Origin of the sequence: Providencia alcalifaciens DSM 30120 (assembly GCF_000173415.1) — a bacterium.
Taxonomy (GTDB): domain Bacteria; phylum Pseudomonadota; class Gammaproteobacteria; order Enterobacterales; family Enterobacteriaceae; genus Providencia; species Providencia alcalifaciens.
The window spans coordinates 1-230,686 of sequence record NZ_ABXW01000062.1 but is presented as its reverse complement, the minus strand read 5'-3'; the positions used below and the strand labels follow the sequence as shown (position 1 = coordinate 230,686).

General features: G+C 42.6%; 202 protein-coding genes, 6 tRNA genes and 1 pseudogene (1 of these 209 cut by a window edge). 89 read left to right on the top strand and 120 right to left on the bottom strand.

Annotated features, from left to right (window positions below; genetic code table 11):
• From yejM to PROVALCAL_RS16115, 24 genes are all read left to right on the top strand, one after another.
• Positions 1–571, top strand: partial view of an LPS biosynthesis-modulating metalloenzyme YejM gene (gene yejM, locus PROVALCAL_RS16230; RefSeq protein ID WP_036966059.1) — the end only. It extends 1,145 nt beyond the left edge of the window; 571 of the gene's 1,716 nt are visible here — the last part of the coding sequence; its start codon lies off the left edge, out of view; the stop codon is at positions 569–571.
• Positions 572–679: 108 nt separating this feature from the next.
• A tRNA-Pro gene (locus PROVALCAL_RS16225) sits at positions 680–756 on the top strand.
• Between the two features lie 180 nt (positions 757–936).
• Positions 937–1,416, top strand: a complete 480-nt coding sequence (locus PROVALCAL_RS16220; RefSeq protein ID WP_226890311.1) for a YcxB family protein — start codon at positions 937–939, stop codon at positions 1,414–1,416.
• Between the two features lie 540 nt (positions 1,417–1,956).
• Positions 1,957–2,454 carry a type VI secretion system contractile sheath small subunit gene (gene tssB, locus PROVALCAL_RS16215; protein WP_006660414.1) on the top strand — a complete coding sequence of 166 codons (498 nt, stop codon included), beginning with the start codon at positions 1,957–1,959 and terminating at the stop codon, positions 2,452–2,454.
• A 19-nt stretch (positions 2,455–2,473) separates the two neighbouring features.
• A complete protein-coding gene (gene tssC, locus PROVALCAL_RS16210; protein WP_006660413.1) occupies positions 2,474–4,018 on the top strand; it encodes a type VI secretion system contractile sheath large subunit in 1,545 nt (514 codons plus the stop codon).
• A 22-nt stretch (positions 4,019–4,040) separates the two neighbouring features.
• A complete protein-coding gene (gene tssK, locus PROVALCAL_RS16205) occupies positions 4,041–5,378 on the top strand; it encodes a type VI secretion system baseplate subunit TssK (protein WP_006660412.1) in 1,338 nt (445 codons plus the stop codon).
• The gene (tssL, locus tag PROVALCAL_RS16200) at positions 5,375–6,031 is read left to right on the top strand and encodes a type VI secretion system protein TssL, short form (RefSeq protein WP_006660411.1); all 657 of its coding nucleotides are present in this window, start codon (positions 5,375–5,377) and stop codon (positions 6,029–6,031) included. Before tssK ends, tssL begins: the two co-directional genes overlap by 4 nt.
• Before the next feature lie 2 nt (positions 6,032–6,033).
• Positions 6,034–7,782: an OmpA family protein gene (locus PROVALCAL_RS16195; RefSeq protein WP_006660410.1), complete on the top strand. Its 1,749-nt coding sequence runs from the start codon at positions 6,034–6,036 to the stop codon at positions 7,780–7,782.
• A gap of 2 nt (positions 7,783–7,784) precedes the next feature.
• Entirely contained in the window at positions 7,785–8,276 is a 492-nt protein-coding gene (locus tag PROVALCAL_RS16190; protein ID WP_006660409.1) for an Hcp family type VI secretion system effector, read from the top strand.
• A 213-nt stretch (positions 8,277–8,489) separates the two neighbouring features.
• Positions 8,490–11,153, top strand: a complete 2,664-nt coding sequence (gene tssH / locus PROVALCAL_RS16185) for a type VI secretion system ATPase TssH (protein ID WP_006660408.1) — start codon at positions 8,490–8,492, stop codon at positions 11,151–11,153.
• Positions 11,150–13,672: a type VI secretion system Vgr family protein gene (locus PROVALCAL_RS16180; protein WP_006660407.1), complete on the top strand. Its 2,523-nt coding sequence runs from the start codon at positions 11,150–11,152 to the stop codon at positions 13,670–13,672. The genes tssH and PROVALCAL_RS16180 overlap by 4 nt, the downstream gene beginning before the upstream one ends.
• Positions 13,673–13,713: 41 nt before the next feature.
• Entirely contained in the window at positions 13,714–15,432 is a 1,719-nt protein-coding gene (locus PROVALCAL_RS16175) for a lipase family alpha/beta hydrolase (RefSeq protein ID WP_006660406.1), read from the top strand.
• A complete protein-coding gene (locus PROVALCAL_RS16170; protein ID WP_006660405.1) occupies positions 15,413–16,528 on the top strand; it encodes a T6SS immunity protein Tli4 family protein in 1,116 nt (371 codons plus the stop codon). The genes PROVALCAL_RS16175 and PROVALCAL_RS16170 overlap by 20 nt, the downstream gene beginning before the upstream one ends.
• 190 nt (positions 16,529–16,718) lie before the next feature.
• Positions 16,719–16,976, top strand: coding sequence for a PAAR domain-containing protein (locus PROVALCAL_RS16165; protein ID WP_006660404.1), 258 nt, complete (start codon positions 16,719–16,721; stop codon positions 16,974–16,976).
• A 21-nt stretch (positions 16,977–16,997) separates the two neighbouring features.
• The gene (locus tag PROVALCAL_RS16160; RefSeq protein ID WP_006660403.1) at positions 16,998–18,086 is read left to right on the top strand and encodes a hypothetical protein; all 1,089 of its coding nucleotides are present in this window, start codon (positions 16,998–17,000) and stop codon (positions 18,084–18,086) included.
• 1 nt (position 18,087) lies between these two features.
• Positions 18,088–21,441, top strand: a complete 3,354-nt coding sequence (locus PROVALCAL_RS16155) for an ImcF-related family protein (RefSeq protein ID WP_006660402.1) — start codon at positions 18,088–18,090, stop codon at positions 21,439–21,441.
• A gap of 20 nt (positions 21,442–21,461) precedes the next feature.
• Positions 21,462–23,072 carry a type VI secretion system protein TssA gene (tssA, locus tag PROVALCAL_RS16150; RefSeq protein ID WP_006660401.1) on the top strand — a complete coding sequence of 537 codons (1,611 nt, stop codon included), beginning with the start codon at positions 21,462–21,464 and terminating at the stop codon, positions 23,070–23,072.
• 23 nt (positions 23,073–23,095) lie between these two features.
• Positions 23,096–24,847, top strand: coding sequence for a type VI secretion system baseplate subunit TssF (gene tssF / locus PROVALCAL_RS16145; protein ID WP_006660400.1), 1,752 nt, complete (start codon positions 23,096–23,098; stop codon positions 24,845–24,847).
• On the top strand, positions 24,823–25,914 hold the full coding sequence (gene tssG, locus PROVALCAL_RS16140; protein WP_006660399.1) for a type VI secretion system baseplate subunit TssG: 1,092 nt from the start codon (positions 24,823–24,825) through the stop codon (positions 25,912–25,914). Before tssF ends, tssG begins: the two co-directional genes overlap by 25 nt.
• Before the next feature lie 15 nt (positions 25,915–25,929).
• The gene (gene tssJ / locus PROVALCAL_RS16135) at positions 25,930–26,469 is read left to right on the top strand and encodes a type VI secretion system lipoprotein TssJ (RefSeq protein ID WP_006660398.1); all 540 of its coding nucleotides are present in this window, start codon (positions 25,930–25,932) and stop codon (positions 26,467–26,469) included.
• Between the two features lies 1 nt (position 26,470).
• Positions 26,471–26,899: a type VI secretion system baseplate subunit TssE gene (gene tssE / locus PROVALCAL_RS16130; RefSeq protein ID WP_004912512.1), complete on the top strand. Its 429-nt coding sequence runs from the start codon at positions 26,471–26,473 to the stop codon at positions 26,897–26,899.
• A gap of 23 nt (positions 26,900–26,922) precedes the next feature.
• Positions 26,923–28,269, top strand: a complete 1,347-nt coding sequence (locus tag PROVALCAL_RS16125) for a VasL domain-containing protein (protein ID WP_006660396.1) — start codon at positions 26,923–26,925, stop codon at positions 28,267–28,269.
• 112 nt (positions 28,270–28,381) lie between these two features.
• Complete coding sequence (locus tag PROVALCAL_RS16120) at positions 28,382–29,059, top strand: DUF1345 domain-containing protein (RefSeq protein WP_006660395.1); 678 nt, start codon at positions 28,382–28,384, stop codon at positions 29,057–29,059.
• 137 nt (positions 29,060–29,196) lie between these two features.
• Positions 29,197–29,457, top strand: coding sequence for a DinI-like family protein (locus PROVALCAL_RS16115; RefSeq protein WP_006660394.1), 261 nt, complete (start codon positions 29,197–29,199; stop codon positions 29,455–29,457).
• 197 nt (positions 29,458–29,654) lie between these two features.
• On the opposite strand, the gene PROVALCAL_RS16110 is transcribed toward PROVALCAL_RS16115, so the two are convergent.
• Positions 29,655–29,894 carry a hypothetical protein gene (locus PROVALCAL_RS16110; protein ID WP_006660393.1) on the bottom strand — a complete coding sequence of 80 codons (240 nt, stop codon included), beginning with the start codon at positions 29,892–29,894 and terminating at the stop codon, positions 29,655–29,657.
• 161 nt (positions 29,895–30,055) lie between these two features.
• Here PROVALCAL_RS16110 and PROVALCAL_RS16105 point away from each other — a divergent pair, with 161 nt between their 5' ends.
• The 3 genes from PROVALCAL_RS16105 to PROVALCAL_RS16095 all read left to right on the top strand — a co-directional run bounded on the left by PROVALCAL_RS16105 (position 30,056) and on the right by PROVALCAL_RS16095 (position 32,789).
• Positions 30,056–30,730 (top strand): response regulator, encoded by a 675-nt coding sequence (locus PROVALCAL_RS16105; protein WP_006660392.1) that lies wholly within the window; start codon positions 30,056–30,058, stop codon positions 30,728–30,730.
• Entirely contained in the window at positions 30,720–32,087 is a 1,368-nt protein-coding gene (locus tag PROVALCAL_RS16100) for a sensor histidine kinase (RefSeq protein ID WP_006660391.1), read from the top strand. Before PROVALCAL_RS16105 ends, PROVALCAL_RS16100 begins: the two co-directional genes overlap by 11 nt.
• A 126-nt stretch (positions 32,088–32,213) precedes the next feature.
• Entirely contained in the window at positions 32,214–32,789 is a 576-nt protein-coding gene (locus PROVALCAL_RS16095; protein ID WP_006660390.1) for a cysteine hydrolase family protein, read from the top strand.
• Between the two features lie 323 nt (positions 32,790–33,112).
• Here PROVALCAL_RS16095 and PROVALCAL_RS16090 read toward each other — a convergent pair whose 3' ends face one another.
• Positions 33,113–33,634, bottom strand: coding sequence for an anti-virulence regulator CigR family protein (locus PROVALCAL_RS16090; RefSeq protein ID WP_006660389.1), 522 nt, complete (start codon positions 33,632–33,634; stop codon positions 33,113–33,115).
• Between the two features lie 180 nt (positions 33,635–33,814).
• Here PROVALCAL_RS16090 and PROVALCAL_RS16085 point away from each other — a divergent pair, with 180 nt between their 5' ends.
• The 5 genes from PROVALCAL_RS16085 to PROVALCAL_RS16065 all read left to right on the top strand — a co-directional run bounded on the left by PROVALCAL_RS16085 (position 33,815) and on the right by PROVALCAL_RS16065 (position 39,898).
• Positions 33,815–35,065: a mechanosensitive ion channel family protein gene (locus PROVALCAL_RS16085; RefSeq protein WP_006660388.1), complete on the top strand. Its 1,251-nt coding sequence runs from the start codon at positions 33,815–33,817 to the stop codon at positions 35,063–35,065.
• 308 nt (positions 35,066–35,373) lie between these two features.
• Positions 35,374–37,803, top strand: a complete 2,430-nt coding sequence (locus PROVALCAL_RS16080; RefSeq protein WP_006660387.1) for a DMSO/selenate family reductase complex A subunit — start codon at positions 35,374–35,376, stop codon at positions 37,801–37,803.
• Positions 37,804–37,814: 11 nt separating this feature from the next.
• Positions 37,815–38,432, top strand: a complete 618-nt coding sequence (locus tag PROVALCAL_RS16075) for a DMSO/selenate family reductase complex B subunit (protein ID WP_006660386.1) — start codon at positions 37,815–37,817, stop codon at positions 38,430–38,432.
• A gap of 1 nt (position 38,433) precedes the next feature.
• A complete protein-coding gene (locus PROVALCAL_RS16070) occupies positions 38,434–39,210 on the top strand; it encodes a dimethyl sulfoxide reductase anchor subunit family protein (RefSeq protein WP_006660385.1) in 777 nt (258 codons plus the stop codon).
• 88 nt (positions 39,211–39,298) lie between these two features.
• Positions 39,299–39,898, top strand: coding sequence for a molecular chaperone TorD family protein (locus tag PROVALCAL_RS16065; RefSeq protein ID WP_006660384.1), 600 nt, complete (start codon positions 39,299–39,301; stop codon positions 39,896–39,898).
• Between the two features lie 77 nt (positions 39,899–39,975).
• Here PROVALCAL_RS16065 and PROVALCAL_RS16060 read toward each other — a convergent pair whose 3' ends face one another.
• Positions 39,976–40,518: a DUF924 family protein gene (locus PROVALCAL_RS16060; protein WP_006660383.1), complete on the bottom strand. Its 543-nt coding sequence runs from the start codon at positions 40,516–40,518 to the stop codon at positions 39,976–39,978.
• A gap of 407 nt (positions 40,519–40,925) precedes the next feature.
• Here PROVALCAL_RS16060 and PROVALCAL_RS16055 point away from each other — a divergent pair, with 407 nt between their 5' ends.
• Positions 40,926–41,195 carry a hypothetical protein gene (locus tag PROVALCAL_RS16055; protein ID WP_006660382.1) on the top strand — a complete coding sequence of 90 codons (270 nt, stop codon included), beginning with the start codon at positions 40,926–40,928 and terminating at the stop codon, positions 41,193–41,195.
• A 34-nt stretch (positions 41,196–41,229) separates the two neighbouring features.
• Here the strand turns inward: PROVALCAL_RS16055 and PROVALCAL_RS16050 are convergent, their stop codons facing one another.
• The 5 genes from PROVALCAL_RS16050 to PROVALCAL_RS16030 are packed head-to-tail and all read right to left on the bottom strand — an operon-like array spanning position 41,230 to position 47,420.
• Entirely contained in the window at positions 41,230–42,972 is a 1,743-nt protein-coding gene (locus PROVALCAL_RS16050; RefSeq protein WP_039862240.1) for an acetyl/propionyl/methylcrotonyl-CoA carboxylase subunit alpha, read from the bottom strand.
• Entirely contained in the window at positions 42,956–44,563 is a 1,608-nt protein-coding gene (pxpB, locus tag PROVALCAL_RS16045) for a 5-oxoprolinase subunit PxpB (RefSeq protein ID WP_006660380.1), read from the bottom strand. The genes PROVALCAL_RS16050 and pxpB overlap by 17 nt, the downstream gene beginning before the upstream one ends.
• 8 nt (positions 44,564–44,571) lie before the next feature.
• The gene (locus tag PROVALCAL_RS16040; protein ID WP_039862226.1) at positions 44,572–45,378 is read right to left on the bottom strand and encodes a putative hydro-lyase; all 807 of its coding nucleotides are present in this window, start codon (positions 45,376–45,378) and stop codon (positions 44,572–44,574) included.
• A gap of 2 nt (positions 45,379–45,380) precedes the next feature.
• Positions 45,381–46,154, bottom strand: coding sequence for a LamB/YcsF family protein (locus PROVALCAL_RS16035; protein ID WP_006660378.1), 774 nt, complete (start codon positions 46,152–46,154; stop codon positions 45,381–45,383).
• 27 nt (positions 46,155–46,181) lie between these two features.
• Entirely contained in the window at positions 46,182–47,420 is a 1,239-nt protein-coding gene (locus PROVALCAL_RS16030) for an NRAMP family divalent metal transporter (protein ID WP_039862225.1), read from the bottom strand.
• 428 nt (positions 47,421–47,848) lie between these two features.
• Here PROVALCAL_RS16030 and PROVALCAL_RS16025 point away from each other — a divergent pair, with 428 nt between their 5' ends.
• Entirely contained in the window at positions 47,849–48,511 is a 663-nt protein-coding gene (locus PROVALCAL_RS16025; RefSeq protein WP_006660376.1) for a GntR family transcriptional regulator, read from the top strand.
• A 402-nt stretch (positions 48,512–48,913) separates the two neighbouring features.
• Positions 48,914–50,215 carry a glutamate/aspartate:proton symporter GltP gene (gene gltP, locus PROVALCAL_RS16020; RefSeq protein ID WP_039862223.1) on the top strand — a complete coding sequence of 434 codons (1,302 nt, stop codon included), beginning with the start codon at positions 48,914–48,916 and terminating at the stop codon, positions 50,213–50,215.
• 404 nt (positions 50,216–50,619) lie between these two features.
• Here gltP and PROVALCAL_RS16015 read toward each other — a convergent pair whose 3' ends face one another.
• A complete protein-coding gene (locus tag PROVALCAL_RS16015) occupies positions 50,620–50,907 on the bottom strand; it encodes a putative quinol monooxygenase (RefSeq protein ID WP_006660374.1) in 288 nt (95 codons plus the stop codon).
• A 482-nt stretch (positions 50,908–51,389) separates the two neighbouring features.
• Between PROVALCAL_RS16015 and PROVALCAL_RS16010 the strand changes: the two genes are divergently transcribed.
• From PROVALCAL_RS16010 to PROVALCAL_RS15990, 5 genes are all read left to right on the top strand, one after another.
• Positions 51,390–52,319, top strand: coding sequence for a hypothetical protein (locus tag PROVALCAL_RS16010; protein ID WP_006660373.1), 930 nt, complete (start codon positions 51,390–51,392; stop codon positions 52,317–52,319).
• Between the two features lie 111 nt (positions 52,320–52,430).
• Positions 52,431–53,969, top strand: a complete 1,539-nt coding sequence (locus PROVALCAL_RS16005) for a phosphoethanolamine transferase (RefSeq protein ID WP_006660371.1) — start codon at positions 52,431–52,433, stop codon at positions 53,967–53,969.
• A 389-nt stretch (positions 53,970–54,358) separates the two neighbouring features.
• Positions 54,359–54,604 carry a DinI-like family protein gene (locus PROVALCAL_RS16000; protein WP_039862222.1) on the top strand — a complete coding sequence of 82 codons (246 nt, stop codon included), beginning with the start codon at positions 54,359–54,361 and terminating at the stop codon, positions 54,602–54,604.
• The gene (locus tag PROVALCAL_RS15995) at positions 54,601–54,909 is read left to right on the top strand and encodes a hypothetical protein (RefSeq protein WP_006660369.1); all 309 of its coding nucleotides are present in this window, start codon (positions 54,601–54,603) and stop codon (positions 54,907–54,909) included. Before PROVALCAL_RS16000 ends, PROVALCAL_RS15995 begins: the two co-directional genes overlap by 4 nt.
• A 122-nt stretch (positions 54,910–55,031) precedes the next feature.
• On the top strand, positions 55,032–56,570 hold the full coding sequence (locus tag PROVALCAL_RS15990) for a phosphoethanolamine transferase (protein WP_006660368.1): 1,539 nt from the start codon (positions 55,032–55,034) through the stop codon (positions 56,568–56,570).
• 30 nt (positions 56,571–56,600) lie between these two features.
• On the opposite strand, the gene PROVALCAL_RS15985 is transcribed toward PROVALCAL_RS15990, so the two are convergent.
• From PROVALCAL_RS15985 to PROVALCAL_RS15855, 28 genes are all read right to left on the bottom strand, one after another.
• Positions 56,601–57,899, bottom strand: coding sequence for a phage baseplate protein (locus PROVALCAL_RS15985; RefSeq protein ID WP_006660367.1), 1,299 nt, complete (start codon positions 57,897–57,899; stop codon positions 56,601–56,603).
• 5 nt (positions 57,900–57,904) lie between these two features.
• Positions 57,905–58,564 (bottom strand): DUF2612 domain-containing protein, encoded by a 660-nt coding sequence (locus tag PROVALCAL_RS15980; RefSeq protein ID WP_006660366.1) that lies wholly within the window; start codon positions 58,562–58,564, stop codon positions 57,905–57,907.
• Positions 58,561–59,748, bottom strand: a complete 1,188-nt coding sequence (locus PROVALCAL_RS15975) for a baseplate J/gp47 family protein (RefSeq protein ID WP_006660365.1) — start codon at positions 59,746–59,748, stop codon at positions 58,561–58,563. The genes PROVALCAL_RS15980 and PROVALCAL_RS15975 overlap by 4 nt, the downstream gene beginning before the upstream one ends.
• The gene (locus PROVALCAL_RS15970; protein ID WP_006660364.1) at positions 59,741–60,085 is read right to left on the bottom strand and encodes a contractile injection system sheath initiator; all 345 of its coding nucleotides are present in this window, start codon (positions 60,083–60,085) and stop codon (positions 59,741–59,743) included. The genes PROVALCAL_RS15975 and PROVALCAL_RS15970 overlap by 8 nt, the downstream gene beginning before the upstream one ends.
• On the bottom strand, positions 60,082–60,774 hold the full coding sequence (locus tag PROVALCAL_RS15965; protein ID WP_006660363.1) for a Gp138 family membrane-puncturing spike protein: 693 nt from the start codon (positions 60,772–60,774) through the stop codon (positions 60,082–60,084). Before PROVALCAL_RS15965 ends, PROVALCAL_RS15970 begins: the two co-directional genes overlap by 4 nt.
• 42 nt (positions 60,775–60,816) lie before the next feature.
• Positions 60,817–61,632 carry a baseplate hub protein gene (locus tag PROVALCAL_RS15960; protein WP_006660362.1) on the bottom strand — a complete coding sequence of 272 codons (816 nt, stop codon included), beginning with the start codon at positions 61,630–61,632 and terminating at the stop codon, positions 60,817–60,819.
• Entirely contained in the window at positions 61,625–61,918 is a 294-nt protein-coding gene (locus PROVALCAL_RS15955) for a phage baseplate plug family protein (protein ID WP_006660361.1), read from the bottom strand. The genes PROVALCAL_RS15960 and PROVALCAL_RS15955 overlap by 8 nt, the downstream gene beginning before the upstream one ends.
• 2 nt (positions 61,919–61,920) lie before the next feature.
• A complete protein-coding gene (locus PROVALCAL_RS15950; RefSeq protein WP_006660360.1) occupies positions 61,921–62,448 on the bottom strand; it encodes a phage baseplate protein in 528 nt (175 codons plus the stop codon).
• Entirely contained in the window at positions 62,445–64,577 is a 2,133-nt protein-coding gene (locus PROVALCAL_RS15945; protein ID WP_117584525.1) for a hypothetical protein, read from the bottom strand. Before PROVALCAL_RS15945 ends, PROVALCAL_RS15950 begins: the two co-directional genes overlap by 4 nt.
• Positions 64,578–64,659: 82 nt before the next feature.
• Positions 64,660–65,118: a hypothetical protein gene (locus PROVALCAL_RS15940; protein WP_006660358.1), complete on the bottom strand. Its 459-nt coding sequence runs from the start codon at positions 65,116–65,118 to the stop codon at positions 64,660–64,662.
• A 49-nt stretch (positions 65,119–65,167) separates the two neighbouring features.
• A complete protein-coding gene (locus PROVALCAL_RS15935) occupies positions 65,168–65,620 on the bottom strand; it encodes a phage tail fiber protein (RefSeq protein WP_006660357.1) in 453 nt (150 codons plus the stop codon).
• Between the two features lie 10 nt (positions 65,621–65,630).
• Entirely contained in the window at positions 65,631–67,118 is a 1,488-nt protein-coding gene (locus PROVALCAL_RS15930; protein WP_006660356.1) for a DUF3383 domain-containing protein, read from the bottom strand.
• 9 nt (positions 67,119–67,127) lie between these two features.
• Positions 67,128–67,643, bottom strand: a complete 516-nt coding sequence (locus PROVALCAL_RS15925; RefSeq protein ID WP_006660355.1) for a phage gateway protein — start codon at positions 67,641–67,643, stop codon at positions 67,128–67,130.
• The gene (locus PROVALCAL_RS15920; RefSeq protein WP_006660354.1) at positions 67,633–68,001 is read right to left on the bottom strand and encodes a phage collar protein; all 369 of its coding nucleotides are present in this window, start codon (positions 67,999–68,001) and stop codon (positions 67,633–67,635) included. Before PROVALCAL_RS15920 ends, PROVALCAL_RS15925 begins: the two co-directional genes overlap by 11 nt.
• Positions 68,001–68,459: a hypothetical protein gene (locus PROVALCAL_RS15915; RefSeq protein WP_006660353.1), complete on the bottom strand. Its 459-nt coding sequence runs from the start codon at positions 68,457–68,459 to the stop codon at positions 68,001–68,003. Before PROVALCAL_RS15915 ends, PROVALCAL_RS15920 begins: the two co-directional genes overlap by 1 nt.
• The gene (locus PROVALCAL_RS15910; RefSeq protein WP_080547044.1) at positions 68,459–68,890 is read right to left on the bottom strand and encodes a DUF4054 domain-containing protein; all 432 of its coding nucleotides are present in this window, start codon (positions 68,888–68,890) and stop codon (positions 68,459–68,461) included. The genes PROVALCAL_RS15915 and PROVALCAL_RS15910 overlap by 1 nt, the downstream gene beginning before the upstream one ends.
• A gap of 2 nt (positions 68,891–68,892) precedes the next feature.
• On the bottom strand, positions 68,893–69,234 hold the full coding sequence (locus tag PROVALCAL_RS15905) for a hypothetical protein (RefSeq protein ID WP_006660351.1): 342 nt from the start codon (positions 69,232–69,234) through the stop codon (positions 68,893–68,895).
• 55 nt (positions 69,235–69,289) lie between these two features.
• On the bottom strand, positions 69,290–70,357 hold the full coding sequence (locus tag PROVALCAL_RS15900; RefSeq protein WP_006660350.1) for a major capsid family protein: 1,068 nt from the start codon (positions 70,355–70,357) through the stop codon (positions 69,290–69,292).
• On the bottom strand, positions 70,357–70,854 hold the full coding sequence (locus tag PROVALCAL_RS15895) for a structural cement protein Gp24 (RefSeq protein ID WP_039862215.1): 498 nt from the start codon (positions 70,852–70,854) through the stop codon (positions 70,357–70,359). The genes PROVALCAL_RS15900 and PROVALCAL_RS15895 overlap by 1 nt, the downstream gene beginning before the upstream one ends.
• Positions 70,854–72,110 carry a DUF2213 domain-containing protein gene (locus PROVALCAL_RS15890; protein ID WP_006660348.1) on the bottom strand — a complete coding sequence of 419 codons (1,257 nt, stop codon included), beginning with the start codon at positions 72,108–72,110 and terminating at the stop codon, positions 70,854–70,856. The genes PROVALCAL_RS15895 and PROVALCAL_RS15890 overlap by 1 nt, the downstream gene beginning before the upstream one ends.
• On the bottom strand, positions 72,107–72,820 hold the full coding sequence (locus PROVALCAL_RS15885; protein WP_006660347.1) for a phage head morphogenesis protein: 714 nt from the start codon (positions 72,818–72,820) through the stop codon (positions 72,107–72,109). Before PROVALCAL_RS15885 ends, PROVALCAL_RS15890 begins: the two co-directional genes overlap by 4 nt.
• A 22-nt stretch (positions 72,821–72,842) precedes the next feature.
• Positions 72,843–74,360, bottom strand: a complete 1,518-nt coding sequence (locus tag PROVALCAL_RS15880; RefSeq protein WP_006660346.1) for a phage portal protein — start codon at positions 74,358–74,360, stop codon at positions 72,843–72,845.
• A 4-nt stretch (positions 74,361–74,364) separates the two neighbouring features.
• The gene (locus tag PROVALCAL_RS15875) at positions 74,365–75,600 is read right to left on the bottom strand and encodes a PBSX family phage terminase large subunit (RefSeq protein ID WP_006660345.1); all 1,236 of its coding nucleotides are present in this window, start codon (positions 75,598–75,600) and stop codon (positions 74,365–74,367) included.
• Complete coding sequence (locus PROVALCAL_RS15870; protein WP_006660344.1) at positions 75,593–76,144, bottom strand: terminase small subunit; 552 nt, start codon at positions 76,142–76,144, stop codon at positions 75,593–75,595. Before PROVALCAL_RS15870 ends, PROVALCAL_RS15875 begins: the two co-directional genes overlap by 8 nt.
• 77 nt (positions 76,145–76,221) lie before the next feature.
• Positions 76,222–76,671: a lysis protein gene (locus PROVALCAL_RS19495; RefSeq protein WP_117584524.1), complete on the bottom strand. Its 450-nt coding sequence runs from the start codon at positions 76,669–76,671 to the stop codon at positions 76,222–76,224.
• Positions 76,672–76,691: 20 nt separating this feature from the next.
• Positions 76,692–76,865, bottom strand: coding sequence for a hypothetical protein (locus PROVALCAL_RS19805; RefSeq protein WP_006660341.1), 174 nt, complete (start codon positions 76,863–76,865; stop codon positions 76,692–76,694).
• The gene (locus tag PROVALCAL_RS15860; protein ID WP_006660340.1) at positions 76,847–77,317 is read right to left on the bottom strand and encodes a lysozyme; all 471 of its coding nucleotides are present in this window, start codon (positions 77,315–77,317) and stop codon (positions 76,847–76,849) included. The genes PROVALCAL_RS19805 and PROVALCAL_RS15860 overlap by 19 nt, the downstream gene beginning before the upstream one ends.
• Entirely contained in the window at positions 77,317–77,586 is a 270-nt protein-coding gene (locus PROVALCAL_RS15855) for an HP1 family phage holin (protein ID WP_006660339.1), read from the bottom strand. Before PROVALCAL_RS15855 ends, PROVALCAL_RS15860 begins: the two co-directional genes overlap by 1 nt.
• A 374-nt stretch (positions 77,587–77,960) precedes the next feature.
• Between PROVALCAL_RS15855 and PROVALCAL_RS15850 the strand changes: the two genes are divergently transcribed.
• Positions 77,961–78,371, top strand: coding sequence for a hypothetical protein (locus PROVALCAL_RS15850; RefSeq protein ID WP_006660337.1), 411 nt, complete (start codon positions 77,961–77,963; stop codon positions 78,369–78,371).
• A gap of 36 nt (positions 78,372–78,407) precedes the next feature.
• On the opposite strand, the gene PROVALCAL_RS15845 is transcribed toward PROVALCAL_RS15850, so the two are convergent.
• The 4 genes from PROVALCAL_RS15845 to PROVALCAL_RS15830 all read right to left on the bottom strand — a co-directional run bounded on the left by PROVALCAL_RS15845 (position 78,408) and on the right by PROVALCAL_RS15830 (position 82,215).
• The gene (locus PROVALCAL_RS15845; RefSeq protein WP_006660336.1) at positions 78,408–78,728 is read right to left on the bottom strand and encodes a hypothetical protein; all 321 of its coding nucleotides are present in this window, start codon (positions 78,726–78,728) and stop codon (positions 78,408–78,410) included.
• Between the two features lie 329 nt (positions 78,729–79,057).
• Entirely contained in the window at positions 79,058–79,489 is a 432-nt protein-coding gene (locus tag PROVALCAL_RS15840) for an antiterminator Q family protein (protein WP_006660335.1), read from the bottom strand.
• A 263-nt stretch (positions 79,490–79,752) separates the two neighbouring features.
• Positions 79,753–82,011: a virulence-associated E family protein gene (locus PROVALCAL_RS15835; protein ID WP_006660334.1), complete on the bottom strand. Its 2,259-nt coding sequence runs from the start codon at positions 82,009–82,011 to the stop codon at positions 79,753–79,755.
• A 3-nt stretch (positions 82,012–82,014) separates the two neighbouring features.
• Entirely contained in the window at positions 82,015–82,215 is a 201-nt protein-coding gene (locus PROVALCAL_RS15830; protein ID WP_006660333.1) for a helix-turn-helix transcriptional regulator, read from the bottom strand.
• Positions 82,216–82,352: 137 nt separating this feature from the next.
• Here PROVALCAL_RS15830 and PROVALCAL_RS15825 point away from each other — a divergent pair, with 137 nt between their 5' ends.
• Positions 82,353–83,027: an XRE family transcriptional regulator gene (locus PROVALCAL_RS15825; RefSeq protein WP_006660332.1), complete on the top strand. Its 675-nt coding sequence runs from the start codon at positions 82,353–82,355 to the stop codon at positions 83,025–83,027.
• Between the two features lie 366 nt (positions 83,028–83,393).
• Here PROVALCAL_RS15825 and PROVALCAL_RS15820 read toward each other — a convergent pair whose 3' ends face one another.
• The gene (locus tag PROVALCAL_RS15820; protein ID WP_036982262.1) at positions 83,394–83,885 is read right to left on the bottom strand and encodes a hypothetical protein; all 492 of its coding nucleotides are present in this window, start codon (positions 83,883–83,885) and stop codon (positions 83,394–83,396) included.
• 197 nt (positions 83,886–84,082) lie between these two features.
• Between PROVALCAL_RS15820 and PROVALCAL_RS15815 the strand changes: the two genes are divergently transcribed.
• From PROVALCAL_RS15815 to PROVALCAL_RS15795, 6 genes are all read left to right on the top strand, one after another.
• A tRNA-Tyr gene (locus tag PROVALCAL_RS15815) sits at positions 84,083–84,150 on the top strand.
• A gap of 63 nt (positions 84,151–84,213) precedes the next feature.
• Positions 84,214–84,834 (top strand): Nmad5 family putative nucleotide modification protein, encoded by a 621-nt coding sequence (locus PROVALCAL_RS19800; RefSeq protein WP_006660330.1) that lies wholly within the window; start codon positions 84,214–84,216, stop codon positions 84,832–84,834.
• A gap of 28 nt (positions 84,835–84,862) precedes the next feature.
• The gene (locus PROVALCAL_RS20180; RefSeq protein WP_006660329.1) at positions 84,863–84,997 is read left to right on the top strand and encodes a hypothetical protein; all 135 of its coding nucleotides are present in this window, start codon (positions 84,863–84,865) and stop codon (positions 84,995–84,997) included.
• A gap of 9 nt (positions 84,998–85,006) precedes the next feature.
• Positions 85,007–85,762, top strand: a complete 756-nt coding sequence (locus PROVALCAL_RS19795; protein WP_006660328.1) for a hypothetical protein — start codon at positions 85,007–85,009, stop codon at positions 85,760–85,762.
• On the top strand, positions 85,763–87,049 hold the full coding sequence (locus PROVALCAL_RS15800) for a DUF2800 domain-containing protein (RefSeq protein WP_006660327.1): 1,287 nt from the start codon (positions 85,763–85,765) through the stop codon (positions 87,047–87,049).
• Between the two features lie 15 nt (positions 87,050–87,064).
• The gene (locus PROVALCAL_RS15795; RefSeq protein ID WP_006660326.1) at positions 87,065–87,616 is read left to right on the top strand and encodes a DUF2815 family protein; all 552 of its coding nucleotides are present in this window, start codon (positions 87,065–87,067) and stop codon (positions 87,614–87,616) included.
• On the opposite strand, the gene PROVALCAL_RS15790 is transcribed toward PROVALCAL_RS15795, so the two are convergent.
• Positions 87,608–88,174 carry a hypothetical protein gene (locus PROVALCAL_RS15790; protein WP_006660325.1) on the bottom strand — a complete coding sequence of 189 codons (567 nt, stop codon included), beginning with the start codon at positions 88,172–88,174 and terminating at the stop codon, positions 87,608–87,610. The two genes, PROVALCAL_RS15795 and PROVALCAL_RS15790, sit on opposite strands and share 9 nt — an antisense overlap.
• 22 nt (positions 88,175–88,196) lie before the next feature.
• Here PROVALCAL_RS15790 and PROVALCAL_RS15785 point away from each other — a divergent pair, with 22 nt between their 5' ends.
• Positions 88,197–90,254 carry a DNA polymerase gene (locus tag PROVALCAL_RS15785; protein WP_006660324.1) on the top strand — a complete coding sequence of 686 codons (2,058 nt, stop codon included), beginning with the start codon at positions 88,197–88,199 and terminating at the stop codon, positions 90,252–90,254.
• 71 nt (positions 90,255–90,325) lie between these two features.
• Here the strand turns inward: PROVALCAL_RS15785 and PROVALCAL_RS15780 are convergent, their stop codons facing one another.
• A complete protein-coding gene (locus PROVALCAL_RS15780) occupies positions 90,326–90,517 on the bottom strand; it encodes a hypothetical protein (protein WP_006660323.1) in 192 nt (63 codons plus the stop codon).
• A 106-nt stretch (positions 90,518–90,623) separates the two neighbouring features.
• Between PROVALCAL_RS15780 and PROVALCAL_RS15775 the strand changes: the two genes are divergently transcribed.
• From PROVALCAL_RS15775 to PROVALCAL_RS15750, 6 genes are all read left to right on the top strand, one after another.
• A complete protein-coding gene (locus tag PROVALCAL_RS15775) occupies positions 90,624–90,851 on the top strand; it encodes an ANR family transcriptional regulator (protein WP_006660322.1) in 228 nt (75 codons plus the stop codon).
• Positions 90,835–91,104: a PDDEXK family nuclease gene (locus tag PROVALCAL_RS15770; RefSeq protein ID WP_006660321.1), complete on the top strand. Its 270-nt coding sequence runs from the start codon at positions 90,835–90,837 to the stop codon at positions 91,102–91,104. The genes PROVALCAL_RS15775 and PROVALCAL_RS15770 overlap by 17 nt, the downstream gene beginning before the upstream one ends.
• 52 nt (positions 91,105–91,156) lie before the next feature.
• A complete protein-coding gene (locus PROVALCAL_RS15765; protein WP_006660320.1) occupies positions 91,157–92,014 on the top strand; it encodes a hypothetical protein in 858 nt (285 codons plus the stop codon).
• Between the two features lie 93 nt (positions 92,015–92,107).
• The gene (locus PROVALCAL_RS15760; RefSeq protein WP_006660319.1) at positions 92,108–93,499 is read left to right on the top strand and encodes a DEAD/DEAH box helicase; all 1,392 of its coding nucleotides are present in this window, start codon (positions 92,108–92,110) and stop codon (positions 93,497–93,499) included.
• A 4-nt stretch (positions 93,500–93,503) separates the two neighbouring features.
• Complete coding sequence (locus tag PROVALCAL_RS15755) at positions 93,504–93,785, top strand: hypothetical protein (protein WP_006660318.1); 282 nt, start codon at positions 93,504–93,506, stop codon at positions 93,783–93,785.
• A 9-nt stretch (positions 93,786–93,794) separates the two neighbouring features.
• Positions 93,795–93,992 carry a helix-turn-helix transcriptional regulator gene (locus tag PROVALCAL_RS15750; protein ID WP_006660317.1) on the top strand — a complete coding sequence of 66 codons (198 nt, stop codon included), beginning with the start codon at positions 93,795–93,797 and terminating at the stop codon, positions 93,990–93,992.
• Here the strand turns inward: PROVALCAL_RS15750 and PROVALCAL_RS15745 are convergent.
• From PROVALCAL_RS15745 to PROVALCAL_RS15735, 3 genes are all read right to left on the bottom strand, one after another.
• A complete protein-coding gene (locus PROVALCAL_RS15745; protein WP_006660316.1) occupies positions 93,989–95,158 on the bottom strand; it encodes a tyrosine-type recombinase/integrase in 1,170 nt (389 codons plus the stop codon). The genes PROVALCAL_RS15750 and PROVALCAL_RS15745 overlap by 4 nt on opposite strands.
• A gap of 169 nt (positions 95,159–95,327) precedes the next feature.
• Positions 95,328–95,403: transfer RNA gene (locus tag PROVALCAL_RS15740), tRNA-Thr, on the bottom strand.
• 5 nt (positions 95,404–95,408) lie between these two features.
• Positions 95,409–95,496 (bottom strand) — tRNA-Ser (locus PROVALCAL_RS15735).
• A gap of 215 nt (positions 95,497–95,711) precedes the next feature.
• Here PROVALCAL_RS15735 and rcsD point away from each other — a divergent pair.
• The gene (gene rcsD, locus PROVALCAL_RS15730) at positions 95,712–98,405 is read left to right on the top strand and encodes a phosphotransferase RcsD (RefSeq protein WP_006660315.1); all 2,694 of its coding nucleotides are present in this window, start codon (positions 95,712–95,714) and stop codon (positions 98,403–98,405) included.
• Position 98,406: 1 nt separating this feature from the next.
• The gene (gene rcsB, locus PROVALCAL_RS15725; protein WP_006660314.1) at positions 98,407–99,057 is read left to right on the top strand and encodes a response regulator transcription factor RcsB; all 651 of its coding nucleotides are present in this window, start codon (positions 98,407–98,409) and stop codon (positions 99,055–99,057) included.
• A gap of 54 nt (positions 99,058–99,111) precedes the next feature.
• On the opposite strand, the gene rcsC is transcribed toward rcsB, so the two are convergent.
• Both rcsC and gyrA read right to left on the bottom strand, forming a co-directional pair.
• Positions 99,112–101,967 (bottom strand): two-component system sensor histidine kinase RcsC, encoded by a 2,856-nt coding sequence (gene rcsC / locus PROVALCAL_RS15720; protein ID WP_071586600.1) that lies wholly within the window; start codon positions 101,965–101,967, stop codon positions 99,112–99,114.
• A 147-nt stretch (positions 101,968–102,114) separates the two neighbouring features.
• Positions 102,115–104,718, bottom strand: coding sequence for a DNA topoisomerase (ATP-hydrolyzing) subunit A (gene gyrA, locus PROVALCAL_RS15715; protein ID WP_006660312.1), 2,604 nt, complete (start codon positions 104,716–104,718; stop codon positions 102,115–102,117).
• Between the two features lie 329 nt (positions 104,719–105,047).
• On the opposite strand from gyrA, the gene ubiG reads away from it, so the two are divergent.
• The 4 genes from ubiG (at position 105,048) to yfaE (ending at position 109,810) form a co-directional block, all read left to right on the top strand.
• Positions 105,048–105,770 (top strand): bifunctional 2-polyprenyl-6-hydroxyphenol methylase/3-demethylubiquinol 3-O-methyltransferase UbiG, encoded by a 723-nt coding sequence (gene ubiG, locus PROVALCAL_RS15710; RefSeq protein ID WP_006660311.1) that lies wholly within the window; start codon positions 105,048–105,050, stop codon positions 105,768–105,770.
• A gap of 334 nt (positions 105,771–106,104) precedes the next feature.
• Entirely contained in the window at positions 106,105–108,396 is a 2,292-nt protein-coding gene (gene nrdA / locus PROVALCAL_RS15705) for a class 1a ribonucleoside-diphosphate reductase subunit alpha (protein ID WP_006660310.1), read from the top strand.
• An 11-nt stretch (positions 108,397–108,407) separates the two neighbouring features.
• Positions 108,408–109,544: a class Ia ribonucleoside-diphosphate reductase subunit beta gene (nrdB, locus tag PROVALCAL_RS15700; RefSeq protein ID WP_006661379.1), complete on the top strand. Its 1,137-nt coding sequence runs from the start codon at positions 108,408–108,410 to the stop codon at positions 109,542–109,544.
• Positions 109,545–109,546: 2 nt separating this feature from the next.
• Positions 109,547–109,810, top strand: a complete 264-nt coding sequence (gene yfaE, locus PROVALCAL_RS15695; RefSeq protein WP_036961183.1) for a class I ribonucleotide reductase maintenance protein YfaE — start codon at positions 109,547–109,549, stop codon at positions 109,808–109,810.
• A 200-nt stretch (positions 109,811–110,010) separates the two neighbouring features.
• Here the strand turns inward: yfaE and PROVALCAL_RS15690 are convergent, their stop codons facing one another.
• Positions 110,011–111,351, bottom strand: coding sequence for an anaerobic C4-dicarboxylate transporter (locus PROVALCAL_RS15690; protein WP_006660307.1), 1,341 nt, complete (start codon positions 111,349–111,351; stop codon positions 110,011–110,013).
• Positions 111,352–111,834: 483 nt separating this feature from the next.
• Here PROVALCAL_RS15690 and tyrP point away from each other — a divergent pair, with 483 nt between their 5' ends.
• The gene (gene tyrP / locus PROVALCAL_RS15685; protein WP_230086478.1) at positions 111,835–112,983 is read left to right on the top strand and encodes a tyrosine transporter TyrP; all 1,149 of its coding nucleotides are present in this window, start codon (positions 111,835–111,837) and stop codon (positions 112,981–112,983) included.
• A gap of 206 nt (positions 112,984–113,189) precedes the next feature.
• Here the strand turns inward: tyrP and PROVALCAL_RS15680 are convergent, their stop codons facing one another.
• Complete coding sequence (locus PROVALCAL_RS15680; RefSeq protein ID WP_006661376.1) at positions 113,190–113,732, bottom strand: YfaZ family outer membrane protein; 543 nt, start codon at positions 113,730–113,732, stop codon at positions 113,190–113,192.
• Positions 113,733–114,067: 335 nt separating this feature from the next.
• Here PROVALCAL_RS15680 and PROVALCAL_RS15675 point away from each other — a divergent pair, with 335 nt between their 5' ends.
• Entirely contained in the window at positions 114,068–115,507 is a 1,440-nt protein-coding gene (locus PROVALCAL_RS15675; RefSeq protein WP_006660304.1) for a catalase, read from the top strand.
• A 54-nt stretch (positions 115,508–115,561) separates the two neighbouring features.
• On the opposite strand, the gene menE is transcribed toward PROVALCAL_RS15675, so the two are convergent.
• The 6 genes from menE to PROVALCAL_RS15645 form a co-directional block, all read right to left on the bottom strand.
• Entirely contained in the window at positions 115,562–117,001 is a 1,440-nt protein-coding gene (gene menE, locus PROVALCAL_RS15670) for an o-succinylbenzoate--CoA ligase (protein ID WP_006660303.1), read from the bottom strand.
• Complete coding sequence (gene menC / locus PROVALCAL_RS15665) at positions 116,989–117,960, bottom strand: o-succinylbenzoate synthase (protein WP_006660302.1); 972 nt, start codon at positions 117,958–117,960, stop codon at positions 116,989–116,991. Before menC ends, menE begins: the two co-directional genes overlap by 13 nt.
• The gene (menB, locus tag PROVALCAL_RS15660; protein ID WP_006660301.1) at positions 117,960–118,817 is read right to left on the bottom strand and encodes a 1,4-dihydroxy-2-naphthoyl-CoA synthase; all 858 of its coding nucleotides are present in this window, start codon (positions 118,815–118,817) and stop codon (positions 117,960–117,962) included. Before menB ends, menC begins: the two co-directional genes overlap by 1 nt.
• Before the next feature lie 12 nt (positions 118,818–118,829).
• Complete coding sequence (gene menH / locus PROVALCAL_RS15655) at positions 118,830–119,603, bottom strand: 2-succinyl-6-hydroxy-2,4-cyclohexadiene-1-carboxylate synthase (protein WP_006660300.1); 774 nt, start codon at positions 119,601–119,603, stop codon at positions 118,830–118,832.
• Positions 119,597–121,276, bottom strand: a complete 1,680-nt coding sequence (menD, locus tag PROVALCAL_RS15650; protein ID WP_006660299.1) for a 2-succinyl-5-enolpyruvyl-6-hydroxy-3-cyclohexene-1-carboxylic-acid synthase — start codon at positions 121,274–121,276, stop codon at positions 119,597–119,599. Before menD ends, menH begins: the two co-directional genes overlap by 7 nt.
• 127 nt (positions 121,277–121,403) lie before the next feature.
• Complete coding sequence (locus PROVALCAL_RS15645; RefSeq protein WP_006660298.1) at positions 121,404–122,729, bottom strand: isochorismate synthase; 1,326 nt, start codon at positions 122,727–122,729, stop codon at positions 121,404–121,406.
• A 675-nt stretch (positions 122,730–123,404) separates the two neighbouring features.
• Between PROVALCAL_RS15645 and PROVALCAL_RS15640 the strand changes: the two genes are divergently transcribed.
• Together PROVALCAL_RS15640 and PROVALCAL_RS15635 are read left to right on the top strand one after the other, a co-directional pair.
• Positions 123,405–124,616, top strand: a complete 1,212-nt coding sequence (locus tag PROVALCAL_RS15640; protein WP_006660297.1) for an alpha-xenorhabdolysin family binary toxin subunit A — start codon at positions 123,405–123,407, stop codon at positions 124,614–124,616.
• Positions 124,617–124,627: 11 nt separating this feature from the next.
• Positions 124,628–125,638 (top strand): alpha-xenorhabdolysin family binary toxin subunit B, encoded by a 1,011-nt coding sequence (locus tag PROVALCAL_RS15635; protein WP_006660296.1) that lies wholly within the window; start codon positions 124,628–124,630, stop codon positions 125,636–125,638.
• Positions 125,639–125,692: 54 nt separating this feature from the next.
• Here the strand turns inward: PROVALCAL_RS15635 and nuoN are convergent, their stop codons facing one another.
• From nuoN to PROVALCAL_RS15565, 14 genes are all read right to left on the bottom strand, one after another.
• A complete protein-coding gene (nuoN, locus tag PROVALCAL_RS15630; protein ID WP_006660295.1) occupies positions 125,693–127,204 on the bottom strand; it encodes an NADH-quinone oxidoreductase subunit NuoN in 1,512 nt (503 codons plus the stop codon).
• Positions 127,205–127,213: 9 nt separating this feature from the next.
• Positions 127,214–128,737 (bottom strand): NADH-quinone oxidoreductase subunit M, encoded by a 1,524-nt coding sequence (nuoM, locus tag PROVALCAL_RS15625; protein WP_006660294.1) that lies wholly within the window; start codon positions 128,735–128,737, stop codon positions 127,214–127,216.
• 19 nt (positions 128,738–128,756) lie between these two features.
• Positions 128,757–130,598, bottom strand: coding sequence for an NADH-quinone oxidoreductase subunit L (nuoL, locus tag PROVALCAL_RS15620; protein WP_006660293.1), 1,842 nt, complete (start codon positions 130,596–130,598; stop codon positions 128,757–128,759).
• Positions 130,595–130,897, bottom strand: coding sequence for an NADH-quinone oxidoreductase subunit NuoK (gene nuoK, locus PROVALCAL_RS15615; protein WP_006660292.1), 303 nt, complete (start codon positions 130,895–130,897; stop codon positions 130,595–130,597). Before nuoK ends, nuoL begins: the two co-directional genes overlap by 4 nt.
• On the bottom strand, positions 130,894–131,439 hold the full coding sequence (gene nuoJ / locus PROVALCAL_RS15610) for an NADH-quinone oxidoreductase subunit J (RefSeq protein ID WP_006660291.1): 546 nt from the start codon (positions 131,437–131,439) through the stop codon (positions 130,894–130,896). The genes nuoK and nuoJ overlap by 4 nt, the downstream gene beginning before the upstream one ends.
• A 12-nt stretch (positions 131,440–131,451) precedes the next feature.
• Positions 131,452–131,994, bottom strand: coding sequence for an NADH-quinone oxidoreductase subunit NuoI (nuoI, locus tag PROVALCAL_RS15605; RefSeq protein ID WP_004259834.1), 543 nt, complete (start codon positions 131,992–131,994; stop codon positions 131,452–131,454).
• A 14-nt stretch (positions 131,995–132,008) separates the two neighbouring features.
• A complete protein-coding gene (nuoH, locus tag PROVALCAL_RS15600) occupies positions 132,009–132,986 on the bottom strand; it encodes an NADH-quinone oxidoreductase subunit NuoH (protein ID WP_006661367.1) in 978 nt (325 codons plus the stop codon).
• Positions 132,986–135,718, bottom strand: a complete 2,733-nt coding sequence (gene nuoG / locus PROVALCAL_RS15595; RefSeq protein ID WP_006660289.1) for an NADH-quinone oxidoreductase subunit NuoG — start codon at positions 135,716–135,718, stop codon at positions 132,986–132,988. Before nuoG ends, nuoH begins: the two co-directional genes overlap by 1 nt.
• 88 nt (positions 135,719–135,806) lie before the next feature.
• Positions 135,807–137,165: an NADH-quinone oxidoreductase subunit NuoF gene (nuoF, locus tag PROVALCAL_RS15590; RefSeq protein WP_006660288.1), complete on the bottom strand. Its 1,359-nt coding sequence runs from the start codon at positions 137,163–137,165 to the stop codon at positions 135,807–135,809.
• Positions 137,162–137,701: an NADH-quinone oxidoreductase subunit NuoE gene (gene nuoE / locus PROVALCAL_RS15585; RefSeq protein ID WP_006660287.1), complete on the bottom strand. Its 540-nt coding sequence runs from the start codon at positions 137,699–137,701 to the stop codon at positions 137,162–137,164. Before nuoE ends, nuoF begins: the two co-directional genes overlap by 4 nt.
• A gap of 2 nt (positions 137,702–137,703) precedes the next feature.
• Positions 137,704–139,506, bottom strand: coding sequence for an NADH-quinone oxidoreductase subunit C/D (gene nuoC, locus PROVALCAL_RS15580; protein WP_006660286.1), 1,803 nt, complete (start codon positions 139,504–139,506; stop codon positions 137,704–137,706).
• 74 nt (positions 139,507–139,580) lie between these two features.
• Entirely contained in the window at positions 139,581–140,255 is a 675-nt protein-coding gene (locus PROVALCAL_RS15575; RefSeq protein ID WP_004912254.1) for a NuoB/complex I 20 kDa subunit family protein, read from the bottom strand.
• An 18-nt stretch (positions 140,256–140,273) separates the two neighbouring features.
• Positions 140,274–140,717 (bottom strand): NADH-quinone oxidoreductase subunit A, encoded by a 444-nt coding sequence (locus PROVALCAL_RS15570; RefSeq protein ID WP_006660285.1) that lies wholly within the window; start codon positions 140,715–140,717, stop codon positions 140,274–140,276.
• Positions 140,718–141,682: 965 nt separating this feature from the next.
• Complete coding sequence (locus PROVALCAL_RS15565; RefSeq protein ID WP_006661364.1) at positions 141,683–142,600, bottom strand: LysR family transcriptional regulator; 918 nt, start codon at positions 142,598–142,600, stop codon at positions 141,683–141,685.
• Between the two features lie 790 nt (positions 142,601–143,390).
• On the opposite strand from PROVALCAL_RS15565, the gene PROVALCAL_RS15560 reads away from it, so the two are divergent.
• Positions 143,391–144,605 (top strand): pyridoxal phosphate-dependent aminotransferase, encoded by a 1,215-nt coding sequence (locus tag PROVALCAL_RS15560; protein ID WP_006660281.1) that lies wholly within the window; start codon positions 143,391–143,393, stop codon positions 144,603–144,605.
• Between the two features lie 359 nt (positions 144,606–144,964).
• On the opposite strand, the gene PROVALCAL_RS15555 is transcribed toward PROVALCAL_RS15560, so the two are convergent.
• Complete coding sequence (locus PROVALCAL_RS15555; protein WP_006660280.1) at positions 144,965–145,354, bottom strand: hypothetical protein; 390 nt, start codon at positions 145,352–145,354, stop codon at positions 144,965–144,967.
• 206 nt (positions 145,355–145,560) lie between these two features.
• On the opposite strand from PROVALCAL_RS15555, the gene yfbR reads away from it, so the two are divergent.
• On the top strand, positions 145,561–146,142 hold the full coding sequence (gene yfbR, locus PROVALCAL_RS15550; protein ID WP_036978907.1) for a 5'-deoxynucleotidase: 582 nt from the start codon (positions 145,561–145,563) through the stop codon (positions 146,140–146,142).
• 139 nt (positions 146,143–146,281) lie between these two features.
• Here the strand turns inward: yfbR and PROVALCAL_RS15545 are convergent, their stop codons facing one another.
• From PROVALCAL_RS15545 to yfbV, 6 genes are all read right to left on the bottom strand, one after another.
• The gene (locus PROVALCAL_RS15545) at positions 146,282–146,545 is read right to left on the bottom strand and encodes a hypothetical protein (protein ID WP_006660278.1); all 264 of its coding nucleotides are present in this window, start codon (positions 146,543–146,545) and stop codon (positions 146,282–146,284) included.
• A gap of 29 nt (positions 146,546–146,574) precedes the next feature.
• The gene (locus PROVALCAL_RS15540) at positions 146,575–147,000 is read right to left on the bottom strand and encodes a hypothetical protein (protein ID WP_006660277.1); all 426 of its coding nucleotides are present in this window, start codon (positions 146,998–147,000) and stop codon (positions 146,575–146,577) included.
• A 175-nt stretch (positions 147,001–147,175) separates the two neighbouring features.
• The gene (locus tag PROVALCAL_RS15535; protein WP_006660276.1) at positions 147,176–149,005 is read right to left on the bottom strand and encodes an SLC13 family permease; all 1,830 of its coding nucleotides are present in this window, start codon (positions 149,003–149,005) and stop codon (positions 147,176–147,178) included.
• Between the two features lie 87 nt (positions 149,006–149,092).
• Complete coding sequence (locus PROVALCAL_RS15530; RefSeq protein WP_006660275.1) at positions 149,093–149,767, bottom strand: sugar phosphatase; 675 nt, start codon at positions 149,765–149,767, stop codon at positions 149,093–149,095.
• A gap of 58 nt (positions 149,768–149,825) precedes the next feature.
• Complete coding sequence (locus tag PROVALCAL_RS15525) at positions 149,826–150,320, bottom strand: YfbU family protein (RefSeq protein WP_006661359.1); 495 nt, start codon at positions 150,318–150,320, stop codon at positions 149,826–149,828.
• 160 nt (positions 150,321–150,480) lie between these two features.
• A complete protein-coding gene (gene yfbV / locus PROVALCAL_RS15520) occupies positions 150,481–150,936 on the bottom strand; it encodes a terminus macrodomain insulation protein YfbV (RefSeq protein WP_006661358.1) in 456 nt (151 codons plus the stop codon).
• A gap of 584 nt (positions 150,937–151,520) precedes the next feature.
• Between yfbV and ackA the strand changes: the two genes are divergently transcribed.
• The 3 genes from ackA to PROVALCAL_RS15505 all read left to right on the top strand — a co-directional run bounded on the left by ackA (position 151,521) and on the right by PROVALCAL_RS15505 (position 156,201).
• Positions 151,521–152,723, top strand: a complete 1,203-nt coding sequence (gene ackA, locus PROVALCAL_RS15515; RefSeq protein WP_006660272.1) for an acetate kinase — start codon at positions 151,521–151,523, stop codon at positions 152,721–152,723.
• Positions 152,724–152,789: 66 nt separating this feature from the next.
• Positions 152,790–154,934: a phosphate acetyltransferase gene (gene pta, locus PROVALCAL_RS15510; RefSeq protein ID WP_006661357.1), complete on the top strand. Its 2,145-nt coding sequence runs from the start codon at positions 152,790–152,792 to the stop codon at positions 154,932–154,934.
• Between the two features lie 139 nt (positions 154,935–155,073).
• Positions 155,074–156,201, top strand: a complete 1,128-nt coding sequence (locus PROVALCAL_RS15505; protein WP_117584527.1) for a hypothetical protein — start codon at positions 155,074–155,076, stop codon at positions 156,199–156,201.
• A gap of 46 nt (positions 156,202–156,247) precedes the next feature.
• Here PROVALCAL_RS15505 and yfcD read toward each other — a convergent pair whose 3' ends face one another.
• The gene (gene yfcD / locus PROVALCAL_RS15500; RefSeq protein ID WP_006660269.1) at positions 156,248–156,790 is read right to left on the bottom strand and encodes an NUDIX hydrolase YfcD; all 543 of its coding nucleotides are present in this window, start codon (positions 156,788–156,790) and stop codon (positions 156,248–156,250) included.
• Positions 156,791–157,061: 271 nt separating this feature from the next.
• On the opposite strand from yfcD, the gene PROVALCAL_RS15495 reads away from it, so the two are divergent.
• The gene (locus tag PROVALCAL_RS15495; RefSeq protein WP_006660268.1) at positions 157,062–157,967 is read left to right on the top strand and encodes a TIGR01777 family oxidoreductase; all 906 of its coding nucleotides are present in this window, start codon (positions 157,062–157,064) and stop codon (positions 157,965–157,967) included.
• Here PROVALCAL_RS15495 and PROVALCAL_RS15490 read toward each other — a convergent pair whose 3' ends face one another.
• The 10 genes from PROVALCAL_RS15490 to pdxB all read right to left on the bottom strand — a co-directional run bounded on the left by PROVALCAL_RS15490 (position 157,968) and on the right by pdxB (position 167,988).
• The gene (locus PROVALCAL_RS15490; protein WP_006660267.1) at positions 157,968–158,540 is read right to left on the bottom strand and encodes a UbiX family flavin prenyltransferase; all 573 of its coding nucleotides are present in this window, start codon (positions 158,538–158,540) and stop codon (positions 157,968–157,970) included.
• Positions 158,541–158,880: 340 nt separating this feature from the next.
• Entirely contained in the window at positions 158,881–160,398 is a 1,518-nt protein-coding gene (purF, locus tag PROVALCAL_RS15485) for an amidophosphoribosyltransferase (RefSeq protein ID WP_006660266.1), read from the bottom strand.
• 14 nt (positions 160,399–160,412) lie between these two features.
• Positions 160,413–160,916: a colicin V production protein gene (gene cvpA, locus PROVALCAL_RS15480; protein WP_006660265.1), complete on the bottom strand. Its 504-nt coding sequence runs from the start codon at positions 160,914–160,916 to the stop codon at positions 160,413–160,415.
• Between the two features lie 177 nt (positions 160,917–161,093).
• Entirely contained in the window at positions 161,094–161,810 is a 717-nt protein-coding gene (gene dedD, locus PROVALCAL_RS15475; protein WP_006660263.1) for a cell division protein DedD, read from the bottom strand.
• Positions 161,811–161,815: 5 nt separating this feature from the next.
• The gene (folC, locus tag PROVALCAL_RS15470; protein ID WP_036966151.1) at positions 161,816–163,105 is read right to left on the bottom strand and encodes a bifunctional tetrahydrofolate synthase/dihydrofolate synthase; all 1,290 of its coding nucleotides are present in this window, start codon (positions 163,103–163,105) and stop codon (positions 161,816–161,818) included.
• On the bottom strand, positions 163,095–164,063 hold the full coding sequence (gene accD, locus PROVALCAL_RS15465) for an acetyl-CoA carboxylase, carboxyltransferase subunit beta (protein WP_006660261.1): 969 nt from the start codon (positions 164,061–164,063) through the stop codon (positions 163,095–163,097). The genes folC and accD overlap by 11 nt, the downstream gene beginning before the upstream one ends.
• Before the next feature lie 160 nt (positions 164,064–164,223).
• On the bottom strand, positions 164,224–164,931 hold the full coding sequence (locus PROVALCAL_RS15460; RefSeq protein WP_006661352.1) for a DedA family protein: 708 nt from the start codon (positions 164,929–164,931) through the stop codon (positions 164,224–164,226).
• 35 nt (positions 164,932–164,966) lie between these two features.
• Positions 164,967–165,782: a tRNA pseudouridine(38-40) synthase TruA gene (gene truA, locus PROVALCAL_RS15455; RefSeq protein WP_006660259.1), complete on the bottom strand. Its 816-nt coding sequence runs from the start codon at positions 165,780–165,782 to the stop codon at positions 164,967–164,969.
• Positions 165,782–166,792, bottom strand: a complete 1,011-nt coding sequence (locus tag PROVALCAL_RS15450; protein WP_006660258.1) for an aspartate-semialdehyde dehydrogenase — start codon at positions 166,790–166,792, stop codon at positions 165,782–165,784. Before PROVALCAL_RS15450 ends, truA begins: the two co-directional genes overlap by 1 nt.
• A 71-nt stretch (positions 166,793–166,863) precedes the next feature.
• The gene (pdxB, locus tag PROVALCAL_RS15445; protein ID WP_039862235.1) at positions 166,864–167,988 is read right to left on the bottom strand and encodes a 4-phosphoerythronate dehydrogenase PdxB; all 1,125 of its coding nucleotides are present in this window, start codon (positions 167,986–167,988) and stop codon (positions 166,864–166,866) included.
• Between the two features lie 273 nt (positions 167,989–168,261).
• Between pdxB and PROVALCAL_RS15440 the strand changes: the two genes are divergently transcribed.
• Positions 168,262–169,125 carry a hypothetical protein gene (locus PROVALCAL_RS15440; protein ID WP_226890310.1) on the top strand — a complete coding sequence of 288 codons (864 nt, stop codon included), beginning with the start codon at positions 168,262–168,264 and terminating at the stop codon, positions 169,123–169,125.
• 11 nt (positions 169,126–169,136) lie between these two features.
• Here PROVALCAL_RS15440 and PROVALCAL_RS15435 read toward each other — a convergent pair whose 3' ends face one another.
• Positions 169,137–169,934: an AraC family transcriptional regulator gene (locus tag PROVALCAL_RS15435; RefSeq protein WP_006660255.1), complete on the bottom strand. Its 798-nt coding sequence runs from the start codon at positions 169,932–169,934 to the stop codon at positions 169,137–169,139.
• A 99-nt stretch (positions 169,935–170,033) separates the two neighbouring features.
• Here PROVALCAL_RS15435 and PROVALCAL_RS15430 point away from each other — a divergent pair, with 99 nt between their 5' ends.
• Positions 170,034–170,954, top strand: coding sequence for a DMT family transporter (locus tag PROVALCAL_RS15430; protein WP_006661348.1), 921 nt, complete (start codon positions 170,034–170,036; stop codon positions 170,952–170,954).
• A gap of 141 nt (positions 170,955–171,095) precedes the next feature.
• Here PROVALCAL_RS15430 and PROVALCAL_RS15425 read toward each other — a convergent pair whose 3' ends face one another.
• The gene (locus PROVALCAL_RS15425) at positions 171,096–172,532 is read right to left on the bottom strand and encodes a sensor histidine kinase (protein ID WP_006660253.1); all 1,437 of its coding nucleotides are present in this window, start codon (positions 172,530–172,532) and stop codon (positions 171,096–171,098) included.
• Positions 172,529–173,197 (bottom strand): transcriptional regulator TctD, encoded by a 669-nt coding sequence (tctD, locus tag PROVALCAL_RS15420; protein WP_006661346.1) that lies wholly within the window; start codon positions 173,195–173,197, stop codon positions 172,529–172,531. The genes PROVALCAL_RS15425 and tctD overlap by 4 nt, the downstream gene beginning before the upstream one ends.
• Before the next feature lie 340 nt (positions 173,198–173,537).
• Between tctD and PROVALCAL_RS15415 the strand changes: the two genes are divergently transcribed.
• The 4 genes from PROVALCAL_RS15415 (at position 173,538) to PROVALCAL_RS15400 (ending at position 177,978) form a co-directional block, all read left to right on the top strand.
• The gene (locus PROVALCAL_RS15415; protein ID WP_006660251.1) at positions 173,538–174,512 is read left to right on the top strand and encodes a Bug family tripartite tricarboxylate transporter substrate binding protein; all 975 of its coding nucleotides are present in this window, start codon (positions 173,538–173,540) and stop codon (positions 174,510–174,512) included.
• A gap of 12 nt (positions 174,513–174,524) precedes the next feature.
• Positions 174,525–174,956, top strand: a complete 432-nt coding sequence (locus tag PROVALCAL_RS15410) for a tripartite tricarboxylate transporter TctB family protein (RefSeq protein ID WP_006660250.1) — start codon at positions 174,525–174,527, stop codon at positions 174,954–174,956.
• Positions 174,957–174,966: 10 nt separating this feature from the next.
• On the top strand, positions 174,967–176,475 hold the full coding sequence (locus PROVALCAL_RS15405) for a tripartite tricarboxylate transporter permease (protein WP_006660249.1): 1,509 nt from the start codon (positions 174,967–174,969) through the stop codon (positions 176,473–176,475).
• Positions 176,476–176,727: 252 nt separating this feature from the next.
• Positions 176,728–177,978: an MFS transporter gene (locus PROVALCAL_RS15400; protein WP_039862196.1), complete on the top strand. Its 1,251-nt coding sequence runs from the start codon at positions 176,728–176,730 to the stop codon at positions 177,976–177,978.
• 129 nt (positions 177,979–178,107) lie between these two features.
• On the opposite strand, the gene PROVALCAL_RS15395 is transcribed toward PROVALCAL_RS15400, so the two are convergent.
• Entirely contained in the window at positions 178,108–178,434 is a 327-nt protein-coding gene (locus PROVALCAL_RS15395) for a hypothetical protein (protein WP_006660246.1), read from the bottom strand.
• A gap of 257 nt (positions 178,435–178,691) precedes the next feature.
• Positions 178,692–178,997 (bottom strand): DMT family transporter, encoded by a 306-nt coding sequence (locus PROVALCAL_RS15390; RefSeq protein WP_243441105.1) that lies wholly within the window; start codon positions 178,995–178,997, stop codon positions 178,692–178,694.
• Between PROVALCAL_RS15390 and PROVALCAL_RS15385 the strand changes: the two genes are divergently transcribed.
• Positions 178,949–179,308, top strand: a complete 360-nt coding sequence (locus PROVALCAL_RS15385; protein ID WP_006660245.1) for a type 2 periplasmic-binding domain-containing protein — start codon at positions 178,949–178,951, stop codon at positions 179,306–179,308. The genes PROVALCAL_RS15390 and PROVALCAL_RS15385 overlap by 49 nt on opposite strands.
• 95 nt (positions 179,309–179,403) lie before the next feature.
• On the opposite strand, the gene fabB is transcribed toward PROVALCAL_RS15385, so the two are convergent.
• Positions 179,404–180,615 carry a beta-ketoacyl-ACP synthase I gene (gene fabB / locus PROVALCAL_RS15380; RefSeq protein WP_006660244.1) on the bottom strand — a complete coding sequence of 404 codons (1,212 nt, stop codon included), beginning with the start codon at positions 180,613–180,615 and terminating at the stop codon, positions 179,404–179,406.
• A 201-nt stretch (positions 180,616–180,816) separates the two neighbouring features.
• Between fabB and mnmC the strand changes: the two genes are divergently transcribed.
• Positions 180,817–182,847, top strand: coding sequence for a bifunctional tRNA (5-methylaminomethyl-2-thiouridine)(34)-methyltransferase MnmC2/FAD-dependent 5-carboxymethylaminomethyl-2-thiouridine(34) oxidoreductase MnmC1 (mnmC, locus tag PROVALCAL_RS15375; protein WP_207383144.1), 2,031 nt, complete (start codon positions 180,817–180,819; stop codon positions 182,845–182,847).
• Positions 182,848–182,882: 35 nt separating this feature from the next.
• Here the strand turns inward: mnmC and PROVALCAL_RS15370 are convergent, their stop codons facing one another.
• From PROVALCAL_RS15370 to hutI, 11 genes are all read right to left on the bottom strand, one after another.
• Complete coding sequence (locus PROVALCAL_RS15370) at positions 182,883–183,398, bottom strand: GNAT family N-acetyltransferase (protein WP_050788086.1); 516 nt, start codon at positions 183,396–183,398, stop codon at positions 182,883–182,885.
• Between the two features lie 22 nt (positions 183,399–183,420).
• Positions 183,421–183,693 carry a YfcL family protein gene (locus PROVALCAL_RS15365; protein ID WP_006660241.1) on the bottom strand — a complete coding sequence of 91 codons (273 nt, stop codon included), beginning with the start codon at positions 183,691–183,693 and terminating at the stop codon, positions 183,421–183,423.
• A gap of 30 nt (positions 183,694–183,723) precedes the next feature.
• Positions 183,724–184,272, bottom strand: coding sequence for an elongation factor P hydroxylase (locus PROVALCAL_RS15360; RefSeq protein ID WP_006660240.1), 549 nt, complete (start codon positions 184,270–184,272; stop codon positions 183,724–183,726).
• 17 nt (positions 184,273–184,289) lie between these two features.
• A complete protein-coding gene (locus PROVALCAL_RS15355) occupies positions 184,290–185,093 on the bottom strand; it encodes a TSUP family transporter (RefSeq protein WP_006660239.1) in 804 nt (267 codons plus the stop codon).
• Between the two features lie 167 nt (positions 185,094–185,260).
• Positions 185,261–186,349 (bottom strand): chorismate synthase, encoded by a 1,089-nt coding sequence (aroC, locus tag PROVALCAL_RS15350; protein WP_006660238.1) that lies wholly within the window; start codon positions 186,347–186,349, stop codon positions 185,261–185,263.
• 103 nt (positions 186,350–186,452) lie between these two features.
• Positions 186,453–187,385 carry a 50S ribosomal protein L3 N(5)-glutamine methyltransferase gene (prmB, locus tag PROVALCAL_RS15345; protein WP_006660237.1) on the bottom strand — a complete coding sequence of 311 codons (933 nt, stop codon included), beginning with the start codon at positions 187,383–187,385 and terminating at the stop codon, positions 186,453–186,455.
• Positions 187,386–187,577: 192 nt separating this feature from the next.
• Positions 187,578–188,966, bottom strand: coding sequence for an amino acid permease (locus PROVALCAL_RS15340; protein ID WP_036966183.1), 1,389 nt, complete (start codon positions 188,964–188,966; stop codon positions 187,578–187,580).
• Between the two features lie 113 nt (positions 188,967–189,079).
• The gene (gene hutH, locus PROVALCAL_RS15335) at positions 189,080–190,612 is read right to left on the bottom strand and encodes a histidine ammonia-lyase (RefSeq protein WP_006660235.1); all 1,533 of its coding nucleotides are present in this window, start codon (positions 190,610–190,612) and stop codon (positions 189,080–189,082) included.
• 11 nt (positions 190,613–190,623) lie between these two features.
• Positions 190,624–192,303: a urocanate hydratase gene (gene hutU / locus PROVALCAL_RS15330; RefSeq protein ID WP_006660234.1), complete on the bottom strand. Its 1,680-nt coding sequence runs from the start codon at positions 192,301–192,303 to the stop codon at positions 190,624–190,626.
• Positions 192,304–192,621: 318 nt separating this feature from the next.
• A complete protein-coding gene (gene hutC / locus PROVALCAL_RS15325; RefSeq protein WP_006660233.1) occupies positions 192,622–193,353 on the bottom strand; it encodes a histidine utilization repressor in 732 nt (243 codons plus the stop codon).
• 171 nt (positions 193,354–193,524) lie between these two features.
• Positions 193,525–194,760: an imidazolonepropionase gene (gene hutI, locus PROVALCAL_RS15320; protein ID WP_006660232.1), complete on the bottom strand. Its 1,236-nt coding sequence runs from the start codon at positions 194,758–194,760 to the stop codon at positions 193,525–193,527.
• A gap of 236 nt (positions 194,761–194,996) precedes the next feature.
• Between hutI and smrB the strand changes: the two genes are divergently transcribed.
• The gene (smrB, locus tag PROVALCAL_RS15315) at positions 194,997–195,542 is read left to right on the top strand and encodes an endonuclease SmrB (RefSeq protein ID WP_039862233.1); all 546 of its coding nucleotides are present in this window, start codon (positions 194,997–194,999) and stop codon (positions 195,540–195,542) included.
• Positions 195,543–195,583: 41 nt separating this feature from the next.
• Here the strand turns inward: smrB and sixA are convergent, their stop codons facing one another.
• From sixA to PROVALCAL_RS15295, 4 genes are all read right to left on the bottom strand, one after another.
• The gene (sixA, locus tag PROVALCAL_RS15310; RefSeq protein WP_006660230.1) at positions 195,584–196,069 is read right to left on the bottom strand and encodes a phosphohistidine phosphatase SixA; all 486 of its coding nucleotides are present in this window, start codon (positions 196,067–196,069) and stop codon (positions 195,584–195,586) included.
• A gap of 231 nt (positions 196,070–196,300) precedes the next feature.
• Positions 196,301–198,514 (bottom strand): fatty acid oxidation complex subunit alpha FadJ, encoded by a 2,214-nt coding sequence (fadJ, locus tag PROVALCAL_RS15305; RefSeq protein WP_006660229.1) that lies wholly within the window; start codon positions 198,512–198,514, stop codon positions 196,301–196,303.
• Positions 198,514–199,833 (bottom strand): acetyl-CoA C-acyltransferase FadI, encoded by a 1,320-nt coding sequence (fadI, locus tag PROVALCAL_RS15300; RefSeq protein WP_006660228.1) that lies wholly within the window; start codon positions 199,831–199,833, stop codon positions 198,514–198,516. The genes fadJ and fadI overlap by 1 nt, the downstream gene beginning before the upstream one ends.
• A gap of 265 nt (positions 199,834–200,098) precedes the next feature.
• Entirely contained in the window at positions 200,099–200,395 is a 297-nt protein-coding gene (locus PROVALCAL_RS15295; RefSeq protein WP_006660227.1) for a YfcZ/YiiS family protein, read from the bottom strand.
• A gap of 351 nt (positions 200,396–200,746) precedes the next feature.
• On the opposite strand from PROVALCAL_RS15295, the gene fadL reads away from it, so the two are divergent.
• Positions 200,747–202,048, top strand: coding sequence for a long-chain fatty acid transporter FadL (gene fadL / locus PROVALCAL_RS15290; protein WP_006660225.1), 1,302 nt, complete (start codon positions 200,747–200,749; stop codon positions 202,046–202,048).
• Positions 202,049–202,549: 501 nt separating this feature from the next.
• Here the strand turns inward: fadL and mlaA are convergent.
• The gene (mlaA, locus tag PROVALCAL_RS15285; RefSeq protein WP_006661330.1) at positions 202,550–203,299 is read right to left on the bottom strand and encodes a phospholipid-binding lipoprotein MlaA; all 750 of its coding nucleotides are present in this window, start codon (positions 203,297–203,299) and stop codon (positions 202,550–202,552) included.
• Positions 203,300–203,691: 392 nt separating this feature from the next.
• Here mlaA and PROVALCAL_RS15280 point away from each other — a divergent pair.
• Positions 203,692–203,766: transfer RNA gene (locus PROVALCAL_RS15280), tRNA-Arg, on the top strand.
• A 93-nt stretch (positions 203,767–203,859) separates the two neighbouring features.
• Here the strand turns inward: PROVALCAL_RS15280 and PROVALCAL_RS15275 are convergent.
• Positions 203,860–204,255: pseudogene (locus PROVALCAL_RS15275) on the bottom strand (hemolysin); the annotation flags it as partial.
• A 41-nt stretch (positions 204,256–204,296) separates the two neighbouring features.
• Between PROVALCAL_RS15275 and PROVALCAL_RS19370 the strand changes: the two are divergent.
• On the top strand, positions 204,297–204,476 hold the full coding sequence (locus tag PROVALCAL_RS19370) for a SymE family type I addiction module toxin (RefSeq protein ID WP_226890353.1): 180 nt from the start codon (positions 204,297–204,299) through the stop codon (positions 204,474–204,476).
• Positions 204,477–204,517: 41 nt separating this feature from the next.
• Here PROVALCAL_RS19370 and PROVALCAL_RS15270 read toward each other — a convergent pair whose 3' ends face one another.
• The 4 genes from PROVALCAL_RS15270 to PROVALCAL_RS19890 form a co-directional block, all read right to left on the bottom strand.
• Positions 204,518–204,904 carry a DUF6911 family protein gene (locus tag PROVALCAL_RS15270; protein ID WP_006660220.1) on the bottom strand — a complete coding sequence of 129 codons (387 nt, stop codon included), beginning with the start codon at positions 204,902–204,904 and terminating at the stop codon, positions 204,518–204,520.
• Complete coding sequence (locus PROVALCAL_RS15265) at positions 204,904–216,618, bottom strand: two-partner secretion domain-containing protein (RefSeq protein ID WP_006660219.1); 11,715 nt, start codon at positions 216,616–216,618, stop codon at positions 204,904–204,906. Before PROVALCAL_RS15265 ends, PROVALCAL_RS15270 begins: the two co-directional genes overlap by 1 nt.
• Before the next feature lie 11 nt (positions 216,619–216,629).
• On the bottom strand, positions 216,630–218,348 hold the full coding sequence (locus PROVALCAL_RS15260) for a ShlB/FhaC/HecB family hemolysin secretion/activation protein (protein ID WP_006660218.1): 1,719 nt from the start codon (positions 218,346–218,348) through the stop codon (positions 216,630–216,632).
• A gap of 213 nt (positions 218,349–218,561) precedes the next feature.
• Positions 218,562–218,795 carry a hypothetical protein gene (locus PROVALCAL_RS19890; protein WP_039862190.1) on the bottom strand — a complete coding sequence of 78 codons (234 nt, stop codon included), beginning with the start codon at positions 218,793–218,795 and terminating at the stop codon, positions 218,562–218,564.
• Between the two features lie 215 nt (positions 218,796–219,010).
• Between PROVALCAL_RS19890 and PROVALCAL_RS15250 the strand changes: the two genes are divergently transcribed.
• A complete protein-coding gene (locus PROVALCAL_RS15250; RefSeq protein WP_006660217.1) occupies positions 219,011–220,246 on the top strand; it encodes an ArsB/NhaD family transporter in 1,236 nt (411 codons plus the stop codon).
• Positions 220,247–220,313: 67 nt separating this feature from the next.
• Here PROVALCAL_RS15250 and PROVALCAL_RS15245 read toward each other — a convergent pair whose 3' ends face one another.
• Complete coding sequence (locus PROVALCAL_RS15245) at positions 220,314–221,051, bottom strand: cyclase family protein (RefSeq protein ID WP_006661327.1); 738 nt, start codon at positions 221,049–221,051, stop codon at positions 220,314–220,316.
• 158 nt (positions 221,052–221,209) lie between these two features.
• On the bottom strand, positions 221,210–222,052 hold the full coding sequence (locus tag PROVALCAL_RS15240; protein ID WP_006661326.1) for a MetQ/NlpA family ABC transporter substrate-binding protein: 843 nt from the start codon (positions 222,050–222,052) through the stop codon (positions 221,210–221,212).
• Between the two features lie 242 nt (positions 222,053–222,294).
• Here PROVALCAL_RS15240 and PROVALCAL_RS15235 point away from each other — a divergent pair, with 242 nt between their 5' ends.
• From PROVALCAL_RS15235 to PROVALCAL_RS15215, 5 genes are all read left to right on the top strand, one after another.
• Entirely contained in the window at positions 222,295–223,428 is a 1,134-nt protein-coding gene (locus PROVALCAL_RS15235) for a CMD domain-containing protein (protein WP_006660214.1), read from the top strand.
• Between the two features lie 4 nt (positions 223,429–223,432).
• Entirely contained in the window at positions 223,433–224,893 is a 1,461-nt protein-coding gene (locus PROVALCAL_RS15230) for an FAD/NAD(P)-binding protein (protein ID WP_006660213.1), read from the top strand.
• Between the two features lie 6 nt (positions 224,894–224,899).
• A complete protein-coding gene (locus PROVALCAL_RS15225; RefSeq protein ID WP_006660212.1) occupies positions 224,900–225,913 on the top strand; it encodes a methionine ABC transporter ATP-binding protein in 1,014 nt (337 codons plus the stop codon).
• Positions 225,910–226,578 carry a methionine ABC transporter permease gene (locus tag PROVALCAL_RS15220; protein WP_006660211.1) on the top strand — a complete coding sequence of 223 codons (669 nt, stop codon included), beginning with the start codon at positions 225,910–225,912 and terminating at the stop codon, positions 226,576–226,578. Before PROVALCAL_RS15225 ends, PROVALCAL_RS15220 begins: the two co-directional genes overlap by 4 nt.
• A gap of 368 nt (positions 226,579–226,946) precedes the next feature.
• Positions 226,947–228,674, top strand: a complete 1,728-nt coding sequence (locus PROVALCAL_RS15215; RefSeq protein ID WP_071586598.1) for a potassium/proton antiporter — start codon at positions 226,947–226,949, stop codon at positions 228,672–228,674.
• A 236-nt stretch (positions 228,675–228,910) separates the two neighbouring features.
• On the opposite strand, the gene PROVALCAL_RS15210 is transcribed toward PROVALCAL_RS15215, so the two are convergent.
• Both PROVALCAL_RS15210 and PROVALCAL_RS15205 read right to left on the bottom strand, forming a co-directional pair.
• Complete coding sequence (locus PROVALCAL_RS15210) at positions 228,911–229,204, bottom strand: helix-turn-helix domain-containing protein (RefSeq protein ID WP_006661320.1); 294 nt, start codon at positions 229,202–229,204, stop codon at positions 228,911–228,913.
• A 1,405-nt stretch (positions 229,205–230,609) separates the two neighbouring features.
• Positions 230,610–230,685: transfer RNA gene (locus tag PROVALCAL_RS15205), tRNA-Val, on the bottom strand.
• Position 230,686: the final 1 nt, after the last annotated feature.

The following is a 230,686-nucleotide window of genomic DNA, read 5'->3' as shown; positions in this document are numbered from 1 at the left end:
TAATGTGAAGCACGGTTCTCCTTGGTTCTCCTTCTTGAATATCAAAGGAAGCCCAGGCAGTCGCCAAACAGACAACCAAATTAACCAAGTGATTGAAACGCTGAAGAGCCAAAATAAGCTTAACAATACCATTGTCGTTATCACGGCTAACTACAATAGTCAGGGTGCTCAAGATACTGATTGGATCAATAAAAAACACTTTAACCGCGATAACATGCAGGTGCCGTTATTTATCTACTGGCCAAATACGCCAGCACAACAAATTGATAAACTAACCAGTCATCAAGACGTGATGACCACCATCATGCAACGTGTACTGCATGTCAATAATCAGCCTGATGATTACAGCCAAGGTGAAGACTTATTTAGTGCTCAACGAACCTACCCATGGATTATCACTGGCGATAAAAGCGATGTGGTGATTACCACCAACAATGCAACCATGTATATGGATCATAACGGACAATTTAATATCTATGATCTTCAAGGTCGTGAACAAACAGATGACAAGCCAGATCTTGCTGAACTGCTAAAAATATTTACTGAACTTAAACGCTTCAATGAAAATTAGTGTTTAAATTTCAATCAGTCATCAAGTGTGCCTCTTGATTTCATCTCTGTTTTAGGTAGTATATTTTTGGCATTTTTCCTTACAGTAACAGGAATGCATCAAATATATCGGCACGTAGCGCAGCTTGGTAGCGCACGGTCATGGGGTGTCCGGGGTCGGAGGTTCAAATCCTCTCGTGCCGACCAAATCCTCACAGAAACCAACCTATTACGGTTGGTTTTTTGTTCTATCAACCTCATGTTATTTAACCATTCTCTGATAGCCAAATTGTGTTTTTAACGAAATAATAACTGCCACTCTTTCATCTTTTGTTGAGATACATCATGCCTCTCTCTGTCACCATTGAACTCACTCGTCAAGAATTTATGGCTTATAGCCGCTATTGCTACAAAAATAATTACTTCTTCCCTGCAAGCCGCAACCTAATCACCTACATTCTGCTTTATCTGGTTTTTTTTATCCTCATGGCAGGTGCATTCACTCTACTTCAACAGTGGAATATTAACTTTAACCCCGAGCAGTTTGCTGTCTCTCTCCTAATGGCTATATTGCTTTACGCGATCTTTGCAGTCCGTCTTTTTAAGAAATTGAGCAACGCAACTCCTGACACAGATAGTGCAACTTTCTGTGAGAAAACATTTATGGCTGATGAAAATGGATTACACATAAAAAGCGTTTATGGGGTAGTGCACTTTAATTGGAATTCGATGCGATTTATCAAACAAAATGGTGATGCTCATTATCTATTTATTGATAGAACCAGCGCCTTAATTTTCCCTAAACGCGCTTTTGATTCAAAAGAAAATTATCTGAATTTTATACAATACCTAGAACTGAAAATATAATTTTTAAATTTTTACGAAATAAATTTCAAGAAACAATATTAATTTAGGATAATTATCCATTATGCTTAAATTAAACTCTGAGCGTATTTATATTCAATACACACTTTTTTACACTTTATTTTTAGCTTTAATTAACAGTTTATATTAAAAAATAGAAATAACTCCATAAGTAGCATTTCATCTATATTGCCCACCCACACCACTCTCTATATGTGTAGAAATATTAATATATTCTATTTTTCTTAATAATCATCCTTGTTTTCACCTACCAAATATTCATATCCCCCTATCACCCACAACGGTGGAAATATTTAATATCGTTGATTTTGAATGTTTTTTTATTATTTCAATAGAAAAAAACAAGTAAAAACACCTACCCAAAAATGCAGAAACAAAAAACATCCATTAGAATCCTTGATCTATTACCAATAAGGTATATAAAATAGCGATCTGATTTAAGCCAAATTATCAAAAAACAATATTTTTCATTTACCAATAATTCGAATTTAAAGCGAGTAATACCACTAAAGGACCCCTAAAATGTCAGATAGCTTCCAAAATGAAGTGCCTAAGGCACGGGTTAATATCAAATTAGACTTGCACACGGGTGGTGCACAAAAAAAAGTGGAGTTGCCACTTAAGTTACTAGCCGTTGGTGATTACAGTAATGGACAAGACAACCGCGCATTATCTGAACGTGAAAAAGTGAATATCAATAAAAATAACTTTGATAGCGTCCTCAGTGAATTCACACCGACAATCAACTTAACCGTAAAAAATACCCTTGCTGGCGATGGAAGCGAAGAAAGTGTCAATCTCTCTTTCAAAAATATGAAGGATTTTGAACCTGAGCAAGTCGCCCGCCAAATCCCACAACTGCGCGCAATGTTAGCGATGCGTAATCTGCTGCGCGACCTGAAATCTAATCTCCTCGATAACGCAACGTTCCGCCGTGAATTGGAAAACATCCTTAAGGATCCAGAACTCAGTGATGAACTTCGCGAAGAGCTAGCTCAACTGGCACCGAAGAAAGATTAATTTGGATTACTAAAGGATTATGCTGATGTCTGTAAAAACTGAATCAACCCAAGGTGCAACCACTGTACTTGACGACACCTCTAATCACGGTGTTTATGCTTCATTATTTGAAAAAATCAATTTAACGCCAGTCGCATCAATCAGTGATATTAATGCGTTTCAAGATAACGCTGCGCTAGCGGATGCAACAGCTGACGAGCGTGTCACCGTCGCTGTTCAAGTCTTTTTAGACCGCTTAAAATCATCCGGTCAAAAAGTCGAGCGCTTAGACCGCAACCTGCTTGATCATCATATTGCTGAACTTGATAAGCAAATCAGCCAACAACTTGACGAAGTGATGCACCATCAAGACTTCCAAAAAGTCGAATCCACTTGGCGTGGTTTAAAATTCCTCGTTGATCGCACCGATTTTCGTCAAAACGTCAAAATTGAATTACTTGATATCGCCAAAGATGATTTGCGACAAGATTTCGAAGATAGTCCTGAAATCATCCAAAGTGGTCTTTACCACCATACCTACATTGCGGAATATGACACCCCAGGCGGTGAACCTATTGCAGCGATGATCTCTAACTATGAATTTGATCGTAGCCCACAAGATATCGCCTTATTACGCAGTATCTCTAAAGTCTCTGCATCAGCTCATATGCCATTTATTGGCTCCGTGGGACCTAAATTCTTCGGCAAAGAAACCATGGAAGAAGTCGCGGCAATCAAAGATATTGGTAACTATTTTGACCGCGCTGAGTACATTAAGTGGAAATCCTTCCGTGACTCTGATGATGCGCGTTATATTGGTTTAACCATGCCTCGTGTGCTTGGTCGTCTGCCATACGGTCCAGATACAATTCCTGTTCGTAGCTTCAATTACGTTGAAGAAGTGAAAGGTCCAGATCACGAAAAATACCTGTGGACGAATGCCACATTTGCCTTTGCTGCAAACATGGTAAAAAGCTTTATCAACAATGGCTGGTGTGTCCAAATTCGCGGACCTCAAGCAGGTGGTGCCGTCAAGGATTTACCAATCCATTTATTCGATTTAGGGACTGGCAGTCAGGTGAAAATCCCATCTGAAGTCATGATCCCAGAAACACGTGAATTTGAATTCGCGAATCTTGGTTTTATCCCACTGTCTTACTACAAAAACCGCGATTATTCCTGTTTCTTCTCCGCTAACTCAGCACAAAAGCCTGCGTTATATGACACAGCAGATGCAACGGCTAACAGCCGTATCAACGCCCGTTTACCTTACATTTTCTTGCTGTCTCGCATCGCCCATTACTTGAAACTGATTCAACGCGAAAACATTGGTACCACCAAAGACAGACGCTTACTTGAATTAGAACTCAACAACTGGGTTCGTGGCTTAGTGACTGAAATGACCGATCCAGGTGATGATTTACAAGCCTCTCACCCACTTCGCGATGCAAAAGTGGTTGTTGAAGATATCGAAGATAACCCTGGCTTCTTCCGTGTGAAACTGTATGCCGTTCCACACTTCCAAGTCGAAGGTATGGATGTGGATTTATCGTTAGTTTCACAAATGCCTAAAGCCAAAGCCTAACGGTTAGTAAAGGTCATTCAGGATGAAAATCTACCGTCCCCTATGGACAGACGGGGCCTTTTTGGCCCCCCAACAATTTCAACAACAAGCCCGTTGGGATAGTCATGTTGCTGAAGTCGTTGCTCAAATGGGCATTGCCTCAACGTGGGGTGTGATTAGCACTGAGTTTGATGCCAGTGCTTTAACTCTCTCTCGAGTCAGCGCACAAAAAATGATTGTGCGCTTTCACGACGGCACACTTATTGACACGACGCTGGCTGATACGCTTCCTCCGGTGCTATCCCTTAATGACTACGCAGATCGCCAGTCATTAGATATCGTTTTAGCACTACCTCTCATGTTAGCCAACGGCGGCAACTTGGTTCCTGAAACGGGAACCGATCGTCCACGTCGATTTAGCCAAGAGTGGGTCAAAGTGCAAGACTTACTCGGGCATGAGCAAACGGATATTGCGGTATTACGCCATGCTGCAACGCTACGTTTTGCCCACGATGAGAACGAAGCATTTATGACATGCCCGGTTGCGCGACTGATCCGCAATGCGCAAGGTGCATGGGAATTCGATAGCCGTTTTATTCCCCCTTTGCTCGCCTGTCAAGGAAGTCTGGAATTACGCTCTTTACTATCTGAATTCATGCATCGTTTAGTCGCTAAACGCCGTCGACTAATGGCTCTGCGCCGCGAAAGTAATGAAAAAATGGCCGATTTTGTGGTTGCTGATGTTTCATTATTTTGGCTATTAAACTCACTTAATAGCGCGGAGCCTGTATTAAACGAGCTCAGTCAAGCATTGCATCGTCATCCTGAATTACTCTATCGGGAACTTGCTCGTTTAGCTGGGAGCTTATTAACCTTCTCTTTAGAAAGTAAACTGGAAGATATTCCGCTCTACAAACATGAGCTCCCTGAGCAGGTTTTCCCACCACTCTTTGCTTTACTAAATACGCTGCTTGAAGCCAGCTTACCTTCACGTGTTATCAGTATTGAATTAGCCAAAGAGGGTCCTTTCTGGAAAGGTCAGCTTCATGATGGTCGTTTACGTGAAGAAGCGGATTTCTATCTCTCCGTTCGCTCATCTTTGCCAGCACACTTGCTGATTGCTCAATTTCCTCTTCTATGTAAAGCGGGCAGTAGTGATGATGTTGCCGATGTGGTCAATGTGGCACTCAATGGTATTCCATTGAAACCGCTCAGCCATGTTCCAACCGCAGTCCCACTTCGCTTAGAAAATCAATATTTTGCGCTAGATATTGAAACACCTGCGGGTCAAGCCATGCTCTCTTCAGGGCAATGTGCCTTTTACGTCCCGAGTACATTAGGTGATATTCAATTAGAGCTGTTTGCGGTACTTCGCTCATGAACAATACAACGTCACACCACACGATTGACATGATTTTTGCTCAAACTTGGCTGATGGTTTGTCAACTTCATCAAGGTACAGCCATCACCCATGGTGAGAGTTTTTACCGCCGCGTTTGCCAGTTGATCGATGAAACACGCCAAAAACTCCTTGAGCATGGCTATCCAGAACCCGCCATTGAACACATGCAATATGCCCAATGTGCGTTAATTGATGAAAGCGTCATGAATCGCCAGCATCAAGATGATGGATATAACACATGGATACAGTCACCTCTGCAAGCCCGCTACTTCAATACATTAGAAGCGGGAGATAAACTTTGGGATCGCCTACGCAGTATTTTAAATGAAACCGCTCCGAATCCTGATGTTTTACTCTGTTTCCACCGCGTTCTCACTCTCGGGTTTGTCGGAAAGTTTCGCCAGAAAGACGCGCCTGAACGTGAACGCATTGTGGCTCAGCTCAATGTTCAACTTCCTGATTATCTGATCTCGTCAGACTTACCTCTTGTCGTAAAACCTAAATTGCGTTTTAGCCGCCGTCGACTTTACTGGTTTGGTTGGATTGGTGGCGTTCTTCTATTGGCAGCAATGTGGTGGGGCTTCAGTGCATCATTAGAACACTTACTACAACAGTGGATGACTCAAGGATAGGCATGCAAAATCCAATCAAACAGTGTCTGACACTTTTTGCTACAGGTCTTTTTCTGTGGCTCCTCTGGGGATTTTGGTCTCTAGGGCAGACTGTCACTATCTTTGTATCGGTCTTAGTGTTGACGCTCACTGGTGGGATGCTATTTTGGCAATATAAACAGCGCCGACAAACGCTTTCCACTGAGCATGATTATACGGGCGCATTGCCTGCCGATAACTATCAAGGTCCTGTTATTCTGGTTTGTGGTCAATCCCACGCACTGTTTCTCAATGACCAATTACACCGAGAAACAAATCAAGGTTGGTATATTCGTGTATCCGCGCCCACGGATCTCGTTAAACTGATTGCCGCATTGGTGGAATATGCCCCTTCGCTATCTGGGCACTTATCCTTACTTTACGTTGTCTTGCCCGAGCAACTTACCCAGCAAGAAACCCTGACACAAGCACTACTCAATTGGCGTCGAGCTATTGGGGAAGGTCGTCAAAAAATCGGTGCTAAATTGCCATTTTGGGTAACGGTATACCTTTCTAAACCTTATCATGCTGATACTGCTATGCATGTTGATGATGAACATACCCCTTGGATGACGTTACTCAGCCACCAAACTGAATTTCAGGTAGAGCAAGAAGGCTCCATGTCAGCGCCCTATTCTGCTTGGCTGCCAGCACAGATTGGACAGTCAGAACAGAGCCTGCAATTTTCTCTGTGGCTAGATACCTTACAAAGCTGGCTAAACCAAGTTTTAGTGCCTCAATTCACAATGCCTCAAGCGGGAGCGCCAAAGCAAATCCCTTCAGCATGGGCCATTCAATGGATAGATATCACAAGCCAACCCAACAACTTATGGCAGCAATTTATCCAAGAAAAAACCACATTGCCATCACTCCCATCCATACAAACAGCCGACTTGCTGCCATTGCCGGATGTGATGTTACGTCGTTTACGTCATGATATTAGCTTAAGCCGTACCGAAAAACTCTTCGGCGCTATTGGTCTCATTTTTGGTGTATTCCTGATGGGCGCATTGGTCGGAAGCTACCACCATAATCAGCAACTAATTCGTCATATTGGCGAAGATGTCACCCGCTTCTTGCATCTCTCTGATACCCCGCTTACGCCAAAACTGACGGCATATCAGCAATTGCAAACTGATGCTTCTGAGCTGGCGCGCTGGGAACGAGAAGGCATTCCAACGTCTCATTCCTTAGCGTTATATCAGGGAAACAGAATTTTACCTTACTTGCACACGCTGCTCGGTAGCTGGGCACCACCGCAACCTGACGTCGCGCCTGAGATTCCTGCACTTACTCCCGCAGCTCCTCAGATGGTCACCCTAGACAGCTTATCGCTATTCGACGTAGGTCAATACACACTCAAAACGGGCGCGACCAAAGTATTAGTCGATGCCTTGCTCAACATTAAAGCCAAACCCGGCTGGTTAATTATGGTTTCTGGTTATACCGATAACACCGGAAATCCTGAATTAAATCAAACACTGTCTTTAAAACGCGCAGAGTCTGTCCGTGATTGGATGATCCAAACCAGTGATATCTCGCCAATCTGCTTTGCAGTGCAGGGATACGGGCAAAATAACCCCGTCGCCGACAACCGCACCGCTGACGGACGCACTCGAAATCGGCGCGTAGAAATTCGTTTGATACCTCAAGCTGAAGCTTGTCAGGTCTCAGACGTCAACACCGTACCATCGATGGATGGTGGTACACATTCCACACAAAAGGAGAAGTAGTTATGGCTATTCCAGTTTATTTATGGCTGAAAGATGATGGCGGTGCTGAAATTAAAGGTTCTGTCGACGTACAAGACCGTGAAGGCAGCATCGAAGTGGTTGCTCAAGACCATAACCTGTACATCCCAACGGATAACAATACCGGTAAATTAACAGGTACTCGTATCCATACGCCATTCATTTTCGTTAAAGAAATTGATGCTTCAAGCCCTTATCTTTACAAGGCAGTGACCACGGGTCAAACCTTGAAAGAAGCGGAATTCAAATGGTATCGCATTGATGACGCAGGACAAGAAGTCGAATATTTCAACACCAAACTTGAAAACGTCAAAGTCGTGAAAGTGGCTCCAAAAATGCACGACATCAAAGATCCAGGTAAAGAGAAGCACAACCATCTCGAAGAGATTGAGCTGCGCTATGAAAAAATCACTTGGACATATAAAGACGGCAACATTATCCATTCCGATTCTTGGAATGAGCGTGCTACCGCTTAATTAAGATAAGCAGGCGTTTCGGCGTCTGCTTTTTTTCTTGCGTCTCTTGCGCAATCTCACTCACACACAACACATTTTGCCATTAAACAAGCTATACGCGCTTTCAACTGCGCATTCCCATCGCGAATATCACCTTATGAACCTCGGTTAACGGTTAGGGGCGGTAGCGTGCCTAAACACATTGATATCCACCAGATTATCTAGGGAGAGAACATGGAAAATTCTTCAGTTATGTTATTGCGTCGCCTAAACCCTTTCTGTGCTAATGCACTAGAGGCAGCAGCTTCCTTGTGCCAAACACGCGCCCATGCTGAGGTCACCATCGAACATTGGTTACTCAAGCTACTTGAGCTAGGAGAGAGTGATATCACTGTGTTAGCGCGTCGCTATGAATGGGATATTTCTGCACTATGGCAAAGTCTGTTAACAGAAATCGACAACCTGCCCCGCTCTATTCATAGCCGCCCTTCGCTATCAAAATCACTCCTAAACTTAATTCAAAACGCATGGGTGATAGCCTCATTGGATGAAGATATCGAGCATATCCGCAGTGTGCATATTCTTGCCGCGATGGTGAAGCAGCCCTCTTTAGTTCCGAACGATGCCCTTTGGCCATTAATGACCTTAAGCCTCACGCAATTACAACGCTTAAGACCGATGCTTGATGCGCAATCCGATGAGCGCCCTGAAGTTCAGCAACTTGCGGTACATAATCAATCTTTACCGGCGGAAGCGCCGCTTGAGGCTCAATCCTCTAGCGAAACCCCTGCACCGAATGTCATCGGTAACACACTGAATGATGCCTTATTGACCGTGCTGAATAAATTTACGGTGGATGTGACCGAAAAAGCGCGCGAAGGTGCGATTGACCCCGTCTTTGGACGTGATGACGAAATCCGTCAAATGGTGGATATTCTGTCTCGTCGCCGTAAAAATAACCCCATTCTCGTGGGTGAACCGGGTGTCGGGAAAACGGCGTTAGTGGAAGGCTTAGCCCTGCGTATCGTTGAAGGTAACGTTCCTGTCAGTCTGCAAACCACATCATTAAGAACCTTAGATTTGGGGCTGCTACAAGCGGGGGCTGGCGTCAAAGGCGAATTTGAACAGCGCTTAAAAAACGTGATTGAAGCCGTACAACAATCTCCAACCCCTATTCTATTATTTATCGATGAAGCACATACCATCATCGGCGCAGGCAACCAAGCAGGTGGCGCGGATGCCGCTAACTTACTCAAACCCGCCCTTGCCCGTGGTGAATTACGCACGATTGCCGCAACCACTTGGTCTGAATATAAGCAATATTTCGAGCGTGATGCCGCCTTAGAGCGCCGCTTCCAAGTGGTCAAAGTGGATGAGCCGGACGATGAAAAAGCCTGCTTGATGCTACGTGGACTAAAACCGCGCTACGCAAAATATCATGGCGTTCACATTACCGATGATGCGGTCAAAGCCGCCGTCACCTTATCTCGCCGTTACTTAACCGGTCGTCAGCTCCCCGATAAAGCCGTGGATTTACTCGATACGGCCAGCGCCCGAATTCGCATGAGCCTCGATACGCTCCCTGAAGAACTGACTCGTTTAAAAGCCAAGCGCAATGCCTTAGAACTTGAACAGCAAGCGATTCTTGATGACTTGGCGATTGGCAACACCACCAACCAATCCCTGCTGAGCGAATTAGTCACTCAAGATGCGCAATTAGCCCTGCAAATGGCGGAACTGGAACAGCGTTTTGAGCAAGAAAAAAATCTTATCAGTGAGCTCTTAGAACAGCGCCGTCAATCCCAAGATGTCAGCAATATCCAATCACAGTTAGAACTCGTTCAGCAAAATGAGCCGCTGATCACCCCCGATGTGGATGTCAGAACCGTGGCTACTGTCATCGCCGACTGGACCGGTGTGCCATTATCCAGCCTATTAAAAGATGAACAAACCGAACTGCTGGAGTTAGAAGACTCGCTAGGTAAACGCGTAGTCGGTCAAGAAAGCCCATTACTGGGACTTGGACAACGGTTACGTGCTGCACGTACAGGTCTGGCGTCAGAAAACGGTCCTCAAGGGGTATTTTTATTAGTGGGGCCAAGCGGAATCGGTAAAACTGAAACCGCTCTCGCCTTGGCTGATGTCCTGTTTGGTGGCGAAAAATCCTTAATCACCATCAACATGTCCGAATATCAAGAAGCCCACACCGTCAGCCAATTAAAAGGCTCCCCTCCAGGTTATGTGGGGTATGGTCAAGGCGGGATTTTGACGGAAGCCGTTCGCAAGCGCCCATACAGCGTCGTGTTACTCGATGAAGTGGAAAAAGCCCACCGCGATGTGCTCAACCTGTTTTATCAAGTTTTCGACCGTGGATTTATGCGCGATGGCGAAGGTCGTGAGATTGATTTTCGCAATACCGTGATCTTAATGACGGCAAACTTGGGCAGTGACTTGCTTATGCAGCAACTCGAGGAGTTCCCTGAGTCTACCGACGGAGAGCTGCAAGAACTGCTGCGCCCAACATTGCGCGAACACTTCCAACCAGCCTTACTCGCACGTTTCCAAACCCTAATTTATCGCCCATTAGGTCCTGTCGCTCTGCGCCAAATTGTTGAAATGAAACTGGGTAGCGTCATTAAGCGTCTTTACACACACTACAAGCTTGAAGGCATTATAGAAGAAGCGCTGTATGACACTCTTGTGAGCGCCTGTTTATTACCCGACACTGGTGCCCGCAATATAGACAGCCTGCTGAACCAGCAGATTTTACCGGTACTGAGCCAGCAACTACTGATGCGCCAAGCTAACCACCAGCAAGCGCAAAGCCTGACGTTGGGGTATAGCGAAGAAGACGGGATCACCCTGAGTTTCAGTGATATTGAGGAGATAAATCTATGAGCCTACTCGATACAACCAAAAACCTCCTTCAAGGTCAAAACCGCTATCGCTTAGAAGTGCAAGGCTGCTCAGATTTACTGGATGTTGAACATTTTACGGGGCGTGAGGCAGCTAGCGATACCTATCGCTACCAAATTACGTTTACCTGTTCCACCCAGGATCTTTCTGCTCAACAATTATTGCGCCGTAATGCCAGCCTGACCTTTTGTGCGCCGATAAGTAACTTAATGGGGCTTGCCACTCATCCGAGCGTTGCCAAGCGCGTTCATGGCGTAGTGACGGATTTCCGTCGTCTCTCTGGCTCTGCGGATGAAGCTCGCTACCAGCTAGTTATCGAGCCTTTTTTTGCGCTACTCCGCCATCAAATTCGCAGCCACCGTTTCTTTATCAACCAATCCATCCCTGATGTGGTTGAACAAATTCTGCGTGAACATAATTTCAAAGGCTGGGAGTTCGAATTTCATCTCGACAAAGCGTACCCAAAGCGCGAACAAATCAACCAAATTAACGAAAGTGACCGCCAATTTATTGAGCGTTTACTCAGTGAAGTGGGTATTTTTTATCGCTTTGGTTTACAAGATGATACCCAAACCGAGGTACTCCACTTTACAGACAGCCAACGAGGCTATGTGTATGACAAAACGCTGCCACTCAATAGCCCGTCTGGGCTGAGCGATAACCATGTTGACAGTGTTTGGGGATTATCTTTACGTCATCAAGTGGTTGAAAGCACTGTTTTTGCCAAAGACTATAACCATCGACTGGCGGAAGATACGTTGATTTCCGCTGTCGCGGATATGACGCGCGGTGACGGCGAAAAAATTAACTACGGCGATGTTTATCACTATAAAGGTCGTCACCTAACCCGAGGGGACAAAATTCGCCCTGAGACTGAAACCGCTAACTTCTGGGCAAGACTCGATCACGAGCGCTTTTTAGCCCGTCAGACTTTGCTGCGCGGAGAAAGTAGCGCTGCGGATCTTACTCCTCTATTAGTATTAAGTATTCAAGATAACCCGCTCAGTTCGACGTTGCCCAGCGTATTCAAATCGCCAATTCTAATTACTCGCCTACGCTTTACCGCCAGCCGAGATAAAGCACTAACCGTCCGTTTTGACGCCGTGCCATACACGGAATCACTGTGCTGGCGCCCTGCTCTAAAACCACGCCCAGTCATTGCGGGAACATTAATGGCGCGCGTCACCAGCGCAAAAGACCACGATATTTATGCCCACCAAAATGAACACGGCTTTTATTGGGTCAAATTCGATGCGGATCGTGATGATAAAACCAAGGGCTATGAAAGTATGCCCGTGCGTTTGGCGAAACCTTACGCCGGCGATACTTATGGGATGCATTTCCCACTGATTCAAGGCACTGAAGTCGCTATCGCCTTCCATGAGGGCGATCCAGATCGCCCTTATATCGCCCACGCACTGCATGATTCCCGCCATCCCGACCACGTGACGGATAAAAATAACACCCGCAATGTGATCCGCACGCCTGCGAATAACAAACTGCGCATGGAGGATAAACGCGGGCAAGAGCATATTAAGCTCAGCACCGAGTATGGCGGAAAAACCCAATTAAACCTGGGGCATTTGGTCAACGCCGAACGCGAACAACGCGGTGACGGTTTTGAGCTACGTACTGACAGCTGGGGCGCGATTCGTGCAGGGAAAGGGTTGTTTATTACCACCGATAAGCAGGATAAAGCCGGTGGGGATGTGTTGGCGATGGAAGAAGCTGTTGCCCAGTTAAAACAAGCCCAGCAGTTAACCGAATCTCTCAAAGAAGCGGCTAATGTTGCAAAAGCTGAGCTGGCTGATTTACAAACTCAAAAAGATCTCCTCTCTGACACTCTTCACGAACTTAAACAATCTGCGTTGCTTGTTTCTTCTCCAGACGGTATCGCACATACCTCACCTAAAAGTATTCAACTTTCATCTGGTGAAAACATTATTGCAACCGCACAGAAAAGTACCGATTTTAGTATTGCAAAAAAATTCACGGTTGCGGCAGGTGAAATTATTAGCTTGTTCGCTCAAAAATTAGGCATAAAAATCTTTGCTAACCAAGGTAAAATTTCCATAGAAGCTCAGCACGACGAAATATCATTAGATGCATTAAAAGATTTAAGCATCAGTAGTCATGATGGCAAAGTCATCATCAAGGCTAAAAAGGAAATTATCTTAACCAGTGGCGGTGGTTATATTCGTATTGCCGACGGTACGGTGGAATGTGCCGCACCGGATAAGATTATTGAACGCGGGGCTGTGTGGCAAAAATTTGGCGGGCAGAGTATCAATGAAGCGATGCAATCATGGGAAAGCTCTGAATTTGCTGTTAAGCCTCAATTGGTACATTTAGACGATTTGGGCAGTCCTCATCTACCAAAACCTGTTGGTATTTATGCCGAAGGCACAAAGAGTGCCAGTGCGAGTGATGCCCAAGGAAATTTATCTGAACGTAAGGGCTTAGGGTTAGATCAGCTCGACATTAAACTTAACGATAAGTAGTGGCTATCTAACGGTCAGCGAATTCATTTTTAGGAGCTTTTATGACAGATAAATCAGACAAGTCCGCAATAACTAGTGAATGCCAGCATATTTCGTATTACTTACCACAATGGGATAAAAACGGGAAATGCCGTTGGGTTGATATTCAACTTCAACATAAATCACTCAATGCAGATGCGAAATGCATTGTTCCGCCAACAAAGGTAATACCTATTATTTTTATCCCTGGGGTCATGGGAACAAATCTTAAAAGTAGTGTTGGTGAAGATTCTTGGAAAGCGGAATCGATTAAAGGGGCTGATACTCTTTGGTTTGTCCCTAAAGACGGTCATGAACGTAGAAAAACTTTAAACCCAGACACTACTACTGTTGAAAACAGGAAAACAAGTATTAGCTCTCGAGTTCATTCTCTCTTCCCTGATAATGGAAATCTACTCCCTACTAGACAGGAGCGGCATTGGGGTGAAGCGTTATATTTAAGTTATGGAAAATTTTTAGAATTTTTTCAATATGCTTTGTTGGATGATTGGCAGACTGATGTTTATCGTATGTATTCTGACGCTAAACTAAAACAATTCAAACGTTCAGGTGTATTAGCTAACTTAGTTAACCGAAAATTAGGGGATACTCATGACTCTCCGCTAACCGATCCTGAGCTAACGCACTTTAAACGCTTCCTCTTTTCTGTTCATGTTTTTGGCTATAATTGGCTGAAGGATAATGCTATATCCGCTGAAGAACTGACTAAATATATTGATGATGTTTTAGATATCTACAAAAATAAGCATGGGTATGGTTTAGCAGTAGAAAAAGTCATTTTAGTCACGCATTCTATGGGGGGATTAGTCGCTCGTTACGCAATGAATCCCCCTGAAGGGGTTGAATTTAAAGGTTGTCAAGATAAGGTTTTAGGCGTTGTTCACGGGGTTATCCCTGATTTAGGGTCTCCAGCAGCATATCGCCGAATGAAAACCGGAGCAGGTAAAGAAGATATTCCAGGGCAAGTTTTAGGAGGAAACGCAGAAAAATTAATGCCTGTTTTAGCTAGAGCGCCAGCGCCATTACAATTACTGCCGTATCCGTCATACCCATCAAGATGGTTAAAAATTGATGGTGAGAGTGAATATCCTAAAGTAGACCCTTTTGACGAAATTTACTTACGTAATGATGTGTGGTGGAAACTGTATCAATCCGACATTATTGATTCTGATAATGCGAAGGTTAGAAAAAATTGGACTGAATATACGGAATTGATGAAAGGTGAAGTTAAAAAATTCATGTTACATCAAGAAAAAGGTTTTTATCATCCCAATACGTACGTATTTTATGGTGATGAAAAAGAATCCGATAATTATCTTTCATGGCGTCGTGTTTCATATAAACGAGAAATACAACTGAGTGAAGATGCATTGCGACGTTTACCGGCCGTTAAAAATGTTCGATTTGAAAAACAATCAGATGGTAAAATGTACGTTATTCCTACAGGAGCTGTTCCGCATTATTATTTCAAAATAGATGACGATAATGTTTATGAGTTAGTTTCGTCGTTAGGAAAAGGTGATAGTACTGTTCCCATTGAGTCACTCAATAAAATAAAAATACATGCATCAATTAAAAGTGTCTTAGCGACAAATGTTGATCATCAAAATGCTTATGAGTTAGATGATACAGCTTATTCTGAATTTAGTGATGCCATTAAATTTACATTAAGGTCGATTATTAAAATTGTACAAGAGGTTGATGCCCGTGCAGCTGACTAAATTACAAGCATGCTTCATGATAATTTTGGTTATACTAATAATTTCATTTTTATGGCTCATTCGTGAAGTTGCTCCAGCTCCGTTAAGTGACAAGGAAAAGATTGTGATAGAAACTCTGTTTGATAAAGCAAAACCTCAATGTATTGGTCGTTATGTTATTAATGTTCCTGCTTCATTTAATAACAAATTGCAGGATAAGATATTTATTGATGATTTTAAAATTGAGAGCAAATTTATTTACCCTCCTGCATTTCAGCAACGAATTGAGTTACGAGAAAAGGAGTTAATAGAAAGAACTACGAGTAAAGAAAACGCACCTGTATTGAAAGAAGTTATTCAGTTACCTGATGGAAAAGGCGTTATTTTTGATAGTAATAGGTCAGGTACAGATGACGCTTATAGAACATTAGAAGCTCATGTATATGATAATCACATTGCCTTTATTATCACAACAAATATCTTAGATTTATCAGCACCAAAATATGCCGATGAAAAAAAATCATATATTGAAGTATCAGGTTTTAGTGAAATAGAAACAAATACTCGGCCAACTAAACTTGCGGCTATGCAATCTTTGATCTCACGATTAAGTGGGCGGTTAGATCATGTCGTTCCCACAGAAAACGGGGTTTGCATTCCTAATGGTTTTATTTTAGATGATAATAGTAAACAACAAGAAGATATCTATTTTTTATATGAAAATAGTGATTTTAGTTTAGCCATAAACATGGATCATCATGAGACGCCTCAAGATGAAATATTATTAAATAAATCTTTTGAAATAAAAAAAGCGATGGCGTTAAATAATATGCACACGTTTAAAAAAGGTGAAATAAAACCCAATGGCGTTCCCGCTCAAGAATGGCTAATGTATGGGAGACAAAAAGTTTATAACAAAGAAAATAACGAAGAATCAGGCTTTCCTTATTATTCTTTTCTTTTGAAGGTAAATCAAGGTACATCCTCTTTCGCTAAACCATTTTTAAGTATAACTTTATTTAACAATGATAAAGAAACAACATACAGTGATGCCGAAATGGTCGAAATATGGGATCGAATTGTCGGTTCTCTCCGCTATAAGCCCAATGCGTTTTAATCTATACAAGAGGGATAATAAATATCTAAACAGTAAGCCACATTTCTGATACGAACCCGAAAGGGAACGATAAAATAACAGTAAAAAAATACTGAGTATTTTGGTGGTTCAGATAAAAATGGTCTTCCATTATCAATGACTGAACTTTCGCATAAAGATAATAACGTTATTTCCAAAAAATAGGTTCACAATGAAAGGATTTGTCTGTCTTGGTGACAAAAATACCCATGGAGGCCATGTGCTCTCGGCTTCATCCACAATGTACATTGATAGTAAACACGTTGCACTCGTTGGGGATCTTGTTTCCTGTCCCAAACACGGAAATAACACCATTATAGAAGGAGCTGATTCCGCTTTTGATAATGGTATTGCCATTGTAGTGGATCAGTGCCTATGTGCATGTGGATGTAGAGTGATCAGCTCGGAGCCCACAAACCATACAAAATAAGCAGATAAGGATATCGAATCAATGTATTGGAAGATCCCCTCTATTCCGAATAAAACACCGATAGAAAAACCCAATTATAAGGTGATACTCTTCTTTTTCGTAACGATAATGGCTGCCGTTTATGCCTATAGTGTCACATTAGCGGTAGAGCAAAAAACACGGTTATTATTTATCGCATTCCCCATTATCGCTCTCCTCTTTTTTGCCTGTATCAGTTTTTTATACGTTCGTTATCAACATTCCGTGATCACATGTCAGAACTGGGAAAAAGAGAAAGAAATCACAAAAAGGGAATGGCAAGCATGGTGCCAATCTTCAGTGATCTCTATCGCAAACGTTATCTATACCCCCGATAAAGACGGTACTGACGTGTTTTTGCAAGAAGCAGAAGCCGTTCCGATGTTTCCAAATAAACCTCGTCGTTTATTCAATCTTTTGCAATTTGATAATAACTTCATTGCAACCCTTGATGCACAACTCGAAAAACAGTCTCCTCTTTATCGGTCTTATCTGTCAAAAATTTACCTCTTCGACAGTAATGATAGCATCAGTAATGAAAAATTAATTTATGAACATTGGCAGCTCAAACCTATTCGATCACCTCGCTACCAAGATATTTTTTCAGCGTATGATGATGCAGAACAAAACAAGATGTTTTTAATTGTGACGATCCAGTCGCAAGCAAAATACAGCGAATTTATTTCAGCTCAACTATTTTCAACAAACCAACAATTCATGAATTCAAATAATACCAACGTAAAAGTCGAACGCGTCATGGAAATAAACACTAAAGATATCAATAATGAAATAGTGAAATACATGGATTACAGTGGGATATCGAGAAAGAATACATTCCAAACATGGATAACAGAAAGTCAGCAAGATATCGTAGATAACGTTCTCATCACCTACACTGAAAAAAATATTGAATTTGATAAAACTATTCCAATTCGTTCTTTAGCATTATCTTATTCAACACCTCATCCTAATGCATTTTTAACATACCTTTCACTCGTAACCGAAATATCATTAAAAACAGAATTAGACCAAGTCCTCATTCACCCAAATCCTCATGGTGCCAGTTACGCGGTTTACATTCGTAGGTCTTAATATGAAAAATAAAATATCCGCGAGTTTTCCTCGTGGGAAGCTATTTGCGATTTTTTTAGTCTTACTCCTAAGTTTATCAATCGTTTTATTTGTCACTTATCAATATCAACCGTTTGACTTAACACCCTACTATATCGGAATATCGACATTCAGTATCATTGCTTTATGCGGTATTTATTTTTATCCGATAAAAAATAAATTTTCACAAAAGCAAGAGCAGAAGGCGTTTAAGCCACAGAATACCCCAATCAATTTAAATGCGCCGATTAAAAAAATAATTTTATTGCATGATGAAATTATTCAAGCACTACGCAACCAATACGGCACTTTCTGGCATTCCAAAGTCTCCATCCAGCTCCTCCTCGGTTCCCATTCCGCCGTCGAAAAACTGGCTCCTAGCCTGACACAAGAAATCTGGCAAGAGTGTGATGGTACCCTGCTTATCTACGGTGGCGATATCGGGAGTTCCATTGACTCTGAGCGACTAGAAACCCTCAAACAACTGCGCCGACGTCGTCCGCTCGATGGCGTGATTTGGGTGACAGAAAACAGCATTTCCTCCCAGCTTTTAGACAACAGCGTCACGTTCACTAACCTCAATACCGCAACAGCCCACAATGCAGGGCGTGCCATCCAAAACCTCTTCCAAGAATTAGGTTGGCGTGCGCCAGTTTGGGTATGGAGTGTCAGTGACCAACAGTCCCTCAGTGCGGTTGAAACGCCCTCTATTCTCTGCATGACAGAGCAAAATATGCCTGCCGAAGCGCTATCCCCTAGCTTATTAAGCCTGATCCCTGCTCTTGTGGTCAACGGAACCCAAGCGTTACTGCGTGAACAGAAACACACCTATCTACTCGCCTTAGCCCAATTTTTACAAAACGGGGGAAGCCAGCAGCTTGCGACCGCATTAGCGCCACTCAATACCCAATTACGTACGCTGCCTTTTTCCGGCATCGCATTTAGCCCTTCTATCAATCCGTTAAATCAGCAACGCTTGCCCAATAGTTGGCACCCTGATACCCGCTGGACAAGCTGGTTGAATGTACAATCTGAACTGGCATCCGGTTTACAGCCAGCCTCTTTAGGCTTTGACAAAAAACGTCTCGCTCAATATGGCGCTGCCACCGCCATGACCTTGTGGGGCGCAGGGATGATTGTCTCTTACCTTGCCAATCGCCAGCTCATCGAAGAGAGCTACCAAAGCGCGAACGTCGCCGCTAACAGCCAATTACCGGAAACTGAACGCCTCAAAGCCCAGTATGATTTTCAGCAAACCCTAGGCTTACTCAATCATCGCGAACAAACTTCTGTGCCTTTCTGGCTCCATTTTGGGCTAAACAGTAATCAGCCACTATTAGCCCATTTATGGCCGCTATATCAACAAACGGTATTACCGCCTTTGCGTGATACCCTCGCTCAACAATTGACTCAACAATTACAAGCCTATGCCCAGTTATCCCCTAACAGTGATGACCGTCGTCAAGCCACCCAAGGGGCGTATCAAAGCCTAAAAACCTACTTAATGATGAGTACCCCTGAGCGCATGGATCCGGCATTTTTTACTAATAGCGTGCTCACGACCCTCCCCGTCCCACAAGGAATGAACGAAGGCGAATGGCAAACCCTCGGCAAAGAATTACTCATGTTCTATGCCCAGCAGCTACCAAAGCACCCTGAATGGCAATTAATTGCGAACAATAACCTGATTAATCAAAGCCGTACCTTACTTATTCGACAAATTGGTCAACGCAGCGAAAGTGCTACGCTATATCAAGAAGTGTTACTACAAGCGCAGCATCAGTTCCCTGATATGACCTTAGATGATATGACGGGCGATACCGATGCCAGCTTTTTATTCACTACCGATGAGTTTGTGTCGGGTATTTTTACTCGCAAAGCGTGGGAAGAAGCGATTGAACCCGCCATTAAGAAAGTGGTGGAATCACGTCGCAATGAAATTGATTGGGTATTGAGTGATAGCCAGCATGAACTTAGCCAAGATATTTCGCCTGATGCACTTAAGCAGCAGCTTACTGAACGTTATTTTGCTGATTTTTCAGATAGCTGGTTAAATTTCTTAAACAGTTTGCAATGGCGTCATACTGAAAGCTTATCCGATACTATCGACCAATTATCTTTAATGAGCGATGTCCGCCAATCGCCTGTAATTGCACTAATGAATACCGTGGCTTATCAAGGGAAAACCGGACGTCAACAAGAAAAGCTCGCCGACTCCTTTATGAACTCCGCGAAAGACCTGCTTAATAAAGAACAGAAACCGGTCATTAGTCAGAAAGCCGATTTTACAGGCCCCCTTGAAGATACCTTTGCGCCTATCCTGAATTTTGTCGATCCACAAACCAACACTCAAGCCAGCGATAACCTTAGCTTGCAAGCTTATTTAACCCGCATTACTCGAGTGAGATTGAAACTTCAGCAAGTGGTCAATGCACCTGACCCACAAGCCATGTCCCAAGACTTTGCCCAAAGTATTTTAGAAGGCAAAAATGTTGATTTTGCCCAAACAAAAGACATGGGAAGCCTGATTGCCGCAAGCTTTGGGCAAGAGTGGCAAAGCTTTGGTGACTCGCTGCTCGTTGAGCCAATGACGCAAGCTTGGCAACAATTACTCACGCCAACGGCTCAAGGGATCAATAGTGAGTGGCAAAATGCCATTGTCAATGAGTGGAACAGCGCCTTTGGCGGGCGCTACCCTTTGAAAGAGACTCAAAGTGACATTTCCTTACCGCTGATGGCGCAATATCTTCGCCCTGATAACGGGCGTATTCAACGTTTCTTAGAAACCCGTCTGCAAGGCGTATTACGCAAAGAAGGGAATCACTGGGTACCGAATAGTACGAATGCTCAAGGATTGCGTTTTAATCCTGCGTTTTTAAACGCATTAGATACCCTGACCGAATTAGGTGACGTCGCCTTCGCTAATGGTGAAGCTCGACTTTATTTCGAAATGCGCCCAGGAACCAGTAAACATGTTATGCAGACGATATTGGTGATCGATAAGCAAAATCTCACTTACGATAACCAATTCCCTGAATGGCAGCGGTTTGTTTGGCCCGCGGATACGGTCGCGTCAGGGGCATCATTGACTTGGATGACGACATCATCAGGCACGCGACTCTATGCTGACCACCGTGGTGTTTGGGGATTAATCCGCTTACTTGAAGCCGCCCATGTTGCGCCTTATGCAGGAAGTACCAGCAGCTACACCGTCACATGGACTGCACCGGATGGTAATACCCTCAATTATCAGCTTCGTACCGAGATGGGACAAGGTCCGCTAGCATTATTGAAGCTACGCAACTTTGTCCTGCCTGAAAAAATCTTTTTGGATTAGCTATCGATAGGACATCACCTATGCCTTTATTAACTGCTTTGCGTACAGCCTGCTTTACTGGAAATCCGCTTGCCGCTAATCAATTAGTGGAGCAACAAGTCGTGTTATGGGAGCGCTGGTTATTACCAATTACGGCTGAAAACCCAGTTGGCGATGATCCCGGCTACGACGATGACTTCGAACGCATGAAAGAAGAAGTCAACAAGCTCTCAGGCTCAGATACTGAGCTGATCTGCGCTCTTGCCGAAAATTTGTTAACTAACGTATGTAAAGACGTACGTGTCATAACCTACTACATTTGGGCGCGCTTACATCGCGAAGGCGAAACAGGCTTAGCCGATGGGCTAGGGTTACTGGTTGGATTACTTCACCGTTACCACGACGAGCTATTACCAAATCGTCCAAATAGCCGAAAATCTGCCATTGAATGGTTGGCGGGTCAACGGGTCATCGACAGCTTATCCCTTTATCCTGAAGTCGATAGCAATGAATTTGCACGCATCGTGGCACTACTTAGTGCCATTGTGGATGAATTTAGTGCATGGGATGAGCCAAACCGCCCAAATCTTGCGCCGTTACTGCGTGCATTAGAAAATCGCCTTGCACAATCTGGTGGTGCAGACAGTGTTGTTCCCCAAAATATTAAATCAGCCGAACATACATCCACGAAACAAACGTCATCTGGCATCAGTCCTATCGCACCGATTCAGTCGGGTCGAGAATTGCTTGACCAAGCCAAGGTACTCGCCAATTACTTACGTAATCAACCCAACGGCTGGTTATCGGGTCACAGGCTGATGACCTCCGTACGCTGGGATACGCTGCACCAATCCCCTCCACAAAATCAGCATGGATGCACTCGGTTAGCCCCTCCACGCTCAGATGCCAAAGCCCAACTCAAACGTTTATATCTGCAACAAAATTGGCTCGAACTCACCGAACAAGCGGATAGATTATTTGCAGAAGGCGTTAACCATTTTTGGCTTGATGTACAGTGGTATTTACACCAAGCATTGAGTAAATCCCCAGCCCCATGGGATGGTTGGGCGGATGTGATTGCTTCTGATTTAAAACAGTTCTTACTCCGCTTACCGGGTTTAGAACATCTTGCTTGGGAAGATGGCACACCTTTCGCTGATGAAGTCACGTTAGCGTGGATTAAACAGCATATTCTGGAAGACAATATTCAGTCCCTCCATCACATGCCCGTTCAAGGTGCTGATGACGATGATAACAGTTCGATATTCGCATTAGAGCAAGAAGCGTTAACCCAAGCTGACACTGAAGGCGTTGAAACAGCATTGGCTTGGTTAATGTCACGACCGAATATCCAAACATCCCGTCAAAAATGGTTGCTGCAATTAGTGATGGCAAGAGTGGCTGAACAATTTTCTCGTCATGATTTGGCACTCAATTTACTTCGCGAATTAGACCGTAGCGCTGAACAGATGCGCCTTGCTGATTGGGAGCCGCATTCCCTATTTGAAGTGAAAGCTCGCCAGCTGCAACTGTTACGCGGCAAAGTACAGCGTAATACCCCTGATAAAGCTGATTTACATCACCAAATGTCTGAGTTACTGGCTCAGCTAACACGATTAGACCCTGTGCGAGCGTTAGTGCTCTATCCCTAAATTAATCAAAGAGAACCACACTAATGGATGATTTAACCCTTCGCTATTATGATGCGGAGATGCGATATCTGCGTGAAGCAGCAAAAGAGTTCGCTCAAGCTCACCCCGAACGTGCGGCATTATTAGATTTAGATAAAGCGGGCATCCCCGACCCTTTTGTTGAACGATTATTTGAAGGTTTTGCCTTCTCTATGGGGCAATTGCGCCAAAAAATTGATGATGATTTACCGGAATTAACGGAAGGTCTCGTTAGCCTCCTTTGGCCTCATTACTTACAAACCATTCCGTCACTGTCTGTGGTTGAGCTCGCACCGGATATTCACGACATGAAACTTTCATCCGTGCTCCCCGCTAATTTTGAAGTGCTTTCGCGTCCGGTTGGTCCTAAAAAAACCGTTTGCCGCTATCGAACAACACGAGATTTAACACTCAATCCCATTTCATTATCCTCGGTTAATTTAGCCACTGAGCCCGATGGGCGTTCCGTGATCCGCTTACGCTTCGATTGTGCGAAGCTCGCTGATTGGAAACAAACCGCGCTAGATACCCTCTCCTTTTATCTGGCTGGCGATGTCCCAACGACCTATGCATTGCACTTAGCACTGACTAAGCAAGTGGCTGCTACCTACATTCGCCTACCATCATCACCAGACCGAATTCGCTTACCTCTGTGGTTTTCTCCTGGTGGATTTGCCGAGGAAGATCAACTGTGGCCCAAAGGCGACAGTACCTTTAGTGGCTACCAGTTACTGCTCGAGTATTTTTCTTTTCGTGAAAAGTTTCTCTTCGTCAATTTACAAGGACTTGGAGAAATCAATTTACCTGAAGGGTTAAGTCATTTTGAACTGGAAATTGTGCTTGATACGCTTTGGGACAGTGACATTCCGTTAAGCGCTGACAATGTAAAGCTGCACAGTGTTCCCGTCATTAATTTATTTAATATTGAGGCGGATCCGCTCACTGTTAACGGGTTAGAAAGTGAGTATCTGCTGCGCCCTCGGCGCCTACAAGACGGGCATACCGAAATCTATGCAGTTGACACAGTTCATGGCACACGCCGCGGTGAACATATTCACTATGTCCCCTTTAGCAGTTTTCGCCATCGCGGCGGTATGTTGCGCCGCAGTGCACCAGAACACTACTACCACACTCGCGTTAAGCGTGGTGTCAGCGGGTTGCATGATACGTGGCTAATTTTGGGCGGAGAACGCGAACAGCCGACCGCCACTCTGGAAAGTGAAACCTTATCGTTGCAATTAACCGGCACGAACGGGCAACTTCCGCGCAAAGCGCTACAAAGCACTTTGCTGGACAGAACGGAAGAAACCTTGCAGACACAACTGCGGGTTCGTAATTTATGTAAACCGACTCTGCCTTGCTACCCTCCCGCTGAAGACAGATTTCATTGGCGCGTACTCAGCCATCTTGGCGCCAGCTTCCTCAATATGATGGACAACGTAGAGGTATTGCGCGGCACATTAGCGCTCTATGACTGGCGAGAAGATGATTTAAACAGCCGCAAACTCGATGCCATGATCCACGTTGAACAGCATCTTATCGAACGCTTCGAAAAAGGCTTTTTACAGCGCGGTATTGCCATCGATATCACCCTTGATAGCAGCGGATTTAACGGTGAAGGCGACATCCACTTATTTGGTGAAATGCTCAACCGCTTTTTTGCCCTCTATACCGACGTGCATCTATTTAACCAATTGACTCTCCATATTTTACCAACAGGAAATAGCCTCACATGGACAGAGAATCATCCTCAGTAAATCAGCTTTTTGATGCGCTAGGGGAGCGTCTACCACGGGTTAACTTCTATCGGTTTTGCCAACTAATAGAACAGAGTAATAAACAGCGCCCACCCCTTGGCAGCACCCAAGACCCGAAAACAGATGTTATCCGGTTTCGTCCCCATCGAGGGATGGGTTTTCCTGTCACCGAAATTAAAGGCATCGACATTGAAGACCGCTACCGAGATAGCAATACGCCCAGTATTCGAACGACCTTTTTAGGGCTATATGGCGTCACTTCACCACTACCGACAAGCTATCTCGATGATATCGCTCAACGACGTGAAGGCACCGAATCTCTGACGGATTTTTTAGATATTTTTAATCATCGGCTCACGACACAGTTTTACCGTATTTGGCGAAAATACTCCTACCCAGCGACCTTTTCCGCGGGTGGTGAAGATGAAACTTCCCAGTATTTATATGGATTAATTGGCTTAGGGATCCCCGGCACAGCTCAACATGTACAAGCCCCCTTATCCCGATTTTTAGCGTTATTGGGCACGCTACGTTTTCCGACTCGTACCGCCGAAGGGGTTATCTCATTAGTCAAATTACTCGCACCTGATACCCACGTTAAAATCAAACCCCATGATCCAAGGCGCATCGAACAAACGCGCCAAACCGGATTATCCTGCAAAACGCCCATCACCTTAACGAATAAACCCGTTTTAGGTCAGTATGCGACTGATGTTAATAGCCAAATTTTGATTGTCTTACAAACCAATAACCTTGAGGAAGCCCGCAACTGGTTACCGGATGGATTGCTGTATCAAGATTTAATGGCGCTGTTGCATGTTTACCTAGGCTCAAGAGTCAATGCCCGTCTTTGTCTCAAATTACCCAGAAAATTACTCCCTAACGCAACGTTAAGCACGCAATCTCACCAAGGTGTTCAATTGGGGCGTACCGCCGCGATGGGCGCATTAACCCCTAATGCCCCTCACCGAGAACACATTATTACCTTAAATTTAGGGCGCTATCAGCGATTATCGGCAACATCACACTCTATGCCGCCCTCACATTATGCTAATTATCGATTCTAATTCTGGGACTCTCCGATGAAACACATCCCTTTATTGCCATTTTGCGGCAAAACATTGGTGCTTCTGGCAACATTAAACCTCACAGGATGCGGGCTCACTCAAATGGTCAGCGATGGCACTCGCAGTGCAGCAAACGCGATATTTTATAAACAGGTGAAAGTCATCCACCTTGATTTTGTCGCGCGTGAAGCATTAAACACCGATGATACAGGCGCATCCTTATCCACCATCATTCGCGTCTACCAATTAAAGGACAGTGAAAGCTTTGATGAGAGCGATTACGCTTCTTTATTTGCAAAAGATAGCCAAGTGCTTAAGCCTTCCATCGTGACACAGAAAGATTTACGCATTCGTCCAGGAGAATCTATTTCGCTTGATATGCCTCTTGAAGAAGGTGCAGAATTCGTTGCTATCGCTGTAATGTTCCATCATCCCGACCTTATCACTGATGACTGGCGTGTTGTGATCCCCAAAAAACGGTTATTACCGGATGACCCTCGCTTGCTCACTCTCGCAGATAACTCCATGACCTTAAAACCACTTGGAGAAAAATAGCATGTCCCAACCTTCGTTATATGAAATGTTGACGGGGTATTTTGCGGGAGGATTGGATATCGATGCTATCCCTGAACATGACCAAGTGATGGTGTCAGTGATGGACAATATTCGCCGTATTCTTAATGCCAGAGCAGGTAGCATCGAACACCTTCCCGATTATGGACTACCTGATATGAGTAAAATGATCCAAGGGCTTCCTGGCACCGCTCACAATATGATGACCATTTTATCGGCAACATTGCTCAAGTATGAGCCCCGCATCAAATCGCTCTCTTTAGTGTTGTTACCGCAAAACAGCTTTGGAGCACTCCATTACGCCCTTGAAGTTGAGTTGCACGAACAAGGTTTGATTCGTTATGGCACAGAGTTTATGCCAGATGGGCGCATTCTCGTACATCATCTAAAAAAACAATTCGATACGATTTAAACCGACGATAGCGTGAGACGACTATGAATCCAGATTTAAATACATTACGCCTTGGTGGCGACCCGAGAACACTCGCTGATTTTGCTGCCTTGAAAGACGAATTAAACAAACGCTTTCACCCCGCCCGTCCTGATGTAGACTGGGCGCGTGCCCATGGGCTTTGTTTGTCTTTATTCAACCAAAATGGGGCAGATTTGCAAACTTGCGCATGGTTTACTCTGATCCGCCAACATCAAAATGGCATCGCGGGATTAAACGAAGGCTTGTCTTTGCTCCAACATTTACTGAGCCGCCACTGGCAAGGACTTTGGCCACAACAGACTCACGCTCGCGTCGAAATTCTCGCCACATTGAGCCAACAATTAATGACGGGATTACGTGCTCACGCGCCCGTTTATGCTGACCTTCCAGCACTTTACCAAACTGAAACCACGCTGAGCCAAATTGGTCAACAGTTGCAAACATTAGAACTCAAGCACCTGACACAGCTAGAGCGCTTACAAAATTTACTCGCCTCTCAGGCAAGGCAATTAGAAAGCATTGATGTGCCAGATAGCGGTTTTACCCCATCGACTCCGCTACAACTTCCGAAAACATCACCATCGACATTTCGGGCGCATACCGCAGCAACCCCAATATCCATAAAAGCCAATGCCACGATCAGTGCTCCTCCCTCATCCAAACCGTCTTATCGTAAAGGGCTTTGTGTGGGATTAGCTTGGGGGATTGTTCTCACCGGTGCACTTTGCGCAAGCACCTTATATGTGCTTCATCCACAAATCAATAACCATGTTTTAGCGCAAGCACTGCCACAATTACCTGAATTTACACCCAATATTGCCTCGATTATTGAGCAACAATTACAACCCAATTCCGCCCAACCGAGTAGTTTTTCGCCCGAAAAACTCAATATGATCGATAATTACCTTGTGGAATTGGAATCAGTTTCCCCGATTTGGTCTCAGCAATATGGGCTTAGCATGGTAGGTTACCTCACCAAGCAATATGGTGAACGGCAAGAAGTCAGCGCATTTAACGATAAATGGCAGCAAAATATGCAAATTAACGCGTTATCTAACGATAAATTGCAACAATGGTCTGAAGGAATGGCAGAGTTAAATAATCTCAGTACGCGCTTAGACAGTCTCGATGGTAAACCTCGCAGCTATATCACGGGGTCTGAATTAAAAACCATTATTTTCAATGCCCGCCAGCATTTCCACCAAAGTGTGCCACTAGAAGAAGAATTACGTCGACTCGAACAACTTCAAGCCAAAGGAACGGTGGCTGAATCCGAATATCAGCGCATTGACAACCATTTTAAGCAATTACTTAATCGCTATGCGCTGATAAAGCAAAGTCAAAAATAGAATTAATTATTTTTATTCACTAAATTATGGAGCACCTTATTCGTGCTCCATTTTTTTTCGGTGATATACTCGTTTTTAATTAACGTGATGATTATTTTTCAAGGAATATCCCATGCTTCGCTATGCTGCTCGTATCACCCATCTGCTACGTCATGCATTTCATTCTCGACCGCGCTTTTTGGTCTCGCTTATTGTTGCTTTTATCACCTTCTTTGCCCTATTTAATACACAAAATCTGATTATTAATTTAATTATCAGTTGGAACGCATTTGCATGGTGCTATTTACTGTTCCTGTTCCAGCGGATTATTAGCAATAATGTTAAAGACATTCGTAAGCTCACGAAAATTGAAGATGAAAGCGCTCGTATGGTGATATTTTTCTTGATGTCGGGTTGCTGTGTGAGTTTATTAGCGCTGTTTTTTGCCTTGGGAGGGCATAGTGATATCCCGAAATCCGATAAAATCTACTCTTACATTTTAACGGCTTCCACACTGATATCCTCATGGTTGTTATTACCGACAGGCTTTACCATGCACTATGCTCATTTGTATTACAGCAATAATGAAAATGAAAAACCGTGGTTAATTTTTCCTGATAAGATTACCCAGCCAAGCTATTCAGATTTTATGTATTTTTCATTTACGATTGCCGTCGCTTCGCAAACCGCAGATGTAGAAGTTGCCTCGACACCTATGCGTCGCGCTGTATTATTGCAATCGATCATTTCATTTATCTTTAATATGGCGATTTTAGGGTTATGTATTAATATTTCTGCTAGCTTTTTTTAGGCGGTAGATTCACTGCCTCGAAATAAAAACATTTAGCCGACAGTCAGAATAAAAAAATATTCATGGAGGATATTGACAAGGTCTCCATATAGATCTAAAAATACTGTATATTAATACAGTCTTTAGTAGAGGCTACTATGTTACGCATCGAAGTGTTATTTGATAAAAATTCACCACAAAAACCAAGTGGCTTAGTGCTACAGGCATTAGAATCTGAGATTCTACGCAAGCTACAGTCACAATACCCTGATATGGTCACTCGTGTAGGCTTTAGCTCTCAGCAAGCCATTAATATTTCAGGCACAAAAATTGCGGATGATAAATTACGCATTGAAGAAATTTTAGAAGAAATTTGGATGGATGACGGCTGGCTACCGGAAACAAATACCGATGATTAGCTGAACAGAAAGAAATGGAAGAAGGTCCAGTGATAGCTCTTCCATTTCTCAATTTGTTATTTTTTGATTTAATTTGAATCACTTGCTGTATTGTAAAAAACGATCAAGCCCCCCACTCACACTATTTTCTGTCTACTCTAGAATAGTGCGAAGTACTTGAAATATCCCCATCCCCCATCTACTCACCGGTAGAATCATTAATAGAGTTTTTGTCGAAGATAGGATTTAATCTTGGTGACAGGGTTACGCTTCGCTTTACTTATTTCAAGCACCCGCGCTTCCACTAAACAGGTCTTAGTCTCAGTGCATAATGAAACTTCATTTAACTTTGTATGGTTAAATGTCATTTTTGGCTTATTAAAACTTTCCCCCATAAACACCATGGCGATAAAAATAATCACGATAAATAGAGGCACTTCAATATAAACTTGTTTCATGGTAAAGGCTCTTGTTATGGTTGTTGATGCTATATTATTCGTTTTACGTTTTCATACCTTAAAATTTGGTTAAACCAACCTTAAGGGATACTTAAGGCGACAAATATCCGAGTTGCTGGGTGGAAGCAGTCTGCTTATACTCCGCACCAGAGGGAGTAAATATGAATGTTTTATTGGTAGAAGATGATCTTCAGTTGGGAAAAGCGTTATGTCGAGGGCTAGAACTAGCGGGTTTTAATCCTTGCTGGGTTAGATTATTGGCTGATGCTAAACAACAATTACAGTCTCGTAATTTTGATGTCATGTTATTAGACCTCGGTTTACCCGATGGAGACGGTCAAGACGAGCTCATTGCATGGCGCCAATCAGGGGAATCAATACCTATTATTATTCTTACTGCTCGCAACAAAATGGATAACTTAGTAACGAGTTTAGATTCAGGTGCTGATGACTTTTTAACAAAACCATTTGAAATGCCAGAGCTAATTTCTCGGGTCAAAGCTATCAGTCGTCGTATGGCTGGCTTTTCATCTGAAATTTGGCAATTAGATAATCTGCAACTAAATCCGTTAAACCACCAAGTCACTTTAGATGGTCAATTATTATTACTTTCCGGTAAAGAATATTTGCTGCTGTATGAATTAATTAAAAATGCGGATAATGTCGTCCGAAAAACAGATTTAGAGCAACGTTTATTTGGTTTAGACGATGTGGAGAGTAATTCCCTTGAAGTCCACATTCATAATTTACGCCGCAAAATTGGTAAAGACCGAATTATTACTATCCGCGGTATTGGTTATTTATTAAAAAAAGAAGCGCAATCTAGTGAAGATTAAATCCTTTCTTGTTTACACATTTGGTATTCAGGTTGGCGCAGTCATCTTTTTATGGCTGCTGTTAGTCGGCTGGTTGCAATTTTTTTACCTGCCTGATTTAGTCAATGATGATGAATTTAACCAACAACAGCAAATTGTCACGCAAGGTATCGCCCGTACATTAGGCACGGTTTCAGACACGCCTGAATATTTCGATAAACTCGCGGTTATTTTGCAAAAAATGTATACCGATGCGATGGAAAACGGCATTGATACCAGCTATAAGCCCTACATGGTCGTCAGAGATCCCAAGGGACATGTGTTATATCGAAATAGTGAAAAAATATCTGACCCTTCATTAAAATCCGTAGAACAACTCACAAATCAATATAAGGATTGGCATTTTACTTCCGCATGGGATGACGACCACTCCCTCGAAGTTGTCATTGCGGAATCCTACCTTGAACGTCGAAAATTAATTGGAAACCCCGCCGAAGAAACCGCAATTCCTCTCGCCTTTATTCTGGGAATAATGCTAATTGCTATCTTAATTACTGCCTATTTTAGTATTCGTCCAATCAAACAAGTCGCCAAAGTTATTTCTTCGCGTCAGCCTGGAAATTTAACGGCGATAGAAATGAAAGACGTACATAAAGAAACACGACCTATTATTTCCGCTATAAACCAATTAATGGCACGAGTCGATGCGGCGAATTTGCGGGAAAAGCGCTTTATGGCAGATGCGGCTCATGAACTGCGCACCCCCATAGCGGCAGTGACTGCACAATTACACCTGTTAATGAATATTGATAACCCCAAAGAGAAAGCTGAAATTATTAATGATATGAAGGAAACACTCACGCGTGCAGCGTCCTTATCTCATCAATTAATTGACCTTGCACGCTTAGAAGCGGAAGATTTTTCAATACGTAAAGAACAGGTTGATTTACCGATGTTGATCAGTAATTTGATTTCATCCCATATCCCGTACGCACTCAATAAACATATTGATGTTGAATTATCGAGCCCAGAATCTTTTTATGTCGACACCGATAAATTAGCGCTCAGTAATGTGTTTACTAATTTACTTGAAAATGCGATTAAATATTCGCCTGAAAAAGCTAAAATAAAAGTAACGCTGAAAGATATCACGCCTTTTGGTGCCACAATTACAATTCAAGATAATGGTCGCGGCATTCCAAAAGAGAGTCATGAACATCTATTTTCTCGTTTTTATCGCGTTCCTGGAACATTAGAAACAGGCAGCGGCTTAGGATTATCTATTGCCTATAATTTAGCATCAAAAATTGGTGCAACATTAAAAGTGACCGAGGGATTAGAAAATAAAGGAATTGGATTTATTATTGATTTACCTTAATTGAATAAATGGGCTTAAATAATATCCTTATTTAAAATAATGTTATTTAGTTAACATCCCTTACCCAGAATAAATATTACAATCCCCTTTTTACGTTAAATTACTTAGCCGCAAAAAGGGGCGATAATGTCACACGCACTCATCATCATTGATCTTATTAACGATATTGTTGGCAAAAATGGATTATCCAACAGTAGTTACCCGCAAGTTACTTCACGAAAAATAGTAGAAAAAGCCAATCAAGTCGCGAGCTACGCGCGCAACCAGCGTATTCCTGTAATTTGGATTAAGGTCGGATTTAGCGATAATTATCAAGATATTCCTTTAGGCTCTCCGTTATTTCAACATGCAAAGCAAGTCGGTGCCTTGAAATTAAGTGGACACGGATGTAGCTGGGTCGATGAATTAGAAGTTCACATGCATGACCGCGTCATGATTAAAAAAGGTGTTTCCGCTTTTGCTGGAAATAAACTGCACCAATGGCTGTATGACAATGGCATTACCCACCTTCATTTTGGCGGCGTCAGTTCCATGATGGCAATTCAAAGTAGCGTGAGACAAGCCCATGACTTAGGGTATTTTTGCCATGTACTGGAAGATTTATGTGCCGCAGCAACGCTGGAATTACACGAACAGAGTATGCAAGCCTTAACAAATTTAGCGACGATTTCATCAAGTAAAACGTTCATGCAAACCAAATAGTCAAACTGATGAACATGGATGTAAACAATAATTTACAATCACTGCATTAAAAATTAGTTTAATATTTAAAATATCTTTTGGTCGATTATTGACTTTGATCAATAAAAAACTAGAATGCTCCTACGTGATCAAGATCACACATTAATATTCGGAGCGAACATGAAAAGCATCAAAGAATTTTTCGTTAACCTGCAAGAAGTTGTTGAATTACTGTCTAAACGTTTTATGTAATTTGCTTTAAACCATAGTCAATCAAACCTTTCATTTACCTCATTCAAGTATTTGCAAATTTTTTGCTAACGGCCTTTTTTAAGGCCGTTTTTTTATTCAAAAACATTTTCAATAATTTCCGCCACTATCGCGGTTTTCATCGCAACAAGCAGCAAATCCTTTCCACTCATCCGCCACTCATAGCCTGAATATTTTGGTAAACAAGCGCTAAATGAGGCTGGTAATGCTTTTTTAGCAATTCCCGGTGGTAATGGCTTACCTCTGCGAATTTGTTTTTCAATTCCAGGCGGAAGCCCTTGATATCCCACCAGCCCATAGTTGATGGCAACGGGACGAACATCGCCAAAATTGATATTAATACTCACCAGCGAGTTATCGTAACGACTGGCGTATTTTGCCGTATCACAGTGATATTTTTTACCTTTGTGTTTATGCTTCTTATGATGCTTATGGTGATGATCATCATGTTCATAATAATAACCGCCTCTGTGATGACCATTCCCTTCGTCCCCTTGATGATTCGAAGCATGAGACAATAACGGTACACACATCAGTGCTGGCAGTAAGAAAAACTGCAAAATAAACGATTTTTTGGCGCTTTTATCAGGATACATTTTATTGTGAATTCCTAACCATGTAGAGTCATCAAACCATATGTCTTCCCTTCTAGCCCAACAATAAGAAATAACTCATTCACAGTAATGTTATGTAAATGTTAGTAATTTCAGCCAAACTTAAGTCCTATTTGCTTATACTGGGGCGTCATTTATGGATAACGCAATAAAGGAGAATTTATGCAGCAGCAACTGCTCGACTGGGCTCGCCAGTTTAATCAAGACTATGCCACTCTCGCCTCTCTCTTAATGGTCCTTGGGTTGATACTGATTGTCGCCCTTATTTTGCACTTGTTCCTCCACAAGATACTGCTGCCTAGCATTGAAAAACGGGGGCTAAAAGCGGGTTCTGGTTGGCAACATCAACTCACGCAATACAATTTATTTAACCGCATTGCCTTTATTATTCAGGGTATTGTGGTCAATATACAATCCACCTTGTGGCTATCTTCTGGTTCCACGCCACAGATGGTGTTAAATGTGGCCTCTCAAGCATGGTGTTTACTCTTTGGCTTGTTAACCATTTATTCCATCTTAGATATCACATTAGGCATATTACAAAGAGCGGCGAAAACAGCGCATCTTCCTCTGCGTGGCATTTTTCAAAGTATCAAATTAATCGCTACCGTCTTAATTTCTATTATGATCATCGCACTACTGATCGGAAAATCTCCGTTGATTATCCTCAGTGGTTTAGGGGCAATGACTGCTGTGATGATGTTGGTGTTTAAAGATCCTATCATGGGGTTAGTTGCAGGTATCCAGCTTTCTGCGAACAACATGGTCAACATTGGTGACTGGCTAGAAATGCCTAAATATGGGGCCGATGGTGCAGTCATTGATATTGGGCTCACTACCGTTAAGGTCCGTAATTGGGATAATACTGTCACAACTATCCCAACGTATGCATTAATTTCAGATTCATTCAAAAACTGGAAAGGGATGACAGAATCTGGAGGACGAAGAATTAAACGTAGTCTGCGTATCGATGCCAATAGCATTCATTTCTTACAGCCTGAAGAGATAAAAAACCTTGAAAAGGCAAACTTGCTTGAGCCTTATCTCGATCAGAAAGTCTCTGAAATTCAGGTCTATAACTCTGCATTACCTGAAGATAAAGCGACTCCACTTAACCAACGCCGTCTAACGAATATCGGGACATTCCGAGCTTACGTTGAGGCGTATTTACGTGCGCACCCACAGATTCACAAAAATATGACCATCATGGTTCGTCAACTTGAATCAGACTCAAATGGTATTCCTATTGAAATCTACGCATTCACAAATACCACGGTTTGGTTGGAATATGAGCGTATTCAATCGGATATTTTTGACCATATTTTTTCGATTCTTCCTCAGTTCAATCTACACATACATCAATCACCTACCGGTAATGATGTTCGATTCCTCAGTCATTCAACAATTAAATAACTCATCATAGGTAACTTATAAATACTACTTAATGATTAGTGAACTTAGTCAGCATACCCAGAGGGGGAAACCCCTCTAATTCTAGCCAATCCTACTCTATCATTATATATTTTAGAATATAACGATTGATAATAAAAACAAAACAAAATGGACCTTATCATCAAAAAAAACCCTTATAAATTATATAAATAAAAATATTTACCCTGATTTTTTCAAGGATATTGTTGATGCATATCATGTTAGTAAGTAGAGATTTTTCCTAACATATTGAACATACCTAATACGTTATTTACATATAGGCAATGTCAATGCATAAAAATAAAACAAATACTCAATTCGCAGAACTGAGCAGGAGGGAGTTTCTTCAGACCTCCGCAACCGTAGCGGGTGCAGCCGCTATTGCAGGCTCAATCACTCTGCCTTTTGCTGCTCAAGCAAAAACACCAGCCATCATGCCAGATGAAGTCAGTGAAAAAATCAGCTATAGCGCTTGCTTAGTGAACTGTGGGAGCCGTTGTCCTCTTAAAGTTCATGTTAAAGATGGCGTCATCAGCCGCATATCCAATGAAACCATGTATGACGATTCAACACTGGGAGAGCACCAAATTCGCCCTTGTTTACGTGGTCGTTCTGTTCGCTGGAAAACGTATAATCCAGACCGCTTAAAATACCCAATGGTGCGTGTAGGTAAACGTGGCGAAGGTAAATTCAAAAAAATCAGCTGGGATGAGGCGACCACCATCATTGCTGAAAAACTGAAATACACCATCGATAAATACGGTAGCGATGCGATTTACTATCAATATGGTTCCGGTTCAACGGGCGCCAATTTACACGGTCGTGCTGCCTGCAAACGCCTACTCAGCTTAACTGGCGGTTTTTTAGGCGACTACGGCACTTACTCCTACGCACAATTAATGGAAATTACCCCTTATGTGTACGGTAGTGTCGAAGAGTCTTATTTATCTGAAATTCAAAACTCTGATCTTGTTGTCATGTTTGGCCACAACTTGGCTGAAACCCGTATGTCCGGTGGCGGTCAGTTTTATGAAACCTTGAATGCACTAGATAAGAGCAAAGCGAAAGTCATTATCATCGACCCACGTCGTACCGACAGCGTCACGACACTGGGTGCTGAATGGATCCCTATTTATCCAGGTACTGATGCCGCATTAGTGGCAGCACTGGGTTATGTGATGATCCAAGAAGGTTTAACTGACGAAGAGTTCCTGAAAAATTATTGTGTGGGCTGGGATGAATCAACCCTACCTGCTTCGGCACCACGTAATGCTTCGTACAAAGATTATATTTTAGGTCATGGTCCAGATGGCATTGCCAAAACCCCTGAGTGGGCAAGTAAATTAACGGGTATCTCTGTTTCTCGCATTATTCAGTTAGCCCGTGAAATTGGTAACGCTCAACATGCGTGGATTTCTCAAGGTTGGGGTTTACAACGTACTGAAAATGGTGAGCAAGCGTGTCGTTCAATCATGATGCTGCCAATTATGTCTGGTAATATTGGGCGTTCCGGTACTAACACTGGTTTATGGGGAAACAGTTATGCTTACCCTGTCGCTGGATTCGGTTTACCAAATCCAGTAAAAGCCCTGATCCCAACCTACATGTGGTCTGAAGCGATTGTTCGCGGAAAAGAGTTAACGGCGGAAAATGCCGGAATTAAAGGCGTTGATAAACTGAATAATGACATCAAATTTATGTGGTGTTATTCCAGTAACGTCATTGGTAACCAACATGGTGACCTGAATAAAACCCATGAAATTCTGTCCGACGAATCTAAATGTGAGTTTATTCTTGTTTGGGATAACCATGATACCCCATCGGCAAAATATGCTGATTTACTCTTACCGGATGTGACCACTGTCGAAACTAACGATTTAATCAATAACTCCTACGCGAGTGGGGCTTACCACTATCTGGTTCGCCTACAAAATGCCATTGAACCACTGTGGGAAAACCGTCCAAACTACGATGTATTAGTCGAAATCGCCGAGAAAATGGGCGTTAAAGACCAATTCACTGAAGGACGTACTTACGAAGAATGGATTGAGTTTTGCTACAACAAAACTCGCGAAAAAATGCCTCATCTGCCAGAATTTAGTGAAACTGATGGTGCGGGAATTATTGATCGTAAATTCCTTAATAGTGCCGAAAACATTGCACTGAAAAACTTCCGTGATGACCCAGTGAATAACCCACTGAAAACACCATCTGGAAAAATTGAAATTTACTCCGAAAAACTAGCTGAACGTGTGAAAAACTGGGAATTACCAGAAGGTCAGCGTATTCCAGCGATTCCTGAATATTGTGTGAATAGAGAAGGCGTTGAGGCTCAAGCTGCGCAGAAGAAACACTCATTATTAATGACCGGTTTCCATGACAAAGGGCATGTCCACTCAACCTATTACAATGTGGCTATGCTACGCGAAGCCATTCCACATCAATTCTGGCTCAACCCAATTGATGCACAAGAGCGCGGCTTGAAAAACGGCGATTTAGCTGAAATTTTCAATGATCGTGGGCGTATTCAGATTAAAGTCAAAGTGACTGAGCGCGTCTTACCCGGTGTGATTGCGGTTCCTCAAGGTGCATGGCGCACATTGAATACCGAAGGTTTAGATGTTGGTGGTTGTATTAACACCCTAACCTCCCATGTTCCTTCTCCACTGGCGAAAGGCACACCACAACATACTAACCTTGTTGAAGTCAAACGCGCTTAAGGAGTTAATTGATGAAACAGTATGGCTTTTATTTTGACTCCACAAAATGCACTGGCTGTAAAACTTGTCAGGTCAGCTGTAAGGATGAAAAAGATTTAGATTTAGGTCCTAAATTCCGTCGAGTGTACGAATTTGGGGGAGGTAGCTGGCAGAAACAAGATGGTATTTGGCAACAAAACGTCTATAGCTACTATTTGTCTATATCTTGTAATCACTGCTCCAATCCAACCTGTGTAGAGGGCTGCCCAACAGGTGCTATGCACAAACGTGCTGAAGATGGTTTAGTGGTTGTTGACCAATCTATCTGTGTAGGTTGTCGATATTGTGAACTGCGCTGCCCATACGGTGCACCACAGTTTGACGAAAAGAAAAAATTGATGAGCAAATGCGACGGCTGTTATGAGCGTGTCGCCAAAGGAATGAAACCTGTTTGTGTAGAGTCTTGCCCGCAGCGTGCTTTAGACTTCGATGACATTACAGTTTTACGCGAGTTACATGGTAGCGAATGTGGTATTGCACCTATGCCAGATCCAAGCCTGACTAACCCGAATATCGTCATCAAGCCACACAAAGATGCGAAGCCATCTGGTGATAAAAGTGGCGAATTGAAAAACCCTGCGGAGGTCTAATATGCATGAGTTACCACTGGTTTTCTTTACCGTTTTAGGGCAATCCGCAGCAGGTTTATTTCTGTTAGCGTATATTGCGAAAAAAATGGGTTCAATCGATGATAACCAACTGAAAACTGCCAATATTATTGGATTTATCATTGTTATGGTTGGTTTGGGTATTGGTGCATTGCACGTTGGTCAACCACTACGTTTCTTCAATATGTTGTTAGGCGTCGGTCGTTCGCCAATGAGCAATGAAGCTTTCTTAAGTGGTGTCTTTGTTGGTTGTGCGGCTGCAACACTGTTTTTCACTCACTTTGTCAAACAAGCGGCACTGCGTGAGCTATCAAACATTGCGGCAGTAATTTCTGGTTTAGCGTTCGTGTGGTCAATTCCGCAGGTGTATAACATTGCAACCATTGCCAATTGGGATACCCAATTTACTACACTGCAAATGTGGACCACTCTGTTTGTTGGTGGTGGCGCATTGGCAATGGCGATTGGAGCTCGAGGCTTAGGGCTGACCTCTTTCTTAGTGGGAACCTTTGCTATCTTTGCCAGCCGTGCAAGCTACCAAGCATTTCTAGGGGAAACTGCCCCAGCGTTAAGTGCTGAACAAACGGGTTTTTGGGGCTTCCAAGTCATTGTACTGGCCATTGCATTAGCCGCATTTGTTGGATTTGCGATTAAACAGCGTTCACCGAAAGTGCCATTACTGACCTGTGCTGCTGCCGTCTTACTTGCAGAACTTTCTGGTCGTATTGCCTTTTATAACCTGTGGCAAATCACCATGTAAGGTGCTATAACCCCAGATTATCATTAATAACTTAAGAGCCTGAATTCAGGCTCTTTGTTTTCAATAGAGCATTGTTTACAGGTACACCATGCACACTATCGATACCACTCTTTTTCGTATTTTAGGGGCCATGTTTTACTACTCCCCTGAAACACCTACGTTCCAGACTTTACAACCTGTATTAAGAGAGATCCCAGCTCTTGATTCGTGGGATGAGCCGGAACAACTCACAGCGATTTGTGAAGCATTAAGCACCATTCCAGCCACCTATCTCACCTACGACTTTTCGATTCTTTTTGAAGGTCAAGGCGCGATGCCAGCACCACCTTGGGGATCAGTTTATCTGTCTCATGACAATACCGTTATGGGCGATTCCACCCGTGCCTACCGTCAATTTTTAATGGCTCATGGTTTAGTGACCGATACCGGGCTGCGGGAACCGGAAGATCAATTTGGACTGATGTTAATGGCAATTTCAGCCCTTGCGGAACAAGGGCAAGATGATGCGATTGTAGAGTTATTAGAGCAACATTTATTACCTTGGGCGGGGCGCTATTTAACGTTGGTCCAACAAACCCAAACCGAGCATGACTTTTACCCTCAACTGGCAAGAATTGCCGAGGCGTATTTAACTCGCTTACAGATACAGTTGGGCTTACACCCAGCAGCCGCAGAGCTCTTTCGTTAATACACGCAGTATTCGGGCGTCGTCGTCATCAAATGAGTTTGCTTAATTAATAGCAAACTCATTGATAGTAAAGAAAATTAGAATGATGAGTTTGGCTGTTGTAAAAAAGCAATCTCTTCCGCTGTTGAAGGACGACCAAGTATCTCATTACGATGTGGATAACGCCCAAATTTATCGATAATCGCCTTATGCCGCATTTCATAATCCAAGGTATTATCATCACCCAGCATGCGGAATAACTCGACGGCTTGTAGGTGGATAAAGCTCGATTCTGAATGCATAAACGGCATAAGAATAAATTTTCGCTGGGTTAACGTCAGCAGGTGATAATCTGGCTGCTTAATCGCCTCTTGAGCTAATGCAAGCGCCATCGGGTCTTGGGCAAATGCCCTTGGGGTATCACGCCATAAATTACGCGAAAATTGGTCAAGAATAATAATTTCCGCTAAGCGCCCACGAATAGACACGCGCCAATAAGCCAGTTCCCCTTTCGCCGCCTGTTCACTGAGCGCAGTAAACCGCTTTGCGATAGTTAAATCGAATTTCTCATTTTTCTCAAACCACTGTTTTGGGGTCGATTCTTCGAACCAAAATGAAAGCACTTCTTCCATGGCATTCATAAGTTACCTATTTATATTATTCTTGCGATTATTATTACGTTGTCTGGTTCATCGTAGATAAAAATCGTAAAAATTGACAGGATGGAGATCTGAAAACACAAATTTGCAGATAAAAATTTTGTTATTTGCGAGCTAGCCCAAAAATAACCCTCACATCCCGCGCTTTTTTTCTCATTTTCCCACGGCTAAGATTAATATTCTTTTTTTGATGGCTTTAAACTTCTCTTCATAATCATTGTTTGTTGTTTAATGTGAATTTAAATTTATCTATCGTATGAATACATACATTTATCTAATCCAATGTTAGAATTTGACTTATATTTTGTAGACAAAACGAACGTTCTTTCATGTAGAACGTGTTGATTTTGCATCTTGGGTGTACTTCATTGTGTGGGAAGGCAAGATAAATGGCAGGACATATGGTACTTATTGGTTGGGCTTTGTGGGTCAGTCCTTGTGGCTCTGATTCATGTGATGCATTACCTGTGACCGAAACCATTTTTACCCAAGAACAATGCATGAGCCGAAAATCTTATTTAGAGGCTAAGCGCCCTAATTTGTTTTTCTTGTGTGGTGAGGTCTACCGCGATAGCGATGAAATTGCGAAAGAAGAAAAAAGCGTGATCCCCGCACCAAATCCACCACTGCGAGGCTTACCGGAACGTAAGCCTCGCTGAGGTTAAGGTGGCTTTTGCCACCTACCGTTACTGACTAATTAATCTCCGCAATTTTACTCTCTGCGTTGATAAAATCCCCTTGATTAGCTGCATATTTTAGCTGTCCTGAACGATGAGCGACCACTTGAACTTCCATCTTCATGGCTTCCATCACACCAATCACATCACCTTCTGTCACCTTATTTCCTTGAGGAACTAACCAATTGAACAATACCCCCGAAATAGGTGCATTCACATGGTTTGGGTTGCTTTCAATAGCGTGTAATGTTTGATGGGTAGCGTTTTGATTCACTGCCATTCCTGCAAACAGTTGTGCGGGTAACCCCAATTCACACCGTTTTCCATCAATCTCTATAAATGTTCGAGTTAATTCCTGCTCAGATTGAGGTAGCTGGCGTTTCGCCGGTGGGATAGCTACGCTAAACTCTGTTTCAATCCAACGCGTATGCACGTTAAATTGTTCGCAAAAATCAGCTTGTTCCATAACCGCACGATGGAAAGGCAACACCGAGGCAACGCCTTCTATCTTAAATTCTGCTAATGCACGGCGGGCACGTGAAATAGCCTGTTCACGGGTTTGCCCAACGACGATTAATTTAGCCATTAAAGAGTCAAAAGTACCGGGAATGGTTTTACCTGCGGCAACACCACTGTCAACACGGATACCCGGTCCTGATGGCGCATCAAATCGTAACAGAGTACCCGGGGTCGGTAAGAAACCGTTACCTGCATCTTCTGCGTTGATACGAAACTCAAAAGCATGCCCTCGCGGTTTCGGTGTTTCTTGGATACTCAACGGCAAACCTTCGGCAATACGTAATTGTTCAACCACCAAATCAATGCCAGCGGTCTCTTCCGTAACCGGATGCTCAACTTGTAAACGCGTGTTGACCTCTAAAAATGACAGCGTCCCTTCTTGGCTTAATAAGAATTCCACCGTCCCTGCGCCCACATACCCAGCTTTTTGACAAATGTCTGTTGAAGCGCGGATAATTTGTTGTTCGATATCGCGGGATAAAAACGGTGCAGGAGACTCCTCCACCAGCTTTTGGTTCCGACGTTGTAACGAGCAATCTCGAGTTCCCACCACCACTACATTGCCGTGAGTGTCTGCAATAACTTGCGCTTCAATATGACGAGGATTGTGCAAAAATTGCTCAATAAAACATTCACCACGACCAAATGCAGCCGTCGCTTCGCGCACCGCTGAGTGGTATAACTCTTCAACTTCATGCATGTGCCATGCGACTTTTAACCCACGCCCACCACCGCCAAAGGCGGCTTTAATGGCAATCGGTAATCCATGCTGATCCGCAAATTGCACCACTTCTTGGGCGGTCTCAACGGGGTCCGGAGTCCCAACAACTAACGGTGCGCCAACCTGTAAAGCAATATGGCGAGCTTGGACCTTATCCCCCAAAATACCGATACTTTCAGGGCTTGGACCAATCCAAATAAGACCCGCGTTCTGCACTGCGCGGGCAAACTCAGCCCGCTCAGACAGAAAACCATACCCCGGGTGCACCATTGTAGCCCCTGATTTTTTCGCAATCTCAATCAGTTTTTCAATATTTAAGTAGCTCTGAGCGGGTGAATTTCCCCCCAGCCCATAGGCTTCATCGGCCATGCTGACATGCAATGCATCAATGTCGCTATCGGCATACACCGCGACAGATGTAAACCCGTAATCACGGCACGCGCGAATAATACGCACCGCTATCTCGCCACGATTGGCAATCAATACCTTATGTTGGTTTTTTTTATTGTTGGTATTCATAAGCTTCATGACTCCCTTCAAGTTGATAAAATTCACGTAATGGATTAAAGCGGATTTTGCCGTTCACTGGAATTTGCCCAGCTAAATCTAAATGATAGTCACACACTGAGCCAATCACCGGATACCCCCCAGTGAGTGGATGGTCATTTAAAAATAAAACTGGCTGTCCGTTGGCGGGAACTTGGATAGCGCCAATGCAAGTGCCTTCGCTAGGTAACTCTTGTAATTGTTGACGGCTTAATGGCGTTTCCCCCATAAGGCGTAATCCAATGCGATTCGATGCTGCAGTCACCTGCCAAACTTGTTGAGGCAATAATGCCGCTGCCTGCTCCGTAAACCAGTCGGTTCTTGGTCCCATGATAACGTCGAGTACAACCTCATCATCTGCAGTGGGATATTCAAACGCGGGTGTTTCCGTAAGAGATATCGCTCGATGATTATTTTTTTGATGAATCGAGAGAGATTGCCCAACCATGATAGGCGCTGGTCCGACTTGCGCTAACGTATCAAATGAGCAGCTTTCTAAAACTGGTGTAACAGCGAAACCGCCGCGCACTGAAAAATAACTCCGAACACCTTTAGTGGGAGCGCCTAATTGAATTACATCCCCTTTAGCAAGGTGAATAGGACAATACGTTGCCGAGACATAAACGTGTCCTTCTTCGGTTGTCACCGTGATTGGACATTCTGCGCCCGTGATGCCGACAAGCACATCGCTATTCGCTCGCACTTTTAATCCGCCTTGGGTGACCTCAAGCACTGTCGATTGCGTATCGTTTCCAACAAGTCGATTGGCACTGTATAACGCCGACTTATCCATCGCGCCTGATTCCGAAATACCTAACGCTGATTGCCCAATGCGCCCACGATCTTGAAACAATGTCTGTAACCCTGTGGCAAGCACCGTGAGATCATAAGTCTGCGTATTTTCTCTCGGTTTGATTTGAGGCTGCTCAGGTAAGCTATAACTCACTGCATGCTTACTTTGATCGATAAAATTCACTCGATAACCCGCTTGTAAAAGGGCAGGCTCAGAACGATTGATATCCCACACAGCCAAATCTGTTCTACCAATCAGCTGCCAGCCCCCTGGGCTTGCCTGCGGATAAACACTGCTGAATTCCCCCGCCAATGCTACCGATCCCGCGGGAATACGTACACGAGGAGATTGACGACGCGGCACATGCAGTTGTGCTTGCGTCGAAACCATATAACCAAAACCTGGAGCAAAACCGCTGAATGCAACGAGATATTCGCTTTCCGTATGGCGACGGATCACTTCCTCAATGGTGATCCCCAAGTACTCAGCAACTTCGGGTAAATCCTCTCCCGTATAATGCACAGGAATAGTGACCAATTTCCCTGCTTGAGACGCTATACACTCAATATTACGCTGAGAGATTTGCTGAACTATGGCAGTGATATTTTCGCGCGCGGGGTTATAGCGCACTAATACCGTACGTGCTGCAGGGGTAATTTCCTCAATGCCTTTAATTGGCTGACGAGTTAATGAATCGGTCAGTGCCATGGTCTGTTCAAGGCTTTGCAGCTCAACCATAAAGGCGCTTAAATTAACAGGTAGAAAACGCATAAGCACCTCTATACGTGATAAGCATTGTCAGGAATATCCGTGATGAACATATACCCCGGAGCATGACTTAATGCGAAAGGCACCCCTGATTTCATCACTGCGGCTTGGGGAGTCACGCCACACGCCCAAAATACGGGAATTTCCCCCGCCTCAATACGCACCGCATCCCCAAAATCTGGACGCATAATGTCCTTAATACCTAGCAATTCCGGTGCTCCAATATGTACAGGAGCCCCATGTACCGCAGGAAAACGCCCTGAAATGGTCACCGCATCCGCAACGCGATCCGCAGGAATTGGGCGCATTGAAACCACCAGCTCCCCCTGTAAACGCCCTGCGGGTCTGCATAATTGGTTTGTTTTATACATCGGGACATTAGAACCATCCGTAATATGACGAATATCGATACCTGCTTCGATCATCGGTGTTTCAAAGGTAAAGCTGCACCCAATCAAAAAAGTCACTAAGTCAGGATGTTGCTGATAAATTGCCGTTGCATCGGTAATTTCATCCACCAACTTGCCCTGTTCCCAAACGCGATAACGCGGAATGTCGGTACGTAAATCCGCATCGTCGGCTAATACGGTTTGCCAGCGACCAGATTCACACACATCCAAAACAGGACAACTTTTGGGATTTCGCTGAGCATAGAGTAGAAAATCAAACGCCCAGTCTCGAGGTAGTGCAATCATGTTGGCTTGCGTCATTCCCGGCGCCATGCCCGCCGTCGGTTTATCATATCCCTGACGAATGGACTCTCGAGCGGCTTTTGCCACTTGAATCGCCTCTTTCGAGGCTTTCATTAATGTTGTCATATTTAGCCCCTCGCCCCAGCAAACCCGCAGATGTTGATGCCTTGTTGCTCAAGTATTTCCCGAACTTTCGCCGCCATCTCGAGCGCCCCTGGACTGTCACCATGTACACAAATGGAACCCGCGTTAATCAGCGTAAATTGACCATCAATGGCGATAACTCCGCCATCATTGACCAACTGCAACATCCGTTTTGCGACCAATTCAGGATCATGTAGAACGGCGCCAGCAAGCTTTCTTGAAACCAACGTGCCATCACTGTTGTAAGCTCTATCTGCAAACGCTTCAGCCACCACATTGAGGCCTGCTTCCTGCGCCCAGCTGATAAGCGGAGCCCCTGCCAAAGCAACCAAGGTTAAATGGCTATCAATTGCGAGGATCCCTTCAATGACTGCCATTGCTTGGCGCTTATCATGAGCAATCGTGTTATACAGCGCGCCGTGAGGTTTGACATACTGCACCTCAGTGCCCGCCGCTTTGGCGAGCCCCTGTAATGCACCGATTTGATAAATCACATCTGCGGTTAATTCGTTAGATGCAATATCCATATTGCGGCGACCAAATCCGACTAAATCCGGATACCCCACATGAGCGCCCACCGTGACATCGTGTTTTTTCGCGGCAATTAAGGTTTTTAAAATCCCATCTGGAGAACCCGCGTGAAATCCACAAGCAATGTTAGCGCTGCTGACAAGACCCAGTATTGCCTCATCATTGCCCATCTGCCATTGACCGAAACTTTCACCAAGGTCGCTATTTAGGTCGATTTTTTTGTTCATTATTGTCCCTCACTCCCTGATAACGTCTTATTTTAAGTAGTTGAAAATGGCAGTTACAGACATCGCACCCATGTACCAAGTGAGAGCACAGGTCACAACACCTGACCACAATAACCAACGTGGGTAGTGATAACCTTCCATTAAATCAGCGCGTTTCCAGCCAATGTAAACAAACAACGTTAAACCAATCGGTAAAATAAGACCGTTAAAGCCACCCGCAAAAACTAACAGTGCTGCTGGCGCAGTTCCCATTAAAAGATAAACAGCGAGTGAAACCGTGATAAATAAGATAGTGGCAATATTGCGTTGTCTTTCTGTAATGGAAGACTTAAACGCTTTTAAGAAACTCATAGAGGTATAGGCTGCACCAATCACACTGGTCAATGCGGCCGCCCATAAGATTAAACCAAAGATACGTAAACCGTAGTTACCCGCTGCCGCTTGGAAAGCTTGTGAGGCTGGGTTAGCTGCTTTTCCAGAAATATCAATCGTCACCCCACTGGCAACGACACCTAAAATGGCTAAAAACAGGATGTAACGCATTAACCCAACCACAATAATCCCTTTGGTTGCCGCACTGGAAACGGCTTTGATGTTCTCAACACCAACTTCGCCTTTATCCAGTAAACGGTGCGCCCCTGCATAACAGATGTAGCCCCCCACGGTACCGCCAACAATAGTGGTGATCATGGCAAAATCCACCGTATCCGGCAGCACGCTCTGGCGTAGTGCTTCACCAATTGGCGGGTTAGACGCAATCATGACAAATAACGTCAAGCCAATCATCACCAACCCTAACACAATGATTAATCTATCAATAAATGTGCTGGCTTTACGCGATGAGAAGATATAGATCGCTAATAAGGCGCTGAGTAAACCGCCCCATTTCGGATCTAATCCAACAAGTGCATTCAGACCCAACCCTGCCCCTGCAATATTTCCGATGTTAAATATCAATCCACCAAAAATAACGAGTACCGCCAACAAATAGCCGCTGCCCGGAATGGTGGCATTCGCGATTTCAGACGAATGCATTTTTGTGAGTGTGACGACTCGCCAAATGTTTTGTTGGACAACGAAATCAATCACAATAGAGGCCAAAATACCAAACGCGAATGCGGCCCCTAAGGTGACCGTAAAGGTCGCAGTTTGAGTGATAAATCCGGGACCAATCGCGGATGTTGCCATTAAGAAAATCGCGCCGATAAGCGAGGAACGACGCTTTTTCACATATTCTGCTGTTGAGATATTTTCCTGAGCTGCCATATGCATACCCCTCTGTGGTTTTGTTGTTATCTGTATTTTGATGTTATTTGTATTTGTTGATGTTGTGCTGAGTTATAAAGGCAATTTTCATGCCATTGTTCTATCAATAGGAAGAATTGTTAATTTATTGAACATGGATTGTTGAACAATTAATACGGAGCGATGAATAATTAAGCAATTAAAATCGTTTCTGAGGAGTCAAAAATCGAATCTTGATCACTTTTTTAACATTTGATTCTTATTTGTAACATTCAAGATGGGATAGGAAACATGCAAAAGCACCAATCTAGTGCTCTTTATATGAAAATGCCCTAATTAAGTGCAGAAAGGAGTCTTGCTGCCCTACAACGAATATGTGAAGATAGCGCTCGAATAGCAATTTCACTGAATTTTTTATCTCATTTTTCTTCAACTAGGCTCGCCTTTTTATGAAAAAACCGTCCGTCGCGCAAACCTTGTCAGTCACCATTGCAGAAACTATTCGCCAAAAAATTACCGTGGGTGAGCTAACGCCAGGGCAGCGCTTATCGGAAGCCGCATTGAGTGAAGAATTGGATATTTCCCGCAATACTCTCAGAGAAGTGTTCCGTGTATTAACCCAAGAAGGTCTGCTCACCTATGCGCCCAACAAAGGCGTTTATGTTTCCGTCCCTGATATGGCTGCAATCATTGATATTTACCAAGTGCGCAGGCTGATTGAATGTGATTCATTGACCCATGCTTACGCGCTCCATCCTGCGGTCCAAAAAATGAAACACGCGGTGGCTGAAGCCCGAGAACACGAAAAAACAGAAAATTGGGTTGGAGTGGGAACCGCTAATATGAAATTCCATACGGCGATTGTGGAACTTTCAGACAGCGAAAGGCTGATTAAGCTGTACCATAATATTGCGGCAGAATTGCGTTTAGCTTTTGGTCATTTGAATGATGCAAAGTTGCTGTATGCACCCTATATTGATAAAAACCAAGCTATTTTAGAGTTATTGGATGCAGGTCGAAATCAAGATGCAGCCTCTACACTATTAAATTACCTCGATGTCTCTGAGCGCACCTTACTCGCAGCCTATAAACGCAGCCACTCAATATTGTAAATCGTGAATGCGGTGATGAGTGTATTTTTCCTATGGCATTCTCCTATGCCATCCCTCTATTTGTAATCCTATCTCCATTCAAATAATACCGTATAAACATTCGCAGAATTAATCACGCCATAAAAAATCAAACTTACACAAGTTGTATTTAACAATTTTTATAGATTTAGTTTATCACTTTTTATTATCAATTTAATTACATTAATGGAACAACCTGAAACATTGATTAACAAAATAGTTAATTTCAGCAACTTAATTTACATTTTGTTATAAGTAACTATTGTAAATAACTCTACTTTCTCGAATAAACGATTGTGGTTTTTCCGAATATTAGTTATAAAACTGAGCATAATAAAAATACAATGTTAAATATTATTAATATAAACGAGAATTATTTATGACATTAAACAACATCGTTCAAAAAAACCGTTTAAATTTGGTTTAGGCTGGCAGATTCTAGTCGCCCTCATTTTAGGGGTTATCCTCGGTGCTTTATTGCATGAAAGCGTAGAGTACAAAGATTGGTTGATCCTGAATGTGCTTTCCCCCGCAGGTAAAATTTTCATCCAGTTAATCAAAATGATTGTTGTACCTATCGTCATTTCAACCCTGATTGTCGGGATTGCAGGCGTTGGAAATACAAAGCAATTAGGTACACTCGGCTTCAAAACTATTCTCTATTTTGAGATCATTACCACCATTGCCATCATTGTCGGAATTTCGTTTGCGAATATATTCCAACCCGGTGTAGGCATTGATATGTCTCAACTTACTCAAGTGGATATTTCTCAGTATCAAAAAACGACCCAAGAGGTTGCTAGTCATCCTTCAGGGATCGTGAATACCCTGCTCTCTTTGGTACCGAGCAATATTTTTGCTGCTATGGCTAGCGGCGATATGCTTCCTGTTATTTTCTTTGCTGTGTTATTTGGTTTGGGATTATCTTCCCTTCCTGTAGCCAAAAAACAACCTCTGTTAGATGTTCTGCAAACTTTCTCTGAGACCATGTTCCGTGTGACCAATATGATCATGCTGTATGCGCCAATCGGTGTATTTGCCTTGATTTCTGTCACTGTTGCCAATTTTGGTTTCACCTCACTCGTCCCACTGCTGAAACTCGTTATTTTGGTTCACTGTGCCATTATTTTCTTCGCAGTTGTCGTACTCGGAATTGTTGCACGCTATTGCAAAATTAATATTTTTACTCTGATGAGAATATTAAAGGATGAGCTGCTGCTCGCCTATTCAACAGCCAGTTCAGAAACTGTACTGCCGCGTATTATGGATAAAATGGAGAAATATGGTGCACCAAAATCTGTCACCAGTTTCGTGATCCCAATTGGCTATTCATTTAACTTAGATGGCTCAACCCTTTACCAAAGCATCGCCGCAATTTTCATTGCTCAGTTATATGGAATCGAGCTGTCATTAGGACAAGAATTAATTTTAGTGTTCACTCTCATGATCACATCAAAAGGAATTGCTGGAGTGCCTGGTGTTTCATTCGTGGTGTTGCTAGCAACCTTAGGTTCTGTGGGTATCCCATTAGAAGGCTTAGCCTTTATTGCCGGTGTTGACCGTATTCTTGATATGGCAAGAACCGCGCTAAACGTGGTTGGTAATGCGTTAGCTGCATTAGTCATCGCAAAATGGGAACATAATTATGATGAGAAAAAAGCCCGTGAATATGAGGACAGTTTTTGATTAGGGGTTAGATTTTTACTTCTATTTATTATGCCAGAATAAGCCATCTTTAATCTTTTAAAGATGGCTTTTCAAATCAAAGATATCTCAGCATACGCATTTATACGTAATTTGAATTTTTTCACCACTTATCTAATATTTTTCAGCGAAATTTTATTTCCTTGCTATGCTGAATATACGTTTATAACTTAGATTATTTTTATTTGGGCTCTTATCAATGAATCAAGTCAGGCGTTTTCTTTTATTCTTAAAAGTTCTACAACATCTCATGACGATCTTTGTATTCACCCTGTCATACTTTATGTTTCAAAATTGGATATAACCCCCTACTAGTCATCATTAATCAGCTCGTTAGAGGGATGTAAGCAAGGAATCTAGATTAAATATCCAATGCCGGTTTTATTTTAAAATGCAGCATCCATCAGAATAAATCGAGGCTCTGCTTTTTGATGACGATTAATCATTGGAACTAATCGTTGAAAATGTTCCGATGCACAATGCGCATCTAATGCCGCTTGATTCGACCACTCTTCAATAAACACAAAATGTCCAGGGTCCTTTTCATCAATATAAAGGTCATAGGCAATACATAAAGGTTCTTTTTTGGTTGCTTCTACAAGTTCTTTATAGAGTGGCAGAACAATTTCTATCGCTTCTGGTTTGATAAAATCTTCAGCAATCACTTTTAACATTACAATACCCTCGACTCAGTTTAATCACTATCAAAAACTACGGATGCCCCAAAGCACAATACGTTGATATATCCGCATTCAAAAGACTGCTCCTATCTTACCATCCACACTTTTCATTATCTGAGCTAATTGGGTCTTATCTTTCTCATAAAAAGCAACGTAGCACTTATCCACTAAATGATAAATTCGTTATGCTTTCGTCATCGTCGTTCGAACCGCTTTATTGAGAGTATCATGATTAATATCTATTTAAATTTCGTCAAGTAAATTGATTGAAAATCAAAAAGTAAGATAAATGATGGACAAGAAAAAACCATCATTACATCATGCTTTGGGTACAACCCATCACACTAAAATTGATGATGAGAAATATTGTTGAACCGCATTTTTTATCGTAAATTTTATTCAATAATTTGCTATCCTTGAGAATAAATTTTGTACAACTACAAGTATTAATATTTTCGTTAAAAATGAGCACTCCCATGTCAGAAAACAAGCTTAAAACATGGTTTTTAAAAACACTTTATCGGCTGTTTCGCAATAAAAAGTTTCACCATAATAAAAATTTTTGGTATTTATTTAATGTTTCTAGAAATCAAAATGATGAAATAGTGGAAGTTACGTATAAAAATGAAAAATTAAAAATAAACACATCTCCGATCCACTCAAAGAAACACAAAACTTTGATTATTGTGGCTACAGGTCCATCAGTGAATGAGATACCTAAGAACCTCTTTGACCCAGAACAGTACGACTTTCTCGGTGTAAATGGCGCAATCTCACTCTCAGAAATTAAATTTCGATTTTACTGTATCATTGACCAATCATTTATTAAAAAAAGAGTCGACTTAGTACGAAAAATTGTTAGCAATGATGAAATAACGTTATTTTGCAATTACTTATCACTATATGAAATACTAAAATTCATTGATTTATCTGAAATAAAATGCTCATTTAAGATATTAGACTTAGTTACTGATGGTATAGGTTATTTATTTATGGATGAGAAAAAAGTAATTAATGAAGATTACATATCCGATCATCACTATTGGTTTAATAGCTATGGTTTTTCATCTAACATAAATGAACTCGTTTTTGATTACGGCACTGTAGCGTATCCTGCATTACAAGTCGGGTATTCTCTGGGTTATAAACAACTGTATTTTGTCGGCTTAGATATGAATAATTTCGATAAACCTCGGTTTTATGAAAATCGTTCAAATATGCTTCCAACATCGTTAGATCACCATTTCATCACAATCCAAAATGCCTTTCATTCCGCATCGCACTTCCTTGAGAAGGCTGGAGTCAACGTTATTAATTTATCGCCTAATAGCGCGATCACCTCTTTTCAAAAAGAAAATATAGATGCATTAATGAAAAATAAAAGCACAGAAAATACAAATAAGTAAGCGATTCGCACATTATTTTTCTCTATATGTGATTGTCTTTTTTTTACCATTGCAGCGCCTTTTCATTAACGTTATGATAATAAAAGATAATTACTTAATGAGATAAGTTAAATGCGTTTTGCATTACATAATTTAAAGAAAAATAGCATTCTAAAGCTTTGTATTTTATTGTTTTTTGTTTGTTTCTCACATGTTGCCCTCGGGTATGAATTTAAAGCTATTTATGCACTCGCAGTGTTTTTATTATTACTCGCCGTAAACGCCAATAAATTTATATACTTAACATCCATAATCTTTTTGGCATTTATTGCTGCAATTTATTACCCAACAGCGATGTTATACGGCGAGCCTAGCTTCAATATTGCGACGGCAATGTTATATACCGATAGAAAAGAATCATTCGAGTTTCTTTCTAATATTCCCTATTTCTATTACGTTGTATCATTTCTCATATTACTGCTTGGTTATACTGCAACCCGTTTAAAATTTGAAATTTCAAACAAATTTCGATTATCTTTCGTTTCAATTTTTGCTGTTATTTTCCTTCAAGCGCCTATAAAAACAGCCATTAGTGAGCATCATTTTTCCTTATTAAATACTGGCATTCCAGAAGTTAAATTTTTAAAGCAATCAGTAGCAGCCATCTCATCAACAATTGAAGAGCATAAACGTATTAATGAAATGCTATCTAAAAATGACGATTATCCAAAATTAATTAGCACTGGAGAGTATGATACTTATGTTATTGTTATAGGCGAAAGTGTTAGAAAAGACTTACTACATTCCTATGGATTTGCATTAGAGAACACTCCGTTTCTAGATAAAATAAATGGAAAAATTTTCACTAATTATATATCAGCTGCACCATCCACAGTTCCGTCATTAACACACACTATTTCAGAGCATGTAAAAATTCAAAACAACATCATTACTCTTGCTAAAAAGGCAGATTTTTATACCTATTGGATCTCGAATCAAGGTTCTATCAGTGGCGCAGATACCCCTATTGCAAGTATTGGAAAACGAGCTGATACACCAACATTCATTAAAAAAGGCTCATTCACATCTATAGAGAATGATGACGAACTCATTCCTTATATTAATGCTGCGATTAAGCAAAAAGTAAAAAATAAGAAGTTGATTGTTGTTCACTTAATGGGAAGTCATACCCCTGCCTGCGAAAGAACAAATAATGAGTATGATCAGTTCTATCTTAGTAACCGAGTTTCTTGCTATGTCCAATCAGTGCAGAATACAGATCGATTACTAGGCACCATTTACGATAGCTTAAAGTCGAGTAATGAACGATGGTCTATGATGTATCTTGCAGATCACGGCGTCTCTTTCTCAAATAGAGATATGCCATCTAAACTCGATTTAATTCACGGAGATGAATATAAAGAAAACTACTCTGTTCCTTTTTTTATTACATCTTATAACGACGTAAATAGAGAATTCATTACCGCACGAGTCAGTGGGATGAACTTCCTTTCTCTCTATTCTGAATGGCTTGGCATAAATATATATCAAAAACCGAACTGCCAATTTATCTCAAATCAAGACTGCAAATTTAGCAATAGTGTTTTGAATTTTAAAAATGATGTTGTCAATTTTGATAAATTACCTAATGATATTATTCCTATCCATTGATCTCTGGTGGGGCTTTTGCCCCACTAACATCTATATTAATTAATTCTATACTCATTCATTAGCATAATGTACGTATTAGTTATGCTAATGGCTAACCCACCGTCAGTATTACCGATAGTGCCCATTATGCAGAGTTAATTTTTATTGAGACAAGAAAAAACCCACTATCTCTTTCGAGATAGTGGGTTCTTATTTGGTGCCGGCTACCGGAGTAATATTTGATTGTCTATTCATATGATTTTATTAAATAAGTGGAACGCTTAATAAATAAGATACCCAAATAGATACCCAAAATTACTTCTATTCCCCGCCTGATAGTTTTTACGATGCCTTTCCATACTGCATATAAATACACTGTATAAATTAACAGTTAAATGAGAGGTTACATTATGCCACGTATTGAAATTCTCTTTGATAAAGAATCAAAGCAAAAGCCTTCTGACAAAACTCGCAACGCCCTGCAGGAACAAATTATAAAAAGGATTGGTGACCGGTTTGGTCCATTGAGTTTACGTGTCGCTATGAGTTCCTCACAATCACTAACTATTAGCGGCACTAAAACAGATGATGAGAAAGAAGAGATAGGTCAAATATTAGAAGAGATCTGGCAAGATGATTCGTGGGTGTCGGCATGAAAAAGGGCGAATGTGTAGAGCTTGAAGCTGATAACGCGGAATTCATTCCCAAACTAGAGAAAGCACAGGTATCTGAGAAAGCACAGGTATCTATTGATAACCCACCCGGCTTTGTTTTCATGAAATTTGTTTTTTCTGATCCTAGATTCAATGAAGAGATACGAGAAATGCAAAATATAGAAAGGGAGCCTGTACAATCTTTTATGGTTGAAAGTGTCGCTAAAGATTTGTTAACCCAGCTGGAGCAGCATTTTTATGGTAGCTCTGATTCCGATAAAATTGAGTTTATAAAATACCTTATGTGATAAGAAGCCACCATACCTCGGTGGCTTTTTTATCGATACTTATAAAGCTTTTTATTTTCATTGTCTAAAAATGGCATTAACGCTATGATCACAAAAGATAATTACCTAATGAGATAAGTTAAATGTGCTTTGCGTTACAAAATTTAAAGAAGATTAACATTCTAAATTTCTGTATTTTATTATTTTTTGTTTGTTTGTCGCATCTTGCCCTCGGGTATGAATTTAAGGCTATTTACGCATTCGCTGTATTTTTATTGTTGCTTGCCGTAAATGCAAATAAATTTATATACTTAACGTCAGTGTTCCTTTTGGCATTTATCGCTGCAATTTATTACCCAACAGCGATGTTATACGGCGAGCCAAGCTTCAATATCGCAACAGCAATGTTATATACCGATAGAAAAGAATCATTAGAATTCGTTTCTAATATCCCATATTACTATTATGCAGTGTCATTCCTCATATTATTGCTTGGTTATGCTTCAACCCGCTTCAGATTTGAAATTTCAAATAAACTTCGATTAATTTTTATTTCAATTTTTTCTATTATTTTCCTTCAAGCGCCTATAAAAACAGCCATTAGCGATCATCATTTTTCTTTATTAGATACAGGCATTCCGGAAGTTAAATTTTTAAAGCAGTCTGTAGCAGCCATTTCATCAACAATTGAAGAACACAAGCGCATTAGTGAAATGCTAGCTAAAGATGATGATTACCCCAAATTAACCAGCACTGGAGAGTATGATACTTATGTTATTGTTATCGGGGAAAGCGTCAGAAAAGACTTACTACATGCTTATGGGTTTGAATTAGAAAACACACCGTTTCTTGATAAAATAAACGGGAAAATTTTCACTAATTATATCTCAGCTGCACCATCCACTGTTCCGTCTTTAACACACACCATTTCAGAATATGTAAAAATTCAGAACAACATCATTACCCTCGCTAAAAAAGCCGGTTTTTATACCTATTGGATCTCGAATCAAGGCTCTATCAGTGGCGCAGATACTCCTATTGCCAGCATAGGTAAGCGAGCAGATACCTCAATTTTTATCAAAAAAGGCTCTTTCACATCTAATGAAGATGATAACGAACTTATCCCTTATATTAATACAGCTATTAAGCAACAAGTGAAAGGTAAAAAGCTGATCGTTGTTCATTTAATGGGAAGCCACACACCAGCCTGTGAAAGAACAAACAATGAGTATGATGATTTCTATCTTAGTAACCGAGTTTCTTGCTACGTTCAATCAGTGAAGAATACAGATCGCTTACTGCGCACCATTTACGGTGATTTGAAGCTAAGCAATGAACGATGGTCTATGATGTATTTTGCAGATCACGGCGTCTCTTTCTCAAATAGAGATATGCCATCTAAACTCGATTTAATTCATGGGGATGAATATAAAGAAAACTACGCAGTTCCTTTTTTTATTACATCTTATAATGATGTAAATAAAGAGTTCATTACCGCACGAATCAGTGGCATGAATTTTCTTTCTCTCTACTCTGAGTGGCTTGGTATTAGTTTGTATAAAAAAGCTAACTGTCAATTTATCTCAAATCAAGACTGCAAGTTTAGCGACAGTGTTTTAAATTTTAAAAATAATGCTGTCAGTTTTGATAAATTACCTAATGATATAATTCCTCACCATTAAATATTAAATGGGGCAAATGCCCCATTTCCATTAACTAACTCTATACCATCCCATTAACATGATATATGCGTTAGTTACTGTTATTGGCGAGCCACTACCTGAGTTGCCAATCGATCCTGTTACCGTATGTGTATGAGCTCCGCTACTTGATGTATTCCCAGTCCACGCACTAGCGGCATTCATGTTTATTTGGGTTACCGAACTATCAACAACCCCAGAAGCAGTATTAACTTTTAATGTTCTTGTCGTTTTACTAAAAACCCCAGAAGCAAAGCCCGGAGCTTGCCCTTCTGATTTTCCGCCGCCAATAGCAAAAGCCCCTGTGATATTCATAGTTCCTTTATCATGGGTATGCCCTCCAGAGGAAGTAGCCGTACCTGAGAAACTATGGTTATGTACTGGCATTTGAGATGCATTTAAAGTTATCGAGTCAGAACCACCTGTAGATAAAACATTAGCACCACTAGCTGCGGCTAATCGAATGGTTCTATTTTCACCAATGTACTGCCATTTAGTACCAGGGAATAAGGTATTCGGATTTTTGTTTTGAGCAAACCACACCACAACACCAATAGGGTAAATAGTATCCAGGTTAACTGCATTCTGTAATGCATCGGTAACCGCTTTTTGGCTCATGACATTAGTTGTTGAAGTGCCCGTTGCTTGAGCGATACTACTAATATTAAGTTTAGTATTTAATCCGTTGGTTAGTGCCGTATTTGTTGCATAGTCGCCTGCGGGCGCATAGTTTCCTTTCGACTGATATCGCCCATCCCCTTCTGCTTTCGTGTAACTATCACCTTTCATGGCATAGTTACCTGCGGGTGCATAATTACCTTTTGGCTGGAAATTAGTATCTGACTCTTGTTTGGAGTAGCTATAGCCCGCAGGTAAATAATTACCTAAAGGCTGGTATCGTTTATCCGATTCTTGCTTATTGTAAACGTCGATATCACCTGCTGTTAAGTCTGCTTTTAATTCAGCCCACTGAGTGCCAGCAACGGGCTCAACCTCGTTATTTTCAACTTTGGACTGCCACACTTTGTTTTTATGATAAACAACCGCTCGAATAGGATAAGGCTTGCCTTCTTCCGCCCATTTGGGAAAGCCGTAATTTTGAACTTCTCCAATCGCTTCAGTGATATCGTGAAATATCCCGTTCATTTTTTCACGTTCGATATCTTTAGCGGCAGGGTCTGATACTTGATCGCGCTCATAGTCATATCCATAGCCTTGCGTGTAAGACACGGCGCCGTCAGCTTGCACTTCATTTGGAATAGAGGTTCGATCCCCTTGTGTTGCAAAGGGGACTTTAAAGATTTTAGTCATTGGTTTTATGCTCCGAAATTACTGCTCAGGAAGTTTTTACGGAATTTTCCGTGACCGAAGGATTTCTTCGTTACAATACGATATTTGACGCCAACACCCGACGGGCGAGGCATAAGGTCGAAGTTTTCTAAAAGGAGTCTCAGGCGTTCATCAGGGTTGTAGTTGAAGACGTAATACATGTAAGTCATGTCGAGTGGGTCTAAAACAAAGACTTTGCTGTCTTCTTGCCAGAAAAATCGACGCAGAAACTCATTAATATTGGTCACGGTGGGGCTTTGAGTCAGATTGAAGTAGCGCATGCGGATAATCAGCCGCTTTTGTTCTACCGTCAGTGATAATGTGTAATCTGAGTTTCGCCGAAAGTTAGCTTTAAAATTGGCTTTCTTTTTACCAAAACCAAGCCCCACTTTCGTTTTATCGCTGGGAGGAACGTCAATCCCTAACGGTACATCGAGGATACGTGACCAGATATTGAGCCCAAATTCATTTGCCGTGTCGATATTAAAAACATCGCGGTACCAGTTACGCCAAAATTCTATGGTGGAACGCTCAAAGTAATCTGACTTGTATTTTGCTAACGCCTTTAAGTTATCCGCATCTTCATACTGCCAAAGAATGGCTTTCAATAAATCCGAATGAAAATCAAATGATTGTACTGATTTCATACGATCACCACTTGTACAGCACTGCCTTTTATACGAGCCACTTCATTCAGCTTTATCGTGAAGTTATCAGAGGACCACGCTTTACCATCTGTTGAAAGCTCCACGCGCGTAATAAACAGTCTTGGCTCTACGGTGTTAATACCGGCAGAAATTTCAAAGGGAGAAACATCACGCCCAACCACTAAACCGCCGTCCCCCTCCACATCACCGTTAGCCCAAGACTCGACCGCTTTGGGAATAATGGTTTGTGCATCTACTGTGGCTTTTTTTACGGTCACCCGGCAAAACAACACGATTTCTTTTGCTCTATCAAATTTCACGGGGTACGTTTGACCACTGATTTTCTCCAGCACATCAACTTCTTCACTGCCGTTAAAGGCTGCGCCGAGTGTTTTAGTTCTCAGCAAAGATTGAGCAATTTGATTTTTGTCGCCGCCCTCGACACAAACATAAACGCTATGAGGTACTAAGGTAATCCCATCAATAATAACGGACGTATCACCATAGTTCTCTCTATAAGCTAAAGAACGCACGCCTTCCAACTCATAGAGTGCCGATGTGATTGCTTCACCAACACTCACGGTGTTTCGCGCAAGTGTTTGCTTGCGCCTACGTCTAGCATGTAAATCAGACTCTTCAATTCGCCCTAATATCGCTGCTGTTGGGTTACTCACTGTTTCCCAGCCAAGCACCGAACTCGCTACTTTATCAAGTTGTCCAACACCACACTCGATAGGACCCGTATCAATAGATCGCATATCACCTATAGTGATGCCATCTTTGCCAATAATTAATACCTTTGTCGTTTCAAAGATATCGCCCCCCCTCGTCGCTGCCAGAGAACCTTTAGGAATAATAGTACCGGCAACACCGCTAAACTTAACCTGCGTCAGAAATGAGTGTGTCGCATCAAAACGTTGTCCGCCCATAAACGCCCATATTGCATCAAGAAAAATGCCTCCGGATAAATCAGGGTTAATTTGATTAGCTAATTCAGCATTATTTCGTGCAACCGCATCTCGGTTCTCCACTTCCATGGTGATTAATGCACCTTGTGGGGTTTCAGGATTAACATCTAAATCCTCGCCAAAAATCCCTTTAAATTCGTTTTCAACATCTTCACGTAACTTGCTAGTATCGGGAATAATCACGCCTTGTGATGTAATAAATTGATAATCAGCCATTGAGCATTATCTCCCCATAAATCGTTTGTATCACAGCGGTATATTTCAGCGTGTTATCCGTCAACGAAGCCGAAAACGACACCACCGATATCACATCATCAAGTTCACGCATACGGTCACGGAACGCAGATTCAAACAGCGGAATATCGGCTTGCCGTCCAAACGTAGTTTTCCAATACGGAATACCCAAGTCCAACTTATGTAACATCTCGCCGCGTAATGCCTTGGCATAATGTTCGCAACGTTTTTCTGATGCCCGTTCACCACTCACAATCGACAAATTTCCATCATTGCCAAGGTGGATATCGTTATTGCTGTTGACGTTGAATGTCTTCATACGGGGGCTCCTGAATTGCTACTACCAGTTTGAATTCCACTGTGTTTGTGCGTGGAACCGATATCTTTACCGTTGTGTTTCATCGTGCCACCGTTTGAGTCGCTATTTCCGTTCACCGCATGGTTACCATTGATGGTCACATTGCCGTTAAACGTGGTTTCCGGCACATTGGCTTCGAGAACAGGCGAATCTAAAACCACCTTGCCCTCGTGCAATGATAAACATACGGATCCATCCATGGATTGAATCACCAAAGCATCCGTATTTTTACCATCAATTAACCAGCCTTTAAGTGTATCGGGAAAGAACATCGCATCGCTGAAGGTATGTAAACGAGCCGTATTAGGTTCATCTTCCAACCCGCCACGCTGGAAAACTAAACTAACATCTCGGTCATTGGCTTTGAGCCAACCAAAATCCCCCGGCTTAATTGGCATTCGAATAAAAAATCCACCACCACCAAAACGAAAAACGGGGATGTTTGGTACCGTAGCTCGCCCCATTTTTTGCCCTTCGGTGGAAACCATCATGACCAACGGTTTGATAACGGCGCGATTGGTTTTATCGTCATAACTCACCACCGTCGCGGGGAGCATGTCATCAATATTCATCAGGAAATTGCGAAATGCAGCCGAGAGCTGCCCTGCCAAACTGCCTTCGCTAGCAATATCACTATTGGGCTGGTTCATTTCTTACCTTTAAATTAGAGAGAGTCGACGGACTAAATTGGCTTAAGCTCGTTTACAGATTGCTTGGTAAAAGAATGGCTCGTCGTGAGAAGCAATATCGAATTTGAGTTGCTCAATAAGATAATCGCCGTTTAAAGCAGGGTTAAACTTACTTTCAAGACTCAACATGCCACCCAGTGACGACTCCGCATCAATGAGATAAGTAACGTCCACACCTTTTTCAGTGGCTTTTGGGATGCCTACCATGCCTGATTTTTGGTTTAAAATACGCCGGCGACTAGATAACGCTTTATCCTGGTCTTTCACATACAACACATCATCGTCAATAAACGCTTTGACTTTGCCAGCCTCTTGAAGTTTTTCAACTTGCTTGAGTGCCGAGCCGCAAAAATACCAGTTGGCAATGTTCTTATCAGTGGCTTGAAAATCGAGCTTAACATTGCAGTCTTGTGCGATATTTTTTGCGATATCACTCAATTTATTGATTGCTCCACCAGAGGTAGAGATCATTTTTCTGGCTGTCGCATTATTTGTTTTGGCTTTTAAGGTCAGTGTAACATCCGGTGGTGATGCTATTTCAGCACTGACAATATCGCCCACATAAATCCGAAACACTCCGGTACTGACGCGACCAGCTTCAACAATTAACCGGTGCGGCGTTTTACTTTTTGCATATGGACTGGTTTCCGTTAACAGCATATTGCGCGTATCCGCATTTAACCCGTCAATGTTGACCGTACACTCATTCTGTAATGGGTTGGCGTACTTAGTGCCATTAGCTTTTATACGCAAGCCCTCATACCACTGTAGTCGCCCATTTACCTCAATGCCGACTCTAATGCGGCGTAAATCAATCATCGTCACCCCACCACACAAGATAGTGAGCCTTTCCGAACTGCTCCCACCACGGTAACTCATCGTTGTCTGTGATGAATGCAAAATTACCGTTTCCAGCTAAATAGCGATAGGGGATCAATGGTTGGTTCGGCATCACACGAACGCCCTGTATTAACATGTCGTCATTGCGCTTGATATCGCAGAGCATGACACTACGGGCAACTTTTATTGTTAACTCCCATTCGTCATCGCCAAGGCTTACCCTCAATCGTTGGTTGGGGACTGCGTTTAATGGAATTTCTTGCATCACTACCACCCAAATTTAAATTCGCCATCAGCAACTTTAGTGGCCGCAGATTTTTTCTTTTTCTCCGGCACTGTCGATGTTTGAACCTTGCCGCGGTTAACCGTGCTAGATTGCCCTTTTTTGGCTACTTTACGTGGTGGCAAGTCACCATATTCCGGCTCGACCGTTCGCCACTCGGTGAAGCGTAATGACAACTTGATCGCATCAGCCATCTCGGGGATTTCGTCGTGATAGAAATTCACTAACAACATGGGTTGATAGGTTTTAACGCGCGTCTGAATGCCGACTAATTGATGTTTGTCATACGCTTGCTGCATAAGCTCAAACGCATTTTTCATCTCGCCAGAGAGAATTAAGTCCATACCAATTTCAACCGGTTGAACAACGACATGATCGCTACGCGTCTCGCCTGATTCAACAGCAAACTGCGTCGCTTTATGCTCGTCACGGACATTGATTTGAATCGGGCTTGCGGTTTCAAATAACGTCGTAAAATTATCCACATTGAATATTTTAACTTCGGTGATCATTTTCTCCACCCCGTATCATGTTGCTGACCAACATCCTGAAGCTGTGACTGTAGAGCATCTTTAGCTCCATTCGCCATGCCTTGAGCATCCGTTGCCTGAGTCAATACCTTTAACTCACCAACGTTAACCGTGTTTTCGTTGACGGTGCTGGATTGATTACTAATCGCTTGACTGGTAACAGGATTCATCGGGTTAGTCGACATGGCCGTTATTTGTTGGTTAAGCCCTTTCACAAGCAAGGCGGTATCATCTTCAGATAACTTTGGCGTTTCAGGGATCGAGTGTTCGATTGTTCCATCTGCAGAGACTTTACGCTCAACAGTCTGAGTCACTTCCGCATCTTCAAAGCCAAACCAACCTTTAACGGTACTCCAACCGTTTTTTATGGCATCTAACCCGTCATTGATCCAGCCGAGGTATTGCTGAATTTGAGCCCATAGCCATTTAAAAATGCCGACAACGGCATCTGATACGGTGTTAAAAACACCCTTGAAATCATTTCCCCAACTGACTATCGCATTGATACTTAACACTAACCAATCAATGAATTGATTGAGCGCATTATTCATCGTGTTATAGGCATCAACGACAACATCAGCGACGAACTTCACCGCAACCATCAGATACTCAAACAAAATTTTAAACGTTTGCCAGAGCCGTAGAATGACCTCTTTTAATTCAGGATATTCATCAAGAATACGACCAATCATGGAGTCGTTGCCGTCGATGAAATTCATGATGTCGTCATAGACAAACGCGAACGCTGCCGCGAGTAACGCGATAATCGCAACAATTGCCAATATGGGCCACGTTGCCGCAAGCGTAGCGGTTGCCGCTGCTATCATTGAAGGGACATAGAAAATCGCGACTGCAGAACCAATCGCAATGAAGAAGCCAATCATTAATTGCTTGTTGTCTTTACAGAAACCAACAAACTTATTAATCCACTCCAACCCTTTGATTAAAACAGGGATCACCATTTCAAGAAAACTATTTTTCAGTAAGCCGGAAGATTGCTTAAACCCCTGCATGGCTTTGTTAAACTTGATAGATTGCTCAATACTTTCTTTATTGATACCAGAATATTCTTTTTGAATACCCATCATCCGTTCAAGCTCTTTACGCCCCTTCATCATGAGTTCGACCGTTTTATCATCGGTCACGCCCAATGCAAACAATGTTGCTTTGGCTTTGTCGAACTTCATGCCCTGCACTTTATCTGCCGTTTTCAGGACTTTTTCCATTGAGTTTTTAGCAAACCCAAACGATTTTGCCATCGCGGATAAATCGGCTTGAGCTGCATCTCGCGTCCCGCCAAGCTCAGCCATTGAGCCTGCAAATGCGTCCACATCGGCGGTGGCTACATTAATTTTTTTACCCAATTTATCGAGGGATTCAATCTCAGCGGAGCGCGTGACAGATTCGCTCACCATCGCAGTCGCGCCCATCAACAAGCCCACAGCACCTAATGCCTTTTTCGCAAAAGAGACGACTGTATTACCTGTTTTTTGGTATTTAGCATCGGTGTTATCTAAGGCTTTTTGAACCTCACTCTGAGCTTTGACTTCACTATTTGCAGCCTCAATTCCCTTGGCTCGCATTTCATCAACAATGCGGATCAGCTCTTTATAATTGCCTTGCAAGGATTGAATTATCGCGTTAGCTAAACGTTTAGTTTCTACACTTTGACTTTCTGTGTGTTCAAGCTCAACCATACCCGTAGATAATTGAGCAATATCACCGTGTAATAATTGGTAATGCTCATCCAGCTCACCCAATGTCGACTGAGTTTCACTCCAACCGGCATCTGTGACCTCTCGCTGCTCATCCAAAGCGACTAAAGCGGTGCTCACAGAATCCAATTGTGACTTAACAGCGTCAGTCTGTGCGCTGACCTCTTCAGCATTAGTCGAAAAATCAATGGTGTGTTCACCCGATAGCCCTTGGAGCGATTGCCATAACTCGTTCATTACACTGCCGAACGTGAGTGAGCTCTGCTCTGCCGCCTCTTGGGTTTTCTTCATGCCTTCGATAATGTCGTCCGTAGAACGCTTGACTTTGTCAAAGGCTTTATCGGCTTGCCGGGTGTCAAATTCAAAGACCTGAACAAACGTATCCATTAACGACATTATCTATCCTTTGAAGCGGCTAAGGCTTCGTTGTAGCGATTAATGATAGCGATTTCCCACAGGTCCATCGCTTCTTCTAAATCTATTGAGGTTTTGAGCTCTGAGAGGGTGGCGAGGTCTTCACTGAGGATGACTGCAAAGAACCCATCAGCGTTTTTATAATCGACGGGAGTGAACCGCTTACCTTGCTGAGCAGGTAATGGAGGAAGCCTGAGTTCCCGTCTCCCCCGAAAAAACTGGTGTTATATTTCAGCATCTCCAGTTCTAAGCGGATCAACGATTCACCATCCGGCACGTGGTTATCAATCAAGGTTTGCGTTTTGAGTGGAATTTCATCCCCATCAACCACAACACAGACATATGCCATCATTTTCAGCATGGCTTCTTTACTGACATCGTAATCACCAATTTTCGGTGCGTTAGACAGTGGATATTTAGCCAAAATTTCACGCCCAACCGTTGCCGGCAGCCGGCTGATCACAAATAGCTTTTCGTCACCATCAACGTCTTTGATAGCGACTTCTTTGGGTTTAATTAACATGATGTGAACCTATAAAAAGGCGGGGATCCCCGCCATAGTTGGAAATGAATTAACGGACTCGCGTGCTGTCGAAATCTTGGAAAACAAAGGTGTATTGCTTCGCTTTCAACTTACCTGCGGATGCCGCTGAATTACCACGACTGCCATTGGTCATTTTTCCGTTACGCGCCGTGACTGTAGAACCATCACCATACGATGCCACCATCGTGATAATATCGCCGGCATGACGACGCCCTTTTTTCGCCGTGTTTGCTTCGAGCAAAATAGACAGGTTTTGGTCTTCTTCACTACCGGCTAAAACGTTAATTGTCACCGTCTGCGGCGTCGGTGTTGACCAGCTCACTAAATTACCGTTAATGTCCATGCCAGTCTGCGCGATATCGACGGCAGGTAAATCCAGTGGATCGGCATCATCAGCAAATGTGGTGATTAAGATACCAGCTGGAAAAGTTTTAGAGGCTTGAATCGTTAAACTCAAGCCTGTTGCTGAAATGTCGCTCATTATCTATTCCTTACACTAAATTATGTGAGCCTTCGACTTTACGCACCCAGTCACCTTTGCCATAAATCAGTACGTATTTCATGACGTATTCGGGTAATCCACTCTCACCTGTGCTTTCAACGATTTGTGCGTTGTACCAGTAGCCCTTGTCTTGCACGTCATGCCATGCGAGGTCATCACCTGAAGCATCTGCAATCGCTAGTTTTTGAACCTCAGTGATTGTCTTGCCGGCTAAAATCGTGCCGTTTTCTAATGCCTTGGTAACCGCCCCAGCAATAACCATGAGCGCACGGGCTTCCCCATCTTTGTTCGCAGGAACACCACGCGTAGCGAGTAACACACTGAGCCATTGCTGAGTGATATAAGCTTTTAGCCATTGCTCGTTAGCATGAACACTCATATCCAGTGGATTAGATGGACCACCGCACAAAAATCCACGCTGATAAAAACGAATTTTCGAACCTGCAACCGCCGTTTCGCCGTAATAGTTCACGCGAGATTTATCGTAAAGATTGGCATCTTTATCAGTCGTCACTTGTGCAGGGAACGTAATGCTAAACTGTCGAAACATATAGTTCGTTGTAGCATTGGTACGCTCATAATCAGTTGCAGCCATGATTGCCATTGGCAGCGCTTGAACGTAATAGAGACTTTCTGTTTTAAGATTTAGTCCCACGGATGCAGTACTGATTAATGCTGCACTAAAATCCTCAACCTTATCTTTACTCACGCTCAAGTAGAGTTGGTATTTCACATTCTCACCGGCGACATATTGCGCCAGCGGTACCGCCTGTTCTAATGACATTTCATCTAAGAATGTCGCGCTACCAAAGGAGTCAGAGACTTGTTCAGCCACAATGAAAGCTTCGAGAGGTGTTTGGGCTGGGTTGCCTTCGGATGTGGTACCAGATGATAATCCCATCGCATTAGACAGCACGGAATAAGCGACACTGATAGAGGCGCGTTCCTGAACTCCACCACTTAATTCAAAGACACTATTCAATGAGTTAAACGTCAAATAGCTGCTTGAAAATTGAGGCTCAGGCTCAGCATTCAGTTTCGCTTGGATCATTGATGCAATATCGGCATACGATTCCACCTCAGACAAATCCAAGTCTTTGTAATCTTTGGTGATAGCACCGATAGTGATAGACAAGGTACCATCCGCAATCATTTTTAAATCTGCTAATGCCGCTGCCTTGGTACCGAACAGCGTAGGTGCTCGCCCTACGGGTTCGTAAGAAGCAATTTGCAGCGCTTTGGGCTTGCTCACTGGAGCAGGGCTAACATAGCTGAAATACTGACGGGCAAAGTGCGCTTCCGGCGAATCCGCGCCCAGCAATTCATCAACTTGGCCACTGGCAAACTCTAAAACCTTACCAGCGGGAATTTTAGGGTTGGTTGAAAATAAGCGACCGATTAATTTACGCATCGGAACAGCAGACGCGCCAATAACCGCTGATGCGATATCAACGTATCGATTTTGTTTAATTGGCATAGTAAAACCTTATATGCGGTGAATGTCAGGATATAGCGCACTAACAGCCGCTGTATCGGGAAATAATGTCCGGGTGAATGAAACGGTAAGGTCGAACGAGGGGTTTTGTTCGTAGTTGCCATGATCATTAAGAAAATAAGGTCTACGAATTGTACTTGCACGTTGAATGCCAACACCTTGCTTTCTTAATGCTTCAACAAATGGCAAAGAGTTGGTAATCATTCTGACAATAGCGGTAATGTCTCCCGCCGTATAACGCCCTAAATCGGTTATTAGGGCTTGAAACTGGTATGTCTTTTCAGATAACTGGCTTTCTTGGTGATTCGCCTTTTCACCTTGAACGTTGTACTTTCGACCCTGCCACCCGTGTCCATGCTCATCAATGGGGAAAAACATCACCATGTTTTCTTCGCGACCTTGTTTGGTCGATTGAAACCCTGCTTTTACGGTGATATCAACTCCTGCCTCTTTGAGTTGAAAAAGAAGCTGTTTACGAATGGCGATATCGACATCGTTATCCGTCATAAGTACCTACCTCAATACAAATCACTGATTTCCAGCCGTCCTGCTCATACCAATCCGCATCGCCCATCACATCGTATTTTTTACCATTAATAACAAGGAAGTCGGGAGACGTACCACGCTGAATGCCTTTGATATCATGAGAAGTATAGAAACGCCGATAAACTTGGCTTGAATCAAATCCCATGCTTTGAGCATCTTGGGTATCTACCGCTTGCCAACTCCCGCGAATTTCAACTGGCTCATGGTACTGATTTTGGTCATGCCCTAAATCATCGGGCTCACGGCTTTTGAAGCGAAACCACAGGGCTTTTTGCTGAGGAATATAGCGCGAGGCAATACGGTGTAAATTACCAAACATTATTTGTCCTCCACTACGAAAGTGACCGCATTCAACATTTGTCCTGTATCAACTAAAGGCTTATTGGTTGATTTACCTTTGCTATGCCGCCGCGCGCGGGCTTTCACTGTGGCATCATCTAACACCGGTGTTGTTACTGCTTTGATAGCTAACTTCACATCACTTGCGGCTTTTGCACCAACTTGGGTTAGCCCATCATTGACAGTGATATTGCCATTCGCAGCTGCTTTAGCCACGCGGAAGATTAACTGGCCATACTCAGTTTTTTTGTTCTTCATCGTTGGGCGTAAAAAAGGACGAGGAGGAATACCACCGGCTGGATAACCCAACTCTTGAATAGCGGCGACATATGCAATGGGCGTACCGTCAGGGTATTTTGAATGCTCAAAGAAACCAACTTTAAGCTGTTTTTTTCCTAGCTCGTCATAAATTGCTTTGAGTTGAGATAATTTCGCCATTAACGCAACCGACCTCCCCGAGTGAATCGACCTCCAACGCCACGGAATGCCGAGCGCTCACCCGCGCCACCAAAGTATTGAGGTACACTGCAACGTTTAATTAGCGCTAAGAACTGCTGACCGTAGGTGGTCATTTTGAACCAGTGAGACCAATCAGAACCGGCAGGGGGCGCAGAATATGACACGCTGATTTTGTCCATAGTAACACTAGTGACAACACCCGTTGGCGCGGCACCTTCTGCAATTTGTTGATTCAAGTCCAGCATGTGGGCAACAACCAACATCCACAATTCATTGGTACAAACACCACGGCAAGGCGAGAAGTAATTCAACGCAGATTGGGCGATAACATAAAGATCACCATCAGGTACCCCGTTGAACTGCGGGCGGAGCACACGAAATGACTCAATGGGAAATGTGCTCGCATCCATCATTATTTCGCCTTTTTGTTAGTTTTCGGAACTTCCTGCTTAGCCGCTTCCAGTGATTCTGGTGTTTCAGGTGCTGAGTTGTCGCTGGCTTCCATATTTGTAGCCACCTTGTCTGGATCTTCTTTACAATTTTCCACACTGATAAACCCGTTTTCTTTATGCAACTGAAATACATGGTTATCTTTAAGTTGGGCGTATTGTTCATCACTAATTTCCGTGACACGCCCACGCGGTGTGTACATGTGCTTAGTCATGATGTTGGCTTGACCAGCAATAAACACTTTACCGTCTTTAACGGAGTAATTTTGGTCGTTTGATAGCGTGCAATAAACATAGAGAGACATAGATTTCTCCAATAAAAAAGCCCTCAAATGAGGGCGTAAAAAAGAAGTGGTTAGGTTAGATGCCAGTTAGACGGGTGATCGCCCAAGGACGCGTGACAAATACACCTGCGGTTGCGTTAGTCGCATCCTCTAAATACCCTTTAATCTGAGCTTGTGACCCCAGTAATTGGTACTTAACCGGCACGACTTGCAAGATTGTCGCGCTGGTTGCGGTTGAGCCATCATCCACAGTATCAGCGAACATATACGCTACATCAGCCCCACCATTCGCGCCGACAAATTCAGGCGAGAACACAAAGCGCATGTTTGGATAGTTTTCTTTCACCCACTGATACACGGTCTCACCTCGCGCCACAGGGTTAGCAACATTTAGCGCTGAACGGTAGCCCAACGGCAACGTCAAGGTGATATTGATGTCATCTTTAATAATACCGCCAGAGGTGATCTCAATGCGTGAGAACATGTCAGTGATATCTTTGGTAATATCCGCAAACGTACCACCTTTCCATTTTTTCGATGCGGTTTCATAAGCCGGTAAATTAGGCTCATTTAACAGACCGAAAACACGGGTTTCAGGGGCATTAAAGCCGTAATAACCAATACGCTCACGACCTTGCTCTAATGACTCAGCCGCCACATTACGTTTCTCTGCTGCTGATTCAAACCCTGCTGCAGACTGGCGCGCTTCTTCTAACTTACCAACTTGGAAGCCTTGTTCAAAACGCACGATGCCGCGACGCTCTTGGTCTTGAATGTAAGATGCTAACGGCACATTGGTATGATCACCGTAGAGCTCGGCTTTACCGGTTGGTGTTGCCACGTTTAGGATAATTTCTTCATCGTGCCATTCACCAGCATTCAATACACCAGTAATTTCATCCAGTACGCGAACGCGAGTTGCAGTACGAATGAGACCAGGAAGAACGTGTTGTAACATTTCACGCTGAATTAACCCGCCTTGCATTGCCGCACCACTAATTGCGGAGTCCATCGCGGCAAGACCACCAAAACCAATTTGCTCGAGTTCACGATACGTCCACTTCTGGTCCGGTTGGATATTCAGTTGACCATGCTTGCGAATATCACGACCGGACATATAAAACTTTTGTTGACTGACTGGCATTATTCACCTTCCTTTACTGCCACTGGGTATGGAATTTCCGTTAAGCGAATAACACTTAAATGGGCTGATTCACTGGATTCAACGTGACGACTAACAAAACCAATCACGCGGTCACCAGCTTCAGGAACAAGCTTGGAGGAAAGCGAACCGTCTGTTTCATCAAAGACAACCGGCGCATTGATTTTGCCTGCGCCTTCTTTGAGCTCGACATACACTTCACCCATCGACAAAAACTCACCTTGGGTACCGTTACGCGCATAACCGACTTCAACGCGATATGCCTTCGGGTTAATCATGATCCCAGCAAATGCGCCATTACCACCCACTTGAACAGACTCCACAGAACCATTTTTGTAGGTGTAGGCTCGACCAAAGATGTTTTCCTTTTCATCAGTAGAGCTAAGAATTGCAGCAACGGCACGAATAGGTCCTGCATGGCTGATTTCACCTACAACACCTGAAACTAGACCATTCGCCACTGAATTAGGAATTGCCATTATTTCGCACTCCATTTGTCTAAAATTGATTTATTGCTAACCGCAGAATCCATCGTTGTGGTGGCTTTCTGTGAATCCGGTACGCGCCCTTGCATCCACGCATCTAACGCAATCGCTTCATTGCCTTTACCACATTGGATACCTAATTTATCAACGCCATACTCCGCCACTTGCTGCTTGGTCATAGCTGCATGATCAAACACACCAATGAACGGGGTGAGCTTATGCGCTAATGCATCGCGCTCACCGATTTGTTTTAACAATGCGCCTGTGTCCATGGTTGGCTTTGACGCTTCCAAACGCTTAATCTTGCGCTTTAAAGATGCAATCTCATCCATTGTGCTGATGCCGTTTTTTAAACGTTTGAGTCGGCGATTTAAGCTATCCGTTGTCGCTTGGTCGAGATGCTCCTTAGCTTCTTCAATAGCTTCAACAGCGGTCTCAATCGCAACTTCGGCAGCTTCTACGGCTTCTGGTGTACCCGTTGAGGCTTCTTCCGCTGCAACTTCGGCAGCGGCTACAGCTTCTTCCGCTTTTTGTTCTTCTTCGGGATTAGCATCAGTGGATTTCTTTTCTTCTTCCAGATTTTCATCGGTTGAAGGCTTAGTTTGTGCAATCACCTCTGCAATAATGCTTTTCAGCACAGTGACTTGCTCCGCTGTAAACGCACCTTCATCAGCGGTTTGCTTCTCTTTGTTTTCTTCTTCGTTCATGCGAATAAGTTCCTTTGTGTCGATAGTGATAACGAGGTGATCTTGCACAGCGACGTCAGGGCCGGTTCGCCCTTCATCGACTAATGCGAGGTGATTTCCACGTAGGTGACGCTGAATGGCGTCATAGTGCTGCCCTTCATAAATACCAGAGGTGAATTCATACTTACTGCGATAACCGGGTGAAAGGTCGATTTTGCCGCTGTCAATATTGCTAAGTGCGACATCAGAAAATATTTTGATATTGGCTCTGAGATACGGTGGGTCAAAATACACGTTCTCACCAATAACACCTTGAATGCCTTTCTTCTCCGCTGGGGTGGCATATTTACCCAGCATTTCATGTTCAATAATGAACGGGGTTAACTTGAAAGAGTTGATGGTCTCTTCGCTGGCTAATTCTTCCGGTGGGCGCAATACGCGATAGATTTTGTCAGGTATCGGCGCACCAATTTCAGCCCCCAAATAATCAAAAACCCCAACTTTAGAGATGGGGTTGTCTTTTACTTCGAGCCAGCCGTTGTTGTCATAGGTTCGTTTTGTCATGTCTCCTCGCCAAAATCGATAACGGGTGACCAAAAGCACTTACAATTAGGTAATTGCCCCGGCAATCCGCGTTCGCCCGTTTTTGGGTCAATGATGGGTGGGTTATCTAAATCAAAGACTTCACCATCTAGCTGTAGATGCCACTCTCTAGGTTCAGCGCTGCCACCAGAGTGATGCCAAATAGCCTTGCGTATCCCCGCTGATTTCATGCGTTCATAGTTCGCCGCAGTCGTAATTTTTCGCGTTTGGTCAACGGCGATAAAATTCGCTCGGCTTTCCGTGACGCTTCCGATATCCCGTATTTCATCTAGCAGCGTTTTAGCCCCCTCTCCGCTTTGTGAGATAGAGCGCAACGCCGCACTTTCAATACGCTGATGAAATTGAGTAGGAATGGATTTAATCAGAGAGACATTTTCAGCTGTTGCAGCAATCATTTTGTCTTTTAACGCTTCGGGCATCGAGGGTGTTTTGATTGTGATGCCGCCTGAAAGCTGCTTGAGGGAATCGTCTAAATTACGCTGCGCACCGATGTCGACTTGTGAAACAAACTTATCAGCCATGGCGCTCGATTGTGTCGTAAAGATTTTATCCCATTTACGTTTTAACCGGTTGAGCCAAATACGCGTTTGACTCGCGATACTGGCGTCCATCGTGGCGCCGTCAAAACCATCACTCAGTTCACTAAATACTTTTTCATAGTCCTTAATCATTGAGTTAATTAACCGTGACATGTCACGATGGTAACGGCTGGACGGCGCTGCTGAATACTGCAGGGGATTTCCCTTCAAGACTGCTTGTCGGGAGGTTGCCCACCTCTCCTTTTTCGTTCGGATTCGTATTCGCCTCGACATAATCGTCCTCGTTTACATCAATACCGTAATAGCTCGACGCTTTATCTGCTGCGATTTTTTTACGAATATCTAACCCATCAATGGCGCCAGTAGCCGCTAGAGCCGCATCCGTCTGAGCTGATTTCAGCTCAATTTCGGCGCTCTCTGTTGCCGTTGGGCTATCGAGTGGCGCCCACGTCACTGATATTTCGGTTAGTGGTAGATCTTCGCTGCGTATCAACATGTCGTAATGTCGCTGTAAAAGCTCGTCTAAGTCGTTTGATTGGATGCTTTCTAGCTCTTCACGGTAGTTCGACTCTTCATACTCACCCGTCGCATTAAAGCCCTTTGGCGTAGTACCCAGTAACTTAGTTGCTGGCACATTTGCCGCCGCTGCCACCAGCTGGTATTGCGTCATAATGGTGGCGTCTAAATCCGCTAACGAAGTATCGAACTGCTGTGCGACGTCCTCTTTCCCCATCACTTGCACACCGTAGTTATCGCGCATCTCCATAAAATAAAGCATGTTTTCCTGAATGGTGTTCTTATCTGCACCTTCAGGATCAGCCATACCAATGGTTAATAGCCGTTTGGTCATTGCCAGTTGTGGCGCTTCATTGGCTGTACGTTCGGAGGCATAGACCCGTTCATAAATACGCTCTGGCACAGATACGCCAAAGTAGTTATAAAGTGGCTTAAGTACATTAGGCACAGGGAATGGCACAAACTTAACAAAGTGCGATTTATGGTATTTACGACCACCAATGATGTAATACGTGGGGTCGTAAAAATCCATGCTGGCAGGGTCTTGAATGTTGGAGTCAGTTAAATCAGGCGTTACCCATTGTGGGTCAATTTGCTTGATCCCCTTATACATTCCTTTGGTCACGCCATCGAGATTAAACGGATTTTCATACCACTCTTTCGGGTTTGAGGTTTCCACTACAAATAGCGCTAATCGACCGCCATACACGCGCCCAAAGTGAATCAGCTCCTTCAAATGATGCTGTATACGGTACTTTTTATCGCGTTTACGCAGCTTTTTACTGATAGCTCTGTCATCGTCATTATCGCAATCAATATCATACCCTTGGCGAATGGCATCACGAGCCGGCATATTACAGGCTTTATCTACCAACCAATGTTTCGCAATGATGGCGCACATGTTGTTGCCGATGAACATTTGGCTCGCATACCACGCCGCCTGTGATTCGGGCACACCATAAACTTGCTCACCTTTGAATGACGGCACGGAAGTATCAATACTGTCCATCCCCACGCCATTAATCACCGGCTGCGGCAAATCTAACCCGTTAAATCCCTTCTCTTTTGCTAATGCAGGGTACAAATCTGTGGTAAATGCTGACCGCTTCGGCGGTGCAAGCTGCTCTGCAATTTTTCGCCTTTTAAACGGCCACATAGAATTACCTCTTGGTTGTGAAAAAACTCCCGCCTTTTTTATTGATATATCCATCTAATCCGTATCGAACAGCGTCCCAACAATGGTTGTTAGCGTCCAAAATCACAGGCAATACTTCACCTGTAATACGATCTGTTTTATATGAATAAAGACGAGCTTCTTTTGCTGTTTCTTTACAACGGGGATGAATGATTATCTGCTTAAATCCGCGTAAAAATGTTATTCCATCTTCAACACTACCTTGCCATTTTTTAGCAGCAGAGATATTAAAACCCTGACGCCGGAGATAACTGATAGTTTCAGGCCTCGCTGAATCAGCTTTTATAGACCATTTACGTGATTCAGGTATCTTGTCGTAAAACGCTGGCATATGGTCAAGCTCAATGCCTAACCCATACATTTCGTATTCAATATAAAGACAATCATCTAAAATGAATTGGCGTAATAGCGTGTTCGGATCCTTAGCAAAACCAAAGTCAGCACCAAATAGCAGTCGGTCTGCTTTTTTCCATAAATCATCAGAAAAAGACCTGATTTCGTACTTACCAGCGAGGACTTGTTTCTCCGAGTTTTCTAAATAAGCACCTTCCCACACCCAAGCGTAAGTTGCATCATCTAGTCTCTCTCTATCCTTTTGCCTAACTCCTTCTAATACCGAAGGAAACCAAGGATTGTCAGAATAATTCATCTCTACGGTAATGCAGTCATCACTAGCATTCTTTCTAAACCGTTTATCCGTGGCACTACCATCTTTTTCAGGGTTCCACGTTACCCATATTTCCGAGTTGTCTTCACGTACTGTCGGATCCAGTTTTTGCCACGCTGTTTCACTTACAGTTTCAGCTTCATCAACCCAGCAAAGTAGAATTCTTGCCTTAGATTTTATACTGTCCAAATTGTGGCGTAGCCCACAGAAAACATAACTAACTTTTCGGTCAACGGTCCTAATGTACTTTTCACCAATATCAAAATGGGCTGCTAACCAGGGAACCGCTCGTATCGCTTGTTTGACTTCCTCCATCGAGGATTCTTCAAGGGAGTTCATGAACTCACGAGCGCAAAGTATCACCCCTGATTCGCCGTTATTCGATGCTTGATAAGCTCTAACCGCACTCATGAGCGCAAATGTTCTAGTTTTAGCGCTCCCCCTTCCCCCATAAGAACAGCGATATCGTTTATTCGTAGCTATAAATAACGGCGCTAATTTAGCAGGTATAGGAAGTTGTACCGCACTACTCATTCGTAGGCTCCACAGGAACAAGTTGAATAGTTGTAGGCTTCGGAGTCATTGAGCCGTCAGAAGATTGATGATCCAGTTGTTCTCGGAAAGCCTGCACAGATACGTGTTTGCCTAATAACTCAAGATTACGCACTTTATCAGGCCACTTAATTTTCTTGAGTAAGCCAACCATTTCACGGTCATCGCCCCGCCCTTCAAACATTTCGGCAAGATCAAAGCCGCTAAGGTAACGCCGCCAGACTTCGGGCCAATCGAGAATAGGTTTAAGGCTCATATCATCATTAAAAATATCTGCCGCATCCATTTTGTCGATTTCAACCAACCGCATAAGCACATAGTTAGCATCAATACCTAACTGTTTGATACGGTTCTGTTTCAGTTCATCAATGAACGCACAGACATTAGGTTTGTTTAATAGCTTGTAGCCCATTTCGCTAGCGCGTTTAGGTGCATAGCCCGCGCGTATGGCAGCTTGGGTTGCATTGAGATCGACAATATACTCATGGCAAAACATTCTTTGTTTTTGCGAGAGTTTTGTTGTCATTGTGATTAACCTGTTTGTTATACAAAATTTTATCAATGCCACTCATCGAATGGCATTTGTAGAATTGTGCATATGGGTTACCGAACACACTGCGTTTTAATATAATCTTGCAGTCCTAATACCATTCGCGTTAATTCTGCAATTCTGTTTCTGAGTAACCAATAATTTTGGATAGCGGAGTCAGTAGGTCGGGCGGTGGCTGCATCATCCATGCCGGAGGTGCTAGGACCTTCGGCTTTTTTACAACTGGCTTTGATGTACACCCGCTCAGGATTATGCTCAACAGCAATACGCAACTTATCAATTTCACTTTTTGCATTAGCTAGTTCCTGAATATGTTTTGTATCGAGTTTATAGAGCGCTTGAACACGTTCTTGGTAATCTTCATTGATTTTGACTTGCTCTGTCAGTTCAACGAGCAGTTCGGCATTCTTAGTATTTAACTCACCTATCCTTTCGTGTTGTTTCCACATTCCCCATATGGCCACCCACGCAGCAATAAATAACGCTATTCTGACTGTATTCATGGCTGTTACCATACAGAAGATTAAAAATTAACTTGTCGCCCTTTGTAGTGGTCGATAGCTTTTTGACAACGCTTTTCTAAACTAGCTTTATCAAAACCGCATGTATTGTCAGTGAGTCTGTAGGCACCAAATACAATCGTTGATATCTCTAGCAGCATAAAGAAAATTACAGCCACTATAGGTTTCCATGACATATAGCTGCCTCCGCTTCTCTGCGATTAACTAACCCACGCCATACCTTTCCACCAGCGTAAACCCATTTTTTTAATTCTTCACAGGCACCGTATTGATCACCCGCGTTAAGTTTTTTAAGCATTGTCGACTTAGCAAATGCGCCGGTACCAACATTAAATGCAAATGAATACAACGCGGCTTTGGTGTAATCGTCAGTTGGCACCTTAACCAACTTATCTACCTGCTGTTTCGTGCGCTGAAAGTCTGACTCAAGCAGTTCATTACATTCATCTTTTGAGTAAACTTTATTAGGAATGATGTCCTTTCCTGTGTGGCCATAACAAACCGTCAGTACACCACCCACGTCTTCATAAGGCTCATATCTAACACCTTCAAAATGTGCAATCACTGTTAGAGCGATAGCCGTAGCCCCTGCGCTAACAAGCACAGTTAGTTTTTGTTTGAGTGACATTAGATATCCTTAGGGGCTTTTGCCATTAATTCGGCGGCTTTTCGAGCGGTGGCAGAGGGGTTTTGTGGGTCTGTCTTATTGACCAGCTCTTCAAATAGACGGGTTCGTTTTCGTTGTTCCCGCCTATTCATGAAGAAAGTCGCCAAGCCTAAGATCATGCTGAACGCCATTCCGATAATAAAGCCCCATTCATAAAGTGAGAGGCTCGCAAAAAATGCTGTTAACCCAGCACTACCGTAGGCTGCGTTGCTATATTTATCCATACGCATGATTTCACCCCCTACGGAGTGCCTGAGATTTAGTTAATAAAAAAGACCACCGAAGTGATCTTTGAGATGGGGCCAGTTAAGCGACTGGCGACGCATTACCTTATCTGATATTGTTAAATCGCCAAACGTAACAATTCAAAAAAGGGAACCACATGAGCTACAAGAAAAAATCCAGTAGCATACCAGTTGGAGACAGTATGCCACCAGGTCTAGCTAAAACGATATATGAACAAGCGAAACAACAGTCGCAGCAAACAGGAACGCAAACCAATCAAACCTCCAAATCAAACGGAGGCACCGACAAAGGACAGTGAGGAACTATGAACCGAGCACAATTGTTATACCAGATTTATTACTCATACCGGCTACACACAATGTTCAGTGTGCTACTTGGTAGAATAGATAAATTGTTGTCATGTCTACTTTTATTGCTCGGTTCTTCCGTCATTGGAAGTTTAGGAAATCAGGTGTTTATCGGTATATGTATCGCGGTAATCACATCGATAAGAATGGCTTTCTCATTTGAAAAAGCCTCTGAGTCAGCTAGAAAACAAGCAATAAACTACTTAAACCTATATATGTCTAAAGCACCTGATGAACAATTAACAGAAGAATTAATAAGTACTCAAGTTAGTGATTCAAATGTCTGGATTTCACTAGTTAATGCAGCTGAAATTCGTACGCAACTAACTTTTGGAGAGCCTATTGAAGTGAAACTTAGCTTCTGGGAAAAGTTTATGGCTTTTATATCAGGTGACTTACCAAAAGTTAAGAAAGCAACCTAGTAGTTCTGATAAAGAAAAAGCCACCTAAGTGACCAACTATTTGTGCTCTGCCGTTGAATGATCACGCCGCTTACATATGCAACAATGGCGATTCATATATCGCTCACCATCGTACTTTTGGCTCAGATCATCAAGGCTAGGTAAAAGCGCCCAAGCAACATAAAAATCATGAGGTGTCATTTCTGATCCCATCCAAGGGCGAATACCGATATGAACCCAATCACCCTCTTTTTCCACGCGAACTATACCAAGGTGCCAACCATCACAAGGATTTATAAGGATCACATCCCTGCCGTCTAAATCTTCAGTAGGCAGCTCACTGGCGGGTCTAAACACTAATTCAGTAGGTATTTGCATTGATGAACCTCAGAAAGCAAAAAAGCCCCCGAAGTGACTTTTAGATAATTTCGTGAAAAACGGTGCTATTTAACATAATGACCCTTACACGCCCCGCGATTTTTGAACTCAATTAAAATGTCACCCCAAAAGGTTAAAAATCACTATCTTCTATGCCGTTTTTACCGTTTATCGCGGATAACATTTTATTAACAAATCATCACTATTGCAGTTCAGCTAAAACCTAAGGCGTAAGGTTTATTTTTGATAATTTTCTTGCGGAAACCCAAAAAGAAAAGGCCCTCAAACTTGAGAGCCTTTGCCGTGGACAGAAAACCATTTTTGTCAGATTAACACACATTTTGCGACCGCACTAACTTTAGCGCACTGATTGATTGTTTTTTATACAAAATATCTATATCCAATTGAATATTAAGCGCTTCTAAGAAGCCTAAAACAAAGCCCTCCGCAATTTGCATCTGCCTACGTACTTCATCCTCTCGTATTTTGAACTTGCGCCCAATTGCACGTTTAGATTTACCCTTGATGTAATATTCTTCAAGATAGGCGCGTTCACGCTCCATGCCTACCGTAGCGAGCTTAGCAACGCATAAGTCAATGACTAAGCCGTCTTCATCGCTACACGATAGCCTATTGCCGCTAGAGCTTGGCGAATAGTCGCTAAAGCCTGCCGCCACTGATGACCAGCCCACCGCAGCGCAATGATCGCCAGCCGACCAACCGCCCCAATGTGTCAAAATTTTCTGTATGTCTCTGCTCATAGTTTCTGACCTGTGTTTTTCTGTACCAGTTGCGCCCAATTTCAAGCATCGATAACGACAAAATGCATTTGGTTAACTGGAATGTGTAAAAAGTTACTAATATATCGCTGTACCGACCTGTACCAACTGTACCGACCCTTTTCTATTAATACCTTTTAGAGCCTTATATACTTATGTATGTGTAGTTTCTTAAATGGTTGGTACGGTTGGTACGGTTGGTACAAGCTTTAAAAATCAATTAATTAAGTGTACCGACCTAATAGTTAAAGGTCGTTACAGGTCGTTACAGGTGGCTCATAGACACGAGTTACCTTTCCCTCGACGCGTCTTTGTACCGATTTATACCCACAATTTTGCAAAACATTACCAATTCGCATTTGTTCGCGTCTTGAAATGTTTTTAGGGTCAAGGTTCAACGCTTCTCGCAAAACTTCGGCAGCACGTAAAAAACTACGAGTTCGCGGTTTTTCGCCTGTCATTAAATCAGGCTCATCTAACCAACGTTCAATAATTTCTAACCAAGCATCTTTAATGGTGTACTTCTCGTGAACCTGAGCGGCTAAATGTTCAGCAGCTTCATATTGGATACCGTCAGCTTTAAACATTTCGCGCGCTTCGGCCCACAGCTGAAGAACATCACGTGTAATGTCATCAACATTGACCTTAATCACTTCAACAGGCAGCCAACGACGGTTACCTGTACGGTCGGCTAAGAACTCGTCCTCGTTAGTAGTACCAATGATTAATGAACGGCGTGGGAACTGTGTGGCGAATTCTTTAAACTTAGGGATCCAGTTCTCATGTGTGCGGGTAACAAAAGCCTTGATAGATTCAAGATCCTTAGTGCTGAGTCCGCGTAGTTCGCCAATTTCAGCGACTAAGCGGCCGCGCATTTTACGGGCTAAATCATCGTCTTTTTCAGCGAACGAGATTTCCGTAAAGAAAGTCGGATCAGGGGATAATGCCGCCACCCCCGAAGATTTACCGCAACCTTGAGCACCAACTAAGATTGGTACCATGTCGGCTTTAATACCGGGTACCATTACACGACCTGCCATAGCCGTCCACATGTAGAGAGAAACGGCGCGGGTATAAGGTGTGTCCTCAGCACCGAAATGTGTATGATAGAACTGCTCAACACGTTTAATGCCATCCCACTCGAGGTTAGTAAGCCACTCGATAGCAGAGTCGAATTGGTTTTCTTCAGCGGCAAGTAAAACAACATCGCGGATCAGCTCACGGCCTACGGGTTTGAAGTCACGCTTTTCCATGGCAATACGTAAACGTGAATAATCCGCGTCACTAAATTGTTGCCACTCGTTGGTACCGGTTGGTGCAAACATGATTTCATCGCGAAAGGTATCAAAGCGAATTTCGATATCGATAAAATCAGGTCGCATAACCGCTTTAGCCACATTATCAATAGTCGCTTCTATCTGGCCATACTTATCACGCTTAAATGAAGGTAGTGGCATCGGCTCATTAGCGACTCGGATATCATCAAAATCGTCTGCAGTTGCAACCGCTGTTTTTAAACGTTCCGTGCCAGGGTTAACCCATCCTTCTTTTTGGGCTAGGGTGAATATCGCTTGATAACCGGTACGGTCGGCGCAGAGTTGGGACCACTTGTTTATTGCGGCTTCTTCATCACCCTTTTCTGCTTTCGCGGACCATTCAACCCACAGTGATTTGGCTTTATCTTCATAATCAGTATTTTTGAACCATGCCAAGCGGTTACCCATATCAACCCAAGTTGGGTAATTTTCGGCAAGGCGTAATACCTGCGGATGCCAAAGCGCAGAGCGAATATCATCAAAGGTATGACTGTTGATATTGTCTAGATCGACCAAGCGCGACAGGTCATCATCCGATACCACATCGAAATCGGAGATATCTGCAGCGTTACTGTGCAATACAAGTTCCGATGCTAGAACTGTACAAACATTAATCACCGCACCATCGAACTCTAAGAATTGAGCGCCTTCGTGTGGGGCGAATACCATATGTGATGGTTCATAGACAGAGCGATCCCATTTAATAGGTTCATCATCAAGTAGCTCGTAACAGTCCATGATTTCTTGTTCAACGCGTGGGCCTAATTCCGCATACATTTGAGCCGTCACGCTACTATCTAGCATAATGCCGATACGCCAGCGTTGCACATTATTGGCAGTTGGGTGTTCATGGCTAGCTGTCGTATAACAGAAACAACGATACATACTCAAAACACCTTTTAACGTGTTCCAAGCATCTAAAGAACAACCATCCATATCTAACCAAAGAACATGACGATTACCAGCATTAGCCGCACTACGCCCTTTGGTCTTATTGATCAGCGCACCCCAAATATAATTGAGACGTGCCTTTTTCTCTCGCATTACCTCTGTTGAGTCACTCGGAGAAACATTAATCGTTTTTTTAAGCGCTTTGATAGCCAATTTATATTCATCAAAGCTAGACGCTTGCGCTAATTGAGGACGGTTATCTCTAGCGGAGCGCCCTACTGAATAAGTGATCCGCATAGGTTAAGCCTTTTGAGTATTGATAACCGCGATATATAACTTCTCAATAGCTCTTGCGTTAGAGTTTCTAGGGTCCTTATGTTTACCAGATAAAATACGAGACAAAATACTTTGGCGTACACCTGTAAGGTTTTGTATTTGTGTTTGGGTATAACCAAAGCCAGTAATAGTCTCTAACATTTCTTGTGGGCTTTTATCATGCATGGGTATTCTCCTATATAATGCCCATACTCTATACGGTTTCGTATAGACAAATCAATACAACATTGCATTACTTTATATCGTAAAATATCCGTTAACGTATAATTATGACTTTATAAAATTACATAGGTCGTAAGAAAATGAACGATATCAACGAATTATTAATTAAAAACATAAAGCATCTGATGGATACAAAAGGTATTTCAAATCATACTGAGTTAGCTAGACGCTTAAAAATGCATCAACCTACTATGCATAGACTGCTGAGTGGAGAGGTAAAAGATCCTAAAATAAGCGTTGTCAAAAATATTGCCGACTTTTTCCACGTACCTTTAACAGACTTAACGGATGCTGACTTAACCAAAAAAGAAAACGGGGTTCCCCAAAGCGCTATAAGTGTTAACTACACATCAATCCCTGTCGTAGGTAGAGCACAATTAGGAGAAGGTGGATGTTGGTCAGATCTTCAATACCCTATAGGGATGGGAGAAGGTTACATACACTGGCCTACTAGTGACCCTGACGCTTATGCACTTCTATGTGTTGGGGATTCAATGATCCCTCGTATAAAAGAAGGAGAGTTTGTTATCATTGAACCAAATCACACCTATAGACCAGGGGATGAAGTCCTACTAGTTACTTCAACCGAAGAAACAATGGTAAAAACTTACTTATACGAAAGAGATGGTTATATTCATTTATCATCTATCAATGATGCACACCCACCGATTAAAGTAGAACAAATCAAAGTTGATAAAATTCACTATGTCGCAGGTATTGCAAAACCATCCTTATGGTACGAAAAGTGTGATTAACTCTACAAATTAATTCATTTTGTTATAGCCACTTATACCAAAGTGGCTTTTTTTATTCTTTAAATTTATACGAAATGGTATTGACCATGATAATTCAAACCTGTATAACAATACGAAAACGCATAGATGTAATTTTTTGCTCTTTAACAATCTAGAAAGTCGGAACAGTACAAAGCCATCTGTTTAGACCCCTACGCAAAAATGCGACGTATTAACAGGCACGATCTGTTTGTTAAGAAGGTTACTTCCGCACGAGAGTGAGAACGGCAAGGAATGGGCAACACTGGCATTTAGGGTTTGTACAAACGCAGAAAAACTAATTATAGGCCATTCAATGAGTGGCCTATGGTGAGTAATAGATTTGCTTTAAAGATCTTTATTCAGAAATTTATACTCAGAGGAGCAAGTATGGCAAATAAGGATAGCAATTCCCCCCATTCCACCGAGAGTTTTATACTGAAGTATCGACTTCATATGCGCGCCATAGCATTTAGTACAAAGATAGTGAGGTTTTTGATTCGATTTGCTATCTATCTTGAGTTTGTAAACAACAGTAGCAGGCATTGGGTAATAAAGTTCATAGTTAGATTTTTCCTCTTCCCAGTCAGCACGTTGATTTATAATGTCTTCAAGCTCAATGATGCGATTTTTAGCCACTATAAGAAGATCTTGTAATTCCATTTGCTGGTTTTTAGCTTCGTACATTTTATCAAGCAACTCATAAGTTTTTTCTTTAGTTGCATAATCCACATGCATTTCTTGAATTTCTTTAACCGTACCAAATGCTGATTTTAAAAAACTTCCCGAACCAGAAATCATGTCGGTAATTTTACCAACTATCCCTTTTTCTTCGGACATAAATAATTCAATCCTTTTATTACGTTGCGGTGGATGAATTATACACAAACTTCTTACGTTGCGGAATGTAGGAACCTCAGCCGCCTGATGAGGTAAAGATAGTTCAGGCATCAGTTAATTTTAGTGATTGGTGAATGCTAAGACTGATTAGCTAAGCATGAGGGTGATCGGGTTCCTAGGCCGAGTGTACCGATTGTTAGCGTGTAGCTCAAAGGTAGAGCGAGGCCATAAAGCTAGGGTTGCGGGTTCGAATCCCGTCACGTAAGTAGGAGATCAGCACCTACCGCCAATCACTAAAATTAATTACCTTTAATTAAGGACAGAAACCATGACTGTACGATTAACTAATGCAATTAAAGATAGTATTAAAAATAATGCGCTGGCTAAAGCTGGTGTTTTTAAACAAAAAGAAGAGTTGAAAAAAGAATTTAACCAATTCGCGTTAGATGTTCGAATGGAAGCTTTAGGCGGTGAAGATAAAGCAAAAAAAATGGAGTTAATATTAGAAGTAGCTATATCTAATTTAAAAATGCTTGAGGAAGAAGTGAATTCTTATATAGGCGTGTACAATGCGGAAAGTAATTCACTTCGTCCTGCCTTTGGGGGGCAGCGAGTACGCTTGCGATATGGCAAAGATAATAATGGTGAGGATATCTATTTATTAACTCCTGATGATAATAAGTGTTTATTCCCTGCTGACCACGAATTAAGTAAACGCTTTGAAAAACTCACTCAAAAAGAAAATAAGCTTAAAGAGAAAGAAACCGAAATAAACACAACCGTGCAGGTTGCTTTAAATTCAGTAACTACAATTAAACGACTCATTGAAATATGGCCGGAATCGAAAGAACTTATCCCAACTGATATTAGTAAATCAACTTCTACGTTACCCGCACTTCAAGTTGAAGACTTAAATAAATTAATCGGTTTACCAACTGATAAAAAATAAACCTTTATTATCCATCGGAAATAATTCAATGAAAAAAGCCCAAATTTTGCCATCGGATAAATTTCCGATGAATAACAACGTTCGCCGTTTACGTTATCAACAAAAACGTGAAGCCCTTAAACAAAACCCTAATACCACCTTCCCTATCACCTTGTATCTTTGAGGTATCAAAATGAGTCTCGAACTAGCAATTAAAGAAAACACCGAAGTCATACGCCAATTAATTGCCACGATACAATCAGGCGCAGTTGTGCAAACACCAACTTCAACGTTAAAACCAAATGAAAAACCTCAGCCTACTAAAGCTGAAGCTAAAGCAGCTACCGATAAAAAAGAGGTTGCTAAGTCTGAAGCAAAAGTCACTGATGAACCGGTTGATCTCAGTACACTTAATTTAGGTCACATTGTTGCGCATGCCGTTATGTTCAAAGGTAGCTTCAATGAAATAACATCTTCTCAACTCAAAAAAATCAATAATGCTTTGGCTGAAATTGGCGACAAACGTAACGGTCAAATTGATGCGCTATACGTCACGCTTTCCAATCTAAAAGAAGTAGCAGCTTTACCAAGTGAAACTATCCACGACCTTTGTTTAGAAATGCTCGAAAACTGGGACCAAATCACCGGTATCACTGAACGCAGTGAATTCGCACTATCACTACTTAGCGAAGGTAAAACGACTAGCAAAGAGCCAGAGCCAGAGCCAGAGCCAGAGCCAGAGCCAGAGCCAGAGCCAGAGCCAGAAAATACGGATCCCAAAATGCTATTTGAACAAGCGGAAAAACTTATTCTGCAATTAGCAAAAGGTGGCTACCGTAATGAAGCCGTTGAAATTCTCACTAAATTCAATGCCAAGAAATTAGGGCAAGTGCCAGAAGATAAACTCTCAGAAGTGATCGAGCTAGCTAAAAAAGTATTGGAGGGATAAATGCCTGATATCCATGCACGGCTCTCCCCATCATCGGCGCACCGCTGGATGGTGTGCAGTGGGAGTTTAGCCTTAGAATCAACGGTTCCTGATAAAGGCTCACCTTTTGCAGTAGAAGGTACGGCCGCCCATGCTTTGGGTGAATGTGTTTTACGCAACCGACAAGAAGGCTCAGGTAATTTAGGACAGAACACCTCTGATTACTTAGGGACTTATCCGTTAAACCAAGCGGATACACCTCAAGTTAACGAAGAAATGGTCGAAGCCGTAGGACAATATGTCGAAACTGTTTGGTCATTAGCCGAGGGCAAAGAGCTGTTAATTGAGCAGAAAGTTGATTTCTCGGATGTCATTGGTGTTGAAAACTCATTCGGTACCGCCGATGCCATTATTTTAGATCCTGATGAACTACAAATTCACGATTTGAAATACGGCAAAGGCGTTAAAGTTGACGCTGAAAACAATGAGCAATTACAGCTTTATGCCTTAGGTGCTTTAGACCAATTCAGTATGCTTTACGACTTCAAAACCGTTCGTTTATTCATCCACCAGCCACGCTTAAATCACGTTTCAGAGTGGGCGCTAACAGTTGATGAGCTAATTGCTTTTGGTGAGAGAGCAAAAGAAGCAGCTACCGAAGCGGTTGTTACTTGCTCAATAGCTGAATGTGAAGGCGTAAATACACTGCCACCAACAAGCTTCAATCCGGGTGAAAAACAGTGTCGCTTCTGTAAAGCCAAAGGCGGTTTATGTGCAGCCGAAGCACAACACGCTCTTGAACTGGTGAAAGGTGACTTTGTTGATTTAACCGCACCACTGGAAGGGCAGCTTAGCGAAGCACCGCAACGTATCACTGTACTTAAACCATCTCAGTTAGCTGAGATTTACAAAGGCCTCGATTTTGTAGAGAACTTCTGCAAGACCTTACGTATTCGTGTCTCTGACGAACTCAACTCTGGGCACACCATACCAGGATTAAAACTGGTCACAGGTAAATTAGGTAACCGCACTTGGGGCAATGAAACCGAAGCTGAAGCCACATTAAAAGCCTTCAGACTTAAGCGTGAAGAAATGTACAACATGAAGTTGATTAGCCCTACGCAAGCCGAAAAGCTAATCAAGAAAGACAACCCTCGTCGCTGGACAAAACTAGAATCGCTCATTACCCGAGCCGAAGGTAAACCCGTTGTTGCATTTGAATCAGATCCACGCCCCGCTCTTGTCATCAACCCAGAAAACGATTTCGACGATGTAAGCGACGATTCACTCGCCGCTGACCTCATTTAATTAAAGGTACCCAATATGAAAGTTAAATTATCCAACGTCCGCTTGGCATTCCCTGACCTATTCGAAGCAACCCAAGTTAACGGGCAAGGCGATTACAAATTCCGCGCTACGTTTCTCATCCCAAAAAATCGCACAGATTTAATCGAAGCGATTGAAAGTGCGATTAAACAAGTGGCTACAGCAAAATGGGGAGCCAAAGCCGATGCGGTTCTCAAATCCATTCGCGGTAATTCAATGCGCTTTAACTTCCGCGATGGTGACGAGAAGATTGAGTACGACGGTTATGCAGATCATATGTACATCGGTGCAAGCAACAAAGCGCGACCGCTTGTTATTGACCGTGACCGCACTCCGTTAACTGCACAAGATGGACGCCCCTACTCAGGCTGCTACGTCAATGCAACTATCACTATTTTTGCCTACGACAACCAAGGCAAAGGTATTTCAGCTTCACTTGGTGGTGTTCAGTTCTTCCGTGATGGTGACGCCTTCGCAGGTGGCGGTGTCGCGAGTGAAGATGACTTCGACGACTTAAGTGTCGCCGAAGAGGAAGAATCTCTAATCTAGTTCTCTTGTTATATTAGACGGGAAGGAATATTCGTATTTCTTCCCGTAAATAGAACTATAAATTAAAGTAATTTCAAAGTTATAAATATTGTCACCCATGGCCTTTTCCATATATTTAGTAAAAGGAACACAATTGAATCTATAATTTTCGGTATTATTACAAGTAATAAAAGGTTCCATTGTATTTATAACAATAGGTGTTCCTTTTATCGGCATTCCATACCGTAAATAACTATCACCATCATCAATTATAGATTTTAATACTTTTGTTGGATGTCTCCCGAAAGAAGTCAAATTTGTTTCCATCCCACTAGAATCTGTAACCTTTAATTCATTTACATAAGCAACCCCTAACCCCCCATTAAAAAAATAAAACCCTAGTTGCTTATTTACTTCGGGATCAATCGTAGGGACGATGGTGACATAAGGCTGGACCTCTTTTTCGTAATTTATATTTTGAGAATTATATTGTTGATAGCTTATAAAAAGAGAGAAAAAAGCAATTAATAATGAAGCAATAGAAATAATCAAACGTCCATCTATCTTTTTTAAAATCATAACAAACCTTAATTTATACAATATGAAAAATACACTCTGGCTCGACCTCGAAACATTCAGTGAAAAGCCAATTAAATACGGCACGCATTCTTATGCGGAAACTGTTGAAATTATGCTTTTTGCTTGGGCGTTAAACAACAATTTAGTTCAAGTGTGGGATGTTACAGATAAATCCCCTATACCTACTGAATTAAAGCAAGCGTTATCAGACCCTAACACTATTATTTATGCGCATAACAGCCATTTTGACCGCACCATGCTCAACCATAGCGGTATCAAAATAGATGTTAGTCGTTGGCGTGATACGATGGTACAAGCACTAGCACACGGTCTACCCGGTGCTTTAGGCGCATTATGTGAAGTACTTGGCGTTCCTTTGGATAAAGCCAAAGATAAAGAGGGTAAGGCCCTAATACAGTTATTTTGTAAGCCTCGACCTAAAAACTCAGCATTACGTCGTGCCACAAGTAAAACCCATCCCGAAGAATGGAAGCGTTTTGTTGCTTACGCGGGGCTAGATATCGAAGCCATGCGTGAAGTGCATAAGCGTTTACCAAGTTGGAATTACTGCGACAATGAGTTAGAACACTGGCATCGTGACCAACGAATTAACGATCGCGGTGTGTATATGGATATTCAACTCGCCACCGCAGCCATTGAAGCAGTTGAAATTGAGCAAAAGCGCTTAGCCAAACTTACCCAAGATTTGACAGATAATGAAGTGCAAGCAGCAACACAGCGTGATGCGCTGTTACAACATATCTCTGCCGCTTTTGGGGTCGACTTGCCTGATATGCAAAAAAGCACATTAGAACGCCGTATCAATGATCCGGATATTCCTTTGCCGTTACGTGAGCTATTAGCCATACGATTACAGTCCAGTACCACCAGCACCAGTAAGTACAAAGCGCTGATGAATGGTGTAAGCTCCGATGGTCGTTTACGCGGAACATTGCAATTTTGCGGTGCTTCTCGCACTGGTCGTTGGGCAGGTCGCTTGTTTCAACCTCAAAATTTACCAAGGCCAACACTCGACCAAAATACCATTGATAAGGGTATTGAAGCATTAAAGGCAGGATGTGCAGATCTCATTTACGATGACATTATGCAACTGACCAGTTCGACTTTGCGTGGTTGCATTATGGCGCCAGAGGGTAAAAAGCTCGTTGTCTCTGACCTTTCGAATATCGAGGGACGTATGCTCGCTTGGCTAGCAGGTGAAGCGTGGAAGATTACAGCGTTCAGTGAATTCGATAAAGGCATCGGCGCTGACCTCTATAAATTAGCCTATGCTCGAGCATTCAATATTTCTCCTGAGGATGTTGATAAACATATGCGCCAAATCGGTAAAGTGATGGAACTAGGCTTAGGATACGGCGGCGGAGTTGCAGCATTTTTAACATTCGCCCTCACATATAGTCTAGATTTAGATGAACTTGCCGAAGCCGCATTACCTAACATTCCACCAAAAGTAAAACACGATGCGCTTAGCTGGTATCAAAAATCCGTTGAAACCAAGAAAACCTACGGGCTAAGTGAAACAGTATTTATCACCTGCGATTCACTTAAGCGCATGTGGCGAAATGCTCATCCCGAAACGGTCTCTTTCTGGTATGAGTTAGAAGATACCGTACGTCATGCAATTTCGTCTCCGGGGATCACCTTTCCTTGCCGTAAGCTTAAAGTTAGACGTGATAAAGCATGGTTACGTATTGTTTTACCTTCGGGTCGTGCAGTTTGCTACCCATCCCCGCGTAATGATAACGGTCAAATCAGTTATATGGGCGTTAACCCGTATAGCCGCAAATGGCAGCGTTTGAAAACCTACGGTGGGAAATTGGTGGAGAACGTAACCCAAGCAGCAGCGCGTGATGTTCTCGCGGGTAACATGCCAACAATTGAAGATCACGGCTATGACATCGTGCTCACAGTACATGATGAAGTATTGACTGAGGCTCCCGATAACCCCGCATTCAATCATGAACACTTATCTGAGTTACTTGCTACTAACCCCGAATGGGCTTTAGATCTCCCGCTTAGCGCCGGAGGTTTTGAGGCTTATCACTATAGGAAGGATTAAAGGATGATAACTGTTAATTCTTATTTAAACGGAGATACCGCAATAATCCAGCACTGCGGCATCTAAATTAGTTAATCAACAGGATACGCATCATCATAGCAATCATCACAAACGGGATGATCTTGAACATATGAAGTCGCTAAGTTATCGCAAAACTCGCATTGAGTACCTTTAGGAGGAGTTGTTTCATCACAACGAGGACAATAATCTATTTCTGAATCATCATATACGTATTCACAAACTTTACATTCTACTTTAGCCATGTTGCTAGTCTCCAAAAAGCCACAGTTTAATTATTAAAACTGCCATAAATACTAGTAATTAAAAATGATCATGATCTAGTTTGATTGCAATCATAGGTAAAAATATATGACATTCATAAACAACGATAGCCCGTTGTATTTCCGCGCGGCTCGGGATGCTATTCGTCTTGAGCAAACCGGAAAATACTTCGAGGCTGCTACGGCTTGGTTGCAAGCACATCGATTCGCACGAGCAAGAAACAATCAAATTTGGAGTGAACACCGCTCCGATTTTTGTATGAAACAACTTAAACGTGAAATGTACAAAGGCACTAGTAATGAGCAAAATACGTGAAGATGTAATCGAAAGGCACTTGGTCTATAAAGTGAAAAAAGTAGGCGGTATCGCTTATAAATTTACTTCCCCAGGTCGTCGAGGCGTACCAGATAGGATCGTACTTTTGCCTCATGGCAAAATCATTTTCGTTGAGTGTAAAGCACCCGGTGAGAAGCCCCGCCCCGATCAGTTACGGGAACACGCGAGGCTTTTTGCATTAGGGTTTCACGTTGTCGTTTTGGATAGTAAGGATTTAACTGGAGTTTTATAAATTAAATAATAAGATAGTTAATATATTAATTGATTTAGGATGCACAGATATTATGGTCAAAGAAAAAACACCATCAGCCTTACCTATATGTGGCGTAATTATGCCTATTGCTCCTACTGATGGATACCCAACTTCTCACTGGGAAGACGTACGAGCAATAATATATGAAGCTGCAAAAGCGGCTAATTTCGAGCCGAACCTTGTCAGTTTTGACGATGACATAGGCGTTATACAAAAAAGAATAGTTCAAAATATTTATGACAATCCTATTGTTATTTGTGATATTAGTAGTAGAAATGCAAATGTAATGTTTGAACTAGGCATGAGACTTGCTTTTGATAAACCAACAATCATTATTAAAGACAATAAAACATCCTATAGTTTTGATATATCACCTATTGAACATTTAGAATACCCATCTGATTTACGTTACCAAAGTATTAATTCATTTCAAGAAAAACTTAAACAAAAAATAATTGATACATACCAAAAATCTCAAAACGACCCTAATTTTACTACGTTTTTAAAACATTTTGGCACTTTCAAGGTTGCACAGTTAGATGAAAAAGAAGTTTCTAGTACTGAATTCCTCGCATCTGAAATTAAAGATCTAAGAAATTTAATCCTGAATAATATAAAAAGCAATTCCCGTTTCAACCATCTTTTACCGTCTAGAAATGGTGTTCAAATACAGCACGAAGGGTATGAGTATTCCTTCATCAAACCTAATGAACATGTCACGCTAGATAAAATATGTAATTTTTTAAATACACAAGGTTATAGTATTTCACTTGCTGCACAAGGTGATGAAGATAACGAAATCTTTTTAATTTCCCAAAATCATTTGGGGGTTCTAGAAAGAACTAAACTACAACATCTTCTTGATAAAACCTTCAAAAATAAAAATTAGATAACCGCACAGTACTTATTAAAGAGCAATCTTACATAAAGTAAGAATGCTCTTTTTTTTGTCCAACAATTAATACCAACTAACTGGCGTAACATGAATTTCTCTAAAAACTTCACCCCTCGCCCCTATCAAGATCTCATACTTAGCCACGAAATTGATATTAAACGCTCGAATGTTTGGGCAGGTATGGGCATGGGCAAAACAGTAGCAACATTGACATCCCTAGAATATTTGTTTATGGCTGGAAGTGAAACACAGCCAGCCTTAGTTCTTGCTCCTTTACGAGTCGCAAGTTCAACATGGCCAGACGAAGCGGTTAAATGGAATCACTTACGCAATATTGATGTGCAACCGATTATTGGTACTGCCAAAGAACGTATGGCAGCTATCAAAAATACCAATGCCAGTGTATTTACCATTAATTACGATAACCTTGTTTGGCTAGTTGAAATATTCGGTGAGCATTGGCCTTTTGGAACTATCATTGCCGATGAAAGTACAAGGCTAAAGTCATTTAGACTTCGTAAAGGTGGCAAACGTGCCGCAGCACTAGCAAAAGTAGCTCACAAACATGTACATCGATGGGTAAATTTGACTGGAACACCTTCCCCTAACGGGTTGATTGATTTGTGGGGGCAAGCGTGGTTTGTCGATCAGGGTCAGCGATTAGGTAGAACCTATAGCGCTTTTACTTCGCGTTGGTTCAACAACATTCAATTCCCTGGTCAACAGTGGTCTAAGTTAGAGCCTTGGCCTTTTGCTCAAGAGCAAATGCAAGATGCTTTACGGGATGTCACGATATCTCTAGATGCCGCTGATTGGTTCGATATTGAAGAGCCTATCCACAATATTATTAAACTTGAGCTCCCCACTAAAGCCCGAAAGCAGTATCAAGAAATGGAAAAAGAAATGTTTCTTGAGCTAGAACACGAAGGCGTTGAAGCCCTAAACGCGGCGGCTAAGACAGTAAAATGTTTACAAATCGCCAGTGGCGCTATCTATACCGATGATAGTAAAAATTGGGTAGAGCTGCATGATACCAAAATTCAGGCGTTGGAAAGTATCATTAGCGAATCTGGCGGTATGCCGATACTCGTTGCTTACCACTGGAAGCACGACCTTGAGCGTTTATTAAAAGCCTTTCCTAAAGGTAGAAACTTAGATGCGGATCCTCAAACATTACGTGATTGGAACGCAGGCAAAATACCGATTCTGTTTGCACACCCTGCTAGTGCGGGTCATGGCTTAAATTTGCAGGATGGCGGTAATATTCTGGTCTTTTTCTCGCATTGGTGGGATTTAGAACAATACCAACAAATCATCGAACGTATCGGCCCTACTCGACAAATTCAAGCCGGTTATAACCGACCAGTATTTATTCACCATCTTATCGCCGCAGGCACAATGGACGAAGTTGTTATGGAACGCCGTAATTCTAAGCGAGAAATACAAGACCTTCTGTTAGAAGCAATGAAGAGGAAGTAATACCGTGAAAAAAGATGAGCTAATTAAAGCTACACGGCAAATTAAATATGAATCACGCGATGCTATGAACAGTATGGATGATGATTATATTTCATTCCCTGCGGAGCTGATTTATAGAATATGTGATGAACTGCTCAAGTACCAACAACTTAGCCCCTACGCTTGGGAATATCGGAACGCTCGAGGCTTAAACTTTACTAAAGACAAAAAGCAAATCGAGCTCGTTAAAGAATATTGCCCCGATGCAAATATCATTGAACTCTTTAAATTGGATACTCAAAAATAGGATACTAACATGATTGAAACTAAAGAACGTGACGACGATTTACTCACAATGAAAGAAGTCGAAAAATTAGTGACTCTAAAAAAATCGACTATTTACGAAATGATCAAACGGAAAGAATTCCCCTCGCAACATAAAATCGGTGTGCGTGCAGCACGCTGGTTACGAAGGGAAATTAATGAATGGAAACAACAACGAACTGCATCTTAAATTAAACAAAGCTTATCAATATAATCTGCATACCACTGCAGCATTTCTCTCCGCCCTTCTAAATATTGGGCATGGTTATATGTTCCTCGAATAACATTCTTGTCAACGTGAGCTAATTGTAATTCTATCCAATCAGCGGGAAACCCTTGGTCGTTTAGAATGGTGCTCATTGTATGGCGAAAACCATGCCCAACAATTCGACCTTCCCAACCTATCCTTTTTATCATCGCATTAATTGTGTTTTCGCTCATCACCTTCATAGGATCTGAACGATTAGGAAACATATATTTAAAGCGACCGGATAATCGACTTAACTCTTTCAATAAAACAATTACTTGGTCAGACAGAGGAACAAGGTGATCTTTCCTTTTCTTCATTTTATCTCTAGGAATTGCCCATAGCCGGGCATCAAAATCTATTTCCGTCCATTCGCCAAATCTTAGCTCTGCCGTTCTTAGCCCAGTAAGCATTAATATTCGGGTTGCGAGTACCGTAGTTGGGTCGCCACTATAATCAGATACTGCCGATAAAAAATCAGGTAGCTCATTAGCTGTCAGAAAAGGAAAACGAGTAGATACATGCCCTTTCATTGCGCTTTTCAATTCGGCGACTGGGTTATACTTCGCTCTACCCGTTGCAATTGCATACTTAAATACTTCACTTGTCCAACGCCTAACTTTGCTTGCTTTTTCAGTGGCGCCACGTTGCTCTATAGCGGATAACGCTTTTAATGCATAGATAGGTTCAATGCTATCAACAGGCAAATCACCGATAACCGGATAAATATCCATTTTAAATGCTTCGAGAATATCGGATGCATACCCTGCTGACCAACGTGATTTTTTAAATTCATGCCATTCAATCGATAACTTTCGAAATGTATTCTCTACATCAGAAACAGCTTTAACTTGCCGAGCCTTAACGGGATCAACACCGTCTAAGACTTTACGTCTTGCTTCGTCACGTTTTTGTCTTGCTTCTGCTAAAGTAATTTCAGGGTATACACCAATCGCATACATTTTCTCCCTGCCAGCAAATTGATAGCGGTAACGCCAATATTTTGCGCCATTGGTTCGAACTAGTAAAAAAAGCCCTGCACCATCAGAAAGCTTATAATCTTTTATCTCAGGTTTCGCAGTTTCTACTTGGCGTGCGGATAATTTCATAATAGGTACCCAGTTTCCTAACTCAGATACCCATCTTTGTACCCATTTATGCGGAGGATTGCAACGGATCGGACCGGAATTAACTGGATAAAAACACAGTTAAATTTGATTAAAATAAGAAAAAACCCGTTATCTTTCATATTTCTATGGAAAATAACGGGTTCTTATTTGGTGCCGGCTACCGGAGTCGAACTGGTGACCTACTGATTACAAGTCAGTTGCTCTACCAACTGAGCTAAGCCGGCTAATTTGGCGGAGAGATAGAGATTCGAACTCTAGGATGGTTACCCATCGGCGGTTTTCAAGACCGCTGCCTTCGACCGCTCGGCCATCTCTCCATGGGGCGCGATTATGGAGGAATCCCGAGGGCTTGTCTACCCCTGATAGTAAAATAATTGCATTTTTTTGTTCGTTTGACTAATCTTCACTCAATTGTTCTCTATTCCCCTCAAAAAATGCTAATATCTGTGCAAAATCGGTGTCTACAATGAGTCTAGGCGTATGATTTTTAATCTGATTAATCTAATTTGCCAGTGTGGCAGCGTGGGACTGTATGTACAAACAATCATTATTAAAACCGAATATTCTTTCTCGCATTTTTATTGCCTTTATTGTGCTACTCGTCACAATGCTTTCGCTGTCTCTCTATAATTATTACCACGCTTGGATGCTAGCCCATCAAACTGCGATAAATACCCTTGCCAATCGACTTGCTTACCAAATTGAAGATTATCGCTATCAAGCTACTCATATTTATAAGCTAGCCAATGATAAAGCCACGCCAGATTCGATGAGCGATATTTCAGTCACCGAAATGCGCCATGATGTTTATTGGTTAAGTAGCGCCAATCAAACAATTGATTCCGTTGTCTTTGGTCTCAACAAACCCAGTAGTAAAGTGTTGGCAACTAAATTAGCCAATTACATGGAGATCGTGTGGGGTGCACGAAATGAATTTAACTCTATGTACTATCTGAACGGTCAAGATAATACTTTAATACTGGTGACTACCCATTCCATCTTAAAGCCTGAGCTACGCTATAAAGAAAGCTATTTGACGCTGACCGCAGAGGATAAGCGTTCTGATATGATAGCCCAGTCGACCTTATTGGATCGCCGAGAAGTGCTCTCCAATATGCAGAAAAATGCACAAGATAATGTCTACTTCTATACTTACCGCTTAGTTTTTAACTCCCCTGGTCGTCTAAGCAGCGTCATCTCTTTTGATATCTCCATTAATTCAATTCTTCCATTTACCTTGAAGGGAGATGATATTTCCATTTCACAAAGATCAAACAATCAAGATATGAGTCAGTCTGGCAGTGAGTTGACGGGGACTAACCTCATGCTATCGCAACCTATCGAGGGCACAAGTTATCAGATTAACTATAACCTCTCATTAAAAAGTATTATTTTCGGCGTGATCAGTTACAACTTTTGGCTAATCACCTGCATGTTTGCAGTCAGTATTCTGGCGTTGCTCACCACCATGTTTATTCGCAAACGGATTATTTCACCCAATGCATCCATGCTTGATGAGCTCCAATTCAAGGATGCACTGAATAATGACATTCTCAATCACATCGCTTATGGCATCCTAGTCTTCGATTTCAATAGTAATAAAAAACTATTGAGTAACAGCATTTCTAACCAGTTATTGCCATCGATGGATCTTATTCATATCAAAGAGATGGCAACCGATCATAATGATGTCATTCAGGTCTCCATCGAGAATAATGTCTATGAAATCATTTTGGTAAATAGTCAAATTAAAGAAAATACGGTCTTGTTTATCATCATTGATAAAGATAAAGAAGTTCTTACCCAAAAACGTCAAGAAATGGCTACTCGCGAATACCAGCGAAATATTCAGCTTAGAAAAGTGGTCTTCAAAAATATTTGCCAAGAAATTCTGCCCGCTATTGATAAAGTAAACGCTGAGTTTAGCCAATTGGCGATGACGCTCAATGAGCGTAATAGCCCATTACTCACTGAAATCCAGAATCACCTATTTTATATCAATAATTGGTTTAAAAATATTGCGTTAATTAGCCAATTAGAAACTCAACAAATTGATTTTAAGACAGAAAAATTTGCAATTAGTCAAGTAATTAGCCAATTCCTTAAATACAATTTATCTCATTTAAATTGCAAAGGACTCTCATTTTATTTCTATAATAATATCAATCCTGATTCATTAATCGAAAATAACCCTGCTTATTTCCAGACTTTATTCCAATTAATTTGGGAATATTCAATAGAAACTACAGCCTTTGGTAAAATTATCATTTCTATTGACTACATTGAAGACAAAAATGAAATATCCATTGATATAAAAGATACAGGAATTGGATTAACGAATATTGAATTAAGTAACTTACAAAACCCATTTATGGGAAAAACTCAAGATTCAAATAAATTTAAGCGTTCTGGCATGACATTTTATCTCTGCAAGTTATTGACTAATAAAATGAAAGGCTCATTTACGATTAAATCTAGTGACGCTATTGGTTGCCACTATCAAATCCGGCTTCCGGCACTCATTCAGCAGCATGAATACCCTGCATTGCTTGAGGATGTTTTTATTCGTTTAAATATTCAGAATATTGATGCTCGTCGAATTGTTAAACAAACTTTATCCCATTATGGTGCTGAATTTCTTGATATAGATGAAAGTTCACCGCATAACCATTGGGATCTTTTGATCGCTGACAATGATGATGTTCCATTTAGTAATATTATTAAAATTAACGGTAATATATCTTCACTAAATTGTATTAAGTCAAATTACATTGAAGTTAACTACAATTTTGCAGATGAACTTATTGATGCTATCTCATTATTGATAGAACAAGCCGATAATGTAGAAGATAATAACGAATCAAGCCAACACTCATCGCAAAATCTCCGCGAAAATAGTCAAAAATCAAATGAATCTACCGATAACATTCTTTCTGAGTATCATTTAATTCTGGCAAATAGCGATTATAAAGATTTGTTTATCTCAACAGTACCGATAGATATTAATAAACTGTATAATAGTGAAAGTGTTGCGAATTTAGCCGAATTAAAAGACACTGCACATCGTTTAAAAGGAGTTTTTGCTATGCTTGAATTCCATTATCTTCATAAACTTTGTGAAGATTTGGAGCATTTCATAGCAGATGAAAACGGATTTGAAATAAAAAATTGCATTAGAGAACTGGATGTCTCAGTGAAAAGACTAATGCCAGAAGGTAACCAATAATATGAATAACCTAAATGTCATTGTTGCCGATGATCATCCTATTGTTCTTTTCGGTATAAGAAAGTCTCTTGAACAGATTGAATGGGTAAACATCGTCGGTGAATTTGAAGATTCTACTTCTTTAATTAATAACTTAGCACGCCTTAATGCAGACGTTCTGGTTACTGATTTGTCTATGCCTGGCGATAAATACGGTGATGGTATTACGTTAATCAAATACATTAAACGTCACTACCCTGATTTATCGATTATTGTCCTAACCATGAACAATAATCCTGCGATCTTAAGTGCTATTCTTGAGCTTGATATTGAAGGTATCGTGCTAAAACAAGGCGCACCAGCAGACTTACCAAAAGCACTCGCCGCTTTACAAAAAGGGAAAAAATTCACCCCTGAAAGCGTCAGTAAATTGCTTGAGAAAGTTAATGCCAGTGGCTATGGTGACAAACGTTTATCACCAAAAGAAAGTGAAGTTCTTCGCTTATTTGCTGAAGGCTTCTTAGTCACTGAGATTGCTAAAAAACTGAATCGCAGCATCAAAACCATCAGTAGCCAGAAAAAATCAGCAATGTTAAAACTGGGTGTTGAAAATGATATTGCCTTACTGAACTATCTTTCATCAGTCAGTATTGATAATACCCCGACAGAATAATCCTTATTCTGACACCAAAATAAAAGCCCGTTATAGGGCTTTTATTTTTTCTATTCAATGTGTTATTGATTCGCTCGGCTTCACGTATTTTACCAACGATTCACGCAATATGCTGATAGACGTTGGCTTCGATAAGCAATCATTCATGCCAGCATCCAGACAGCGCTGTTTCTCTTCTGCCATCGCATTGGCAGTTAATGCCACAATTGGCTGTCTAAAGCCTTGTTCACGTAATGCTCTCGCTAATTGATAGCCATCCATATTTGGCATATTCACGTCTGAAAGCACAATATCGGCATGACAATGTTCAAGGTGTTTTAGTGCATCTAATCCATCTACAGCCGTGCTTGTCATGAATCCTATGCTTGCTAATTGTTCTGTCAGGAGCATACGGTTAATCGGATGGTCATCAACAATTAAGACTTTAAATTCATTCAGATCTGCATCCGCCCCTTCAAGCTCATTATTTTCTAAGCTTTCTTTTGTCTCTTGAGTCAATTTAACGATAAATTTATCAATCAGCATCGGCAACTTATCGAGCTGATAAGTGTTATACAGCCATTCGTTAGATTGCGTTTCAAATAACTCACCTGAATATAAACTACTGAGTCGAAGTAGATTTTTACCCTGTGCGACAAGGTATTCTGAATTATCCGTAATCATCAAATCATACGTTTCATTCTCACTCGCCTTTACCACATTAAAATCATGGTGTTCCAGCAACCTTGTGATGAAATCAAGCAAAAATGAATTCAATCCGGTCACAGCAATACGATAACTTTTGCGATATTCAGGGATATTGGACTCAATATATTGCTGACCATAAAGTGGAATACGGATCGTAAATCGACTTCCTAATCCCGCTTGAGAATCCACGGCAATATCACCATCCATTAAGTTAATGAGTTTTTCGCAAATAGCTAATCCAAGTCCTGTCCCTTTATGCCCATTATTTTGATCGTAAACTTGGAAGAATGGGTCAAAGAGTTGCATCACCACCGCCGGTGTCATACCTATTCCTGAATCTTTGACCTCTATTTTTAGGTAGTTTTCATCTTTCCACACATGCAGCATGACAAACCCAGAATCGGTGAATTTAATACTGTTATTCACAATATTAGAGATAACTTGTTGTAAACGTACCGGATCGCTGAGCATTAAATCAGGAATATTAGGCTCAATATACGAATAGAGTGAGACTTGTTTTTTCGTTGCCAACGGCACATAGTTAGCAAGTACATAAGCAAACACGTTACGACAATTGAATAATTTATTTTCTATTTTCAGTTGTTTAGATTCAATTTTGGAAAAATCTAAAATATCACTAATGATTTGCAGCAGTAGCGACGAAGAGTTATCCATTGTCGAGACTAATCGAACCGCTTTATCCGATAATTCATAGCGTTGTAGCAACTCAATATTACCGATGATTCCATACAGCGGAGTTCTTAATTCATGGCTAACGGTCGCCAAGAACATGGATTTGGCTTGGTTCGCTTGTTCTGCAGCATCCGCGACGTCCTGTAATGATTTCTCCATCTGAACGCGGATGCTGATATCAATCAGTACACAAATCGCTACATCTTCATTTTGATAACGTGAATTCACGAAACTAATCTGTAAATGGGTACCATTCGTCGCCACAACATCAATGTAGTTGCTGGATTTCTGGCGAATAATTGTCAAAATGCGCTGCTTATCATCATCATTGAGCAAACGAAAATAGTTATGAGCAAGCTCATTACTCAGAATATTTCCACCATCACTTAGTCTTAAGATAATGATCCCAACAGGTGCTGATGCCACAATTTTGTGGTTAAATTGCTCATGCTCCTCCAAGCGAATCGCCGTATTTGCCGCTGGCTCTAACATACGCCGTTCTAATAACCAAATTAAAAAGAAAATCAACGCACCTGATAAAATATTGATCAACAGTGCATAAATGATTGAAGTTTTAAGATTATCGATTAAATACGACGTTGAAATAGAATAAATAACAGTAAGCTGTGAAGGTGCTAAACATTTCTTGAAAAAAAGTTTTGTGTAATCAGAGTTAAAACCAAAGTAGTTTATTTCCCCTGACGTCAGTAAGGGTGAGTTTTTAATGTTCACATCTGACGAGGTATAAAGGACTGGTTGATTTAAGTTGTTAATTAACGTGATTTCAACCGCTGCATTATTACGCAAATTGAATTGGTTTAAATTAATAGTACGCTCTATACCAATAAATCCAACAATTATGCCTTTCTCATAAATAGGGATCATCAAATAAAGTTGACCATTTGATGGCTGAGAATTGTGAGTGATGGTATATAAATTTCGCTCTTGACCCTGCTGCTTTAATTGCTTGTAGAGACGCGTGTTGTCATAAACGACTTTCTTTAACACGTCGATATCAGAAACCGCAGCACGAATAGAGTAATCCATCATGCAATAACTACCTGTACCAAAGACAAATACGTGATTTACCCCTTGAGGGATCGCAATACTGTCTTTCCAAAACATATTGAGTTGTTCAAAGGCAGAAAGATAGTTTCTCGTTCTTTGCTTAAAGACTTCACAGTCGGCTGTTGGGCTCAAGGGATATAAAGCATATGAGGCAGATGTCGGTAGCGTAATTTCTTCCTGTTGAATACCCATTTTTTGTTGATATTCTTGGTCTTTAAGTTTCTGTTGCCTCGTCATCGAGTGAATTAGACGCAACGTAGCATTGGACTGTTGAATGTAAACTTGCAGATTTTCATAACCGGAATGGAATTGTTGGCGTAGGTCCGATTTATGCTCATTGAATTGCGTATAGAGGAAAAATAGCGTGATGAAAAGCCCCATTCCCCATAGCATAATGCCTAGGACACGAAAAAGATCTCTAGATAATCTGAGGGATGTCTTAAACGAGGGTAAATATCTCAATCCGTTACCTACAAGTACATTATCACTAACCCTGAGTATACTCGATTAACTCAATGAAAAGCGACAACCAATAACTTCCATGCATATTGCCAGTGTAAACATATAAAAACGGGCGGATAATCCGCCCGTTTAATTTGTGTTTTATACTTACTCTTCAGTGTCTACGCTGGTATCAACATCACCGTCAACATCAATACCATCTTCATCGGTATTTTCATCGTCTTCAGTTTCAGCAACACGTTGCAAACCAACCACTTTTTCATCTTCAGCAGTTCGGATCAGAGTAACACCTTGGGTATTACGCCCTACCACACTCACTTCGGAAACACGAGTACGAACCAAAGTACCTGCATCCGTAATCATCATGATTTGGTCTGTGTCTTCCACTTGGATTGCTCCCACCACATGACCATTACGCTCGCTCACTTTAATGGAGATAACCCCTTGAGTTGCACGAGATTTCGTTGGGTATTCAGCCTCTTCTGTACGCTTACCGAAACCATTTTCAGTGACCGTCAGAATATGCCCTTCACCACGTGGGATAATTAAAGAAACAACTTTGTCGTTGTCCATTAATTTAATACCGCGAACACCTGTCGCTGTACGTCCCATCGCACGAACCGCATCCTCTGCGAAACGAACGACTTTACCTTGCGCAGAGAACAGCATGACTTCGTTACTGCCATTGGTTAAATCAACACCAATGAGTTCATCGCCTTCATTCAAGTTTACCGCGATAATACCCGCGCTTCTTGGACGACTGAAATCTTGCAGAGGCGTTTTCTTCACAGTACCGCTCGCGGTAGCCATAAAGACATAATAGCCTTCTTCGTACTCACGCACAGGCAATATAGCCGTAATGCGCTCATCTTGTTCCAATGGTAGTAAGTTAACAATTGGGCGTCCACGAGCACCACGGCTAGCTTCAGGCAATTGATACACTTTCATCCAATATAAGCGACCACGACTTGAGAAACACAAGATAGTATCGTGGGTATTGGCAACCAGCAGACGCTCAATAAAGTCTTCTTCTTTAATACGTGCTGCGGACTTACCTTTACCGCCACGACGCTGTGCTTCGTAGTCAGACAATGGCTGATACTTCACATAACCTTGGTGAGATAACGTCACAACCACATCTTCTTGGTTGATCAAATCTTCAATATTGATATCTGCGGTATTTTCTGTGATCTCAGTACGACGCGGGTCATTATAAGCATCACGAATTGCTTCTAACTCTTCACGAATGACTTCCATCAAACGCTCTGGGCTACGCAGAATAAACAGTAACTCTTCGATTTGTTTCAGAAGTTCGCGGTACTCTTCCAGCAGTTTTTCATGCTCAAGACCAGTTAATTTCTGTAAACGCAGATCCAAAATCGCTTGTGCTTGCTGTTCAGTCAGGAAATATTGACCTTCATGAACACCATATTGTGGCTCTAACCACTCAGGACGCGCAGCATCATCACCCGCACGTTCCAGCATTGCAGCAACATTACCCAGAGCCCAAGAACGGGCAATCAGCCCAGCTTTTGCTTCTGCTGGTGTTGGTGCTTTACGGATCAATTCGATAATTGGGTCGATATTCGCCAGTGCCACCGCCAACGCTTCAAGGATGTGCGCACGGTCACGGGCTTTACGCAGTTCGAAAATAGTACGACGTGTAACAACTTCACGACGATGGCGAACAAACGCGGCAATAATATCTTTCAGGTTCAAGATTTTTGGTTGACCCTGATGCAGTGCCACCATGTTGATACCGAAAGAAACTTGCAGTTGAGTTAGGGAATACAGGTTATTAAGAACCACTTCACCCACTGCATCGCGTTTCACTTCAATGACAATACGCATACCGTCTTTATCGGACTCGTCACGTAGTGCACTGATGCCTTCAACACGTTTTTCTTTGACTAATTCTGCAATCTTTTCAATCAAGCGCGCTTTGTTCACTTGATATGGAATTTCGTTGACAATAATGGTTTCGCGACCATTTTTCTCATCAACTTCGACCTCGGCACGTGCACGAATGTACACCTTACCGCGACCTGTACGATATGCATCGATGATACCACGACGACCGTTGATAATTGCAGCTGTCGGGAAATCAGGTCCCGGAATGTGCTCCATCAGGCCTTCAATGCTAATATCTTCATCTTCTATATAAGCTAAGCAACCGTTAATCACTTCCCCTAAGTTGTGAGGAGGAATATTGGTTGCCATCCCGACAGCAATACCGGAAGAACCATTCACCAATAGGTTAGGTATTTTGGTTGGCATCACTTCAGGGATTTGCTCTGTACCATCATAGTTAGGAACAAAGTCTACGGTTTCTTTTTCTAAATCAGCCAGCATTTCATGGGCAATTTTTGCCATACGGATTTCCGTATAACGCATTGCAGCGGCGGAGTCTCCGTCAACTGAACCAAAGTTCCCCTGACCATCTACCAGCATGTAACGCATAGAAAAAGGCTGCGCGAGACGGACGATTGTCTCATAAACGGCGCTATCCCCATGTGGATGGTATTTACCGATGACGTCCCCGACGATACGGGCAGACTTTTTATAGGGTTTATTCCAATCATTTCCCAGTACATTCATCGCAAATAAGACTCGGCGATGTACTGGCTTCAGCCCATCTCGAACATCTGGAAGTGCACGACCGACGATAACGGACATTGCATAATCCAAATAGGAACTTTTCAGTTCTTCTTCGATATTGACTGGGGTGATTTCTCTGGCAATCTCGCTCATGGAACCACTGTCCCTCATAACTTCAGATTCAAAGAGTAAACTATACCACAACTCCCTTATTTAATTAAGAGATAAGAGAAGTGAGTATTTGTCTTTCAAGCTATGTATAATAGCGGAAAAATGAGCTTATGTGTCCGAATCTTGTAGAATTTCAAGCAATAGTCTCTCAAGGATTTTCATATTTGGTCCATAATCCCAATAAATCAACTCACGGGCGGCTATCGTCCCATTACTGATTTAAGCCTATATCTGCATTTTGCAAATTAAATATAGTTCAATAGGTAAAAATAAGTAATGCGCGGATAGAAATAGATATAGGAGTTCCTCAGATGAATGATACCCAAGACCAAACGTATTTAAATGTCGATAAACACGAAATTGAAAAGTTTGAATCGATAGCGTCGCGTTGGTGGGATCTTGAAGGCGAATTTGCCCCACTGCACCGAATTAACCCTCTCCGTTTGGGTTATATCATGCAACGCGTAGACGGTATTTTTGGTAAAAAAATTCTCGATGTGGGCTGTGGTGGTGGAATTTTATCTGAAAGCATGGCGCGTGAAGGTGCAGATGTCACGGGGTTAGACATGGGCGCAGACCCTTTAATGGTCGCTCGGCTACATTCTCTGGAATCAGGGATCCCTGTCGAATATGTTCAAGAAACAGTGGAACAACACGCTGATAAACATCCACAGAGCTACGATATTGTCACCTGTATGGAAATGCTTGAGCACGTTCCTGACCCTGAATCTGTCGTTCGTGCCTGTGCGAAGTTAGTCAAACCGGGTGGGCATGTCATATTCTCCACCATTAACCGTAATAGAAAAGCATGGTTAATGGCTGTCGTGGCAGCAGAATATGTGATGAAAATGGTTCCGAAAGGCACCCACGATGTCAATAAATTTATCCGTCCATCTGAATTAATCAGTTGGGTCGATAAAACGCAGTTAAAAGAACAACATATGATGGGATTACATTATAATCCAATCACCGATAAATTTTGGTTAGGACCTAACGTTGATGTGAATTATATGCTTCACACGGTCAGCGAATAAATAGCAAGCGGTACGTTTAAGAAAACAGCAAACGGTCTCAACTTTACAAAATAATTTTTAGGTTAATGTCGGTAAGTCAATTTTTAGCAACTCCACTTCTCATGCAGCTTACCGACATGATCAATTTTTCTTATCCAGTTGTTATCCACAAAAACTATCAGATTTGTACACTTGATAAAATCACACATTAACATTATCTTGTTATTAGATTCTTAACAAACTACTACATATAGTGGTACTCACAAATTTAATATACAAGTCTCATGATCATCCATCATGAGCTTTTTTACGTTTGGGACCCTCTATTTGTAACCCAACCAAGGTGTACTTGCTCATGAACCAGAGTCTGTTAGTCACAAAACGTGATGGACATAAAGAACGCATTGACCTAGACAAAATCCATAAAGTTATTACATGGGCAGCGGAAGGTCTTAGTAACGTATCAGTTTCACAGGTGGAGTTACGTTCTCAGATTCAGTTTTATGATGGGATCAGAACTTCTGATATTCACGAAACGATGATTAAAGCCGCTGCTGACTTAATCACCGGTGAAACACCAGATTACCAATACCTTGCTGCGCGTTTAGCGATTTTTAACCTGCGCAAAAAAGCCTACGGCCAGTTTGAGCCACCAAAATTATATGCCCACGTAAAACATCTGGTTGAAATGGGTAAATATGATAAGCATTTGCTGGAAGACTACACCGAAGCAGATTTCGAGCAAATGGATGGTTTTATTGACCATTGGCGTGATATGAATTTCTCCTACGCAGCGGTTAAACAGCTAGAAGGGAAATATTTAGTTCAAAACCGTGTCACCGGTGAAATCTACGAAAGCGCCCAGTTTTTATATATTCTGGTTGCTGCATGCTTGTTTTCTCATTACCCACAAGCAACCCGTTTAGATTACATCCGCCGCTTCTATGACGCGGTATCAACATTCAAAATTTCTTTACCTACGCCAATTATGGCGGGGGTACGTACGCCAACACGTCAGTTCAGTTCTTGTGTCCTGATTGAGTGTGGTGACAGCCTTGATTCTATCAATGCAACCTCAAGTGCTATCGTAAAATATGTGTCTCAGCGTGCGGGTATCGGTATCAACGCAGGTCGCATTCGTGCACTGGGTAGCCCAATCCGTGGTGGTGAAGCTTTCCATACGGGTTGTATTCCATTCTATAAACACTTCCAAACTGCCGTAAAATCTTGTTCTCAAGGTGGCGTACGTGGGGGTGCAGCAACTCTATTCTACCCAATTTGGCACTTAGAGGTGGAAAGCTTACTAGTTCTGAAAAACAACCGTGGTGTTGAAGGTAACCGTGTTCGCCATATGGACTACGGTGTTCAGCTCAACAAGTTAATGTATGAACGCCTGATCAAGAACCAAAACATCACTTTGTTTAGCCCTTCTGATGTCCCAGGCTTGTATGACGCATTCTTCGCAGATCAAGACGAATTTGAACGTTTATATGTGCAATATGAACAAGATGAGACAATCCGCAAATCCAGCGTGAAAGCGGTTGAGTTGTTCTCATTAATGATGCAAGAACGTGCGTCAACAGGTCGTATCTATATTCAAAACGTTGACCACTGCAATACCCACAGCCCATTTGACCCACAGATTGCTCCTGTCCGTCAATCCAACCTGTGTCTGGAAATTGCGCTGCCAACAAAACCATTAAATAACGTCAATGACGAGAATGGTGAAATCGCACTGTGTACGTTGTCTGCCTTTAACTTAGGTGCGATTGAAAGCCTTGATGAATTAGAAGAATTAGCAATCTTAGCCGTTCGTGCGTTAGATGCACTGTTAGACTACCAAGATTACCCAATCCCAGCCGCGAAAAAAGGCTCAATGGGGCGCCGTACTCTGGGTATTGGTGTGATTAACTACGCTTACTACTTAGCGAAACACGGAGTGCGCTACTCTGACGGAAGTGCCAATAACCTCACTCACAAAACATTCGAAGCGATTCAATATTACTTGCTGAAAGCGTCGAATGAATTGGCTAAAGAGCAAGGCGCTTGCCCATGGTTCAATGAAACCACTTATGCACAAGGCGTGTTACCTATCGACACTTACAAACGTGAACTCGACAAGTTAACCAACGAACCACTGCATTATGACTGGGAAGCACTACGTGCAGAGATCAAACAGTATGGTCTGCGCAACTCGACGTTGTCAGCATTAATGCCATCAGAGACCTCGTCTCAGATTTCGAACGCGACCAATGGTATCGAACCACCACGCGGTTATATCAGTATTAAAGCATCAAAAGACGGTATCCTGCGCCAAGTGGTGCCAGATTATGAAAACCTAAAAGGTGCTTACGAGCTATTATGGCAAATGCCTTCTAATAGCGGCTATTTGCAGCTAGTTGGGATCATGCAGAAGTTTATCGACCAGTCGATTTCTTCCAATACAAACTATGACCCAACCCGCTTCCCAAATGGCAAAGTACCAATGAATCAGCTGTTAAAAGATTTATTGTTAGCCTATAAGTTTGGTGTGAAAACACTTTACTATCACAACACCCGCGATGGTGCTGAAGATGTTCAGGGGGATCTGGAAGAAGTTGTAGAAAGCGCAGATTCTGATTGTGAAGGCGGGGCTTGTAAAATTTAATAGGGATGGTTATGTCACATTCATACACGATTTTTTCTCAGAAAAAGAATAACCAGTTGCTGGAACCGATGTTTTTCGGTCAGCCTGTAAACGTTGCTCGATTTGATCAGCAAAAATACCCTATCTTTGAGAAACTGATTGAAAAGCAACTCTCATTTTTCTGGCGTCCAGAAGAAGTTGACGTGGCTCGCGACCGTATTGACTACAACGCGCTGCCTGATCATGAGAAACACATTTTTATCAGTAACCTGAAATACCAAACGCTGCTTGACTCTATTCAGGGTCGCAGCCCTAACGTGGCATTTTTGCCACTGATTTCAATCCCAGAGTTAGAAACTTGGGTTGAGACTTGGTCATTCTCAGAAACTATCCACTCACGTTCATACACGCATATTATCCGTAATATCGTGAATGACCCAGCGATCATCTTCGACGATATCGTTGAAAACGAAGAGATCCTCAAACGTGCCCGTGATATCTCTGCGTATTACGATACGCTTATCGAGATGACCAACTATTACCATATGTTTGGTGAAGGAACGCATACCTTTGAAGGTAAGGAAATCACTGTTTCACTGCGTGCACTCAAGAAACAGCTGTATTTATGCTTAATGAGCGTAAACGCTCTCGAAGCTATCCGCTTCTACGTCAGCTTTGCGTGCTCTTTCGCTTTTGCAGAACGTGAACTCATGGAAGGTAACGCGAAAATCATCAAACTGATTGCTCGCGATGAAGCTCTGCACTTAACGGGTACTCAGCATATGCTAAACCTGCTACGTTCAGGACAAGATGATCCTGAAATGGCCGAGATTGCTGCTGAGTGTGAAGAGGAATGTTATCGACTGTTTGTAGATGCCGCAGAACAAGAAAAAGAGTGGGCTGAATATTTATTCAGCGAAGGCTCTATGATTGGTCTGAACAAAGATATTCTGTGCCAATATGTGGAATATATCACCAACATTCGTATGCAAGCAGTAGGTCTGAAATTACCATTTGAAGCGCGCTCCAATCCGATTCCGTGGATCAACGCATGGTTAGTGTCTGACAACGTTCAAGTGGCACCACAAGAAGTCGAAGTCAGCTCTTATTTAGTCGGTCAGATTGACGCTGAAGTTAATACCGATGATTTGAGTGATTTCGAACTGTAATTATGGCAAGTCATAAAATCACCCTGCGTCTTACGCAGGGTGTGCAAGTTCCCTACCATACCGATGTTCACTCAAGTTTATTGGAAGCACTTGAAGACAGCCGAGTCCCCGTTGAATACCAATGTCGAGAAGGATATTGTGGCTCGTGTCGCGTAACATTACTCAAAGGTAAAGTCGGCTATAAACGTAAACCCATTGCGTTTATTCAAGAAGGTGAAATTCTACCTTGCTGTTGTCACCCACTTTCCGATATTGAAATCGAGTAGCGGCGCTAGTAATACTGTGTATCTAACCATAACATAATAAAAAGCGACTGCTTTGATGACTCGAGCAATCGCTTTTTGCTTATAAAATAATACCCAAAATAATTCGAGTTATAGGTAGGCTGCAAACGAAGCTAGACGGGGAGCCCCCGGCTAGCTAAGTGAAGCTAACACCCCTGCGGCTTTAAGTATGATGGAGATTTTTATAAATAACCGTACATCGCGGCAAAAATCCATCCAAACACACAGGATACACCTACCCCAATTAAGCCTGGCAGGATAAAGCTATGGTTGATAACAAATTTACCAATACGTGTTGTACCCGAACGGTCAAACTGGATAGCAGCAAGGTCACTTGGGTAAGTCGGTAGGATGTAGTAACCATAACACGCTGGCGCAGATGCAATAATATACGCAGGATCAACACCGATACCCAATGCAATTGGTACTACTGCGGCTAATGCTGCAGCTTGAGAGTTAACAAACTTAGAGACTAATAATAAGATAACCGCATAAGCCCATGGGAAATCTTTCACTAATGAACCTAAAGTGCCTTTTATTTCATCCATATGGGCACCGAACATGGTTTCAGCCATCCATGCGATACCATATACGGCAACAATCGCTATCATCCCTGAACGGAACACTTCGTTCTTAGAAATCTGCCCTGGATTGGTTTTACAAATGATAATAATCAGTGCACCCGCCAGCAGCATAAACATCTGAATGACCAGAACCATGGATAATGGTTTACCGTTAATCAATGGTCTTAATTCCGAGAATGCCCCCAGCAATGCCACGACGACGATAGACGCTAAGAAAATCCACATTGCTACCCAGTTGATTTTCGGTAACTTTTTATCTAGTAGCGTGACGCTATCGCCATAAACGTAATCATGGTTTTCGGGAACAGAAATAAACTCTTGAAAAACAGGGTCTTTATCTAAATCCTTCCCACGGAACCAACTAAAGATACCAATGGCTAAAATACCAATTAACGTTGATGGGATGGTAATCGCGAGTAAATCTAAGAATTCTAAAGATTTACCATTGATAGAAACGCCATTTAGCATCGCAACTAATGAAACAACTGCCACAGAAACAGGGCTGGCAATGATCCCCATCTGCGCACCGATACTACTCGCCGCCATCGGTCTTTCAGGGCGAATATTATTTTTGATCGCTGCATCATAAATGATGGGCAAAATGGTATACACCACATGCCCTGTACCACACAAAATGGTTAAGATGCAGGTGACAAAAGGTGCAACAATGGAAATGTATTTTGGATTTTTACGCAGTAAACGTTCTGCTATTTGTAGCATAACGTCCAAACCGCCTGAGGCTTGTAAGGTTGCTGATGCGGCAACAACAGCAATAATAACTAACATGACGTCTACAGGCGGTTTTCCTGGCGGTAAACCAAAACCAAAGACGAGAATAACTAGGCCCACACCACCTAGCAGTCCGAGCGCCATCCCCCCTTTTCTTGCTCCGTAGAACAAGCAGACAAGAATAATGGCAAGTTGAATCATAAAGTCCATAGGTCCATCCTTTATTTATAGGTTTCCACTATTATCCAGATGGTCTTAACTTATTAATTTGATTTATATTAATTTAAAAAACAATATTGTTTTATTTTCATTCGCAATATTTTGCCTCCATCACAATATTTGCCTTTAGTTGCTGCCATAATGCTCAGTTAAATAACATAATGAGTAAAATCAATCTAATACACTCTTATTTTTAACATTTAAAATCTATAAATTTCACATAAATTCCGCTTCATTAACCCGCTTTTACACTTCACGATCAACACACTTTCCGACGCAATCATTAAGGAATCTTGTCTCTTATTTTTGATGTAAATAATACATTACACTAGCTGTAATTCAGATTTGACAGGATAAACGCAATCGCATAATCTGCTTAAATTATTAATAACCCGAATTCAATCAGAGGAATTTGTGAAGAATCGTACCCTTGGCAGTATTTTGATCGTAGCAGGAACAACAATTGGTGCAGGAATGCTAGCAATGCCGCTAGCGGCAGCAGGTGTTGGCTTCACTGGAATAGTCTGTTTATTAATTGGTTTATGGATGCTGATGAGTTACACCTCATTGCTGCTCGTCGAGGTTTATCAACACAATCCTGCCAATATGGGTCTCGGTAGTGTCGCGAAAAAATACCTCGGTCCTGTCGGTCAAATTGTCACTGGCTTGAGTATGCTATTGCTGATGTACGCTCTGACGACTGCCTATATTGGCGGTGCGGGCGTGCTGATCGCTGATAGCCTATCTTCTTGGTGGGGAGTTACTGTTTCGACTCAAAGTGCCATTATTATGTTTACTGTTGTGGGTGGTGCAATAGTCTGCGTGGGTACGCATTCTGTTGATTTCATTAACCGCATTCTGTTTACAGCCAAAACGATTTTCTTAGTGATTATGCTTGCCGTCATGATGCCCCATGCAGAGGCGATTAACTTAAGCACTATGCCGCTAGAAAAAGGTCTTGTATTAGCCGCGGTGCCAGTCATTTTTACCTCTTTTGGATTCCACGGAAGCGTACCAAGTTTAGTCAATTATATGAATGGTGATGTACGTAAGCTGCGTATCATTTTTATTACAGGGAGTGCGATCCCGCTCGTCGCCTACATTTTATGGCAAATTGCAACCCTTGGTGCTATCCCATCCGATACTTTTATGGGTATCTTGGCACAATCTTCCGGATTAAATGGGCTATTAACGGCAATCCGTGATGTCGTCGCGACTCCTCGAGTGAACATGGCTGTTGCACTGTTTATGGACTTAGCATTAGCGACTTCATTCTTAGGCGTTGCGTTGGGCTTATTTGATTACCTTGCAGATTTGTTTAAGCGTAGTAATAACTTTGCTGGTCGCGCGCAAACGACGCTATTAACATTTGTACCGCCGTTACTCGCAGCACTATTCTTCAGCAGCTTTGTACAGGCATTAACTTACGCCGCAGTCGCATTATCTGTCCTCGCATTAATTATCCCAGCACTGTTAACGATGCGAGTTCGTAAATTAGAGGCCAAAGGAGTTTATCGCGTCAAAGGTGGCACACCAATTTTAGGTTTAGTTCTGCTCTGCGGTATTGCGGTCATCGCTATCCAATTTGCCATCGTGGCCGGCTTCCTACCGAATGTTGGTTAATCCCCACAAAATTTCACTCATAAAAAAACACCCCAATATGGGGTGTTTTGCTTTTTAAGCTTTTAAAAATGTCTCAATCTATTTTTCAAAATAGTTCATGTTGTAGCTAGGCGGCAAACGCGCTAATCCCTAGGAGCATACACAAGTATGTGACTAGGGTTAGCAAGAGCAGCCAACAACGCTACAACGTGAAGTATGAAGAAAAATTAAAAGGACAGGCCGGCGCCTACATACCATCCGTCTGCTAACTTCTCATTACGATCATCATGTGCACCTTTCATTTCAATCAGGCGGTAACCTGCATCCACTGAAAGTGGTTTAAATACGGTGTAACGAGCACCAGCTTTCGCTTCCATGTAGGATTTGCTACCTGAAGTCAGTGATTCTGGTGCGCCGTACGCTTCACCATAGAAACTTAAAGATGGCAGAGCTTGCCAGCTTAAACCACCGCCTAACGCTGCAGCCGCACCATTGGAACCATCTTCAGGAGATAAATAGAGTGCTTTACCACCGACATAGGCATTGAATGGTCCTAATGGCAGACCGAAAGTTGCCCCTAGGCTACCTAACTCACCATTGTGGTCACTGCGTGCCCAAGAGCCATTAAAGGCTAAACCTGAACCTTGAGTTCCTAAACCAGCACTTAATTCTGTAAAATGTTCACCCGCGCTGAAATCAGCAGAAATGGCTTGAGCAGCACCCATGTAAAATGCAGAGGTCGCTGCAACAGCTAAAAGAACTTTGCGCATCATTATTTCCTTTATTATTAAAAATTGAAGTATCGTGACGATGTTACGTGATTTACTGCACACACTCAGTCTTTTTTGCTTAAATTTACGTTAGAACACCTTGTAACGCACAATAAGTGAAATTGATCAGTAGTTTACTTCAATCTCGCCCGCCTTTTTCTGATAAAACCTCGGACTATGATTACAGTGATTGGTCAGAGCGATTAGCTAATTAATTCTTTGCTTATTATACTCTTCATCAAGTTTATTATAGAGATGAAGTGATATTCTACAAATATTCATCCAGTTAGTTACTTTTGTGTAGTCTATAAATCTAATAGCTTGGGAGTATTGTGATGAAAAAAAGAGGTCTAACTACCGCTTCAGGTGCACCTGTTGTGGATAACAATAACGTGATGACTGCAGGTAAGCGTGGTCCGATGTTATTGCAAGATGTGTGGTTTTTGGAAAAGCTCGCTCACTTTGACCGTGAAGTGATCCCTGAGCGTCGTATGCACGCCAAAGGTTCAGGTGCATTCGGTACTTTTACGGTAACCCATGACATTACTCGCTATACTCGCGCTAAATTATTTAGCGAGATCGGTAAGAAAACGGATCTGTTTGTTCGTTTCTCTACCGTTGCTGGTGAGCGCGGCGCTGCCGATGCAGAGCGTGATATTCGTGGCTTCGCGATGAAGTTTTATACCGAAGAAGGTAACTGGGATATGGTCGGTAACAACACCCCAGTCTTCTACTTACGCGATCCACTAAAATTCCCTGATTTAAACCATGTGGTAAAACGCTGCCCTTATACCAACATGCGCAGTATGGCGTACAAATGGGACTTTTTCTCTCATTTACCCGAGTCTCTTCATCAGTTAACCATTGATGTCAGTGACCGTGGACTGCCAAGAAGCTATCGCTTCATGCACGGCTTTGGTAGCCACACCTATAGCTTTATTAACGCTAACAATGAACGCTTCTGGGTAAAATTCCATTTCCGCAGCCAACAAGGCATCGAAAACCTGATGGACGACGAAGCCGAAGCGTTAATTGGTAAAGATCGCGAAAGTTCTCAGCGTGACCTATTTGAATCAATCCAACGTGGTGACTACCCTCGCTGGAACTTACAAATTCAGATCATGCCGGAAAAAGAGGCATCTACCGTACCTTATAATCCATTCGATTTAACCAAAGTTTGGCCACATAAAGATTACCCATTAATTGATGTGGGTTATTTTGAATTGAACCGCAACCCAGACAACTATTTCTCTGATGTAGAACAAGCGGCATTTAGCCCAGCAAACATCGTTCCGGGGATCGGTTTCTCCCCAGATAAAATGTTGCAAGGTCGCCTATTCTCTTACGGGGATACTCAGCGTTACCGTTTAGGTATCAACCACTATCAGATCCCAGTTAACGCACCACGTTGCCCATTCCACAATTATCATCGTGATGGTGCAATGCGTGTGGATGGAAATAGCGGTAATACCGTCACTTATGAGCCAAACAGCGCAGGAATGTTCCAAGAGCAGCCAGATTACAGCGAACCCCCATTATCCATTGAAGGGGCAGCCGATCATTGGAATCATCGCGAAGACGAAGATTACTTCAGCCAACCGCGTGCTCTGTATGAATTACTGGATGATGCGGAACATCAGCGTATGTTCCAACGTTTAGCTGGTGAGTTGATTGAAGCATCAGAAGAGACACAAAAACGTCAAATTGACCTGTTTAAGAAAGTGCACCCTGAATATGGTGCTGGAGTTGAAAAAGCGTTGAATGCACTGAAATAATCTTGTGTTTTAAACACACCAAGCGCTAGAATTCTCTAGCGCTTTTTTATTTGTTCATACGGTACGTTGAGCCAAAACCCACCGCTTAACTTGCTGGCGAGACACTTTAATTCCCCCCGCTTTCAAATCCGGGTCTAAACGATAAAATACCATCGGAAACTGGTAGGGTGCTAATTTATCTTTTAGCCAATCCGCCAGCATGGTTAAGTCAGTTGATTCATCAGCTTCAATCACCGCAACAGGTCGTTGTCCAAATTGCACATCATCAACCGGAATAATAAAGCTTTGGTGTACATCAGGATACCCATTAATGACTGCCTCAATATCTTCAGGCTGGACACATTCTCCACCACTGATAAACAAATTATCTAGACGCCCTAAAATCTGATATTCACCTTCTATGAATGCGCCTTTGTCATTCGTTTTAAACCAGCCATCAACCCGTTTTAGGGGATGCAGTTGCCCGTCAAACCAATATCCTAATGATTGACTATCTGACTGGATTTGGATTTCCTCATCCACAAGGCGAACTTGCTTACCTTTGAGTGGTAAACCAACCCCTTTTTTACCATCCGCGCGTTTCGCACAAACCGTTGACGCCATTTCTGTCATACCATAGCCACTCCAGCAGACAATGCCTTGCGAAGCAGCCAGTTCAGTTAATGTCGTTGGGATCATTGCCCCACCAAGTAGAACTTCTTTTAATGCGACTTGCTCAGGCATTGTATCATTCAGCAATCGCCATAATTGTGTCGGCACTAATGATGCATGACTCACACCTTGTAACGCTTCGGATAATGGTGTTGAACGTACGGCAATTTTTGCCCCTCTGAATAACCAGCGCCACACAATGCCTTGACCAGAAACATGAAATAATGGCAATGAAAGTAACCAACAATCATCTTGTTGATAATTCATGGCATCAAGGACACCTGCTGCGCTATTGAGATGAGCTGAAACACTGTGAACGGCCGCTTTAGGTAACCCTGTCGAGCCAGAGGTTAAAATTAACGTTGCAGGTTGTTTATAGGTATTCTGAAAACAAATAGAAGGAAAATCATCATACTCAGTAAAATGAGCATGCAGTTGATAATCCAAATGCCGATAATCCGATAACACATTGTGCTCATTCGTAAAATCAATCACTGCGCTAATATCAAGATGCGGAAGTAAGTCATTTAACAACCGCTCAGGAAGACGGGGATTAAGTGGTAACACCCTCACCCCGCAAGCGATCAGTGCTAGCTGGCTGAGTAACAAATCTACCGAATTTTTACCACGTAACGCCACACATTGCCCTTCGCTCACCCCTTGCATGGCAAAGTAAGTCACTAAATCAGCAATATGTTGGTTTAACTCATACCACGAGACTGATTCAGTGTCAGTCAGTAATGCCGTTGCATTTGGCTGAAGACTGGCCCAGTGCTGCCAAGGCCAGTCAGTGAATGGTGTAATCGTGGATTCTGTTACAGTAGATGGGGTTAACTCTGCCATACAACCGTCAGTTCATCTAACTGTTGAACAGGAATTTGGCACCCAGGCCATGGTCGAATCAACTGAGATTGGATCAGTGAAACGGTGTCTAACCCCGGAATGGTATCAGGCGTCAGCCAATTTGCGATGCGCGCTAACTGAGTTAAACCAAAGCTGGATTCAATGGACGAGCTGATGACTGCCTGCATACCTAACTGATGCGCTTGCTCCACTAAACAACGACAATAACTCAAACTGCCAGTTAGTGTTGGTTTAATGATGATCGCAGCAACACCCGCTTGTGCTTCCACTTTAAAACCGTCTTCTCGTACACTTTCATCCCATGCAATGGCAATGCCGGTATCCGCAGAAAATTGCAAAGACTCCTCTCGGGTTTTGCAGGGTTCTTCAAGAAAAGCAATCCTACTACGGTAATCAGGATTCACATATTTGGCGAAGCCATCCGCTTTTGCCCGAGTCCAACTGCGATTAGCATCTAAACGCAATTTGAGTTCAGGAACGGCTTCCAATAACAAGTTAGCCACCATACCATCACGTACAGCTTCATAGAGCCCCACCTTCACTTTAGCCACCTTTTCCCCTTCCATGGCATCAAGGCTGAGGATTAGATCGTCAGGGTCACCGCTACATAACGGCGCTTTACGATAGTCGGCTTGTTGAGGAAGTTCGCCCTTTAATTCCGCTAACGCGCAGCTACAGCCAAAGGCGACAGAAGGTAAATGGCTTGACGTCATTGTGCCTTCATTCACCCATCCATTTAGCCATGCGATGGTTTCAGCAGTTGCTTCCTCCAATGTTTCACGGCTAAATTCAGGTAAAGGAGAAATTTCCCCCCAACCTTCGCTATCCCCATCTTGTAAACACACTAATAACCCATCTCGAGTTTTCAGTCGTTGATAGCGAAGGATAACGCCTGCCTCCATGGGCAGGCTGAACGAGTAAAGTTTGGCTTTTCTCATTATGGATTACGCTTATATTTAGAGAAATCTGGAGCACGTTTTTCGTTGAATGCGTTACGACCTTCTTGACCTTCATCCGTCATATAGAACAGCATAGTCGCGTTACCTGCTAATTCTTGCAGACCGGCTTGACCATCACAGTCAGCATTCAAGGCAGCTTTCAGGCAACGTAATGCCATTGGGCTGTTTTCCAACATTTCACGACACCAACGCACAGTTTCTTTTTCGAGATCAGCATAAGGAACAACGGTATTGACCAGTCCCATATCTAAGGCTTCTTGTGCATTGTATTGGCGACATAAGAACCAAATTTCACGTGCTTTCTTTTGACCGACAATACGCGCCATATAAGATGCGCCCCAACCGCCATCAAATGAGCCTACTTTTGGACCTGTTTGACCAAAAATAGCGTTATCAGCCGCGATAGTTAAGTCACACATCATGTGTAAAACATGACCGCCACCGATAGAGAAACCCGCAACCATTGCTACCACAGGTTTCGGACAAGTACGAATTTGACGTTGGAAATCTAATACGTTCAAATGGTGTGTGCCGCTTTCATCACGGTAGCCGCCGTAGTCACCCCGGATTTTTTGGTCACCGCCTGCGCAGAAGGCTTTTTCGCCTTCGCCAGTGAGGATAATTGTGCCAACATGGTCATCATAACGCGCATCAGACAATGCTTGGATCATCTCTTTTACGGTCTGTGGACGGAACGCATTACGCACTTCAGGGCGATTAATGGTGATTTTAGCAATCCCTTCAGGGGATTTATGATATCGAATATCTTCAAAACCTTCTGAGCAATCTTGCCACTCAATCGGTGCGTACAATTTTTCTTCGCTTGGATAAATCATTATCAAGTTCCTTTAACCACAGTGTGATAAAAAATGGTGAAGTGCAATCACATAATGTTGGGGGTTTTCCCGATGCGCATTATGCCCTGCATTCTTAATTAGCGTAAACGGCAATGCATATTGTTGCGAAACGCTTCGAAATTTTTGGTCCTTTTCTCCGCAAAAATAGCAGTAAGGGACCGATAAATGCATCAAGGGTTCGACTAAAAACGGCTGTTTGGATAATGAGGTATTTTCCAACATATCCGCTACGGCTAAGGGATTATTCAGGGCGCGTAATGCAACCAAATTAGCACGTTGTTCGTTGGTAAGATTGGCAAAAACGGCTTGCTGATACCAGTCATTCAGTACTCGCTCAATAGGTTGGTGGCGAAAACGTTCCGCCCATTGATGGTCATGACTCTCACGAGCTTGGCGTTCTTGTGCATTCTGTAAACCCACATTCCCACCTTCAATCACCAAGCCTTGTAATCCTTTATGATTTGCAAAGCAGGCAAAATGCATCGCCAAACGAGCACCGAGTGAATAACCGACCAAAACAAACCGTTGAACGGTGTACTGCTCCAGCAAGCGAGACAATTGCTGATTAAAATCACTAAAACCTTGGCAAGTAATGTGACACGAGTCACCATGCCCCGGTAAATCGACGACTAAACGGGGGTAATTGGGGCAAGCCTCCACAATGGATGACCAGTCATCAGCACTTCCCAGCAACCCATGCAGAAACACTAAACAAGGTGTTTGGTCATTTTTTTCTTGGCTGGGATAACTGTGCGCGGCTAACACGGCAAACTTTCCACTTCTTGCAGTAATTTTTTCAGAGTGCGAGCCCCTTCATCACCGTCAACCACCAGCTCAACAAGCAGCGTTCCATGCTGGTTATGCCAAAATTCATCAAGCGTCTCTTTTAAGCTTGTCCAATCTGTCGGGGCGCAATATTGCAGACCAAACATCATCGCAGCGCCAGCAAAACTCACATTTTGAGGCATGCAGTAATAATTTTGTCGAGCCTCAGGTGACGTTGGCAACATGGAGAATATTTGCCCACCATTATTATTCACGATAATCAAGACGCTCGGCGCGGAAGGCTCACGTAATAACGCTAAACTATTTAGGTCATACAGCGCTGAAATGTCACCAACGATACCTAACGTCGGTTTAGCGGTAGCGCGTTGCACCCCTGCCATCGTCGAGATCAGCCCATCAATACCACTTGCGCCACGGTTACTGAACACAGGATATCCTGCCGGTAACTGGGCGAAGGCATCAATTAAACGAACAATTAAACTGTTCCCCACAAAAAGTTGCCCACGAGGAGGAAGAAGATCGGGCAATTGATGCGCGACTGCAGCTTCTGAAAATTGGTTTTTCAACTGTATTTCAATATGTTGTGAAGTACGATTCGCTAAATCAGCAAGATCTGCACACCATGGGCTACGTGGCTGAGTTGGGTGTTGTTCCAACCATCCTTTAATGCTGCACGTGAGCTTGCGCCCCTGATGATTGGCTGGGTCTAAACGTCCCGGTATTGAATCCACTATCCAATACTCTTGGGGATGACATTGACTTTGCCATTGCAATGCGCGTTTTCCAGTCAGGCTTGAACCAAATTGCACCACTAATTCAGCCTCATCTAGCCAAGCCTTAGCGTTCGGGTGCAGTAACCATAAATCAGCACAAGGGTAAGGCTGCCCGGTTTGAGAAAGTACGTCACCAATAAGTGGCCACCCCAATTCGGCAGCCCATTTAGCCACGAGCTCGCCATCACTGCTGCTCATACGCCCGGCGACTACCACGCCTTTTTTCTGACGCCAGAAATACCAATCAGCAACCAGAGCTACAGTATGGGTCAATGGCTCAATCAACCATGGATGGGATGATTGCCACCAATCACCTAAACTTGCCTGCCAGTCAGTATCGCCTTCTGTTTCTCCGTACAATGGCTCAGCAAAAGGGCAATTCACATGGAATGCACCATGTCGCAACTGATTCATCCCATTATCAATCGCAGAAACCAGCCATTTTGCGGAAATATCACGGGTTGGTCTTGGCAACATTAAATTTTCGAAAGGATGACTCGCAAAAATATGAGTTTGGCGAATAGCCTGATTCGCCCCGCAATCAATCAACTCAGGCGGTCTATCGGCGGTGAGAAAAATAACTTTTTCCCCTGTTAATCCAGCTTCAATGAGAGACGGATAGAGATTGGCTACCGCAGTCCCTGAAGTCACAATAACGCCAACAGGCTCGCTACTCGCCTTCGCAAGCCCTAGCGCAAGGTGCCCTAATCCGCGCTCGTCAAAGTGCGTATGGCAATGAAGTTTCGTGTTATTGATCGCTGCCAACGTCAATGGTGTGGAACGAGATCCTGGTGCAATACAGATATTTTTCATTCCGTGACGGGCGAGCGCCTCAATAATTACCTCAGCCCAACGGAGATTAAATGCTGAATTAGACATAATGTGCTCGGTAAATTATTCATGATGCTGAGTGTAATAGGATTAAGAAAAATTTCTTGATCTCAGAACAATTTTTCATGAACTAATTGAAAATAAAAAAGAAATAACCATTTTAGCTATAGGGTTTTTAGTGTGTTTTGAGTAAGGACTTTAGCCCAGCAGCTTTGTTTTCAATTTCTTCCCATTCTTGTTCAGGATCTGAATCTCTCACAATCCCCGCGCCTGAATAGAGCGAAATTTGTCTATTATCAATTTGAGCACAACGCAGCGAAACCGCAAATTCACTTCGATTCAAGCTGACAAAACCTCCCGTTCCCGCATACCATCCTCGAGAAAACGGTTCATGCTGAGCTAAAAACTCACGTGCCACTGAGCGAGGTAAACCACAGACCGCAGCCGTTGGTTGTAAACGTTGTAAACAGTCGCTATCCGAAGGCGTTAATAATGTCGCCGCGATAGAGCGATACAAGTGCTGGATTTTTCGAAGGCGGATAACTTTTGCAGATGAAACGTCAATACCTGTAACTGCACCTTGTAGCTGTTGGCAAATATCATCAACCACCACCAAATTTTCATGTTGGTTTTTACTGTCTTCCATTAACCACTTAGCATTTTCAGCCGCAATCACATCATCAGTATGATTTGCGACGGTTCCGGCTAATGCTTCTGAGTTAAGTTGAGTTCCTTGGCGCAAATAAAGGCGTTCTGGCGTCGATGACATAAACCCTGAGTGAGCACTAAAGGCCATCATGAAATGGTAACAATGATGATTGACCTTTTGGCTGGCGGATAAAAATTCAGCGACAGTAATAGGCTGGGTTAACGATAATATCGTTTCCCTCGCCATCACGACTTTTTCCATTTTACCTGCGCGCATATCTTGGATAGCGCCAGTTAATCGCTCACACCATTCATCATGATCGGGGATATGTTGCTGCCCAATAATCTCAGTTGATAGTATAGACAACGTATTCGATGTTGATTTCAGCTGCTGTAAAAATGCCATTGCATGCGGTATGTCTTCAGCACCGTCGATGTTTAATGTCACCGTAACGGCGGAACGTAAACGAAATATTTCTAAGCGAGGTAAAAAATAGAATGCGGATTCCCGTTTAAGCGCATCGCTAATCCCTTCACCCACTGCGTTCCAACCATTCAAACCCCATAATCGCATATCTGGCATTTCTGCATGTTCAGCGATAAATTGTTCGGCATCAGTGATGGAATTAAACGATTTTACCGTACCCAAAGCACTGCACTCTTCGGAACCGGTACGATGATACCAATAGAACTGAGGATAGCTATCTTGGGCTGATAACCATGCTAACCCTGGGAATACCTCTTTCGTGTCCATTTGCCACACTAAACGGGTATATTCGTGAGGATTAAGTACTAATGTCGACAAATGATTCAGAATTTCAGTTAATAATTTATCAATTTTTGTTTTTGTCACTTTAGATTCCCACTGCTACATCACAACGACATCGATTTACTTATAATTATTATATATCGCAATGTAATTTATTAACACATTCATTATTAATGACATAATCCGTTCAAAAAACAGCCGCAAAGAGAGCGAAAGTGGTACTTTGCAAGTCATTTAAGACCACAAAAATTATTGATTATCAAAATGTTAAGTAAGCTTTTTTCTCGCTATCTCACTTTAAATGAAAATCTCAGAAACAGATAGAAAATATAAAATAGCAATAATTTATATTATAAATTATTTTTATTCTTATCTTTTTTTAGAGGATAGACTTTCTATTTCAGTACTTTTAATTTGAATATAGAAATCTATTTTTTTACATGATTCGCATTTTTACCTGTCTGAATAACGGTAACTAGATTAATTGTTAAATATTAAAAACTACAACCAAGGAGTTATTTTTTAGCGAGGATTTTCATTTTTTAATATCAACGTAAGCTCTACGTTTCTAGTAGGTTATGAACTATAAACTTGAAAGAGTAAATCCTCCTGATCATGACCATTAAAAACTCATTATGATTAGAAAATTACAACTATTAACAATGAAATATTCAAAAAACAAATCGTCATATAAGTGAAAAGATAATTAGTTTTCTAATTTTATCATTCTATCTTCATTCAATTAATTGGAAATCCACAATGAATACTCAGTTTAATTATGACAGAATCATTGAAAAGGAAAGTATTGGTGACGCAACTCTTGCATTATTAACCAATCAAGATTCTCTATCCGCAAGATCAGCGGGTATATTCACCCTTGAAGACCTCATCAGTATTCATCGGCATGTTCAATTCGCATTGGCACTTCCGGTAAAAGACAGTGACATCTTAAAATGGTTTGGTATTAATGATGAAAATAGCGCATCACTTCCTGCAATTGAACTAATGGATATCATCATTGATATTCGCAAGCATGCTAATTCCTGGAATAATGTCGAATTGAAAGTTAAAGAACAATCCATCGATTTATCGCTAACAAGTCGAAATATCATGCAAACTGGCGGTCAAGTTCTTGAATATATTAATCACATGCCGATTATTAAAAAAATTTCTGATACCTTAGAGGATTTATCTGAAGAAAGTTTAAGTCAGATTACTTATCAAAATGATGACCAACAAATTGCCACTGAACTTTTAAGTATTTTACATTTAATTAAAGGAGATATAAAACAACAGTCAATTAAAACCATTCATATTAAAAATACAGTCTCTGATTTTCGCGCCTATATTACTGGTGGATATCTTTCAGACTATACCCATGTAGAATCATTACTTTTCACTTTAAAAGGACTATATCAACAATTAGAATCTAAAGAGGATCCAAGTAATAATGAGTCATTCTTAAAAGAATTGATTACTTTTAAGAAAAATGAACTGCACCAACTCGAGCAAGAATATAGCCACTTTATCAAACTCTGCTTTACAGGACTTGCAGGCGGCATTATAGGTTTAATCATCACAGGCAGTATTTTTGGTTCAAAAGCAGAAAATATTCGTCATCGAAAAAATATGCTGATTAAAGAGATTGAAGAAATAAACCATAAATTGCATCAAGAGCAGTTATTACAAAAAACCATTTTCGATATCCAAATTAATTTACAGAAAATTGATGGCTTATTTAAAGATGCTCGTCTCGCAATTGACCATTTAGATTATATGTGGCTGGTGATCCTCACAGAAATCAAACAATCTATTGATATATTTGCAAGGATAAATAATGCAGAAAAACTGATCCAATTTATCACGCAATTCAAACGTATCATCATGTCTTGGTCCGCTATTCAAGACTATTCAATTCATTTGATTAAGCTATTTGACGAGCTACAAATCAGTGAAAAAAATTCACAATAAAAGGCGTTAATATGCATGATAATCTTGATTTACCTATGTTACCCTCCATTGATATTTATCAATTAAGGTGTATTTCAAATAGTATTAGCTCTTTCAATAAAAATATTCTCAATTATGATTATATCATCTATGGTCGAATTCAAAAAATTGCTGCTAAAGTTGAAAGGCTTAATGAACTCATTCGCAATTCAGTCCCTATTCTGAAAATAAAACTAAATTACATTATAAAGAATGATGCCTATGAGTTACTTACATTAGAGGACAATAATGATGCCTACTCAGACATTAGACGGAAGATAGTCATGACCGGCTTTATTGATGACTTATTAGATATTAAATCAGAGTTGGAAAAGCTTATTGCAAAAACCCGCTATGCTCTAGAATCACTACTAGTATTCCATTTAAATGAACCTAATAAATTGAAACATTCTCAATATCTGAAACAAAAAGAATTTTTGGTCAATTCTAAAAATGGAAAACAATCAAAAATTAATGAATTAAACAATCATCTTTCGATTATTCTTGCAGCAGAAGAGATTATCTTAAAGCATAGAATTACAGACTTCTTCGATAAGTATTTTCAGGGTAAAGAGTTAATTGATTCTATTGATATTCAACCCAATAAAAAAGATATTTTAAAAGCCGCTATTAGTTATATACGCAACCTGCTCACTATGGTTGATGATGGTCTTGAGTTTTCCCAACTTGTGGATGTCAGAATCTATGTTAGTGACCAAATTATTGAAGCACGTGAAGAAATCAATACGATTGATAATAATATATTTCGGATCTCCCAAATCATAAGCTATGCCAATGATATTAGCCAAATTGAGAGCCACAAACAAACCATTATCACACAGACTGGCGCTTTAAAATCCTATTGGGAATCTTGGTGTGGTTTTATGAGTGAAAAGATATCTGAAGAGTGTCTAAATCTTGAACATATTAAAACCATGAGTCAAATGTTCATGACCTATTTAAATGACATTGAATACCAATATCAACGGCAATTACCGGATTAAAAAAAGCCCCGTTACTGTAAAGTAACGGGGCTTTTACTTGAAGCAGATAAGAACTTAGTTCACTGCCGCCATTGTTAATGTTGCAATATTAATAATCGGTTGTGGCCACAGACCAAACACAATCACCGCAATTGCACACACAGCAGCAAACACTGTGCCTAATGTCATTTTTTCTGGACCAGTATAACGATCTGCATGCTCTGCATCACGGCTATATAAGCTCGCCATAAAGCGCAGATAGTAGAATAACCCTAATGCACTACCTACCACGATAGCACCCGTTAACCACCACAGTTCCGCATAAACCACAGAAAGAATCGCGTAGAACTTACCGATGAATCCGAGTGTGATTGGAATACCCGCCAGAGATAACAGCATTACCGTCATGACCAACGCTAATACCGGCTTATGCCAGAATAAACCACGGAACGCACTAAAATCATCTTGGTCATCACCACAGTATGGGCTTGAAATCACGCTGACCACACCAAATGCCCCCAAACTTGCCAGTAAGTAGCTCACCAGATAGATAGCAATAGTGACTTGTGCTAATTGTGCATCAACACGCATTGCCACTAATGTCACCAATAGGTAACCCATATGTGCGATAGATGAATAACCGAGTAAACGTTTTGCGCTCTTCTGAGTTAGTGCTAATAAGTTACCAAACAGAATCGAAGCGACTGCAATCACACCGACAACCACTAATAATGTGTCGGTTTGCGCCAGTCCATCTGTATGGGCGATTGGTGCTTCTAAGAAGATACGAACCAATACGGCAAAAATAGCAATTTTACTGCCCGTTGCTAAGAAAGCCGCAACCGGTGCTGGCGCACCTTGATAAACATCAGGTGTCCATAATTGGAATGGGAACAGCGATAATTTAAAGCCAAAGCCCACAATCATCATTCCTAAACCAACTAAAATCAGCGGAGCATGAACACTGCTATTCGCTAAACTTTGACCGACGACGCTAAAGCTTAAGCTGCCTGATTCTGCGTATAACAAAGCGATACCGAACAGCAGGAATGAAGAGGCTGCTGCGGATAACACCATGTACTTGATACCCGCTTCTAAAGTGCGACTACGTTCGAAGGTATAAGCCACTAAACCGAACAGTGGGATAGAGATCAATTCAATACCGATAAACATCGACGCCATATGGTTCGACATCCCCAGTAACACTCCACCGGTTACTGCAATGGTCAGTAATAAGTAAAACTCTTCTTTGTTATCATTAAAACCGTCTAACCAATGATAAGCAAAGATAGCCGTACCCATACCCGCGATCAGAACCAATCCTGAGTAGAACAGTGCAAAACCATCAACTAACAGCAGTGAAGTCACTGCTCTTGGTAGGAGTGTTTCTTCGCCCAGCTCTGTCGGAAAGGTATAACCGTAAACCCAAATCAGTGAAACTAGCGTTAAAAGAAAGCCAACCACTGTTATCGCGGCACTGGTTAAATGATCGCGCCGCCACGCAATTGACAGCATCACAATCACTGCAGTTAATCCAACGAGGATCAACGGCAGCATTGCTAACAATTCTAAAGGTGTTATTGTCATGGCGAATTACTACCCTTGTGTTGAAAGTGAAGCAGAATACAGGTTATGCAGTGTTTCCATCGAGCCCGCTGATGTATCCAAGATAGGCTGAGGGTAGAAACCAATGATAACCAATAAAGCCGCCAGAACCAGTAGAACACCAAACTCACGGGCGGTTAGCCCTTTCAGTTCAGTGTCTGATTTCGGCGTTCCGTAGTAAGTCTGCTGCATCATCCATAGTGCATAGATAGAGGCAAACACCACACCAAATACCATAATGCAGGTCACTAATGTGAATTGGCTGAAGCTACCGAAGAAGATCATGAATTCACCGATAAAGTTACCAGTGCCTGGCATACCTAACGTTGCTGCTGCAAAGAACAAGGATAAACCCGGTAACCATTTGATGCGCTTCCATAACCCACCCATCATGCGCATATCACGCGTTTGAGTACGCTCGTAAAGCTGACCACTGATAATAATCAGCGCTGCACCGGACAGACCGTTTGTGATCATTTGGACCACAGCGCCTTGATACGCCAGCGTTGATCCTGCGTAGATAGCCACAGTGACAAATCCCATATGAGATAAGCTACTGTACGCCGCTAAACGCTTAATATCTGTCTGTTTAAACGCTAACCATGCACCGTAGAAGATACTGATAACACCCAGTGTCATCGCCACAGGTGTAAATTGCAGTGACGCTTCTGGGAACAGAGGTAACGTAAAGCGTAATAAGCCATATGCCGCTGTTTTCAGCATGATACCGGAGATATCCACGGAACCCGCAGTTGGCGATTGTTCTTGGGTATCTGCCATCCACCCATGGAATGGCACTAATGGCATTTTGACGGCGAAAGCAATAAAGAAGCCCAGCATCAGTAAGAAGCTAGTCGTTCCAGACAGCGCGCTTTCCGTACCCAGTAACAAGTTATAGTCGAATGTCAGCTCACCGGACTCAATAAAGTGAACGATAACTAAGCCAATAATCGACACCAGCATGATTAAACCGCTGACTTGTGTATAGATAAAGAATTTTGTCGCGGCATTCACATGCTGACGGTTACCTGAACCTTTGTGTCCCCAATTCGCAATCAGGAAGTACATCGGAATCAGCATCATCTCCCAGAAGAAGAAGAATAAGAACAGGTCAACCGCAGTAAAGATCCCCATCACACCCGCAATAATCCATAGCAGGTTAAAGTGATAAGCACCTTGGTTTTCTTGCTGTTCGCTCCACGAACTGAGGATGGAGAACGCTCCCATAATGGCCGTTAATACCACCATTAGTAGAGATAACCCATCAACCGCTAGCGAGAAGTTGATACCCAGCGCAGGGATCCACTCAGTTGAGTATGTATTCTGCCACTCTGGAATACCTTGTGGGTTTACCAGCGAATAGTCCCCTTGCAGCCAAAATAGTACTGCGAGGATCAGCGTCGTTCCCATTGTCCCCAGCGCAACCCAACGAGGTGCGCGGTGACTGAATCGGTCAGCCTGCCAGCTTAGCAGGGCACCGATAAAGGGAATAAGTATTAGCCAATATAATTGCATGGCGCAATGTGTCCCTTAATTAAACCAAAAGCAGCAGAGCAAGAATCAGCACTGCACCCAGCCCCAGAGAGGCAACATACCAACGGATCTGACCGTTTTCACTCACTGCTAGCCCTTTATTTGCCCAACGTGAAAGATGTGCAGGGATATTCATCAGTGAGTTAATCGGATCGCTTTCGAGCAACCATGCGATACCTTTGAATGGTTTCACAAAGATAACGTCATACAGCCAGTCGAAGCCCCATGCGTGATACCACCACGTAGAGAAGAAACGACCAATCGCTGTCTTAGCAATCGCATCAACGATAGAACGTCTAAACAGGTAGAGGAACGTCGCAATCAACAGACCAGCGATAGCAAAACCACCCGAGATAGCTTCGATAAACAGTTTACCGTCTCCAGCTTCCATTGGTTTTGCAGGGAAAACGCCCTCTAATGGCTGATGGATCATCGCACCCACAAAGGTCGCGAGGATAGCCAAAATAGCCAGTGGTACGGTGTGAGTGATGCCTTTAACTTTATGCGCTTTGATTTTTGCTTCACCATGAAACACGATGAAAATCATACGGAAGGTATAAATAGCGGTCATCAGAGCACCGATGATACCTGCCCATAACAGCACAGTTTGTCCATCCACTTTCGCGCCCCACAAGATGGCATCTTTACTGTAGAAACCAGAGGTAAACAGCGGCAACGCTGCCAATGCACTACCACCGATTAACATTACAATATAAACGAATGGAATTTGCTTACGCAGCCCACCCATCTTGAAGATGTTTTGCTCGTGGTGACACGCGATGATCACCGAACCTGCGGACAGGAACAGTAACGCTTTGAAGAAGGCGTGTGTCATTAAGTGGAAAATTGCCGCATCCCATGCTTGAACACCCAGCGCCAAGAACATGTAACCAATCTGGCTCATGGTGGAGTAAGCAAGAACACGTTTGATATCCGTTTGTACCAGTGCAGCAAAGCCTGCAAACAGTAACGTTACTGCGCCTATGACACCCACTAAATGCAGAATGTCTGGCGTTAACAGGAATAACCCATGAGTACGTGCGATTAAGTACACACCTGCTGTTACCATGGTTGCGGCGTGGATTAATGCAGAAACCGGTGTTGGACCTGCCATTGCATCGGCTAACCATGTTTGTAATGGTAACTGAGCCGATTTACCCACAGCACCACCCAGTAACATCAGCGTTGCCCAGTTCAGCATGGATAAGCCTTCTGGTGACAGCTGAGTTGCACGTTGCGCCATTTCGCTGAAGTTTAATGTGCCCAGTTCGTTGTACAGGATAAACATGCCGATTGCCAAGAACACATCACCGATACGGGTCACGAAGAAGGCTTTCATCGCTGCTTTGCCATTTTCTGGGTTGGTGTAATAGAAACCAATCAACAGATAACTGCACAGCCCTACCCCTTCCCAACCGAGATACATCAGCATCATGTTATCGGCCAGCACTAATACCACCATGCTCGCGATAAACAGGTTAGTGTAAGTGAAGAAACGTGAGTAACCTTCCTCGCCACGCATATACCAAGAGGCATACACATGAATAAGGAAGCCCACACCCGTTACCACACCTAACATGGTCAAAGAAAGACCATCGAGGGATAAGCTAAATGGGATAGTGAAATTACCCACAGACATCCAAGTCCATAACATTTGTGGATAAACATACCCAGCTTCATGAGTTAGAAACTCAGAACCAGCATAAAATGCAACTAGAGCGGCGAGACCCACTGAGCCTGCGCCGATAATCGCGGATACATTTTCTGACCAACGACCGCGGGAAAATGCGAGAAGCACAGACCCTAACAGCGGGAACAGAATCGTTAAATAGAGTAAGTTCATTCGCGCATCTCACTGACTTTATCAATGTTCAGGTTTTGACGATGACGATGGAGTTGCAGTAACAACGCCAATCCAATACTCGCCTCCGCTGCCGCCAGAGTGATTGCCAGAATATACATAATCTGACCATCTGGTTGCCCCCAAAAACTGCCCGCGACCACAAAGGCTAATGCCGTTGCGTTCACCATGATTTCCAGTCCGATCAGCATGAAAAGCAGGTTGCGGCGAATAACGAGGCAGCTAAGTCCCATTACGAAAATAATTGCCGCTAAAATCAGACCATGTTGAAGAGGTATCATTGTTTCTCCCCCGCATTACGGCTGTTGCTGACAAGATCAGCACTGTTTTCTGAACGGTCACGACCCACATGGAATGCAACAACCAAACCTGCGAGTAACAATAACGATGCCAATTCAACCGCTAAGACGTAAGGACCAAACAAACTGATACCCACTTCTTTCGCCGTGATAATTGCACCTTCCGTTTTATCTTGGTGAGAAAGGCTAGTGATCCCGTAAACTAAAATGCCCAGTAAAACGGCAGATAGCACTGCGGGACCTATCCACGTTTTCGGTGTTAACCAAGCGCGCTCTTGCTCTTGTACAGAGCGCCCTAAGTTCAACATCATCACCACGAAAACAAACAAAACCATAATGGCGCCTGCGTAAACGATAATCTCCAACGCACCCGCGAAATACGCGCCTAGCGAGAAGAACACCATTGACAGTGCCAGCAGAGAAACCACCAGATACAGTAGCGCATGCACTGGATTGGTATTGGTTATCACCCTCAAAGTTGCTAAAACAGCAACCAGACCGGCGATATAAAAAGTAAATTCCATGAATATCGCTCCTTACGGCAACAGGTCTTTGACGTTGATTGGTTTGGCTTCGTTATCCGCTTCACCTTTATCTTTACCTGCAATCGCCATACCTGATTTACGGTAAAAGTTATAATCAGGATATTTACCCGGACCCGAAATCAGCAGGTCATTCTTTTCATAAACCAGATCCTGACGACGCCAATCTGCCATTTCAAAGTCTGGCGTTAATTGGATTGCCGTCGTTGGGCAAGCCTCTTCACACAGACCACAGAAAATACAGCGAGAGAAGTTCACGCGGAAAAATTCTGGATACCAGCGTCCATCTTCATGTTCCGCTTTTTGCAGTGAGATACATCCCACAGGGCAAGCCACCGCACATAAGTTACACGCAACACAACGCTCTTCACCGTCAGGATCGCGCGTTAGCACGATGCGTCCACGGTAACGGGGTGGCAGATAAACCGGCTCTTCTGGGTACATCTGCGTTTCCCGTTTATCGAACGCATGTAGACCCACCATCCAAATACTGCGTACTTGGGTGGCGAAACCGACCAATAACTCTTTTAATGTCATGGTTCAATCACCCCTTACTGAGCGTTGTATAAAATCACTGCTGCGGTACCCAGCAGGTTAAGCAGTGTCAACGGCAGACAAATTTTCCAACCGAAAGACATGACTTGGTCATAACGTGGACGCGGTAAAGACGCACGGATCAAGATGAACATCATCATGAAGAATGCTGTTTTAATCGCAAACCACAGGAAAGCAGGCAAGAATGGACCATGCCAACCGCCAAAGAACAGTGTCACAATCAGAGCAGACACTGTCACGATACCGATATATTCACCCACGAAGAACAGACCGAATTTCATACCGGAATATTCAACGTGATAACCGTCGGCAATTTCTTGTTCCGCTTCGGGTTGGTCAAATGGGTGACGGTGACACACCGCAACACCCGCAATCGCAAACGTAATGAAGCCAAAGAATTGTGGGATAACGTTCCACATGCCCGCTTGGGAGTTCACGATGTCAATTAAGTTGAATGAACCCGCTTGCGCGACGACACCCATCAATGACAATCCTAAGAACACTTCATAGCTGACGGTTTGAGCGGATGCACGCATCGCACCCAATAATGAGTATTTGTTGTTACTTGACCAACCTGCAAATAGCACCGCGTAAACAGCCAGACCTGCCATCATCAGGAAGAATAAAATTCCGATGTTCAGATCCGCAACATGCCAAGTCGGGCTGACTGGCACAATCGCAAATGCTAAAAACAGTGAACAAAATGCAATAACTGGCGCCAGCGTAAAGATTTTCTTATCCGCAAACTCTGGGATCCAGTCTTCTTTAAACAGCATTTTGAACATGTCGGCAATCAGCTGACCCATACCAAATGGGCCAACACGGTTAGGACCGTAACGGTTTTGGAACAAACCGAGAATACGGCGTTCGCCGAGACTCATGTATGCCCCGCAGGTCACAACAACCAGCAAGATAACAACTGATTTAAGGATGGAAATCAGGACTTCCATCACCGCCGGAGAAATCCAATCCATCATGCGCCCCTCCGCAGATTATTCACTGACACGCCAGCCATGACAGGTGCAATTCCCGGCATACCAAGAGGTAAACCGATTTGACCCACTGCAAGGTGCTGGCTGATGCGTACTGGCAGATTAAACGTTTGACCTGCATGGCTAAACTCGGCTTTTACGCCTGCATTTAAGCCCAGTGTCGCCGCATCTTGTGCATTCAACATGATATAAGGCTCTGGCATACGTTGCTGAATCACATCGGCTCGTTGTGATGTTTCATCACTGCCAAATAGATGATAGTAAGGTGCAACGACCCATTGAGATTCACCGCCTTGGTAAGCTGCTGGGATCTCAGTGAAGTAAGCCAATTTACTGTCTTTGGAATTGAATAAACGCACGCCTGGGTCACCAAATAACAGGTGTCCACCCACTTCCGCTTGGAACTTGTTCCATGCTTGTGGTGAGTTCCAGCCCGGTGCCCATGCAAATGGAATTTGCTGACGTGGTGCTTTCGGTTGGTTATTCCCTTCCATTGAGAACGCAAATGGTGAGTCGATATCTTGCGGTTGACGCGGTTCATGAACCGATTTGTCCGCCAGCATTGCCGTACGACCGCTGTAACGATGCGGTTCACGCGCCAATTTCTGTCCACGAATGCGGAAAGAGGCTTTTGGTGCGGTATCTCTGATACCTGCAAATTGCGGCAGTGCAGCCACACACTCTTCAATAACGTGATCTAATTGCGACCAATCCGCATCACGTTGCTGCGCTTCAGTTTGCAGTGAATGCATCCAACGCCAGCTTTCGTTCATCACAATGCTGTTATCGTAGTAAGTTGGGTCAAACACTTGGAAGAAACGTTGAGCACGACCTTCTTGGTTGATAAGCGTACCATCTGCTTCAGCAAAACTGGCTGCTGGCAGCACTAATGTCGCTTTATCCATAATGTCAGTGTGCTGGTGGTCTGCCACAATTAGGTGTTTCAATTTCGCTAATGCGCTATTGACGGTATCCACGGTGCTATGACGGTAAAGGTCATTTTCCATCACAATCGCAACATCGGCTTCTTTGGCTTCAATGCGAGCAAAGGCGTTTTCTAACGGCAGTGCGTTCATCATCGCCAGACCAAAGCTATTTGCATGAGATGCGACATAAGACAGACCGACGTTTGCACCTTTCGCTTTCAGCGCAAATGCCACGTTCGCTGCGGCTTTAATCATCGCATCACTAGCGCTATGGCTACCACTGATAATCAGAGGCTTTTTCGCACCTGCTAAGGCCTGAGCCACAGTTTCTACTTTCGCTTTCACATCAGCCGGTAAATCATTCACCGCTGGTGCGTCACCGTTGATCAGGTTAGCAATCGCAAAACCGAAACGCGCTTGGTCAGCCACTGGCGCACGGTAATTGTATGCCGCGACATCATCTAAACGCGTGTCATCCACGTTGGTGATAAACAGTGGATACTTGGCGTGTTGACCAATGTTTTGAATCGCTGCGATTTGCCAGTCAGCGACTTTCTGTGCCGCTGCCATTTCACGGGCTTTGCCCTTCACGGCTTGGCGAACAGACAGCGCCATACGCGCACCCGTCTGGGTTAAATCTTCACCCAGCACTAACACCGCATCATAACCTTCGATTTCACGCAGTGTTGGGGTGTAGATGCCACCATTTTGCAGGATATTTTGCATCAACGATAAGCGACGTTGCTCGTCCGCAGAAATGCCCGAATAGAAGTTTTCCGCACCAACCAGCGCACGCAGAGCATAGTTACTTTCAACGCTCGCACGCGGAGACCCGATACCAATCACTTTTTTCGCTTGATTGATAATCTGCGCACCGCTTTGCATCGCTTCAATTGCTGAAATCACTTGCTGCACGCCATCTTTAGTGAATAGTGCTTGGCGAGGACGGTCTTTGCGGTTTACATAACCATAACCAAAGCGACCGCGGTCACACAGGAAGTAATGGTTTACTGAACCGTTATAGCGGTTTTCAATACGGCGTAGTTCACCATAACGCTCACCTGGGCTGGTATTACAACCGATACTGCATTGTTGGCAGATACCCGGTGCAAATTGCATATCCCATTTACGGTTGTAGCGTTCTGAGTGAGTTTTGTCGGTGAATACCCCTGTTGGACACACTTCGACGAGGTTGCCAGAAAACTCGCTTTCCAGCGTACCGTCTTCAGTACGACCAAAATAGACATAGTTATGCGCCCCATACACACCTAAATCAGTGCCATCCGCATAATCTTTGTAATAACGAACACAGCGGTAACACGCGATACAGCGGTTCATTTCATGACTAATGAAAGGACCAAGATCTTGGTTAACGTGTGTACGCTTAGTAAAACGATACTTACGCATCGTATGACCAGTCATGACCGTCATATCTTGTAAGTGGCAGTTACCCCCTTCCTCACAGACTGGGCAGTCGTGTGGGTGGTTGGTCATTAGCCATTCAACAACACTTTCACGGAATTGTTTGGCTTCTTCATCATCGATTGAGATGTAAGTGCCTTCCGTTGCCGGTGTCATACAAGACATTACGAGGCGACCACGAGTGTCATCTGCGTTTTGATACTGCTTCACCGCACACTGGCGGCAAGCGCCAACGCTTCCCAGCGCCGGATGCCAGCAAAAATAAGGAATATCTAGCCCCAACGATAAGCAGGCTTGTAACAGGTTTTCTGACCCGTTTACGTCATATTCTTTGCCGTCTACATATATCGTAGCCATAGTCAGCATGCTTCCCAAAGGCCCGCGTTAGCAGGCGTTAAACATAAATACGTTCTTCGTTAAAAATTCGTTTAGCGGTTGCTCAATCGCTAAATGCTTACCAACGCTGCTTCAGCAGGTTTGGTTGGATCCCGGCAATCTGCACGATGTTACGCAGATCTTTTTTCGAGATACCCGCTTCGAACTCTCCACGGAAATATTTGATGGCGCTTTGTAATGGCTCAACCGCACCCGGTGCGTGTGCACAGAACGTTTTACCTGGACCTAAGAAACGGCAAAGTTGCTCAAGAGTTTCGATATCCCCTTCTTGACCTTCGCCTTTTTCCAGTGCTTGTAAAATTTTCACGCTCCATGGCAAACCATCACGGCATGGCGTACACCAACCACAGGATTCACGTGCGAAAAAGGTTTCTAAGTTACGCACTAAAGAAACCATATTGATTTCGTTATCCACTGCCATTGCCAGTGCAGTCCCTAAACGGCTGCCCGCTTTTGCAATATTTTCGAAATCCATCGGTAAATCGAGGTGATCATTGGTCAGGAAGTCAGTTCCTGCACCACCCGGTTGCCATGCTTTGAGTTTTAATCCATCGCGCATACCGCCCGCGTAGTCTTCTAAAACTTCACGCGCTGTCGTACCAAATGGCAATTCCCATAAACCTGGATTTTTCACACGACCTGAGAAGCCCATCAGCTTAGTGCCTGCATCTTTACTCTTACCAGCACTTAAATTGATATACCACTGGTCACCGTGCTCTAAAATCGCAGGAACGTTACAGATGGTTTCCACGTTATTCACGCAAGTCGGTTTACCCCAAGCCCCAGAACTCGCAGGGAATGGTGGTTTAGAGCGTGGGTTTGCGCGGCGACCTTCTAATGAGTTAATCAGTGCGGTTTCTTCACCACAGATATAACGACCTGCGCCCGTGTGCACAAACAGCTCAAAATCAAAACCTGAACCAAGAATATTTTTACCTAACAGACCCGCTGCTTTTGCTTCTTCGATGGCGCGACGTAAATTTCTTGCCGCTTCCACATATTCACCACGTAGGAAGATGTAACCGCGATATGCTTTAAGTGCATATGCGCCAGTAATCATCCCTTCAACTAAAAGGTGAGGAAGTTGCTCCATCAGTAGGCGGTCTTTATAGGTGCCCGGCTCCATTTCATCCGCATTACATAAGAAATAACGCAGTTTCATGTTTTCGTCTTTTGGCATCAGGCTCCATTTCAGACCCGTTGAGAATCCCGCACCACCGCGTCCTTTCAGACCCGCGTCTTTAACGAGATTAACAACTTCATCCGGTGCCATGCCTTTAAGTGCACGCTCAAGACCTTTGTATCCGTTTTTACTGCGATACTCATCTAACCAGACTGGCTGCGCGTCATCACGCAGGCGCCAAGTTAGTGGATGAGTTTCTGCAGTTCGGATCACTGGATTAACAGAATTTGTCATGGATACTGCTCCAGTAGCTTTTGAATATTTTCAGGCTGGACGTAACTGTGGGTATCCTCATCGATCATCATCGTAGGCCCTTTGTCACAATTGCCTAAGCAACAGGTTGGTAGCAGCGTAAAGCGACCATCAGCCGTTGTTTGTCCTGGGCGAATATTCAGCTGTTTAATAATTTCAGCTTCTAAGCCTTGGTAGCCGGTAATATGGCAAACAACGCTGTCGCAATAACGAATAATATGGCGACCAACAGGTTGGCGGAAAATTTGGCTATAGAATGTCGCAACCCCCTCAACATCACTTGCAGGGATACCTAAAACATCAGCGATAGCGTGAATTGCGCCATCTTCAACCCAGCCACGGTTCTTTTGCACAATTTTCAGCGCTTCAATCGACGCTGCGCGTGCATCTTCGTAGTGATGTTTTTCGCCTTCAATTTCCGCACGTTCGTGTTCAGTTAACACAAAACCGTGGTTCACTTGCGGTTCAAAGACATTCACAACGTCTAATTGCTCGTGTTTATTTTGTTCATTATGCATGGTTAGCGATCCACATCCGACATTACAAAATCAATACTACCCAGATAGACAATCAAGTCAGACACCAAGCTACCTCGAATAACCGCCGGAATTTGCTGTAAGTGCTCATAGCTCGGGGTACGAATTCGTGTACGATAACTCATGGTGCTACCGTCACTGGTCAAGTAGTAGCTGTTGATCCCTTTGGTTGCTTCAACCATCTGGAATGATTCGTTCGCTGGCATCACCGGCCCCCACGACACTTGTAAGAAGTGGTTAATCAGGGTTTCGATATGCTGCAATGTACGCTCTTTTGGTGGCGGCGTAGTCAGTGGGTGATCCGCTTTAAATGGACCTTCTGGCATATTCTTCAAGCACTGCTCAAGAATACGGATACTTTGGCGCATCTCTTCCACTTTGATCATCACGCGGTCATAGCAGTCACCGTTGTGAGCGATTGGGATGTCAAATTCAAAGTTTTCGTAGCCAGAATATGGACGCCATTTACGCACGTCGAAATCTACACCTGTTGCACGTAAACCTGCCCCTGTGACGCCCCACGCTAACGCTTCTTCTTTGGTATAAGACGCTACGCCAACAGAACGACCTTTCAGGATGGAGTTTTTCAATGCAGAGGTAACATAAGATTCTAGGCGCTTCGGTAACCAATCGAGTAATTCGCGCAGCAGTTTGTCCCAGCCACGAGGTAAATCATGAGCCACACCGCCAATACGGAACCATGCTGGATGCATACGGAAGCCCGTGATAGCTTCAATCACGTTGTACACTTTTTGTCTATCGGTAAACGCGAAGAAAACTGGCGTCATCGCACCAACGTCTTGGATATACGTACTGATATATAGCAGATGGCTATTGATACGGAAAAGTTCTGACATCATGACACGGATAGTTTTTACGCGATCCGGTACTTCAATACCTGCCAGTTTTTCAACCGCTAAAATATAAGGCATCTCATTGACACAACCGCCAAGATATTCGATACGGTCTGTGTAAGGAATGTAGCTATGCCATGATTGGCGTTCACCCATTTTTTCTGCGCCGCGATGGTGATACCCAATATCTGGCACGCAGTTAATAATTTCTTCACCATCGAGTTGCAGAACAATACGGAATGCACCGTGGGAAGATGGGTGGTTTGGACCCAAGTTAAGGAACATGAAATCTTCGTTTTCATTTCCTCGAGACATGCCCCACTCTTCTGGTTTGAAAGTCAATGCTTCCATTTCCAGATCTTGTTTCTGCTTAGTTAGCACAAACGGGTCGAATTCAGTGGCACGCGCTGGGTAATCTTTACGCAGTGGATGACCTTCCCAGCTTGGTGACATTAGAAGGCGGCGCAGATTCGGGTGACCTTGGAAGGTAATACCGAACATGTCCCAAACTTCACGTTCATGCCAGTTAGCATTAGGGAAAAGAGAAACCACGGACGGCACGTTTAAGTCATTCTCGTTAAGAGCCACTTTCAACATGATATCGCGATTTCGGTCAATAGATATGATGTGGTAGAACACACTAAAATCTGCTTCAGGCAGACCTTGGCGATGGATACGCTGGCGTTCATCGACTCCGTGTAGGTCGAATAACATCACATACGGTTTAGGCAGTTTCTTTAAGAAATCTACAATTTCCAGTAATTGTTCACGGCGCACCCAAATCACTGGCATGCCAGTACGGGTCGCTTGAACAGAAAAGGCATCCGGGCCAAATTGATTGCGCAGTTCCAGAAGCACAGGATCATTAATGTGATCCTGTGTCTGCCATTCTGGCTGGTTACGACTCGCTTGCGCTATCTGATCTGTCATCATTCTTCACCATAACGCTTGATCAGGTTTATTATTTCGCAACAACATTGCTCTGTTACGCTGTATGGCTAAAAGCCTTAAATTTCGTCTGGGGTACGCAGGTTAGTCACTGCGATACGTTCACCGTGTTTTCTTTCTCTTTCTGACTGCATGTTCGCACGATAAACACCCTGATCACCGACAACCCATGAAAGTGGGCGACGTTCTTTGCCGATGGATTCTTGTAACAGAAGGAGAGCCTGCATATAGGCTTCAGGGCGTGGTGGGCAGCCTGGAATGTACACATCCACGGGAATAAATTTGTCGACGCCTTGCACTACAGAGTAGATGTCATACATCCCACCCGAGTTTGCACATGAACCCATGGAGATAACCCATTTTGGTTCAAGCATTTGGTCATATAGGCGCTGAATAACGGGAGCCATTTTAGTAAAACAGGTTCCCGCAACAACCATGAAGTCGGCTTGACGAGGAGAAGCACGTAGTACTTCCGCACCAAAGCGGGCTACGTCATGAACAGCCGTGAACGACGTCACCATTTCTACATAGCAACATGAAAGACCAAAGTTGTATGGCCACAGGGAGTTCTTACGACCCCAGTTCACTACATCATGAAGTGCATGGGATAATTTCCCCATATACACACTGTTTTCAACTTGCTGCTCAAGAGGATCAGTAACGATTTCTTGAGTTTGCAGTGGGTAACGGTCGTTCTCACCGTTCGGATCTATGCGGGTGAGCGTATAATCCATTGTATATTGCCTCGCTTTTTACTGCGGATGACGATTGCTGATTTTAATAACTTCACTAGGACCTTTAACTGCGCGACGTGAACGGATTGGAGTCCAATCCAATGCACCAACGCGGACCAGATAAAATAATCCCGCCAACAATACCAAGATAAAAATAGCGGCTTCGATGAAACCGACCCAACCCGCTTCGCGGATGGAGACAGACCATGCAAATAAGAACATAGCCTCCACATCGAAGATCACGAAAAACATCGCGACCAAGTAGAACTTGGCTGACATACGAAGACGAGCACTACCGACTGAATCAATACCTGACTCATAGGGAACGTGTTTTGTTCTGGCTTTGGCGCGGCTACCCAAGAAATGACCAGCGGTCAACATGAAAGCGCAAAGACCAATAGCGCCGAGAAGGAATATAGCAAAGCCCCAGTTATGGGCTAACTCTAGGATTGATGTAGACATACTCGTTGCTTACTCATTACTTATGATGCGTAACTGCTCTTTTTAACAACATGGCAGTGTTGCAGCACAATTGCCCAGTTAATCGAGAAGAAAGACCAATATGATCCCCAAACTGCAAGATCACCAAACTAAAATCAGTCTAACGACTGCCGTTTGGTTCGTCCTCTCCCACTACATTTTATTTTGCTCAAATGAACAAAATAACCCGTACTTATTACAAAAAATTCACACACAAAAAACATCAGCGAAACAAAAAGTACTCATTATCTGCTAAAACGTGTCAGTGTTACTATACACAAATAAACACGCAAAGTAGTCTAACTGATTATTCGTTTTTACTACACCATTATCTCAGGAAAAACCTGTCTTAACAGACGAAAAAATGTGCTTTTTATTTGATCTAACGCACAGATTTATTGAAAAAATACTCAATTTGTTTACATAACATCCGAATTTAATTTAAGAGGCAATAACGATTTTTTATTCATCATGCCCACTAAGCCACTGAGTACTCTCAGCTATTTTATCAATTCAGCAAAAAATTATTGTTAACGACGTAACAAATCGTTAACTAACTAATGAATTTCATGTTATGCCATATACATCACAATTATTTCATGCTCTTACGCGTTAATCCATACTTAATAAGTGGGTAATACGTGTGTTTTATCACCTATTGAACAGAAATTTTGTTCACTTTTTTATCATCTCACTCTTAAGTAAAATATCGTACGACTAAAATTGACTTAAGTCTCTATTAACCACTTGATGAGTAAGGAGAGAAAATTGGCATTAAGATCATTTTGATAACAATCGAGAGGCAGCATTGCGCAGAGGAAAAAGCAATAAGTAAAAAATAAAAACGGCCGAATCAGATACACTGATCCAGCCGGATACACATAATACTGTTTTGCCACTTACCCTTGATAAAAAACCTATTTTATCGATAAGGACAAAGAGTGATCTTATTGACCACTGTTCTCTACTTGCTCAGCCGCAGGGGCTACTGCATAAGGGATTTTTTTGTTTTCAATCGCGCTAAAGACGGTAAGCACAAAATCTTTTTGCTCATCCGCATTTTTGTATAACCAGTATTGGATATCTGGTAAACGCGGTAAACCATCCGCTTCACTCAAAATACGAAGATCCGCATTTTGCATTTCCATTGGACGCGCCGTCACACCGACTTCAGCATTCACAGCAGCGCGAACAGCTGGCAATGATGCCGCTTCATACGCCACATGCCATGGTAAACCAGCCTCATCTAATGCATGAGTACATAATTTACGGTATGGGTTAGTTTCATCCATCACTACCAATGGAATCGGTTCATTTGGGCGTAACTGAAAATCTGGTGCACTGTGCCATAAAATAGGAACAGTTCTTAATGCAGTTTTCGGGTGTTGAGGAATACGGCTCGTCGTTAAGGCTAAATCAATTTCGTGGTTATCTAACATTGATTCAATAAACTGAGCACGTTTAATTCGAACTTCTACCGCGATACGTGGAAAAACGGAAGCGATACGGTTCAATAAAAATGGGAGTAAGATATCGACTGTGTCATCGGATGCTCCGATGCGTAATTCACCATCTGCATCGTTATACGTTAATGATGCCGTTGCATCATCATTGGCGCGTAGAATTTGTCTCGCATAACCGAGCAATTGTAAACCATGGGCAGTTAATAGCTTATTACGCCCGTGGCGTGCAAATAATTCACGACCAACTAATTGTTCTAAACGTTGCATCTGCTGACTAACAGCGGACTGAGTACGACATACTGCGGCAGCGGCAGCGGCGAAAGTGTTAAGATCAGCCACTGCGACAAATGTGCGTAGTAAGTCGAGATCTAAGTTCATTATGGGACGATTGGAATTTATCATCGTACATTCTCTTTATATAATTTTATGATACCTGGTGTTTCTGCTCTCCTCCGTGAGAATCAGCGAGTCTTAAAAATGATCCAACTTTTTGCATTTCTAATCCATAGATCTGCATTTATTGTATTCAAATACTCTACATTGCTATACCTATCTGATAATTAACTAAAGTTACTTTAATTATCTAAATAGCATTTTAAGTTTCTATCAATAAAGCGGGCGCTGATTAACAAAAAGCGTAATAAACCCGCAATAATTGAATAGGACTAAATAGTAACATATTTAATGTAGTTGCAATTATTTTAATGTAAGCTCTTTATGTAACATATGATGTAAATTAACAATTTTATTAATTATCAATACGCTAAACATTATAAACACGTTTCCATTAAGAATATTCTTATTAAAATAATCAATATTGCTAACAAAAAAAGCCAAAAACTATCAAAACCCCCCCGACCAATAGTTAAATTTATTTCTAGTTTAATGATTTAAGATTCAAACTTACAGAGTGATACAATTTTGACACGTTTGTCATAGCGTCATTTTTTTACTTTTCCACTCCAAAACAGCGATAATTATCAGAATTAGATTCCAACTTAACAACCACAACCAGAATCAACATCTAACTTATTCAATACTTTAAGATAGCATATATCTGATTCATGTCTAAACCAACCTTTTGCACCAAAAATTATCTAGCATCTTCAAAAGCTTCCGAGGGAGGAGTACAGTAGATAACAACGCCGGAAATCCCCTATCATCGCAAGCCCGTTAGGGTAATGAGAGAACCATGAACAACATACTGAAATCCAATAAGCTCGATAATGTCTGCTATGACATTCGTGGGCCAGTTTTAAAAGAAGCAAAGCGCTTAGAAGAAGAAGGCAATAAAGTCTTAAAACTGAATATTGGTAACCCGGCACCGTTTGGCTTTGAAGCACCTGATGAGATCCTCGTTGATGTCCTGCGCAATCTGCCAAGCTCGCAAGGTTACTGTGATTCAAAAGGCTTATATTCAGCGCGTAAGGCCATCGTACAACATTACCAAGCCCGTGATATTCACGATATGACGGTTGAAGATGTGTATATCGGTAACGGCGTTTCTGAACTTATCGTTCAAGCGATGCAAGCACTGCTTAATAATGGCGATGAAATGCTGGTGCCTGCTCCTGACTACCCACTTTGGACCGCAGCGGTTTCCTTATCGGGTGGTAACGCAGTGCACTATATGTGTGATGAACAGCAAGGCTGGATGCCTGATCTTGACGATATTCGTAAAAAAATCAGCCCACGCACCCGTGGTATTGTCATCATCAACCCGAATAACCCAACAGGGGCGGTGTACAGTAAAGAACTGCTGATGGAAATTGTCGAAATTGCCCGTCAACATAGCCTGATTATTTTCGCTGATGAAATCTACGATAAAATTCTGTATGACGATGCGCAGCACCACTCTATTGCAGCACTGGCACCTGATTTACTGACAGTCACGTTCAATGGGCTATCAAAAACCTATCGCGTTGCAGGTTTCCGCCAAGGATGGATGGCGATAAACGGCCCGAAAAAACACGCTAAAGGCTATATTGAAGGCTTAGAAATGTTGGCCTCTATGCGCTTGTGTGCAAACGTTCCGATGCAGCATGCTATCCAAACTGCGTTAGGCGGCTATCAAAGTATCAGTGAGTTTATCCAACCAGGTGGACGCTTATATGAACAGCGTAATCGTGCATGGGAATTGATTAATCAAATTCCAGGCGTCTCTTGTGTTAAACCACAAGGTGCCCTGTATATGTTCCCTAAAATTGATATTAAACGTTTTAATATTCACGATGACCAAAAAATGATCCTTGACTTATTACTACAAGAAAAAGTGCTATTAGTCCAAGGAACCGCATTTAACTGGCCAGAGCCTGACCATTTCCGTATCGTGACGCTACCTTATGCTGATGATTTAGAAATGGCTATCAATAAGTTTGGTCGTTTTTTAGAAAATTATCGCCAATAATATTGGCGGCTTGGTGAAAAATAAAAATAGCCCGATATGGGCTATTTTTATAACTGAAAATTTAATATCTAAATATGAGGCTCTTTATTGGATAATCAAATAATGGAAATTAAATAAACAGCCGCTAAGAAAAACAACACCAATATTACTGGGAAATATTTCATTTCATCCTCGATCAGTTTAATTATCTACCTCTCGATTATAGTGACTAAAAATATCAAATCAATTTATTATTGGATGATAACTTGTTTACTCTTGCACGTCTTATTTAGATAATTGAGTATGGACACTCTCAATTTAACTTTTTTATTTCATTCTTTTTTGATCATTTCATTGCATGATTATGAATCGAATATTAATTATAGCCAAACTTGATTCATACTGTCAGAACAACGATCTCCACTGTCTAGCACTGTGTAAATTCGTTTAGACTCGCCATTGACTCCAACAATTACATGCCCCTCCGTCGGAGTTCCCGTTTCATCAATAGAACAATCATACATAGGTTCTGAGCGATAACGTGTATTGTCTTGAGTCACAATGTCTAAAATCCAGTAATCTCGCGGCTTTCCAATACCCCTTTGATAAATAAACTCCATTGCATTTTTAATAATCGCCCCTTGAGGTACATCCTTTAGTTCAACAGTGGATGTTCGTAATGATAAGTGTGTAAGTTTCATCAATTTTAAGGGCTCTCCCCAAAAGTTCTCTAATGTAACCGTACCTTTTGCTGATAACGCGACTTCCATATAATCTCCTCGATGCTATTGGATTGATGCTTGGATAATTCATGGGAATTTTAATGCATTTCGTCCTATACTTAATTCATTTAAAACATTAGCTTTCATTAAGTTATATTCACTTATTCAAAATAGAAGTGCTTAATATTAAATATAAATTTACTTGTATCTGATGTATGATTTTCACATATGATTATTTCAATCAAGGAGGAATTATGAGTTATTTTTTTGCCCATCTTGCTAGAATGAAACTCATTCATCGCTGGCCCCTAATGCGTAATGTGCGTACTGAAAATGTGTCAGAGCACAGCCTACAAGTCGCGATGGTGGCACATGCACTCGCAATCATTAAAAACCGTAAATTTGATGGTAATGTTAACGCCGAAAAAATTGCACTATTCGCCATGTACCATGATGCAAGTGAAGTCATCACAGGTGATTTACCCACGCCAATTAAGTATCATAATCAGCAAATTGCCCATGAATACAAAAAAATAGAAAAATTCGCGCAGCAAAAATTACTGGATATGTTACCTGAAGAACTGCAAGAGGATTTTAAATGCTTGCTGGTGGAAGATCTTCAATCTGAGGAAGAACATTTTATTGTGAAACAGGCTGATACCTTATGCGCCTATTTAAAATGTTTAGAAGAACTATCTGCTGGCAATAGCGAATTTAAGCTCGCTAAAAAGCGCCTTGAAAAAATGCTCGCTGAGCGCAATAGCCCTGAAATGGAATATTTTATGAAAACGTTTGTCCCGAGTTTTACGCTTTCATTAGATGAAATCAGCCACTAACTAAACAAAATATAAGGAATGGCATATGCCATTCCTACTTTTAACATTCTGTTCAGCTTGATGTACACTTCCACTTACTCATCTACAATATCGTTTACTTAGATGTTCGTGATTTTTATCATAAAACATGATGAGTCATTCATGCTTTATTTTCAATTGAAACAGGATAATGGACGTATAAATTTTCAGATTCGCCATTGATGCCAAGAATCACTTTTCCTTCATCGGCTCTTGTCATCGAGCAATAAAATTTGCTCTTTGTATGATAGCGTTTTCCATCTTCTGTTGTTATATCTACATACCAGTGATTATAAGAATCCTCGGTATCTAGCTCGTAACTGAACCACATAATATTATCTATCTTTATTTTATCGGATATATCATGATAAATAGTATACGCCATTTTATTTCATTCTGAATTAAAGCTATTTATTATAAAACTTCAATCAATTCTGTCTTGCATCCTGATGATGATGAAAATGCGATATATAATGTTTTCGCCGTACCATTCACACCAATAATCGCATCTAAAGAATCATAGAAGGCATAAGAACAACGAAATCTATCTTTCGTTCTAAAAACTCGCCCACTTTTAGTATGCATGGTCATATCCCAATAGTCATACCGATCCAGCTGTCCCATCGCCGTTCGTATGAAAAACACTTTTTTTAGCTCTGTTCGATCTGCAATATTTGATAATTCAACTGTTGTTAACATATGTCTCGTTTTATCAATCATACCTGAAACATAATGTTCTAATCGAACAGAAACTAATTCTTCACCCCAATAGTTTTCGAAAGTACAAAAACCATCATTTCCATAAACTACTACTTTCTCTTTTGTTATTTCAGTATTCATTATTACCTCACCATAATTATCTGTTAATTTTAAGGATTGTTCCGGTAATAAAAATAACAATATTCTGCAGGTAGGCGGTAATGGATTAAATATTACGAATTGATCTTTATCATCATGGGCAGTAAGTTTTATTGAGTTTAATAGCGCCTTAATAAAGTAGGCGCTATTGATTTAATTAGAATGGGAACAAAATAGGGATCACAGCCACACTGATAAACATCACGATAATCGTAAAGGGAACACCCATCTTTAGAAAATCGGCAAACTTATAGCCACCAGGTCCGAGCACTAAAGTATTAACTGGGGAAGAAACCGGTGTCATGAATGCGGCGGATGCCGCGATACCAATGACCATAGCGAATGGCAGTGGCGAGACTTCCATTTGACGCGCTGCGGCAATCGCAATGGGTGCCATTAATACTGCGGTTGCCGTATTTGAGATAAATAACCCAATCGTTGCACAGAGTATAAATAAGCATACCAGCATTACATGCGGACCCAATCCTCCCGCGACCTTCATCAGTGCATCTACCGCCAGGGCTATCCCCCCGGTTTCCTGTAAAGCGATAGCGAATGGCATCATACCAACAATCAAAATAATGCTCGGCCAGTGAATCGATTTGTACGCGCTTTCCATATCAATACAGCGAAATTTCCCCATTAATAAGCAGGCAATTAACGCTGCAATAAAGTTAGGGATTTCATTGGTAACCATCATCGCTACCATGAGCGCAAGGCAAAATAACGCATGAGGGGCTTGCGAAGCAGCTGGGGCTACCGCCTCAACTTCAGCGGCTAAGTTCAATACAATAAAATTACGCGGTTTGGTCGATAGAATACGAATCAATTTCCAATCACCGATGACCAGCAAAATATCCCCTAAGCGCAGAGGCTCATCCACTAGTTTGCCATCAAGGGCCTTTCCATCGCGGCGTATCCCCACGACGTTTAAACCATATCGGGTACGAAATTTAATCTCTCGTAAACTTCTACCCAATAATTCTGAGTCTGGGTTCATAGACACTTCCGCCATCCCCACATCCCTTGATTGTTCGGAAAAATAATCTCCACGCAAGATCATTGGCTCAAGGAGTTGTTCACTACAAAATTGACGCAGCTCATCGTCAGTCACTGAAATATCAATCAGCAAAACATCGCGCTCGCGTAGCTCAGTCCCCCCCGTTGCACTCACCATCACACGACGAAACTTGCGCCAGCGTTCAATCCCTACCACGTTCGCGCCGTAACGGGAACGCAAATGAAGTTCATCAAGCGTGTGTCCAATCAGTGAAGACCCTTTACGAATAGCTAACCGACGGGCACGCCCCGCCAGTTTATAATCGCGGATCAAATCACGGAAACTACGCTGATATTTTACGGGTTGTTTATCGGGTTCATTGCTTCCTAGCCAGCGACGAGTCAGCCACATATAACCAATGCCCGCCAATAAAATGAGGAGTCCAATCGGGGTAATTGAGAAAAATTGAAAACTGGGTAGCCCTTCACGAACTAATTCGCTATTCACGACCATATTGGGTGGCGTAGCGACTAACGTCATCATGCCACTGATCAGACCGGCAAAGCCTAATGGCATCATTAATCGACTAGGGGATGTTTTCATCCGTGCAGCAACACTGAGCACGACGGGAATGAAGATGGCGACAACGCCAGTAGAACTCATGAATGCACCGAGTCCCGCCACCGTCATCATTAAAAAGACAAGCATTTTACTTTCGCTGCTGCCTGCAACTCGGACGAGCCACTCCCCCATTTGGTAGGCAATTCCGGTACGAACCAGACCATCTCCGATGACAAACAGAGCGGCAATCAATAAAACGTTAGGATCCGCAAAACCCGCGGTTGCCTGCTGTAATGTCAATGTATCACTCAATACAAATGCAACAATGACTAATAAGGCAACCACATCCATGCGGATTTTATTGGTCGTAAATAGAACAACCGCGATCAATAGTAGGGTTAATACCCACAGCAATTCTCCGTTCAAAATATCCCCTTTCGACGAAAAAAAACAGGCTAAAGATTTTAGTTAGTTAACCATGTTTTTAAGAGGATTTCTTTGATTAGATCGTAATTAGGCGTTTTTCGATACGAAAAGCTCAAAATAGCCGTTATTGTCAGGTCCAGTCACGGAGATTTGCTCTAATGTACTAATAATCGCAGAGATTTCATCTCGTCGAAGCATACCTTCTGGTGCATGAACAGCAATCACTTGGCAACCTGCACTTAGCGCAGAATGAATACCCGCGGGCGCATCTTCGAAAGCGATGCAGTCTTCAGGTGAGAGAGACAGGCTTTTCGCCCCTAATTGGAAAGGTTCTGGGTCTGGTTTACCTTTAGAGACTTTTTCAAAAGTGACCCAATGTTTAGGTTCAGGCAAGCCGGCGGCGGCTCGGCGTCCGTGAGCGATTGGCACTGTTCCTGATGTCACAATCGCCCAAGGCGCACCTAATTTATTCAGTGAAGATAACAGCGCTATTGCCCCTGGCAGCGCAACAACGCCGTCCATATCTTCACTTTCCATTTTTTCTAACCAACGAAAATGGCTTTGTAGCTCTTCTTCGCTTGCATTAGGTAAAAAATGACGCAATGTCGTCATCGCAGGTTTTCCATGGATATAATCGATAATTGCTTGCTTATCCTCACCAATTCTATCGCCAAATAAACACCAACAGCGCTCAACAACAGCGAGTGAATCCGCCAATGTTCCATCGAGATCGAATAAAAAACCTTTTGCTTTTAACTTCACATTGAACCCTTTTATTTACCTAATGCAAATATGCTCTGTGTTTTTACCTAAAATACGGTTACGCATTTAAAATCTGAGAAATCTCGACCGCTGAAAGATGATATTGACGAGGGCAAGCTTGCCAAATTTTCAGCATTCTTAAATATTTATCCCACATTGGCGTTTGAGAGTTAAAACCGTGAGTACCGCTGTCAAAGTGCGTATAACGCCCTTCGGTATTCACCATAAAGCGTACATAGCTCAGATAACGAGCCTCTGTCGCCGCATCAAAACCTAAAAATTGCACACGGCGCTCATCCACACCATGTTTATCTTCCATGTTGCCGTAGGAAACCTGCAATGCATGGTACATTTCCATCACATCAATGACAGTACGGCACGTTTGTTCACTCAACTCACCAAAATCTCTATCCAGTTCGCGCATTTGCAAACCGAATCCACGCTCAACTATCGTTTGAAGACGACGGTAACGCTCTGCGTTATCAGGGTCTAGCATGGTCATCATTTTATATTGATTGGATATAATTAAGCGTTCAGCGTTGGTCATTTCCATCACAGCTCTCCATAAATAATTTACTGCCATCTTCGCATTCAATGTTAATAATGCACAGATGAAATATCATTTTTATTGATCTAAACAACTATTTTGTATTAGTTATTGTTAAATAGAGCTTTGTTGTTAGACCTGACTTTAATTAGGATCAAAAATAATGTTAGATATCTTCCATAAAAGTGTGATCTAACTGCTTGAACGCTTTTTTCAATAATTCGGCTAGCGCCAGATAGTCCGGCTGTTGTTCGATAGGCGCCATTGCAATTCCCGCTTCAGTAAATTTATCGCGGATTTCATAAAACCAACTCAATAACCCTGCAGGTAATGGCGTAACAGCACGTTTGCCTAACCACCATAACCCTTGCATTGGCAAGCTACAGGCGAATAGCGCTGTGGCAACCGCAGGTCCTAACTGCCCACCTAAGGCGATTTGCCAAGCGAGCGTAAATATTGCAATTGGCGGCATGAAGCGGATCCCAAACCGGATCGCTTTATTGATACGTAGCTCAGGAAACAGCGGTGTTAGCTTTTTTTCCATAGGAAAAACCTTCAGATAGTGATTCCCTAATCTGAATCGTTTAAAAAAACCTGGAGGGGTACTTTGTATTGTGCTCATCAATAAATTTCCTACTACCATCACAAAAACAATATCAATCTTCGGCTAGCTTACGTCAAATTGAGTATGAACGCACACTCAGTTTTTAAGTTCATTTTCACAAATTTAGCTTTAATCCAGCTAACTTAAATGAAACCCACTATTCTAGTGAATGCATAACTTACCGCTATAACTACACTTTATATGGCATTTATGATTTTAATCAACCAAACGCCCTATTTTTAAAAAAACATATAAAATATAAAATAGTTTTAGTAGAATCGACCGCAATTAGAATGACTACCGGGCTATGTTGCTTAATAGTTCTCTTTAATAAGTAAACAACAGTGATATATTGGGGCTCTGCACGTTATTTCAACACGATGCCGTGACTTATTTTTCACAGTTATTTAACAGCATTACGTAACGTTTGCTACAGAAAACCCTGTAAAATTATCGACCCATGTTCTTTTTTGCACATATCATGATATCAATCATGAATTGGTCGGATATAAATACGCTAGGCTCTAGCGACTTACATTTTTCAACTAAGTCTGTGTGTCCTGATAACGGGCTTCACAACATCAACTAAGATAGGTATTTCCATGTCAAGTAAGCTGGTACTGGTTTTAAACTGCGGTAGCTCCTCACTGAAATTTGCAATCATCGATCCGACTAATGGAGATGAATTTCTATCAGGTTTAGCTGAATGTTTTAATTTGCCTGAAGCTCGTATTAAATGGAAAATGGACGGCGAAAAACATGAGGCGCCTTTAGGCGCGGGTGCTGCGCATAGCGAAGCATTAAATTTCATCGTGAATACTATTCTTGCGGCGAAACCTGAACTGTCTGCTCAAATTTCGTCTATCGGTCACCGTATTGTTCACGGCGGCGAAAAATTCACGTCTTCTGTGGTGATCGACGATGAAGTCATCGCAGGTATTAAAGCGGCAATCCCATTTGCACCTTTACACAACCCTGCTCACCTGATTGGTATTGAAGAAGCAAGAAAATCCTTCCCTCACCTGATCGGTAAAAACGTCGCTGTATTCGATACTGCATTCCATCAGACAATGCCTGAAGAAGCTTATCTGTATGCACTGCCATACGAATTATACTCAGAGCACAGCATTCGTCGTTATGGCGCACACGGAACTAGCCACTACTATGTTTCTCGTGAAGCAGCGAAAAAACTGAACAAACCAGTTGATGAACTGAACGTTATCACTTGCCATTTAGGTAATGGTGGTTCAGTATCAGCAATCGTAAACGGTAAATGTGTTGATACATCAATGGGTTTAACTCCATTAGAAGGCTTAGTAATGGGTACTCGTAGCGGCGATATCGACCCTGCGATTATTTTCCATTTACATGATTCATTAGGCATGAGCGTTGACCAAATCAACAAAATGCTGACGAAAGAGTCTGGCTTACTAGGCTTAACGGGTGTGACTAGCGACTGCCGTTATGTTGAAGATAACTATGGCACCAAAGCAGATGCAACCCGCGCAATGGATGTATTTTGCCACCGTTTAGCGAAATATGTTGGTGCGTACAGTGCGCTGATGGAAGGACGCCTTGATGCGATTATCTTCACTGGTGGTATCGGTGAAAACTCCGCACAAGTTCGTGAAATCACATTGAAGAAATTAGCTATTCTTGGTTTCGAATATGACCACGAGCGCAACTTAGCGGCACGTTTCGGTAAAGAAGGTGTCATCACCACCGATAACAGCCGCCCAGCACTGGTTATCCCAACGAATGAAGAGTTGGTGATTGCCCAAGATGCTGCACGCTTAACAGCATAAAGACTTTCTTGCCGCCAGCCTTATGCTGGCGGTACTGCTTTAGAGTAACCAAAAAACGAGGTTCCCGTGTCCCGTACAATTATGCTAATTCCTACTGGCACCAGCGTTGGTTTAACCAGCGTCAGTCTGGGTGTCGTTCGCTCAATGGAACAAAAAGGTGTCCAGCTGAGCGTATTTAAACCAATCGCACAACCACGCGTTTCAGGTAATAAAGACCAAACCACCGAAGTTTTACGTTCACACTCCAGCATCACGACCATTGTTGAACCTTTAACAATGGAATATGTTGAATCTCTTCTGACATCATCTAAAAAAGATATTTTGATGGAAGAGATTGTGGCTCGCTACCACGAGCACACCAAAGATGCAGAAGTCATCCTGATCGAAGGTTTAGTCCCAACGCGCAAGCACTCTTTTGCTCAATCATTGAACTACGAAATTGCGAAAACCTTAGGCGCAGAAATTGTTTTCGTTACCGCGCCAGGCAACAGCTCAATTCAGCAAATGCAAGAACGTTTAGAGCTGGTTCGTAACGAGTTCGGTGGTCAACGTAATGAAAATATCATCGGGGTTATCGTTAATAAAGTTAACGCACCTGTTGATGATCAAGGTCGTACTCGCCCTGACCTGTCTGAAATTTTCGACGATTCGACCAAAGCGACGGTGGCTAACATCGATGCGAAAGCGCTCGAATGTTTGAATCTGCCAGTATTAGCGACGATCCCTTGGAACTTTGACCTGATTGCCACCCGTGCAATCGATATGGCAAAACACTTAAATGCACAAGTAGTTAACGAAGGTGAAATCAACACTCGCCGCGTTAAATCAGTAACCTTCTGCGCACGTAGCATTCCACACATGCTGGAACACTTCCGCCCAGGTTCACTGTTAGTGACTTCCGCAGACCGCCCTGACGTACTGGTTTCAGCCTCTTTAGCCGCAATGAACGGTGTAGAAATCGGGGCTATCTTATTAACAGGCGGCTATGATATCGATGCACCTATTCGCAAACTTTGTGAACAAGCATTCGAAACGGGCTTACCTGTGTTTATGGTGAACAGCAACACATGGCAAACTTCGCTGAATCTGCAAAGCTTCAGTCTTGAAGTACCTGCTGATGACCATGAGCGTATCGAGAAAATTCAAAACTATGTGGCTCGCCACATTAGCAGTAACTGGATTGAATCTCTGGTTGCTGATTCTGAACGTCCAAACCGTCTGTCTCCTCCAGCGTTCCGTTATCAGTTAACTGAACTGGCTCGTAAAGCAGGCAAACGTATCGTCCTGCCTGAAGGTGATGAGCCACGTACCGTTAAAGCGGCATCGATTTGTGCTGAACGTGGTATCGCGACCTGCGTATTGTTAGGTAATCCTGATGATATCCGCCGTGTTGCAGCATCTCAAGGTATCGAATTAGGCGCTGGTATCGAAATCGTTGACCCAATTAAAGTTCGCGAAGAATATGTTGCGCGTTTAGTTGAGCTGCGTAAGAGCAAGGGCATGACCGAAGTGGTTGCTCGTGAACAATTGGAAGATAACGTTGTTCTGGGTACATTGATGCTAGAAAAAGGTGAAGTAGATGGACTGGTTTCTGGTGCGGTTCATACCACAGCAAACACCATTCGCCCACCATTACAGTTAATCAAAACTGCACCAGGTAGCTCATTAGTCTCTTCTGTATTCTTTATGCTGCTGCCAGAACAAGTCTTTGTTTATGGTGACTGTGCAATTAACCCAGATCCAACTGCTGAGCAACTGTCTGAAATCGCGATCCAATCTGCCGATTCAGCAAAAGCCTTTGGTATTGAACCTCGTGTTGCGATGATTTCATACTCAACGGGTAATTCCGGTGCGGGTAGTGATGTTGAAAAAGTTCGTGAAGCAACGCGCTTAGCACAAGAAAAACGCCCAGATCTGATGATTGATGGTCCGTTACAGTACGACGCGGCGGTTATGGCTGATGTAGCAAAATCTAAAGCGCCAAACTCACCTGTTGCGGGTAAAGCCACTGTATTCATCTTCCCTGACTTGAACACCGGTAACACCACTTATAAAGCCGTACAACGTTCTGCGGACTTAGTCTCTATCGGTCCAATGCTGCAAGGTATGCGTAAACCAGTTAACGACTTATCTCGTGGTGCTCTGGTAGACGATATCGTTTATACCGTTGCACTGACAGCAATTCAAGCTGCACAAAACGAAAACGCATAATTTTCGTTATTAGGCATTACGTTAAAAGGTCAATCAGGAAACTGATTGACCTTTGTTTTTTCATCGCTATATGAAAATAACATTTTCCCTTTTTCATATCATGATCCTCTATATTTTCACAAGAATATTGAGGATGGTTATGATTATCCCCCAAAGAGTCAGTGTTAAGTTTAAACAGATAAAATTAACTGACCATTTTAAAGATACTGCTAAAAATGAGTTTTCCCGTAATATAATCGGCATTAAAAATATTCAAGAAGCCGAAAAAGGTGTTTGTTATGGATTAACACATGCTTTCTTATTTTATGCTCATGCAAATGATGAAAAAACATATATAAAAAATCTGGCGCGCGCATTAAATAAAACACATAACGCCAAGGGAAACATTCGCCATTATCACACTTTTTTAAATGACGCTTTTTGTCAAATAATTGATAGACAAAAATTAATTGATTATAGTCTACATATTGACCACGCCATAAAAAATTTTGATTTTTCAAATGACAGCAATGAGTTAAAACAAAGAAATATGCTTAATTCTATCAATGCAGTACTTTTTAAAAACGGTGCTTTATTACTGAATAATATAGGGGAAGATAATGCTATTAATTTAAAAAAATTATTACATCAATTATATTTTTATACCTATTCCACATCAAAAAATACCAAGAAGAACGTATTAAAAGGAAAAAGTCATTTTGAACTTAATTTAATGAAACTAACAGCTCGAGAAATTAAGAAAAAATGTTCTAATTTTACACTAACTGATTTATCACAGATCGGCATTAAACCGTTTTTTGAACTGGTTAAAAATCACCAGAAAAAAATCATTAAGCATCAAATAACACAAAGAAATAACCAATATAATATAAGGTATGACACCTATACGATTATTGATAATAATGTAAAATTAAACCCACAAAATTATATAACCTTTGAAGAATTTAAACAGCGAATTAATAATCGACTACAACAACAAAAGGATACCATTTGTGATTTTCTAACGAAAGATCATGCTATGGGGATTACGATTAAACATATCAACAATAAAATCATATTCAAGTTCTTTGAACCTAATAAAGGCCTTTATATCACAGAGAAGAAGAAAAATTTTTTTAGTCTCATTGAAAAAATAATATCTCAGCAAGAATGCTTAGTTAATGCTCGACATGAGAAAATCATCGAGGTTAATACCTCCTACGCCGATAAACTTCATCAATATCCGCTGCCGAATAAAATCAACAAGCCAAAATTTTATAAATCATAAAATATAAAAGGACTACCAAGGTAGTCCTTTCTTCTCATATCCGAGCTTACTCTGGGCTGGAACAGCTAATCGCTTTATCCGCTTCATTATTGCGCGTTAACCATAATGACAGTGCTTTAAGTGAATCAGGCGTGAATTCATCGCAACGTGCTGTAATCTCTTTTGGCGTTAGCCAGCTCACCTCAACCACTTCGCTTTCTTGTAATGCGAAAGGACCATGACTCACACAACTAAACAACCCACCCCATACTCGGCAGATTTCGTTTTCATAATAGAAGGTACCATGTTCCGCAAAAGGAACACCCGCAATGCCCAGCTCCTCTTCAGCTTCGCGCTTAGCTGATTCAAGAATATTTTCATCTTGCATCACTACGCCCCCAGCGGTTGCATCCAAAAGTCCAGGGTAAAAATCTTTAATGTCAGTTCTTCTTTGCACCAAAATTTTACCCATACCGTCATGTACCACGATATACGTTGCGCGATGACGTAAATTTTCAGCCCGCATTTGGCGACGGGTTGCTTGAGCTATCACATTATTATCTTCGTCAACAATATCCACCCACTCGACGAATTCGGTCTGTTGTTCCATCCTGAAAACCTTATTTAACTTGCCCAACGAAATACTTTGATACAAGGTATTCTTTTCACTTATACGTTGCAAGGGATCCTAAGCAAATTTGTGCTTTGTCTCCCCCATAAAAATCAACACATCCCTTTAAGATATAGCACAAAATTCTTTTTTTTGAACCGTTAACTGAAACCCAACAATTCTTATTTGCAAATGCTATAGTTAACTCAAACTAGATGGTAAAAATCGGATTATTTAGAGCGTTATAACGCTTTAAATAGAGGGGATAAAAATGAGAATACTAATAACAGGCGGAACAGGGTTAATTGGTACCCAACTGGTTCAAGCGTTAGTGATGCATTCACATCAGGTCACGGTATTAAGTCGCTCACCACAAAAAGTATACAGTCTATTTTGTAAAGCGGTTGAATGCTGGACAACCCTCAGCGATAGAAAAAATCTCAACGAATTTGATGCAGTCATCAACCTTGCCGGTGAACCCATCGCAGAAAAACGCTGGACGACCGCACAAAAACAAATCCTCTGTGAAAGTCGCTGGAAAATAACCCAACAGTTAACGGATTTGATTAAAGCCAGTGAAACCCCACCGAATGTATTTCTTTCTGGATCTGCTGTTGGCTATTACGGTGATCAAGGTCAGTCTGTAGTGACTGAATCAGACCAACCCCATGACGAATTTACCCATCAGTTAGCTGCACGCTGGGAAGCCATTGCCCTCGAAGCCCAATCAAGCAAAACGCGCGTTTGCCTATTGCGTACTGGATTAGTTTTATCCCCTAAAGGTGGTCTACTCGCCAAAATTCTGCCTATTTTCAAAATGGGGGCAGGTGGACCGATTGGTCATGGAAAGCAATATATGCCGTGGATCCACATTAACGATATGGTAAAAGCGATTTTGTTTTTAATGGAAACACCGGATTTATCAGGTCCGTTTAATATGACGTCGCCTTATCCTGTCCATAATGACCAATTTGCTGCCATGATGGGAGATGTACTCAATCGCCCTTCTTTCGTGCGCACGCCCGCTTTCGCCGTAAGAGGCGTGCTTGGTGAATCTGCCACTTTATTATTAGGGGGACAGCAAGCCATTCCAAAACGCTTAGAAGAGGCTGGCTTTGCATTTGAATTTATTGAACTGAGAATTGCTTTGGAAGATTTATTAACACCAACACCGTGATTATTTAGCGCCCTGCCAACGGGTGAACAAATCATGGTCGAGCTGAATATCAAACTGGTCAAGTACGCGATTCACGGTTTGATCGACAATATCTTGAATAGATTGAGGCTGATGATAAAACGCAGGCATTGGGGGCATAATCACGGCACCTATTTCAGCGGCTTGAACGAGCAATTTTAAATGCCCTAAATGCAGTGGCGTTTCCCGTACCCCTAACACCAGTTTTTTCCCTTCTTTTAATACGACGTCTGCCGCACGGGTTACTAATGTGTCTGTATAGCTGTGTACGATGCCTGAAAGCGTTTTCATAGTACAAGGCATGATTACCATACCCGCAGTGCGAAATGAGCCTGAGGAAATTGCAGCGGCGATATCGCGGCTATCATAAACATGGTCAGCAAGTTGTTGAACATCTTTCACACTGAAATCGGTCTCCAGCGCGAGAGTTTGACGTGCTGCCGCACTCATCACTAGGTGGGTTTCCACATCTTTCACAGGTTTAAGCACTTCCAGCAATCGAATACCGTAGATTGCCCCACTCGCTCCCGTTAACCCAATGATAAGTTTTTTCATGCTCAACCCCAATTCACGTAATTTCCTGCATTATATACCAAATATCGTGAAGAAGTGAGAGAGAGGCAAGGTGTAGAGGTCAGTATAGTAAAAATACAGAGCAAAACTTTACTCACGGAATAAGTGGGTATAAATAAAGGAATGAAGGAAACATGAGTGAAAGGTAATTCAGACTAACTTCATTTTCAGCTTAGTTTTAGATTTAATCCTCTAAATAATTCATGCTGTAGCTAGGCGGCAAGTTAGCTAATCCCTAGGAGCATACACAGGTATGTGACTAGGGTTAGCTAATACAGCCAACAACGCTACAGCGTGAAGTATGGCGAGGCTCCCCGAAAATTTAGCCTTCGTTGTATATCTCTAAATCCTCAACATCACTCTGATCTTTCAACTTTAACTCATCGTCCTTACGCAGATTTTCCAGATAATTTAAATAACTTTGGTCAATATCTTTCGTCACGTAAATGCCGTCAAATACGGAACATTCAAATTCATTAATTTCTGGGTTTTCTTCACGAACTGCGTCCACGAGGTCGCTGAGATCTTGGAAGATTAAGCCATCTGCACCAATCAATTTTCGAATTTCATCGACTTCACGACCGTGTGCAATCAGTTCATTCGCATTTGGCATGTCGATGCCGTATACGTTCGGGAAACGTACTTCTGGCGCAGCGGAAGCAAAATACACATTCTTCGCACCAGCTTCGCGGGCTAATTCCACTATTTGCTCAGATGTGGTCCCGCGCACAATCGAATCATCCACCAGCAGAACGTTTTTATCACGGAACTCAGCACGGTTTGCATTCAGCTTACGCCGTACTGATTTACGACGTTCTTGCTGCCCTGGCATGATAAACGTGCGCCCAACATAACGGTTTTTCACAAACCCTTGACGGTATGGTTTATCTAAGATGTGTGCGATTTCCAAGGCGATATCGCAAGAGGTTTCTGGGATTGGGATCACGACATCAATATGCAGATCTTCCCACTCTCGTGCAATTTTAGCCCCCAACTTTTGCCCCATGCGCAATCTTGCGTTATACACCGAGATTTTATCAATAAAGGAATCTTGGCGAGCAAAATAAACATATTCAAAAATACACGGCGTCAGTTGTGGATTCTCTGCACATTGGCGAGTAAATAATTTACCATCTTCAGTGACATACACGGCTTCACCGGGTGCGACATCACGAAGGAATTCAAAGCCTAACGTGTCTAATGCCACACTTTCAGATGCCACCATATATTCGTGTTCGCCAGTTGCCAAAATACGGCGACCGAGAACTAATGGACGAATGCCATATGGGTCACGAAATGCCACCATCCCGTGACCAATAATCAATGCCACACAGGCATAAGCACCACGGATTTTTTTGTGCATTGACGCGACGGCACTAAAAATGTTGTCAGGTTCGAGAGGAAAATGGTCAAACTTATCTAATTCATGCGCTAATACATTTAGCAGAATTTCGGAGTCTGAGGTGGTATTCACATGGCGACGCGCTGTTTCAAATAGGCTACGAGTCAGTTCGTGAGCATTTGTCAGGTTACCATTATGTGCAAGGGTGATACCAAAAGGAGAGTTAACGTAAAAAGGCTGAGCTTCAGATGCACTTGAGCTACCCGCTGTAGGATAACGTACATGTCCTATGCCCATTGAACCTTGAAGTCGCAACATATGGCGAGTTTCAAAGACATCTTTTACTAAACCATTTGCTTTACGCAAACGGATATTGTTTTTACCATCGATGGTCGCAATACCCGCTGCATCTTGCCCACGATGCTGTAGCACCGTCAACGCATCATAAATTGATTGGTTTACCGGTGAAACACCGGCGATACCGACAATACCGCACATTTAGTCTTTCCTCATCAGCCAGACGGAGAAATATTCTCCGGTAGGAAACTTGACGCATTTTGCAGGTAGTCAAAGAACCACCTAATAATATGACTGAACTGTGGAATAAGCTGTGAACGATGCCAATCCTCACTTTGAGGAAGCGGAGTAAATGTATCGAGAAAGAACAATAGCGCCGATACAATTAATACCCCACGCAACGCACCGAAGCAAATCCCCAGTACACGATCTGTACCCGATAATCCGGTTTTTTGTACCAGTGAGCTAATCACATAATTCACTACCGCACCTACAATCAGGGTTGCAATGAATAATGCCGCAATGGCAATACCGTTACGAACCAAAATATCCTCAAAGTTCGTAAAATAGCTCGCCAAGTAGGGATAAAACGTACTTGCAACGAAGAACGCACAACCCCATGTGATTAACGATAATGCCTCACGTACAAATCCACGAATCAGGCTTACCAGTGCCGAGAAGCCAATAATGGCGATAATTGTGTAATCAATCCAGACCATATTTCATTCCAAAATTCGCATTCACGTCAGCGGCGAATGCATTCTAACAGAAAACGAAAACGTTTGCGTAACCATTTTTTATTGAATTTAAAAAAATCAGCGGCGAAAAGAAAAAATCATAATCGCCGCAGTAAGTTACTAAATACCCTTATTTTTTAGGGATAATCCAATGTCATTTTAAGGCTTAAACGCTTGAATAATCCCTTTTGTACCTGTTATCGCATTAAGTTCAGGTAATGCAGATTCAAGTTTCTGCCTTGATGCCTCAGGGCCTACATAAATACGGGTTAATTTATTGTTCACCGGTTTTGCTGGCACCGTATAAACCTGATACCCCGACAATCTCAGTTTAGCCACTATTTCCTCAACCTTACTCGCATTATTTAGCGCGATAACTTGTACCACATACGCTTTGCCTTGAGGTTCTTGCTTAGGCTCCGGCTTAGGTTCAGGTTTTGGTTCAGGTTTTGACTCTACTTTTGGTTTAGGTTTAGGCTCAGGTTTAGGTTCCGGCTTTGGCTCCACTCGCGGTTTTTCAGGTGCAACATTTGTCGGAATCGCGCTCCCATTTTGAGCGCCATTATTTTGATTTGTCACACTTTGATTTGCACTGTTTGCGGCTACTGGCGGCTGTTCACTTTGCTTTTGCTCGGTGATAGCTTCCGATAACATCGCTTCAGAAGTTCCTTCTGAAGAAGCCGTTGATGCACTGTGTGTAATCGGTGCAATCGACTCAATATCTTCTTCATCACCCGGTTTGGGAATAATCGGAATGGCTGCAAATTCATTTTCATTGTATTTCTTATCGCCATCCAGTAGCCCGGGCAGCACAATGACCCCCGCAGCGACTAATACAATGGCGCCAGCAAGACGATTCTGGAATTTACTAGCCACTGACTTTATCCTTCTGTTTTCTCTAATAGCATCATGACGTGTGCTACTGTATGGAATGATCCACACACGACAATCACATCTTGTGGTTTCGCATCCACGCAGGCTTGTCGCCAAGCGGCTTCCACTGAATCAAATTCGTGAGCACCATCAATATGTTTGCTAAGTTCAGTCACATCCGCACCACGAAATTCTCTTAGCGGCGCAAGATACCAATCTGTAACTTGTTGGGATAAACAGGTTAATGTACCTTGAATATCTTTATCCCCTAGCATGCCTACTACCGCACGAATTCGACGACCTTCTCGCCTCGGTAATTGTGCGAGTTTGGAAACTAAGTAACCTGCAGCGTGCGGATTATGCGCCACATCTAAAATCATTAACGGGTTTTCGCCAATGATTTGGAAACGCCCCGGTAACTGAGCGGTACTTAAGCCTTGGTGAATCGCTTTGTTGGTTATTTTCTGCGCTAATACAGGGTCAATCTCCATCAAGCAGCTGATCACCCCCATTGCCGTTGCCGCATTGGCTAATGGCACATTCGGTAAGGGTAAATCTTCCCATGAACGCTGTGGGCTTTCCCATGACCAATGATCTGCATACTCTTGATAATGCCAATCTTTGCCACGCCGAAATAACATTGTGCCGATTTTGTCAGCATAAGCACCAATGGCGTCAGGCATGTCAGGTTCACCCACTACACCATAGTGACCTTGACGGAAAATACCCGCTTTCTCATGACCAATATGTTCGCGGTCAGAGCCTAGCCAATCTGTATGATCGAGAGCAATACTGGTGATAGCTGCGATATCCGCGTCCACCACATTCGTAGCATCAAGACGACCACCTAGGCCCACCTCGAGGATCACAATATCCAACTCAGCTTGCTTAAATAATTGTAGTGCAGCTAAGGTGCCATATTCAAAGTAGGTTAACGAAATATTTCCACGCTGCGCTTCAATGGTTGCAAACGCTTGGCAGAACGCATTTTCAGTCAGTTCTTTACCTTGGATACGAACACGTTCAGTGTAGCGAACTAAATGGGGAGAACTATACACACCCACTTTCAAGCCCGCCGCCATTAAAATAGCTTCAAGGGTATGGCATGTTGTGCCTTTCCCATTGGTTCCAGTAACGGTAATGACGCGCGGAGCAGGTTGGGTTAAATTCATTTGACGGGCAGCTTGCCCTACTCGCTCCAACCCCATATCGATATTTTGGCTATGCAGGTCGGTGAGATAAGAAAGCCAAGCCTCCAAAGGAGACTTGGCTGTAGGAATGATTAGATTACTCATCATCTTTTTTATGTTTAGACCCTTTTGCGTTTTCTGTTCCATCGACAGCGTCAGCAAGATCAATTTCCACATCAACAACTTCAACAACCAGTGTTGGCGCAGTATTCGGACTTGGTTTATTCGTTAACATCGCTAATACATCAGCCAGACGGTCACGCATATCTTGGCGACGTACGATCATGTCAATTGCCCCTTTTTCCAACAAGAACTCACTGCGTTGGAAACCTTGAGGTAATTTTTCACGTACTGTTTGCTCAATAACGCGAGGTCCTGCAAAACCGATCAAGGCTTTAGGTTCAGCAACGTTGATATCACCTAACATGGCTAAACTTGCAGAAACACCACCCATAGTTGGGTCGGTCAGTACAGAAATATACGGCAACCCGCGCTCTTGCATTTTTGCCAATGCCGCACTGGTTTTTGCCATTTGCATCAACGATAACAGCGCTTCTTGCATACGTGCGCCGCCACTTGCAGAGAAACACACTAATGGGCAGTTATCTTCCAGAGCCTGTTCTACAGCACGGACAAAACGTGCACCCACTACCGATGCCATTGAACCACCCATAAAGGAGAATTCAAACGCTGCGGCAACGATAGGCATCTCTTTGAGTGTCCCTTTCATAACAACGATAGCGTCTTTTTCGCCCGTTTGTTTTTGTGCTGCGCTAATTCTATCTTTGTATTTTTTAGAATCACGGAATTTGAGCACATCCTTTGGCTCTAATTCGCTACCTAATTCCGTTGTTGAGTTTTCATCAAGGAAGGATTCAAGGCGTTGACGAGCATGAATACGCATATGGTGGTCACATTTCGGACACACTTGTAAGTTACGCTCAAGCTCAGCGCCATAAAGTACTTGCCCACAGCTATCACATTTAGTCCAAACACCTTCAGGAATGTTTGCTTTATGGGATGGGGTTGAAGTACCTTTTTTTAAAATTTTCTCAATCCAGCTCATTAATGGACCTTTTCGTCTGATTGCACTCTGACAAGACTCCAAGTAATACCAATCACTGAATATCAGGGATGGTGATATAAGGAGTATCTATCAGTATGTTATTTTTTGCCATTAAACCACAATGATATCTCACTGTAGATAAAAACTTTTTTCAAACCGATTATTGGTTATCGTTTTTTTGCGTCGCCGCACTGTTTTCTTTTGCTACTGCATTTTTTTCTTTTGCAGCAGCACGACGGTGGCGAATAATTTCAATGACACCCGGTAGAATTGAAATAAAGATAATCGCGACTATCAGTAATTTCAAATTCTTTTGTACTATCGGCAAATCACCGAATAAATACCCTGCATATGTAAAGAGTAACACCCATAATAACGCACCTGTCACATTATAAAAGGCAAAATGACGGTAAGACATTTTTCCCATACCCGCAACGAAAGGCGCGAAAGTTCTCACGATTGGGACAAAACGCGCCAAGATAATCGCTTTTCCACCGTGTTTTTCATAAAACTCATGGGTTTTATCTAAATAGCTACGACGGAAAATTTTTGAGTTTGGATTTTGAAATAGCTTTTCACCAAAGATACGACCGATGGTGTAGTTCACTGCATCACCAATAATTGCCGCAATAATCATCAACAGTACCATGACGTGTACGTTTAAATCATTACTTGGCAATGCTGCTATTGCACCCGCAACAAATAATAATGAATCCCCTGGGAGGAAAGGCGTCACCACCAACCCCGTCTCGCAGAATAAGATCAGGAATAAAATACCGTAGACCCAAACACCATATTGGGCGACCAATTCCGCAAGATGCACATCAATATGCAAAATAAAATCAATGATAAAACTGATAAACTCCATGGGGTTCCTCATGTGGAGATTTATATTAACGACATTTATAGTAGATCACCTGCAAGAAATAGTGGTCCCATCACATTCTGTGGCAGGTCAAATTTTTCAGGATAATCCACGCTCACTAAATACAGTCCTTCCGCTTTGGCTGTTGCCGCTGCTTTCGTTCTATCTTTTAATTCCAGAAGATGTGCCATCCAATCAATATCTTGATTTCCGCAACCAATCTCCAACAAACTGCCAACAATGTTTCTCACCATATGGTGCACAAACGCGTTAGCTTTAATGTCCACAACTACATAGTTTCCGTGACGCGTCACATTAACGTGCATCACATTACGCCAAGGAGTTTTGGACTGGCATTGGACTGCTCTGAATGAGGTAAAATCACGCTCACCCAGTAGAGCTTGTGCCGCTTGGTGCATACGCTTCTCATCAAGGGGAAAATGAAAATGCGTTACGCCATTCGATAAAATGGCAGGACGATAACGATGATTAAAAATAACATAGCGGTATCGGCGCGCTGTTGCACTAAAACGCGCATGAAATTCATCATCCACTGGCTTACACCAACGAACCGCAATATCATCCGGAAGATGGGTATTCGTGCCCATCGTCCATGCGGCCTCTTTACGAATGGCAGAAGTTTCAAAATGCACAACTTGCCCAGTCGCGTGAACGCCTGCATCCGTACGTCCGGCGCAATTAACACTGATTGGCTCAGCCGCAATTTTCGATAGCGCAGCTTCAAGGCAGCCCTGTACACTTTGCACTTCTTGCTGACGTTGCCAACCGTAATAACGACTGCCGTTATATTCAATCCCGAGAGCAATACGATGCAGTTTTGGGGATTCCGACATCAGTAGTACAGCTCCTGAGCCAGTTTTTCTGCTGTCTCAACTGCCATCAGTGCACCGCCAAAACGTACGTTATCCGCGACTGACCAGAACTGTAAAACTTCCGGCATACCATAGTCATTACGAATACAACCTATGCTTAAAAAGTCATTGCCTGATGCATCAGTCACTTGAGTTGGATAATCACCCTCTTCTGAGACCTGAATATCATCAAAACGTTCAAACTCTTCACTCGCTTCTTCTGCGCTGACTGGACGTAACGTTTCTAAATGCACAACTTGTGCATTACCGTAGAAAACAGGTGATTGAATAAAACTCACCGCCACAGGTAAACCGTCGTCTTGCAGCACTTTACGCACCTGCTCAACTAAACGGCGCTCATGCACAACACTGCCTTCAGCATCCGCTAATAATGGCAACATGTTAAATGCCAGCTGCTTACTAAAGCGTCCCTCTTCAGCAGGAATACCATTGAGTAAACGCGCGCTCTGACCAGCCAATTCATCCACCGCAGCCTTGCCGTAAGCTGACATAGACAGCATGTTAGTCAGGGTAATACGCCCTAATCCTGCCGCTTCAACCAATGGTTTAATTGACGTTAATAACTGACTAACATAGCTATCTGCGACAGAAATAATATTACGATTGCGATAATCGGCTAAAACTTGCGGGTTAACGCCTGGCACCACTAAAGGTACATCCGGCTCTAATGCAAAAACGCCGCTGTTATCGATAACGATACAGCCTTCTTGCGCCGCGACTTCAGCATACTGTACCGTAGCAGCTTCACCTGCTGCAAAAAAGGCGATCTGTGCCTGCGACCAATCAAAGTCAGCCACGTTTTGCACTTGATAACTTTTACCGTTGAAGCGAATGCTCTCTCCTGCACTACGCTCACTGGCTAGTAAATAAAGCTCACCAACGGGAAACTCTCTTTCTTGAAGTAGGGAAAGAATGCCTTCACCCACTGCACCTGTTGCCCCAAGTAATGCGATATTCCAACCTTCTGTCATGGTTTTTCCTCTAAAAAAATCAAAGTGAAACAAGCGCCAATAAGCCACTCATTTCACCTAAAAAATTGTGATTAAATTTTTGCGTTAAAGCCTAACTCATTCAGCAATTGCGCTGTTTGTTCGCTATCACACTGAACGGTAAGCGATGACCATTCGCGACGCTCTTGGTAATGTTTGCGTAATTTATCGAATTCACCGGGAATACCTGCGACTGCGCGCAGTGATGAATCATCACGACGCACATCATACACGAGATGAACTAATCTTTTGAGTTGGCTTTGCGTTAATTTACCATTGAAATTAATGCAATCGATATCTGGCTTCGGTAACAATGATGCGAGTGAAATGTGGGTAGGTTTACCCAAAAATTCACAATAGGCTTCAAACACTTGCGTTGTTCCACGCGCTTTACCTTCTAAGGTATAGCCCGCAATATGTGGTGTACCGATATCCACATACGCTAATAATTCAGTATCTAAATCTGGCTCAGGCTCCCAAACATCCAATACTACACTCAATGGTTTACCTTGCTTAAGTAAGTGTAATAACGCTTGGTTATCCACTACTTCGCCACGGCTGGCATTCACTAAAATAGTGCCATCACGTAAATTGGCGAGTTGAGAAGCGCCCATCAAATGGAATGTTGAATACTTTCCATTCATATTAAGCGGCGTATGGAAGGTTAAGATATCTGCCTGCTCTAAAACGGTATCGAATGAGACAAAGGCTTCTTGGTCACCATTGTCTGCACGAGGCGGATCACACAATACCGTTTTGACTCCCCACGCTTGCAAGCGTTTATACAGACGTCCACCCACATTTCCCACACCGATAATTCCTACGGTTTTATCGCGTAAATCAAAATTATCGCGTTCCGCTAGCATCAAGAGTGCTGAAAAAACATACTCAACGACGGCAATCGCATTACATCCCGGCGCAGAGGAAAATCCAATATTGGCTTCTGCAAGCCACTGGGTATCCACATGGTCAAACCCTGCAGTTGCCGTGCCGACGAATTTTACTGGCGTATTGCTCAGCAAGGATTTATTCACTTTGGTAATTGAGCGCACCATCAATGCATCTGCATCGTTAAGTTCTTGTTCTGGCACTGGACGCCCTGGCACTGCTTTAACTTCGCCTAGCTCACTAAATAAGGCTTGAGCATATGGCATGTTTTCATCAACCAAAATTTTCACGAAATTCGTCCCAATAAAATGTTTAGTCATGCCCGATTTGGCAGCCACACTATACTCCAAATCGTCGATGTGCTGAATCATTTACATGATAATGCGTTTTAACATGAAATCCAGAGTCTCGCAGGTAGCATTATTTAAATTTTCTCTTTGATTTAACAACGTTACAGACGAGTCTGACTACCTAATCTAATAGATTTCATGTTTAATCAGCAGCACTACATTAAACGTTATTCATTTTTCAGGAAGGCATTTATTTTGAAAGGCATATTGATTGTGAAAAAAGTATTATTATCGCTACCCCTAATGTGCTCGTTTTATGCCTATGCTGGCGAGCAAAACTGCTCGGCGGACACCATCGCCACCAATAACTTCAATAATTTTGTCTTTGCCCAAGAACGCCCTTTTAATGACTCATTAAAAGAGATGAATGTACTTACCACCAGCCAAGACGATTACATCAACAACACGGTTCAAACGAAGTTTGATGATTGTGGAGCCTTAATCGAGCTAACTGGTCATGAAGTTGTCAAATTCAGCATCCACGACAGTGTATCCGTCAAATCCATTGATATGAACATGAAAAAAAATGGTAACGGTTGGGACTACAAGTCCGCATTTAAGCTGTCTGTTATTAATCAAGATAATGTTGAAAAAACCATTTTACAGCAAAAAATGAATGGGAAGTTTTTCACTGACCAGAATGGGAAAATAACCGAAGCCAAAGACTCTTCTTATACGACGACTCTCGACAAAGAGCGCATGTTAACAAGAGCAGTAACACGTTTTTTAACTGATGATAAAGGACGATTATCTGAATCCAACCGAGTCAGTACGCTCGAAAATGATAGTGTGAAAACAACCTTCTATTATGATACGAAAAATCGCTTAATTCGCATGCAATCTGATTCAACCGTCGAAGAGTTTACCTATGGTGATGATGACAGACCGTTAACCAAAAAAACCATTGAAGAATTTTTTACCACCGAAACAACTGTGACGACCTGTAAAAGCTGGAATAAGTTCGGAAGATGCACTGATGCAGAACAAACTATAACTACGTTAATTAAAGATGAGCACGGAGGGAAAGATAGCGTGTACAACTACCACGCTAATATCAAATACGATTATGTATATTGATTTTTCCGCAGCTATGGGGCCAGCTCTTTCATCCGAAACCGGTCAGGAGTGACCCCTGAAATTTGCTGGAACATGGCGATAAATGCGGATGCGGAGCTATACCCTACATCGAGCGCCACTTCATGCACACTCTTGCCTTTGTCCAATCCAGCAACTGCATGTAAGTAACGTAGTCGCTGACGCCACTCGCTGAATGACATGCCTAACTCTTGCTGACAACGACGAGATAATGTGCGCTCCGAGGTATAAAACCGTTTAGCCCACTGTGCTAGCGTTGTGTTATCCGCAGGATCTTGTTGCAATTCGTTTAAAATAGGAGCCAGAAATTTATCTTTACTGGTCGGTAAGTAGGTATCTTGGCATGGCGAAATCGCAAATTGGTCTATCAGAACCTCCCCCAAACGAATATCTTGTGCTGTTTCAGGTTGTACAATTCCCCGTTGATACATATCTGTCATGATTGTGTGAAAAATCGGGCTTAATCGGACAACACACGCCTTATTGGCGAGCCTAGGGGTATAGGCTTTAGCAAAATCAATGATACGAAACTTTACGCTCTGTTTATTAAAGCTCGCATGCTGAGTATTCGCAGGGATCCAGATGCAAAATTCTGGGGGCGCCATATAATGCTTCCCTTCAACTTCCATTTCCATAATTCCGCAGACCACATACAGTAACTGACCAAATGTATGGGAGTGGGATTTGTACTCAGTTTGTTGGTTAATCTGCTCATGGCGCAACGCAATGAATTCAGGCTCAATAATATTGCATTCATTAATTTGCAGTACATCATTCTTTAAATTATTCATCGGCTGTCTGAAAAACGTTATCGATTGTCTGAATATCAGTATATATAATATTTCGGACAGATGTATACTCCTCTGACTGATTTAGGGAGAACGTTGTTAATGAAATATTTCCTGTTTCCGCTCGTCGCGGTGTTGTTATGGTCTGTCAATGCTATCGTCAATAAAGCAGCCGCAAGTGCTATTGACCCTGCAGCTATCTCATTCTATCGCTGGGCATTGGCCTTTTTAGTCATGACTCCATTTGTTCTGCGATCGGTATTACGCCATGCCAAAATTGTTAAGCAACATTGGTGGCAATTGGCTATTTTAGGTGCTTTGGGAATGATGCTGTATCAAAGTCTGGCTTATTACGCCGCGCACACGGTCAGTGCAACATTTATGGGCGTGATGAACTCATTTATTCCACTGCTGACTGTCGTCATTAGTATTTTTGTTTTGCGCGTGATCCCAACAGTTGGGATTGTTGTCGGTTCCGTTTTATCATTGTTTGGTCTGGCTTGGTTAGTCAGTCAAGGGCATCCGAGTTCATTACTTGATAATGGGTTGGGTCAAGGTGAGTTACTGATGATCGTCGCGTCAGCCGCTTATGCCTTGTATGGCGTATTAACCAAACGCTGGGCGATTCAACTCTCCAGCTGGGATTCACTCTATGTACAAGTGTTCTTTGGGGTATTGCTATTAATTCCTAACTTCTTAATGGCAGACGATGTCAGTCTTAACCGCGATAATATCGGGTTAGTCCTGTTCGCTGGGATTGCGGCATCCATTCTTGCTCCAGCCATGTGGATTCAAGGTGTACTGCGTTTAGGGGCCAATACAACCTCTATCTTTATGAACCTTGCGCCCGTTTTTACCGCCATTATTGCTGTCTTCACGTTAGGTGAAGAACTAAAAAGTTATCACCTCATCGGCGGTGGCATCGTGTTACTCGGTGTGATGTTAGCCCAACAGCTACGTACACCGCTTACTCAAGTATTCACGCGTAAGAAAAAGGCGTTGGCAGAAGATACTTGTCAGTAAGTGATATCAATTAAGTAAGTGCCTTAAAAAACCCTATTAGTTCTGAAAATTAATAGGGTTTTGTTTATTTGCATTGTTTATTTGCAATGTTTATTTGCATTTTTTCATCGCCCTGTCCCCGATGAACGACTTAAGGCATTTTCACGTCTTCCTCGGTGCCCGACTCATTTTTAAAGTAATACGCACTAGCAAGCCGCCAAGCTGGTCACTTTTTAATAACTGCAATTCGGAACCGTGGTAGCTAGCGATATCTTTCACAAGAGCCAAGCCTAGTCCTGAACCTTCCAGCCCTTTTGCATTATTTAAGCGCCTGAAAGCTTTTAATGAACGGTGAATATATTTATTCTCAATACCGGGTCCCGAATCTTCCACTTCCAGCGTTACCATCGATTGCTGAGTCTCATCGGTGACAATACGCACCGTTACCACCCCTTTCTCTGGCGTATATTTAATCGCATTATCAATCAAGTTCGCACACATTTCCGCCAGTAATATCGCATCGCCTTTAACCCAGCAATGTTCTAATCCTTCATAACCTAAATCAATCTTCTTGCTTTCTGATTTTCCTAAACGAGTAAAGCAGACTTGTTGGACAATATCGACCAAATTAACGGCACGATAGAGCCTAATAGCCTCTTTTTCATGCTCTTTCAAACGAGAAAGTTGCAAAAGCCGATCAGTCAAAACGATGGTGTTATCTAATGTTTTGTTAATGGCTTGCAAGCTTTGCTGCTTTTGGTGTTCATCCTCACTATTAAGGGCCACAGAAACTTGGGTTTTTAATACCGTTAATGGGGTTTTTAATTGATGAGATGCATCCGCACTAAAGCGTTCTTGGCGTTTTAACATCCGCTTTAACCGTTCCACATAGCGATTCAGTGCATCCACTAATGGCGATAACTCAGACCATGGCAGTACATTAGGAATCGGGGTGAGATCATTCGCCGCGCGCCCTAACATCAAATTAGAGAGTTTCTTCAGCGGAGTTAATAATTTACGTAAGAGTAAATAAGCCAATATCAGTGTCACAACAACGACAGTACCTTGGCTCATCAGTGCAGAAATAAGCAGTTGGTTGGCGAAATCTTGCCGCGCATAAACAGTTTCGGCGACGCGGATCTCCACCATGCCTTGTATTCCACCTTCATTGATCGGTTGGAAAAATGTCGCGACACGAATGGGTAGACCCCGATATTCGGCATCGTAAAAGTAGACAAGAGCGGTGTAATGTTGGGAGCGCATCCAATAAGGCGGGATTGGCGGTAAATCATCATAGCCCGAGATCGTTTCCCCATGAGGAGCGATCACTTGATAAAACAGGCGGTCATTGTTGTTAAGCTCAAAGCTATCAAGCACTACATAGGGAACATTCACTGAGAGATGTTCATCAACGACCTGTAAGCGTTCCGCAACCGTTCTGGCTGATGCAAGCAACGTTCGGTCATAGGCTAAATTTGCCGCATTCTTAGCACTGTAATAGTGGGTATAAACCGAAAAACTGCCCAATAAAATGAGGGGGATACCGAAAAAAAGCAGTAACTGATGAAAGAGAGAGCGTGGATGAGAGACTAATTTCATACACTACACTGCTCTAATCGGTATCCCAATCCGCGTAAAGTATTGATATTCACATCTGAGCCCGCAAGCTTTTTGCGAACTCGGTGAACATAGAGCTCAATACTTTGTAAATTGGCTTCATCTGACAGTGAAAATACCTGCTCAAATAATTGTGTTTTTGAAACAGGTCGCCCTCTGCGATGAAAAAGTGTGTTCAATACCGCATATTCCCGCGGTGTTAAGCCTAATGGCTCCATTTTCAGTGAAAAGTAACCTTCTTCATGAAAACAAAGATCACCAAAACATTGGGATTCATTAATATTTCCATGGCTACGGCGTAATAACGCACGAATTCTGGCTTCTAACTCAGCAATATCAAAAGGTTTGGTAAGATAATCATCCGCCCCCGCATTCAGCCCTTTTACACGATCAGCAACATCAGAATTCGCTGTCAGTAGCAGCACCGGTGTTTCTTGGTGACGCTTACGCATCTGAGCTAACACGTCTAAGCCATTCATTCTTGGTAATGAAACATCTAATACGACTAACGAATAATTTTCAGTCTGTAATAGCTGATCCGCAATATAACCATCACTCGCAATATCCACAGCAAAGCCAGATGCTGCTAGGGCTTTCTGTAACCACAATGACAATTCATCATGGTCCTCAACCAATAACATTCTCATCAGTCGCCCACTCATTATGATTATTTATGCGTATAAGTTGGCACTCTATCGATTGAATGAAAAGTGTTAAACGCAATTTTTACCGAAGCTATCACAACAATCCTTCGTTAACTTGCTGCCACCAATAGAAATTAACATTAAATTAACATAATTAAGAAGCGAGAATATAAAACAATCTGATATGTATCACATAAAAATAATTTTATTTGTTAATGAAAGGTAAATGAAAGGTTCACCGTTCAATGATGAGTGGCGAACACACATTGTCTACAATCACACCAATAACGACATAACTGACAACAACCAAGTAACTTAATTATTGTCTAGTGAGGAATAAAGCATGAAGAAGTTCACAATCAGCACCTTAGCAGCAACGATTTTTTTAGTTGGCATTAACCAAGCAATGGCTTTACCTGAAAGAACAGAATGTATTGCCCCTGCCAAACCTGGTGGTGGTTTTGATTTAACGTGTAAGCTGGTGCAAGTCTCTATGCTAGAAACTAAAGAGATCGAAAAACCAATGCGAGTCACGTATATGCCGGGTGGGATCGGTGCCGTCGCCTACAATGCTATCGTCGCTCAGCGCCCTGCTGAACCGGGAACTATCGTGGCATTCTCTGGTGGCTCACTCTTAAACCTCGCCCAAGGTAAATTTGGTCGCTACAACGAGAATGACGTCCGCTGGCTAGCCAGTGTGGGCAGTGACTATGGCATGATTGCCGTACGCGCTGACTCCCCTTATAAAACTCTCGGGGAGCTGATGGACGCCTTCAAAAAAGACCCCAACAGTATTGTTTTCGGCGCAGGTGGCTCAATTGGCAGCCAAGATTGGATGAAAACGGCGCTGCTTGCTAAAGCTATCGACCTCGACCCTCGCAAAATGCGCTATGTGGCCTTCGAAGGTGGCGGTGAAACGTTAACGGCACTCTTAGGCAACCATGTTCAGGTCATCTCTGGAGATATCAGTGAAATGACCCCGTATATCAGTGATGGAAAAATTCGCATTCTGGCCGTATACGCGGATAAACGCTTGCCTGACGGTTTAGCCAATATCCCAACCGCCAAAGAGCAAGGTTATGACATAGTTTGGCCGATTATTCGTGGGTTCTACATGGGACCTAAAGTCTCTGATGCAGATTACAACCAATGGGTTGAAGCCTTCCAAAAACTCCAACAAACCGACGAATTTAAAAAACAACGCGACCTACGCGGTCTGTTTGAATACAACTTAACAGGACCAGAATTGGACGCTTACGTGAAAAAAGAAGTTGAAAATTATCGTGAGCAAGCCCGTTCCTTCGGATTAGCGAAATAACGGAGTCATTCCATGAGCCAACGCATATTTGCCATAGTCTGGCTGATACTGTGTGGGATCGGGTTGTATATCGGCTGGGGTATCCAAAGTGAGTTTACTTACGAACCACTGGGTCCCCGCCCTTTCCCGATAGCCATACTGTCCTTAATGACCTTATGCGCTCTTGCACTCTTATTCGGTCGCCAAGAGGCGGTTGAATGGCCAAAACCGTATGTTTTACGCCGTTTAATCTTGTTAATCATTGCATTAGTGATTTATGCATGGGCATTTGAATGGTTAGGTTTCCCATTAGCAACCACATTACTAACCATCAGTGTCGCCTTGTTATTTGGCGCAACACCGATTGCCGCCCTGATTTCAGGTCCGATTCTTGGCATTTTGCTCTTCTATGCCTTCGACAAGTTACTTGATGTCACATTGCCAATCGGCGAACTTTTTAGCTAAGGAGAAAAGTATGGAAACGTGGATGTATTTATCTCAAGGCTTTGAGGTGGCGCTGATCCCTCAAAATATTATGATTGGGTTGATTGGCTGTTTTATCGGTACGATTGTCGGCATGTTACCGGGTCTCGGTCCTATCAATGGTGTTGCCATCCTATTACCGTTAGCGTTTGCCCTAAAGCTCCCCGCAGAATCTGCGCTAATTTTATTGGCAACCGTCTATTTAGGCTGTGAATATGGTGGGCGCATTTCTGCAATTTTATTGAATGTACCCGGTGATGCCGCGGCAATTATGACCACATTAGATGGCTATCCGATGGCAAAAGAAGGCAAAGGTGGCATTGCGCTGTCTATTTCAGCCGTCAGTTCATTTATCGGTTCCACGATTGCGATTGTTGGGATCATTTTATTTGCACCTTTATTGGCACAATGGTCTCTCGCATTTGGTCCCGCTGAATATTTCGCGTTGATGGTATTTGCTATCGCGTGTTTAGGCAGCATGATGAGCCAAAACCCCGTCAAGTCGCTGCTCGCCGCCCTGATTGGATTGGCGCTAGCCACGGTGGGTGTCGATGCCAACTCCGGGGAATACCGTTTTACATTTGATAGTGTCAACTTATCCGATGGCGTCCAATTTATCGTCGTGGTCATCGGCCTGTTCTCCGTCAGTGAAATTCTGTTAATGCTCGAAGGAACCGCTACGGGGCAAGGGTTGATCCGCAAAACCGGTCGAATGCTATTCAGTAAAAAAGAAGCAAAAGCTTGTGCGGGTCCGACATTACGTTCGTCATTTATTGGCTTCTTTGTGGGCATTTTGCCGGGTGCAGGAGCAACTATCGCCAGCGCCATTACCTATATGACAGAGAAAAAGATTGCCGGTGATAAGGGTACGTTCGGTGACGGGGATGTTCGTGGCGTCGCGGCCCCTGAAGCAGCGAACAATGCTTCAGCCTGTGGTTCGTTTATTCCCATGCTAACGCTTGGGGTTCCAGGTTCAGGCACCACGGCTGTCATGATGGGTGCGCTAACGCTGTACAATATTACACCGGGTCCGGGGATGTTCACTGAACAACCGCATATCGTATGGGGGCTGATTGCTGCACTGCTGATTGCCAACGTAGTGTTGTTGGTCATGAATATTCCGCTAATCGGCTTGTTTACACGTATGCTCACAGTGCCATTGTGGTTTTTAGTTCCGGCGATTGCCTGTGTCTCTGCGGTCGGGGTTTATGCCGTACACAGCACCACATTTGACCTACTCCTGATGATGGGACTTGGGGTATTCGGGTATATATTGCGGAAGATGAATTTCCCTCTTTCCCCGCTGATCCTTGGGTTCGTTTTAGGTGAGATGCTCGAGCAAAACTTGCGTCGCTCACTGTCTATCAGTAATGGCGATTTCAATATTCTGTGGAGCAGCACTATTTCGAAAAGTTTATTAATTTTAGCGATACTGGTTCTGGTGCTACCACCTATCATTAAATTAATCCGCAAGCGCCGTCACCATACTGCTCAAGCATAATTCCAACTGTACGTTATGACTGTCAGATTTCGCCCCATGAACATGGGGCTTTTTTTTTAAATATTAACTTTATCGTTCAATTAAATCTGCTTTCTCTATTTCTAGCGCTATTTTCTTTTAAACTAAACTTTCTTATCTCACTATTCTGTATATTTAACTCTAAATCTCGAAACCTATATTGATTACTTCTTTTATTAAAAATAATAATCAATATAATGCGCCCTTCATATTTATTATTCACAAGGAAATAAAGTGTCAACTGAACTAAGATGTGAACAACCAAATCAAGGAGCTCCAAACGTCATTTTTATATTATTAATGATCATTGGTATACCTTGTATTCTTTTCCCTGCTTTAACCCTATTTATTATCCCTCTTGTTATTTTCAGTTCTTTTTGTTTCTTTATTCATTACTTATATTCTGAAGGGCATTTTTCCGAGATACTTTCAGGGATTGTGATAGGGATCATCATTACAGCTGTAGCCATGATCATTCCTATTGTCGGTCCAATAATCTTAGTACTTTGGATTATATATAACATTGCTAAAGCTGTTGGCAGTATTAAAGGTTTAGTTCCAGATGCCATCATCAGTATTTTACTTGTAGCAAGTTTACTCATACCGTTCATTTTAGACGTAAACCGATCTCCTTACCGCCATGACAATGATCTACCTGAAAGAATAGCTTGCGCTGCCACGTATATTATTATTTCTGCGGTTTATTATTTCAGAATGAAAAATTATCCAATGACAACAAAAGATTACCTTTTTAGGTTCTCGATTTTATGGATTTCTGGTCCATTAATTATGTTGTTAATTATGATGATTGCAATGTCGATAAAAGCCGCGTTTAGAATTACGGTCAATACAACATTAACGCCAACGACAGTGACACAAAACGTCTCAGCACATATGAGAGGCGAAACGTTGGTTAGCGCTTATACGCGAGAAGTCACTCGCAATATCGCAACAACTACAACACATGTTCTTCCCGGTGCTGGCGCTGTAGCGGCATCAGTATTAGGACAAGTTGCACCTAAAATTGATCAGAGTGAATCAGAATTAATAGCGGAAGCCTTACCTATTAAAGATCATGAATTTTTGCTAGATAATACTTACCAAACTAACACTGATCATAATTTTTATCGCTATGATGATTTTGATGACAAAAAAATCAATAATTTTGTTCAATGTGCTAACGCCAAATTTCCTAATCAACATATTAATAAAAATGACATTCTATTTTATTACAATGAAACACTGTTTGGCAGTGGTGATCATGGCGTCATTTTAACATCTGAGTATGTGTGTTGTTCACTAGGTAGATTATATGAAAGCTTTATTATTAACTATGCCGATATCAAACATGTCAGCATAAAAGGTTCTTTTAATAAAACGATCACAATCCTTAGCCAGCAAAAGAAAATGCACAAAATTGAGCTCACACAGTCAAACAAAGGTGCGATAAAGCTTTATGAATTAATCAGAGAGTTTAGTTTATAATGCTTACATTCATTTCGTCCAAATACGCTCTTTGGTACATGTAAACACAGTTTTTATCAGTCAATTACTTAAGCATAATTGACTGATATATAATTAATAAAAAACCGCTTTCGCGGTTTTCTTTTCTAATCATTCATTTTCCGGCTTTGGATAACCCTGCTCGCGTAGCCATTCACGCCCCACATCAATGGTAGGAGTCTGCACTATAAACACAAATAATGCACCGATCATCGCCCCTAACAGCGCTCCGCCAAGAAAACCGCCTGAAAAGAAACCAAAGAAAAACAACATAAAGGCTAATACGGCAGAAAGTAAAACCGCGAGTCCCGTAAGCTTCCAATATTTAGCGCCCATACGCTTTTTGCCTTCTTTCAAACATTGACGAAACAGGCGTCCCTGTTCTTTTCGCTCTAGTCCTTTTAATTCAGGAACACTTTTTGCCGTCCAATACGCCATTTATCCACCTAGCTTTATGATTGAATTATTTATCGTGTATTTATACGCATTTTAATGATTTGATTCTCGCGGATAACTCTGATAAATCATCATAAAAACGAACTCAATAGTTCTCTGCTTTGGGATAGATGATGTGCTTGTGTTTTTTAAGCTAACCTCAATTATTTCCGTGAAAATTGCACGCATAGAACACCAAGAATAACTAAACCAATCCCTACCACTTTTCCAATTGGAATCGAGCTTTGATTCACTCCAAACTAGCCAAATTGCTCAATAAATGCAGAAATCATTAATTGTCCCGCAATAACCAAAACAAAAAATGTCGTACTGCCAATGTTAGGTACTAAAATTAAAGCCGAAGTGAGATAAAGCATCCCAGCAATACCACCAAACCAAATCCAGATTGGTTGATTAAATAGCTCAGTACTGAAATGAGGCTTAGGTACTTTAAAAATAATTAAGAGTGGAATTAATACAATTAAGCTGATGACCAGAGATGTTGCACTCGCCCATAATGGATGACCTAATTGCCGCGCTAATAGGGCATTACTTGCCGCTTGGATTGGTACAACAACACCCGCAAGGTAAGATGAATTTAGCGAATTGGCTATCGCATCCCCATATTTTAGTGAGTATGAAGCCTTTTAATGCGAATGAAATTGATCATCAACTGCAATTAAGTCATCAACAACGCCGTATTGCAGTCACCGTACCTTACTGGCAAATTTACAATATTTACGCCTCCACTGATTTGGACTTTCAAATGGTCTGGCATCAACGCAGTGATGCCAATAAGGCATTAGAGTGGCTTAGAAGAATTATCGTCGAACAATTGAAAGACGAAGGCGAGCTTTATGGCAAAAACTCCGATTAATCCGTGTTACCCTATTTCGCTATCTATCAAAATTCATAAAAAAAGCGAGAGCCTTAGCCCTCGCTTTCTATTTCGTGCATTTCAGTAAATGAAACTTACGCTTTGTATTTGCTCATCACTAAGGTTGCGTTGGTACCACCGAAACCGAAGCTGTTAGACATCACTGTGTTCAGTGCTTGCTCAGTTGGTTTAGTGATGATGTTCAAGCCTTTCGCTTTTTCATCTAAATTTTCAACGTTAATGCTTGGTGCAATAAAGCCGTGCTCTAACATCAGCAAGCTATAAATGGCTTCTTGAACACCTGCTGCACCTAAAGAGTGACCGGTCATCGCTTTAGTCGCAGAAAGTGCAGGGCAATCATGACCAAACACTTCTTGGATAGCTTCTAACTCTTTAGTATCACCGACTGGCGTTGAAGTCCCGTGTGTGTTGATATAATCGATTTTATCAACACCGTGCATTGCCATTTGCATACAACGCACTGCACCTTCACCAGATGGAGCCACCATGTCAGCACCGTCAGAGGTTGCGCCATAGCCAACCACTTCCGCATAAATATGCGCGCCACGTGCTAATGCGTGCTCTAACTCTTCAACAACGACAATACCGCCGCCGCCAGCAATGACGAAACCATCACGGTCTTGGTCATACGTTCTGGATGCTTTTGATGGCGTTTCGTTGTACTTGGTAGACAGTGCGCCCATTGCATCGAATTCACAGGTCATTTCCCAGCTTAGCTCTTCACCACCACCCGCAAATACGACATCTTGTTTGCCCAGTTGAATCAGTTCAACTGCGTGACCGATACAGTGTGCAGAAGTTGAACATGCAGAGCTGATTGAGTAGTTAACACCTTTGATTTTGAATGGTGTTGCTAAGCAAGCAGAAATACCGGAAGCCATCGCACGGGTTACCATGTAAGGACCCACACCACGCAGACCTTTTGCACGCATGCCGTCAGAACCCGCAACTTGGTTACGTGGGGAACCGCCACCAGAACCGACAACAACACCCGTACGCAGGTTAGACACTTGGTCTTCCGCTAAGCCTGAATCTTTAATCGCCTGTTCCATTGACAGGTAAGCATAGACAGAGCAATCACTCATGAAACGGCGGACTTTACGGTCAATCAGACCTTCAGTATCCAGCTTTACATTACCCCAGACATGGCTACGTAGCCCTGCCTCTTTAAATTCTTCTGAGAAAGTGATCCCGGAACGACCTTCCTTCAGAGAAGCCAGTACTTCTTCCTGGTTATTACCAATGCTGGAAACAATACCTAGGCCAGTTATGACTGCACGCTTCATTCGTTACCTCATGTCTATAATTATATGATTACGGGATTACAGGTGTCACTTTAGCTTACACTTGTACGCTGAACAAGTCCGATCAGGGTAAATATTTGTATTTTTTTCTCTGTGACACAAATAAGGCTTTTATGTGACGGTAGCCTTACATTCATATCGGCGTTAGAATTCAGGCATGATTTTGCAATGACGGACCTAAACGTGAAAAAGACAGCTGTACAAACCGCTCACCTCAGTTGGAATGAGGAAGGCACTCCGATCTCAGAACAGTTTGAAGACATTTATTTTTCTAACCAAAATGGGTTGGAAGAAAGCCGCCATGTGTTTTTGCAGGGAAATCATTTCCCACAACGATTTCTAACACATCAAGATGAAACTTGTGTGATTGCGGAGACTGGATTTGGTACTGGCTTGAATTTTCTCGCTTTATGGCAAGCTTTTAATCAATTTAAACGTGAAAATTCCAATGCAACATTACAGCGACTCCACTTTATTAGCTTCGAGAAATACCCGCTATCAAAAGCCGATTTAATTGCTGCACATCGCTGTTGGCCAGAGCTTGCTAGCCTTTCACAACAATTATGTGAACAGTGGCCACCTGCCCTTCCTGGTAATCATCGACTTATTTTAGAAAATGGCGCAATCACCCTCGATTTATGGATTGGTGATGTAAATACGCAAATATCCGTACTTAATGATAATTTAAACAATAAGATAGATGCATGGTTTTTAGATGGTTTTGCACCCTCAAAAAATCCACAAATGTGGAGCGAACAGTTGTTCGCTGCAATGGCAAAATTTGCTCGTCAAGGTGGGACATTTGCTACCTTTACAGTGGCCGGATTTGTTAAACGCGGACTCCAGCAAGCAGGCTTTACCATCAAAAAAGTGAAAGGGTTTGGTCAGAAACGTGAAATGTTGACTGGCCTCTTAGAAAACAACCTGACAAGCCTGACGGCACCTTGGTTTACTCGTCAACCCGCCACCCGCACCGATGATATTGCAATTATTGGGGGTGGGCTCGCCAGCCTCACCTTGGCTCGTGCACTCAAAAGCAGAGGCGCTAACGTAACAATTTATTGTAAAGATCAACAGGTTGCCCAAAATGCCTCTGGCAATCGTCAAGGTGCGGTTTACCCTTTACTGACAGGGAACGATAACGCCTTGGAGCGTTTTTTTGTGAGTGGATTTCCATTTGCTACCCGCTTTTATCAACAACTCCACGCGCAAGGGCTGCCTTTCAATGGGCAATGGTGCGGGGTGAGCCAAATGGCGTATAGCCCTAAAGCCACCCAAAAAATCGATAATATGCTGCAAATTGAATGGCCAGAAGAGTTTGCAGTGGGTAAAGACCGGCAACAGCTAAGTGAACTCAGCGGTGTAGATGTAAACCATCGCGGGATCTATTATCCAACGGGCGGTTGGCTATGCCCTGCTCAGTTGTGTGAAAGCTTAGCGAAAAATCTAACTCAGCAAGGTATTAATATTCATTTTGGGCAGCAAGTTACTGACTTACAGCATGCCGAGGATGGCTGGGAACTCACGTTTGATAACCAACAAAAAACACATCATCAGACTGTCGTCATTGCCAACGGTCACTTATTAAGCCAATTTGAACAAACGAAAAATCTGCCTATCACCCCTGTTCGTGGGCAAGTCAGCCACATCCCAACTAACCCAACACTGCGACAATTAAAAACTGTATTGTGTTTTGAAGGCTATATGACCCCCGAGGATGTGACAAATCAACATCACTGTTTAGGCGCTAGCTACCAACGCGATAATTTGGATCTTGAATATTCAGAGGCAGAGCAGCAAGAAAACCTGCAAAAATTACTCACTAGCCTTCCGGATGCCGATTGGACGGCACAAGTGGATATCACCGACCAGCAATCACGCCAAGGAATACGCTGTGTGATCCGCGACCATATGCCGCTTCTGGGAAATGTGCCTGACTTTAATGCATTGATACAACTTTATGCCGATTTACCTAACCAAGTACGTCGGGAACAACTTATTTCATCCTCGCCAGCGTATCCAAACCTGTTTGTATTTGGGGCGTTAGGTGCTCGAGGGCTTTCCACTGCACCTCTTTGCGCTGAAATTTTAGCGGCACACATGTTTGGAGAGCCCATACCCGCAGATGATGACGTGCTAGCAGCACTGCATCCAAATCGTTTCTGGGTAAGAAAATTACTGGCAGGACGTCCAATCACCACGAAAGAAGCATAAACGAAAAGAGGGCTTCTACTTGGAAGCCCTAATATTTAATTGACGCTCAATTGCATAGCGCAGCGATCTGCTGCTTGAAACCCTGCATCGACTTCCTGTTGTAAAATCGCGTCTAGCTCAGGTGTTAACTGAGATGCCGCCATAATAGAAAAGCCTAAACGCTGATAGTAAGGTGCATTCCACGGAATATCTCGGAATGTGGTCAGTGTGACATGACTCACTTGCTGGGATTTAGCGAAATCAATAACCTGCGTGATAAGCCGTTTACCTAAGCTTTTCCCTTGCGCTGATTGCTGTACCGAAAGCTCCACAATATGCAGACTACCTGTTAAGTGTTCTACCATAATAAAGCCAACAGGTTGATCATGGCTGTCAACGACTAGCCATTCTAAGCCTTTACGGATACATTCAACGTGATTTTCTACCGGCTGAACCTCACCTTTAGCTATCCAATCAAACTTAGGATGCCCCGCGAAGGTTTGTCCTGCAGATTCTTCCACCGCAGGTAAAAATTGAGCATCTTCATGGGTTGCTAATCGAATGGAATACATGCAATCAATGGGATCCATAAAACTAACGCACAGTATCCAGCAGAGTTTTCCACATTCCCAGCACTAAAACTTGGTCTGGTGGTGTTAATTCACCTGCTTTGATGGCATTTTGGATACTCAGCTCAACACGCTGGTACAGCGCATCAACACTGGATTCATTCTCTTCTTCTAACTCGGCGACAGCAAGGGTTAAGTGACCACGCAAATAACCACCAGCAAACAGCTCATCATCGCTGGCGTGTTCAACCATATCATCAATTTTCGTCAGTATGCGTGTTTCAAAATCCGCAAGCATGCTTAATCCTTACTGTAGTGGGTGATTCTATTAGGCGAAAATATCTTCCGGATAAGGAAACAGTTCCGCAGAAAGTGGAGGTGTATTGTAAAACGATTGTAACGCATTAATAAAGCGTAGCGGTCTTTCTGGGATACCTTTTTCGAGGTACTCCATCACTTGCCCATGGACTTTACGCATAAATGCGATACGGTCAGGTTCAAAATCCCCTTCCAAGTTGTCACAACTCACATTGAAAGGAATACCTGCTGCAACACAGAAAAACCAATCAAATGCCTGAGGTTTGATTTCAACAACCTCAAAATCACATTGGGTTTTCTCATCGCGACCATCTGGGCAATACCAGTAACCATAATCTACCTGCTGACGACGGGCTTCCCCAGCGATGCACCAGTGAGAAATCTCATGAAGTGCGCTCGTGAAAAAACCGTGAGCAAATACGATTTGGTGATATGGCGTGGTGTCATCTGCGGGTAAATAGATAGGCTCGTCATCCCCTTTTACCAACTTGGTGTTGTACTCTTTGCCGAAACATTGTTCGAAAATATCAATAAGTTGCTGATAGTGATGTTGGGTCATGGAACGCTTAAATCATCTTAAAATAATGTGAGAAACCAAGCTTTAATGTCGTCACCGTGGCTGTCATTTAACAGCTTGATGCTCATGAGTAATGAAATCACGACGATCATCGGCCTGATAAGTTTTTGTCCTTTGGTTAACACTAAACGCGCACCCAGTCTCGCGCCAACCATTTGACCGGCAAGCATAACAAAACCAAGCACCCAAAGAACATGACCTCCGATAATAAAAAAGATCAAAGATCCAAAATTGGAGGCAAAATTTAACAATTTCGCATGTGCCGTTGCTTTGGCGAGGTTATACCCTAATAACAGAACATAGGCTAGCGCTAAAAATGACCCCGTACCCGGACCAAATGCGCCATCATAAAAACCAATCCCCATCCCTGCCGCTACACCGAAAATCGGCATACTGACACGCTGAGGTCTATCTTGTACTCCTAAGGAAGGCGTCAGTAAAAAATAGAGCCCAACACAGATGACCATCACCGGTAAAAGCTGTTTCAAAAAGGCAGTATCGATAGATTGGATTAAAATCGCCCCGATCATCGCCCCAATCATGGTCATAATGACTGGGAAAATTTGCTCTCGTAAATTGATCGCTTTACGCCGAGCAAAATAGAGCGTGGCTGAGAAAGAGCCGCCAATCGCTTGTAACTTATTGGTTGCCAACGTTTCAACCGGGGTAATTCCTACAGACAGTAACGCGGGGATAGTCAGTAAGCCACCGCCTCCTGCAATAGAATCGATAAAACCGGCAAGTAGAGCGACAAAGAACAACAGAGCGTAAACTTCAGGCGCAACGGCGGTAAGCCAATCCATTTTACATTCCAGATAAGTGAACTATCACGATGTAGATTTGTTATCTATTTACTGCCTCATTGATAGACAATAAATATCACAGCCCGGATGGATTATAATCGAGGTTTCATCCTAACCTTTAAAACACAGTGGATACCCCGACGGATATCCACTAAAAATACCGGTAATTACTCAAATGGCGCCATTGTTGACACAACATCCGCACACTGTCCACGGTGGCGCAAGAAGTGATCCATTAGCACAATCGCCATCATGGCTTCCGCAATTGGCACTGCACGAATACCGACGCATGGATCATGGCGACCTTTCGTGATCATCTCGACTTCTTCACCATGGCGATCCAAGGTTTTCCCTGAAACCGTAATGCTTGAGGTTGGTTTCATGGCGATATGCGCAATAATAGGTTGGCTGCTACTGATCCCACCTAAAATGCCACCCGCATGATTAGATGTAAAACCGTGGCGAGTGATTTCATCACGGTTTTCACTGCCTTTTAAGCTTACGACACCAAAACCATCGCCAATTTCTACGCCTTTTACCGCATTAATGCTCATCAGTGCATGAGCGATATCCGCATCTAGGCGGTCAAAGACTGGCTCACCTAACCCCGCAGGCACATTTTCAGCGACAACAGTAACTTTCGCACCAATAGAGTCCCCTTCTTTTTTCAAGCCACGAAGCAGCTCATCAAGGGCATCTAATTTACTTGGATCTGGGCAGAAAAATGGGTTTTCTTCGACAATCGACCAATCTTTAATTTCACACTCCACGCTGCCCATTTGCGTTAGACAAGCGCGAATTTGTATACCAAATTTTTCTTGCAGATATTTTTTAGCAATTGCCCCAGCCGCAACGCGCATCGCAGTTTCACGTGCAGATGAACGTCCACCACCTCGGTAATCGCGCATGCCATACTTTTGCTCGTAGGTGTAATCAGCATGTCCTGGACGAAACACATCTTTAATCGCGCCGTAATCTTGAGAGCGTTGATCCGTGTTTTCAATTAATAGTCCAATGCTTGTGCCCGTTGTCACACCATTGAAAACCCCAGACAGAATTTTTACTTGGTCAGGTTCACGTCGCGCCGTGGTATAGCGAGAAGTACCTGGACGGCGGCGATCTAAATCGATTTGTAAATCCGCTTCAGTTAGTGCCAATCCCGGTGGAACACCGTCAACGATACAGCCTAACGCGAGTCCGTGCGACTCCCCAAACGTAGTCACACGAAACAGTTGCCCAATTGAATTTCCAGCCATTCCCTGTTTCCTATTTGCTTGCGATTCTTATTTTGTTAAAAAATATGATGTTGTGCGTAATTATTATGTTTTATTTGATTATCTCGAGTAACGCAACTCTTTATTAATCAATGTATAATGCGAAGTGTTCGTGATGTTCAACCAACTGCTCACGGGTTAACATAAACACGCCATCACCACCAAATTCGAAATCTAACCAGATAAATGGAATATCTGGATATTGTTCAATCAGATGCACCATACTGTTACCCACTTCACACACTAAAATTCCGTCTTCATTTAAGAAGCGAGGTGCATTCGCTAGAATACGACGGACTAATTTCAGACCATCACTACCCGCAGCCAGTGCTAACTCAGGTTCGACACGGAACTCTTGTGGTAGATCGTCCATGTCTTCTGCATCCACATACGGTGGATTCGTGACAATCAAATCATATTTAACTTCAGGCATATCTCTGAACAAATCTGAACGAATTGGGATCACTCGATGCTCTAAGCCATGATTCGCAATATTTTGCTCAGTCACCGCCAATACATCCGTTGAGATGTCCACTGCATCCACTTCTGCTTCAGGGAATTCGTACGCGCAAGCAATAGCAATACAACCACTTCCTGTACACAAATCGAGGATCGTTTGCGGTTCGTCAGATAATAAACCCACAAAATGATTGTTAATCAGTTCACCAATTGGCGAACGCGGGATCAACACACGCTCATCCACATAAAACTCATGACCACAGAACCATGAGCTGTTAGTCAAGTAGGCAACTGGAATACGCTCATTGATGCGACGTAATACGCGCTCAATAATACGATGGCGCTCCGTTGGCGTCAGGCGCGAAGTCAGTAGCTCATCCGGTAAATCCATCGGTAAATACAGGCTTGGCAATACTAACTGTAAGGCTTCATCCCATGGGTTATCTGTGCCGTGACCATAGTAAATATTTGCAGCGTTAAAGCGGCTCATGGTCCAACGTAAAATGTCTTGAATGGTATGAAGTTCTGCGACGGCTTCATCAACGAAGATCTTTTCCAAGAAGGGTTTCTCCTACCTGTCTATTAAAAAGGAAAATTTGAATGGCTAAAGTTTGCCATGAAGTGAGAGACAAATCAGCAGATTAATGTAAGAAAATACACAGATGAGCACTTGTTTGCCTATTTAGGTGCCCAAATAGCTGTGCCCCTGACTTTCATCAAGGGCACTGTACGATGCACTATATTGTATGTTTTACGCTAACTCTTCGACTTCTTTTGCTTCTTCTTCTGGTTTTTTCACCCAAACAGCGTAGGCAATCGTCAACAATACTAACCAACCAATACCGACATACAGCGCAATTCGAGTACTTTCGAAATACCCTAAGACACCAAAAATAAACAACATAAAGGCGATCGCGAGGATGGGCGCAACAGGCCACATTGGCACAGGGAATTTCAATTGCTGGACTTGTTCCGGCGTCATCTTACGACGCATCGCAAACTGAGCCAACAAAATCATCAACCAAACCCAAATCGTTGCAAAGGTCGCAATCGATGCGATAACTAAGAATACATCTTCAGGGATCATGTAATTCAGTACCACGCCGATAAACAGTACCAACACCATGACCAAGACGGTCATCCAAGGCACCCCATTTTTCGTTAACTTAGTAAATGATTTTGGTGCCTGCCCTTCATGAGCCATACCATACATCATTCGACCTGCACCAAAAATATCACTGTTAATCGCGGAAATTGCAGCAGTGATCACCACCACGTTCAAAATATTCGCCGCCGCTGAAATGCCTAAGCTATCAAATATTTGAACAAACGGGCTACCGTTTTGACCAATTTGATTCCACGGGTAGATACACATGAGGACAAACAATGTCAGTACATAGAAAAGTAAAATACGTACAGGCACCGCATTAATCGCTCTTGGGATCGTCACATCAGGATTTTTGGCTTCGCTAGCCGTAATTCCAATCACTTCAATCCCGCCAAAGGCAAACATTACTACCGCAAATGAGGCGATGACCCCGCCTATTCCATTTGGCATAAACCCGCCATTATCAAACAGGTTTGATACCCCAACGGCATGTTCAGAAGCTTGACCAAAACCAAACATCATAATGGCAGCGCCGCCGACAATCATGGCTACAATCGCCGCAACCTTGACAATCGATAGCCAAAATTCCATTTCACCGAAGGTTTTAACGTGACATAAGTTAATCGCACCAATAAAACAGATAATACTCAGTACCCAAATCCACTGTGCGACATCGGGGAACCATAACTTCATATAAACCCCAAATGCGGTCACATCCGCCAAGCAGACGATCAGCATTTCAAATACATATGTCCACCCCGTGAAAAAACCAGCTCTCGCACCTAAATAGTGGCTCGCATATTGAGAAAATGACCCCGCAAGTGGGCTACGTACTGCCATTTCACCAAGGGCGCGCATAACCATAAAAACAGCGGCGCCGCCGATAATATAGGCAAGCAGGACCGCCGGACCCGCTGTTTGTATCGCTTTTGCTGAACCATAAAACAACCCCGTTCCTATTGCTGAACCGAGGGCCATAAATCGGATGTGGCGCGCAGAAAGTCCACGCGCAAGTTGTGATGTGCTTTGCATGTTGTGTCCTTCGTTTTTATCAGTCGTTTCGAAGAGAATTCGCAGCCGATACATAGTCGGCTGCTTTTAAAACACTTACTTATAGGAACTATAGGTATATGAACTACAGGTTTTTATGAATGAAAAACCGAGTTTGCTGCAAACAACGTGGCAAGTTTATGTTGATCAATAAGCGAGATAGCTGCCTCGATATCCGGCGCGAAATAACGGTCTTTATCGTAATACGCGACTTTATCACGCAAGGTTTTACGGGCTTTTTCCAGTTTTTCACTCGATTTTAAGCCATCGCGGAAATCCATTCCCTGACACGCAGATAGCCACTCGATGGCTAAAATTCCCGTAACGTTTTTCGCCATTTCCCACAAACGACGACCGGCTGCTGGCGCCATCGAAACGTGATCTTCTTGGTTCGCAGAAGTTGGTAAGCTATCCACACTAGATGGATGTGCTAACGCTTTGTTTTCACTTGCTAATGCTGCTGCCGTTACCTGCGCAATCATAAAGCCGGAGTTTACCCCCCCATTGTTGACCAAGAATGGCGGGAGTTGGGACATATGCGTGTCCATCAACATAGCAATACGACGCTCTGACAACGCACCAATTTCCGCTAACGCCAACGCGATATTATCCGCTGCCATCGCGACTGGTTCAGCATGGAAGTTACCGCCAGAAATGATGTCGCCGTTATCCGTAAATACCAGAGGGTTATCGGAAACTGCGTTTGATTCAATTAAAATCACCTCAGCGGCTTGGCGAATTTGCGTTAAACATGCGCCCATCACCTGCGGTTGGCAACGTAATGAATAGGGGTCTTGAACTTTCGAGCAGTTCGCATGGGATTGTGACAGCTCACTGGTTGGCGACAGAACATCACGGAATAATGCTGCCACATCAATTTGACCTTTTTGACCACGAACTTCTTGGACACGTGCATCAAATGGCTTACGTGAACCTAATGTGGCTTCGACACTTAATGCGCCACACACAATACCCGATAACAATAAATTTTCAGCAGCAAATAGACCTTTTAATGCAAATGCTGTCGAGGTTTGAGTCCCGTTCAGGAGTGCTAAACCTTCTTTAGCTTCCAGCGTTAATGGCTTCAAGCCCGCTTTTTCTAACGCTTTTTTCGCCGGTAACCATTGACCATCAACACGTGCTTTACCTTCACCAATCAGAATTAAGCTCATATGTGCCAATGGTGCTAAGTCGCCAGATGCACCTACAGAACCTTTTGCAGGAATGAACGGATACACTTGCGCGTTAACTAACGCAATTAATGCCTCAATCACTTCCAAGCGAATACCTGAAAAACCGCGAGCAAGACTGTTGATTTTGAGCACCATAATCAAGCGAACCAGATCATCATCCAGTGGTTCGCCCACTCCCGCCGCATGGGACATTACAATAGAGCGTTGTAAAGATTGCAGATCTTTGCTGGCAATACGGGTGTTAGCGAGTAAACCAAACCCAGTATTAATACCGTATGCTGTTTTATCTTCAGCAATAATTTTATTGACCGTCGCGACACTTTTTTCAATGGCGCTGTGTGCATGTTTATCTAATGCTACGGTAACGGATTTTTGGAAGACAACGCGTAATTCATCGAGTGTCATTTTCCCTGGATGGATCGTTAATTTAGTCATCAATGGCACTCCTAACGTGTTTTTAGCATAGGTAAGTTTAAGTTTTTCTCTTTCGCACATTCGATAGCGATGTCATAACCTGCATCCGCGTGGCGCATCACGCCAGTTGCAGGATCATTATGTAATACACGCGCAATTCGCTCTGCGGCAGCATCGGTACCATCACACACAATCACCACACCAGAATGTTGAGAGAAGCCCATTCCAACGCCGCCACCGTGGTGTAATGACACCCACGTTGCTCCGCTGGCAGTATTGAGTAATGCATTGAGTAATGGCCAGTCAGACACGGCATCAGAACCATCTTTCATCGCTTCTGTTTCTCGGTTCGGGCTTGCTACCGACCCCGAATCCAAGTGATCGCGCCCAATGACAATCGGAGCAGATACCTCACCACTTCTCACCATTTCATTGAACGCTAAACCTAATTTGGCACGATCTCCTAAGCCAACCCAGCAAATACGTGCTGGCAAACCTTGGAAACTAATACGCTCACGAGCCATGTCCAGCCAGCGATGCAGATGTTTATCATCAGGCAGTAACTCTTTCACTTTTGCATCGGTTTTATAGATATCTTCAGGGTCACCTGAGAGTGCAACCCAACGGAAGGGACCCACACCACGGCAAAATAGAGGTCGAATATACGCAGGCACAAACCCAGGGAAATCGAACGCATTTTCAACGCCCATTTCTAATGCCATTTGGCGAATATTATTACCGTAGTCGAATGTCGGAATACCTTGTGCTTGAAATGCCAGCATCGCTTTCACATGTTCTGCCATGGATTTCTTCGCTGCCAACGCGGTGCCTTGAGGGTCTTGTACGCTCTTCTCGCGATATTGTTCCCAGCTCATGCCAATGGGTAAATAACCATTAAGTGGATCATGGGCACTCGTTTGGTCAGTCACCATATCGGGCTTAACACCACGACGGACAAGCTCAGGCAAGACCTCGGCAGCATTGGCACATAATGCGATAGAAACGGCTTTGCCTTCTGAGATGTATTTCTTGATGCGTGCTAACGCATCATCTAAATCTGTCGCTTGTTCATCCACATAGTGGGTTCTTAAGCGGAAATCGATGCGGCTTTGCTGGCACTCAATATTTAACGAACAAGCACCGGCTAATGTTGCCGCTAATGGTTGTGCGCCACCCATTCCACCTAAACCTGCCGTTAACACCCAACGCCCGGTTAAATCACCATTATAATGTTGGCGGCCAGCTTCAACGAAGGTTTCATATGTACCTTGGACAATCCCTTGGCTGCCAATATAAATCCAGCTTCCCGCAGTCATTTGACCGTACATTGCTAAACCTTTCGCATCGAGTTCATTAAAATGTTCCCAATTCGCCCAATGAGGTACAAGGTTAGAGTTAGCAATGAGTACGCGAGGCGCATTTTCGTGAGTTTTAAATACGCCAACGGGTTTACCCGATTGCACGAGTAAAGTTTCATCGCTCTCTAGCTGCTTTAGGGATTCAACAATTTGGTCATAACATTGCCAGTTACGGGCTGCGCGACCAATCCCACCATAAACCACTAATTCATGGGGATTTTCTGCCACGTCAGGATCGAGGTTGTTCATCAACATGCGCAGTGGTGCTTCTGTCAGCCAATTTTTAGCCGTCAAGGTGGTTCCACGAGGTGCTCGAATTTCAATATTACGATATTTGTTATTTAACTTTGTCACGAATATACCCTCACTTAGATGCGTGTTTGACTTATAGCGTCTCCCTATAGATATAGTTGTATATACATGTACAATCAATTTATTTTTTAACAATTGAGATGGCGATAACGAACATCGAAGATAAAAATAACTCATTAATAACAATTACATAGAAAAACACCCTTTGATTTTACTGGTGTTTTTTTATTCTAAATCTGCCTACCAGATCACATTTGTTTCACAGTTATTTTACATTTATGGCGGGAGTTTGAGGTTCGCACAGCTACTTGTGGCTGTGCGAATGTCGACATGGCAGCACGATGCATTTTGTGCCTACCATTAGGAAGAAAAGCTGCCTTTAAGTTTATATCGGTGACCAGGGAATAATAGCTTGGTACTGGTCACGATATGACTTTGTGACCATGTTCGGCGGGTAATTTGCAAGCATGATGCACCCACGTGAACCTGCAAAAGCCGTGCACTTCGGTCATCGGCTTCTACCGCCTCAACGATGTGCTCGCCTTGAGTCAATGGCGCAACACGAGATAAATAATCATGAGGCGTGATGGTCATAAAATCTTGTTCAAGGTAATCAGGGGCAGCCAAAGCATTCACAAAACGGTCTTCGATTTGTACCGGAATATCGTTTTCCAAATGAACCATCACAGAATGATAGACGGGGGTTTCTGGGGGAATATTTAATTCTTTTGCCAGCGTTACGGAGGCAAGAACTTGCTCTAATTTAGTAATTTTACAACTGTATTGATGATTCCTTGCGAGGATTTCATTCTCAATACTATGAATTTCGAACAAAGCAGATTGCCCTTTCGGCTCGGCAACAAACGTGCCAACACCTTGAAGACGCACCAATAAGCCCTCTGCAGTTAATTCCCGCAGGGCTCGATTCGCCGTCATGCGGCTACAATCAAACTGTACGACTAACTCCGCTTCCGACGGTACACGGTCGTTCGCTTGCCATTCCCCTGCTTGTATTTTTTCAATAATTGACTGCTTAACTTGCAAATACAATGGAACAGGAGTTTTCAGCTTCGGTTTTTTTTCGGCTGTCACGTTTATTTCCAAATAAGTAATGAGTGTGAGTAGTCAACATTGAAAATTAATCAAACAATCGCTGCCTATCGTGGCGATAACAAACCGAGGCAGCAATCAGAACTTTATGAATAAATATGATTATAACCTGAAAAACGAAAACACTTTTTCTATTTTAAATTAATTGAACAGTTAATTTTGATGGGTCACTTTTCCTTGGTAAACACGCTGATGTAATGGATTACTCCCTTGCTCATAAATCATTTCAACCGGATCGTGTGCATTCCATACCACAAAGTTTGCCTGATAACCGGCGCTTAGCAGCCCTATAGCATCCTCGCGACCTAATGCTTTTGCGGCGTGGCGCGTCACGCCTGCCCAAATCTCTTCCGGTGTTAATCTAAACAAGACCGCAGCCATATTCATCACCATACGCAGTGAGGCAAACGGGCTAGTGCCCGGATTAAAGTCAGTGGAAATGGCGATAGGGACTTGGTGTTCACGTAATAAGTCAATGGGGGGTAACTTGGTTTCACGCAAGAAATAGAAAGCGCCAGGTAGTAGCACAGCGACCGTACCACTGCGTTTCAGAGCCTGTATACCGTTAAGATCTAGGTATTCAATATGGTCAACGGACAAACCTTTAAACTGTGCGACAAGTTCACTTCCCCCTAAATTAGAGAGTTGCTCAACGTGCCCTTTCACTGGAATTCCCAATTTTTGAGCAGCCAAAAATAGTTTTTCACTTTGCTTAAGAGAAAAGCCAACACTTTCACAGAATACGTCTACGGCATCAAATAAGCCTTTCTTCCATAATTGCGGCATGATTTCGTTGCATATAAGGTCAATATACTCGTCGGCTCTGCCCTTATATTCAGGCGGAACGGTATGAGCAGAAAGTAACGTTGAGCTAACCTCTATCGGATAAGCTGCAAATAATCGCTTTGCAACTAACAATTGCTTTTCTTCGCTTGCCAGATCGAGTCCATAACCCGACTTCATCTCAACTGTCGTGACACCTTCATGGATCAGCGCTTCAAGGCGCGGTTTAGACACATCAAATAATGCCTCTTCGCTCATTGCCCGTGTCGAGCGTACCGTCGAATTGATCCCACCACCCTGCGCACTAATTGTTTCATAGGAAACACCATTCATCCGCTGTTCCCATTCTGCCGCACGGTTACCACCAAAAACTAAATGAGTGTGGCAATCAATTAACCCAGGCGTGATTAAACGACCTTTAACATCAATAATATCGCAGCCATTAGCTTCCACGTGGTCGCTAGGATGGATCGCGATAATTTGTTCACCACGAATGATCAAATCGTGATTTTCCAGTAAGCCGTATGCCGTGCCCAATTCGGTATTCATTGTCGCAATCCGACCGTTACGCCAGATCACATCATTCGCATGTGCTTTAAATAACATAAATCATCCTATGGCAACAGAAACCCAATTAGGCTTCACATATGAAAGGTAGGGATACAAAAGTATATATATGTATATACAATTAGACTACTTATCTATCTATTGTCAATGGATAGACGTGCAAAAGTTATAAATTTGTTACGTAGCGCTAAAAATATTCTATGATAACCGTTCATGCAAAAAATGGGTTACACTACTGGCAGTTTTACCCATCTCAAAAGAATGATTTATTAACCATGAATAAAAAGAAATTTGCCTTAGAAGACGGCGACATTAATCTATTTAAAGAAGCGATTCGGGGTGCCAAAAAAATTCACCAAGACCAAATAGTGCATGCCCCTATTCGTGAAAAAGTCACTCAGCCATCCCGTAAAAAAATTCACCAAGAACAAGTAGATGCTTCATTTTATTTTTCTGATGAATTTCAACCACAGCTAGATAATGACGGTCCGACTCGCTTCTTACGGCCGGACTCCAACCCCTATGAATTAAAAAAATTACGTCGTGGGGACTATGTACCAGAGCTATTTCTTGACCTTCACGGGCTCACCCAAATGGAAGCAAAACAAGAAATTGGTGCATTGATAGCAGCATGTAAACGGGAAAATGTGCATTGTGCTTGTATCATGCATGGGCATGGTAAGCATATTTTGAAACAGCAAACACCCTTATGGCTAGCCCAACATCCTGATATTGTTGCCTTTCACCAAGCCCCTAAAGAGTGGGGAGGTAATGCCTCACTGTTATTATTAATTGAAACAACGGAGAGTGCTCGCCGTTAAGCACTCATTTACGGACTGTTTCATCACCATGATGCTCAAACTTAGGATTGGATCAATGAGATCTGCGATGGACTGAGCATCCATTCTAAATGACATTTCATCTGCTCAGTATTCACCTCAACGCACGCAATAGTCGAGGTTGTAAACATAGGCGGTGCTTCTTGAGGGCACAATTCCGACACCAAATAACCCACGAGTGGAAGATGAGAAACGACTAAAACCGCTTTGGCGCCACTAAATGCATAATCCCGAATTTGCGCAGCAACCCACTCTGCATTTCCGCTAGGTGTTAAACCATCCATAACCTGTACTTGCGAGGGTAAAGACAGTTCATCGCGCATCACTTGCCACGTTTGCTCTGCCCGTAAATATGGGCTCACTAATACCGTATCAATTAACGGATGACGCGCTTGCAACCACTTCGCCATGAGTATGGAATCATCTTTCCCTTTCTGGGTTAATGGTCTTGCCGAGTCACTCGCTGCCTGTATCACAGCATCACCATGACGCATAATATAAACTTGCATAATCCACCATCTGTGCCGCTATTCCACATGAGAATATGGGTCTTTTCATTTAGATAATTATAGTTAAAGATAACCATCAGTTGGGGTGAGAAGAGATTCTGCAACAAACCCGTTGCAAATAAAATGATTTACATTGTTTTTTACTGACATTTTTCGTTATTCAGCCATAAAAAAACCTGATAACCACAGCATTTAACTGCGGCATCAGGTTGATTAAAAAGCAATTATAATTTAATTAGTGCTGCTATTCTCTTCCGATGATGATGCATTTTTTTCATGATCATCCGCGGGATAAAACTGACGATTAGACTGTGCCATATCCACCAGTAATTTACACGGCGTAAATTTATCACCGTGTTTTTCGGTCAGCTGTTGCAGTATTTCGACGACTTTGCCGACCCCAAGGCTATCCATATAACGGAAAGGCCCACCAAAAAATGGCGGGAAGCCAATACCGAATACTGCGCCAATATCCCCATCACGGGCACTACAAATAATGTTTTCTTCTAAACAACGAGCGGCTTCATTCAGCATCAGCATGACACAGCGCTGGGCAATGTCTGTTTGGCTTGTCGTCGTTGAGGGATGAATGCTAATCAGTGAATAAATACCGTGGTCAACTTGGCGTTTTGTGGATTTTTTCCAGAAAGTAAGCTTGCCCCCAGTTTGCCCATAAACATAAAACCCACGTCCATTTTTCTTGCCTTTACGATCGTCATTAATCACTTTATCAAGCACATCTGGCGCTTTAAAACGATGACCAAACCGCTCAACCAAAATAGGGAGAATTTTAGTTCCCACATCAATACCCACTTCATCTAACAGATGGAAAGGTCCCACTGGGAAACCAAATTTCACTAATGCTTTATCGATGTGGTCGATGGCATTTCCTTCAACAAGGCACTGTGCAGCTTCACATAAATACGGCGCTAAAATTCGGTTTACATAGAAGCCAGCATCATCTCCGACCACTATCGCGGTTTTGCCTTGGCGCTTAGCAAACGCAATAGTTGTCGCTACTGTGGCTGCATCGGTTTGCTGATGCGGGATCACTTCCACCAGCGGCATTTTATCAACTGGGCTAAAATAGTGCAGTCCAATCACCTTCTCGGGGTGTGGGCTACCTTCTGCAATGCGATGAATAGGCAACGACGATGTATTCGATGCAAATATCGCTTTCCCTTCCGACATTTTTGCTGTTTCTTGCACCATTTTACGTTTCAGCGCCAGATCCTCAAAAACCGCCTCCACCACGATATCTGCAGTTTCTAACCCTTGATAAGTGAGCGTACCAGAGATTCTCGCCATAATGGCATCTCGCTCCCGCACAGGTAAGCGCCTTTTACTGACACGCTGGGAGAGCAAATCCCAGCTGTAACGCAACGCTTGAGAAATGCCTTTGTCTGAAATGTCTTTAATACGCACGGGGTATTTACCAAATACAGCGCTCACATAAGCAATCCCGCCCCCCATTAAGCCGCCACCCAATACGCCAACTTGCTTAATCGTTTTAGGTTTAGCTTCTGCACCTGTTTCATTTTTAAGTGCTGTAGAGGCAAAAAATAGGCTACGTAAAGCGGCTGATTCTGGTGTCATTGCCAGTTCACCAAAAGCTTTGGCTTCTTCGGCAAAACCGACTTTTAATCCATGGTTCATCCCCGCTTTAACAACCTGAATAATTTTCTCTGGTGCAGGATAATGCCCTTGGGTTTTCTTGACCGTTTTTTCTTTCGCGCTAGCAAATACTTTATTGCGCAGTAATTTACTACTGAGTAAACGCTGCTGCCAAGGTAGAGGCTTACGTTTCACACCGCCTTTTTGCGCTAGTTCCACAGCGGTATCCAATAAAATCGACAAAGGAACCACATCATCCACTAACCGCATTTTTAATGCCTGTTTGCCTTTCAGTTGGCGCCCTGTCAGCATAATATCCAGCGCATTAGGGATACCAATTAAGCGAGGTAAACGCTGTGTTCCTCCCGACCCAGGAAGTAGACCCAGCTGTACTTCAGGGAGACCCAATTTGGTTTTATCATCATCAGAGCAAACACGCGCATGGCAAGCCAGCGCTAGCTCCAAGCCGCCACCAAGGCATGCTCCATGAATAGCAGCGATAATTGGCAGCGGATAATTTTCAATTTTGTCGAACAGTGTATGCCCTTGTTTCGACAATTCACTCGCCTGCTCTTTGCTAGTACAATTGGCAATCATGCTGATGTCTGCACCGGCGATAAAATTGTCTTTTTTTCCTGACGTAATCACCAAGCCTTTCAGACCTGAAGTGGATTGAGCTTGCTGTAAAATAGCATGAAATTGCTGTGCAAATTCAGCTTTCAAGGTATTCACTTTTTCATTAGGAACATCAATATAAATCACACCAACATTGCCATTAACTATCTTTAATGTGAATGCTGGCTCCGTGACTACCGTCGAATGTTGCGTCATTATTCTGCCTCCAAAATCATTGCCACTCCGAGCCCACCTGCCGCACAGGCTGTTGTTAACCCAAAACCGCCGCCACGTCTACGTAGCTCGTTCAATGTTTGAGTGACCATTCTTGCCCCTGTCGCAGCAAACGGATGCCCATACGCAATCGAACCACCTAATACATTAAACTTGTCCATATCAATTTCCCCTATCGCTTTCGATAGACCGAGTTTTTCTTGGGCAAATTGTTGACTCGCAAACATTTGAATATTAGAGAGCGTTTGAGCAGCAAAAGCTTCATGCATATCAATCAAGGTAAGATCTTGCAAAGTCAGTCCCGCCTTTTTTAACGCAATCGGCGTCGCATAAGACGGTCCCAATAACATATCTTCCCAGACATCAATCGCCGAGAATGCGTAGCTTTTAATATAACCTAATGGAGTGTAGCCCAATGCTTTCGCACGAGATTCAGTCATCATCAACACGGCTGCCGCACCATCCGTAAGTGGTGTACTGTTCGCAGCAGTAACACTACCGTGTTTTCTGTCAAAGGCGGGTCTGAGCTTCGCGTAAGACGTCAGAACCGAATTTTCACGCACGTTATTATCGCGAGAGAAAGCTTGCTTATAAGGCGGCATATACGCCGTCATCACTTCATCATCCAGTACGCCACTTTTCCATGCTTTCGCCGCCAATAGATGAGAGCGATGTGCTAATTCATCTTGTTGCTCACGGCTAATATGGTAGCTTTTTGCCATCTGTTCCGCCGTATCCCCCATGCGCAACCCCGTTGAGTATTCCGCTACACCCGGCGCGACCGGCGCTAAATCTTTCAAGCGCAATTTGCTAATCAGCGATAATTTTTGCCCGAATGACTTCGCTTTACTTAATGCTAATAATGTTGCAGCGAGCTTCTTCGAGACACCAATGGGTAAAACAGAAGAGGAGTCTGCTCCCCCCGCAATACCCACAGAGATATCACCCACCATCATACTTTGTGCCACATTCACGATAGCTTGGAAGCTGGTAGCGCAGGCGCGAGATACACTGTAGGCATCTGTCGAAACACTCATTCCTGTGCCCAAGACAATTTCTCTCGCAATATTGGGCGCTTCAGGCATTTGAACAACTTGACCAAACACCAGTTGTTCAATAATCGATGGATCGATATCACTACGATGAAGTAGTTCTGCAACGACAGTTTTGCCTAAATCCACAGCGGGAATATTGAGATAAGCCGTAGATTGCTTAGCAAAAGGCAAACGTAATCCGCTAACAATGGCAATTCTTTCTTTTACTGAATGCCGATTATCGCCATGGTGAGAGAGTTGATTCATGGTCGCTCCTGCTAAAAGGAAAATAAAGTAGAGTTGTTGTGATTAAAATAAGAGGTCTGACCTGTGTAAATAGTTAACATATTCGTCACATTTATCAATCAGTGTCGATAAAAAATGCGAGCTCACACACAAGTTACAATCAATTGACCATAATGGTAGGAAATTTGGTGGGTTTTTAGTAAGAAAAAACCCATTCACTTCTAAAAATGACGCATACGCGAAATAATAGAGTCAATGGGCTATGAGAAGGAATTCAAACGTTTGATTAACGTAAGCCTAATTGGAAAATCAAGCTTTCTGCTTCACAGCTAAATGTAAAGTTCGCGGATAACTCCACACCACCTGCAACAGGGTTGATTGAGTGAGTAATTTCGCACGGTTCTGACTCTACTGATTTCGCTTTTTCAGTGAGTGTTTTCAACATCGCTTCAGCGTCTTGCTGAGTGGCGAAAACTTGCTGATACGATGCGGTGCAATCCTTATTTTCCAGTACAGTACCGACATCTACACAGCAGCATGCAGCCGTTTCATCCGCGCTACAACGTTTAATCGCATCAGTCATTTTATTCTCCCAATGAACAAACTGTTAAGTAAGTATCATAACGCTGAAAAAGTGCCAAACACTAGTGATATCAAATTTAATTGCTAATAATCCAACATAAGTTTGATCTAGTTCCTTATATGAGCATTTCTTACTCGTTAAGCTCATTTAAATGTTGCCATTTTGTTAATTGCATCGCATTTTCGAAAATAAAAATCGCACAAAAACAAAACAACCTTGCAACATACCCAGTGGTCAGACCTATACTCAGTGAACTGGTCTGATTTGTCATTGAGGCAAGCGACCCTACAATTCAGCGCTTCTTGCGATAGAAGTCGCTTATTTAAATAAAACTACTAGAGGGTTTTGGTCATGAACCAGAAAAACCTATTTGCTCGATCAGCTTTAGCAATCGCAGTGGCTGTTATCTCCTCCAATGCAAGCGCAGCTGGTTTTTTGCTGAATGAATATTCAACCTCAGCCTTAGGACGTGCATTTTCAGGCGCAGGAGCCGTCGGCGACAACGCAAGTGAAGGCAGCCGTAACCCAGCTGCAATGATGTTATTTGATCGACCAACCATGTCAATTGGTGCGGTTTATATTGACCCAACCGTAGATATCAAAGGGCGTGATGACGATAAGTATACTGCCAATAACATCGCCCCTAATGCCGTAGTACCTAACGCTCACTTTATCTTTCCAATCAATGATAAATGGGCAGTTGGTACTTCCATGACCACTAACTTTGGCCTCGCGACTGACTTCCATAAAGATTATGCAGCAGGCTTAGTTGGCGGTAAAACAGATTTAAAAACCGTTAACTTAAATTTAAGCGGCGCCTATCGTATCAACGACAACTTCAGTTTTGGTTTAGGTGCGAATGCCGTTTATGCCGATGCTGAAATTACACGTCACATGGGCGAGAAAGCTAAAGGTCTTGGTGGTTTGGGAATTACACCAAGCACAGATGCCGCTAAATTAAAAGGTGATGATTGGGGTTACGGTTGGAACGCGGGGCTTCTGTATGAAATCAACCAAGATAACCGTTTAAGTTTTACCTACCGTTCAAAAGTGAAAGTGAAATTTGAAGATGGTAAATATTCTAACGGGATCCCAAACCTTCCATTACCACCAATTCAAGAGCTTAACCCTACGGGGGGTAAGACTGTTAAGGGAACTTTAGATTTAAACCTACCTGATGTTTGGGAATTCTCCGGTTACCATAAAGTCGATCCGAAATGGGCACTGCACTACAGTGTTTCTTATACAGGTTGGAGTACTTTCAAAGACTTAACTGCCTATAGAAAAAGTGATGGCAAAGAGCTATTCCATAAACCAGAAAACTTTGATGATGCATGGCGCTTAGCATTAGGTACCACCTACTTCTACGATGATAACTGGACATTCCGTACCGGTATTGCTTACGATGAAAGCCCAGTGCCATCTAAATACCGTTCAATTTCTATTCCTGACCAAGACCGTTACTGGCTCACCGCAGGTACCACTTATGCATTTAACAAAGATACCTCTGTGGACTTAGGTATTGCTTATATGTACGGTAAAAAGGTCAATATTAATGAAAGATTGATCGAAAAAGATCCTACTTCCGAAGTTCGTTTCAAATCTGAAGGCTCTGCATGGTTATACGGCGTTAACTTTAACTATACCTTCTAATCAGTTTTCTCCTATCAGGGGAGCTCGCTCCCCTGATATCCCCCTCTTCTATTTCTTCCTCTGATCCACTTTCTTTTTCTGCCCTTCGCAGAAAAATCATCCTCAAACCAAATTTTTCTTGACTTTTTTTTGTACAGATTTATATATTAATTATAGCCCGATGTTATTTTATTGTTAAAAACATTCCTGCGGCTTATTCATGTACTGGTTCCAGTCATATTTATTCACCCATTCATTTTTAAATGCGATGCTGACCTTCATTTTTTTGACATGAAGAAACAGTACAATTGCTCACTAAGCGATCGTTTGAGGAAAACCATGAAGAAAACGTAGGAGGAAGTTATGGGAACATTATTTACTATCAGCTTTGTTAGCGTGTTAGTCGTCAGTGCCGTGATTGACACAGTCATCCAACGAGGAAAACAGGACAATGACTAGCAGTATCTTTATCACTCTCTGATGTCTAAAAAACATAGAGAGTGATAAACCCCATCCAATCAGTTAATCAATCGAATCCAATTCCCCTTCAATCACCGCCGCATTTGGGTTTTCAGCTGGCTGCAAGGTACCGCCTTTCGATAAGAAATCATTACGCTGGAAATATGCTTCACGGAACATCAAGTAAGGGTCGGAAGAACTTTTCAGTAGTCCATCAGAATCGAGCAATCTTGCACGAGTTTCAATACCTTCTAATGCCCATTTACCTGCCGACATCCAGAACGTTAAATAACTCAGCATTGGATAGAGATCGTCAGCAAGGTCACCGCCCTGTTCACGCAATGTCGCACTACCATAACCCGGTAAGACAACATAAGGACCATAACCGACATCATAGTAGCCTAATGTATTACCAAAACGTTTAGGTTCCTCTTTCACCAATTGAGGATTTGCCATACCGGCAACATCGATTAAACCACCGATACCAAATACGGAGTTTAAGAAGAAGCGGTTAAAGTGTTTGAACCCTTGCTCCACTTCCCCACGCAAAAAACTGTTTAGCATGCTAGCGGGTTCTTCTAGATTGCCAAGAAAGTTACTGAGTCCGTTTCGGGCAGGCATTGGCACATAATCATTCCAAGCAACCGCTACAGGTCTTAAGACATAGGGGTCTAAGACATTATAGTTAAAGTTAAACATTGCTCGGTTAAAGCCTTCTAACGGGTCTGAACGCTGCTGCGTTTCTGGGTCAACGCTAGCGCACCCAACCATTAAAACTCCCGCGAGAAGAACGCTACTCATGCGAAACTTCATCATTCTCTCCATCCTTTAGTCCACCTTGCCATGGTGTTTTTATCGTTATTGCTAATCGCCTTATCATAGAAGCAAATAGAAAAACGTGTTAAACGTTTTGAGTGGTTTAATTACCTTATTCGCATAATTATAACCTATTTAATTATCAACTTATCATAAGAAGTATAACTTGATCGCTTTGAAAACAACGATTACAACGGTATATGGCATTAATTAGCGAATTAACATAGAGATAGACTTATCTGAAATTATTTTTTCATTACGACGGAAATGATTAAAAACCCAACAAAGAAATATCGAAGAAAGATAAAAATAGAGAAATTGGTTGTAACAGCTTGATTCGATGGGAGGTGGACAGTAAAATGCCAAACGCTCACCCGCGCCATCTCAATGTCCCCTTAGTTAAATGGATATAACGAGCCCCTCCTAAGGGCTAGTTGCAGGTTCGATTCCTGCAGGGGACACCAGTTTTTATTCAAGATAAGTCAACCTAGTTCTTAATTGCCTAATCCAACTTAATTCTCCCTATATCAAGCTTATAATAGTAGTAAGGGTGTAATTACGGTTATCTCGCTTTCCGTACACATGGTGTTACTATCTTTGCCCTTGTTGTTTACATTCGTCAGCAAGGAGCCTGCCGCGTTGGTGACAAATTGATCACCCACTGACGCACCACCGGTGCTAAAGCCACCACTTTGACTATCCACCTGATAATCGGCTTTATTTTTGATATCCCCAAAACCCAGTGTGCCCGTATCCAATGTATTTTTATTCGCGTCTGCTGTGCTGCTAATCACGGCACCATCAAGTTGCGTATGCTTGCCCACCGTGATATCAAAACCGCCTTTGCCTGCATTAATGCCCGTTTGTTTATCCACCGATTGATAATCACTGTGCATTTCGATTTTGCTGGCATTGAGACGCAGTGAACCACCCGCTTGGCTAATACTGCCACCAAAAGTAGATAGAATCGCGAGAGTTGATAACCAAAAGCGAAGTGGTCAAAACCAGACAGTATGCAGTGGGTTACTTGCCGAACCGAGGAAAACCCAATCCCCGCCCACAACTGACTATCAGCGGTAAGTGGCTGAAGGACCTGGGGTTTGAGGTGGGCAGTCACTTCACCCTCACTCGCCAAACCGGACAGTTGATCATCCAACTGGCTGAGAGCGAGTAAGATTGTTAACGAAGATCCCTGTATGAGATGGGATCTTTTTATTAAAAATAAATTAATAAATGATTTTGTACATTACCAGTATTAAAAAATTCATACACGACTTGAATAATAAATGAAAAGTCAGTTATTATTTGGTTTCTAGGCCAGTAGTCACCTAATATACAAATTGCTTCTTTAGTACTTTTTTCATCATAATATGTTCTAACTTCATAATCATCATTGATTATCTCACCTAGCATTACTAAATAATTACCTAGCTCAGCCCTTACTTGTAACATTTGTGAGCCGATATCATTATCATGAATATCTAGTGTTAAGGTTCCATATCCACTTTTTAATAATGTAAGTTTTTTTTCAATATCATCCCATATAGGATTTTCACTGTTTCCTCCAGTACCGTTTAACGTCCAGCTCAATGAAAATAACATTATTTTTTCTCCTTCAATGATTTCATGCCAGGATTCCAATACAATGTTTTTCCAGTGCTTTCCTCATAAACGGTTAGAGATTTCAATCCTGCCTTATCTGCCATTGCTGCAATATCTCCACGACAGTATCCACATACAGCTTCTTTTGTAACTTTCATATTCATATCTCGACCAACTGTAATACCATCTTCGAACGCTTGCTGAATAGTGCCAACTTCAGCATGAGCAGAAGCCATATTTCCATTTGGTAAATATTTGCTAGGATTTTTTTCTACTTTCGCTTCTATTCTATCATTAATTAAAGTTGGTCGACTTTTATCACCTAAAAAATAATCAGGCCTATTTCCTTGGTTAGTGTCTTTAAATATTTTTCCAGTTTCTTTATCTATTAATTCCGCTTCTACCTTAGGAATGGATGTATGAGTTTTTTTATCTAAAATCTTACTACTTTCCTGAACTATTGTAGTTTCAGGTGAAACAATGCTACCTGTCGGTTTTTCAACCACTTTATTACCTGCAATACCACCAAATACAGCTAAAGAGCCAAGGCCAATATTAATTCCACCTTCCGTATAATTACCCTCAATAACTTGACCGACCCCTGTTCCTGTTTGGTAAGAGCCTCCCGCAATGAGCGTGTTTCGGATAATTGAGCCAGGCACACCAGGTAATGCAACCAGCGCATCAGCACCAACCGCAGCTTGTCCCGATTGAACGCCATACATTTTTAAGTAACTAAGTGCCTCGTTATACGCTTTCGCATCTGCATAAGCGGCAACGAATGCGCCACCATTAACCAAATTCTGAATAGCTGCCTTCGCCTCCGTTTCACTAAATCCATACACCGTTTGCAGCTCATAGCCGTACTGATTGAGTTGATTTGCTAAGTCTTGTTGTTGGCTTTCATTTAATTGGTCATTGCGATATTGCTCAAGTAACACATTACTCGCACGATCTTCATTGGTGAGGTAGACGATATTTTGAGAGGCTTGTAGGAGATTTTTACCTTCCTTTTGATCATCAAGGGCTTTCATCAACTTTTCATTTTTTGTCGCTGATAAAAAGTTATTCTCAACCGTGGTCTTCCCTGCCTCGGCAGCATTTACCGCACTCGAAGTATCTCCCCCCACTAACCCACCGGCTATCCCTGCGGCTAAAGTTGCAAACGCACTCACCGTCGCTTTTTCATCTTCCGATAGCTGGCTTACATCTTTACCGTACAGCTCTGTTGACAGCATACCCACGGCTTCCGCTGTCATAGCGCCCAGCGATTGCGCTCCTGAATTTTCACCTTTTGCCAGTGCCAATGCAACGTTGGCTATGCCATGTGCCGCTATCCGTCCTGCTTTATTCTCTTCCCCGATATGTTGCGCTATTGTATTCGCAATATACGGCGCACTCGCATTGGCAACCGCTTTACTCACATCCCCATTGGCTAGCCCTTGAACCAATGCGGTTCCTGCTTCGACAATCCGACGATTGTCACCGCCGACACCCCAACCGGATTGATTGATTTCAGCTTGAATCGCCTCTTCACGTGCTTTGCCCGTCAATGTTGGGTGATTTGCATTTACCTCTTTCGTGGCGTTAATGGTCGCATTCGTCACCGCGATATCGGTAATCTGCTTACCTAATTCGCCCACTAACTGCGTTTTCTCAATCCGTTTTTGCTCTTGCTCTTTATCAAAAATAGTATTGAGTTTCTCATGGGCATTGTCCGTATCACGGCTTAAGTTGTTGATATCTTGGTTCTGATTAGCCTTATCGCGAATAATAATTTCACCTTCCGATACCGCTGAGTGCGTGGTGTTGCTGTCTTTGCCCTTGTTATTCACATTCGTCAGCAAGGAGCCTGCCGCGTTGGTGACAAATTGGTCACCCACTGACGCACCACCGGTGCTAAAGCCACCACTTTGACTATCCACCTGATAATCGGCTTTGTTTTTGATATCCCAAAAACCCAGTATGTCCGTATCCAATGTGTTTTTATTCGCGTCTGCTGTGCTGCTAATCACGGCACCATCAAGTTGCGTATGCTTGCCCACCGTGATATCAAAACCGCCTTTGCCTGCATTAATGCCCGTTTGTTTATCCACCGATTGATAATCACTGTGCATTTCGGTTTTATTAGCACTCACCGAAGCGCTGGTATTCAACCCGCTACCAATACTGCCAGACACACTGCCACTCTGTTGCTTTGAGTCGTACTTATCAGTAACTTGTTGGCTCGATAAAGTTAAATCCCCGCCCACATTGGCTTTAACGGTTTCCCCACTCGCGTGTGCACCTATCAGCGTGGTGTCTTTGCCGCTGTTGAGGGTCAATTGTTTGCCCGCGGTCACTTTCGTATCAGTGTAAAACTGGCTGTCACCCTTTTCAAAGCCGCTGCCTTTATTCACACTCGCATTGACATTCCAACCGCCTGTACTGATACCCGCACCGATTGAGCCACCTTTACTTTCATTTTTGCCATCCACCGTTTGCGTATTCGTCGCACTGGTCAGGTTGATATCATTTTTGGCGGTTAACGTGACATTTTTATCTGCATCCAACTGACTGCATTGTACTGTCAGGTTTCCTTGGCTACCGTCTTTTTTACCTGTCGCTGTAAGATTGATATTGTCCCCAGCACTTAAACTGCTACCTGATGCGGTATGTTGCTCTGTTTTCGTGGTGGATTTTGAAGAACTACTGCCATAAGACACATTGACGCCAAAGGCATCTGCCGTACTACCGCCTTCTTTCAGACCAGCCAACTCACCCGCTTGCTGAGCCTGAACACCTTGCAGACCAGCCTTCATCCCTTTAAGGACAGCTAATTGGCTGTCATCTTCTTGTTTAGCCGATTTTGCGGTCTGTGCCATACCATCTAACATGCTGCCCGCTGCACCACCGAGAGAAACTGTCAACCCACTGGATTTGCTTTCCACTGTGGTGATATCGGTACGGCTATTTTCAGCCGCAGTAATAGTCACATCACTACCCGTCATATCGATGTCTTTCGCCGCAATCACATCACTACCATGAATGTTTGCTGAACCACCCGCGGTCAATGTAACATCACCAGCCGTACTACCAATCACACTGCCTTTTTTCTGGTTGCTGTCGCTCTCGGTAGTGACTTTCTGTGAGTGTGTTCCAACAGTGAAACCTAAACCACCTGTCCCCATCAAGCCTGACTTAGTGGTTTTGTTCATATGAGTTGCGTATAAGGTCTCGTCGGATGTGCTGACCGTCAGTTGATTGCCCGCATCGATGCTAACACCGTTCGTCCCGAGTACATTACTCCCTTGAACATTCACGTCGCGTCCAGCGTTAATATTAACGCGATCCCCGCTGAGTATGCTGCTGATGGCTATACGCTCATGACCTTCATCATGAGTTTCAGTTGTTGTGCTGGATAAAAAGCCTTTCTCCGTGTTCTTGGTGTGTTTAGCGTAGTCACTACTTTCAATACCCGAGGTAACATTGATGTCACGACCCACATTTATCGCCAGCTCACCATCGCTGGTGACATTCGCTGCACGAGCTGATAAGTCTTGACCTGCCGATAAGGTTAAGTCCCCTTGAGTTTGGATTTGTATGCCAACTTCAGTACTGTTAGCGCCACGATAGTAATTGCTTGAATTATGCGTGTAATCAAATGCCGAGCTAACATCGCGAGTTTCTAAGCTAATATCACGTCCCGCGATAATCGTTGTTTTACCTTCTACACCTAAATTACCCACATCCGTGGCAATGAAGCTGATATCGTGCACCGCTTTTAAGGTAAGCTGACCGTTATCACCCGTGACATAAATACTGGCAGGACGGTCGAGCCATTGTGATTGACCATCGCCACGCTGCGCAGTTTCACTGAGAATATCGCGCCCCACTGATAGCGAAACGTTGTCTAATCCACGAATTTCCCCGCCAATATTTTTAACGTCTTTTAGGGCATCTAGTTGGACATCTTTACCCTGAATGCGCCCACTGTTTTCGATATTTTCAGCGTGTAAATCGGTCAGTTCGCGGCTACTTATTTCACCACTGTTGAGGAATTTACCAGTCATGTTGGCAGAAATATTACGACCTGCTAACAATGCGCCATTACCGTTTAAGTCCCCTTGACGGGCTCGAACATACACCTGTGGAACACTGACCATTTCAATGCGACCATCTGGGAGTGTGACTTCTTTATTCACCATCCACACAATGTCAGTGGTTAAGTTCGCCATTTTTTCGGGTGATAATGCAATGCCTGGAGTCAGGTTAAATTGATGACCAAACGCAACGCCATTGGTCAGCAGTGCGCGGTATTGTTCTTCATCATTCTTATCGTTGCCTAATAAGCGCTGCCCTGTGGTTTCAATGAGTTGATTACGGACTAAACGTTGCTCATAGTAGCCATCCCCTAAGCGCTTATGCAGTTGCTCATGGGTAACGATATCGATACTTGATAACCATTTTTTGTAATTAGTGAAGCGAGGGTCTGTTTCAATTAAAAATTGGCTGTCACTGCTCGGTGTTAAGTTAAATAGGCTGTTATCGGGTAATTGGGTGTTTGGTCCAACGGTTCTTATCACGGTATCGAGGTTGTCTTTTCCTTGAGGTTCAGCCTCCACAGTAATTTTTTTCCCTTGACCTGCATCGACTTGCCCTTGAATATCAGCCTCTTTACCGATATTGGTATCATCAACGTGTAATGATGAGTCAACCGATTTGTCGTCTTGAACATCCACTTTCGCTGAAATTGAAGGTAATTGTGTCACTTCCATTTGCTGACCGGGCTTCAGGTCTAATGGCGTGTTTTTACCCTCTTTTAACGCTTGCTCAGTGACGTTTACACCTTGATTCTCTTGACTATTTGCATCAGAAACACTTTCTGCTTGCCCATCAAGTTGGTTCACTTTCACTGAATCGAGCTGCGTTTTATTAATCCCACCCGCATTCTCGGTCACTTCTAATAAATGTAATGCTAGATCTTCCTCGCTATTGACCCCTTGGTATTTTGACGTGCTAGTATACGTTTCCCATGTACCTCCGCCTTTATAACGATAAATCGTATTTCCATTTTCAACAATACGAAGAACACCTTGTGCTTCTGCGTTGTTGAGATCATAGCCTGTTAAGATCAGATTTTTCCCCGCAACAACGCGTGAATTTTCATTGTTCAGTTGCTGCCCATCAATCGTCAAATGCTGACCGCTGGTGATCAACGCTGCATCTCGTTTGATGACTTGTGTTTCGTAAATGATACGATCGTAAACATATTCATAAAAATCTTTAGTCCAATCACCATGTACAAACATTCGCCAACGGTTTGATTCTTCATAGTGAATACCCACATTTCTATTCAACGTACCATCATCATTAATGGCATAGCGCGTTTGGTTGCCACTACGAGGTTGAATTTTATAGCGTCGCCCATTTCCGAAATCATACCAATCAAAGTGCTCACGACTCACTTCCATGGCATCATCTGTCAGTTGCAAATGGATATCTTTATTTTCAAGCAGCGCAGTTTTTAACGTTAAATTACCCACGGCTTCAATATTGGCGCTGTAGTTTTTCACGCTTTTGGCATGACCGGTGACCTGTAGTTGATCATCTAGGGTATTTCCAATAACTAAATCCCCATCGCTGTATATCAGCGCATGGTCACGGTTTAGCAGATTTTCTACGGCAAGATTGACATGTTTACGCCCCGCAATAACCGCGGCTTTATCATTTTGTTTGTCATTTGCTAAATCGTTCCCATGGATAGCAAGGAAATCTCCATAAATACGACCTGTTCCCCGATTATCCAGAGAATTAGCCACAAGATGAGTTAAACTGCCGTCAATCAGTCCAGTGTTTGATATTTGACCACTCGCTTGAATACGCGTGCTCTGCCCACTGATTTCACCGGGAACTTGATTAATTATTGTGGATGTTGTTAAAACCAATTCTCCTAGGCTGGAGATTAACCCTCTATTGGTCACACCTTGGGCAAAATTGGCCGTTAAATATTCCCCTGCTTGAAGGCGTCCTACGTTTTCAAATGTTTGTTTTAGATTGAGAGTCAGCGTTTTTTGGGCAATTAACTTACCGTTTCCAGTTAATTGATTAGCAGATATGTTGGCTGAGCCATTACTTACAATGGTACCTTGCTGATTTGATATTGCTAAAACTTTACCATTAGTGCCATCAGTGACAGTGATCTGGTTTTCTGACGAGATCATACCTTGTTCATTATTGAGTTTTTGAGCGATGGTTGTTTCAACTGTTTGGCTTGCTCGTACAATCCCAGTTTGATTATTCAAATAGGTCGTGTGAAGTGCGATATTTTGGCCTTCAATTCCTTTTGCTGTTTGAGACGTATTTTGGTTATCAATGGAAAGTGCTGTGATATCCACAGTTTCGTTAGCTTTGATCCAACCTTGTTGATTTTGTAGTTGTTGTACAACGGTCAGCGCAATATTTTTCAATCCCTGAACCGTACCATTGGTGTTATCTAAATTTTGCCCACTAATCACGAGTTCTGATTCAGATTGAATTTTTCCTTGCTGATTTTCAATATGTTGGGCGATTGTCAGGTTTGTTTTACCTTGAGATTGTAGGGTACCTTCGCGGTTATTTAAGGATGATCCCGTAACCTCTGCTGAGGCTTGGCTTAGTAATATTCCTTTCTGGTTATCAATAGTTTCAGCATGAACATTCACACCTTGTTTACCTTGAACAGTGCCTTGCAGGTTATTTAAATTCCTAGCGGATAACGTCAACTGTGCTTGGCTAACAAGGACACCTTCTTGATTTAGTACAGAATTTTTTTGTGTATCAATACTTAATGAGCTGCCGGAATAAACAGAACCCTTTTGGTTATCAAGTAATTGAGAATTTAATATTTGGGCGCCAGCACTTTGGATCTGCCCTTGTTGATTATCGAGCTTGCCAGTGGTTAGTGTTAGTGTTCCCCCACTTAATATACCGTCGCTTTGTTGGGTATTATTATTGTTTAGTAACTGTCCGTTAGTATTGATGGCGATCTGCTGACTTGCTTGCATTCTTCCTTGTTGGTTATCAATTTCACCTGAGTTAGCTTGTAATGTCTCACTCGCCAGGACTTCGCCTTGGAAATTATCTATCTTATTTTGCTGAGTATTCAAGGTGATTTGATTTGCTTGAATATGACCATGGCGATTAATTAACTCGCCAACGGTCATCGCCAGATTTTGGCTCGCAAAGATACCGTGTTCCGCTTTATTGGCGAGATTGGTCAGGCGTTGCCCCTGTGTATCGAGATTAACAGACTGACCTTTAATTGTGCCTTGGCTGTTATCGAGTTGCTGAGTTTGCATTTTGTTAGCAGACTGGCTACCAATTAAACCTTGCTGATTATTGAGCTCTTGGTTATTCAATGCGAGTGTGTTTTTCGCCACCAATCGACCTTGCTCATTATTGAGCCCCCCTGTGGTTAGGGTTAGCCCGCCTTGCGAATAAATACCTTTATTGTCACCACTTTGCGTATTATTGAGTTGCTGCCCATGGGTATCAATCAGCATGTCACTACCGGATTGAATTGTCCCTTTCTGATTTTCCAGCTTGCCACTATTCAATGTCAGTTGTTGTTTCGCCAACAAAGAACCTTGGGTGTTATCAAGTAGCTGGTTATTGGTGTTGATATCAATGGTATTGGCTTGGATATAACCCAACTGGTTTTTCAGTGCTTGATTGCTCATCTGCAAAAGCTGTTCTGCGGCAATTAACCCTGCTTGGTTATTGATACCTTTAGCCACATCCAGTTTTGCATCGCCATGGCGAGCAACCAGTTTTCCTTGCTGGTTTTGGATATCACTGGCCGTTATGTTCAGCCCATACTCACCAATGAGTGCGCCGCTTTGATTTAATAATTCATGGATTAAATCAACCTTAAGATGACTCTTTTTGGCGGTGATAATTTGTCCATCGCGATTGTCGAGACGGTTAGCGGTTAATGAGAGGTCACCATTGCTGCCGATTTCACCCACTTGGTTATTGAGCGCTCCTTGTACGGTGATTTTCCCAGCTTTATCGCCAGTTTGTAATAGCTTGCCCCCTTGGTGCTCGAGGCTATTCGCCGTGATTACGATGTTGTCCGCTTGAGTGACAGCCTGATTGAGCGAAAGTGTTCTACCTTCAATATTCAAGGTGTTAGCCGCCAGTATTTCCCCGTCATCACTCTCAAGTAATTGGCTATTAAAGGTGACATCGCCCATGCTGGCAATCACTTTACCTGTGCGGTTAATCAGTGATTGGGTTTCAACAAATACACCTTGGCGGGCAGTCAATGTCCCGCCTGTGTTATCCAGCGTTTGTTGAATGAGTAAATCAAGCTTACCCATTCTTGCGCTGAATATTTTACCTTGCTGATTATCAAGGGCATGCGTTTTGATCAGCCAAGAGCCGTTACCACTAATATCACCTGCATTATTGTTAATCTGTTGGGATACCTCAATAGTACCTTGGCGTTCACTCAGTTGAGTCATTGTGCCATTTTGATGCGTTAAGCGGTTCGCAGTGAGTTGGATGTGCTGTGCTTGCGTATTGGCGGCTGTCAGATCAATGTCTTTACCACTCAGTGATAAGTCCCCTTGAGCGATGATCTCCCCGCGCTGCCCTTGTAAGTCTTCAGTAGCTAGCCGTATATCCCCTTGTTTGCTAATTACTTTACCGTCAATATTGGTGAACGACTGCGTGTTAAGGGTAAAGTCCTGCTGCGCAAACAAGGTGCCTTGGGTGTTATCGACATGCTGCTTGGCATTTAGGATTAACGCCCCGACTTTAGCTGCGACCATAACGCCTTGTTGGTTGGAGAGTTTATCCACATTGACACGCAACGTGCCTTGACTGCTGATATTTCCTGACTGGTTATCAAGGGTATGGGCGAGCTTGATTTGCCCTTTTTCACTGCCCGTTTGCAGCATTTTTCCACGTTGATGGGACAGGTTTTGCCCTTCAATTTGGATATTATCAGCCTGCGTCACCGCGTCATTAAGATTAAGTTCCTCTCCCGTTAAGGCTAATTTGCCTTTCGAGAGAATTTCCCCTTTTTCACCATCCAATTGTTTAAGCGCCAATTGGTTATCACCAAAGCTGGCAAGTATTTTACCGGATTGGTTAATTAAGCGCTCCGCTGCCAACTGAATACCTTGGTTACCTAATAATGTCCCTTGTGTATTATTCAGCACCTGTTGGATAGTCAACGTCAAGTGACCCAATTTGGCCGCAATAATCTTGCCGTCTTGGTTGTTTAGCCCATTTGCCACAATATCAATTTGGCCATTACTGGAAATTTCACCTTTCTGGTTATCAAATTGGTTTTGAATATGTAGCTCAGTTTTACCTTCGCCAGTTTGCAACAAGGTGGCACCCTGATGACTAAAATTGTTGGCAAAAATAGAAACTTGGTTTGCTTGTGTGAAACCTTGGTTTAAGTTGATATCGGCGCTTTCTATGCGCAATGCCGTCTGCGCAAAAATAGTCCCTTTTTCCCCCGCTAGATGATTCGCCGTTAATAAAGAAGCCCCGGATAAACTGCTGATTTTACCTTGCTGGTTAATCAGTTTATCCACGTTTATCATCAGAGTTTTATCGGTTTGAACAACCCCACGCGTATTATTCAATTCACCAGTAGACATCAGGTCTAAACGATGGTTCTTGCTGGTGAGTAATTTGCCATCTGTATTATCAACCGTCCCTGCTTGTACGTTCAAATCACCTTTGGATGCGACACTGCCTTGGGTGTTATCCAATCCATTAACCACATTCAGCGTCATCGCTTTGTCGCCCGTCTGCAACATATTGCCTTGACGGAGAGATAATGAATTGGCTTGTAAGGTGATTTGTTCTGCTTGTGTGGTACCTTGATCAAGATTGACTGATTTTGCGGTTAGTCCCAATGTACCACGGGTCAGAATTTCCCCTTTCTGCCCATCTAGCGTATCTGCTTTGAGTATCAGCCCTTGCTTACCAGGCGCCAGTATCGTGCCTTGACGATTATCTAGATTTTGGCTTTGGATATCGACTTTACCCTCACGGATGAATAGCTGCCCCGACTGGTTATTCAACTGCTGTGTCGTAATTGATGTATCACCAGCAAGGTTGATTTCCCCTTGTTGATTATTGAATGCCTTGGTATTCAAGGTGTTTTTTGAATTTTCTATTTGAACCAGTTTTCCGTGCTGATTATCAATAAACTCAGGCGCTGACAGAGTCAGTTGATTGGCAACAATCTCCCCTTTTTGGTTATCAATGCCACGCTTAGCAATCAATGTTGCGTTGTTTGTTGCCCGTAAATGCGCCTCTTGAGTGCGAATATCCGCAGTACTCGCTGCCAACTTCATATTCTTGGCTTGGATATTTGAATGGGATAGGTCTAAGTCGCTGCCTGTTGCCATTAATTCGTCTTTAGCAAGAATATCCCCTTGTAATACAACCGTTTTATCGCCTTTAACCGCCAATGAACCTGTGTTAGTGAGTTTTCCTTTACTGTCAACGCCAGCGGCTAATAAGGCTGTACGGTCACTGTTGATCTTCTCTGCACGCAGCACGGCATCACGTCCTGCAACAATTTGGCCTTTATCCGCATTGATTATCGTCTGTTTTGCGTTGAGCAGAATATCGTTTTGCGCCAGTACAGTTCCTGTGTTGTTTATACTTTGCTGGCTATCAAGGGCAATATGTTGGCTGGCCGTTATCACCCCAGCATTCCCAATTTTTCCCTCAGCCGAGAGCGTAATATCACCAGCCTCTGCACCAATATGCCCCGCATTACGCACGCCCACACCGTTTTCTGTGCCACGCATTTTGATGGTATTGGCGTACATTCCCCCTAATACCGCAACATCTAAAGCAAATTCAGACTTATCATCGGTCGACGTACTATCTATCTTGAGAATGGTTTTTCCATCCGCTGCAACGGTATTTTTCCCAGTGGTAATGGCTAAGTCTTTCGCATGCAATTTGGCATTAATATTGACTGAACGGGCAATCAGTGCGGTGTAGTTGGTACCATTGCCGTTATATCCTTGCCCAACAATATTGATGCTGCCTTTATCAACTTCAAATCCCTTGATTTTACCGTTTTCAATTAAGGTTTTTCCCGCCGATAGCAATGCTTTATCGGCATTGATAAACCCGCAACCATTACAGGTAATTCCTGCTGGGTTAGCGATGATCACATCCGCCTTTTTCCCAGCCACTTCAATAAAGCCATTGAGCTGACTTGGATCGCGGCTATTCACCTCATTCAGGATAATTTTGGCTTCACCTTTAGCAAGCCAATAATTACCTTGGATCATCCCACCAAGCTGTGTGTTCGTGTTGGTCCTGCTGTTGTTAAGGATAGCCCCATTCTTATCAACATCGAACTGGCTGTATTGGTTGCGAGAAACCCCCTCCCGATTGGGGGCTTGGATATTGACTTGCGGTAAACCATTTTGCGTGTTGACTACGGTGGGCTGCTGGTTACCCAGCGCGTTACCGTCCGCCACAATGGTGGATGATGACGCACTAAAGCTGACCATGCCTAATGTTAACCAAAGCGATGTCACAATCAGCTTGACTGACCAATGTACTCGACTTTTTGCCACATTCTCGACTCGATTCTCGCCAGAACCCGCAGGACTCGCACGATGGCTGCGCGTAATATCTGAAACCACCATCAGCATTTGGCGAGCCGCATTAAATATTAGGCGATAAAATAGCTTATTCATCCTGAAAGTCCTTAGTAGTTCCAGTTTACTGAGAATGCGAATGTAGCAGGATCGGTTATAAAGCCATCTGGCATAGAGAACGGCGTTCCAATTGAGAGGTCATAACTTAAATTGGCAGGAATAATGGCTCCGCGTAACCCAACAACCCCACCCGCGAGATGCGAACCCAGATTGATATCGATTCCACGCCCGCTAATTTCGCCATAGTCTGCACCGAGGTACAGTTCTTGAGAGGAAAGCGGCAGTGCCCATGATAGGGTGTTGCGCAATGTCCAGCCTTCATCGGCACTGAGTGTCCGTTCACCATCAAAGCTACGTACCGTCCAACGGTTACCAATGCTGAATTGATCTTGTGGCGTTAATGGGCGTTCACTGATTTGACGTAAATATTGCGAATCAAAACGCAGTGATTGGTCAGCCAATGAGAATGGAATACTTGCAGAAGCAGAAAATTGCATCACAATTGCCAGTGCGGTTGCATAATCACGGGACTCCGCATCTTGTAACTCCTCAAAAGCAGGCATGGCACCAAACCAACGCGTTCCGTGCTGGTAACTCACGCCGACATGGAGTGTGGATTGCCCTATGAATTGACGATGGTTCAGCCCAACTTTCCACGACGTGGTACGGCGTTTTTGGTTTTCAATTTCGGTGTTTTGCACAAAGTTGCGGGTTTCACGCATATTCACATCATAGGTGACGGTCGTTTTTGCGGTTACATCACGATATAACACGTTACTTAACTGTAAATTCAAGCTTCTGTTTTTACCGCGATATGCAATATCGCTGTTCGCACCGGCGATAGTTTGGGTGTATTCGTAATCACTCACGGTCGTTGAAAATTGCCAATAGCCAAACGGTACCGAATAATGAGCACTGTAGTTGGTTGTATCTTTGCTGCTGGAAAAACCTAAATCGCGGGTTGTGGTAATATAAAAGAGATCATTGAGTGAAGTGGGATTATCCAAGGCTAACATTATACCCGCTTGGTTTTTCCCCGTACTTCTTGAGCCTGTATTATCCACCCATGCCCCCACATGCCAGTAACGGAATTGCCGACGATGAATCACAATCTGTGTGTCACCCGGTCCATCCCCTGGCACCATCTCCATTGATGCCTGTACTGTTGGCAAGCGTTTCAAGTTCTCAAGCCCTTGCTCTACATCACGTAAATCTAAGAGATCCCCCACATGTGTTGGTATGGCAGTATATAAAGAACTGTAAGTGGAAGAGCCATCTGTAAAACGAATATGTTGTACCTTGCCCGGCATGACGACCAATGCCAAGATACCAGAGGATAAATCTTGCTCCGGGATAAGCACCCGAGTGGTTATCCAACCGTGGATAATCAGGCGATTTTGAATATCGGTGACCAATAAATTAATGCCGTTAATTCCTAGGCAGTACCCACTCGCTTGGTTGGCTAAACGTTGTACAGGTACCCAATGAGGAAGCATTTTTTGCCCGGTCATCGAAACATGTTGAATGGTAAAGCACGGTGTTTCTTTCGGAAATTGCACTGTGGATTTTATAATGGGAACAGATAAGCTGACCTCTGGGGCTTTGGCTTCAAATTGCAACTGTTGGGCTTGTTGTTGCTGAATTTGGTGCTGTAATAAGCGCCCTGTATTTTCAGGGAAGTGTGGTTCAGCGAAAGCCGTTAACATAGCGAACGAAGTAAAAGACAAGGCGCCATAGCGCCAAAAAGAATTCCGTTTCATTAATGTCATGTTAAATTATTGTATTTTAAATGTTAATAGTTTATTAAGGCTTACATAAGTTGATATTCAGGGCAATGAGGATGGTGCGAATTGGAGGTAAAATAAGACTGAATGCGAATGAAAGCATTGTGATACGATATACTCAATATCATTTATTATCGAAAATTCAACTACATGTGAGAAACATTTGAACCGTATTGATATCCCGTTTTTATCACACCATCATTTAAACGGATGATTTACCTCCGATGAATTAAGCTCCGTCCCAAACCTGCACGATTTGCTCACTTTTGATTTTAAGCTGTGAGAACTAAGAGTGAGTGCTTTATCTTTGCTATAAACACCTAATTGACCGAAATAACTATTCTGTAAAAAATGTTGGTTGTAGCTTCTTAAACCCGTAAATAACGCTTCTCTATCTTCAGTCGTAATCTCACTCGTTACGATAATTTTCATAACAGCCTCATTTTATTTATATTTATCTCTTTTTTATTATGCATAAAAATCAATACCCAACAAATTCATTAATATCAATAGGGTAAATTACATCGCATTACGAATGTCTTAGTTTGACTGCGTTTACTCAATTAAAAACTAAACGTTTTTTTATCTTGCCTGTAATCTTATTCACCGTAAAATCCCTCTAATCCTTCAGAATAAATGTGAACAATATGACACTTACCATTATTATTTTTGTATTGGTCTATGTTGCCATGGCATTTGGCAAGCTTCCTGGTTTTAAAGTCGATAGAACAGGTGCCGCAGTCATCGGTGCTTTAGCCATGATGGCAATCGATAGCATTACACCACCTCACGCGTGGAATGCCATCGATTACCGGACTATCGGCATGTTATTTGGCTTAATGGTGGTGTCTGCTTCATTTGTGGTCTCCGGCTTTTATAACTGGACTGCGGATCGCGTTGCCATGTTAAAAGTCAGTGCCCCAACCCTGCTAGCTGTGCTCATTGTTGTCGGCGGGTTACTTTCAGCACTTCTTACTAACGATGTGGTTGTCGTCGCAATGACCCCGTTACTGGTTTCTATCACGCTTTCTCGCGGGCTAAATCCCATTCCCTTTTTGCTCGGATTTTGTTTTGCAGCGAATAACGGCGCAACAGGTTCGCTCATTGGTAGCCCACAAAACATGATTGCAGCACAAGGATTAGATATTTCTTTTGTGGGCTTGCTGCAATCTTCTGCAATACCGGCATTATTGTCTTTACCTCTCACATGGCTTGTGCTGGTTTGGTTGTATCGAAACCGCTGGTATTTAGCCAAAGAGCCAAACAATACCCCCAAAACGGTTTCACCACCGACCCCGCTTGATACATGGGAAACAGCCAAAGCTGGTGTGATTACACTGGCGGTTATTGTGGCATTTGTGGTCAGTGACATCCCAAAAGAATTAATCGCCTTGACGGCAGCAGGTTTTCTATTATTGAACCGCTCAATCGCTTCTAGCGATATGCTTAAGCTGGTAGATGGCAACCTCTTGTTGCTCATCATGGGATTGTTTGTGGTCAACGCCGCATTTGCGGGTACTGGCTTACCTCAACAGATGCTCAACGATCTACGAGCCCATGGCGTTGAGCTCAATAACCCTCTAATTCTATTTTTAGTGACAGGCGTCTTGAGTACGATCGTGGGAAACAATCCGTCCGTTATGCTGTTAGTTCCGTTTTTAACCCCTGATGGTAATGCGGATGCATTAGGTGCGGCACTGGTGCTCGGCTCAGGCTTTTCCAGCAACTTATTTGTTTTTGGTAGTTTGGCAGGCATTATCGTGGTAGAACAAGCGGCTGCTTATGGTGTGAAAATTTCATTCGCTGAGTTTGCTAAATCAGGCGGGATTGTCGCTGTTTTGTGTATGTTGTTAGCCACGGCTTGGATTATATTTGCGCTATAACATCGGCATATTTTTCCGCTTATAACGCCTTTCTCCTCTTATATTGCAAGAAAGGCGTTTAAGATTTTTAGGGAAGAATGGCAAATGAACGAACAGGAAAACCACTCGCATTATTGGGTTTAGCCACAATATTAAAAATCACGGCACCGCGAATAGGTAATTGATCTAAATTTGCCATTAACTCTATTTGGTAGGTATCTTGTTCTAATACGTAATACTCACCTAACAGCCCATTATTTTGGCGAAAATCTTTTGCCGAATCGGTATCAAAAGTTTCATGCCCTATCGCTTTGACTCCACGCTCTTCAAATAAAAACTTGAGCGCATCCATTCCCCAACCGGGAATTTGATTATTACCTTCACCATCTTTGTTATCCATCGCGTCTTGAGAAGGCCAGCGCTTATACCAGTCAGTGCGTAATGCCACAAAGCTGTCAGGTTCAATTCGCCCATATTCCCGCTCAAATGCCAAAACATCGTCACGAGAAAATGAAAAATTGGGATCTTGTTCTGCGCGTTTTGATTGGTCGATAACAATCAGTGGCAATACCAATTCTTGCAGTTCTAATTCATGTAAAAAACGTTTTCCTTCAACAAAATGGCAAGGAGCATCAATATGTGTGCCGTATTGTCCAGGGAAAGTAAATTGCTGAGCAAAAAAACCGTCGGAATAATCAAATAATGTTTTAAAGTCTGCCGAATCAAACATAAAGAAATGCGGTGAGTCTTTGTCAAAACTGTGTGTTAAATCGACCCATTTTTTAGACTTTAATACATTCAGTGCATTCAAAACCTCGTTAGTCATCATTTTCCCCTATCTGATTTTGGCTTTTATTAAGACAATTTTATTTTGGATTTTTTATTTATTCTGAATAGGTAATAACCAACTCTATGACGTTTGTCTATCCTTCTTAGAGAATGAGTTGCCAATTGCGTCATCAAACTGGCAACCTTGTTCGAAAATTATTTAGCGTAATTAGCCCATGCTGCAGGCTCAATAAAGCCATCATACAGACGTTGAGAACGAATATAATCTGCGTATTCTTTTGATTCAAAAGCTTCTTTTAAATCTTTTGCCCATTGTGTGTCGAGGTCTTTTTGCAGAACCGTCACAATAACTCGATGTTCAAGCGGCGAGTTTTCGACAACTAAGCCATCAGCAATACGCTGACCTGCACTCGCCACATAGTTACCATTCACGACGACAAAATCCACATCATCCAATAAACGCAAACCTTGAGCTGCATCGGTTTCACGAATATCCAGTTTATATTTAGCAGGTTCAATATCATTCACACTAAAGTTAAGCGTACTCACATTAGGTTTGATTTTAATCCAACCTAATTGTTCTAAAATTCTCGCACCACGCTCCGCGTTTACTGGGTCATTAGACAGAGCCACAATCATGCCATCTTGCACTTCATCCAACGATTTATGCTTATTTGAACGTAAACTTTGTGGTGCGCTTGGTGAATCTGCCAATGCAACCATGTTGATATTATTTTTTTGATTATAAGCTTCCATATAAGCACGGCTTTGGTTTACCGATGCATCAATAGCACCTTCTTCAAATGCAGGGTTAATTTGCCTATTTTGCGAAAATTGGCGTAATGTCACCTGATAACCTTTCTTTTCTAAAATAGGAACAATGCCTTTATCCACTTGGTCAATATAATTCCCTACCCCAAAGCCAATTGTAATTTGCTTTTTATCTGCACTGTCTTTTTCTTTATTATCACCACATCCTGCTAATACAATTATTGCTGTTGCCACTAAAGATAAATTTATTATTTTTTGTTTGAACATTGAGATATTCCCCATGGTGGTTACCCTTCAATTACATTCCGTTTTTATATTGCTAATTGACCGGAGTATAAACAGGATTTATTTAACGTCTTAGATCTGATCGTTATAACTTAAATAAAAACAGATATAAAAATATGCCAAAACAAAATGGTTATAACCATATAACAAAATGGTAGTTCGAATAATGATGTGATTGATATGTAATGAAGGAGATAAAAAAATTTAAATAAAGTGAGTTATTTATGACAACAAAATATGATTTAATTAATTTTCTTCTTAACCTGACACCAGACTCTGAATTAGCAAAAACTCGCGCAGAAAGACCTGTAGCAACAGAAAATACTCAAGCCGCTTTTGATGCTATTTTTTCAGCACCTTCCAAATTATTGACACTCAATATGAAATATTATTTTGCGCATCTTGTGGCGAAAATAACAGGTTCCGTATTGCTCGAAAAATATTATGCTGAATTATTATCATCACACACAGAGATTGAAATCACCGCTCATCTCGCTTTAGCCGAAAAATATTTGCACATATTAGTGAGCAACCCTAATCAAGCCGATTACGCCTTAACACAGCAATTCATTCAACAAGGATGGTCTGAGCCCGATATTATTTTACTTGCTCAGCTCATAACTTTTGTCACTTACCAATCTCGATTGGTTACAGGCCTAGGTTTATTAATTGGACAAAATTCGAATACTGGGCATCGCGTCAATGAACCTCAAACCATTAAAGCTGGTATTTGGAACCATGCTAGTCAAACACAATTAGGACAAACGTCACCGACAGTGTTCACGCAATCACAATTAGGTTGGGAATCTTGGCTATCCGCACGGGACGCTAATACACTTGATGAGAATGAAACTCAGACCATGAAAAAACATGGTCAGCTGAATTCTGAATATTTCTTACTTTTGGCTCATCAAAGTGAGATTTTAGCGCTACGCACACAGATTGACCGCGGCATTTTTTATACCTCAGGAGGATTGCCTCGCTGGGAAAGAGAGTTTGCTGCTGCTGTCGTAAGTAAAGTCAATGGCTGTATTTATTGTGCTTCTGTGCATGCTCGCAAAGCGAGCCAATATTCAAAAGAACATTATGCTGATGTCGAAAAACTCTTAGCGACTCCCGCAGGCAGTGAGCTTGCCGAAGGTTATGAACCACGACTCTTAGCCATTATTGACCTTGTTGCTTCACTCTCAGCAACACCGATTCAAGCCTCCGTTAAGCAAATAAGCCAATTACGCTCACTCGGGTTATCGGAACTGGAACTGCTGGATTTGATTCAATCTAGTGCATTTTTCTCATGGGCTAATCGCTTAATGCTTACCTTGGGAGAACCTTTTGAACTCCCTGAAAATAAGGAGTAATGCCATGGAACCGGTTATTGGATTAGCGGCACTAGAAGCACAAATACAACAGGATCTACAGTACCTTAATTTACCCATTGGCACATGGACACTGTCTGATGAAAACCTGTTTGAACAACACATTAATGTCGCCATTATTGGTGCAGGTATGTCCGGAGTTACGGCGGCTTTCGCGCTTAAATTACGAGGCATCAATGCTGTCATTTTTGATCAAGCTCCCGCCGGTAGAGAAGGACCTTGGCAGACACCAGCATTAATGGAAACCTTACGTTCACCAAAACAGGTGGTAGGCCCTGCTCTCGCATCCCCTTCTTTAACATTCCAAGCGTGGTTTAAAGCCCAATTTGGGAATGAAGCATGGGAAGCTCTTGATAAAATTCCTCGTTTGCAGTGGGGTGAATACCTACAATGGTTTAAAACCATGACGGCACCGACACTGCTTAGCCAGCATCAACTCATTGATGTCAAACTAACCCCTCAGGGTCGTGAACTCACGTTTGAGACGCCTAATGGGTCAACTCACTTTATGGCACAACATGTCATTATTGCGACGGGCATGGAATCATTCAGTGAGCCTAATATTCCTGAATTTATGGATAAAATTCCCTCCGATTATTGGGAACACTCATACGCAGGCAGTGACTATCAACGATTTAACGGTCTGAGTATTGGCGTGGTAGGCTACAGTGCTGGCGCGATGGACAGTTCCGCTACCGCGTTAGAACACGGAGCTAAGTCGGTTGAGTTATTAATCCGCGCAAAGGAGATGCCGAGAGTTAACCGCGGTAAAGTCGCAGGCAGTGCTGGCTTTACTCATGCTTATGGGTATTTTACTGACGCACAAAAATGGCACTATGCCGATTATGTTTTGAAAGCGAAAACTCCCGCTCCTCATGGCAGTACTTTACGCGTTTCTCGCCATGCTCATGCCTATTTTAATTTCGATACCCAAGTCAATCATGTGGCTCTCAAAGAGAATAAATTGCATGTTTCCACGACTCAGGGGGATTTCTCTTTTGATTACCTTATCTTGGCGACGGGCTATCGTTTGAATTGGCATAAGCACTCTGCATTTCATCGCCTCGCACCGTTCATTAAAACATGGGGAGATGTCTATACCCCTCCTAAAGGTGAAGAGAATGATGAACTTGCTGCGCACCCCTATCTTGGAAAACATTTTGAATTACAAGCCAAAGCGGGTTACGAATTCCCATTTATTGACCATTTTTACTGCTTTAATTTAAGCGCTTCACTCAGCATGGGGCCTGTCATTGGTTTGATCCCAGGGACCAATACTGGGGCTGAGCGTTTAGCCGATCATATCGCGGCTAAATTGTATTTAGCTCATCAACAACAGCATCTTGAGCGGGTTAAAACCAGTACAGAGAATGAGTTATTAGGTGATGAATGGCAGCCCGCACTCCCTCCAGCTCAGCGCGTGCAACAGACTGAAAATGTGGAGTAAAAAAGGATGATTGAATTTAATAATGTCCAAAAAGTGTATAACAAAAATGGGCAATCTCTAATCGCTCTACAAGATATTAATTTGCATATTAATAAAGGAGATATCTTCGGATTTATTGGCTATAGCGGTGCAGGTAAAAGTTCACTCATACGTCTCGTTAACCAACTCGAAAAACCCTCGAGTGGCTCAATCACGGTCGGTCAACATAATCTGGCTGAGCATAGTCCATCGCAAACACGCGCCCACAAGAAAAGTATTGGTATGATTTTTCAGCATTTCAACTTGCTGGAGACTAAAACTGTCGCGCAAAACGTTGCCATGCCACTCGTGTTACTCGGTGTTGATAAGCATGAAATCATGCAGCGTGTGGATAACATTCTTGAATATGTTGAATTGAGTGATAAAAAAAACCAGTATCCCAATCAATTATCTGGGGGGCAGAAACAACGAGTGGGAATAGCCAGAGCGTTGATTAATAACCCTCAAATTCTGTTGTGTGATGAGGCCACCTCTGCGTTAGATCCCCAAACTACCGCATCTATTTTAGCATTACTGCAAAAAATCAATCGTGAGCAGAACATTACTATTTTACTGGTCACTCATGAAATGGAAGTGATTGAACAAATATGCCATCGAGTCGCTGTTATGGAGTCTGGGCGGATTGTTGAAGAAGGAACTGTCCTTGATATCTTCGCTCAGCCTAAACACTCCACCACTCAAAAATTTGTGGGTACCGTGCTCAACGAAAAAATTCCTGAACGTGTCCTTCATCAGCTTGAGCATCAAGACGATGTTTACCGGTTAGAATTTTTAGGTAAATCAGCGCAGGAACCCGTGGTAAATGAATTAATCATGAAAAACATTATTAAGATCAACATCCTATTTGCCAATATGAAAGAGATAAACGGTGTAGTTCTTGGCAGTATGTTTGTTCAGATGCTTGGCGATAAAATGCACATCGACGAAGCGATAGCTTTCTTACGTCATCGCGGCGTTGCAGTAAACAAGGGGACAGTATGAGTGATTTTTTTGAGACGGCACTGACAAGTAAACAGTTTTTATTAGCCATGTCAGAAACATTCACCATGGTCAGTATTGCGTTAGTTTTAGGATCTCTCTTTGGGATCTTATTAGGCATCTTATTGGTGATTACGCGGCCTGAGGGAATTTGGGAAAATAAACGTATTTATCGAATTATTAATCCTATTATTAATATATTCCGTTCATTGCCCTTTATTATTTTATTAGTGGCAATCATCCCACTAACGCGTTTTGTCGTGGGTACCTCGATTGGCACTACTGCTGCGATTGTGCCATTAGTAATTTATATTGCACCTTATACCGCAAGGCTCGTTGAGAACTCGTTATTAAGTGTCCACTCTGGGATTATTGAAGCCGCAGATGCAATGGGTGCCACAAACTGGCAAATTGTTTGGCATTTTATACTTCCCGAAGCAAAGTCATCCTTAATATTAAGTTTAACCGCTGCCAGTATCACACTTGTTGGAGCGACCGCAATGGCAGGCGCAGTTGGTGGGGGTGGTGTTGGTGATCTTGCATTAAATTATGGTTATCAGCGCTTTGATAATGTCGCCATGGCAATTACGGTTGTTACCTTAGTCATTATTGTCCAAGGAATACAATTCATTGGTGATACTCTTGCAAGAAGAGCCCGTTTTCACTAAATAACATAAAGTCGATGATATAAATTCATCGACTTTTATTTTGTTTATCATGTCATTAACTCCTCACATCTTTTTTTCTCTTTTCCCCAAATAACATTTACATACAAAAAAACCATAATTAACCTGAGTTTAATAAAAAATCAGGCTATTTCTAGAAATTAAATTTTAAAAAATGCAGTAAAATACCAATATGTTTTAAATGATTCATATATAATCATAATAGTATGAATGATAATGTTTATTTAGCTACTTTAGTATGAAAATGCTATCAAATGCATATTTTTGTCACTTTTATAACATCTTAAGCTACCTCATGCGCTTTGCGATGCATCGTCAGCGTTTTATTCACCTCTAACTGAAAACTGATTATGCCGACTATTGAACAACTAATATTACTTTCATCCATATTGATTTTACTCGGTATTTTTTCTAGCAAGTTGTCTGCAAGGCTCGGTCTGCCCATGCTAGTCATGTTCCTCTTTATTGGTATGCTTGCCGGTGAAGATGGGTTAGGAAGAATCACCTTTGATAACGTCAACGTCTCTTATGCCGTGGGTTCCCTCGCCCTTGCATTAATCCTCTTCGATGGTGGCTTACAAACTTCAGTAAAATCGATTAAGTTAGTTTGGAAACCTGCATTTACCTTAGCGACTTTTGGAGTGTTAATTACCGCAGGCATCACGGGGTTAGCCGCCGCCTATATTCTAGGTATTCCACTTCTTGAAGGGTTACTCTTAGGTGCCATTGTTGGTTCTACCGATGCAGCCGCAGTATTTTCCTTATTACGTAATGCGGGCATTTACTTAAATGAGCGTCTCCAAGCAACCTTAGAGATAGAAAGTGCTACCAACGACCCAATGGCAATTTTCCTCACTGTTGGACTATTGCAATTATTGATGAATCAACAGTCTTCTGGCAGTGAATTAATTTTACTATTTATTAGTCAGATGGGAATTGGCGCGATTGTTGGAATCAGTGTTGGTTGGATTTCAATAAAAATAATCAATAAAATTAAATTACTCGCAGCAGGTCTCTACCCTGTTCTTGTGGCAGCTTGTGGACTATTCTCCTTTGGCGTTGCCAGTAACCTAGATGGCAGTGGATTCTTATCCATTTTCGTAACAGGTGTCGTTATTGGTAACCATTCCTTTGTTTTCCAGCGTAATACATTCCTATTCCATGATGGGCTTGCTTGGTTAAGCCAGATTATTATGTTCGTCATGTTGGGTCTGCTGGTTAATCCGAGTTCCCTACTTGAGGTATGGCAGGAAGGGTTGCTTATCGCCTTAGTCTTAACGTTTATTGCAAGACCACTAGCGGTTGTCCCAGTGTTAAAACTATTCCGTTTCACTCGCAATGAAATCACATTAATTTCTTGGGTGGGCTTAAGAGGCTCAGTGCCGATTATTCTTGCCATCTTCCCCTTCATTTATGGGCTACCTGGCGCTAATCTGATTTTTGATGTTGTCTTCTTTGTGGTATTAATTTCTGCAACCTTACAAGGCTCCACACTACCTTACTTTGCTCGCAAACTGAATCTTATGCAGCCACCGCCATTACTTCCGGCTGCAACTTTGGACATTACTGCGGTAGATCAGATTGATGCTGACTTAGTTGAATATACACTTGGTGAGGACTGCTCTGCTGTTGGACGCCGTTTGTCGCAATTAGCGCTGCCTGACCAAACCGTTATCGCAATGATCACTCGAGAAAAAAGCGTTTTACCGCCGAGAGGTTCAACTATCTTAATGGCAAATGACCACCTATTTGTCGTTTTGAAACCACAAAATCGCTTATTCTTAGAAAGGTTGTTTTCCGAGCAAACCTCGACTGAGCTAACGGTCATGGAGCTACCTGCTTCAGGTTTAAGCTTAAAGGGCACTACACGGTTAAATGAAATTTATGAGTCATATGGAATTCAGGTTGAAGTAGATTCAGATAAAACACTCAACCAGTTTATTCACGTGAATACTGAAAATGAACCAATTCAAGGGGATATCATTAAATTAGACAATATGCAGTTAAAGATTGATGAAATGATTGGTCCTCGTATTGTCACCGTTATTTTAGAGCCAATACAAGCTGAACAAGATTAATAATTCAAAGATTAGAAAACCTATTTTATAACGGTTATAAACTTAATTTTCGCATAAAAAAATAAAAGCCCAAATGGGCTTTTATTTTTGTAAATACTCAAGATGAGATATGTATTAATATATTCAATTGCTGTGACCAATTAATTTAGATTAATTAATTATACCGTTCTAAATTGAAACAATTTAATTAACAAACTTAGTTTGTTTCATTATGAAACTTAAGCAATGAATTGATATTATACGAGAGAATAAAGCGAGTCATTGAACCCTTTAGATTCTCTTTCCTCTGAGGCGTTGGTATCATCTTGGAGAACTTCGCTGAAGAATTCGCCCATATTCACGCCTAATACCTTTAATACACGAACTAAACAGTCGATATCAATACGATTCACACCACGCTCATAACGAAATAGTTGTTGTTCACTAATGTCGATCTCTTTAGCTAATTGAAAAACTGTGTAGCCTTGAGCTTTTCTTAAAGATTTAATTTTTTGTCCAACTGCACAAGCGACAGGATATTTTGTATTCATAAACATTCTCGCTTCAATCTATATTAATTGAATAAAAATCGGTAGATATTTTCTACCATTTTTATTGTTATTTTATATGTACTATATAGTTCATTGATAAAACACGGTGATACATCCAACATCACTAAGCAAATGATATACTAGCCTTCTAATTAGTTTCAACTAGTCCAAAAATGACATTGCAACTATGTAACAAAATATTTTTCTCTATACAAATAAGACGGGTAAATGAATTACCTTTTATTTATCAATGCGTTATACAAACTGATAGCCAGTGAATACCACCTACTAAACTTAGGCGAAAGACCACATTGCGAGACAATTCACTAAAAACCACTCACTTTCCCGTCAAAAAATCCAAAAATAAAGGAAATAAACAGAATTATTTAACACTGTAACAAAGTTAATCGTTTCATGTTAACAGTGATTCTTTTTAGAGCGAAAAACCACTCCATGTGAACATTTTCTGTAAAAGAAAGTAAAAAATATATGTTTTACATATATAACTATTTTGCAACATAAGATATCAATCACTTACATTTTTGAACAGCATGCCGCAAATTAATTAATGCTATATTTTTAAAGTACCATAGTGAATGTAATGTACCGCCTTATTCAACATAACAAAACATTAACGTTAAGGAAGTCGAACATTCACTTTACTTGATGAGTATCACAAAAATATGAACTTTAATGATTATCGATAATCTTATTTTAATATTATTTATTCTCAAACATGATGAAATTATTGAAATTTAAGATTATCAAAATATGAGTAACTAGGATTATTCACTAATATACTACTTTACAGATATTCTTTATCTGCAAAAAAAGAAAATGTTTAATTGCAAACTTCCCTATTTAGATCTTAAGAATATTCTGAATAATTTATTTAAGCCAACATAAGACTATCTGTATCGTATAGCACTATTTCATTTCTATTGTACCTTTTATGAACCTAATTCTTAATCATCAAAATTCATTTCATACAAAAAATAGATATGATGATATACCCATTTTATCATGCATAAAATTTAACTTATGTAATTGTTATGGTTTATTTTAGTTAACTATATACAAACCTAGAAGCAATCCGCCCCCTCGCTACGCAAGGAAAAATCTTGTTATCGAATTATTCGATAAATAACAGTATCTGCAATTCAGTAATTTATGTGAATAATATAATAGTATATATAGATATCTATTGAGGCTTAATAGGAATAGCACGTGGCAAGTGAAATGACGATTTACGCAAGATAAATGATAATCATCATGAGAGGATGTGTTATTTTGTCTCGTTTGGTGTTTTATACTATAACCAAATGATTCAAAACATATCACAATACTTATTGATGAAAGACTAAGTAGGAAATAATAGGGATTTTTGACTCAAGAAAAGATGAAGTGGTGGGCGATAGCGGGCTCGAACCACTGACCCCCTCCTTGTAAGGGAGGTGCTCTACCAACTGAGCTAATCGCCCA

Bases quoted from the DNA above. Each gene is read 5' to 3' on its own strand.
- cvpA (WP_006660265.1), bottom strand. From the start codon at position 160,916: ATGGTCTGGATTGATTACACAATTATCGCCATTATTGGCTTCTCGGCA.
- PROVALCAL_RS15785 (WP_006660324.1), top strand. From the start codon at position 88,197: ATGAAAAATACACTCTGGCTCGACCTCGAAACATTCAGTGAAAAGCCA.
- yfcD (WP_006660269.1), bottom strand. From the start codon at position 156,790: ATGGAACAACAGACCGAATTCGTCGAGTGGGTGGATATTGTTGACGAA.
- PROVALCAL_RS15560 (WP_006660281.1), top strand. From the start codon at position 143,391: ATGAACAACATACTGAAATCCAATAAGCTCGATAATGTCTGCTATGAC.
- PROVALCAL_RS15495 (WP_006660268.1), top strand. From the start codon at position 157,062: ATGAGAATACTAATAACAGGCGGAACAGGGTTAATTGGTACCCAACTG.
- hutH (WP_006660235.1), bottom strand. From the start codon at position 190,612: ATGACTAAATTAACGATCCATCCAGGGAAAATGACACTCGATGAATTA.
- PROVALCAL_RS16040 (WP_039862226.1), bottom strand. From the start codon at position 45,378: ATGACAACATTAATGAAAGCCTCGAAAGAGGCGATTCAAGTGGCAAAA.
- tssK (WP_006660412.1), top strand. From the start codon at position 4,041: ATGAAAATCTACCGTCCCCTATGGACAGACGGGGCCTTTTTGGCCCCC.
- PROVALCAL_RS16110 (WP_006660393.1), bottom strand. From the start codon at position 29,894: ATGAAACAAGTTTATATTGAAGTGCCTCTATTTATCGTGATTATTTTT.
- tssE (WP_004912512.1), top strand. From the start codon at position 26,471: ATGTCCCAACCTTCGTTATATGAAATGTTGACGGGGTATTTTGCGGGA.
- PROVALCAL_RS15800 (WP_006660327.1), top strand. From the start codon at position 85,763: ATGCCTGATATCCATGCACGGCTCTCCCCATCATCGGCGCACCGCTGG.
- PROVALCAL_RS15540 (WP_006660277.1), bottom strand. From the start codon at position 147,000: ATGAATACTGAAATAACAAAAGAGAAAGTAGTAGTTTATGGAAATGAT.
- truA (WP_006660259.1), bottom strand. From the start codon at position 165,782: ATGTCGGAATCCCCAAAACTGCATCGTATTGCTCTCGGGATTGAATAT.
- PROVALCAL_RS15945 (WP_117584525.1), bottom strand. From the start codon at position 64,577: ATGTCGTTAATGGATACGTTTGTTCAGGTCTTTGAATTTGACACCCGG.
- PROVALCAL_RS15915 (WP_006660353.1), bottom strand. From the start codon at position 68,459: ATGGCGAAATTATCTCAACTCAAAGCAATTTATGACGAGCTAGGAAAA.
- PROVALCAL_RS15835 (WP_006660334.1), bottom strand. From the start codon at position 82,011: ATGCGGATCACTTATTCAGTAGGGCGCTCCGCTAGAGATAACCGTCCT.
- menE (WP_006660303.1), bottom strand. From the start codon at position 117,001: ATGGCAGAGTTAACCCCATCTACTGTAACAGAATCCACGATTACACCA.
- PROVALCAL_RS15950 (WP_006660360.1), bottom strand. From the start codon at position 62,448: ATGATCACCGAAGTTAAAATATTCAATGTGGATAATTTTACGACGTTA.
- PROVALCAL_RS15545 (WP_006660278.1), bottom strand. From the start codon at position 146,545: ATGGCGTATACTATTTATCATGATATATCCGATAAAATAAAGATAGAT.
- tctD (WP_006661346.1), bottom strand. From the start codon at position 173,197: ATGAGAATGTTATTGGTTGAGGACCATGATGAATTGTCATTGTGGTTA.
- PROVALCAL_RS16060 (WP_006660383.1), bottom strand. From the start codon at position 40,518: ATGAATGCCATGGAAGAAGTGCTTTCATTTTGGTTCGAAGAATCGACC.
- PROVALCAL_RS15955 (WP_006660361.1), bottom strand. From the start codon at position 61,918: ATGCAAGAAATTCCATTAAACGCAGTCCCCAACCAACGATTGAGGGTA.
- PROVALCAL_RS20180 (WP_006660329.1), top strand. From the start codon at position 84,863: ATGAAAAAAGCCCAAATTTTGCCATCGGATAAATTTCCGATGAATAAC.
- PROVALCAL_RS15490 (WP_006660267.1), bottom strand. From the start codon at position 158,540: ATGAAAAAACTTATCATTGGGTTAACGGGAGCGAGTGGGGCAATCTAC.
- PROVALCAL_RS16015 (WP_006660374.1), bottom strand. From the start codon at position 50,907: ATGTTAAAAGTGATTGCTGAAGATTTTATCAAACCAGAAGCGATAGAA.
- yfbR (WP_036978907.1), top strand. From the start codon at position 145,561: ATGAGTTATTTTTTTGCCCATCTTGCTAGAATGAAACTCATTCATCGC.
- tyrP (WP_230086478.1), top strand. From the start codon at position 111,835: ATGCTAGCAATGCCGCTAGCGGCAGCAGGTGTTGGCTTCACTGGAATA.
- PROVALCAL_RS15960 (WP_006660362.1), bottom strand. From the start codon at position 61,632: ATGATTGATTTACGCCGCATTAGAGTCGGCATTGAGGTAAATGGGCGA.
- tssF (WP_006660400.1), top strand. From the start codon at position 23,096: ATGGATGATTTAACCCTTCGCTATTATGATGCGGAGATGCGATATCTG.
- PROVALCAL_RS15930 (WP_006660356.1), bottom strand. From the start codon at position 67,118: ATGCCAATTAAACAAAATCGATACGTTGATATCGCATCAGCGGTTATT.
- PROVALCAL_RS16160 (WP_006660403.1), top strand. From the start codon at position 16,998: ATGTATTGGAAGATCCCCTCTATTCCGAATAAAACACCGATAGAAAAA.
- PROVALCAL_RS16190 (WP_006660409.1), top strand. From the start codon at position 7,785: ATGGCTATTCCAGTTTATTTATGGCTGAAAGATGATGGCGGTGCTGAA.
- PROVALCAL_RS15860 (WP_006660340.1), bottom strand. From the start codon at position 77,317: ATGTCACTCAAACAAAAACTAACTGTGCTTGTTAGCGCAGGGGCTACG.
- nuoC (WP_006660286.1), bottom strand. From the start codon at position 139,506: ATGATGACAGATCAGATAGCGCAAGCGAGTCGTAACCAGCCAGAATGG.
- PROVALCAL_RS15885 (WP_006660347.1), bottom strand. From the start codon at position 72,820: ATGATTAAGGACTATGAAAAAGTATTTAGTGAACTGAGTGATGGTTTT.
- PROVALCAL_RS15460 (WP_006661352.1), bottom strand. From the start codon at position 164,931: ATGGAGTTTATCAGTTTTATCATTGATTTTATTTTGCATATTGATGTG.
- PROVALCAL_RS15985 (WP_006660367.1), bottom strand. From the start codon at position 57,899: ATGACTAAAATCTTTAAAGTCCCCTTTGCAACACAAGGGGATCGAACC.
- nrdB (WP_006661379.1), top strand. From the start codon at position 108,408: ATGTCACATTCATACACGATTTTTTCTCAGAAAAAGAATAACCAGTTG.
- PROVALCAL_RS15900 (WP_006660350.1), bottom strand. From the start codon at position 70,357: ATGCCAGTCAGTCAACAAAAGTTTTATATGTCCGGTCGTGATATTCGC.
- nuoN (WP_006660295.1), bottom strand. From the start codon at position 127,204: ATGACAATAACACCTTTAGAATTGTTAGCAATGCTGCCGTTGATCCTC.
- menB (WP_006660301.1), bottom strand. From the start codon at position 118,817: ATGATTTATCCAAGCGAAGAAAAATTGTACGCACCGATTGAGTGGCAA.
- PROVALCAL_RS15990 (WP_006660368.1), top strand. From the start codon at position 55,032: ATGTGCTTTGCGTTACAAAATTTAAAGAAGATTAACATTCTAAATTTC.
- tssC (WP_006660413.1), top strand. From the start codon at position 2,474: ATGCTGATGTCTGTAAAAACTGAATCAACCCAAGGTGCAACCACTGTA.
- PROVALCAL_RS19805 (WP_006660341.1), bottom strand. From the start codon at position 76,865: ATGTCATGGAAACCTATAGTGGCTGTAATTTTCTTTATGCTGCTAGAG.
- nuoI (WP_004259834.1), bottom strand. From the start codon at position 131,994: ATGACATTAAAAGAGTTATTGGTCGGTTTCGCCACCCAAGTACGCAGT.
- tssJ (WP_006660398.1), top strand. From the start codon at position 25,930: ATGAAACACATCCCTTTATTGCCATTTTGCGGCAAAACATTGGTGCTT.
- PROVALCAL_RS15270 (WP_006660220.1), bottom strand. From the start codon at position 204,904: ATGTTATTTTCATTGAGCTGGACGTTAAACGGTACTGGAGGAAACAGT.
- PROVALCAL_RS15565 (WP_006661364.1), bottom strand. From the start codon at position 142,600: ATGATAAATTCCAATCGTCCCATAATGAACTTAGATCTCGACTTACTA.
- PROVALCAL_RS15895 (WP_039862215.1), bottom strand. From the start codon at position 70,854: ATGGCAATTCCTAATTCAGTGGCGAATGGTCTAGTTTCAGGTGTTGTA.
- PROVALCAL_RS15525 (WP_006661359.1), bottom strand. From the start codon at position 150,320: ATGGAAATGACCAACGCTGAACGCTTAATTATATCCAATCAATATAAA.
- menD (WP_006660299.1), bottom strand. From the start codon at position 121,276: ATGTCTAATTCAGCATTTAATCTCCGTTGGGCTGAGGTAATTATTGAG.
- smrB (WP_039862233.1), top strand. From the start codon at position 194,997: ATGAATAAAAAGAAATTTGCCTTAGAAGACGGCGACATTAATCTATTT.
- nuoH (WP_006661367.1), bottom strand. From the start codon at position 132,986: ATGGATTGGATTTCTCCGGCGGTGATGGAAGTCCTGATTTCCATCCTT.
- PROVALCAL_RS16055 (WP_006660382.1), top strand. From the start codon at position 40,926: ATGGCAGGACATATGGTACTTATTGGTTGGGCTTTGTGGGTCAGTCCT.
- tssA (WP_006660401.1), top strand. From the start codon at position 21,462: ATGCCTTTATTAACTGCTTTGCGTACAGCCTGCTTTACTGGAAATCCG.
- nuoG (WP_006660289.1), bottom strand. From the start codon at position 135,718: ATGCTGACTATGGCTACGATATATGTAGACGGCAAAGAATATGACGTA.
- folC (WP_036966151.1), bottom strand. From the start codon at position 163,105: ATGATGAGTAATCTAATCATTCCTACAGCCAAGTCTCCTTTGGAGGCT.
- PROVALCAL_RS16170 (WP_006660405.1), top strand. From the start codon at position 15,413: ATGCCCGTGCAGCTGACTAAATTACAAGCATGCTTCATGATAATTTTG.
- PROVALCAL_RS19800 (WP_006660330.1), top strand. From the start codon at position 84,214: ATGACTGTACGATTAACTAATGCAATTAAAGATAGTATTAAAAATAAT.
- nrdA (WP_006660310.1), top strand. From the start codon at position 106,105: ATGAACCAGAGTCTGTTAGTCACAAAACGTGATGGACATAAAGAACGC.
- PROVALCAL_RS15425 (WP_006660253.1), bottom strand. From the start codon at position 172,532: ATGAAATTAGTCTCTCATCCACGCTCTCTCTTTCATCAGTTACTGCTT.
- PROVALCAL_RS15690 (WP_006660307.1), bottom strand. From the start codon at position 111,351: ATGGACTTTATGATTCAACTTGCCATTATTCTTGTCTGCTTGTTCTAC.
- PROVALCAL_RS16005 (WP_006660371.1), top strand. From the start codon at position 52,431: ATGCGTTTTGCATTACATAATTTAAAGAAAAATAGCATTCTAAAGCTT.
- PROVALCAL_RS16120 (WP_006660395.1), top strand. From the start codon at position 28,382: ATGCTTCGCTATGCTGCTCGTATCACCCATCTGCTACGTCATGCATTT.
- PROVALCAL_RS16125 (WP_006660396.1), top strand. From the start codon at position 26,923: ATGAATCCAGATTTAAATACATTACGCCTTGGTGGCGACCCGAGAACA.
- PROVALCAL_RS15210 (WP_006661320.1), bottom strand. From the start codon at position 229,204: ATGAATACAAAATATCCTGTCGCTTGTGCAGTTGGACAAAAAATTAAA.
- purF (WP_006660266.1), bottom strand. From the start codon at position 160,398: ATGTGCGGTATTGTCGGTATCGCCGGTGTTTCACCGGTAAACCAATCA.
- PROVALCAL_RS16025 (WP_006660376.1), top strand. From the start codon at position 47,849: ATGAAAAAACCGTCCGTCGCGCAAACCTTGTCAGTCACCATTGCAGAA.
- PROVALCAL_RS15230 (WP_006660213.1), top strand. From the start codon at position 223,433: ATGGAACCGGTTATTGGATTAGCGGCACTAGAAGCACAAATACAACAG.
- PROVALCAL_RS15795 (WP_006660326.1), top strand. From the start codon at position 87,065: ATGAAAGTTAAATTATCCAACGTCCGCTTGGCATTCCCTGACCTATTC.
- PROVALCAL_RS15215 (WP_071586598.1), top strand. From the start codon at position 226,947: ATGCCGACTATTGAACAACTAATATTACTTTCATCCATATTGATTTTA.
- PROVALCAL_RS15405 (WP_006660249.1), top strand. From the start codon at position 174,967: ATGGAAACGTGGATGTATTTATCTCAAGGCTTTGAGGTGGCGCTGATC.
- rcsB (WP_006660314.1), top strand. From the start codon at position 98,407: ATGAATAACCTAAATGTCATTGTTGCCGATGATCATCCTATTGTTCTT.
- PROVALCAL_RS15745 (WP_006660316.1), bottom strand. From the start codon at position 95,158: ATGAAATTATCCGCACGCCAAGTAGAAACTGCGAAACCTGAGATAAAA.
- PROVALCAL_RS15840 (WP_006660335.1), bottom strand. From the start codon at position 79,489: ATGAGCAGAGACATACAGAAAATTTTGACACATTGGGGCGGTTGGTCG.
- PROVALCAL_RS15365 (WP_006660241.1), bottom strand. From the start codon at position 183,693: ATGCTTGCGGATTTTGAAACACGCATACTGACGAAAATTGATGATATG.
- PROVALCAL_RS15680 (WP_006661376.1), bottom strand. From the start codon at position 113,732: ATGCGCAAAGTTCTTTTAGCTGTTGCAGCGACCTCTGCATTTTACATG.
- PROVALCAL_RS15450 (WP_006660258.1), bottom strand. From the start codon at position 166,792: ATGACAGAAGGTTGGAATATCGCATTACTTGGGGCAACAGGTGCAGTG.
- PROVALCAL_RS15640 (WP_006660297.1), top strand. From the start codon at position 123,405: ATGAATACTCAGTTTAATTATGACAGAATCATTGAAAAGGAAAGTATT.
- PROVALCAL_RS15240 (WP_006661326.1), bottom strand. From the start codon at position 222,052: ATGTTCAAACAAAAAATAATAAATTTATCTTTAGTGGCAACAGCAATA.
- PROVALCAL_RS16070 (WP_006660385.1), top strand. From the start codon at position 38,434: ATGCATGAGTTACCACTGGTTTTCTTTACCGTTTTAGGGCAATCCGCA.
- PROVALCAL_RS16180 (WP_006660407.1), top strand. From the start codon at position 11,150: ATGAGCCTACTCGATACAACCAAAAACCTCCTTCAAGGTCAAAACCGC.
- mlaA (WP_006661330.1), bottom strand. From the start codon at position 203,299: ATGAAGTTTCGCATGAGTAGCGTTCTTCTCGCGGGAGTTTTAATGGTT.
- PROVALCAL_RS19890 (WP_039862190.1), bottom strand. From the start codon at position 218,795: ATGAAAATTATCGTAACGAGTGAGATTACGACTGAAGATAGAGAAGCG.
- nuoK (WP_006660292.1), bottom strand. From the start codon at position 130,897: ATGATACCTCTTCAACATGGTCTGATTTTAGCGGCAATTATTTTCGTA.
- ackA (WP_006660272.1), top strand. From the start codon at position 151,521: ATGTCAAGTAAGCTGGTACTGGTTTTAAACTGCGGTAGCTCCTCACTG.
- PROVALCAL_RS15890 (WP_006660348.1), bottom strand. From the start codon at position 72,110: ATGACAAAACGAACCTATGACAACAACGGCTGGCTCGAAGTAAAAGAC.
- PROVALCAL_RS19495 (WP_117584524.1), bottom strand. From the start codon at position 76,671: ATGAATACAGTCAGAATAGCGTTATTTATTGCTGCGTGGGTGGCCATA.
- tssB (WP_006660414.1), top strand. From the start codon at position 1,957: ATGTCAGATAGCTTCCAAAATGAAGTGCCTAAGGCACGGGTTAATATC.
- PROVALCAL_RS15765 (WP_006660320.1), top strand. From the start codon at position 91,157: ATGGTCAAAGAAAAAACACCATCAGCCTTACCTATATGTGGCGTAATT.
- PROVALCAL_RS16035 (WP_006660378.1), bottom strand. From the start codon at position 46,154: ATGAACAAAAAAATCGACCTAAATAGCGACCTTGGTGAAAGTTTCGGT.
- PROVALCAL_RS15410 (WP_006660250.1), top strand. From the start codon at position 174,525: ATGAGCCAACGCATATTTGCCATAGTCTGGCTGATACTGTGTGGGATC.
- gyrA (WP_006660312.1), bottom strand. From the start codon at position 104,718: ATGAGCGAGATTGCCAGAGAAATCACCCCAGTCAATATCGAAGAAGAA.
- PROVALCAL_RS15235 (WP_006660214.1), top strand. From the start codon at position 222,295: ATGACAACAAAATATGATTTAATTAATTTTCTTCTTAACCTGACACCA.
- PROVALCAL_RS15245 (WP_006661327.1), bottom strand. From the start codon at position 221,051: ATGACTAACGAGGTTTTGAATGCACTGAATGTATTAAAGTCTAAAAAA.
- PROVALCAL_RS15435 (WP_006660255.1), bottom strand. From the start codon at position 169,934: ATGAATAATTTAAAGAATGATGTACTGCAAATTAATGAATGCAATATT.
- PROVALCAL_RS15265 (WP_006660219.1), bottom strand. From the start codon at position 216,618: ATGAATAAGCTATTTTATCGCCTAATATTTAATGCGGCTCGCCAAATG.
- nuoJ (WP_006660291.1), bottom strand. From the start codon at position 131,439: ATGGAATTTACTTTTTATATCGCCGGTCTGGTTGCTGTTTTAGCAACT.
- PROVALCAL_RS15910 (WP_080547044.1), bottom strand. From the start codon at position 68,890: ATGGATGCGAGCACATTTCCCATTGAGTCATTTCGTGTGCTCCGCCCG.
- PROVALCAL_RS15385 (WP_006660245.1), top strand. From the start codon at position 178,949: ATGGATGACCTAATTGCCGCGCTAATAGGGCATTACTTGCCGCTTGGA.
- nuoL (WP_006660293.1), bottom strand. From the start codon at position 130,598: ATGAACTTACTCTATTTAACGATTCTGTTCCCGCTGTTAGGGTCTGTG.
- PROVALCAL_RS16175 (WP_006660406.1), top strand. From the start codon at position 13,714: ATGACAGATAAATCAGACAAGTCCGCAATAACTAGTGAATGCCAGCAT.
- fadL (WP_006660225.1), top strand. From the start codon at position 200,747: ATGAACCAGAAAAACCTATTTGCTCGATCAGCTTTAGCAATCGCAGTG.
- nuoE (WP_006660287.1), bottom strand. From the start codon at position 137,701: ATGCATAATGAACAAAATAAACACGAGCAATTAGACGTTGTGAATGTC.
- PROVALCAL_RS15370 (WP_050788086.1), bottom strand. From the start codon at position 183,398: ATGTATTCCATTCGATTAGCAACCCATGAAGATGCTCAATTTTTACCT.
- PROVALCAL_RS16095 (WP_006660390.1), top strand. From the start codon at position 32,214: ATGTCACACGCACTCATCATCATTGATCTTATTAACGATATTGTTGGC.
- PROVALCAL_RS15355 (WP_006660239.1), bottom strand. From the start codon at position 185,093: ATGGATTGGCTTACCGCCGTTGCGCCTGAAGTTTACGCTCTGTTGTTC.
- PROVALCAL_RS15980 (WP_006660366.1), bottom strand. From the start codon at position 58,564: ATGAAATCAGTACAATCATTTGATTTTCATTCGGATTTATTGAAAGCC.
- PROVALCAL_RS16155 (WP_006660402.1), top strand. From the start codon at position 18,088: ATGAAAAATAAAATATCCGCGAGTTTTCCTCGTGGGAAGCTATTTGCG.
- PROVALCAL_RS15750 (WP_006660317.1), top strand. From the start codon at position 93,795: ATGATTGAAACTAAAGAACGTGACGACGATTTACTCACAATGAAAGAA.
- menC (WP_006660302.1), bottom strand. From the start codon at position 117,960: ATGAGAAAAGCCAAACTTTACTCGTTCAGCCTGCCCATGGAGGCAGGC.
- PROVALCAL_RS15940 (WP_006660358.1), bottom strand. From the start codon at position 65,118: ATGTTAATTAAACCCAAAGAAGTCGCTATCAAAGACGTTGATGGTGAC.
- tssG (WP_006660399.1), top strand. From the start codon at position 24,823: ATGGACAGAGAATCATCCTCAGTAAATCAGCTTTTTGATGCGCTAGGG.
- PROVALCAL_RS15995 (WP_006660369.1), top strand. From the start codon at position 54,601: ATGAAAAAGGGCGAATGTGTAGAGCTTGAAGCTGATAACGCGGAATTC.
- accD (WP_006660261.1), bottom strand. From the start codon at position 164,063: ATGAGCTGGATTGAGAAAATTTTAAAAAAAGGTACTTCAACCCCATCC.
- PROVALCAL_RS15825 (WP_006660332.1), top strand. From the start codon at position 82,353: ATGAACGATATCAACGAATTATTAATTAAAAACATAAAGCATCTGATG.
- PROVALCAL_RS15635 (WP_006660296.1), top strand. From the start codon at position 124,628: ATGCATGATAATCTTGATTTACCTATGTTACCCTCCATTGATATTTAT.
- PROVALCAL_RS15415 (WP_006660251.1), top strand. From the start codon at position 173,538: ATGAAGAAGTTCACAATCAGCACCTTAGCAGCAACGATTTTTTTAGTT.
- PROVALCAL_RS15395 (WP_006660246.1), bottom strand. From the start codon at position 178,434: ATGGCGTATTGGACGGCAAAAAGTGTTCCTGAATTAAAAGGACTAGAG.
- nuoF (WP_006660288.1), bottom strand. From the start codon at position 137,165: ATGACAAATTCTGTTAATCCAGTGATCCGAACTGCAGAAACTCATCCA.
- PROVALCAL_RS16165 (WP_006660404.1), top strand. From the start codon at position 16,719: ATGAAAGGATTTGTCTGTCTTGGTGACAAAAATACCCATGGAGGCCAT.
- rcsD (WP_006660315.1), top strand. From the start codon at position 95,712: ATGTACAAACAATCATTATTAAAACCGAATATTCTTTCTCGCATTTTT.
- PROVALCAL_RS15220 (WP_006660211.1), top strand. From the start codon at position 225,910: ATGAGTGATTTTTTTGAGACGGCACTGACAAGTAAACAGTTTTTATTA.
- PROVALCAL_RS16080 (WP_006660387.1), top strand. From the start codon at position 35,374: ATGCATAAAAATAAAACAAATACTCAATTCGCAGAACTGAGCAGGAGG.
- PROVALCAL_RS15970 (WP_006660364.1), bottom strand. From the start codon at position 60,085: ATGAAGACATTCAACGTCAACAGCAATAACGATATCCACCTTGGCAAT.
- PROVALCAL_RS15780 (WP_006660323.1), bottom strand. From the start codon at position 90,517: ATGGCTAAAGTAGAATGTAAAGTTTGTGAATACGTATATGATGATTCA.
- PROVALCAL_RS16105 (WP_006660392.1), top strand. From the start codon at position 30,056: ATGAATGTTTTATTGGTAGAAGATGATCTTCAGTTGGGAAAAGCGTTA.
- PROVALCAL_RS15855 (WP_006660339.1), bottom strand. From the start codon at position 77,586: ATGCGTATGGATAAATATAGCAACGCAGCCTACGGTAGTGCTGGGTTA.
- PROVALCAL_RS15775 (WP_006660322.1), top strand. From the start codon at position 90,624: ATGACATTCATAAACAACGATAGCCCGTTGTATTTCCGCGCGGCTCGG.
- sixA (WP_006660230.1), bottom strand. From the start codon at position 196,069: ATGCAAGTTTATATTATGCGTCATGGTGATGCTGTGATACAGGCAGCG.
- PROVALCAL_RS15880 (WP_006660346.1), bottom strand. From the start codon at position 74,360: ATGTGGCCGTTTAAAAGGCGAAAAATTGCAGAGCAGCTTGCACCGCCG.
- tssL (WP_006660411.1), top strand. From the start codon at position 5,375: ATGAACAATACAACGTCACACCACACGATTGACATGATTTTTGCTCAA.
- fadI (WP_006660228.1), bottom strand. From the start codon at position 199,833: ATGAATCAACTCTCTCACCATGGCGATAATCGGCATTCAGTAAAAGAA.
- PROVALCAL_RS15575 (WP_004912254.1), bottom strand. From the start codon at position 140,255: ATGGATTATACGCTCACCCGCATAGATCCGAACGGTGAGAACGACCGT.
- PROVALCAL_RS16085 (WP_006660388.1), top strand. From the start codon at position 33,815: ATGCAGCAGCAACTGCTCGACTGGGCTCGCCAGTTTAATCAAGACTAT.
- PROVALCAL_RS15505 (WP_117584527.1), top strand. From the start codon at position 155,074: ATGATTATCCCCCAAAGAGTCAGTGTTAAGTTTAAACAGATAAAATTA.
- PROVALCAL_RS15675 (WP_006660304.1), top strand. From the start codon at position 114,068: ATGAAAAAAAGAGGTCTAACTACCGCTTCAGGTGCACCTGTTGTGGAT.
- PROVALCAL_RS15360 (WP_006660240.1), bottom strand. From the start codon at position 184,272: ATGACCCAACATCACTATCAGCAACTTATTGATATTTTCGAACAATGT.
- PROVALCAL_RS15225 (WP_006660212.1), top strand. From the start codon at position 224,900: ATGATTGAATTTAATAATGTCCAAAAAGTGTATAACAAAAATGGGCAA.
- aroC (WP_006660238.1), bottom strand. From the start codon at position 186,349: ATGGCTGGAAATTCAATTGGGCAACTGTTTCGTGTGACTACGTTTGGG.
- PROVALCAL_RS15920 (WP_006660354.1), bottom strand. From the start codon at position 68,001: ATGTTTGGTAATTTACACCGTATTGCCTCGCGCTATATTCCTCAGCAA.
- PROVALCAL_RS15295 (WP_006660227.1), bottom strand. From the start codon at position 200,395: ATGACTGATGCGATTAAACGTTGTAGCGCGGATGAAACGGCTGCATGC.
- PROVALCAL_RS15770 (WP_006660321.1), top strand. From the start codon at position 90,835: ATGAGCAAAATACGTGAAGATGTAATCGAAAGGCACTTGGTCTATAAA.
- PROVALCAL_RS16090 (WP_006660389.1), bottom strand. From the start codon at position 33,634: ATGTATCCTGATAAAAGCGCCAAAAAATCGTTTATTTTGCAGTTTTTC.
- PROVALCAL_RS16000 (WP_039862222.1), top strand. From the start codon at position 54,359: ATGCCACGTATTGAAATTCTCTTTGATAAAGAATCAAAGCAAAAGCCT.
- PROVALCAL_RS15965 (WP_006660363.1), bottom strand. From the start codon at position 60,774: ATGAACCAGCCCAATAGTGATATTGCTAGCGAAGGCAGTTTGGCAGGG.
- tssH (WP_006660408.1), top strand. From the start codon at position 8,490: ATGGAAAATTCTTCAGTTATGTTATTGCGTCGCCTAAACCCTTTCTGT.
- PROVALCAL_RS15870 (WP_006660344.1), bottom strand. From the start codon at position 76,144: ATGACAACAAAACTCTCGCAAAAACAAAGAATGTTTTGCCATGAGTAT.
- PROVALCAL_RS15820 (WP_036982262.1), bottom strand. From the start codon at position 83,885: ATGTCCGAAGAAAAAGGGATAGTTGGTAAAATTACCGACATGATTTCT.
- PROVALCAL_RS15875 (WP_006660345.1), bottom strand. From the start codon at position 75,600: ATGAGTAGTGCGGTACAACTTCCTATACCTGCTAAATTAGCGCCGTTA.
- PROVALCAL_RS15760 (WP_006660319.1), top strand. From the start codon at position 92,108: ATGAATTTCTCTAAAAACTTCACCCCTCGCCCCTATCAAGATCTCATA.
- PROVALCAL_RS19795 (WP_006660328.1), top strand. From the start codon at position 85,007: ATGAGTCTCGAACTAGCAATTAAAGAAAACACCGAAGTCATACGCCAA.
- PROVALCAL_RS15925 (WP_006660355.1), bottom strand. From the start codon at position 67,643: ATGACGGATAACGATGTCGATATCGCCATTCGTAAACAGCTTCTTTTT.
- PROVALCAL_RS15790 (WP_006660325.1), bottom strand. From the start codon at position 88,174: ATGATTTTAAAAAAGATAGATGGACGTTTGATTATTTCTATTGCTTCA.
- yfaE (WP_036961183.1), top strand. From the start codon at position 109,547: ATGGCAAGTCATAAAATCACCCTGCGTCTTACGCAGGGTGTGCAAGTT.
- pxpB (WP_006660380.1), bottom strand. From the start codon at position 44,563: ATGCGTTTTCTACCTGTTAATTTAAGCGCCTTTATGGTTGAGCTGCAA.
- fabB (WP_006660244.1), bottom strand. From the start codon at position 180,615: ATGAAGCGTGCAGTCATAACTGGCCTAGGTATTGTTTCCAGCATTGGT.
- yfbV (WP_006661358.1), bottom strand. From the start codon at position 150,936: ATGAGCACAATACAAAGTACCCCTCCAGGTTTTTTTAAACGATTCAGA.
- PROVALCAL_RS16050 (WP_039862240.1), bottom strand. From the start codon at position 42,972: ATGAATACCAACAATAAAAAAAACCAACATAAGGTATTGATTGCCAAT.
- PROVALCAL_RS16030 (WP_039862225.1), bottom strand. From the start codon at position 47,420: ATGGCAGCTCAGGAAAATATCTCAACAGCAGAATATGTGAAAAAGCGT.
- PROVALCAL_RS15570 (WP_006660285.1), bottom strand. From the start codon at position 140,717: ATGTCTACATCAATCCTAGAGTTAGCCCATAACTGGGGCTTTGCTATA.
- PROVALCAL_RS16065 (WP_006660384.1), top strand. From the start codon at position 39,299: ATGCACACTATCGATACCACTCTTTTTCGTATTTTAGGGGCCATGTTT.
- PROVALCAL_RS15250 (WP_006660217.1), top strand. From the start codon at position 219,011: ATGACACTTACCATTATTATTTTTGTATTGGTCTATGTTGCCATGGCA.
- hutI (WP_006660232.1), bottom strand. From the start codon at position 194,760: ATGTTATTTAAAGCACATGCGAATGATGTGATCTGGCGTAACGGTCGG.
- PROVALCAL_RS15850 (WP_006660337.1), top strand. From the start codon at position 77,961: ATGTTCAGTGTGCTACTTGGTAGAATAGATAAATTGTTGTCATGTCTA.
- PROVALCAL_RS16195 (WP_006660410.1), top strand. From the start codon at position 6,034: ATGCAAAATCCAATCAAACAGTGTCTGACACTTTTTGCTACAGGTCTT.
- PROVALCAL_RS16220 (WP_226890311.1), top strand. From the start codon at position 937: ATGGCTTATAGCCGCTATTGCTACAAAAATAATTACTTCTTCCCTGCA.
- PROVALCAL_RS16115 (WP_006660394.1), top strand. From the start codon at position 29,197: ATGTTACGCATCGAAGTGTTATTTGATAAAAATTCACCACAAAAACCA.
- PROVALCAL_RS15260 (WP_006660218.1), bottom strand. From the start codon at position 218,348: ATGACATTAATGAAACGGAATTCTTTTTGGCGCTATGGCGCCTTGTCT.
- nuoM (WP_006660294.1), bottom strand. From the start codon at position 128,737: ATGCAATTATATTGGCTAATACTTATTCCCTTTATCGGTGCCCTGCTA.
- PROVALCAL_RS15935 (WP_006660357.1), bottom strand. From the start codon at position 65,620: ATGAGCGACATTTCAGCAACAGGCTTGAGTTTAACGATTCAAGCCTCT.
- PROVALCAL_RS16010 (WP_006660373.1), top strand. From the start codon at position 51,390: ATGTCAGAAAACAAGCTTAAAACATGGTTTTTAAAAACACTTTATCGG.
- PROVALCAL_RS15830 (WP_006660333.1), bottom strand. From the start codon at position 82,215: ATGCATGATAAAAGCCCACAAGAAATGTTAGAGACTATTACTGGCTTT.
- fadJ (WP_006660229.1), bottom strand. From the start codon at position 198,514: ATGACGCAACATTCGACGGTAGTCACGGAGCCAGCATTCACATTAAAG.
- PROVALCAL_RS15340 (WP_036966183.1), bottom strand. From the start codon at position 188,966: ATGCAAAGCACATCACAACTTGCGCGTGGACTTTCTGCGCGCCACATC.
- PROVALCAL_RS15845 (WP_006660336.1), bottom strand. From the start codon at position 78,728: ATGCAAATACCTACTGAATTAGTGTTTAGACCCGCCAGTGAGCTGCCT.
- PROVALCAL_RS15555 (WP_006660280.1), bottom strand. From the start codon at position 145,354: ATGGAAGTCGCGTTATCAGCAAAAGGTACGGTTACATTAGAGAACTTT.
- PROVALCAL_RS15905 (WP_006660351.1), bottom strand. From the start codon at position 69,234: ATGTCTCTCTATGTTTATTGCACGCTATCAAACGACCAAAATTACTCC.
- PROVALCAL_RS16075 (WP_006660386.1), top strand. From the start codon at position 37,815: ATGAAACAGTATGGCTTTTATTTTGACTCCACAAAATGCACTGGCTGT.
- PROVALCAL_RS15975 (WP_006660365.1), bottom strand. From the start codon at position 59,748: ATGGCTGATTATCAATTTATTACATCACAAGGCGTGATTATTCCCGAT.
- PROVALCAL_RS15430 (WP_006661348.1), top strand. From the start codon at position 170,034: ATGAAATATTTCCTGTTTCCGCTCGTCGCGGTGTTGTTATGGTCTGTC.
- ubiG (WP_006660311.1), top strand. From the start codon at position 105,048: ATGAATGATACCCAAGACCAAACGTATTTAAATGTCGATAAACACGAA.